This window comes from Flammeovirga pacifica, from assembly GCF_000807855.2.
Taxonomy (GTDB): domain Bacteria; phylum Bacteroidota; class Bacteroidia; order Cytophagales; family Flammeovirgaceae; genus Flammeovirga; species Flammeovirga pacifica.
The window spans coordinates 1-230,686 of the sequence record NZ_JRYR02000001.1; the positions used below are offsets into that span (position 1 = coordinate 1).

The following is a 230,686-nucleotide window of genomic DNA, read 5'->3' on the forward strand; positions in this document are numbered from 1 at the left end:
GAAAAGTAGCCAACCGCCGTATACGAGACCCGTACGTACGGTGGTGTGAGAGGCTCTCCCTGTCAGTTTTTACTGACGGGGCGGTCTACTCGATTAGCGAGTTTTTTAGTTTTTCTAAATATTCAATCTCTTGTTTTAATTCTCTTTGAGCAATATTAATTCTCTCTTCATCAAGCATTTCTTCAGTAATATTATTCATTTCAATCTTGTACATCTCTAAATCAATATTAAAATCATAACTAAAATGATAATGAGGGTTAGTAATACTTCGTGTCAAGGAACATTGATGTATAAATATTGTCCCTAATTGAGAATTACTAAATGAGGCATAAATAAGGTATTTTTCTCCAACTTTATAAGGCCACCAAGAACAATATGATTTCCCTTTTAAATCACCTTCATAAGAAATTATATCGGTTCCACTAAAATATTCTTTTGTAGGGCCTTTATATTGAGTAAGAACTTTCAATTTATAAACTCCATCTTCTTCATTTTGACTTATAACCTCACCAATAAATATCAATTCTGTATTTTCGATTGCTGAAATACTCTGAACTTGAATATTATAAGGTTCACAATCACAAGATAGAACCTCTAGTGATATTAAAATTAGAATAATTAAAAAGTTTGTTTTCATTTTAGTAATATTCGCTAACATTGAATAAACACAATGGCGTTTATCCCTTAAATTTTAAGAATATACACCATATGGCACATATCCAATAGTAAAAAACACTCCCAACCTCTTAAAAAATAGTTTGCTGTTAGAAGATTGAAAGTTAGGAACAAGGTAATTAGTATGACATTATTTATCAAGAATTTGTGATGGGTTTTTATGAAAGTTTTTATCTTATTTTTTTTACTCCTTTACGTTCTTAAATCAGTTGTTTTCTTCGGTGAAATATTTTGATTTAAAAGAGGAAAGGATGCAATGAAATATCTATCCTATGTTTCCTACATTGATGCATTGAATAAACAACAACCTATGTACGTTTAGATTTTTATCACTTTTACTCATTGTACCGTTTTCTTCAATTCGCTTGAAAAGTGACCTATACATCAGTGTAGTCATTCATTTTACAATCAAATTCAAAATGATTCAGTGATGGTTCTAAAATTTTATTCTTTATTGATCATTTTATTCTTGTTAGTACTGATATATTGTACCGCACTTTCAATAATTTCAATATCAATTTCTGTTACATCTCCTATAACTTCTCCATCCAATTGTAATAACTGAAGTGATTCAAACTTGATTTTAGCTTTGTCAGTACTGTATACATTTCCATCAGCTTCTTCTAAAAAGCTTTCATCAAATTTTGATAATCCGACAAGAATAAGGTCTTCGAAATCCATTTCTGGAATAGCTACCAATTCGAATTTACCATCAAAGGGATTAGAAATACTGTTTAGTGGTACACCAGTGCCAAATTTTCTAGCATTACATATGGCAAGCATAATACCACTTTCATTGTATTCTTCACCGTCTATTTCAATGGTATAATCAATGATATTGGTAATTCTAAGCTGCTCTAAGAAATATTTGATATAAGTAGTCATACCTCGCTTACTATCCGATGAATAGCCTTTTACTATTTGAGCATTAACTCCTATATCACCAATGTGTAGACAATAATGTTCTTTATTGACTTGAATAAGGTCTAAACCTGTTATAACATTGGAGATAATTAATTCTTTAAGTGCTTCCATAGGGTCAGAATCCACAAAAAGTTCAACCGCCATACCATTAGCAGACCCAAGAGGGATAATACCCATTGGAATATCTGTACCTATTAAAGCCGTAGAGGTAAATAATGTAGTTCCATCTCCACCAACAGAAGCTATTCTATCCGGTTGGTAAGATGATATTTCCTTTTTTAAATTTTCTAGGTCATTTACTCCAGAAGTATAAAAAGTAACATGATGGATACCATAGATATCTAAATATTGTTTAGCTTCTTGTAAAAAAGGTTCTTTATCAATATCACCAGAAATAGGATTAACGACAAATAAAATTTTCATGGAGTAAGAGGTGTTGATTGTATTAATTTTAGAGACAATAAATATAGGAAATTAATACTAGTGATCTATAACTATAGGTGTTGATCTCTGTTTTTTACTTTGATCAACTCAAATGTATTTAGATTTAAACAGCTTAAAAAGCCTAATTCAATTCGATGTTCGAGACTTGGGCGTTTAGCATAGGCACAACCCGAATCAAGATTGATGACCTTTGCTTTTGCGTCAACAGTTTTTTCAATTTCACTAATATATGTTGGAGTATGACCGTGTACAAGACGTTTCTTTTTTAATACATGGTTGATCACATCTTCTTCAGGTAAAGGTTTTCTTACTGTAAGCATTTCCTGAAACCCTTTTTTAGGTTTTGGAAGGTCAAAGTCAAACCCTGCATGTGTAAAATGAAAATCTTCAATTACTATTTGATAGGGAAGTGTATTTAAGAACTCTTTATGAGACCAATAAATATATCCATCTTCATTTAAGAGTTTTCTTTTGATACTAGGGTTGAAAATTTGAGTAACAAAACGCATAAACCTTGGTTGGTAATTCTTTTGTTTGTTGATCAAATTTTGTTCATGATTACCACGGATGGTATAAATAGAGTACCCATCTTTTTGAAGATCAATAATGTATTCTATTACTTCAAAGCTTTTTGGTCCTTTGTGTATATAATCACCTAGGAGCACCACAAAGTCATTAGGGGTAATGCTTAGTTGTTCCTCTAATAAGTATTTTAAGGTATCTAAGCAGCCATGAACATCACCAATTGCAAAACGGCGTATATATTTTTCGGTTTTGAGTTTTAACTTTTTCAATGCCGATCGTTTTTATTATTTCGACAAAGGTATAATTTTGCGTCAATTAATTAAAATATGTCTTAATTAATTGACATATTCTATTAAAAGTCAGTGGTTTAAAGTGTTTTTGTGGAAATAGTTATATATTTTTGCTGTTGATAAGTTAGAGTTACTAACACTTTGCTACTTTGTTGATCTTTAGAATGTTGGTAACTAAACCAAAACATTAACAAAATACTCGAAATAATACAATTCCTGAGATGTATTTTATACACTTGTAAATATAATTGAACAACAATGTTGATAAGTGATAAAAATGTTGATAACTTGTTATTATTTAAATAGTACAATTTTGAAGATATGGAAAATCCTATTACAGCCTTTGGTCTAATCAAGAATTACCGGAAGAAAAATTGGTCTGGAGATCTTTCTGCAGGATTTGCAACAGGAGTGTTGCTCATTCCCCAGGGTATGGCTTATGCTGTAATTGCAGGATTACCTGTTGAGTATGGTTTATATGCGGCATTAGTGGCTCCAATTGCATATTTCCTATTCGGAACCACCAATAAGTTAGTTATTGGACCTGCAGCATTAGATTCTATGCTTTTGGCTTCAGGTATTGCGTCTTTGGGATTGGCTCTAACCACAGAACAATACGTAGCTAATGTATTGGTTGTCGTTTTTCTTGCAGGATTATTTCAGATAATCGCAGGGTTATTAAAGTTTGGTTTTATAGCTAACTTTTTCTCTCAACCACTATTAAAAGGTTTTACTTCTGCAGCTGCAATACTTATTGCCTTTAGTCAGATGGGAGGGTTGATAGGTATTAAAATCAATGATGCTTCCTTTTTTCATCAAGAATTATTTCAATATTTTCAAAAGTTACCTGGGCTTCATCTTCCTACAACAATATTAGGATTAAGTACATTAGCGGTTATTATTGTCGCTAAAAAGTTTAAATTCAATAAACTGACTACACCATTCTTAGTATCATTAGGAATTCTTATTAGTATTCACTTTGGTTTTGAAGAAATGGGAATTCAGGTAATCGGAGATATACCTAAAGGGTTGCCTCAACTAAATGCATTAAACTTTCAGGAAGTTGATCTATTAAAAGTATTGCCCATTGCATTAGTGGTTTCTATCATTGGTTTTACAGTATCCAATAGTATTATAAAAAGTGTAGAAGAGGATAATAAATCCTTGAATATAAATAAAGAGTTTGTAGCATTAGGCATAGCCAATGTTGTAGGTGTATTTTTTGGAGGATACCAAGCAAGTAGTAGTTTTTCTAGGTCGGCCATTAATAAAGAAGCAGGAGCAAAAACTAGGATGTCTAATTTGGTATCATCTTTAATGATAGCAGTTGTATTACTCTTTTTTACACCAATATTTTATTACTTACCTAAAAGTATTTTAGCGGCAATTATTATTGCAGCAACCCCTTCATTATTTAGCTTTAAGTACTTTAAAGACTTGTATCACCTGAGAAAAAGAGAATTTTTTGTGGGTATTTTTACCTTTTTAATGACATTAGAATTCGGCGTTATTATTGGGTTGATTGCAGGGGTCTCGGCTTCTATGTTTGTCTTTTTATACCAGACACTGAAACCTCATTTAGCTGTTTTAGGTAAAATTGGAGATACTAGAGTGTATAGAAATATTTTAAGATTTGATGATGCCAAAGAGCAAGATCACATTATAATAATAAGAATTGATGCACCTCTTTATTTTAGTAACATTCGATTTGTAATAGATGAAATCCAAAATGAAATTGATAGTCGATCAGAGATCAATTCATTAGTCATAAAATCAGAAAGCATTAACTCTATTGATATTACCGCTTTAAATGAATTGAATTATTTTATTCATCATCTTAAGAAAACAGGAATTCAAGTGTATTTCTGTTCTGTAGTAGGTCCTGTAAGAGATTTACTTTATAAAGTAGAGTTAGTACAACTTTTAGGAGGTGAGCAACTATTCTTGTATTTAAATGATGTGATTGCATACATTCAAAACAATAAGGAGTTCTCCGATAAAAAAGTAAGTATAGCTAATCAAAACTTAGACGTTTTAGGAGGAAGTAGCTTTTAATTGATTGAGATAAAGGTTTATCCTTTTAACTTATCACTTCCAAATCCAAAGATTGCACCACAGATACCTCCCATTAAATGTGCCATCTGAGAGATATTATCGTTGCCAAATGCATCAAAAATTTCTTTTCCTAGAAAAACCACAACCACTAAAATGAAGGTTAAAGGAATAGATCCTTTTTGAACGTTCACTACAGAGCTTAATAATATCAGCATAAATACAATACCACTTGCACCAAATAAACCACTGTTTAAGAAAATTGCATTAATTAATCCTGTAATAAATGCGGTTAGTAGCATCATAGTGAGAAGTTGTTTACTCCCGTATTTTTCTTCTAAAATAGGACCTAATAATAAAATATAGGTGAAATTCCCTAAGTAATGATCCCATCCACCATGACCAATAACATGGCTAAATAATCTAAAATAACTCAAAGGATTGGTTAATCCCATAGAACTGAATGGAGCAACACTGAAAAAACCTGTGAGGTCAATACCAACGTTTTTCAGTACCATGAATGCAGCACAGATAAAGGTAAATGATAAAGTAACTGGGGCGTTATATTGTATGCGCATAAGTTTTTTCTCAATAATTTAATACTAATATAGTGTTTAACCTCCACATCCAATTATTTTATTGAAATCAGGTGGGGTGTCTTCCTCTTCATTAATATCGTTCTGATTTTGATCAATCTCTTTTGAATTTGGGAATAAATAGTGAATAATCCCACCAACACTATTGGATTTTGCTCCTGTAACACTTTTCAAGCAATTGATTTCTTTGTGTAATCTCAAGTTACCCAAAAAGGCAAAAAGTAAAGCTTCTTTATGGTTGATTATTTTTTCATTCGGAAGAACAACTTCAATATTGGAACAATACGTTCTAATTCTTTCAATCATATAATCATTAAAGGCTCCTCCACCTGTGATCAATAATTTAGGTTTTCCAAAACGTATTTTTGAGTGCACTTCCGCCTGATCAATAATTCTTTTAATCTGATAAGCGGTGTGTTCAATACTAGTTGCTAATCGATCTTCAATTTTATCAATCTTATTTAGCAAAGGAAGATAATGTGTTTCCACCCATTCTTTACCTAAGGATTTTTTTTCAAAAGTTTGGTAGAAAGGAAGGTGATTCAATGCATCAAAGATTTCTTTTCTAACCAATCCTCTTCTAGCAAAAGCACCTTGATCATCATATTCTTTACCCAATGTCCTCATGTAAATGTTGAGAGGCATATTGGCAGGGCTAGTATCAAAAGCGATGGTTTCATTATCAACTTCGTAAGAAATATTTCCGATTCCACCTAAATTCAACCTGTAATGAAACTGGCTAAATAATAATTGATCGCCGATAGGAACTAATGGAGCACCTTGACCACCAAGAGCTACATCACCCACACGAAAATCATTAATGACATTGTGTCCACAAGCCACAGCAATTTCAGGTCCTGCACCTATTTGAGAAGTGATGCCTAATTTTGTTTGATGGAAAATGGTATGACCATGACTACAAACATAATCCACTTTGAGTTGATGTTTCTCGATAAAACATTTTGCTAATTCTCCTAGTTTCTTACCAAGGTCACGATCTAATTGTATATATTCAAAAGCAGAAAGATGTTCTGCGGTGTTGAGACGATTTCTCCACTCCTCAGAATAAGGATAGCTTTCTACATAAGGCATATAATATTGCCATTGTCTTTTGCTATCTTTCCAAAATTCGGCATAACAAAGATCCACGCCATCCAAGCTGGTTCCAGACATAATGCCAATAAAACGGAATTTATTCTTTTTGCTCATGCTGTTAATTTCGTAACTCTAAATTTAATTTGAAACAAAATATCAATGAATAAACCTACATTAGTCGAAATAGTTACAATTGGCGACGAAATTCTATACGGTCAGATAACAGATACCAATTCTCAGTGGATGGGAACTGAACTTAATAAAATAGGCTTAAAGGTACTTCGTAAGACTTCAATAGGCGATACGAAAGAAGAAATTTTAGGTATACTAAAAGAAGCAAGTAGTCGAGCCGATGTGGTCTTAATAACAGGAGGTTTAGGGCCCACTAAAGATGATATTACGAAAACTACGATTGCAGAGTATTTTAATGTAGGTATGACTTTTAGAGAAGAAGTCTTAGCTAATTTGGCAGAGCTGTTTAAAAACAGAAATCGTAAGATGACGGATTTAAATAGAATGCAAGCTGATGTACCCTCTAATGGAAAAGTTCTGATGAATGATGTGGGAACTGCACCTGGAATGTGGTTTGAAGAAGACGATACTATTTTTGTTTCTATGCCGGGTGTTCCGAGAGAAATGAAGTTCTTGATGAGTAACCATGTATTACCTCAATTACAAGCTAAGTTTGATACTCCTCACATTGTGCATAAAATGCTAAGGACCATGGGGATTCCGGAGTCTTTACTAGCACAAACAATAGAAGATTGGGAAAATAACCTTCCTGAATTTATCAAATTAGCTTATTTACCAAGGTTTGGACAAGTACGATTACGTTTGACAGCAGTAGGAGAGGATAAATCAATTTTAGAAACTTCTATTGCAGAACAAGTTGAAAAACTAAAACCACTAATTGGAGAGAAGTTATACGCGGAAGAAGATGTAGAAATAGAGTACATGATTATGGAAAAAATGATTGAAAAAGGCTTGAGTTTGGCTACCGCAGAATCATGTACTGGAGGATTTGTAGCACAAAGAATTACTAAAATGTCGGGTTGTTCTACTTTCTATAATGGAGGCATAGTATCATATAGTAATGAAGTGAAAATGTCTCAATTAGGAGTGAAAGAAGAAACTCTTAAAAAGTATGGTGCCGTCAGCGAACAAACAGCTTTGGAAATGGCTGCTAATGTTAAAGCTAAATATGGTGCTGATTATGGTATAGCCACTACTGGAATTGCAGGACCAGGAGGCGGTACTGAGGAAAAACCTGTAGGTACAGTTTGGATTGGGATATCAACACCAACAGAAACGAAAGCAAAATTACTTCAGCTTACGAAACAAAGGGAGGTAAATATTACTGCTACATCGAATAATATTCTGCAATGGTTGTATGATGAGGTTAATAATTAACTAAATATAAAATTACAGGTTGTCTGATTTAATTATTAGACAACCTGTTTTTTTTTAATGTGTAGCCGGCTTCACTTTCATAAACTGAGTAAACAGTAAGGATAGCACACATAAAAATGCTCCGCCATAGAAAGGTAGAGTCCAATCTTGCAGCCAAATATATCCGCCTAATAAAGGAAGAAAAACAGCTACCACATGGTTAATGGTAAAACCAACAGCCATTGATGGAGCAATATCTTTTGGATCTGCCGTTTTCTGGAAATACGTTTTGATTCCAATAGAGAAACTAAAGAAAATGTGGTCAATAACATAAAGTCCAGCGACAACCCATCTATTTTCTATAGTGGCATAGCATAAGAAGACTACTATTAAACTGACATATTCGAAACTAAGCATCTTACGTTCCCCGAAACGATTTAATAATCGTGCAATGATAGGGTTGAAATACATAGAAACTATATTATTCAGAACAAATAGGATAGTTATTTCTTGAATGGTGAAATCATATTTTTCCACCAAAAGAAGAACAGCAAAAACAACAAATACTTGTCTTCGTGCACCACTCAATAAATTAAGTACATAAAATAACCAGTACTTCCCTCTAAATATCATTTTCTTATGTTGAGGGATGGCATCTTTATGGATAGGGTTTTGAAAAAGTGCCCAAATACCCGCTCCAACAACAGCAACACCAATCATGATATAGATGGAATTAAAATCTGTAAGGAAAGTAAGACCGTAAATAAGTCCTCCAATAGCAATATTAGTAAATGCCATAATTGACTTTAACCGTGCCATAACATGCGGACTTTCTAACTTACTGAAATTTTGAAGAGTAAGTGATTGATTGGAAGTTTCGAAATAATGAAAACCTATAGACATAATCAGAGTAGTATACATTAATCCCCAAAACGAAGGAAACATACCTGTTATACCAATACCAACTCCCATCACAATAATTGAAATAGAAGCGAACTTATCTTCTCGAATAAACATTAAGAAGAGTAAAGCAGTCACTACAAGGAAGCCGGGGACCTCTCTAAAAGATTGAATTGCCCCAATATCAAATCCATTTAATCCAATTTGATCAACAGCAAAATTATTAAATAATGTACGCCAACCCTGAAAACCCAAAGCAGTTGCTATGGATAATACCAATAGGAAAATGTACATCGGATTCTTTTTTAGTTGGCTAATTGCTTGTTTGTCCATTGTTGTAGTTTTTATGAATCACAAAGAAAAGAAAAATTGTTGAGAAATTTTTTCGTGGTTTATATTGTAATCACATGATCATTTATTAGATTGTTGTATCAATTATTTGAATTGAGTGAAATACCGAGCTATACTTAATTATTAATTCAAAATATATGTCTGAAATCCAAAAAGTAGCACCTGAATATATCGAACATGCTTTTACTTATGAAGCATACAGAGAGGCTCTTGATGCCCTATTAGCTAGTGATCCTACAATCATTAATTATGAAGATTCTCAGCTAGTAGATTATACTAGATTGAATGTCTCAAGAATGCAAAGGATCGATAAAACTAATCGACTAAGGGATGATTTGAGAACGGCTGCGAGAGGATTGAACAGAAGTGTATACTGGTTAGTAATTACTGAAGGTTGGTGTGGAGATGCTGCGCAGAGTATTCCTATTATTGCTGAGGCAGCTCAAGTTTCAGAAAAAATTGACCTTAGATTTGTCCTCCGAGACAACAATGTTGATTTGATGGAACAGTTCTTAACCAATGGATCAAGATCAATTCCTAAACTAGTTGTTGTTTGTCAGAAGACCTACGAAGTGTTAGGAGTATGGGGGCCAAGACCTATAGAATTGACTAATCTTATTCCTGAAATTAAAAAGGAAGCCAACGATAATAAACAGCAATTCAGTATTAAAGTACAGCAGTGGTACAATAAGAATAAAGGAAAAGGAATTATGAAAGATCTCGAAGAGATCATCACTAATATAAAATAAATAGAAGCACCTATTCAAAATTGAGTAGGTGTTTTGCTATACAATTATTCATTTTTAATACATCCATTTTGTCTTCACATCATATTGTTAGAGATGACCAAGAACCTGCATTGTTAGTGTTACATCTCGATCAGCATAACTTACCAATTATAACATCTTTATTAGAGTGGAGTCCTATCGTCATTGCTAATCAAAGAACAGCCGAACAATTAATTACTTTGGATATTAAAGTTGACTGGGTGATGGTGACAGATGATTCTCAAGAGGAAATTCATGAATTGATGCGCAATCAACATCCCTATAAAGTAAAGAATATCGAGAAAGGAGAGGTAGAAGCGGGGTTGGAGTGGTTAGTGGAAGAAAAACACAATGCAGTCAATGTCATCAAGAAACAATATCCTGCTTCTGAACAAGCACGAGCTTTAAATGAACATAATTTAGATACTGTTGTATTGTTTGATGATCATTTTAAAGCAATGATTTCAAAAAAAGATACTTTTGAAAAATGGATGAGGGAAGGCCAGGTAATTAGAGTGTTAAGTGCCTCCTCGATTGAGAATCTGATTGAAAAAGAAGATCACTTTCAAGTGAAAGAAAATGGTATGGTCAAAATAAAAGCCAAAGCTCCCTATTTTGTATATGAAAAGTGGGGATGATACGAATTTTGTAATTGTATTTGTTGTTTGAACAAATATTTATTTTTTCTCCTTTTATTTTAGAGATCATTCATTAACTTCGTGTTTCCATAAGTACTATTAAGAAGTATGAATCAATATACTATCCCATTTGAGAAAGCTGGGCTCTACGGAAAAATGTTTTTAGATTATTTATCCGGACAAGACCAACTTAAAACACTATACAAACATACACCTTCCATCGACTCATTTGATGCAATCATTGAAAGTCGACAATCATTCCCTAAAGTACAACGAGAACTTTTAGTGGATGTGGTTAGTGAACAGTATATAAATATTCCTAATGCTCCAATTCCTCAAATCCTTCAATTAGGAGATGTGAATACATATACAATTGTTACTGGACATCAGTTAAACATATTTACGGGTCCACTATTTTTTATTTATAAAATAGCAGCAACCATTAATCTTTGTCATCAATTGAAGCAGAAATACCCAGAGAGTAATTTTATTCCCGTGTATTGGATGGCTTCAGAAGATCATGATTTTGAAGAAATAGCCTCATTTAATTTAGGGGATAAAAAGTATACTTGGGAACATCCTGAAATAGGAGGTCCAGTAGGTCGTTTATCACTAGAAGGCATAGATAAAATAATTGATCAGATTAAAGATATGCCAGAAGCATTTAAACATGCTTATTCTGAATTTGATAACCTGACAGATGCGACAAGATCTTATGTGAATACTCTCTTTAAAGAGTATGGTTTGGTTTGTTTTGATGCAGATGATATTCGTCTGAAAAGAGAATTTACATCCATCATTAAAGAGGAGATTTTTCAGCAGCCTGCTGTAAAAGAAGTAGAGAAAGCCAATCAGGTAATTTTAGATGGTGGATACAAACCTCAAATACATGCTCGAGACATTAACCTATTCTATATGGAAGACAACAAACGTCTCCGTTTAGAAAAAGTAGGTGATGTTATCAGAACAGTTGATGGAGACGAACAATGGTCTGAAGCAGAAATAAATGAACTGATTGATAAATCTCCAGAAAAATTTAGCCCTAATGTGGTTTTAAGACCTGTATTACAAGAGGTATTATTGCCTAATTTAGCTTATTTAGGAGGTCCTGCAGAGGTTATTTATTGGTTACAACTTAAAGGTGTATTCGATCATTATCAAGTGAACTTCCCAATGGTACTACCAAGAGGTTTTTGTTTATTGATGGATGATAAGTGTACGGTGAAATGGCAAAAAACAAATTGGGAATTAGAAGATATCCTAAAGAGTGAAAGAGAAATTGAAGAGAAAGTATTGTCATCTAACCAACAAGTAGATACTGATATAACTTCTCAGTTGAATCAAATCAATACACTTTATGATGATATTCTTAAGAAAGGAGTAGAAGTTACGCCTAATTTGGAGAAACACATTATTGCAGAACAAAAGAGGGTTTTGAAAAGAGTAGAACACACTCAAGCAAAATTGATAAAAGAGGGTAAAAGAAAACTAAGAGATGAAAGCGAAAGAATCTTAAAAGTGAGGTCTTTCATTTTACCCAATAATGCACCTCAAGAAAGAGTGAAAAATATTATGGAATTCTGGGGTTTTCATCAAGAAATGATACAAGACTCCGTCAATTGTTTAAACCCACTCTCTTTTCATTTAAATATCTTATGTAAAGAGTGCTAGGTCAAAAAATAATGAATAATAGAAACGGACAGGAAACGGTAAAGTATTCCTGTCCGTTTCTGTTTTTTAAGGGTAGTTATCAGATGATGATATAAAGTAATGCCCCTAACATTTTTATTTTGTAGAATATACATCTCACTTTCCTATCTATTATTCATATTTTTAGTGATCATAATACCATAGAAATCATCAATTTAAGACTGATGGTAAAGCTTTTGGATTTTCTTCTCTACTATAAGATGTAATATTCAGAACAATGCCTTAAATTTGCAGTAAATTATTACGATAATATTTATTTATGACTCCCTATATCAAAGAACATAAAGACAGATTCTTAGCAGAACTTTTTGATTTGCTTAGAATTCCATCTGTAAGTACAGATGTTACCTATCAACCAGATATTAATAAAGCAGCTGCATTTATTGCACATCAGTTAAATGAAGCAGGTGCTGATAAGGTCGAGGTTTGCCAAACAGCAGGTAACCCTGTCGTTTATGGCGAAAAAATTATTGACCCTAAATTACCTACAGTTTTGGTCTATGGACATTATGATGTTCAACCAGCTGATCCGATCGATTTATGGGATACACCTCCTTTCGAACCCACTTTAAAAGACAATAAAATTTACGCTAGAGGAGCTTCTGATGACAAAGGTCAGATGTACATGCACGTAAAGGCTTTTGAGTCGATGATGAAGAACAATACATTAGCGTGTAATGTCAAATTTATGATCGAAGGGGAGGAAGAAATTGGTTCTGTGAACCTTGGTCAGTTTATAAATGAAAGAAAAGCGAACCTTGATGCAGATGTAATTCTTATTTCTGATACAGGAATGATCAGTATCGATACACCTTCAATTACTGTTGGTTTAAGAGGTCTTAGCTATATGGAAATAGAGTTGACAGGTCCAAATAGGGATCTTCACTCAGGTATGTATGGTGGTGCGGTACAAAATCCATTAAATGCAATGGCAGAAGTAGTAGCATCATTAAAAGATGCTGACGGTCATATTACTATTCCAGGTTTCTATGATAAAGTTGAAATTCTTTCTGACGAAGATAGAGCTAAAATGGCTAAAGCGCCTTTCAGTTTAGACGATTACAAAAAAGCGTTAGCTATCGAAAAGGAATTCGGAGAGAAAGGATATTCTACTAACGAAAGAACATCTATTCGACCTACATTAGATGTAAATGGAATGTGGGGTGGCTATACTGGAGAAGGAGCAAAAACAGTGATTCCTTCAAAAGCTTATGCCAAGATATCTATGCGTTTGGTGCCTCATCAATCTTGGGAAGAAATTTCAGAGATATTTACGAAGCATATTGAATCTATCGTTCCAGACGGTATTCTGGTAAAAGTAACAACTCATCATGGAGGTACTCCAGTTGTTATTCCTACAAATTCTACAGAATTTAAAGCGGCATCAAATGCTTATGCAGAAGCGTTTGATGGTAAAGAACCTATTCCTGTAAGAAGTGGAGGTTCAATTCCTATTGTTGCTTTGTTTAAAGAAGAACTAGGGTTGGATTCAATTATGATGGGCTTTGGTTTAGATTCTGATGCTATCCATTCTCCTAACGAAAAGTTTGGGGTAGATAATTTCTTGAAGGGTATAGAAACCATTGAATTATTCTATAAGCATTACGCTGCTATCAAATAATTGAATAGAAGGTCTTATTAATGATATTTTAAACTATCAAATAAGACGTCTTTACATATAAAAATAGGTTGTCTGATATAATTATGAGGCAGCCTATTTTATTTTTTTGATCATACTGCTAGGTGTACAACCATATTTATCTTTGTATAACTTCCCAAAATGAGTAATACTACTAAATCCTAAAGCATAAGTACAATCTGATACATTATGTGTTCCCTCCTTTATCCATTGGTGTGCTTTAGCTAGTTTGTAATTATTGATGTATTGTAAAATACTAATACCTGTCACATCCTTAAAAAGTTTCCTCAGCTTACTATAACTACAATCGGTTAAATCAGACAGCTTTTCGACCGTAATAACCTCCATATAATTGTCTTCAATATGATTTTTAATTTTGAAGACTTTTTCAATATCAATATCAGGAAACCTTTTAGGAAGGTTATCTAAACTAAATCTATTCGAAATTTTATTCGCAAAATTATAGAGGATTTGATAAGTAAGATAACTGAGTTTTAGCTGATCAATTTCAAAATTAAAATCACAAGATTTGGCCTCTTTAATTAATTGATAGGTAGACTTAGAGATGTTTTCATAAATAATAAAAGGAGCAGAGGAGTTGATCATACTATCAATCGAGGTGTTTTTATTTTGATTGTACTTCTCAATAAACGATCTACTAAGTTTTATGGAAAATAAAGAAAAAGGGGTGTTTTCACTAAAATAAAAAATCTCATCCTCTTTTAGGTTAGACCAATATTTTTTATTCTGAACACTAAAATGATAACTTTCTTTGGGATCTGTGAGCTGAAATGGATTAAGAAAGTAGGAAATATCAAAACAGTCCTCTTTAGATTTTTGCCTATAGAATTTAACGGTTTCATTGATATGTCCTTCGGTATTAATAATTTCTATTCCATCACTAATGGTATGAGTTTTTATAGAAAACCTTTCTCCTGGAATCTTAGACTCAATCATCCCGTCTTTCACTTGATATCCATGTGCAGATGCAATATCATTTATGACCTCTTTAGCCTGACTTGACTTGATAATATATTCTTTCATAATGTCATTTAAATATGTAGTAAACGAAAGAATCTTAGATTGAAAATAGAGGTTTATGGTGTTGTAAAGTTAATCATTCGCTATTGATGTATGAATAGACTGATTGAGTTTAACAGTATTTAATGTGAAGATGTCAGAATGAGAGAATTGAAAATCACTATCAAATAAAAAAGATCGCAGAGATGTAAGACATTTGATGTATCAAAATAACAAAAGATACGATGATCAACAACATTATAAAAACCACCAGAAAAATACAGTCAAATGTATTGTTTTATCAAAAACAATATGATGAATTAATCCAAAATATTGAGGTAAAGAAAAGAGAAATTCAATCTGAAGCTTCTTTAAAAATTAATGATTCAATATTGCAAAATGAGATTAGTGCCCTAGAAGAATTATCAAAAGTTGAAACGGAGAGCAATGCTCTAGTGGATAAATTTACTTCTATGAATAAGACGGTATTGAATTTTACTCATGACGCCAATGAGGTGATGATTGATTTGTTAAAAGAACAGGCAATACAATCTATCAATAACAATAAAATATTAGATGAAGAAAATAAATTAGCCTTGTCGCAAAAAGCAACACATGATTTAGAAAATTTGCAAGACCGATTAGATCGCATTTTTAAAAGCGGAGAACTTAGATGGGATGAAATGAATGAAACTTCTAAAAATAACCTAAAAAAAGTGAGTGAAAACTTAGAAGAATTAGTTTCTAAAACTGGAGACTTCACAGAAGAAGTTTCTCAAAAACTAATTTACTAACTATGTAAAACGTGCAACAAACTAACATTTATTGATTCAGAGTTTATACTTTTTAAGCAGACTATTGGTTTGGGTGTAAATAGGGTGGTAAGTAAACTTATCACCCTTTTGTGTGTTTTAATACTAATATTGACCCATATTAATTGAAACATCACTATTAATTAGAGATAACTCCTTCTATACTTTAAAAAAATGTAACGATAATGAATAGAATAAGATAAAACGATTATTTTTGCCTTCAGAAAAACGAAAAATTATTTATGTCAAAAAGAAAAACGATTTTAAGGGTCGAGAACTTTGTAAAATCTTATGAAGAAGGAAAATTAGCTGTTAACCATTTATCATTTGATGTAAAAGAAGGTGAAGTGTTCGCATTGATCGGAAAAAGTGGTTGTGGCAAAACGACTTCCTTAAAACTTTTATCTGGACAATTACGACCTGATGATGGTAGTGCCTACATATATGGTGAGAGAATCTTAGGTCCTCACGAACGTTTATTGGCAGGACACGATAAAATTGCATTAGTAGAGCAAGATTATAATCTTTTTAATCATCAGACGGTTGCTGATAATATCAAATACCCAATTAGAAGGTCAAGTAAAAAATATCAGGATTATCGTCTCAAAGAACTTTTGAGAATCTGTGAATTAGAAGATTATAAAGATACGAGACCAAAAGAATTATCCGGCGGACAAAAACAAAGAGTGGCCATTGCAAGAGCCATTGCAGATGAACCACCTGTTTTATTATTAGACGAGCCTTTTTCTCATCTAGACATGGCTATGAGATCTGATCTTAGAAGAATGGTAAAAAACATTGCCATCGAAGCCAATATTTCTGTGGTATTTGTAACTCATGATACACATGATGCCTTATCTATGTCTGATAGAATTGGTGTGATGTCACAGGGTACAATTTTACAGACCGCCTCTCCCGAAGAGATTTATAAACAACCTCTTAATGCCTACGCAGCACATTTCTTTCCACACTGTAACGTGTTAACTTCTGAGGAGTTAAAAGCTGTAGGTGTCAATAAAGAAGAAGGGGAATATATGGCAAGACCAGAATGGTTGGGTGTTGTAGAAGCAGATCATTCTGATAAAACAGCTACATTAAAACATATCGACTACTTTGGTAATGCAAGTTATGGGCAATGGGAGTTTGAACAAGGATTTAGTGTTTGGATTCATCATGATAGCTTTTTTACCATCAAAGTAGGAGAAAAACGTAATATTATTCTACTTGATCATGTTGATTGGTGGAAACTACAAACAAAATAAAAATAGACTTCTTACGACATATTATGAACTTCTTAAAAACAACTTTATTTTTTTTCTTACTATTTATCATAGGTTGTTCCTCTCAAAATAATAAAAAAGAAAATATCTCAAAGACTAAATGGAGAGCGGCAATTACCAATGATCACCAAAAAGATATTCCTTTTTACTTACAAGTAGAAGGGGAAGGTGAAAGTCAGGTTTGGACTGTGATTAATGGTGAAGAGCGAATGCAATTAAATGACGTGTATTACGAAGGTGATTCTTTACACGTTCCTTTATTAATTTACGAAGCAGAAATTATCGTAAAAGAAACTGATGAACATCTTTCAGGAAGGTTTTTAAGAAAAGAGGCGTATTCTTTAGCTTTTAATGCTGAGAAAGGAAAAGCTAAAAGGTTTACAAGCACTAAAGCTCCTGAAGTTGATTTTACTGGGAAGTATGCAGTGAAATTAGGAGAAACAGAAGCGATAGGGTTGTTTGCTCAAAATAGTGAATACGTTACTGGTACTTTCATGACGGCTACAGGAGATTATCGTTTTCTTGAAGGCATCGTGGAAGGTAACAAAATGAAATTATCTTCTTTCGATGGTGTTCATATTTTATTATTTGAAGTTGAGTTAAATGGAAATCAATTAGAAAATGGTAAGATGTGGTCTGGTAAAAGTGCTTATAAGACTTTTCAAGGCATTAAAGATGATAGGGCTAAAATGCCTGATCCAACAAAGCTAACTTACTTAAAAGAAGAGTATTCTCATATATCTTTTGCTTTTGAAAATGCAGAAGGGAAAGTAGTTTCTTTAGGAGATGAACGTTATGATGATAAAGTAGTAATTCTACAGATCATGGGTTCATGGTGCCCGAATTGTTTGGATGAAAGTAAGTTTTTTGCTCCTTTATATGATACTTACAATAAAGACGGCTTAGAAATTATAGGTCTCTCTTTTGAAAGATCAGAAGAAGCAGAAAAAGCATTCAAAAGAATCACAAGGATGAAAAATAAGCTCAACCTAAATTATGAGATTTTGTATGCAGGCACTCCTCAACAAACGGCTGAAGCTTTACCTATGTTAAACAAGGTGATGTCTTTTCCTACATCAATAGTAATTGATAAAAATAGAGAAGTTAGACAAATTCATACTGGGTTTACAGGCCCAAGTACAGGAGAATATTACGAAAAGTATGTGGCAGAGTTCACTCAGCTTATACAATTATTACTTGCTGAAAAGAAAAGTTAAAGCTTATTCAAAGTTATAGTTGATAGGTTAATCAGGTATTTTATAAATTGCAATTATGTTAGCATCAAGTTTTTCTAAAGATAAAGTAGAAGCAGGTTTAGATGAGGCAGGGAGAGGTTGTTTGGCAGGACCTGTTGTAGCTGCAGCTGTAATTTTACCTAAAGACTTTTCGCATCCAGATTTGGATGATTCTAAAAAGTTAACGCATAAAAAAAGAATGGCTTTAAGAGAAATGATTCTCAAAGAAGCTATTGATTATAAAGTAATAGAAGTTCAAGCAGAAGAAATTGATAAAATCAATATTCTACAGGCTTCATTTACTGCAATGCATCGATGTGTAGACGGTTTAAAAGAAAAACCAGAATTATTATTGATTGATGGCAATAGATTTCGACCTTACAATGGTATAGAACATGAGTGTATTGTTAAAGGCGATGGTAAATTTTTAAGTATTGCTGCCGCCTCGATATTAGCAAAAACACATAGAGATTTATTGATGACTCAATTATCTGAAGAGTTTCCTCAATATGGTTGGGAGAAAAATGCAGGTTACCCTACAAAACAACATAGGGCAGCAATAGCAGCTCATGGCACTACTCCATGGCATAGAAACTCTTTCAAGCTTTTACCAGAACAAAAAACAATTCAATTTTAATGAAAAGGTACCTCTATATACTACTATTCACTTTATTATGGGCTTGTGAAAACCCTAAGCCTTTTGGGGATTTGTACGTACAGGTAAGAGATGAACAAGGCAAAGAGGTAGCCAATGGTAAAGTAAATCTTTATGCTACTCATGAAGATTTTGTCGATCAAAAGAACCCTGTTGCATCAGAAGAAACTACCGATGGAAATGGTTTAGCCTTTTTCTTGAAATTAGATAGTGGGTCTTATTACATTTCTGCTTCCTTATTAAATGAAGAGGAAGGCATTGAGAAAAATAATTTTTTAGTCAATACAGAGGTAAAAGTAATAACAACAGAAATTGGATACAGAAATTCAGTAACTGTAATTATATGGGATTCTTATATTACTCATTTAACTTCCCCCAATGGGAAAAAATGGGTAATTACTAAAATGGTCGAAAGTGGTTCTGGAAATGAAATAGAAATACCTGATTGTAGTAAAGATGATGAGTGGGTTTTCTACAGAAATGGAACTTTTCAATACGATAACTTAGAAACCACCTGTCCAGGAGGAGCAAATGAGAGTTTTGAAGGCAACTTCTCTCCTGTAGGAAATGGTTCTTATATCTTGATACAAGATGAGGAAGAAGTAGTTCGATACGGATTATATATTATATCTGTATCATCTACAGAAATGTTGGCTCAACTGGGGCCTAATTTGATTTATTATAAGCTAAAGTCTTAGAAGATGAATATAGGAGATAAAGTAAGAAGCTTACACGATAACATGGATGGTATTGTGGTAGGTTTTAAAAAAAATAATATTGTTGAGGTAGAAGTAGACGGTTTCCGTATGGATTTTATGGAAGGTGATCTAGCCATTGTATCTCAAGTAGAAACGGATGAATTTGGTAGTGTAGAAGAAGAAGAAAGAGTAGTGATACCTTCTCTTAAAAAGAAGCAGCATTCAAGACCAAAAGCCGCTCTACCACTGATTTCAGAAAGAGGTTTATTCATCGCATTTGTACATCAAAATGATCAAATTCTTGATGTGTACATTTGTAATAACTCAGATTTAACCATTCCTTTTGTTTTAGGAACAGAAAGAAAAGGTGAATATAAAGGTGTTCATACAGCAGTTTTAAACTCTAGAACACAGCTAAAAGTAGATCAGGTAACCTTACAAAACTTCGAAGAATGGCCCGCTTATGTATTCCAATCTTTGTTTTTTTATGCGGGACCTAGTGTAAACCACGAACCCCTTGTAAAGAAATTAAGATTTAAAGCGTCTACTTTCTTCAATAACAAAAAAGAAGTTCCAGGAATGAGTGCCGATGGTTATGTATTCCAATTGGATGTGAAAGCTTTAGAGGCTGTGGATGCAGATAAATTAAAAGATGGTATTCTTGAAAGTAAATCGCATCAAACAGCAGTAGAAAAAGTAGTTCAAAAACCTAATTCTGAAATAGATTTACATGCAGAAGCTTTAGGGTTAGATCCTAATATGGGAAATACAACATTAAGCATGCAAATCCTTCATTTTGAGAAAGAATTGGATGCGGCTATAGTGAATGGAATGGATCATATTACTTTTATTCATGGTATAGGTAGTGGTAAATTAAAAACCGAGATACAAAAAAGATTATCCAAACATGCTGATGTAGAATACTACGAAGATGCTCGTAAAGAGAAATTTGGATATGGTGCCACTTATGCTAAACTAAAATAAGAATGAACGTAAGAATTGCCATTGGACTTGTACTTTTAGGCGCCGCAATTTTAATTTATGGGGTAAGTGCTCCTAAAGTTAATAATGAAGCAGATGCTTTAGAAAAAGCAATTCTAAACCAAGACAATTTACATATTGTCGAAGGTGTTGTAGACTCATCAAACTTTTTGATTGAAAGTTTTTTAGTAATCGCTTCTAAGGAAGAATTCACAGGAGCGGGGAAACACAATGGATTTAAATCTGTAGAGAAAAAAGTTCAAGACCTTAAGGTAAAAACACCAAAAGGAATCGAACTACTTGTTTTTGATCAGGTACCTTGGAGAGGTGAAGATGTTGCTCATATCTTATTAGAAGAGAAGACAAGTTCTAACGCACCCATTCAATGGTTGGGTTTAAGACAAGGAGGAAGGATAATTGCTGTGGGCGAAAAACAAAATGATAAGGTATATGTAAAATATGCTTATGCAGGTGATTTAAAAGATTATTTAAACCTTTTAGAAGAAGGTTCTAAAGTTTTAAATATAGTCTGTGCAATTTTAGCTTTTATAGGTCTTCCATTATTCCTTTGGGGAGTAATCAAAAAATAAGTTCCTTTTAAATAGAACAATAATACATAATTAAGTATAAATCGGAAAGTCACTTTTATTAAGTGACTTTTTTTATGATCTTTATATTTTAGTCAATCACAATAAGTGAATTAGCAAACTCTCACAACTTATATGCTATCAAAATACAAACTATTCGTTACTGCTTTATTTCTTTTTTTTCCCTTTTTCCTCTTTTCTCAACAAGCGAAAGTGATTAGCTATGATACTCAGATAGCTTTTGAAAATGGGAAATTAAAAAAGACAGTAGATGTAGCACTTCAAATTAATGATAAGAGAGCTGTAGACCTTGGGGAGATAGAAATACCCTATAATTCTTCAATGAGGATTAATCGTGCCTATATTTTGGATGCCCAAGGGCAACTTGTCAAAAAACTGAAAGGAAAAGATATTAACACCAAATCGTTAACCGAAAATGCTACTTTTTATAGTGATGCAAATATCAAATATTTTACCTTAAAATGGAGCTCCTTCCCTTATTCTATTCATTATTCTTACACAACTTCAGTAGATAATTTTATAAGTATCACTCATTGGATACCTTTCATTTATAAAAATATAAACACCGAATCGGCAACATTAGAAGTTGTACTCCCTAAAGACTATGAATACAAAGTCTATGAACAAAAAGGCGGATTTATCAAACATGAAAAAAAAACGGATGAACATGTGATTTTATCATGGGAACTTGATCCTATGTTAAGTGTAAAAATAAGAGAAGAACGTTTCTCTGCACATATCCAAGACCTTTTACCTATGGTCTTAATTACTCCAAAGAGCTTTAAGTATGGTGAAATAGGTGATCTGTCAACATGGAATTCTTATGGTGATTGGGTATATAGTTTGTCTGAAGGAATGGATGAATTGACGACTTCAGAAAAAGAAAAAGTCCATGCTTTAACAGATCATATTTCTACTAAAGAAGAAAAAGTAAAGGTGCTCTATAATTATCTTCAAGAAAACACTAGATACATAAATGTTTCTGTAGATATTGGAGGACTTGTGCCTTATCCTGCTTCTTATGTTTGTGAAAATAAATACGGCGATTGTAAAGCACTCACAAACTATATGAAAGCCTTATTAAAAGAAGTAGGAATCCCATCTTATGCAGTAGATGTAAAAGCTGGTAAAAAGGTTAAAAAGATTATACATGATTTTCCTAGTCAACAATTTAATCACGTTATTCTTGGTGTGCCCTTAGAGAATGATACCCTATTTTTAGAAAACACCTCTAAGTATTTACCCTATAATTATCTAGGAGACTTTACTTATGGTAGAGAAGCGTTATGGATAGAAAAAGGTAATTCTAGACTAATAACTTTACCCAAGTATACTACACAAACAGCCAAAGAAGAATTAGATTTACAATATACTTTTAATGAGGATTTATCGGCAAAAATTGACATTCAGTGGACTGTTAGAGGAGCCCATTTTAGTAATATTCTCCATGTAAAAAACCTGACCAAAGAGGAAGATAAAATCAACTATTTTAAAAACGTAGGCTTAACCTACAATATCAATGTAGAAACCATAGAATTTGAAGAGAACAATAAGAGTGATGAGATTAAAGTTCATATTAAAGGATCTTCAAATAAGATAATAAGAAAGGTGGGGACTTTATTTGTGATTTCACCCACGAGTTTTTTTGATACAAAATTAGAAGGAGTAGATGAGCGAATTAATGATATCGTTATTCATCATCCCACTCATCAACAAATAACAGTAAGTTATGATTTAGGCTCTTTGAGCGATAGGTATGTTGAATTATCACCAGAGAAGATTATAAGGTCTAAGTACGGTAGTTTTGCGATCACTTATGAAAATTTAAAAGACAAACATTTGGTGAAAATGCATCAGACTTATTTATTACCAAGTGCCACTTACCCTAAGGAAGAATACCAAGATTTTTATGATTTTATTAAAGATATTGAAAGAATCATGAAAGACTCTAATATTATACTAAAGCGAACAATTTAAAGAAATGAAAACACTATTTAATTTATTTTTTCTATTGATATTTTTTGGATCAATCAATAGTTACTGTCAAGATATTACCATGGAATATGGTAAAGTAAACCTATTAGACTTTAATATTACTATACCTAATAATGACGATGCCTATGTGCTGTTTGATAAAGGGGAAGTGAAATTTTCTTACAATGAAAGAAAAGGATATGTAGTTATCTTTACCAAAACGAAAAGAATTCTAATTGGATCAGATAAAGGTATGGAACAAGCAGAAGTTGAGGTACCTCTTTATCATGGTAGCAATGGCCCTGAAGCTATATATTCTTTTGAGGCCTGTTCTTACAATATTGAAAACTCAGCGATTGTAACAGAGAAAATTGGAAAGAAAGACCTTTTAGAAGAAAAACTGACTGAAAAACATTACATCAATAAATTTACTTTGCCTAAAGTAAAAAAAGGAACAGTCATAGAATATACCTACAAAATTGAATCACCTTATATTTTTCAATTACCTGAATGGAGGTTTCAAGATAGAATACCTACTAAATTTAGTCAGTATACTATTTCAATGATTCCGATCTATAGTTATATTTATACCACTCAAGGGATCAGCAAATTCAGTTCTACAAAACAAAAAATACTGAATGGTAAGTTCCCTTATCATGGCAAAAATTACGATGTGATAAAGTATGAATTCGTCATGGAAAACACAATAGGATTTAAAGATGAAAAATTTATTTCGAGTAGAAGTGATTACATCCAGCAATTACAATTTCAGCTGAGTGAATATCAATCTTCAACGGGCTCAATTGTGAAAGTATTAAACACCTATGAAAAATATATTGATGAATTAAGAAAGGATGCCCGATTTGGAAAGTACATTAAGAAGTCTACTTCTTTTGCAAAAAAAGTATTTGAAGAGCATCCAGAATTAATTGAAGGAACGAAACAAGAGCAAGTCGAAAAGATGATACGATTTGTAAAAGATGAATTGAACTTTAATAAGATAGGGTCAATCTTAGCTGATGCTTCACCTAAAAAAGTTTATGAAGACAAAGAAGGCAATATAGCTGAAATCAATTTCTTTTTAGGTGGGTTATTAAATGCTATAGGTGTGGAAGTTGAACCAGTTATTTTATCTACAAGAGGTAATGGCAAAATTAATAAAAAATACCCCTTTCAAGATAGAATTAATTATGTAATTCTTCTTATCAATATTGATGGGAGAAAAGAATTAGTAGATGCTTCAGAACCTTTATTAGATAACTTTGTATTGCCTATTCGATGTAATAATGGAGATGGTTTAGTTATTGGAGCCGAAACTACTGGATGGGTAAAAGTGGGGAATAAATCTACTTCATTAAATAGTACAATTGTAATGATAAATGCTATTGATGTAGAAAATAAAGTAGCTAACGTCAGCTACGTAAACAATACCAATAAGCTTGAAGCGTACAAAGAAAAATTGAAGTTTGAAAACAATAATGACTTAATCAAGAAGAAATTGATCGATAGAGGGTTTAAGTCACTGGATAAATTTAAGTCACAAAATTATGATTCTTACATAAGAAACTATCGAATTGCTGCTTCTGGAGCAACTGAAATAGAAACGTTTCAGGAACATGTAGTCATTCTTCCTTTCTTAAAAATATATGATGATGAAAACCCCTTCACCCAACATATAAGAACATATCCGATCGATTTTGTCAATGCAGTTACTAATTACGGAAAATCTACGATTGTAATACCAGAAGGATATGAATTTGTAGAAGGTCCAAAATCATATTCATTAAAAAATTATTCCTTAGATGTTATCATTGATACTAAATTAGAAAATGATAAAGTATCTGTTGAGTTTAAGTTCAATATTAAAAAAGCAATGTTTGCACCTGAAGATTATTTCATGATCAAAAAGGTCTACGATAAATATCTAGAATGTATCACCACTCCTGTAGTATTAAAAAAGAGTGTTGAACAATAGAAATTTAAAAGGTTATCTCTTATCTTAAAGAGATAACCTTTTCATTTTATTATGAAACTCAACAACGAATTATATATCCTTGATGGAGGCCTATCGAATGCCATAAAGAGATTAGGAGGAAACATCAATGATGAATTATGGACCGCTCAACTTATTGATAAAAATTCAGATCTTATTGTCAAAGCACATTTAAATTATTTAAATGCAGGAGCTGATATTATTATCACAAGTAGTTATCAAGCAAGTATCGACGGATTTACTTCAAAAGGTTATACTTTAAATGAAGCTGAAGAACTCATTATCAAAACCACAAATTTAGCTTTAAAAGCCAAAAAAGAATATCAAAAAGGAAGTTCAAAAGAAGTTTATATAGCAGGAAGTATTGGACCGTATGCCGCGTATTTAGCAGATGGGAGCGAATATACAGGCCAATATTCTGTTGATAAAAGTATTTTGTATGAATTTCATCAAAAGAGGATCAAGTTATTAGATAAAACACCTATAGATTTATTTGCTGTTGAGACGATTCCATCATTGGAAGAAGTAGAAGTTTTGAATGAAATTTTACATGACACAATCCACAAAGCTTGGGTTTCTGTGGTCTGTAAAAATGGGAAAGAATTAAGTGATGGTACTTCTATCAAAGAGGTGGCTCAATTGATTTCCTCCAATACAAATATTTTGGGAATTGGTATTAATTGTACCCATCCTAAGTATATCAAAAGTTTAATTAGTGAGATTTTAAATTCGGATTACAATAATAATATTGTCATTTATCCTAATGCAGGTATGGTATATGATGCCGACACAAAAAATTGGATAGGGACATCCAAACCAGAAGAGTTTATTCATTTAGCGAAAAAATGGAAAAAACTAGGAGTGAAAATTATAGGAGGTTGTTGTGAAATTGGAGAAGATCATATTAAAAAGCTGAATGATGAGCTAAGAAATTGATTTTAACTAATATAAATAGTATAATTCTTGGTTATATTATATAATGTTTGCAAATTATATTAGGTACAACTTATTTTAAATAGAATTCTTCAATTCTAAATTAAAAACAACTTTAGTTCATATTTTACAAATAGTAAACACTCACTTAATTTTTACACACAGACTATGACTTTTATCTCAGCACTTGACGCATTTAAAAAATGGGAGTCAGAAACTCCTAACCTTCCGTTTTTACATCAGAATATCCATGGAGAAAAATTAACTGTTACTTATCAAGAAGCCGGAGAACAATGTAGAAGAATGGCTACTGCCCTACATAATATGGGTATAGAAAAAGGGAGTCACGTTGCTCTTTTATCAAAAAACTGTTCACATTGGATTATGGCTGACCTTGCTATTCTTATGGCAGGCTGCGTAAGTATTCCTATTTATCCAACAACGGATAAAGATACAATAAAGATGATCTTAGAACATTCAGATTCTAAAGCAGTCTTTATTGGAAAACTAGATGATTATGCATCTCAAGAAGAAGGGGTGAAAGCAGTAGATATTCCAAGAATTGGTGTTGAAATGCATGGGGTAAAAGAAACACATGGTTGGGATGAATTAGTGAAGAAAAATGCTCCTCTATCAGATATTTATCAACCGGGTTCTGATGATTTAATGACGATTCTTTATACTTCAGGAACAACAGGTAATCCTAAAGGAGTAATGCATAAATATGGTAGTGTTGAATTTGCTGTAAAAGAATTTGAACATCATTTTGATTTACCTAAAAACCCGAGATTCTTTGCATTTCTATCTTTAGCACATATTGCAGAAAGAGCAGCATATGAATTTATTGGTTTGTATTTAGGGGGCTCAATTGCCTTTCCAGAATCTTTAGAATCTTTCCCTGCAAACTTAGCAGAAGCAAAGCCTCATATGTTTTTTGCTGTGCCAAGAATTTTCCAAAAATTTCAGGAAAGTATCTTAAAGAAAATGCCACAAGGCAGGTTAGACTTGTTATTAAAAATACCTTTTATAAATAATGTCATTAAAAAGAAGATTACAACGGCTTTAGGTTTCCAAGAAGCTGTTTCTGTCATTTCTGGTGCAGCCCCAATTTCTCCCGATTTACAAGAGTGGTTTAAGAAATTAGGTATTGATGTTAATCAAGGATACGGTATGTCTGAGGATGTTTGTGTATCTCATATGAACTTCCCTGGCATGAATAGAATAGGATCTGTTGGATTAAAATACGATCATATTCAAACCAAGCTTTCAGAGGAAGGAGAAGTAAGAGTAAAAAGTGATTGTTTAACCTTAGGATATTATAAGGAGCCAGAAAAGACAAAAGAACTTTTTGATGAAGAAGGATTCTTAAAAACGGGTGATTTAGGGGAATATGATCATGACGGTTACCTATCAATTGTAGGTAGGGTGAAAGATCAATTTAAAACAGATAAAGGGAAGTATATTTCTCCTAATCATTTAGAATTGCCACTATCTGATAACCATTTTGTAGAGCAAGTTTGTGTAGTAGGTACAGGTATCCCTCAGCCAATTGCATTAGTCATACCTTCTGAAGACGGTAAAGCTGTAGCAAAAGAAGAATTGAGTAACTCTTTAAGTGAAACTTTAAAAGCGTTAAACGCTACCCTTCCGAATTATGAGAAAATTGCCAAATTGATTGTTATGAAGGAAGACTGGACGATAGACAATGGTTTATTGACTCCAACACTCAAATTAAAGAGGAATAATTTAGAAAAGATTCATCAGCCGTTTTATAGTGAATGGTTTGCTAAGAATGATACAGTGATTTTTGAATAATATTGAAAAAAGTTTGAGAGATGAGAATTCTTTCAAACTTTTTTTTTGTTGATATGCAACCAATGGAATATTATAATGTCCTTATAATGAATCAACAAAAATCTTTGCAATAATGAAAATTCTATTTCTCCTTCTCGTCTCAATCGTTTTCTATTCTTGTAATATAAACAAGTTTAGCTTTGAATCTGAAAATACCAAGCAGATCAAAGAAATTGAAAAACAAATCTTAAAACTTCAAGTACAAAAAGATTCTTTACAAAATAGTGCTGTCTATTTTCAATTTTCATAAAAAAAACACCCCTAAAAAATAGGAGTGTTTCATCTATCGAAAGTAAACTACAATTATATAGTTTGTACTTTAAAGTCGATATCAAATTCATCGGCAATGGCTTTGTCACCTAAATCATCAAAGAAATTATTTGACCCATATTTCAAACCAAATTGAGTACGATCAATTTTAATTTTACCTTCTAAAACATGTGCTTTACCCTCTTTAGTTAACTTAGAATCAAAAGCAATTTCTTTTGTAACTCCTTTAATAGTTAAATCACCTTTTAATTTGTGTACATCACCTTCTTGAGCAACTTCTTTAATTGTAAACGTTGCAGTTGGATGTTTTTCTACATTAAAGAAGTCATCACTTTTTAAGTGCCCATTTAATTTTTGTTGCCATTCTCCTTCAAGGTCAGTTGAAGATAAAGATGTTAAATCGATAACAATTGTACCTTCTTTAACTTGTCCTTTCTTTATTTTTAGTTCACCATCTTTTACAGCAACAGTTCCTGTATGGTTTGAACCTACCACTTTATATCCTGTCCAGTTTACTTTTGAATGTTCTGTTGAAATCTTTTGAGCAAAAACAGATACAAAAGTAAATAACAATACTGAAAGTGTAAGAGTAAGCTTTTTCATAAGTATAAAATTTAAGTGTTTTTTTATTACACTACAAACATATGTATATATAATATTTGTTCCAACAAATAAAGTTTAAAAATGAATTAGTTAACTTTATTTAACATTTAAACAGGGTTCAATTTTTATGTAGGTTTTAGAAGAATATTTAGTAATCACTTAGAAAATAGGGATAATGACATCTATACTTACAAAGAGAGAAATGGGATGGTAATTTTTGTTTAATGTCTTATAACTTCTTATGTAAGTGTGGTTTAATACAATTTGAATCGTTATATTAAAGGGTACATACATTAATTTACTCCACATATCTAACAAAATGAATAAGATCACGGCATATTACATATTACTAGCAATTGCAGTTTTAGGTTTAATTGTAATTTCTTATTCTTTGGTACCCAACCTACCATTAAGTAAAGAAGCTGTATTAATATTACAAGCCATATTAATCACAGTCTGTTTTACATTGCCGTTTAAAATTTACAACGATGCTCACAATACCGATCAGAGCGAATCTACAGACCTTTAAGGTCTTTTTTTTATTTTAAATTTTGACAGTTCAGTCAAAAATAGGTTATTTGCAAAAAAACAAGTGTAACAAAAGTCAGTTGACTCAGTAAATAAATTACAATTATGGCTGGGAGACCAAAAATTTTCAACAGGGAAGAAGTACTTGATAAGTCAATTCAATTGTTTTGGGAAAAAGGATACGAACAAACAAGTACTGTCGAGTTACTCAAAGCAGTTCAATTGAACAAGGGAAGTCTTTACAACGAATTTAATTCGAAGGAAGAACTATTTATTGAAGGGTTAAAGCAATTAGAGACCAAAGCTTTAAATGCATTTGAAGATAAATTAAAGACATCTGATCAACCTTTAAATGAAATAAAACTCCTTTTTAAAAGTATTATTGATAGCAATAATGAAGATAATTGTAAAGGGTGTATTCTTGGGAATACAATTATGGAATTTGCAGGACAAAACCCTCAAATTGTCAAAGAAGCTTCATTTTACATTGTGAAATTAGAATTACTTTTTGAAGAATATATCGAGAAAGCTAAAAATAATGAACAGTTTTCTTCTGAACATTCTTCTAAAGATATTGCTCAGTACCTAATAAATTTTTGGAACGGTATAAACGTTTCCAGAAGAGTTTATCAAGAGGCATCGGTATTAGAAAATATGATTAACTTTCATCTAACAATATTAGACTAATGGATTTATTAAAAGAATATAGAGATAGAAGATCTGCACAAAACAAAAAGGTAATTGATAATGCAGATAAGGTTGTCAAGAGAATTTTTAGCTTAGATACCATAACATTTCATGATGGAGCATTAGATGCTAAAACAAAAGAAATGATAGGTTTAACCACTTCACTTGTTTTGAGATGTGACGATTGTGTAAAATATCATTTAGAAAAATGTGTAGAAGTTGGTTATACTAAAGAACAAATTATCGAAGGTATGGCTGTTGGTAATGTAGTGGGAGGAACAATAGTTATACCTCATCTAAGAAGAGCTGTAGAATATCTAGAAGCCCTATTTGATGAAAAAGAGAATGCATAGATATTTCCAATGATATTACGAAAAGAGAGATGAATTATTAAATTTGTCTCTTTTTTTTTCACCCAATTCTTACTAATTTATATATATGTTGTAATGACATCAATTATGAACTTGAATTTGATGAATTGAAGTTCAATAATAAATCACCCAAAACTAACCCTACATGACTAAGCAAGAAATTATTGATTTACTAGAAGATAGTAGACATAACAAAATTAAAGTAGCTATTGTCGATATTGATGGTGTCCTGAGAGGGAAATACATGCACATTAAAAAGTTCATTTCGTCTCTTGAAAGTGGCTTTGGTTTTTGTGATGTTATTTTTGGTTGGGATATGGTAGATGAGTCCTATGATAATGCTAAAGTGACTGGTTGGCATACGGGTTATCCAGATATGCCTGCAAGAATTGATACGACCACTTTTAGACAAATTCCTTGGGAAGATGATTTACCTTTTTTTCTAGCTGATTTTAGTAAAGAAAATAATGATGAAGCTACTGTTGGTCCGAGAGCCTTATTAAAAAGAGTAAAAGCTAAGGCAGAAGAAATGGGTTTTACTCCTTTGTTTTCTCAAGAGTTTGAATGGTTTAATTATCAGCAAACAACCTCAGAATTGCATCAAAAGGAGTTTAAAAACCTAACTCCTTTAACAGAGGGAATGTTCGGTTACTCTATTTTGAGATCATCCGAGAATAGTGATTTTTTTCACGATTTATTCGATCTATTAGAAGAGTTTAATATTCCATTGGAAGGTTTACATACAGAAACAGGGCCTGGTGTTTTTGAGGCAGCTATACAATATAGCGATATTGTGTTAGCAGCCGATAGAGCCACTTTGTTTAAGTCAGCTGTAAAAGAAATAGCCTATAAACATGGGATTATAGCCAGTTTTATGGCAAAGCAAAATAAAGAGTTACCAGGCTGTAGTGGTCATATACATCAAAGTTTATGGGATAAAGATGCTCAGCAAAACCTGTTTTTTGATATCAATGAAAAAGATTGTATTTCTAAAACAATGCAATCTTATATCGCGGGTCAATTACATTGTTTGCCGCTTCTATTACCAATGTTAGCACCTACTATTAATAGCTACAAAAGGTTAGTAGAAGGTGCATGGGCACCTACTACATTAACTTGGGCGGTAGATAATAGAACAACGGCACTGAGAGTCCTTCCATTTGGAGAAAAATCGTCGAGGTTGGAAACTAGAGTTGTAGGGTCAGATGTAAATCCTTATTTAGCCATGTCTGCTTGTTTGGCAGCTGGATTATATGGTATAGAAAACAATTTGACTTTAAGCACACCTCAGACTATTGGTAATGGTTATAAAAATACGGATCATGGCACTTTACCTACCAACTTATGGGAAGCAACTCAGAACATGAAAAACTCTGATTTAATCAAGTCATTCTTTGGCGAGGAGTTCGTAGAACATTTTTGTTTATCAAGAGAATGGGAGTGGCGAAAATTCATGAATGAGGTGACAGATTGGGAAACAAAACGTTATTTTGAAATCATTTGATCATGTTAAATATACATCAAACATATACCTATAATTTTCCCACTAAAATTCGATTTGGTGTTGGAGTAATTCAAGAACTTGCACCATGCCTTAAAGAGGAAAATATAAAGCATCCTATGTTAGTAACAGATGCTACTGTTCATCAATTACCATTCTTTAAAAAGTTAATTACCCAACTAGAAAATGCTCACTTTAAAGTGACGGTATACGATAGAATGCATAAAAACCCTGTTAAATCAGATGTTTTAGGTGGAAAGGAACTCTATAATGAAAATCAATGCGATGCTATTGTTGGCATTGGTGGTGGAGTAGCTATGGATGTTGCAAGAGCGATTACATTAAGTATCAATCATCATAGAGACCTTTTTGATTATGATGATTTGATTGGAGGTGATCAATATGTGACGGAAGAAGTACCTTTGTTTTTTACCGTTCCAACCACTTCTGGAACAGGTAGTGAAGTAGGTCGTTCTGCTATAATATCTGATGATGTCACCAAACAAAAGAAAATTCTATTCTCACCAAAATTATTAGCTAAAATAGTATTTGCAGATCCTAACTTAACGTTGGATTTACCGCCTTTTATTACGGCTGCCACTGGAATGGATGCTCTTACGCATAACATGGAGGCTTATTTATCTAAAGGGTTTAACCCCATGTGTGATGGTATAGCATTACAAGGAATTAAAATGATAGGTAATTCTATTGTTAGTGCTACCAATTCTCCAGATTTATTTTCACGCTCAAAAATGATGATAGGCTCGCTGATGGGGGCTGTAGCTTTTCAAAAAGGTTTAGGTATGGTGCATAGTTTGGCTCACCCATTATCTAGTTTATTAGACATGCACCATGGGTTAGCGAATGCCATTTGTTTACCTTTTGGCTTGGAATATAACCAAACAGGATTTGAAGATAAATACAATATCATGGCTTATACGATGAGTTTAGGGTCTAACCAAGGTAAGAACTTAGTAGATTCAATTCATGTTATCAATGAGCAATTAAATTTACCGTCTAATCTAGCTTCACAAGGAGTGAAGGAGGAACATATAGCTCCATTAGCACAATTGGCTATTCAGGATTTTTGCCTTCCTTGTAATCCTAAAGTGGTTAGTGAAGACGACTTTAGAGAAATCTATACTAAAGCATTACATTATGATTAAGATAGGTATTTCTTCTTGTTTTATGTACCCTGATATATCTAGGCCTACATTTGGACCAAAAACACTTTCTTATGTTGAAAATGAAATGATGGAATATGTGGCTCAAGACAATGTACTACCAATTTTATTGCCTGATCTTAAAAGAGACAAAGTGATAAGAATATTAGATCAGGTGCAAGGGTTAGTACTGCAAGGGGGAGTAGATGTTGCTCCTGAAACCTATCAAGAATCTCCAATTGGACCATGGAAAGGCGATGCCTACAGAGATGAATACGAATTATTTTTAATAGAGGAAGCACTAAAGAGAGGACTGCCCATCTATGGAATTTGTCGTGGTTTTCAACTTTTGAACGTCTATTTTGGAGGAACACTTTATCAAGATACTATTACACAAAGACCAGCCTCCTTAGTACATCGATCTGCTGTAAAATATGATCAAGTGTATCACTCGATTTCAATAAATAAAGGAACACACCTATATGATCTTTACCCCTTTGATCATCAAGTTCAAGTCAATTCGATTCATCATCAGGCCATAAAAGACCTCGGAAAAGATTTAGAAATTTGGGCGCTTTCTGAAGATGGATTAATAGAAGCATTCGGAAGCAAGAAATATCCTAAAGGAAAAGTGATGGGTGTGCAATGGCATCCAGAATTCTCGAATACTTTGAAAGAAACTGTCATTAACCCTCAACCATTATATCAATCATTTTTAAAACATTCTCATGAGTAAAATGGATATTATTAGTCCCTCAAATGGGATGGTATTAGCAACAATTGAAGAAGACACAAGAAACATATTATCCGATAAATTGGATCACCTTCGTATTGGTCAGAAGGCATGGAAAAAGAGAAGTATTCATGACCGGTTGGATTGTATTGTGAAATTTGGAGCGCTTGTCCTAAAACATATTGATGAGCTTGCAAATATTTTAACAGACGAAACAGGAAAACCTATCACCCAATCTTATAACGAAATTAAGGGAGCCAATAATAGAATTGAGCATCTCAAACAATATGCTATTACAACATTGGCTGAAGAAGTTGTGCCTAACCTGGAAGGTACTTACGAAAAAATTGTACATGAACCTTTGGGAGTGATTGCCAATATATCTGCTTGGAATTTTCCCTACAATGTGGGTTACAATGTATTTTTATATGCTTTGGTAGCGGGTAATTCGGTAGCTTATAAACCTTCTGAATATGCCACTTTAACTGGGCTGAAATTCCAAGAATTATTGTATGAAGCCGGTGTTCCAGAAGATGTTTTTCATTGTATGATAGGAGGCCCTGAAGTAGGGGAGTTTTTATTACAAAACGATTTAAATGGATATTTCTTTACAGGTTCTCACAAAGTGGGGTTACATGTGGCGTATAAAACCTTTCAAAAGTTAGTCCCTATCCAATTAGAATTAGGAGGTAAAGATCCTCTTTATGTGATGGAGGATGTTTTGGATGTAAAACAAGCGGCTATTAATGCTGCAGAAGGAGCATTTTATAATAATGGACAGAGTTGTTGTGCAGTAGAAAGAATCTATGTACACGAAAAAATATATGATGAATTCACTACAGCGTTTGTTGAAGAAGTAGCCTCCTATAAAATAGGAGACCCTCATGAAGCCGATACTTTTATTGGACCATTAACGAGAAAAAATCAATTGTATTTTTTGAAAGAACAAGTACATGATGCTTTAGAAAAAGGGGCTGTTTTGATGATAGGAGGGCATAGAATTACAGGGGACGGATATTATTTTGAACCAACCGTGATAAAAAATGTGAATCATACGATGAGCCTTATGAAAGACGAGTCTTTTGGCCCTGTGATAGGTATTCAAAAAGTAACAGATGATGAAGAAGCTTTTTCTCTGATGTCTGATACTTCTTATGGATTAACGGCTGCCGTATTTTCAAATGATAAAGAAAGAGCGTATGCACTTCTAGATCGATTGGATACAGGAACAGTCTATTGGAATTGTTGCGATAGAGTAAGTCCGAATGTTCCATGGTCAGGAAGGAAAAATTCTGGTATTGGTAGTACCTTATCTTCCCAGGGAATACGTATTTTTACAAAGCCGAAGGCATACCATTGGCGAAAACCATAAATCTACCTCAATATGGATTATTGAGGAACCCTTTTTTCATTCAAAGAAACACATTTAACCAACCTTTTTAATGTTAACCACTACCATTAATTTTTTGAATAGATCAGGCAGTTCTATCACAGCTCAGTTAAGTTTACCGGCAGATGAGAAGCCATTAGCATATGCTATTTTTGTTCACTGTTATGCTTTTTCAGATCAGACTTTTGCCTCGGATGCAATTGTTAGAAGTTTAAATCAAAAAGGAATAGGCATTTTTGCTATTGATTTTACAGGGAAATTAACGGGTAATGCAAAATATAACGCCTCCATAAATGATATATTAGATGCAGCGAATTACTTAGAAGAAAATTATAAAGCCCCTCAATTATTAATAGGACATTCTATTGCAGCATCAGCTTGTTTGATAGCAGCAAAAGAAATGAAATCTTTAGAAGGCATTGTTTCCATTTCAGGCATAGTAGAGAAAGATCAACTAGAAGGTCGAATCAAAAAGCTGAAGACAATGACGAAATTTGAGTTGGGTAAAAACAAGTTGAAAATTGAAGAAGAACTAGCCACAAAATTAGTAGCCAATTCTTTCCATTCAGATATCAAGCAATTAAAATTACCTATCTTATTGTTTCACTCTCCTTTTGATGATGTCGTACATATCAATAATGCAGAAACAATATATCAATTGTCTTTCCACCCTAAGAGTTTTATCAGTTTAGATAAAGCCAATCATTTTCTAACGAATGATGAAAATGCTGCTTATGTTGGAGAAATGATCGGTAGTTGGTCAGAAAGGTATGTCAATATGACTAACGATAATCCTTTGGTCACTCAACATCAAACTGCAGTGAGAATTGGTACAACTCAATATATTACAGAAATTAAAGCAGGTAAGCATCATCAAATTGCTGATGAACCGATAGAAGACGGAGGGAAAGATTTAGGGCCGAATCCGTATCAATTTTTATTGGCAGGATTAGGTGCTTGTACAGCAATGACTTTAAGAATGTATGCTAATCATAAAAAATGGCCTTTAGATGAAGTCTATGTTCATTTAAATCATGAAAGAGAATACCTAAAGGATGCCAATGAAACAAATAAAAGAACAGCGAAATTAGATAAACTGTATCGTCATATTCAAGTAAAAGGAGACTTAAGCGATGAACAACGACAAAGATTATTGGAGATAGCAAACAAATGTCCTGTGCATCGTACGCTTGAAAATAATCCAATTATCATTACAGATTTATTGGAAGAATAATAAATTGAAGTAGTAGAAATTTATCTTTTTCAAGATGTAGAGGTGTTGATCAAAGCACCTCTATTTTTTTCCATAAGAAGGTCCTGCATTAATTGTGAAATTTAATTTTATAAAGGGGTTGAAATAATTGGCTTGAACTGTTTGAGCATATTTATCAAATCCCTTTTCGAGTAATTGATCCCACCCTTGAGTAGATTGATTGTCAATTTGTTTTTCATCTACAAAAGATAGATTGGATGATCCCATGTAATTACAACCTAGTAAAATACCGAACTTGTGATTAGGATAAATACTGATACCGCCACCCAATCCATAACCTAAAAAAGTAGAATTGTTCATGTTTACATTTTGATGTTTATCGGAATGGTTAAAGTAGGAGTCAAAAATAAAATCCCCTTTTGTGTTGACAGATCGTAGGCCCATTTGAATATCAAAGAAAGGGCGAAGTGTACCTTGTTGAGACATCAACCGGAATAGTGCATTAAAATTAATAGCATTAGAATGTGATTTGTATTCTTTGACTCTGTAAAGGTGGTGCAAAGTTTTTTGATCGATGATACTATATTCAAAGTTTATACCGATCAAAAATGGCGATTTAGGAATTTGATAAAGGGCATTTAATGATAGTCCACAGCTAAATTCTGTGGTGAGCTTTTGAGCAAAATTACCTGTGGGTATAAAACCACTACTACCAATACCTATTTCTAGTTTTTGGGCCAATAAATTTTGATAGTTGAGCAAGGTAAAGCAAATCGTTAATATTAAGAAAAGCTTTTTCATTGTAATAAATATCAAGATCCAAATATAAATTTGGACTTGTGGGGTAAAGGAAATTATTACCTATAATATAGCGCTTTTCGGTCAGTTTTTGGGCTTATTAGACATAAAAAAATCCCATGTGTTTTACATGAGATTTTTTTATAAAATTGATTTTATCTATCCTTCTTAAATATACATCACGCTTTCTGACAAAGGCTTTCTTACCTTTTTCAGATTTTGATATACATCATCTTCTGCTCTATATCCAATAGGTAGAACCACAGTAGATTTTAAGCCATGTTCTGCTAAACCTAGAACTTCGTCGTACTTTTCTGGTAGGAAACCTTCCATAGGTGTACTATCTACTTTAAGTTCAGCACAGGCATTTAATAAGTTTCCTAAAACAATGTAAGCTTGTTTTGCTACCCATACGTCTTTGTCTTGATCGTTGATTGAAGAAACGGTGTTGACCATCATTCCCTTGAAATCTGCGATAGCTTCCTCAGGAATTTCTCTTGTTTTAACGATATTATCAATATAGGCTTGCACATCGTCTACAGACAAAGCACTGTGTCTTGCAATAACAATTAAATGAGAAGCATCCACCACTTGGTTTTGCCCCCAAGAATGTTCTACCAATTGTTTTCTTACGTCTTCATTTTTTACAACGATAATTTTCCAAGGTTGTAAACCGTAAGATGATGCAGTTAAGTTACCTGCTTCAAGAATTGTATTGACGGTTGCTTCATCCAATTTTTTGGTTGAGTCAAACTTTTTTGTAGCGTAACGCCAATTTAATGATTCTATAATACTCATAATAAGTGTTTTTTCGATAATAGGTGTTTAAACAAATAATGTTGCAATATTAAAGAAACTAATAGTATTAGCAAATGTTTTACAGTTTTCTTTTACGTATGGTATTTAAAATTACCCTTTGGTAAAAAGTAGAATAACTTAAAATAGTTGATGTAAAACTTCAGCAATAAATATCCCCCAATAGTTAGCAATAGCATACCCCAAGGCACCTGCAGTCATACCAGAGACAACTACATGGTTGTTGTTTAGTGCTTTGGCAACAGGGCCAACAAAAGCAGGTCCGTAAAGACAAGCAGTCGAAGTAACCAAAAAAGTATCGGTATCAATTTTAAAAATTTTTGATAATATCAAATGGAAGAGAATACCTAAACTCATCACTGTAAAAGTGTAAGCAAGAAAGACACCACCGCTATTAATAAATTCATTAAAATTAGATAGACTTCCCAGTCCTAGACAGAAGAGTAAAATAAAATATTCACCAGTGGTATAACTCCCTTTAATGTTGCGTATTTTATTATTGAAAGAAGCGATAAGGCTTAATGAAGTGACACCTAAAATAATAAAGATGGCATCCATACGGTCAAAAATAAGTAGGGATAGACCAACACAAACACCTAGAATAATAACCACTGTACCAATAGCCTTAAGTATACTAATAAGATTAGGAGACTGAAAGGTTGGATTGTCAATATGATTGACTTGATTCGATGCTAAAGATTGATATTTCGGGAGAATTTTACCAATTACCTTTTGAGCGATACTGATTAAAAACAGCATCCATACCCCACCAAGGAGTAAATCGGCAGTATTCATGAGTACAAAAGTATCTTCAGCTGCATTTAGAGCAATACCTATAGAAGACATATTAGGAGTGCCTCCTGTGTAAAGCCCAATAGACATACCAGATATAATGTGGGGGTTGGCTACATCCTCTTTAAAAATAAAGAAGGCAATTATAGAAGAAATGGTAATACCCAAAGAACATAGGAAAAAAGAAAGCAAAGTAGATTTAGCCTCTTTAATCCACATGGGTATATTAGAAGATAAAAGTATTAGACCAATAGAAAGAGGCACAGATACTTCAATTATTGTATTGGTGATGGATACATCTAATGGCAAATCAATATTACCGATAACAATTCCAATACCGTAGGCAATAATTACAGTGCCTATTTTTTCTAGAAGGGGAAATTTTTTAGTTCCAATAATTAAAATTAAAGGAACTAAAATCATAAAGACTATTTGGTACATATGCTGAAAAAAAATTTCAACAAAGGTAGTTATCTTTTAATAGTGAATATAGAAACAGTTTAGATTTTTATAGTATTCTCTATATACAGGGGTCTCAGGTTATTTTTCTGTGTGGTGTCTTTGAATCACTAATTTTAGAGCAGTAAGTTTAGATTCAAGAATTTCTTTTTTCATTCTTACTTTTCTAATATTATTTTCTAATTCTTTACTCGATTCTATATTCTCATTTATTTTAGATAATAGAGAATCCACCAGCGTCTTTGAATCTTGTTCTTCCATAACGATAGCTGTTTTTGATCTTTGTAACAGTACAAATAACGTAGGTTCTTTGATTAAAGTAGAAATTTTTCATGTAATGCTTGTTAAGGTTAGCCTAATAAGTATTAATTTCGGTGATTATTATCACCATATTATGATGCGATTTAATTTAGTTTTTATCCTATTAGCTTTCTTGACTTGTCAATTAAGTGCTCAAAGCGATTCACTCAACAAGCCACAAAGTGAGTATTTAATTCTTTCTTCACAGAATGATTTTTATCAATACTGGATGCAATCTGATAGAAATTTCACCAATGGTATCCATTTAACATGGGCTAGTCATCATTTTAATAATAAAGTGATGGATAAGCTTTTAGTTGGGTTAAAGAATCCTACTCAAAAAGAATTTAGTTTAGGAATAGGTCAAGATATGCATACTCCAGAAGATGCTTCAAAATCTGAAGTAGATTCAACTGATCGACCTTACGCAGGTTTACTTTATGCTACTTATAAAAAAGTGACCTCTGATTATTGGAGGACAATAAGAATCGAAAGTAACATTTATGTTGGTGTACAAGGTCCTGCCGCTTTTGGTGGGCAAACACAAAATTTTATGCACTCTCTATTTTTAGAGAATAAAGACTTTGAAGGTTGGCATAATCAAATTGGCAATGGATTGATTTTAGATGCTGATGTATCTGTTCATAAAATGCTGCCTTTTGTCGGTAAACTCTACGAAACAAATGTTTTTGCGAAACTACATGTAGGTACAATCTATAATTATGCACTTACTGGAGTACAGTTTAAGTTTGGTAAATTTAACGACACCTATTATTCCAAAGAAGGAGTGAGGCAAAAAAAGCCTCCTTATCTCCATGAAGGAGAGAAAATGAGTAAAGCCCGAAAGAAATTAATGAAGAAAAGAGGACTTGGTAATACATTTCAAAGCCTTTTACCAAGTTTAAACGAAGTAAAACAAATCTATTTCTTTACGGAGTTTCATGTAGGTGGTCTTGCTTATGATGGTACTGCACAAGGTTCTTTGATTCAATTTGAATCGAGTCCCTATGTTTTAACACAAGATGCAATACAACCATTAATATTGAACTGGGTATATGGGGTGAACTTCAATATTAAAAGATGGATGTTTAGGTATTACAGAGTAGTTGAAAACGATTCTTTCAGAAATAAAAATTTGTTTGGTTGGGGGGAGATATCTCTTTACTATGGGTTGTAATTCAAAGGATTACCTTGACTTGCTTGTTTTTTTTTTATATTTTGAGAATTGACTACTGCATATACATCATATAAATTATTATTTGTGGATTTTATATTACTAAACAATTTCTCAGAAGCTAATTTAATTATTGATTCAAACTTAACAATACTTTATTTTAATAATGAATTTTGTGAAAGTTTTGGGTATAACCATAAGGACTTGATCAACCACTCAATTTCTAAACTTATAGTTAACAAAGAGTCCTTCAATACATTAAATAGTTTTATAGAAAAAGATAAAAAAATACGATTTGAGGATAATATATACCTTAGTATTCAACTTGAAAATAAATCTATTCAGGGTGTACAGTTATGCATAAACAAAATTTCTGATGATGATGATTTTTACCGTTTGTCATTAACACCTACAGAAGATTTTGATAAAATAAATCAGAAAAATAAAGAAAATGTTGATGTTTATTACTCCTTAATTTCACACAATGAAGATCACATATTTCAATTAGATGCTCATAAAGAAATTATATACATAAACCACGTCGCTCCCGGATTAATAAAAGAGGAAGTGATCGGTACAAGTGTGTTGAACTATTTACCGAGTGAAGAGTCTAAAAAAGTCGTAGAAGAAGCTCTTGACTCTTCTATTCAGACAAAGAAACCTACTCAATATCAAGTGGATTTTGATTCTCCTAATGGTAAAATCTATTACAATACTTTTGTTACACCCATTATTGAGAATGATCAAGTTGTAAAACTAAATCTTATTACCAGAAACGTGACTGATCAATATTATTATCAGCAAGCGTTAGTACAGAGAAACCATTTCACAGAAAAATTATCTCAGAATACCCAACATGGTGTATATATATTCAATATCAAGAAATCGAAAAATATATATAGTAATAACAGGTGTGAAGAGATCTTAGGGTTTAAAAGGAATGAGTTTAGAAATATGGCCAATAGTCAGTTTCTTGATCTGATACACAAGGACGATAAAAATAAAATCATAAGACATTGGCAAAGGTTGCTAGAATCCAATGATACAACAACGAGTTTTGAAGTGGATTATAGATTTAAAACCAAAGAAAATAAATGGAAATGGTTAAGGTCTAGAGACTCGGGTTTTGAATTTGATAAGCATGGAAATTTAGAATCCATTTTGGGTTCTTTTATGGATATTACCGACATTATTAATTTAAAAAAATCCGAAAAAGAACTTATTCAAAAAAATCAAGAAATTGAAGATTTTGTCTATTCTGCATCACACGATATTAAATCACCAATAAATAACGTAGCTAAATTAATTGATTTTACAATTTCTAATGGCGAACCTTCAGGAAGGTATATGGAAGTCATTAATAAAGCGGTGCAAAGATTAAATCATCTTGTAATAGATGTACTTGATTTTAAAAACTCTGATGAAATAATAGAGTTTGAAGAAGTAGATATAAATAGCCTATTAGGTGATGTACGAGACGATTTAAAAACGGAAACATTAGAATCAAAAGCGAAGATTAGCTATACTACTTTCCCGAAAATTGTAGCTAATTATTTTGGTTTATATAGGGTTTTCCAAAACTTGATGAATAATGCCTTTAAATTCAGAAATAAATCAAATGAGCTCACCATTAATATTGAATTAGAAAATAAGGATGATTTTTGGGTATTCTCTTTTACTGATAATGGTATCGGAATTCAAGAAGATAAATTAGATTATGTGTTCGAACCTTTTACAAAATTACATAACCAGAGTGAATATTCAGGTAGTGGTTTAGGTTTAGCTAATTGTAAAAAAATCATTCAGCAATTAGGAGGTGTGATAAAAGCAGAGGGAAACAAAACGGGGGGGACTACCTTTAGTTTTAGTATTTCTAAGAAACTTCAAATCATTAAAAAAGGAGATGACAAAATTGACACCTCCTCTTCTAAGATATGACTTGTCCTGAAAAAAGTTGACAGTTAAAAATACATTATACCCATCTTCATATTGCTTGTAGATGGGTTTTCTTTTTCCATTTTTTCAACTTCACCTTTTGTTGTAAATGAGCTTGGTTTGGAGTTAAAAGACCTATAGAAAAATGAGGTCTAGTTTGGTTATATAGAGCAATTGACTCTTTAACTTGTGTTTCCATAATTTCTTTACTTCCAAAATGAATATCAAGAAGGAATTCATCTTTAAGTATTCCATTAACCCTTTCTGCTATTGCATTTTCATAAGGATCAGCTTGTTCAGTCATACTGATTTTAATATCATTCGCGTTTAAAATTTTTGTATATAACTGACTGCAATATTGAAGTCCTCTATCTGAGTGATGTATCAATTTTTCATCATATATACGACCCTTTAAAGCCATTTCTAATGCTTCTACAGTGGTTTCAGCCTGCATGTTATTAGATAATTTATAACCTACAATACGTTTAGAGTAAGCATCTGTAATTAAATGTAAGTAATGGTGCTTTGTATTACAAGTTAAATAAGTGATATCAGCTACCCATACTTGCTCAGGACGATGAATATGAAGTCCTTTTACACAATTTGGATATTTACGCATCCAGTGTTTTGAATTCGTTGTTTTATGATACTTTTGTTTTCTACTTACTAGTAAATTAGATTCTCTTAAATATTTGAACAACTGATCCCTACCCATTTTTATTTGATTAGAAGACAAAAAATCTTGCATCAAATAATGTAGTTTTCTTCCTCCTAATTTTGGAAGTAACGACCTGTATTTCATTACTTCTTGTTTTACTTGATCAAGATAGTCTTTTGATTGTGACTTCTTAGTAGAACGCTTATAGAAAGCTTGTTTTGTATAACCAAACAGTTGACATAATTGCTCTGTTGTTAAAGCATTTTCTGTTTTTATTTCTTGAACTGCTTGGTACCAGACTTTTTTACAATCTTAATATTCAATTCTCTTTCAGCTATCTCGATAAACTTTTTGTATGCATCTAATTCTGCATCTTTTTGTTTTAAAGCTTTTTCTAACTCTTTTTCTGTTTGTCGTAATGATGCCTCAAGGTCTTTTATACGCTGTTGCTCTTTATCTTTCATTGGTCGTCCTATGGATTTATATTTTGTGTGAGACAATTTACCATATTTTCTTAACCAACGAGCAATTGTACTATGACCTGCAATCGAATATTTTCTATGAAGAGCTGCTTTTGTATAAAGCCCACTTTCAAATTCTTCTACAACCTTTTGTTTGAATGATAAGCTGTAAGATATTGGGGATTCTGAAGATTTTGCTTTTCTGGTGTTTGACATAAATTTATTACAATTTAGTCAACTTATTTTAGGACGTTACAATATATTAAATAACCCCATTCACATCATCGAAAATGGGGTGTTTTGGCTTATTTTTTCTTTGCCCAAGAATCTTTTAATCCAACTGTTTTATTAAAAATCAAGTTGTCAGAAGTAGATTCTTTGTCTAGAATAAAGTACCCTAAACGTTGGAATTGGAAATTATCTCCTGCTTTATTTTCCTTTAAAGAAGGTTCTACTTTACATCCTTCCAATACTTGCAATGATTCTGGATTCAAGAAAGTTTTAAAATCAATACTTTCTTTTGTTTCAGGATCTTTTCTTGCATCCGGAGCCTCATCAGAGAACAAACGGTCGTAAAGGTTTACTTTGGCGTCTACAGCATGTTCTGCAGATACCCAATGCAATGTTCCTTTCACTTTCCGTTGAGATTCTTCTGTTCCACTACCAGATCTAGAAAGTGGATCATAAGTACAATGAATCTCTGTGATGTTCCCATCTTCGTCTTTCACGCAACTTTCACCTTTTATGATGTAAGCATTTTTCAAACGAACTTCTTTACCTAAAGTAAGACGGAAGAACTTACGGTTAGCAGATTCTTTAAAGTCTTCTCTTTCGATATATAACTCTTTTGAGAATGGTACTTGACGAGAACCAGAATTTTCATCTTCAGGATTATTCTCTGCTTCTAACCATTCTGTTTTTCCTTCTTCATAGTTATCAATAACTAATTTGATAGGATCAAGAACAGCCATTACTCTTGGAGCAGTTTTATTCAAATCCTCACGAACAGCAAATTCTAATAAAGAGACATCAATAACGTTGTCACGCTTAGTAATACCCACTTTTTCAGCAAAATTTCTGATAGATTTAGGTGTGTAACCTCTTCTTCTTAATCCTGAAATTGTAGGCATACGAGGGTCATCCCATCCGTTTACAACGCCTTCTTCAACTAATTGAAGAAGCTTTCTCTTAGACATGACTGTATAGTTCAGGTTTAGTCTTGAGAATTCTGTTTGTTCAGGACGGATTTTTCCTTTTTCAGCCAATTGATCTAAGAACCAATTATATAAAGGACGATGCACTTCAAATTCAGTTGTACAAAGAGAGTTGGTAATACCTTCTATGTAATCAGACTGACCATGTGCCCAATCATACATTGGATAGATACTCCATTTGTCACCCGTTTTATGGTGTGACTTTTTAATAATTCTATATAAGAATGGGTCACGAAGGTGCATATTTGAGTTGGCCATATCAATTTTAGCTCTCAATACACGAGAACCTTCATCGAATTTTCCTTCTCTCATTCCTTCGAACAACTCTAAGTTTTCTTCTACCGATCTATTTCTAAATGGAGATTCTGTACCTGGAGTAGTAGGAGTTCCTTTTTGAGCAGCAATTTCATCAGCTTTTTGATCGTCTACATAAGCTTTCCCTTCTTTGATAAGTTGAACAGCCCAAGCATACAATTGCTCAAAGTAATCTGAAGTAAATTTCGGTTCGCCTTCCCAATTAAATCCTAACCATTGAATATCTTCTTTGATAGCATCTACATATTCTTGGTCTTCTTTGGCAGGGTTAGTATCGTCGAAACGAAGGTTAGTACCTGCACCTTGGAATTCCTGTGATAGACCGAAGTTTAAACAAATTGATTTTGCATGACCGATATGCAAATAGCCATTTGGCTCAGGAGGGAAACGGAATAATAGTTTTCCTCCATTCTTGTCCGACTTTAATTCTTCCGTGATTTTTTCACGAATAAAGTCCATTCTTTTTTCACTTTTGTTCTCTTCCATTGTTCCAATGAAATTAAATAGTGTAGGTAGAGATTGGTCTACCTACATTATGTAAATGCTTAATTATTCTCTTTTAACTTATTGATCTCTTCTATGGCAATCTTGATTCTTGATGCAACTTCTTTAGCACCTAGAACCTCTTGCATAATCATTAAGTCTGGACCACCACCTTTACCAGAGATAGCCACTCTCAAAGCAGGCATTACTTTACCTAAATTGATTTCATGTTTCTCTAATACAGCAGTGAAAGTATCTTTGGCAATATCAGCCGTAAACTCTTCCATGCCTTCTATTGTGGCAGCATAGTCTTCAAGAACTGTTACTCCTTCAGGTTTCCACTTCTTTTTTACGGTTTTTTTGTCGTATTCAGAAGGAACTTCATAGAAGAAACGTCCGTCTCTCCAGATCTCATGAGGGAATGTAACACGCTCTTTTAACTGATTGGCTACTTGCGCAGCTTTTTCAGGAGTAGTAGCTACACCATCAGCCTCCATGTCAGCCATCAAGTATTGAGCTAATTCTTCATCAGACTTTTCCTTTAGGTATTGTTGATTAAACCATTTTGCTTTGTCGATGTCGAATTTAGTGCCTGCCTTAGTCACTCTTTCCATAGTGAATTCTTCTACTAATTCATTTAGCGTAAAGAATTCTCTTTCGTCTCCAGGATTCCAGCCTAAGAAAGCTAAGAAATTGATGAAAGCATCATTTAAGTAGCCATCTTGTTTGAATCCTCTAGAGATATCACCAGTAGCAGGATCTTTCCACTCTAGTGGGAATACAGCAAAGCCCATTTTATCGCCATCTCTCTTACTTAATTTACCATTTCCATCAGGTTTTAGTAATAAAGGTAAGTGAGCAAAACGAGGCATAGTATCTTCCCAACCTAAATATTTATATAATAATACATGAAGTGGGGCAGAAGGTAACCATTCTTCACCTCTAATCACGTGTGTAATGCCCATTAAATGATCATCCACAACATTAGCAAGGTGGTAGGTAGGCATACCATCAGACTTCATTAAAATTTTATCGTCAATTGTATGAGAATGAACCATTACCCATCCTCTAACCATATCATTTAATCTGATTTCCTCTTTTCTAGGAACTTTTAAACGGATAACATAAGGATCACCATTCTCAATTCTTTGCTTTACTTCATCAGCAGAAAGCGTAAGAGAGTTGGTCATCTGCATTCTTGTCATCGCGTTGTATTGAGGTGTATTTACGCGCGCTTGTTTTAAACGCTCACGCATTTCCTCTAATTCATCAGGAGTGTCAAATGCATAATAAGCAAGGTCGTTTTGGACTAATTTTTCGGCATATTCTCTGTAGATTTCCTTACGCTCAGATTGTCTGTAAGGACCACATTCCCCTGGTTTCCAAGGAGCCTCATCAGCTACGATGCCCGCCCATTCCAAACTCTGCTTAATATATTCTTCAGCACCTTCCACAAAGCGGTTCTGATCTGTATCCTCGATACGTACCAAGAAATCGCCACCATTGTGTTTGGCAAAAAGGTAATTAAATAATGCAGTTCTCACTCCACCAATGTGAAGAGGTCCGGTAGGACTTGGCGCAAAACGTACTCTTACTTTATTTTCCATTTTTATATGTGATATAATTTTTTCTAGTAATCTGCAAATCTAATCAAATCATCGAAATAAGTTTGTTTTTATAACCTATAAGTTGAAATAAAACGCCATCGATTTAAAATCATTATTAGATAATCCTATGTGAAAATTAAAAAATGAGGAAGTGCTGATACTTTTGCCTCTATATAGGTGTGGAATTAGAATGCACAAAAAAAGGCGACTCTTTCGAATCGCCTTCTTCTAAAATGCAAGAATATATTATTTCGCATCATAAGCCCATTTTAGGTAGACAGATCCCCATGTGAATCCACCACCAAATGCAGCTAAAATGATATTATCGCCTTTTTTAAATTGTTTTTCGAAATCCCAAAGACAAAGAGGAATAGTTGCTCCAGTTGTATTGCCATACTTTTCGATATTAATACAAACTTTGTCATTACCAACACCCATTCTTTTTGCAGTGGCATCAATAATTCTAAGATTGGCTTGATGTGGTACTAAATAAGCCACATCATCTGCAGAAAGATTGTTTTGCTGCATAATCTGAGCAGCAGCCGCAGACATATTTGTAACAGCATGCTTAAATACAGATTTACCATCTTGATGAAAATAGTGATGTTCACCCATCACTTGTTCTTCAGAATAAGGAAATGCAGATCCTCTTTTAACATTAAGAAGTTCTTTTCCTGATCCATCAGAAAACATTAAGGCATCGACTACACCTAACTCATTATGAGGTTCCAGTAAAACAGCGGCTGCACCATCACCAAAAAGAATACAAGAATTTCTATCCTTATAGTCAATTACCGACGACATCTTATCAGCACCAATAATAACTACTTTTTTATAGTTACCTGATTTGATAAAATTTGACCCCATTTCTAGGGCATAAATAAAACCAGAACAAGCAGCCGAAACATCAAAAGACATTGCTTTAGTTCCAATAGCTTCCCCAACAAGGTTGGCTGTTGAAATAAATCCCATGTCTGGTGTAGAAGTAGCACAGATAATTAAATCTACGTCTTCTCCATTGATGTTTGCTTTGTCTAGTAAGGCATTTACAGCATTTATTGCTAATACTGAAGTCCCTTTAGTTTCGTCCTTTAATATACGTCTTTCTTTTATTCCTGTACGCGTAGTAATCCATTCATCGCTAGTATCGACCAGTTTTTCTAGGTCTTTATTAGTCAATTTATGATCAGGAACCCATCCAGCTACCGCAGTGATAGCAGCATATTTAGGATTCATATCTATTTAGTTTGTGATGTGTGTGTAAAAAATACTTGGTACAATATGAATCCTAGAAAGAAAACATATCTAATATTGATGCAAAACAAATAAAATTATCCGATTAACAAAAATCTAATGAATTAAACGAATAATATTTTTTGCCTGATAAATTGAAATGAAAAAAGCATACCTTCAGATGAAACTGAAAGTATGCCTTCTATTTACTAGAATTAAATTTGCTATTTTTTAGGTAAGTCAAATTTTATTGGATCTTCTACTTTCTTAGTAAGAAGAGCAATTTCTAACACTTCTTTAGCATCTTTTACAAAATGAAGTTTAAGACCATCTGTATATTTTTCTGGAATATCTTTTACATCTCTCTGATTTCTTTCTGAGAAAATGATTTCTTTAATTCCAGCTCTTTTTGCGGCTAATAATTTTTCTTTAATACCGCCTACTGGCAATACTTTACCTCTAAGAGTAATCTCACCTGTCATTGCAAGTTTTGCTTTCACTTTTCTTTGAGTGAAAATCGATACCATAGAAGATAACATGGTAATACCAGCAGAAGGACCATCTTTAGGAACAGCACCAGCAGGAACGTGAATATGAAGATCGTAATTTTCAAAAATACGATGATCAATTCCGTACTTATCAGCATTGGCTTTTAACCAAGATAGAGCAGTGGTTGCAGATTCTTTCATGACATCACCCAACTGACCAGATAAAGTTAATCTACCTTTACCTTTGTTCAATGAGCTTTCGATGAATAGAATTTCTCCACCAACTTGCGTCCATGCTAAACCAGTGATCACACCTGCATAATCATTATCAGAATAGGTTTCTCTTTCAAAAATTGGAGCACCCAAATATTCTATAATCTGATCAGGTCCAATTGACTTTTGATATTCCTCTTCTAAGGCAATAGATTTTGCAATCTTTCTAACAACAGAACCAACCGTTCTTTCAAGTCCACGTACACCCGATTCTCTAGTGTAGTTTTCAATCAAGAATTTTAAGCCTTTAGCAGTGAAAGTGAAGTCCTTCGCTTTTAACCCATGTTCAGATCTCTGTTTTGGGATCAAATGTTTTTTAGCGATTTGTTCTTTCTCTTCGAAAGTATAACCAGTAATTTCGATAATTTCCATACGGTCCCTTAGTGCCGGTTGTATGGTATCTAAAGAATTGGCTGTAGCAATAAACAATACTTTTGATAAATCGTATTCAACTTCTAAGTAGTTATCAACGAAGGTACTGTTTTGCTCAGGGTCTAATACTTCTAATAAGGCAGAAGAAGGATCTCCTTTGAAATCATTGCCAATTTTATCAATCTCATCTAAAATAAATACAGGGTTAGATACTTTTGATTTTTTGATACTTTGGATGATTTTACCAGGCATTGCACCTACATAAGTCTTTCTGTGACCACGAATTTCAGTTTCATCGTGTAAACCACCTAAAGAAATACGGTTATATTCTCTACCTAAAGCTTTGGCAATCGAACGACCTAATGAGGTTTTACCCACACCCGGAGGGCCGTATAGACAAAGGATAGGTCCTTTAATATCGTTTTTAAGTTTTAGAACGGCTAAATATTCTAAGATACGCTCTTTCACTTTTTCTAATCCTTGATGATCTTTATCTAAGATTTTCTGAGCTAATTTTAGATCAAATTTATCATCAGTAACTTCATCCCAAGGGAGGTCAAGAAGAAACTCACAATAGTTCATTGATACTGCAAAATCAGCCGCAGCCGGATTAGAACGTTGAAGTTTTGCTAATTCTTTATTGAAATGCTCATTTACTTCCTCAGGCCACTTTTTCAAGCTTGCTTTAGCTTTCATTTCAGCAATTTCCTGATCAGGGCCTTCAACACCCAATTCAGTTTGTAGCACTTTCATTTGCTGACGCAAGTAGTAATCTCTCTGTTGTTGATCGATATCTACATTTGTTTTGCCAGCAATCTCATTTTTGATCTCTAATAGATTAACTTCCTTATGCATTAATTTAAGGAGTTTTTCTACTTTCGTTTTACCGTTAGAGACTTTTAAAATCTTCATCTTTTCATTGACATCAGCATTGATGTTTGTAGCGATGAAATTGGCTAAAAATTCTAACTCACGGATATTTTCTAGAGCATGAGATGCTTCTTGAGGAATGTCTCTATTCAGACTTAATATCTGATAAGCCACATCTTTTAAAGAAGATTCAAGTGCTAAAACTTCGTTTTTACCGATTTTTGAAAAGTCTTCTTCCATTACAGAAACTTGACCTATCATATACGGCTCTTCTGCGGTAATATTTTTCAGTTCTATTTTCTTTCTACTCTGTGCGATAATTGTCAAATTACCATCAGGAAGCTTTAAGATTTTTACGATCTGAACTAAAGTACCATATTGATGTAAATCCTCTGCCGTAGGTTCCTCTACCGAGGCGTCTTTTTGAGCAATACAAGCAATAAATTTTTTCTCATCATAGGCCTTATTCACTAGTTTGCTAGATTTCTCTCTACCAATTGTAATAGGAATAAGTACATTAGGAAAAAGAACCATATTTCTAAGCGGAAGTACAGGTACGTCTTCCAACTCTTCAATACCGTCCAAATTATAATCACTATCAACTTCGTCTGAAATAACGGAGATAATAGCATCATTATTTATATTTGATAAAAGGCCTTGGGCCAATGTGTCTTTTGTTCTCATATAAGTTTGTCTGAATCTTAGACTGCAACAACACAATTAAGTGATAATAACTTAGCAATATATCAACCAAATAAATAAAACTGACATATTTTCATAAATGCTGACAAAGTTGTCATGGTATGGTGTAATCTTTGTGAAATATTAACCGAATAAAAAAATTGGCATAACGTATCAGATTTTATAATTTGATCGTTATACAATTGCAAGTTGATTTAACTATTACACGTAATCTGAAAAATTGGTTCCTTAATCGTTGATATTTTAAGGACGCTGTTATATATCATGAGTAAAATCTTCAAAGGAGAAGGGATATTAATAATATTACTCTTAACTATATTTTTATCATCATCTGTTTTCTCCCAAAAAAGGAAGAGAAAGAATAAAAATGCTCAACAAACTGAACAACAAGAAGGCAGTGGATTGAGTATTCAGGAGTTTCAACCTACAAAAATTAATAATGTAGTGAAACTGCCTGGCTTGCAATTTCCTAACATTAATAAAATACCTCAATATTCTAATAATGCTATGATAGCTCAAATTGCTCGTTTAGAAAGAAACAAGCAATGGGAAGAATACCGAGAAGTATTGTATAAATATGTGACCTCATTTGGTATCAATAATTTTGTAAACCCTGTAGATGTAGACCTACTTTGGCGTTTAGCCAATGTGTCAGAGTATTTGGGTGATCACGCATTAGCCAAAGAGACGTATCGATTAATCTTAAGACACAATAGAACAGATATAAGCAAAGCTTTAGCACATTATGAAGAACTTACTTTATTCGATAAAACACTATATGCTAATATCAACGATTATTATCGTTTAGTCGAAAAAAGAGCTTTGATTGATACTCTGACCCCCCCAGAGGATGTTCTAATAGAAATGGGACCTCAGGTAAACTCAGACTTTTCTGATTATGGAATGACACTTGGAGGAGAAAATCAGTCGGAATTGTTATTTACAAGTAACCGTTCTGAAACAGATACCTCTGCTTTTAATAAGCAGTTTAACCCCAAAAAAAATAACGAAAATATCTACATTTCACACAAAACCACTGATGATATGTGGGGGATGGCAGAACCATTAGAAACAATCAATACCAATTATAACGAGGGTTCTCCTTATTTAAGTAAGGATGGTAATACGCTTTATTTCATTCGTTGTATGACACCTGAAGGATATGGTGATTGTGATATTTATTACAGCAAAAAGAAAGAAGATGGCACTTGGGATGAAGCGGTTAATTTAGGACCGAAAATTAATTCTTATGCATGGGATTCTCATCCTTCTTTATCTATGACTGAAGATACATTGTATTTTGCCTCTGATAGAAAGGGTGGATTTGGTAGTTCAGATATTTATTATTCTGTAAAAGATGCTAAGGGAGCGTGGGGCAAAGCAAAAAACATTGGTCCATTTATCAATTCTAGAGGTAGTGAGTTAAGTCCTTATCCACATGTGAAATACCCTATATTATATTTTTCTTCTTCTGTTGGTATCGTCAATTTCGGAGGTTTTGATATTTATAAATCATTTATTGTAGAAGGAAATTTTTCTGAACCTAAAAACGTAGGACCATTAGTAAATGGTGCTGGAGATGAATATTATTTTGCGATAGATGCAGAGGCGAAACAATTGTATTATGCCAAGTCTAAGGTAAAAGGAAATCCAAATTTGGATATGCAATCTTTTCCTTTACCTATGGAAGCAAAACCGAATAATACAGTCCGATTTTCAGGTAGAGTAGTTGAACCAACCACAGGAGAGGTATTCAAAGGGGTAGTAACTATAATTGATTTATCGGATAGAGTAGAGGTTGCTCCTAAAAAAATTAGAGAAGACGGTTCTTTTGATTTTGAACTAATCAACGATAAAAAATATTTATTGGTAATTGAAGGAGATAATTTTTTCCAGATTGAAGAGATTTTCTTTGTTGAAGGAGACAAGCATGTTCAAATCCCTGCAGTTTCTGTAAATAGTTCCTTGTCTTTTGCATCAATAGATTTTGATCCTGGCAGTGCCAAATTAAAACCTGAAATGGAAAACAATTTACATTTGGTTATTGATTTTCTTGTGAAGCATAATGATTATAGATTAATTGTTACAGGACATACAGATTCGGATGGTAACCATGATGCCAACCTTAAATTATCAAAAGAAAGAGCACAGTCCATCAAAGAATTTATAATTAACTATGGAGAGTTAAGTGCTGATCGGGTCATAGCAGATGGAAGAGGTGATTTTGATCCTATTGTAAAGAACCCCCAAACTCCCGAACAAAAACGATTGAACAGAAGAGTAGAGTTTAAAATCTTCTTAGATGAATACCGAATTTCTGTTCCTGTAGATGATAACAATATTGATTGGGGAGATGAATAACCCTGTTTGCTGGATACCATAGAATAAAAAAACAGTTTTTTGTAAGACATTTTTAATCGTTTACTCTCTGTATTTTCTGATAATGAAATTGAACAGAATCAATATTATTCTATCAAAAATTGTTGGATAAGTAGTCCTTTACTCTCATATTTGAGGACACATATACATATAAACATTTAATTTTGATCTTTTACTATGGATAAAGTAATGGCTATGACTTCACAGGAAGCAATGGAGATGGAGAAGAAGTATGGAGCAAACAACTATGCCCCTCTTCCAGTAGTGCTTTCTAAAGGTGAAGGTGTATTCGTATGGGATGTAGAAGGAAAAAGGTATTACGATTTTCTTTCTGCTTATTCTGCAGTAAATCAAGGTCACGTTCATCCACGTATTTTGAACGTGATGATTGAACAAGCCTCAAAACTTACTTTAACATCTCGAGCTTTTTACAGCGACCAATTAGGAATTGCTGAGAAAAAGCTATGTGATACTTTTGGCTTCGAAAGAGCTATTTTGATGAATACAGGTGCCGAAGGAAACGAAACTGCCATCAAATTAGCACGTAAATGGGGATATGAGAAAAAAGGTATTCCAGCCAATGAAGCAATCATCATTGGAGTAGAAAAAAACTTTCACGGTAGAACAACCACAATAATCTCAGCTTCTACAGACCCTGTAGCAACAACTAATTTTGGTCCTTTTATGCCTGGATTCAGTATCATTCCTTACAATGATTTGTCTGCGGTAGAAGAAGCACTTCAAAATCCTAATGTAGCGGGTCTTTGGTTAGAACCAATTCAAGGAGAAGCCGGAGTTTACTTACCTGATGCAGGTTATTTAAAAGCTTGTCAAGAACTATGTAAAAAGCATAATGTTTTATTCATGGTAGATGAGGTACAAACAGGTGTAGGTAGAACAGGTAAGCTTCTCGCTTCTGACTATGATGAATTTAAGCCAGATATGGTAATCTTGGGCAAAGCGATTTCAGGCGGATTTTATCCTGTTTCTGCAGTGTTAACGTCTTCTGAAGTAATGGATGTCTTTAATCCTGGGGAACATGGTTCTACTTACGGAGGTAACCCATTAGGGTGTGCTGTTATGGTAGAAGCCTTGAATGTTCTTGAAGAAGAGCAACTGATGGAAAACGCTTTCCATTTAGGAAATATCTTTAGAGAGAAATTGACAGCACTTTGTGAGAAAACAGATCTTCTTGTAAATGTTAGAGGAAAAGGACTTCTAAACGCTTTGATTGTAAATGATACAGAAGAATCTTCTACAGCTACAAAAATTTGTTATGAATTGATGCACAAAGGTCTTCTAGCCAAACCAACACATGGTAATATTATTCGTTTTGCACCTCCTTTAGTGATTTCTGAAGAGCAATTGAATGAATGTGTTGAGATCATTACTGATGTAGTGATGAACTTCGAAAAATAGATTGATTTTATCAAAAAGTAAAAGGTCAGTTTCTGAAAAGAAGCTGACCTTTTTTGATGCACTTTAATTACATAATACAATTATAATTAAGTGTATTTGTGACGACTTTTGTTGGTTTTTTTTTCGAAATGACCAAAAATTTGAGTGTTTTATTGTACTTATCTCTGAAAGTGTTTTATTATTCAATTAATCTGATTTAAAAATATATGTTAATATATTGTTCGTAATTAACACATCTTATGTTTGTGCTATTGATCAATGCTGGAAATTTTACAGGTCTAGACTAACTATTTTTATATAACTATTTTTTTTAATGAAAACCATACATTTTTTTTGCCTCTCACTATTGTTGATGACATTTACTGTCGTCAGAGGACAGCAAATAAAGACTAATGAAGACTATAATACAGAGTTATTAGGTCATTCTGAAAATGATTCAATAGAAAGTGATACTATTGAAATTCCTGTATCAAGGATTAGTAATTATCTCAAATTACTTAAAAATGATGATGAATCAATTGTATTATCTCATGGTAAAGAGTATGTATCTTTTGATAAAGAATTAGATTCACCTGTAAAAGGTATATCGAAAGATATTCAGGCTAATCAAGGTCTCTCGTTAAGCAGTTTTAATAACCTGCTAATGGAAAAAGAATTGCCTTTGCCATTTCAGAAAGATTTCATAAATCATATGAAGGAATCTGAAAAAAAAGAGTTAATTCAGGGAAGAAAAAAGTATTTAGAACATTTCGTTATTGATAACGAAAGAAAGGTACAAAACGATTTATTTAATTCAAATCCTTTGAATTTAAATGAAAGTGCATCTATTGTACAAAGTGCAGCTAGAACATCAGAAGATCTTATTCCAAATAAGAGTGATTCACTAGTTTGGTATGAAATCAAAAGTGATACTGATTCTATTTATAAAAGAGCAACTACCTATCAGTACGATGGTTTAGGGCATTTAACTAAAGAAACCGAACATATAACATTATCTGATAATTCAGTAATAGTTTGGTCTGAAGTTAGTTATGCTTATGAAGGTGAAAAACAAATATATTACGAACAGAAGGACCGTCGACATGGTAAATTAAAAACGGTTGAAAAACAAGTGACTGAATACCCGGATGATTATACTGAAGTTAAAGTTACTTACCATCTTGATGATGCTTATAATTTTAGTTTAGAAAAATATAGTAGAAAAATACAAAAATATTCTACAACTGATAGTAGTCTGATTTATGTTGAACAAGCATATTATAATAATGGACAATGGGAAATTTCTAGTGCTTCGGATTATGAGTATGAAGGAAATACTAAGATAGTAACTAATTATAATTCTTATTACACTTCTAAACTAGCACCATATCTTAAGATATATTATACTTTTTTTAATGATCATTCTTATGCTGAAATTATAACTCATAAATATAATTTGATTACTGAAGTATTCGAACCTATTTCAAAACGAACAAACCTTTTCAATGAAGAGGATTTTTATTATGGTTATGAAATTGAAAAATATGATTCTAATACTCAAGAATGGTATAAATATTCTAAAGAAATATATGATCATATAGTAAAAGATTTAGAAGAAGGAGTTTATTCTTACTCTGATTATGATTGGAACGCAGAGGATGAGTTATATTATTTAACTGAAAAAAAAATAAATAGGAATGAAGTAGACAACAACAACACTTCTTATGATAGATATATTTATACAAATAAAGGTGAAGTAGAAGTCTATACTTACGGTAACGAAGTAATTAGAGATGAAAATAATAATTATTTATCTGTTACTTATTTTGAAGGAATTAATGGCGTAAAAACTATTGATTATAGATATTCATATGAATATGATGAAAATGGAACTCAAAATGGCTATTTCATCGTACGTTATGATGAAGACTCGAAAGAGTTGGTCAAAGATTTAGGTTATAAATACAATTGGTTAGGTAATGAAATTCTTTCTTATGAAAGATATAAAGGTGAATTTACGGATGGCGAATGGTTAAAATACTCTAAAAACGTTTATAAAAAACCATACAAAAAATCAGGAATACATCAAATTTACGGCGTTGAAAATAATGAATGGGTTCTAGAGGAAACTCATGATTATGAAAAAGAGAATGATAAAGTTGAGATTTACATTAAAGAAAATATTGATGGTACTTTAGTTAATTCAGAGAAACTCGTACAGTCTTTAGAAGATGGTAAAACAATTTTAGAAAAGTACTTATATGATAATGATTCTTGGAAGAAAAACTATAAGTATATAGAAATTATTGATAAGGCAGAAAATTTATTACATGGAGAGTATTATAGTGCCTCTGAAGATAAATGGGTGGCCGATGAGTTTGAAAAATTCGAATATGTATACAGCAAAAGGTTCTCAAGAAAAGTAACGAAGAAAGAGGTTTACGAAATTGAAAATGATGTATTTAAATCGGAACCTAGTTACATATCTGAATATACTTACAATGAAGAAGGAGAATTCCTTAGAAAACTTTATTCAGATAAGAATTCACCGGCTAATTCTAGTCTTGAAGAATATAGATATAACGATAATGGAGACGAAATTTATTATGCTTTAAGTGAAAATCTTGGTGAAGATGGTAATTATAAAGAATTATCAAAACAAGAAAGAGAATATATCTATTCAGATTTTGGAGATAGTTTTCTAACAAAGTATAATGAGTATTCTTTTGTTTTGAATCAATGGCTTGAAGTTGAAAAAGCTATTAATACTTATGATGATCAATTTAGGTTTTTAATAAAAGAGAATTATAATAATTATGATGTATACAAAAATGACTTTGAAAGTGGTAGTAAGTATGAGAATACTTATAATGATAAGTCAATAAATACTTTAAGTAAACAATACTTGAATGGTGAATGGGTAAATGATGAAGAGGTGTTTGTTAATTACGACCAATATGGAAGGAAAATTAACTATAGAAGAAAGCATAGATGGTCTGAAAGTACTAACTCTTTTGGATCAGGTTATGGTTACGACTATGAGTATTTAGAAGATGATCATTTGGTAGAGAAAAAATATGCTTCATATGTGTTAGTAGATGGAGAATTTGAAGTAGGAGATTACAGAGAGAGAACGTTTGATGTAAATAACCGTATTTTAACACAAGTAGATTTTGATAAAAGTGCATCTATAAAATATACGAAAACTGAATACAATTATCTAACGTCTAATTCTTACTCTATTTTAAAATCTAATAAAAGAAATGAAGAAGATGTTTATGAGGTGAAATTGTATACGGAGAACGAAACAACTAATGATGGGTATACTATTATAAGTTCTGATTATACAGACGAAACTAAATCAACCTTTATTTCAACATACACTGATTATATTCTTGATAAATTTAGTGGCACTTCTTTAAGGTCTGAAATAAAAAGAGCTAATTCTCCAACAGTTTTAAGTTATTTAGAATCGTATTATGATTTAGACTTTTTTAATGAAGGAGTATTTATTTTAAATTCGTCAGATGGTTTATGGTATAATGATGATAAGTCTTATCAATTAGAAGAAACTTATTCTAATGGTTTATTATCAACTATTGATGTGTATTATAATAACGGTACTCAAGGATCTCCTAATTATCAGTTATATAAACAATATCTAATTTCATATGAAAATAATAGGGTCTCTAAAATAGAAGACATTAGTACTTCTTTAGCAGTTAAATATGATTTTGAGCCTTGTATGCATAACTCAATAGCTATTACAACTTCAGAAATATCTGGGAACTATTTAGAAAGTGATAATATTCCTTATGTAAAGAAGAAAAAATACGCGGCACAGAATTATGGTGACCAATCGTTTTATTTATATTTTTATAACACCACTTTCGAAAGAGATTACGGTAGTTTCAGAAAATATAACGTCAAAAAAGTTATGATTCAGAGTGCATACTATGGCTCTAGTTCTTTTAATAATTATACCTATGAACTTAACGAAAGAGGTAATAGAATTAAAACGACTAGGATTTTAGGAAGTTACGAAAATGGTCAGCATGTAATGGAAACTAAAAATGTTAATTATTATAATCATTTTGGAGACAAAGTTCAAGAAGATGTTTTATCATATATAAATAACAAATGGGTGCCAGTATCTAAAGAGTTAACTTATTTTGAGGGAGACACAAAAGTTGTTGAAAAACAACAATGGGAAAATGATAAGTTTATTCCTGATACAAAAAGGTTATATTCGAATGATCAGTCTGGCTCAACTATTTTAATACAAGATTATATTGATGGGAAATATCAAACTACTGAGGAAATAAATGAATCTTATATAGATGGTGCGTATTCTTCTAGTGAAGTTTTCTATCAAAATGGTGAAAAAGTTGGTGGTAGTAAAGAAGCTGAAGGATATAATCAGGATGGTGAATCAACATTTACCTATTATGTTTGGAATGGTGAAAAAGATGAATTTGTTCCTAAATATAAAAGAGAACATTTTGATTATTATATAAATCTTACTGTTCAAGAAGAGGATATTGATTCTTATATGTTCTATGAATACATTGATGAAGAATGGGTGAAATCGAGATACTATTTAGACATAGATGATGATAGAGCAGGTGCAAGTGACTATTTAATCGAACATTTATATGATGACAATACAAAACAATTTATTCCACTGTATAAAAAGTTCGGGAATATGTACTACCTATGGAATAAAAATACCGAAATGTTTGATGGCGTTCGTTTCGAACGATATAAAAATATCACTGAGAAATATGATGCTAATTCAGATTCTTGGAAATTATTTGAAAGAGCGTCTTACAAAGAATCTGCATTTATCTATCACAACATTCCAAGTACAGTAGATAAATTCATTACCCCTTCAATTACTATAGAAGCAACATCTATTGGAGATGTTACAGCAAGTGTTGTAAATGGAAATGTTGACTTAGAAGGGAATGAGTTGACTTTTAATTCAACAGGAATTCAGTTGATTAGTTTAGAGGCGGGTAGTGTAAGTGCTGCTAATTATACTCAAACTTTAGTACCGATATTAGTGGTATCAACAGATCCTACTTCAGTAGAAGAATTTGATCAAAATAAACTTTTAGTTTATCCTAACCCTGCAGTAAATAACTTGAATGTAAGTTTTACAGAACAAGAAAACATTGTAGGAATATCAATCTTCAATTTAGAAGGGAAAATGGTTTTAAATACTAATCAAAACCAAGTAAATGTTTCCACTCTAGCGAGAGGTGTATATTTACTAAAAATACAAACATCGAATGGTGTTTATTCTTCAAGATTTATCAAAGAATAGATACGAATAGAAATAAGGTTTACCGACTTAAAAGGTCAGTATCTGCAAAGATGCTGACCTTTTTGATTTTCTATCAAAAGAAAAGTGATCCATTACTTATCAAGATCATACTTAAATATCTTCGAACTTATCTTTCTTGAATTTAAAGGTGTTGATTCGAGTGGAATAGGTAAAAAGGAGCAAAATATAGTAAGAAATCTACTTTAAATTCAAAAACCCAAAAGAGAGTAACTGTACATATATTAATACATAGTTTTATTACTCACCTATTGGAAAATGGCGTAGATTTAAGGTACATTCAATCACTATTAGGACGTGACTCTTCGAAACGATCCAGATTTATACCCATGTGATTACTAGAGTAGTAAGTGATATTAAAAGTCTATTAGATAATTTGTAATATATATTAAAATAATTAATACTTTTATTTGTATGTTAACATCTGTTTAATATATTTGGGGAGCTAAAAATATTTGTGGATATGTGCCATATGGTGTATATTCTTAAAATTTAAGGGATAAACACCATTGAGTTTATCCAATGTTGTGCACAAAAGAATCAACTTAATAAATTAGAAATGAAACATTTAATTTTAACTGTATTAACCGTATTTACAGTTCTTTCAGTATCAGCGAAAAAATTTGAAGTGAAATTTGCGAACAAATCAGCACAGCAAATTCAACTTTTCTATCAGATTATAAAAGATGTTGAAAAGGAAGAACCTAAGTTCATATTTAAACTGGATTTATCACAATCCAAGTCTTACACGATTAAGCTAAAAAGAGGACAAAAAGTAAAATTCATAGGATATGGCTCTGGAGTTGAAACTCTTCCTGTTATTCGAGAATTTAATGACTTAAATAACCAGATGACTAATGAGATTGAATTGGTTCTTCCTAAAGTTGAAAAACTCAATATTGTCGAACTAAATGAAGTACTGGCAAAACTTGGAAACGATAATGTTTTAAATGTACTCCTTGATTCAAACCAGTATGTTAATGACAAGATGCCTCCCTTGGGAGCTTTTATATTTTACAACTCTAAAAAGGATAAAACCTTAACATTAAAGCCGACTTTCTGGAAAAATGAAAATGATTTAAGAATTTTTGATAATAAATATTTCGACATAATTGACCACGTTAGTTCTGCTAACTCAGCCAGCTTGGGCTTGTCTGGAATACCATTTTTAAATAAGCTTGGAGCATCTTTCCAAAACTCTAATTTGCTTGAAATTATTTGGGAAATTGAAAATGCTCATTTTAAGCAATGGCAACCTACAGATAATAATGTTTTTCAAATCATAGCAGATAGTAGAAATTCAGGTTTTATTAATTCATGTGTAACAGAGATGAATACTGACTCATTAGCAGGAGGTGATTATAAATTGTTCTTCGTTTCTTCGATTTATGGTGTTGATAGAATCAAGGTATCAGCTAAAAAATACAATAAGATTAATATCAATGCAGAAGTAAATTTCAGCGAACCCGTAACTCCAAACGTTGAGGTAATAAAGCCAATCCAAGCAGAAGCCACCTATGGTTATATGAAAGAAAAACTATATCATAATGTAGATTCTTCTCTTAATTTATCATTACGAGTCTTAGTGCTTGACTACACAAGTGCTCTTAACACTCATATTTCAACAATAGCTAAACAAGCTCAAAAAGTGAACGCAGAGAACAGTGCAAATCGTTTAAAAGGGGAGATTGTAAATCTTTATACTGCTTTAAAATCATTGGATTCGACTTTGATAAATACTCAAGATGTAGAAGTTATAATCCCAATTGTTGATATCACACCTGACAAAATTTTAATGCCCCTTGAATTTGACAGTTTAGGAAATGAAATCACTCCGCTTGAGGTTTCCCAACTAAATACACGTATCAATCAATTCAATTCACTTTTATCTCAAGTAAAAGAAAAGAACTCGAAGTTTAAAGATACTTTAATAAGCATCGAAAACCTTAGTCAACCTACTGATTATTACAGGATTGTGCAATCTACAAATCCGGCAGTACTAGACAAAAGAGTCCTAAATGCTTATCTAAAGAGCCAAAATTAAAGTGCATGACAAAACCTAAACGCAATAACGCCCTACGGGACGCTACAGCGTTTAGCCAAATCGTTATGTCCCATTTCTTCTACTGTACTCTTTCTTACAGTCCCGTGTCCTTTTGGACATAACTTTCTTAAGATCTTATAATTCTGATGTATGATTTTTTCGTGAGATGATCGATCTGAAATTTTACGCAATGATTTCTGATTGTTATAAGCATCTTTACAACTTAAAGAGCAAAACTTTTTATCCGATCTCCCTACCAAAATAGGTTCTTCACAATAGAGGCATTTTTTGTTATTCATGAATCGTTATTTGTTAAGCGATGAACTTTAATTTAATACATTACTTTTTAAAAATAAGCTAGTATTACAATTTAATTCAACCGTTGATATTAATAGAAACTTTAAAATAGCCATGTATTACACGAGTATACCCGTGTAATACACGGTTAATTGGATTGATTTTATAAAATTTGTCATAAAGTAAAGTTTTACAAAACCTTTATTCATATGACAAAGTCTACTCCTGATATTCGTTTAAATCCGATTAAAATCAAAAATCAAAAGTTCATCAAATTATCATTCCCTATGACAGATGGAATGAAAAAGTTGGTAAAAACACTACCTGAAGTAAAATGGAGTAAAGAATTGGAATGTATCTTTATTCCAAATAGCTATAAAAGCATCCAAAATGTATTTACTACTTTTAAGGGTATTGCTTGGGTAGATACCAAGATGGTGTTTCAGAGTAATAGCAAAGAAGAACTAAGTAAAAAAGAAGTAGATTCTTATGAAACGCTGTATAAAAAGATAAAAGCCCAATACCCCAATACCCTCAAAATAGGTCAATACAACTTATTACATTGGTTAAAAAGTTAGAACTCTTTAGATATTCATTAAATACAGCTTTTATATATACTTCTATGCTTCAAAAATATATATTGTTTCTAGAGGAAAACGGATATCAAGATATTAGCAAGTTGGAAGATGGGCCTCAATCCAAAACTCTCTTAGAAATAGATTATTGTTTTCACAATGTACAACGCCCAAGAAAAAAAGATAAACTACCTGTTGTGTTAAGTATTGATGAAGTAAGGCAATAATTGAAAATACTAAGAATCTAAAACATAATGCGATTTTAATGATAATTTATTGGATTAATAAGTGAGTTAATTCATCTTGACCTTAAAGATATAGACTCAAAAAGAATGTTGATTAGAGTGGAAGAAGGAAAAGGCAACAATGACAGAAACACTTTATTATCTGAAAATACCTTATTAATACTTAGAGAATATAAACCAAAAAAGTATCTATTTGAAGGCGAAAAAGGAGGTAAATACAGTAAAACTTCTGTTGGTAAAATTTTAAAAAGAGCTGTTTTAAAATCTAAGATCCAAAAGAGGGTAATAGTACATACTTTACGACATAGCTTTGCTACTCACCTATTGGAGAATGGTGTGGATTTAAGGTACATACAATCATTATTAGGGCATACCTCCTCGCAAACCACTCAGATTTATACTCATGTGAGTACCAAAGTGGTAAGCGATATAAAAAGCCCATTAGATAATTTGTAATATATATTAGAATAATGAATATGTAGATTTGAATATTTAAAGTCATTTAGTAAATTGGAAACATAATTTTTACTAATAGTTATATGCCATATGGCGTATATTCTTAAAAATTAAGGGATAAACGCCATTGCGTTTATCCAATGTTGGCACCAATTTGAAAAATGACTGTAGAACAAAAAACATTATGGAAAAAATTAGAAGAATTCCAATTGGATGATTTTGATTCTACATTTACTTTTACCGACAGATTATGTAGAGAAAATGGATGGAAATACGAATATTCCGTACGGGTAATTAATGAATACAAAAAGTTCATTTTTTTAATCTGTATTTCTGACCATCCGTTAACACCTTCTGACCAAGTTGACCAAGTTTGGCATTTACACCTTTTATACACACGTTCGTATTGGACAGATTTTTGTAAAAATACTTTAGGAAGAGAAATACATCACGGACCAACTAAAGGTGGAAAAAGTGAAAAAGAAAAATTTGAAGATTGGTATTCTAAAACAAAAGAATTGTATTTGAAAACATTTAATAAAAATACACCATTGGATATATGGCCATCTTCAAAAGTAAGATTTGGAGAACTAAACTTTAGGAGAATTAACCTTCATAGAAATTGGATAGTTCCCAAAATTATAAAAGTATGATTAAAGAACTAACTGATTTATCACCAGCAGAAATCTTGCTTATTGAAAATCCTCAAGTAAAAGTTGACAAACTTGCAAGAGTTACTTTCTTTGACTTAATATTAAAAGAAGTACTCAAAATAGAAACTAATGGAGAAGCATCAAAAAAGGACAAGAAAAACCCAATAGTTAGTTTAGGGAAAGCATTTAACAGCTATCAACCATTAAAACACGAATCCATATTTCTGTCTGTATTCACAAAAGATAATGACCTAAAAGTAAAACTCTCAAACCTATTAAAAACCGCATTCGAAAAGATTAAAAATAGTGAAGACTATAAATTAAAATATATTTATTCTGACCACCGAATGAAACAATATTTTAAATCTAATTTTTTTCAAAGATTGTTAGGAATAAAAGTCATTTCAGAAAATGGAATAAATGTCCAAAAAGAAATAAAAAGTGAACTCAAACGAATTAAAACCAATACAACCAAAAAAGTTAAAGGCATAGAAGAAACACTACTCTCTCTTAATGGGAATATTGTTCTTATACCCAAAATACCAACCGAAATTTTCGAACTGATAGAAAAAAAGAAATCTAATTTCAGAAAAGAGAACTCTGATTCTGTTTGGGTCGATTATGGTTATTCAGATTTATACTACTATAATACGACCAAAAATCAATTCGATTTAATGGCTATAAATGATTCTGATTTTATTCCAATAATTGAATCTGTCAACGGATTTGATGATTCATCAAGCGATAGTGGTTGCGGTTCAGATGGAGGTTGTGGTGGTTGCGGGTAAAAAACTGGTGCCAATAATTAGGGCTTAGTTTGGTCTGAAAGACCTAAAATTAAGCCCTAGTTGAATAAAGGCGGTGGGTTATATATTGAAGTCAGTATGGAACTTAGGGTAGGCTTTTCATTAATTTGAAAGGTCTTTTTTCGTAATCAATTTTTCAATGATTCTTAAATCTTCTTTTCTACACACCTTTTTACCTCTAAAGAAGAATAGAAAAATACTTGAAAATCCTCAATTTAAGTAACTGTGCATACATTAAGACACAGTTTTGCCACCCACCTATTGGAAAATGGCGTAGATTTTAGATGCATCCAATCATTAGTATGGCATAACTCTTCGAACACTATCTAGATTTATACCCATTTGATTACTAGAGTAGTAAGTGATAGTAAAATTCGTTAGATAATTTGTAATATATATTATAATAATGAATATTATTTAGTAAATTAGAAACATTAATTTTCACAACATTCTACTAATATTAATCCTTAAAGAAACTCTCTTTTTTCAAATGTTATATTTTAAATTCCTTCTGTTTTTATTATTTATAATTTGTAATATTTCACCTGTAGAAGGTCAGAATAAAGACACTACACAAGAATTTTCAAATTTAGAAGCTGATAATGACAGTATCTTATCAAAGTTAGATTTACTAGAAGATAAAGAAGTAGTATGGTTGCTCTATTATTCGAAGGCACAATTAGATTCTACATCTTTTAATAAATTAATTTCTGTTACAGATTCTCAAATTGCTAGAAAATTTGCAATTGATGACATTAGTAAAGGGTTTCCACTTTTATTACTTTCAAATTGTAGATGTACGAGAAGTATTAATTCTGGTAAAAAATATTTCGAGCAGAAATATGATATATGTTATTATGAATATGGTTGTGAAGCACCACCAATTGAAATAATGATAGCATATAATCAAGAAATCTTCTCATATTTAACAAAAGTGTATAATAAAAAATGGTTACTTGATATCAATCTTGATGTTATAGGTTTAAAAGAAACTTATTAATAATATTACATTTTTCAACATCAACTAAACTCCAATTACGGTTGAAACAACCGCTCACGTAGTTTAGTCATCACATTAGCAAACTTAAAGATTAACCAATGAAGCAGACTTTTAAACTAAAAAATGGTGAAATTTCATTTGATAAAGAAGGAATATCAATCATAGACAATGCTAAAAAGCAATATAGTTTCCGAATATTCTCATCCATCCTTTGGACTTTTTATGGGATAATATCATTTTTAAGATTCATGAAAACTGGAGATCAATTCTTACTTTGGACAGGCTTATTTATAGGAACTTCTTATTTCATTATATTAATTATCACATTATTTCGATCTACTAAAAACAATATTAAAACCCACGAAATAGAATCATTGGCAATTAAGCAAAGATTTGGTAATAAATTTCTTGACATTAATTTGGTTGGAAAAAAAGTAAGAAGAGTAAATCAAATTGATAGTATCAATCACGAACTCAAAGAATATATAGACTTGAACTTTAAAACAAACTGATAATACGTTTGCTTACAAAATCTAAAAGTTATTTAAGAGAAATGGTTATTTGAGACCTAGCGCATCAAAGAATTGGTTTATTTTTAGGCAAAAAAAAATAACATTGCTTTGGCTAAGTGACAGTAGACAATTTAGTACAATCAAAGAATGCCTTACTACTCTTAGACATACATTGGCCTTTATTTTACATCGCAGATAAAATGAAAAAATTGTTTTTAATATTAATGTTCATTGGAATAACTAATTTATTAAATGCTCAATCAATAGATTTTTCTAGCATAAGGTTAAATAATTCTATTCCCTCCATAATAACATTAACGGAACTAAAATCATTAAATATAAAAATCGACAGTATAAAAGCTATTCCAGTTGAAATGGATATGGCTACTTTTGATTCAATAGTTTATGTCGGGAAGACCTATTTTGAGTATTATAAAAATATAGATAAATGTGTTTTAAGTGTTGTTGACTTTGATCAAGTATCAACTGAACTAATAATAGGTAAAATGAAATTTAATAATACAATAACTATTAGTGAAGTATCAAAATATTTTAATTTAGATTGTAGTTCTTTTAAATCAGCAAGAATATATAGAAATAAAGCAACATATAAAAGTTGTGAAATACCAATATCATTTAAAGGAGAAATGACAGACAGTAGGATGATTTTATTCTTTTTAAATGAGAAATTAAGTAGAATAGACTTTAGTAATGATAGTTAAACTAACTCAATTGTAATTGTCAAATTAAAATAGCGACAAAAAATACTCTTCATAGCCGTATCCGTTGGCAAACCATTTACATTAAAGAGGAATTACAGATAATATTAGGATAAATGAATAAGAAAAATGCGATACTATTGAATATACTCTTGATTAGCTTGTTCTATATTTTTCGAGTAACATTTTTCAACTGGATTTTTCTGTTCGAATTACTAATGTTTTTAGAAGTAATTGTCGTGTTGACTTTATTATTAAGGTTAATATCAAAAAAATATAGAATTTCTAAAAACATTAAAATGACTGTTGTTCATATCTTATTGGTTGTTTCTATGTTTATAATTATTGGTGATTTTATTTCAGTTGGGTTTTTAAATATATTCCATGGAAAGACAATTCAGATATTTGAAAAATACAATACAATAATTTCAACTGCCGATCGAGTAAGTGGATCATGGATTATCGAGGATAAATCATTTAAAGAACTTCTATCAGAAGATGAGTACTTAACTCTTCGAAATAATTTTAATAAATCAAGTCCATGTCAATATCAAGATGGGTATTGCTATATTGAGTTTGGAGGATTTCTTAAAAATATTGGTGGATATTATTCTGATTTAGAAGGAAGTCAAGATGACCCATTAAGTCTAGGATTCACTAGGATTAAAAGGACGAAAATTCTTACGGATAGTTGGGGTATTTATTACAGATGATTACCAACGGATAAAACCAATATTAATACTTTTACTGATCATCTTAATGCGGAAAACGAAACTTTAAAATTGATATTTTATCAATGCTAAAAGAGATAGATTCTATTATAAATTTATAAGGTTGATACAGTTTAATTTAAACCTTACAAGGTTCTTATCACTAGAGCATTAAAAGAATTGACATGAAGTTACTTATCATATTATTATTTTTACCAACAATTGTTTTATCACAAAATTTGAAATCATCTTGTGAGGTAAAAGTGGATACTCTTACCAATACTTCATATTATTTAAATGTGGATGTACAAGCAAAATCTATTGATAGTAGTAGTTCAATAGTGAAAGAGCTTTCAAGAAAAATGAAATTTAGTCAGGAGGCTAAAAGAAAGGGACTTGATGGAGTAAAGCTTTTTGCATTATTTTTAATCACTGAAAATGGTGATGTAACTGGTGTAAGGATTTTGAGAGGAGGTGATTATTTAGACAACAAGGCAGAGATAATATCAATACTAGAAAAAAAGAAGTATACTCCAGCAATTTGTAAAAATAAAAAAGTGGCCTCAATGCAATCATTTACATTGCAATTATGTTATTAATGATTCATAGAGAGTTACGGGCCACAATTTGACCAAAAAACAATAAATATTCGCATTAGATAAGAGAATTCAATACTAAGAACATTAGAATAACAAGAAGAAGAAAATACAATAGATATCCATCTGATTCCATCTAAGGTCGATCAAGAAATATTGGTGTTGATCGCTCTTTTTGTAGTTCTTAGTAGCTTCTTATTGTGGTAATTTTGAATTTAAAGGGAAGTCATTAGTTTTATTAAAGGACGGATCATTTAGATTTAGTTATCGTGGATGTAATCAAACTAATGGGTATATTAGAGGGCAATGGACAAAAGCAAAAGGTTATATAACTATAATCGCAGACGCTAATGATAATTTACTTGACTCGAAGTACCAATCTAAGGAAAACAGTATTTTACCAATCAATTTAGATAATTCGAACTTTGTTCTTTGTGAGTTGTATACCGACAGATTTGAAATGTCAGCGTATACCAATTCATCTCATCTAAATCTCATGCTATAATTGAGACATATGATGTTCTTCTAGTAGTTAAGGATTCATTATGCAAATAGAAAATGAAGAGAATAGCATTCACAATATTTACATTATTCATTTTTTCTGTCAACACCTAATGTCAGTAAATTGAGATCACTTAAATAGAAATATTAAAATGATAGAATATTTAAACTCTTTTCAACTCTTTACGGATAAAGAGATAAATGAATTTATAAAATTAACCCAAACCAGGTTGCTAAAGAAAGGGGATTATTATATGACCCAAAATGAGATTTGTAATTCATTGAGCTTTGTGAAAAGTGGTATTTTCCGTTCATTCTATTACTCAAATAATGACGATGAAATAACTTATTGTTTTACATTTCCTGACAATTTATTAATGGCTTATTCTTCATTTATTTCTGAAAATAAATCTGAAGAAAATATACAGTGTTTGACCGATGCAGAAATAATTTCGATAGCAAAAGAAGATTTACAAACCCTTGCAAAATCCAATAATAATTGGTTGATGTTTTTGAAAAATATTGCAGAGAAAGAATATGTAGAACTAGAAAAATGGATCTTTAATCATCAAAAAGATAAAGCACAACAGCGCTACTTGGATTTGATAACAAAACAGCCCAAGTACATTAAAGAAATACCGCTACATTATATCGCTTCATACCTAGGAATAACCCAAAGGCACTTAAGTAGAATACGTGCCAATATTAATTATTAGACAAATGTCCTACTCATAAAATTTCTATAGGTTATAAGTTTGCATAAGATTTAAACATAAATAAATAATCGTATGAAAACAGTAATTTTAATAGGAGCAAATGGTAAAATGGGACAGGCAGCTTTAACCGGCTTAAGTAAACATAAAGTGATCACAGCGGGACGTTCTGGCTGCGATTATACAGTAGATATTACTAGTGTCGAATCTTTAAGAAATTTATTTAAAGAGGTGGGTCATTTTGATGCAGTTGTCAATACTGTAGGAGTTTGCGAGTATGCCTCTTTTACAGAAATGACAGAAAAGCAATGGATGACGACTATTTTAAGTAAGATGATGGGACAAATAAATATTGTTCGCATTGGTCAGGAATATATTGCTGACAATGGTTCTTTTACACTAATTACAGGTATTCTAAACATCAAACCAATTCCTTTTGCAATAGCTGATGCGACTACAAGTGGAGCTATAGATACATTTGTGCAGTGTGTTGCCCACGAAATGCCAAGAGGGATTCGTGTAAATTCTATTAATCCAACAGTATTAGAAGAAGCTTGGGATGTATATGGCGAAATGATGCCAGGTTTTCAACCTGTTCCCGGTAGTTTAGTAGGAAAAGCATTTGAACGTTCAGTAGATGGGTTCATTAACGGTCAAGTACTTTACGTTGATGCTTAAATAATTGCAGGTAAAGAAATAGAAAGATTTTTTATGACCATATATCAATAACAAAGAGGTACTGTTTTAATCATCAAGAACGATTGGATGATTAAAACAGTACCTCTTTAAGTATTTGTGGATATTTATTGCTGTTGCTTTGTCGCAGCAATCACTATTTCTCTAATATTTACACCTTGAGGTTGATTGAAAGCATACCAAATAGCATTGGCAATATCATCTGGATTTAAAACACCTCCCATTTCATTCTTCCAATCTTCATAGCCATCCTTAATTTCTGAAGAAGTAGTATGAGATAAAAGTTCTGTTTCAACAGCTCCAGGGGCAATAGTTACCATTCTTACATTATCTGCAGCCGCTTCTTCGCGAGCATTTTCAGTAAGTGCATGAACACCGAATTTTGTACCACAATAAGCCGCATGATTTCCAAAGGTTTTTCTGCCTGCAATAGAACTGATATTAATAATGGTCCCACCTTGTCTACTTCTCATCTGAGGCAACACAATCTGCATACCATTTAAGACACCCAAAATGTTTACATCAAACATCTTTTTCCATTCTTGAGGATCTTGTGTAGCAACATCTCCCAATAACATCATACCTGCATTATTGATAATGGCTTCTGTAGGACCATATTTTTCTTCCGCTTCTAAAACAGCTGCTTTAAAAGTAGTATAATCGGTAACATCTACGCCTTTAATCATAGTTTCCGAAAGTTGTAGCTCTTCCATTTTTGCTACTCTACGTCCTAATAGGAGTAAAGGATGTCCATTTGAAGCAAATAATTTAGCAGTAGCGGCTCCGATACCAGAGCTTGCTCCAGTGATAACAACGAGGCCTTTTTTGATAGGTTCCATAATGAGTTATTTATAAAATGATATCCAAGCTCTTAGTTTTCGTACAATTTATTATTTAGATAGAACTTGGAGTAAATAATTTAATATTCTTTTAGTCTGAAACAAAGTGACTTACGTTTTTTAGTCGACTATTTTTTTATTTAAGTGATACTGATTACTATCTGATGGAGCGTTTTCACGATCATTTAAACCGTAGTCTCGAATCACCTGACACACTTTGATATTGAAATTAGAAAAGATATGATCCATCCCTTTTCCTTGTCCTTCTCTATGTTGAGTTTGATTACGCCATTGTTTTATCGCTTCTTCATTTTCCCAATAAGATAAGGATAGCACTTTGCCTGGTGTTTGTAAACTTTCAAATCGTTCAATAGAAATAAAGCCATCAATTGTAGACAATAAAGGTTTCAATTCTTTGGCAATATCTAGGTATTCTTGCTTGTTTTCTGGTTGAGGGAAAACTTCGAATATTACAGCAATCATTTTTTTTGGTTAGTTAAGTTTTTTACTGCGGCAAAATTACATCAAATTCACAATGTTTAGATAGATAGTTTTTAATTATTAACGATACAATGGATATAAAAAAAACGTTCTCCAATATAGAATTGGAGAACGTTTTTTGGAGTATATGATAAATCAATTTAAAATGAAATTTATTTTTGTATTATAAAACTTCATTTCCTTCTTCATCTACAGGGTAGGGGATGTAAACAAAATTGACAAAATCTTGATCGATCACAAATAAGCAACAAAACTCTTCGGGATCTTTATAAGACTTTTTAAACTCTTCGTATTTGTCTACAAGAATTAATTCTTTTTGTAAAAATTCTTCAGCATAAGAAATACCATAATTCCACTCTAAGAATTCTTTTTGTTGTTTCCCAACAATATGTTGTCCTATCTGTAAATCTTCTTTAGATACAGGAAAGATGGGATACTTAGAGAAATTTCTTTTTCTAATCTGATAAGAAGCTTCTTTTAAAACAGAATATACTTTAATAAAATCTTTAGTGATTGTACCAAGGTATTTTCCTTGACTATTTAATTCTGGTGTATTTTGCATAATCGTATTTCTTTGATCAGGAATTTCTTGAAACCAATTTATTCCCATTACAAAATTCTAAAGTATTCTTCATTTTACAAAACATATGATGAATAACCTCTGAATTATCAAGATATATTAAATGATGTAAGGTGAATAAGCGATGAAATCTTACTCAATAATAATTTTCTTTATCAATTTATGATCGATCTCTACTAGATAGAAACCTGCTTGTAAATTTTGTACCGATACCACTCCATCTGTTTTAAGCTGTTTTTTGATAGCACCAGATAAATCAATAATCTTAACATCAACCAAACTCTCCAAACCATTAATAGTAAAAGTATTTGTGGCAGGAATAGGGAAAATGGTGATATCATTTAAATCGTCATGAATTGAAGTAACAGCTCTTTCAATTAGTTCAATATTTATTTCTTGTTGTCTTAAATCATTTGTTTTAATAGTAAGGAAAGTGGCAGCCTGTTCATTCACTTTTGAGTGGTATTTAATCTCAATACCAAGTGTTTCTTGAGGTCTTAGAAACGTGATATTTTCATCATATATTAAAGTAAAATCATTGTTATTGATAGCAAGATCATTCAATTCAAGGATATCAGTCCCTTCATTTTTTAATTGAATTTTGTAGGAATTAATACTTGTGAAATCAATACTAGCAATAGGATCATCAGATGATAAACTCTTAATTTTAACTTTTGGAATTTCTACATTCATTCGTACAGTATAGCTAAAATTGTCTGTAAAAGGCTCGTCTGTTGTGATATTTACTTTCGTATTAAACACCCCTGGAGCCAAAGGTGAAGCAGTCATTTTAATGATTTTCTTTTCAGAAGGTTCTAAAATTAATGGTAATTCAAATTCTGAAAAGTGGATATCAAAACCATTATTATTTTCTGCTACAATAGCATCAATTCTGAGAGGTGCATTCCCTTTGTTTTGTATGACATAATTGTACTCAAAAGGCTGCTCATAATGTAAAGGACCATATTCTTTGATGTCTCCATTCCAAACCGCTATTGTATTGTCAGTATTGCTCATATAGAAATATGATTTCACCGTACTTCCAATCAATTTTACTTTTTGAATAGGATGCTGATAATCGTTTGAAGTGACAATGAGAACTTCTTCTAGGTACTGCTCTTTAAGATTTGGTGGGCACATCAACGTGATCATTCCATAACTTCCGATAGCTATTTTATCTTTTGGATAATCTACAATGCTAAAAGAGGATTGTTCAGCCTTTTCAAACCCAACACTTTTTACCTCAAGTGGAAGTGTTCCCTCATTTTTGACCAATAAATTGATTGTTTTCCCTTTATTAATATCTATAAGATCAAAATCTATTGGATAGGAGGTGGATACAATGTTTCCATTGTAATTTAATTCAGCTTCATGAAATTGATGATGCGCATGAAGTAGCAAACGAAGTTTTTTATTTTGATGACTATCAGATGTGATATCAATTGGAAAAGTCTGTTGGGCATAATTATGACCATTGGGAGAAAATACAAGTTTCACTTTTTGCCTTTCATTGGGGGCTATTGTGCCGTTTGTATAGTCAAATGAGAGCTGATGATATGGGTCGTTGACTTCAATAATATCAGTAATATTTAAGGTTTTATTCCCACGGTTTTTGATGTACAAAGAATCAGTAATAATAGCATTGTTTTTTGACGCTGTAAGATCAAATCCAACAGAATGGTGAAATTCATTTCCATCAACATCTTCAAAACTAATGGATGCTGCTTCAATAATCGTAGAGAAATTTACTTCAATAGAAGGTTGGTCGATATCTGATGTAAGGAATGTTAGTTTAACCTCCTTTGTGCCAATACTATCCGGTGTTAATTGTAATGTGATAATCTGAGATGTTGTAGGAGGAATTGTAATAATTGAGCTACTGTTTTGAATCTTGTATTCGCTAACATTATTCCCTTCTAATTGGACCCCATTGATGACTAAATCAGCATCACCCTTGTTTTCTATTAAGAAATCAAATGAATGTGTTTGATAAGGTAAAGCAGACTTTTGAATGTTATTAATATCAGAAAGTACCTTACCATCAATAGATGCTTTTACAATAGGAGATAAGACGTGACCAATCAATTTTAATTGATAAGAAGCATTTTGACCTCTTTCCAATTGATGTTGAATAAAAGTTTCAAATGTACCTTTTGAAGTCGCCTTAAAAGTAAAGTTATTATTGTAGGCTTCTCCATGAATAAACCCTTTTTTATCGCTGTATGAAGAAGTAATGTTATTTGTATTGCCTTTTAATTCTGTTTTGTCTACATACATATATCCTTTACCAGTGTTTTCCATTTCCAATGGTAAAGTGAGTTGTTGAACCTATTGTAACATCACCTATATCTATTGTTTGGTTATGGATAGGAAAATCTGAAGACGAAATGCTCAAATAACCATCATCTTCATTGGTCACAAAATGAAAACTAATAGAAGATTGTGTAGGATCTGACGTTTTAAAAGTGAGCGTATTTTCTTTACGTAAAATATCAGATGAGGCTGAATAAAAGCATGAAATAAACCCTTTAGTATTCGGAGCAATGCTTAGATCTCCTGATGTTGGGTAATACCCTATTTCATGGCTACCGTTTGATAGAATATCAGAAATGATTAACTCTTCTGAAGTAGAAGTGTTGTTTAAAATAATAGTGAAATATAAAATAGAAGAACTTATTCCTGGGTTTCCAAAACTAAGTGTAGCATTGTTATCTACTTTTTGTTCAGCTTGTCCATTAAAAGAAGTTGAAAGATTTAAGCTTCCTTGGCCATAGGTATTGATTGATAAAAATAGAAGCTGTACAACGACAGTTAAAGCAATAAAATATTTAATCATTAGTAATAAAGGGAATAGAGAGGTGAATAGACGTATTTATAATTTAGTGATGTAAAATTATTCTATTTATGTAAATTTAACAAAGTAAAAATAGAGGTTTGGCCAATTAATTGATGTGTATTTTTTTATTATTACAGTTTATTATTTCGTTATTAGTGATAAATCAAAATATAATCATGATATGAGATTCCGGAATAGCAATAAAAAATAGAACCTGATGAACTTTAACAAGCATTTGTAAGCGTCTTAAACCGGAGAGGAGAAGTGCATAAAAAAAGGCCTTCCTTTCGGAAGACCTTGCTCTTTAACTGATGAAGTAAGTATGTAGTTTAGTCTATTTGCTTAACTTATTGTTCGTTGAAATGAATATTACTCTTCCATGGTTTCCAAACTTATCAAAAGCAGCTACTTGAATAGCACCGTCTAATTGAATAGGTTGTGCATACTCAGAAGACTTTTCTGTAAGTTCTTCTCCTACTTTTGCATAGCGAATGCTTAAACCTGGATAAGCAATGTTCGCACTCACATAATTGTCTTTAACTTGAACACCTACTGGAGGGATTCTATAATTTCTACCCCAAGCAGCAAAACGATTGAACTCTCTTTGTCCTAATGCGTTAGCAAAAGTGTTCCACTGTTGGTCTAATTTCTTTTCGATGACTACGCCTTGTTCTCCACGTTTAACAATAGATTGAGCCCATGCTCTTTCGGCAAGTGCAATCATTTTAGGGTAAATCATGTATTCTAAACGATCGATACTTTTTAAAGTCTCTGCCCAAATAGCACCTTGAATACCTTTGATATGCGTTAACCCTTTTGCTGTTAATCGTTCTTTATCTTTCATCTCATCTACTGTTAATTCTCCGCCTAATCTTAGTTTATGATCAATATCGAAGAAATGTGTAGGTAGATAATTGAAAATGTTTCTGGTATCATTGTAGTCGCCCCAATAGAAGCCAGGTTCGTCTATTTCTTTTGTATAAGCCATATCAAAATATAAACTTGATACAGAAGTTAAGATAACGTCATACCCTTGATTGGCTCTTTTGTACCCAAAATCTTCCGTACCTACACCCCATGAGTTGTCCCATGCATTTAGTGTTAAGTTTTCAGGCGACATGCCTTCTGCATGATGAAGAATATCATCCCACAATTGAAGTTTTACATTATTGTCTTTAGCCATTTTGGCAATCCTAACAGCGTAGTATCCTTTTATTGCTTCTACATCTTTAAGATTGTTTTCTTTCATAAACTCCTTACAAATTGGAGATTTTTCCCAAACGCCTTTTGCAACTTCATCACCACCAAAGTGGATTGTTTCTAAAGGAATACCAGCTTCTTTGTAAATCGCTTGAAATTCTGTAATTAAAGCTTCTATAAAGTTGTAAGAAGTTTCTTGGCAAGGACATATGGTGTTATCATCAAAACCTTGTACAGAAGAATACTCAGAAGTATCATTAGGATCGTTCAATAAATATTTATTGGCTTCGGCATCCGATTTACCTGCTTTCTTTAAATTTTCTGCTCTATACTTCATTGCGTTAATGGCAATACGAGCATGTCCCGGGATATCAACTTCTGGAATAATTTCGATGTTTCTTTCCTGAGCAAACTTTAAGATCTCGATGTAATCAGCTTTAGAGTAGTATCCATTTGATACATCATCAATACCTTTTGCACCAGAACCATAAGAAGGAATTGTTGCATATGGAGAATCAGGATGTTGTCTTTTTGAACCAATCTCAATTAATTCAGGAAATTTCTCTAATTCAATTCTCCAACCTTCGTCATCTGTTAAGTGGAAGTGTAAGGTATTCATTTTATAGAATCCCATCACATCAAGAAGATTTAAAATGGTTTCTTTTGTTTGGAAGTTTCTTGCCACATCAATCATAAAACCTCTGTACCCAAAACGAGGGTAATCTTTAATTAAGGCTGATTTAATGGTAGTACTTTCTCCTTTTAAAGGTAATAATGCTCTAAGCGATTGAATACCGTAAACAATTCCTTTGTCTGTACCTTGAATAGAAATGTCTTCAGAAGTAATGTTCAATACATAACCTTCTTCAGAGTTAGGTACGTTCACCTTTTTCTCTATCAGAGCAATGAAATGTTTTGAAGTAGCTTTTTCAACAATTGCCACTTGGTTGTCAGTCGCTTCTTTAATATATGCTTGTAAAAGCTTTGCTTGTTTATTGGTTTTCGAAGAAGATTGGATTTCTTTGATTGATGTGATATCAATCCCTCCTTTACCTTCTGTAACTTGAAATGGTGTTGGTAATATCTTTTGAGAAGTATTCAATTCAACTTTTGATAAAGATTTATTTTTATCGAACCTGATGAATTCATCTTCTACTTCATAAGTATCTGTTTCAGAAATTTTTGCCATTTCTGGTGAGAATTGACCAATTTCTAGAGAAGGAGTATAAAAGTTCTCTTTTCCGTTTTCATCAAATACAAAATAGAAACCATTGGCTTGGTCTGTATATTTGATAACAGCACTATTTGTATATAAATCTAGAACTAGACTGTCACCTTTCTGTAAAGCTTTAAATGATTTAGAAGGCTTTACTTCGAAGAAGTCCCCATTAATTCTTTTAATAATTACTTGGTCGGAAACAGCTTCAACATCAACTTTTGTACATGGCTTATTATTAAAATACATAGACCAGTTTTCTCCTGTTAATGTATTATTGCCAATGTTTTTTATAGTTAGTTTAGCAAACGATTCACCTTTTTTATTGACATCGTTTCCGATTTGTTGCCAATGAATAAGAAGGTCATGTTTATTGTTATCTTTTGTTCCAACACATCCGTTTAGTCCTAGAAAACCTAGTACTAAAAATGTAATAAAAATTCTCATATGATTAGGATAGACCATTGATGATCAAATTATTTATTTTTCTAAAAGCAATCTACTTTTTAATAAGTGTATAATGAAAACTTTTAGATAACCGGTGAGTTTTTTCCGTTAAACGACAAGAAAAGCGGCGTAAACTGTAATAGGTTAAATTATAGCCGAAAATATACAATAATGTTGCTAAATTTTTTGCAATAAATAATTTTTAATCAATCCAGTATTGTAGATAAAAGTGATATATTATTTACAAATACATGGTGTTATCAACATCTATTTATCATCATATCATTAGAATACTCTTACAATATTAAATCCAAAATAGATCTCTCCTTTGGACCAATCTCCTGTGGCATAGGTAAGGTAAGAAGGAGGTAAGTTGGCTTGAGCATTTGAGAATAATAATTGAAAAACATGTCCACCTGTTTCTAAATCAACCCCTAAAGACAATGGATTGAGGTAAGGGTTTTGGGAAGATCTAGAAAAGTTATGATCGTATTCTGCAGTTAAAGCTACACGTTTTGAGACCTTGTAACGTCCACCAATTCCAACTACAAAATAGTTATAGACATCGTAATCGCTATACTTTAAGTTTTGTCTTACATACTTAGGAGAAAGTTGCAAGGAAAGATGATCTGTGAATCGACGCGACATTTGTAATTGAAACAAATAACTGAAGCGATCAATAGTTGTTAATTCTGTATATACTTGATCAGAAAGTTGAGTGTTAGCGTAAAAACCACCAAAAGCAACTAGGTGAATAGGCATATTTTCATGCTGTTCTAAAAGTTTAACTTTTAATGATGCATTGACAGTTTTACGATATGTCTCTCGTCCAATAGCTACGTTTATCCTATCAGTAATTCCATATAACAAACCGATATAGGTATTGGCATTATCTAAACCGAAAAATGTGGATATTCCATCATTTATACTACCAAAACGGTGAGAGATAATCATATGAAATTCCTTTTTGGAAGCTAATTTGGTCGACTGACCGTTGATTATCCTCGTTGCCTTAAATGCAGGCATTTCAAACTGATCTGCAGTATCCTCAGAATTTATTTCATCAAGTAAATCATCTTGTGCAAAAAGTGATGACATACCTATAAATATAGAAGCAAAAAGAAAGAGAAGCTTTTTCATGATTTTTCAAAAAGTCTTAGTTGAAGATGAATATGTACTGTTTCAGCAATTTTTTGATAAACAATTTTAGGAATCTTGATTTTATAATCTTCTGGCTTCACTATCAACTTAGTAGTGATATCGTAATGATTATCTTGAAAATTGATTTCTATTGATCCTTTAACGGTACGTTCTTCTCCATGTATTTGAAGTGTACCCTCATAATCATATTGTCCAGATTGCTTAGGGATAAAATTTTGAATATTCCCTTTAAAAGTAGCTTTAGGGTATTTATTAGATTCTAAATAGTTTTCATTGAAATGTTCTTGCATTAAAGCAATAGCAAATTCAAAACTATTAATGGGAATCACAGCAGCTATGTTTCCCGTTTTTTCATCTAAAATTCCGATCAAGCCCTTAGATTCAGCTTCTATTGGTTCAAAAGCAGGAACAGAAGCCGAAAATTTACAATTTCCAGCTTCTGTATAATATTTGGTTTGACTAAATGTGCTTGTTAAAAAGAAGAGAAATAGTACAATTGTTAATTTTGTAGCTTTCATTATTCGTTAAAGCCTCCTTCTGCCCAATCTACAATGGCTTGAATGTTTTCTTGTGACATTAAACCACCTTGTGGCATTGGGTTATTAGCATCTCTAATCCTAGATAGTACGTTGCCATTTTCTGTTGCTTGTTTTGCTGTTGCGAAAGTATGTAAACTTAAGCCAGCTCTTGGATTGGTTGCACCATGACATCCCGTACAGTTAGAAGATAATATTCCGGCTACTGTGCCTGAGTAAGTCACTGTATTTGTATTATCACTATCGTCATTATCATCGTTTGATGATGTAGGATTCGTTGTTGTAGGCGTTGTGTTCTGCTGAGGTGTTAAATCACCTTCAGAACATGCAACGAAAATAAATAAGAGTAGGAAAGTTAGAGTTGATAAGAATTTCATTATGATTGAGTTTATGATTTACTCCCTATTAACTCTAAACAACTTGATTTGTTTAAACAAATGTTGATTATTATCAAAAATAAAATAGGTGCTTGAGCTCAACTAAAATGACTACTCTCAGAAAATGAAATGTATATAGTTTATTCTTAAAATTTTGAAGTGATATTTAGCTTATTCCTCACTATCTGTGATTTTCTTAAACGTAACAAGAAACGACACAATCTTCCTAGTATCATATCACCCCCAATGTAAATAAAAATACTCCCGATAGGGGGATTAACTGTTTGGAAAATCCACTGATACTGACTCCATGACCAAACATGTAAGTTGGTTCCAATAACTTCAATCCATAAGACCAAACAACTCATGATAAGGTAAAAGCTACTAAATTTTTTACGGTTTAAGGCCCAGAAAAATAATAGACCTAAAGCAACACTAAGTGTATCATTGAAAAAGAAGCAAACGAATAAAAATAATAGAATAAAAAATAGGGTAAGTACTTTTCGAATAGCAGCTTTAGTGTCAGTATCAAAAAGTTGATTTATTTTCCAACCTAAAGAAAATACACAAGCATGACCTACGGGTACATACAACGGGATATTGTTTCCGCGATAGTCATACATATCTAATATCACACAACATAACAATTCTCCTAACCATGATAGAGGAATCATTATTATCATTAAATATTTGATTCTTAAGGAAGAAGTTGTAAAAAGGTATATAAAAAGCAGTAAAACTAAGAGGGATGTGATGAGTTTACCATCAAAATATTGATCAGCAAAAAAGGAAGAATCAAAAAAGAGAATAGGTAACCAAAGAAAAGCCAACAGTAGATGTCCTATTGTAGAGAAGTAACGTTTTAGATGCATAAGGTTAATAATAGAAACCTATCAATGAATAAATAATGATTTACAATGTGCTAAGATACTACTATTTTTTTATGCGTTTTAGTTTAGCCTAAATTCAATAGGTAATCTAAAATGTATAACATATATCTTAATGGAAAAACAAGAAATATAAATAAAAAGCTGAAAATGGAATAAAGTACAGTGCTATCAACATTTTTAACGGTATTGGTCGATTGCTGATAATTGGATGTATAAGATTGATCATAATAAGCTACATTATTAAGTAATGTATTTGCATCATTATCTAACTCCTTTTCAAATTCTGGAATTACCTTGTTGATAGGTAATTGAAAATAGCCTTTGTGAAATGGTATAAAGGCAATCATTAAGAACAAGGCAGATAATAAAATATACTGCAGTTCCCTTTTAATAAATACATAAATATACATGGCATCTTATCATTAAGTTTTCTCGGGTATGTATTTTTTTACGAATCTATTTTAAGAAAGTTGGAAGAGGAGGGTGTTATTTATGAAAGTTTGTAGATTTTAGAATTAATCTAAAAAAAAGCCATAACAACGGGTGTTATGGCTTTATATTATTTAAAATTAAACAATTAGTTTAATTTCATGTCTTTGATGATTTTATCAACTCTTTCTTCTAGTAAAGCATCCGCAGCATCAAACTCATTCACAGAGTTAATTGTTGTGTTAACGCTAAAATAGAATTTGATTTTTGGTTCTGTACCTGATGGTCTTGCTGAGATTTTAGTACCATCCTCTAAGAAGAACTGTAATACATTCGATTTTGGTAAATTGATTGTAGATTCTTCTTTAGAAAGTAGGTCTGTAGCAATAGAAGATTGATAATCTCTCATTTCTAAAACTTTAGAACCATTGATAGTTGCAGGAGGGTTAGCTCTAAGATCTTTCATCATTTGAGCAATCTCTTCAGCACCAGTCATACCTTTCTTCGTGATAGAGATTAGTTTTTCTTTGAAATAACCGTGTTCATGATAAATATCTATCAATTGTTCGAACATCGACTTACCTTCATTTTTATAGTAAGCAGCCATTTCACAAATCATAGAAGCTGCAGCTACAGCATCTTTATCTCTAACATCATCACCGATAAGGTAACCGTAAGATTCTTCACCACCTACGATAAAGTTTTCTTTACCTTCTTTTTCTTTGATGACCTCAGCAATGTATTTAAAACCTGTAAGTACATTGTAACAAGGCATATCGTTGGCAGCAGCAAAACGATCAATTAAATCTGTTGTCACAATTGTTTTACAAACAAAGTCGTTGTCTTTTGCTAAACCAGCTTTCTTACGAGCAGAAATAACATAATTAAATAGTAACGCAGCAGTTTGGTTACCATTAAGTAAGGTCCACTCACCTTTATGATTTTTGATAGCAATTCCTACACGGTCAGCATCAGGGTCTGTACCTAATAAGATGTCTGCATCAATTTCTTTTGCTTTTGCTAATGCCATACTTAAGGCTTCAGCTTCCTCAGGGTTAGGGTAAACAACTGTAGGGAAATTACCATCAGTTACTTTTTGTTCTTCGATAATGTGTACATTTTCGAATCCTAAACGCTCCAAGATTGGTGGTACCATTGTGATACCTGTTCCGTGAATTGAAGTAAAGACGATTTTAAGGTCTTTTTGAGCCTTGATAGCTTCAGGAGAAACACATAATTTCTCAAGCATATCTAAATAAGGTTCATCTACTTCTTTATTGATACTGACAATTCTATCTTCGCCACCTGTAAATTTAACTTCATCAACAGAAGCAATTTTATTTACTTCAGCAACAATATTTACATCATGAGGAGGAACAACTTGTCCACCATCATTCCAATAGGCTTTAAAACCGTTGTATTCACGAGGGTTGTGAGATGCTGTAATAACAATACCAGTATCACATCCTAGGTGACGGATGGCAAATGATAATTCTGGAGTAGGTCTTAATGCATCAAATAAATATACAGTAAAACCGTTAGCAGCCAATACATTAGCGGCAACTTCAGCAAAAAATGGACTATTGTTTCTACAATCGTGAGCGATAACCGCTTTTGGTTTACCATCCACTTGTTGATTGACATAATTTGCTAAACCTTGAGTAGCCATACCAACAGTGTATTTGTTCATTCTGTTAGTACCCACACCCATAATACCTCTAAGGCCGCCTGTTCCAAATTCTAATGATTTGTAAAAGCTTTCTGTTAACTCTTCAGGGTTTTCAGATTGTAATCTTTTTATTTCAGTTTTAGTTGCTTCATCATATGATCCTTCAAGCCATTCTGAAACTTTTTGTGCTATTATTTGCTCCATGTCTATTGTAAAGAATTGAGATATATATTTTGTTGCAAATTAACGGAATAAAATCCCAAAACATAACTGATAAAAATCAATTTTTTTTAAAACTCTCTTATTTGATGAAACATTTACAAGCATTTACGTATTATTAATATAGGGTATAATATAATTGACTACTTAGATACACTACTATGTACCCTACACTGCTACTTATGAAATCTTACTATGACATATTAGAAATTGCCCGTTTCTCATCAAAAAAAGAAATCAAATCGGCATACAAAAGAATGGCTAAAAAATACCATCCTGATGCTAATTCTGATTTTAAAACTGACGGAGAAAAATTTAAAGAAATAGCTTACGCCTATGAATATTTGATGAACGATTATCAAAAACAGCTTTATGATAATTGGTTAATTTATCAAGATGAACTTTCAGTACGTAAAACCTCATTTGAAGAAGATGATTTTTCATGGACAAGTACCACAACGAATGAAAACACAAAAAACAATGCAGACTTACGGAAAGAAGATGACCAACGTATTTTTAAATGGGGTACCATATCTGTTTTGGGTTTTATTGTTTTAATATTTTCTGCCGTATTTGGTTCAAGGTATTACTTCGATAGACAATACGAAGAGGAATTGATCATAGAAAAAAAAGCCATTCATAATGTGATCAAACTATCAGAAGAAGGACATTATGGAAAAGCTTTGGTGGAGGCAAAACAAATGGAACAGACCTTACATATTCTTACTGAACAGAGGGATGTGTTATACGATAGCCTTTTGAATGAGGTAGATATTGTTTCTTTGTACTTCTTCCAAGAAAGATCTTTTGATGAAGTGGTCGCATTACTATCTGAAGTAGAAGAAGAAGTTGGAACGAGTATGCCCAATGAGTTGTACTGGAGGTTGGCTGTAGCTCAGTTCAATACAAAAAGATATCATCAGTCTACTTATATTTTTAGACAAATGATTTTAAAAAATAGATTTGATTTTAAAGCTCATATGGGACTTGCAGAGGTGTATTCTTCTGGACTTAATCAACCTGAAAAAGCAATCGATATATTGTCAGGGGCAGCGAATCTAACCAATGATTTTTACGAACAAACTTACGGTAAGGCTTATGCTGTGGTACTTTCAGGTAATGATGTTCCCGAAGATCATTTTGCTATTTATTTATTGAGAGCACGATTATTAAAAACACTAGGTAGACATCAAGAAGTAATACGAGATTGTAAATGGGGGACAAGAATACGACCGAAAGATTTTAGGTGTTATTATTTGCTAGGAGAAAGTTATACCGCACTAAGGCAGTATGGTCAAGCGTGTCAATCATATCAAAAAGCGTCTCAATTGGGGCATATGCCATCAACAAATAGATTTACGCAATTGTGTATGCAATAAAAAAGGTTCATGTTGTACACATGAACCTTAGGTAGTAATTAGTTATTACTATATAATTTGTTTCGGATATCTTCGATTCTCATCAAAAGCTCCGAATCTGCTTTGTCATATTCATTTTTTAGTTGAACAGGCTCGGCTTCTCTGCTTGGCCCATAAATGCGTTTGCTGTTAAGGTTAACGCCTGGGTTTGGTGCGTGGTTGTGTTGGCCAAAACACGACGATAGTGTCACCAATACCGTAAACACACCTACATAATTAAAAAACTTTTTCATAAAATTTTGATAGTGTTTGTTTGACTAATTGCGCAAAGTCACACAAAAATAATTAATCATTGTGTAATAGCAATAATTTAGGAAGGTATTTGTAAAGATTAAAAAATAGGGACCTGACTTTTAAAAAAAATGAGTATTCTCAGTTAATGCTATTTTAAATTGAAAATCCTTTTGATTCGCTCCTTTTTTAAAAAGTAAATTTTGTACGAACAAATAATAAATTGATGTTCAAAATTGTGCATTTTAGTTCAAAAATTGAGTTTTTCTATCTTTTATATTAAAAATTAGATGGAGATACTTTAAATATTTGTATAATTCTGTAAATTATATTTCATATTTATAATTCTAAGTATAATTATTGATAACAATATATTTAGAGATACAATTACAATTTAATTTTGTGTTTCAATTTTTAAAAATCAATGATTAGAATGTCGTATTTTGTATACAACTTGACATGAATAAAAAACCAAATCTTTCTGCAATAGAAATTTACTCTGAGAAAGTAGCGGATGCTATATCTGATGAATTCTTCTCTGATAATGACTACATTACCGGTATCCAGATTACAAAGTTGACAAATATAGAAAGTGTTAACCTTTTTGTGCTGAAAAGAATTTTTGAGAATTGGCAAAAAGAAGCAATTAGAATTCAAAGCCCTTATTTTGATTATTCTGCCGAAGCTGTTCGAGAATCATTATCTCACCTGATGAACGCTTTGTCGAAAAATATATATATTTCTAGAATTCATTTCTTACCACTTTTACAAAAGGCAATAAGAGATGTTTTAATTTTAACTTTCTCACCAGAAATTTTCTTTGATGAGTTTTTTGGGGTGCAAGGAATGAAAATTCCATTAAAGAATTATTTGATTCCAATGTTTGGGTATATCAAAATACATCCAAAGTTGGTAAAAGAAATTCAGAATGCGATAGAAGAAGAGGCAGGGATCAATATCAAAAGAACTGAGGCGATCAATATTGCTATAAATATTGTTAGAAAACATCCAGAATTAATGGAAGATCCTCAAGAAATTATTGCTGCTTTTAATGAAATAGTACCTGTGGGTATTTTTGAATTACACCCAGGCTTCTTAGATGAACCACCTGTTGCAAAAGTAGTAGATGATATAGAAGAAGATGAACCTGCTATTGATATTCAAGAGTTTTCTTCCAATGTTGTTTCTTTTGAAGTGACAAAAGAGGAGAATAATACGATAACGGAAGAAGAGGAAGCGTCGAATGAAGTAGTCATCGAAACATCTTCTGTTCATGAAGATAACTTACCAGAAGAGGATGTTAAAGAAGAGAATACTCTTTTTGAAGAACCTGCTTTTAGTGAACCAGAATTTAAAGTAGAACATAAAGAAGAGCCAGAAGTAGCTATTGATGATATTGTTGATGCCTCTTTAAAAAGCTTTTCTGATGAAGACGTAAAAGAAGATAATACATCAGAATTTGAAGATGATTCTATTCAAGAATTTGTTTTTGAAACGATAGAAGAACCAGAAGTTGTAGCACAAGAAACTACTGTAGAATCAATTCCTGTTGCTGAAGAAACCACTCAAGAAGAAGTGATTTCACCTTTTGAGGAAGAAGAGGTAACTTCTCAGATTTTAGCTACTGCAGAAAAAGAAAATGAATCTAACGGACTTTTAGATCAATTTAAATCTGAAAGTATAAAAGAAAATATGAATTTAAACGATCGATTCTTATTTCAAAAAGAATTGTTTGGAGGAGATCAATCGGTGATGAACGAAGCAATTAACAGAATTGATAATTGTGAAGATTATACCGCAGCGATAGGTTTAATTAAATCGGACTATGCAGTGAAATACGATTGGGATTTTACTTCAGATGCTGTAGTAAGTTTTATTTCATTAGTTGATAATAAATTTTAGTACAACTTCTTTAAAAGAAACTCTTTAAGCAGGTGGGCATTTACAATTGGAAAAATTTCTGATTTTAAATGTTCAGCTGCTTTATTATTTTATTAGGATTTTTTCTGCTCTTTCAATTTCTGAGTAATCAGATTTTGTTTGAGCTTATGAAAGTTAGCTTCAGGAATAGAGGCAATTAGATTTTTAGTAATTTCAGATTGAGGATTTTTATAAATGTCGTAGGCTAAGCCCCATTCAACAATTTCTCCTTTTTCCATTACTATGATTCTATCAGATATAAATTTCACCACTGCTAAATCATGAGAGATAAAGATATAGGTGAGGTTAAATTTTTCTTTTAGATCTTGAAGTAGGTTCAACACAATGGCCTGAACCGAAACATCAAGTGCGGATACAGATTCATCGCAAATAATAAACTTTGGTTTTGTAGATAAGGCTCTTGCAATACATATTCTTTGTCTTTCTCCCCCCGAAAACTCATGAGGATATCGGTTCATGTAATTGGCACTTAAACCTACTGTTTCCAATAGTCTTATAGCTTCTTTTTTACGGGTTTTATCATCAGAATAGATCTTATGCACTTGCATAGGTTCTATTAATGCTTGCCCGATGGTAAGCCTTGGATTTAAAGAGGTATAAGGATTTTGAAAAATGATTTGAATGTCAGAACGTAAATTATTCAATTCCCTTTTAGGCATATTGGTCAACTCTCTACCATCAAAAATCACTTCACCAGAAGTAGGAGTAATCAATTGTAATATTGTTCTTCCTAAAGTTGTTTTACCACATCCGGAACGCCCTACTAAACCAAGAGTTTCTCCTTCTTTGACTTCAAAACTTATATTTTTTACCGCCTGAAACTCTTTTGTGACTTTTCCCCAGATATTTTTCTTTATCGGAAAAGCAACATTTAAATTTTTGACTTGTAAAAGAGGTTGATGTTCTAACAGTTCTTTTTCTTGCTCTATTACTTGGTTATCATCAATTGCATTGACGATTAAAGCTTGACCTACAGACATAAACCTAGCCTTACTTCTTCCGTTACCTCTTGTTTCTGTAGTGAAATCATTTAAGGTTGGAAGTCTTTTTAAAGCAAAATCTAAGCGAGGTCTACATGCCAATAAACCTTTAGTATAAGAATGTTTTGGTTGATTAAAAACATCAAAAGCAGTTCCGTATTCCACCAACTTTCCTTTTCTCATTACCGCAATTCTATCGGCCATTTGAGCCACAATTGCTAAATCGTGAGAAATGAAAATAGTGGCAGTATTTCTAGTCTTTTTAAATTCATTAAAAAGATCTAAGATGCCTTTTTGAGAGGTTACATCTAAGGCTGTTGTCGGTTCATCGGCAATTAATAAGCTAGGATTACAGATCAAAGCTATGGCTATTAATACCCTTTGTTTCTGTCCTCCCGATAACTGATGAGGATAAGAATTGAATACCTTTTTCGGATTACTTAACTGACAAGTAGCAAAGGTTTCTAAAGCCCTTAACTTAGCCGCTTTTCGATTTATTTTTTCATGAACAATAATCGTTTCTATTAATTGATTTCCGCAAGTAATAGCAGGGTTTAATGAACTCATAGGATCTTGGAAAATCATTCCAATATCACGTCCTCTAATATCTTGAATTACTTTTTTAGGTACCTTTAATAGATCGACACGTCCTTCTGTTTCGCTATGAAATACTATTTCACCATCAACCTGTCTAGAAGATTTATTTAATAATTGAAGCATAGATAGGGCTGTCACAGATTTACCTGAGCCAGATTCTCCAACTATACCTAAAGTTTCTCCCTTTCTAAGAACAAAGCTGATATTTTTTACCGCAGGAGCTTGCCCTCTTTCTTCGTGATTAAAAGAGATAGATAGTTTTTTGACTTCTAGTAGTATATCAGTATTGCTCTTATCCATTGATAATATTAAAAAATCTTTGAAAGCGTAATTTATGAATAAATATAATAGGGGAGTTAATTTTCTTTATTATTTGCTGATGTTTCTTATATCATCTCTATTCCAATTACAGTAATATCATCCCTCTGAGAGATATTTCCTTGATGAACATCTAAGGCAGCTTCTAACAAATCACCTAAATCGACTAACGGTTGATCAATATGTTTACGAATATATTCTTCGAAATAACGTCGACCAAACTTATCATTGTTTTCATTGTTTTGATCAAGATAGCCATCGGTTAACATTATAATATTATCACCCTTATTTAAAGTAATAGATTTTGTTTCAAAAGTACGGGTTTCAATTTGTTTACCTCCAATAAACTTCCTGCTCCCACGAACTCTTTCTAATATTTGCTGTTGCTTCCTGATGATATAAATATCACTTTTTGCCCCTGCAAACTCTATTTTTTTAGTAGGAGAGGGCGAATCGTAAAACTTAATTAAGGCTATATCCATACCATCATTAATGGTATTTTCTTGTTGTCTTAAATAGTTTATGATACGCTGATTGATCATCTCTAATATCACAGCAGGATCTGTAGATAAAGATTTCTCTAAGACCTCTTGTAATATAGTTTTTCCAATCATCGACATCAATGCGCCTGGTACTCCATGTCCTGTACAATCAGCACAAGCAAAAAATTGATGATTAACATTTTCTTTATCGATTACTTCTCCGTGCCAGTAAAAATCGCCACTTACAATATCTTTAGGTCTGTAAATAGCAAAAAAGTTCTTGAACTTACTTTTTAATAATTTCTTAGGGGGTAAGATTGCATTCTGTATGGTCTGTGCAGCACGTATACTATTCGTGATTTTAATATTTTGATAATTTACCTCCATTAAAGCATTGTCCAATTCTTCTTTCACTAATTCAACTTTCTTTTTTTGAACCATGGTCTTTCGGATAAACACAAAAAGTCCAATAACAAGTAAGGATAAGCTTAGAATGGATATTGTATATACAGCCAACTGTTTTTTGTAGTCTTCCTGAGTAACATTTTTCACAGAAAAAGCTGATAAAAGAAGTGGACTTATATCGGTTTTCTGAGAAACGACAACATGTTCAGAAGAATTAATTATTTCTGATGTTGGTAGGTTTACATTTGCACAATACGAATTTGTAGTAAAGTAAAGTGTAAGTAAAAATATAATATTTATGAGAAATCGTGGGTACATTAATTTTTGAAAAGTAGCGTAAGATTATCAAGGGTTATATTTGGCGTTATACAATAATTACACAAAATACGATTTTATATTCAATAGTTATGAATATAATGATTTAAATACTACGAATACATTCAATTATTCGATGAAACCTCAATTATCATGAATTGATTAAAGGTTTTGCACCATTTTATTAAGGTAATTACCCATAAATTTCACGTTTTTAGATATTCTAAGTAATTGATTTGTAATTAAAATATGATCAGGTAGTTGCTTGATAACAGGAGATGATTTTATACCTACCTTTATTTCATTTTCACGAATAGAAGTAAGTTCATCCGTTTTCTTTATTAAAAAAGAAAGGTGATCTGACATATTGGGTTGGACTTCAATTTCCTTTTCTTCTTTAATCGCTATTGCAATGTTATTTAACTGCATTTTGATACAGTCTACAAATGGAAGCAGTTCGGGGAAGGTGTATTTTTTAGAAAGACGTTCTGCATTAGCAGACAAGGTAGCTGTGTGGGCAAACAACATTCTACTTGAAGCAATAAAAGCATAAAGGTTTCCTCCTTCAAGTTGTGTACTTTTGGGGTCGCCTAACATATTCTGGAAACTCACAGATAAGTTAGCATTAGCTAATTGCGCCTTTTTTCTTGCCAATCGATAGTTATTTTGATCAAATGATTTCGTTCCCGTATAACTTAATATTACTTCAGAAAAATAATAACAGTCGGCTTCTACCGCCTCTAATAGTTTAGTTTTAATCTTTCTGATTTCATACTCAGGAAATATCAAACTACTGACCACAAAGGCAATGATTCCACCTATGGCTGTGTCTAAAACTCTGGTAATAGCCAATTGATAAGTAAATGGTGTAGACAAAGAAATCATCAACAATATAAAAGGTGTAAGTAGGGTGATTCCTGTACGGTAATCTTTGGATAGAGTGGCAAATGTACCAATACCAAAAGGGATCAATAAAATGATATAGACAATTGGAGAATTGAAAATGTCGAGTATACCTAGTGCAATCAATATTCCTAAGATAGTACCAACAACACGGTGTAACATGCGCTGTTTGGTAATAGCAAAAGAGGGCTTTAGAATAACAGAAATACATAACCAAACCCAATAACCTCTATCCAATTCAAAATATCGGGCAATCCCCATTCCTAATAACATGGCAATAGCAATACGTAAAGCATGTCTAAAGTGAATAGATTTAATGGTAAAATGATCGGTTAATGTTCCTTTTTCCATTGGAGTTCTAAACAGAGGGAGATTTACCCCTTCAGTAAAACCAGCATTATCGGTGTTTTTAGTATCGGTGTAAGTAGATGTTTCGGATATTGTTCTATCAATACGATTGAAATTTCTCATGATATTCTTTACTTCAGCTAGAATATCAATGGGAATATTTCTTTGATGATCATCTCTTATACGTTCGAATTTATCTTGTAAAGCATCTAATTCTTGATGATGCCTTTTCATGAAATCTACTTTCTTTCTTCTAGTAATAGCATTGCCTAAAATTTTAAGTTCATTCCCCATTTTAGAGAAAACATCTTGCATATCAGAAAGTAAAGTCGTTTGATGTAAATGTTGATGTAATTCTTGATAAGAGATATGTGTTGCGGATGCCTTTTCGAAGATATCAATAGAGGCTCGCATCATTAATATTAAGGACCTGCCAAGAGGTGTTGCTCCTTGTAAAGCAGAACGTTGTCCTAATAATAAGGTTCTAACCTCTTCTTGTTTATGGTCAATCTTAGTTTGTAAATCAAATAATCTATTTTGTGTTGTAGTGTTTTCAGGATCTGTAAATAAGGAAGCTTTAGTATTAAAATAATCAGACATCAATACATAGCATTCCCCTAATATCATTTCAATACTAGCATAAGGACGAATTTGCCATAGAAGTAAAGAGTTAAAGGTATACCATATTCCTCCTGCAAGTAGAAATATTCCCATGATACCAATAGTACTGATCTGTAATCCAAACCCCACACCTAAACTGACCGCTATTAAAATACTATTTCCTATCATGGTGGCTCTGTTGCCAAAAACACTCATGATTGCAGACGCAAATACGGTTAAAAATAAATAGATCCCAGCAAAAATAGGGTACGGCATTAACAACGCCATGATAACGGAAGCAATAGAATTTATAAAAGCGCCTCCAATTAAACCCTTCGCTTTTTCTTTTATATTTCCAGGTGAATCAGATAACCCAACGCACAATGCTCCAATAGCCATATTAGTACCTTCGGCGATGTGTCCTGAAAGTAAACCCACAATTAATGGAGCAATGATGCACCACGTCATGCGTAAGCCATTTGAAAAATAAATGCTAGATGTAAATTGTTTAATTCGATTCATACAAGAAATGAAAACGATAGGTGATTTAAAGTGGTATGTAATATGATTTAACTTGGAAAAGGCTTTTCCAAAATACAAATATCGGATATTATACACCTCCACAAGCAACTTATGATATTATTTTCATCTTGAAAAATCTTTGTTAGTTTTCTTTAACAAGTAATTTCAATCCTTAAAATTTCTAAATACGTTAAATATAAATGCAAATGAGTTGCAAATTCTATTACCTTGTTGTTACTTGCGACAGTATTGCAATAAATTAATAAACTTATAATATGAATATCAAATATCTTATCCTTGCTTTAGCGTTAATTGGTTTTGTTTCTTGTAACAACGATAAAGACGAAAGTAATCCAGCTCCAACAATTGAAAATTATACTGTTTCTGGTCATGATGATCACGATCATGCTCGTTTAGCTGAAGATGATCACGCTCACATTGTTCCTGGTGAAGAAGCTGTTGTTGAGGCAGATACTAAAGGTACTAAATTAAATTATGCTCAAATAGATGTGCATTGGGGAGCAGGTCATGAACATTCTAACGAGAGAACTACTGAAACTGAAGAAGGTGTACAGTGGACACAAAAATATACTTACTGGTTTGGAATTAGTGCTGAAGAAGCAGAAGCAAAAGGTGCATACAACTATGCGTTAACTGCTGCTGGAGATTTCCCTAACGAATATGAATTCCACGAACATATCGATGTTCCTACTACTTGGACAAAAGATGGTGTTACGGGTCCTGTAAAAGAAGGTGATTATCACTTTGTATTATTCCTAGTGGATAGCGAAGGTCAAAGAACTCAAAAAGCTTTAACTGTAGAAGTACATGCTGAAGAGCATGATCATCAGTAATAGTTTTAAACTATAAAGTTGTCTTTTAATGAGACAAAAAAATAAGGGACTGTTTCAAAACAGTCCCTTATTTTTTTGTTCAAGAAAAACTATTCTAATCCTAAAAAAGTGGAATCGGTCAGTGTTTTTAAGAAAGTTAGAATCATTTCTCGTTCTTCTTCAGAAGTGGAAATTCCCTTTCTCATCTGAGGAGCCAAACTAACATAATCTTTCACTCCATTTTCATAATGATCAAATACCTCTTCTAGCGTTTGAAGCCTACCATCGTGCATATAAGGAGCTGTGGCAAAAAGGTTTCTTAGGGTTGGTGTTTTGTATTTTCCCATATCGTTGTCTTCCAATGTAATTCGTCCTCTACCTTGGTACAGTCCTTCTAATGTATCTGGAAAAACATTATCTAAACCTATGTTGTGATAATTGAAATCGGTAAAGAAAGGAGAGGGGTGACAACTTCCGCATTTTGCTTGAAAAAGAGACATTCCTTTTAACTCATCGTAAGAAAAATTGATTTCTCCTCTTAGGTATTGGTCGTACCGAGATTGGTTACTTATTAAGGATCTACAATAAACGGCTAAAGCTCTTGCTATGTAAGCACTTTTAATTTTTTTTGTTTGATAAGCTTTTTGGAATAACCTTGGATATTCGGGATGATCATTTAAAGTGTTCACCATTTCTTTGAGATTTGCACCCATTTCATTGGGGTGCGTCAAGGGACCAAATATTAGCGATTCAATATTTTTAGCTCCACCTTCCCAAAACCATCCATTAGCCCAAGCAATGTTGATGAGGGGTGGGCTATTTCTTTTTAGAGGTTCTCCTGTAATACCATTGGTACTTAATGCTACATTTTCTCCGTAACCATATTTTTGATCATGGCAATCAATACATGCAATTTTACCATTTCCCGAAAGAATAGGATCATTAAAAAGCATTTTCCCTAAAGCTACCCTTTCTTCGGTCATCAAATTCCTTTTGGGATCAGGAATATTTTGGTATGAAATGACAGAAGCTTGTGGATCTTCTTTTTTTGAAGTTCCACAAGCTCCTAATATCATCATACAGCTTAAATAGGCGATTATTCTACTGTAATTTCTTTCCATTCGAACATTTGTGCGTAATTGTCTGCAATTTTTTGAGTATTTGGTCCATACATCGTATCGTTGGATGAATCATCATTTAAATCAATATAATAATTCACAGGTCCTACGTCTGGATTAGTTTGTTCTGGTAGGTTTTTGTTGCCAAAAATATAATCAACATGAACATCTAAATTGATGGTCAAATTATTATTTCTATCCAAAGAGATTTCTTTGTTTGTAAATCGAATAGTTCTGTAATTGGCATCACTTCCAATATGATAAACAAGGCCTCTTCTTGTAGAATCAGCAAGTATTCTTTCCCCTTTTAAATACAAAAATTTATATCCGGTATTCCAATCCCAAGCCATACCATTGGCAGGGTCTAAATCCCCAATTTGATCGGTGCTATAATTGGCGTTATTATCTACACCTACAGAGAAATTGATTTCGGTATAATAACTATTTGGTAAATCTTTGATGACAATTGCTGTATCAGGATTGTCAATCATTTCAACTAAATGATAACTTTCGGGTACTTTATAATAATGAGTTCCTGTAGTATCTCTAAGTGTGATATTAGAAATATACATTCTGAAATCGTCAAAAAAGTAAGTCTGATTTAACGCATTTTGATAAGGAGTTTGATAATTTAAAGGAATAGTATTTCCTAATAGTTCATGTAATAGGTTAAGCTTAATAGTGATTTGTCCTGTTCCGGGTACATCAAAATTCTCTTTGTGCTTTTCACACGACATAAAAATCACAAAGGCGAGAAGAGTAAAATAACGTACAATTTTCATATTAGAATTTATTTTTATGCATCATAGATTCAACAGGCTTCATGCTCCTATTGTTATATTTTGCATCTTTTTTTATGTGATAATAGTTTCTGATGTCACCATCCACTTTGATATAAAATAACTGTCCAATTGGCATGTTTTTATACAATTTGACTGGTTGTGCAACGCTAATCTCTAAGGTCCAAGTATTACAAAAACCAACATCACCTGCTCGGGAGTTTGCATTAATACTTATCCCCAATCGGCCAACACTTGATAACCCTTCTAGGAAAGCCACATGAGCCAACGTCTCCGTATACTCTTTTGTTACTCCCAAATAAATTTTACCAGGATATAGCACAAAGCCATCGTCCGGAATTTCAAAGGTGTCGATCTCATTATGCACTTTAGCATCTAAAATATCGTTCTTATATACAGCTAAATGACGCCCTAAATGGACATCATAAGAATTGGTTCCTAAGGCTTCTTTATCAAATGGTTCAATAAGAATATTTCCTTCCTCAATCTCCTGTAATATTTGTGTGTCTGAAAGTATCATTAGATAGTGTTGCTCAAGGCAATACTAAAAGTGGAATTATATAATAAAGATAACAATATTTTGCTATCAAAAAACGAAAATTTAAAATTAAGAATAAAGCATTATTAAATACTAAAATAGTGAGATTATTAGGAAATATTGATGTAAGAAAGAAGGAATAACTAAATAACTAATAAGTATTAGGTAATAACTAATAGGGAACTGTTACTTAATTAAAGTTAGTATTTAGGAATTAGAAGTTAGGAGCTTTTTATACGCTCCTCATGCCGTAGACGCGAATTAATGGGAATAAGTAGTAACTAATAGGGATCTGTTACTTAATTAAAGTTAGTATTTAGGAATTAGAAGTTAGGAGCTTTTTATACGCTCCTCATGCCGTAGACGCGAATTAATTAATGGGAATAGGTAGTAACTAATAGGGAACTGTTACTTAATTAAAGTTAGTATTTAGGAATTAGAAGTTAGGAGCTATTTATACGCTCCTCATGGCGTAGACGCTAATTAATTAATATGGAATAAGTAGTAACTAATAGAGGGGGCTAATCAAGGGACTTATTTATGCGGTAAATTATGTAATCTTTGATAGGTATGCTATTTCCCATTTTCTTTTAATACTGCTTGTTGAAGATAGGCCATGTATAAATCTTTCGCATGATGTGTCATTTTTATTATTTCCTTTTCATCTGTTAGCCATTGATCAAATGAGATACTGAGGTAGTGTTTGGCAGTTTCAGGGTCAACGTAATCGTTAGTAATAAAGATTTTTGCAGGATGATCACTTACAAATTCTAGAAAAGGAACTAAGGGCTTTATATACTTCTTTTTACCACTTAATTGATAATTACGGCCTAATTGGAGATGCGAAATATCTACATCTCTACCAATCAATTTATTGATCATCTGAATGATTGTAAGTTTAGGTCTAAGATTAAAAGTGAATAAGGGTTCTGGTGTTTCCATCCAGATTTCAAAAACCATTTCTCTAGAACTTCCTTTGTTAGAATTTTTGTGATGTTGTAAATCCTTGGCTATAAATGTACATCTGATTTTTTCAAATATGATTTCAAATTGATAGTCACAATCAATACGAGAAATTCTGTACTCTTTAAAGTTGAAATCACAACTATTGTCAGCATATTGCTCATAGATATTTCTCCATGATTCAAAAGGGAAGTCGATGTTGAATGTAGTTTGCATGATTAAAATCGAAGTTTAAAAAGAATAGTGGTGATAGTTTTATTACCCTAATTTTACTATTTCAAATTATCAAAAAAGTGTAATAACATCAAATAAATACCTCCTAAAGAATTATTAGTTTTTACCTATTATATATTACTTGTAAAAAATGACAACACCAATACTGATGTTGTCATCTACTATAACTCTTTCTAATAGAGAATAAACTCCTAATTCCTAACTTATTTCCCTAGTCGAGTGCTACAGTTATTCATAAAAAAGGTATTAGTTATTCTCTATTAGTTATTACCTAAAAAACGTTTTATTCTACATGAAGAACAAGTCCTTTTAAGTACTCGTTTTCAGGATAGAAAATATTAATAGGGTGGCAGTTTGGTTGTGATGTTTGATGAAGGATTCTTACATTCCTGTGCGCCTCTGCAGCTGCTTGGAATACGATTTTTCTAAAAAGTACTTTATCCACAACTTGAGAACATGAGAAAGTGAAAAGGATACCGCCCTTTTTTATCTTTCTGAATGCCTTAAGGTTCAGTTGTTTGTAACCTCTCGCTGCCTTAGTCAATACTTTAGATGATTTCGCAAAGGCAGGAGGATCAAGAATGACAACATCATAGTCATTGCTTTCCATGGCGTTAAGATGATCAAAAACATCGGCACAGTAACCGGTGTGTTCTCCATTGTCGAATCCATTTAGTGTTGCATTTTCATCACACAATTCAATTGCAGATTTAGAGGCATCAACAGAATGAACCAATGTAGCACCTGCTTTAAGGGCATACATTGAGAACCCGCCACTGTAAGAGAAGGTGTTCAATACTTTTTTATCTTTAGAGTACTGGCCTACTAAAGAACGAGCATCTCTTTGGTCTAAGAAGAATCCTGTTTTTTGACCAGTTTCTACATCAACCCAAAATTTGACCCCATTTTCTAGTACTTCTACTTTCGGACTTCCCTGCTTTTCTGTTAACCACCCTTTGGGTGTTTCAACATTTTCTAAGCGTTTAGAAATTTCTTTCGATTTATTGAAAATACGTTCAAAACCTAAGTTTTGTATCGCTTTAATAATCATAGGAGCAATTCTATCTACACCTTTGATAAGGATTTGAATAGAAACAAGATCATTATAAACATCCGCAATTAAACCGGGGAAGAAATCGCCTTCACCATGAATCAAACGAAAACAATTGGTTTCATCTGTGAGTACATGGGCTTTTCTTAATGCATAAGCAGAAGCTATTTTATTGTTCCAATATTCTTGGGTAGTCACCTCTGTCGGTCTTCTTGTGTATTCGAATACACGACAAACAATTTGATTACCTGGGGCGTAAAAGCCATAACCCAATAATTTCTCTCCGACAACGATTTCTACAATATCACCATCTTCAAGTTCTTCAGGCATTTTCTCCACTGCTCCCGAATAGATCCAAGGGTGACGGTTATCTAACGCCTTTAATTTATTTTTCTTTATATATATCTTTTGCATTGCTGTAATTTTTTTCTTTTTACTAAAGGATTATAACTTAATAATCTACTTTGCAGATTTAATTAGTTCTATCAATAAAATGGTAATATGAATCAAACTCAAAATTCTTACTACTATTATCGAACTTCTTTACCCGAAAGAGTATTCTTCAATTTCATTAAAAATTCAAACGCTTTTGGCCCAAGTAGTTTTCGAGGGATATTGACAAGTTTTTCATAACGAATGAGTTTGGAGTAATAAGCATCCACTTCTGGAGACTGATTATGCTCTTTCACAATAGCCCAAGTTTCTAATTTACTAGGGATAGAACTTGTTTCGCTCAAACCTCCAGCCGCATATTTGGCTACATTCATTGATATATGTTGAAAAGAACATCCCTCAATAAATCGATTATAGATGAAATGGAAATCAGCAGATATCTTCCAGTTTTTCCATTCAAATGGATGTTCAATAAGTAGCTGTCTCTTGACGAAAATGGCTTGATGACTACAAATCATTCCTTTCCAAAGGTCATTTGGTTGTCCTCCTTTTTTGATTTTGACAAAATGATCATAGACCACTTCATGATCACCATAAATTAAATCAGGCTGATCAACCACTTTTTTAAAGAAAGTAGATAAGGTTTGAGCATCATAAAACTGATCTCCAGCATTCATGAATATCACATACTCACCTGAAGCGAGAAGAGTACCTTTATTCATGGCATCATATATCCCTTTATCGGGTTCAGAAACCAATACATCAATATTATTTTTATACTTATTAATGATCGGAAGTGTATTGTCATTAGAATTTCCATCTACAACAATATACTCCATATCGGAAAAATCTTGTGAGATGACACTTTGCAAAGTGCCTTCGATTTCACTCTCACAATTCCAGGAAATAGTGATAATACTTACTTTTGCCATGCTGCAAAGATAGGAGAAAGATAGAAGTTGAAATATAAATTGATATATATTAAATGCAGAAGTGATTAAAATAGCGTTCAGAAATTAAAAACTTCCCGCTTTATTTTTATTTTTGCAGGTTGTCGATTGGACAAGAATATTTTTGATTAAAATAAAGAATGGAGCAACTTATCATAAATGGTATTGCAGAAGCGGTAAAATCACTTTACGGTGTAGAATTAGAAGCTTCACGCATTGCACTTCAACCTACAAAAAAGGAATTTGAAGGATCTCTTACATTTGTCACTTTTGGTTTGACAAAGCAGTTAGGAAAAAATCCTGTAGAAATTGGAGAAGCTATTGGTAACTACTTGAAAGAAAATGTAGATGCCGTAGCAGATTTTAATATTGTAAAAGGATTCCTCAACTTAGTTATCAGCGATTCTGTTTGGGTGACAACTTTAGCCCAATTAGTAGAAGACGAAAACTATGGTAGGGTTGCTCGTAATGGAGAGAAAGTAATGGTGGAATATTCTTCACCAAATACAAACAAACCATTGCACTTGGGTCACTTAAGAAATAATTTCCTAGGTCATTCTGTTTCTTTGATTCTAGATGCTGCGGGATATGATGTTCAGAAAGTAAACTTAGTGAACGATAGAGGTATTCATATCTGTAAATCGATGTTAGCTTATGTAAAGTTTGGTAACGGAGAAACGCCATCAGCTACAGTTAAAGGAGATAAATTAGTGGGTAATTACTATGTAGCTTTTGATAAAGCCTACAAAAAAGAGATTGCTCAATTGATTTCTGACAAACAAAGCGATTATCCTTCTTTATCTGCTGTAGAAGATGTGAAAGCATTAAAAAAAGCGATTGAGGCAAAGGGTGCATCTAAGAAGAATAAAATTCCTTTAACAGAGGAGGAAAAAGTTCAAATAAAAGATATTAAAGCTCTTTTAGAGTATGCAGAGAAAAATGCACCTCTTTTATTAGAAGCACAGGAAATGCTTCGTAAATGGGAAGCAGGGGATAAAGAAACTGTAGCTCTTTGGGAGAAAATGAACGGATGGGTATACGAAGGTTTCGCTCAGTCATACAAAATGATGGGAGTGGAGTTTGATAATGTATACTACGAATCTCAAACTTACCTATTAGGTAAAGATATTGTTCAAGAAGGTTTAGACAGCGGAGTATTCTTCAAGAAAGAAAACGATTCTGTTTGGATTGACCTTAAGAAAGAAAAACTGGATGAGAAATTAGTATTAAGAGGGGATGGTACTGCTGTGTATATGACACAAGATATGGGTACTGCCGACTTGAAATACAAAGATTTTGGTATGACTAAGTCAGTATATGTAGTAGGTAATGAGCAAGATTATCACTTCAAAGTACTGAAAGCCATCATGAAGCACTTAGGAAGATCTTATGCAGATGGTATCTATCATTTATCTTATGGTATGGTAGAACTTCCTGAAGGTAAAATGAAATCAAGAGAAGGTACTGTTGTAGATGCAGACGATTTAATCCAAGAGATGATCGACACAGCAGAAGAACGTACAAAAGAATCTGGTAAGATTGATGGTTTCTCTGATAAGGAAGCAAGTGTATTGTTCAAGCAATTAGCTCTAGGTGCTCTTAAATATTACTTATTGAAAGTAGATCCTAAGAAAACAATGCTTTTCAATCCTCAAGAGTCAATTGACTTCCAAGGAGATACAGGTGTGTACATTCAATACAATCACGCTAAAATTCAAGCGTTACTACGTAGAGCAGATAAAGACGGTATTAATTATACTACTTCTACTTTCAAAGACCTTACAGAGTTATCCAATGCGGAATCTGATTTAGTGGCTCTTTTAGGTAAAATGAACGATAAAATCACAGAGTCAGCAGATGCCTATGCACCATCAATTATTGCTAATTATGCATTTGATGTAGCGAAGCAATACTCTAAAGTGTATTCAGAGTCTCCAATCTTCAACGAAGAAGATGAGGCAAAGAAAGCATTCAGAATTGCATTGTCAGCACAATCTGCAAAAGCAATCAATAACGCTTTAGCATTGATCGGTGTGCAATCTCCTGAGAGAATGTAATTTAGGTAATAAGTAATAGATAATAACTATAATACCGTCACTAACCTGTTTTTGAGTTAGGAACTAGGAGGTAGAAGTTAGGAGTTAGTGCACTATTAATTAGATAATAATAGATGGCAATATCAGTGATGGTATTGCCATTTTTTTATAAGTAATAGATAATAACTAATAACTTTTTGCTTCAAGACTAATATAAAAATTATAAACAGGTTAGTAACCAAGTGAGTGTTCCCATAAAGAGGAGCGTATATCGAGAAACTCCTAACTCCTAACTCCTAACTCCTAACTTAAACCTCTTTATTACCTATTCGTTATTACCTATTACTTATCCCCTGGGATTAACATTCGTTAAAATTCACTACCTTTGTAAAACACGTGCGATTAATAATTACACTTAAACACTAACTTTTACAATACTATGAAACAACAAACACCAAAAGGAGACTTACTCCTTAGAACACTTGCTATGCCTGCTGATACCAATGCTAATGGAGATATCTTCGGTGGTTGGATAATGTCGCAGATGGATATTGCTGGGGGGATTTTAGCGAAAGAAACGGCTAGAGGGAGAACGGTTACGGTAGCTGTGGATGGAATGACTTTTCATAAGCCTGTAGCTGTAGGAGATGCAGTTTGTATTTATGGGGAAGTCGTGAAGTTGGGGAAAACCTCTATGAAAATCCATTTAGAAGTATGGGCAAAACCTTTATTAGAAGGGCACGATGATGTAGCTAATTATTTGGTGACAGAAGGAATGTTTATTTATGTAAGCATAGATGATAATAAAAAACCGAAATTAATTGAGGTCAGAAATGAAGTCGCTTAATAATAATTAAACGATTTAATCTGTTGAATACGATCACTTTACTATTTTAAATAAATACTAAGGTGATCGTATTCTTTTTTATAGTTGGAGTAGTAACAAACCAATAACCCTGAACTATTAATGATTTTTTGACGTGGTGATGTTAAGGCTAAAACCCTTTTGTCAAAAATGCTATTTAACTCACTAGAATTCACCTTATTTATTCCTATTGTATTTTTACTGTATTGGTTTGCCTTTCAGAAAAATACGAGACATCAAAATATTTTTTTGGTGATAAGTAGCTATGTCTTTTATGGTTGGTGGGACGAGAGGTTTCTAATTTTGATTTTTCTTAGTACAGTATCAGATTTCTGGATCGCACAACAAATAGGACAATCAACCAATAAAAGATTAAAAAGAAAATGGTTGTATTTAAGTCTTTTTGTCAACTTAGGTGTTCTAGGCTTTTTTAAATACTTTAATTTTTTCTCAAAATCATTTACTGATGCTTTTACTATTCTTGGTCAAACTCCCTCTGATCCTTTGTTATTGAACATAATCTTACCTGTAGGTATCAGTTTTTATACTTTTCAAACCTTAAGTTATTCTTTGGATGTATATCAAGATAAACTAAAACCAACCCAAGACTTTATATCTTTTACTGCCTATGTTAGTTTCTTTCCTCAATTAGTGGCAGGGCCTATCGAAAGAGCAAATCACTTACTTCCTCAGTTTCAAAAAGGAAGAGCTTTTTCATATGATAAGGCCACAGATGGAATGCGACAAATTTTATGGGGATTGTTTAAGAAAGTTGTCATCGCAGACAATTGTGCCGAATATGCTAATTTGATATTTAGTAATTATGAAGATTACTCTACGTCTTCTTTGTGGTTAGGGGCGATCTTCTTTAGTTTTCAAATTTATGGAGATTTCTCTGGATATTCTGATATAGCTATTGGTCTATCAAGGTTATTTGGTTTTGAACTGATGCAAAATTTCTCTACTCCTTATTTTTCTCGAGACATCGCAGAGTTTTGGAGGAGGTGGCATATCAGCTTGTCTTCTTGGTTTAGAGATTATCTATATATACCATTAGGAGGAAGCAGGGGAGGAACCTATCAAAAAATAAGAAATGTATTTATCATCTTTATTGTAAGTGGCTTTTGGCACGGGGCTTCATGGAACTTTATTATATGGGGAACCTTAAACGCATTGTTTATTTTACCCTTAGTGCTATTTCAATTAAATCGAAACCACTTAACTATTGTAGCGTCTAATAGGAGGTTTCCGTCAATCAAAGAAGTTGGGCAAATGTCTTTCACTTTTTTCTTAACATTGATTGCTTGGGTCTTTTTTCGATCAGAATCCTTAACGGATGCCTTTCAATATTTACAAGGGATGTTTACATTTTCAGGAAATATAATTCCTACCCAACAACTATTTGATGCTACATCATTATCCATTAAAAAATTATTTCTTTTGATAGTGATCTTTCTTTGGATGGAATGGATAAACCGAGAGAAAAGACATACCCTTGAAAAGTTCGGAACCACTTGGCCTAGAATAATAAGGTTCGGATTCTACTACTGCTTATTGATATTCATTTTTATGTATTCTGGAGACGAACAAGAATTTATTTATTTTCAATTTTAATTATGAAGAAATACCTCATACATACCGCTCTTTTTTTAGGGTTATCTTTATTTTTCTTCATTCCGCCACTTAGCCTTCTGATGGTGACAAGAGAAATATTCACGGACCTTGATCCAGTTATTCAGTCTAATGAACCTTATCTTATTGGGTTCGGCATGAAAGAGGAAAACTACAAATTTTTAAAGTGGCAATCACTCTTAAAGCAAAATAGAAAGGAAGTACTCGTATTAGGGTCGTCTAGAGTATTACAATTCAGAAGTGAAATGTTTACGACTAGTTTCTATAATGCAGGGTTCACAATTAAGAAGATGAGAGATTTTCTCCCTTTTTTGACACATTTACCTGAAGAGAAGTATCCCAAAATATTATTGATAGGATTAGATCAATGGATGTTTAACCCAGAAACGAACAAAATTCATAGTCATTATTTTCAAAAACCAATTTGGGAAAGTACGGTCTCTTATTTACCAAGTATGCACAACCTTTCTAAATCATGGAAATACCTTATTGAAGAAAGGCAATTGCTATTACAAAGACATCATAAGCATTTTACTAGGATTGGGATTAATGCGACTGTTTATAATACAGGCTTTAGAAACGATGGAAGTAAGTACTATGGGTATCAAATTTATCATTTACTCCATCAAAATCAAGAAGTTTATGATTATCAATTCTCAGATACCTTTAAAAGAATAGATAAGGGTAAAATGAATTTTGAATATGCCTTTAAGTTAGATCTCAATGCATATAACGATTTATATATGCTACTTTCTTTTTGCCAACAGCATGAAATAAAAGTAGTCGGTATTTTACCTCCTTTTGCTAAAGTTGTTAATCAAAAGATGTGTATATCCGGAAACTATCAATACATCGACAAAATATATCCTCAAATTCAACCTCTTTTTCAACAATTTAATTTCGAATGTTATGATTTTAAGGATATGTCAAACTTTGGAGCGACAGATACAGAAGTTTTAGATGGTTTTCATGGCGGGGAGAAGATGTATCTACGATTATTAATCCAAATGCTTCAACAAAAATCCATACTCAATCAAGTTTGTAATAAAAACCGATTGGAGAAGGATTTAGAAAATGCAGTAAATCCATTGAAAGTGTATCCGAATTAAGAAAAAGTTTCAAATAGTGATTACACTATTTGATGAGAAAGATCTTTTAACAAATTAATATTTGGCTAAGAATTAGCTCTGGTGTTTTTTTATTGAATAAGCAATTTATGGAGAGTCCATCATTGATTTTACTTTCATATTTCTATCACCCTTAGTTTTTTAGCACCTCTGAGAGAGGTTTTTCAAAATGTCAATAACTAAACCTGGTTACAGTTTATATCTTTCAAAAAGTAAGTTTCTATATTTTTGAAAATGAATCGTTTATTAAAAAATCATTAAATGAAGATCTTTTAGGATAAAAGTATAAATTAACCAATTATTATTCTTACATTTGGGATGAGATTAGATAACAAACTTGTTTTTTTGGTTTTAAAGTTAGTCCGACTGGTTTTTAAATTGTTCAAACTTTTGATATTTCATCTCATGTTTTTATTATTTTTATTATTTGTAAGATGAATATCTTTGTAGCAAAATTAAATTACGAGACTCAAGAAGACACTTTGAGAAACTTGTTCGAAGGTTTTGGTGAAGTCTCTTCAGCTAAAATCATTATTGATCGTGAAACAAACAGATCTAAAGGATTTGGTTTCGTAGAAATGCCTAACCAAGAGGAAGGCATGAACGCTATCAACCAATTGAATGAATCGGAATTAGACGATCGTACAATCGTAGTTAAAGAAGCGAGACCTAGAGAGCAAAACTCTAGAGGTGGTGGCTTCAACCGTGGTGGCGGCGGCGGATTCAACCGTGGCGGTGGTTATAACCAAGGTGGTGGTTATAACAGAGGCGGATATGGTAACGATTATTAATCACTATCTAGTATAGTTGATCTATATAAATTATTCGTATTTAAAAAGGCTATTTCACGAAAGTGAGATAGCCTTTTTCTTGTTTGAAAGATTTTGTTTATTGGATGTAGTGGACCTCAAATTTAAGAGGATGTTATCTTCTTCAAATTTTACCCCTTTGTAGATAATTGTATTGGAGTCTATTTTTTGCCATAAAAATTCTGTAAATTGATAGATGTCTATTGATATAACAACCCGAAGAAGAATTCCTGTTTAGTACCCAATCGTAGAATGAGAACACTATTTACTTTACTTTTAACAACCAGTTTTCTTTGTGCTTTTGCTCAAAATAATAGTAAGAAAGAAGCAGAAGTATATAAAGAAATTCAAAGTCTAATTATTGCTGATTCTATTTATAGAACTTATTTACGAGATCAAATTAGTCGGTTAGATTCTTTGGTGAAAGGGGATCAACCTCAAAAACAACGATTTGTAAAAAAGGGGATTCCTGTAGCCCCTTTTGCTGATACAATTTTTTATGTCCATAGTAAGGGGCACATGTCAGCTTTTAAAAGAGCACATGCCATATCTGATTCTATTCGAAACATAACAGAACATTCCTTATTTTCTTTTGATTCTGTAGAACTCTCTGAATTCGAAGATCATTATCAATTGGTATATAATGATAAAATAATACACTCTATAGATACATTAGATGCCTTAAGAGTGGGGATGTCAAGGGAAGATCTGGCGATAGATCGAAAGGATAAAATCAATAAGGCGTTACACGATAAAATTTATGGGCAGGGGAAAAAAGCTGGTTTTTATGCTTTTATTGGGTTAGTTATATTAATCTTATTAATTAAGATAATCAATAAAATCTATCATTTTGCTTTAAAGAAAGTAGTAGAGAAAAATTGGTTTAAAAATATATGGGTGAAGAATGTAAGAGTACTTACAGAAGAAAATCAATTGAGGTTCTTAAGATATATCTTACTATTCTTACGTTTCGCTTTCATCTTATCTTTAATTTATTTGTACCTCCCAATTGTAGGTCAATTCTCACCTCCTTTACAAGATATTTCAGATCGCCTATTGGGCTATGTAATTGATCCTATCAAAGATATCTTTAAGTCAGCTTTAGCCTTTCTACCTAATTTATTAAAGATCTTTATTATCATCGGTTTCTTCCATTATTTTATAGAACTGATAAAAATATTTGCCGAAGCGATAAAAAAGGAACGCCTTAAGGTGCCCGGTTTTTATCCAGATTGGGTACAGCCGACAATGAAAATAATTCGATTTGTACTTTATACTTTTATGGTGATTATGATTTTCCCATTATTACCTGGAGCAGAATCGAATGAGTTTAAAGGAATTTCTGTATTTGTAGGGGTATTACTATCTATTGGTTCAACATCTGTGATCACCAACGCTATTTCTGGTATCGTTATCACTTATATGAGGAGGTTTAAGATTGGTGATTGGATAAAAGTAGGTGATGTTATGGGCGAAGTAGTAGAAAGATCTATGTTTGTGACGCGATTGCGATCACCTAAAAATGAAATTATCACATTACCTAATAGTAAGATTTCTGATTCCCAAACTATTAATTACTCTCAACCTATTAATCGATATAAATTAATAATTCATACTACTGTGACAATCGGTTATGATGTTCCTTGGCGTCAAGTACATGAAATGCTAAAAGAGTCTGCTGAAATGACTGATGGACTTATAGCAGGTGAAATACCTTTCGTATTACAAACTTCTTTAGACGATTATTATGTGAGTTATCAATTAAATGCGTATACTAAGCAACCTGAGAAATTAGGAAGGATTTACTCTCGATTGCATCAGAATATACAAGATGTCTTCAGTAGGGAAGGAGTGGAAATCATGTCGCCTCATTATAGAGCCAATAGGGAAGATAATGTGATCACTACACCTCCTTTTGAAAAGATGCAAGAAGTAGTAAAGCCTAAAAAAGAAGAGATTAAACCTGTAGAAAAGGAAGAAAAAGAAGAGCCTGGAATTAATGACGATGCCACAGAACAACCGCCAGAAAAAGAGTAATCGACTAAAAAACATTCTCCATTTACCATTAATTTTGGTACGCTCTGTTGTACAACTAATGTATCAATATTGGTATATCAAAAGAAGTTTACAGCCTTATCTTTCTCCCTTCGAAAAGAGGAATGATGGATCATTGTCTAAAAAAGATTTTGATAAAATCAGAAAATATTACGGGTTAGCTGTGACCGGAATTTTAGGAGAATCACTTTGTGTATTAAGAGGAAAGGGAATGACTTCCAAAGAAAGGCATACTAGTACTTTCCAAGCGTCAATCACAGGCCTTATAGATGATTATTTTGATGAATATGGGATGACCAAAGAACGCATGCAGTCATTTTATATGAATCCTGATACCTACAATGCTCAGAATGATGCAGAACAATTGGGTTTGATTTTATTGAAAGAAAGTTTCAAATATCACCCCGATACAAATAGTTTAGTCAAGTTAATGCATGAAGTAAATCAAGCACAAGCGGATAGCCTTTTACAGGAGAAAGGGAACTTAACTACGCAACAATTAAAAAACTTGACTTTATTTAAAGGAGGAAGTTCTTTTCTTTATTTCCGTTCTGCATTTCATCATCAAATAACTGATAAAGAGAAAGAAGCTTTGTACTTATTGGGAGGAATTACTCAATTTAGTAATGATATTTTTGATGTGTACAAAGACAGAGAAGCCGCTGTTCAAACCCTATTAACAAGTACTCGATCTATTAGAGAAGTGAGGCTCTATTACAATCAATTAATTCAAGAATTTAAATCTAAATTAGAAGGGTTGCCTTATAAAAATGTATCAAAAAGAAAGTTTTTTATGCAGTACTCCTTAATGGTTTTTTCGAGGTGTTTTGTGTGCTTGGATCAACTGGAAAGTCTAGAAAAGACCACCGATGGAGCGTTTCAACTTCATCATTATAAAAGAGAAGAACTGATATGTGATATGGAGAAAATAGGGAACTTATGGAAGTCTTTGGTGTATGCGGTAACAATATAAAAACGAGGGAGTCATACTAATCATGTTATAATTGTCATCCTGCGATAACTTTAATGAACATCTAGTAAGACTCCCTCTAAATATTAAATTTTAGTGACTATGCTTAATAAGTGGATATGAACTTATTGTGGCAATAACCATAATAACCAAAGCAATTGATGCTAGGATTTGGCTGGAAGCATTATCTGCATGAATCACTGAATTGAAAATCATGTAATCCAATACTAATAAAGCTACTGGTACAGCTATCATAATGAAATTTTTCATGCTATTCTTTTTAAGTTTGTTTATTCTCCTATTTATTCGTTTTAAATAGGTTAAGTGTTTGATTGTCACAGTTTATTAAACGTTTTGCGGGGGTTGTTTAATAGTTTAATTAACAATTGATAGGAGAATTTGTGTCTTTGCAACGTTTATCACTTGAATTTTAATTTCTTAAACAATAAATTCGAACAAACTATAAATTTATGTTGACAAGAAGACCTCGTAGAAATAGAAAATCGGCTGGAATTCGTGCAATGGTGCAGGAAAATCAAATTACAGTGAACGATTTTATTTTCCCTCTTTTTATGATTGAGGGAGAGAACAAAAAAGAAGAAGTAGTATCGATGCCTGGCATATACAGATATACTTTGGATTTGTTGGTGGTGGAGATAGGAGAGTGTTTAGACTTAGGAATTACCACTTTCTGTTTATTCCCAAGCCTTGGAGAAGACAAAAAAGATAGCATGGCTACTGAAGGTCATAATCCCGAGGGTTTATATCAAGTAGCTTTAAGAACGATAAAAGAAAAATACCCTGAAGCAGTGTTGATGACTGATGTTGCCATGGATCCTTACAGTTCTGATGGACATGATGGCATCGTTAGAGATGGACAAATCATCAATGATGAAACTTTAGAGGTTCTGGGTAAAATGGCTTTGGCTCAAGCTGAAGCAGGAGCTGATATTATTGGTCCTTCAGATATGATGGATGGTAGAATTGGTTACATAAGAGAAGTTTTAGATGATGCTGGATATACCAACGTATCTATCATGTCTTATTCTGCAAAATATGCTTCCGCTTTTTATGGTCCATTTAGAGATGCTTTAGATTCAGCACCTAAGTTTGGTGATAAAAAGACCTATCAAATGGATCCAGCGAATGTTAAAGAAGCATTGATAGAAGCTGAATTAGATTTTGTGGAAGGAGCAGACTTCTTAATGGTCAAGCCAGGTATGCCTTACCTTGATGTGATCAAAACATTATCAGAAAACTTCGATATTCCAATTACAGCCTATAATGTATCTGGAGAGTATGCGATGTTAAAAGCAGCAGCTCAGAACGGTTGGTTAGATAACGATAAAGCGATGATGGAAATGTTACTGTCATTTAAACGTGCAGGAGCATCCGCTATCTTAACTTACTTTGCTAAAGAAGCAGCAGTATTGTTGAAGTAAAATAATTATGCGTTGTAGTTATCATTATAAGTAGCTAAAAACACTATTTATAAATGACTATGCATCTAAGATCATCCATCTAAGACGAAAGTTTTGGATGGATGTTTAGTAAATAAATATTTGAATTCCCCATCTAACTTAAACTTAAAAATGCATTACCATATCTCCCCGTCTCTTCATCCTCATTACCTTCATTTTAAAATCACTTTTACTGCTCAAACAGAAGATACTTTATTGAGGTTACCCTTATGGAGACCAGGAAGGTATCAGGTTCAAAATTTCGCGAAAAATATTAGAGGGATATCGGCTTCCCAAATGGAAGAAGTTTTAAAATTGACTACCGTTGGAAGAAACACATGGAAAGTAATAGGCGCAAAGAAAGGCCATCAAATAGAAGTGTCTTTTGATTATTATGCCCAACATAAAGATGCTGGAGGGACATGGGTAAGTAATGATTTTTGGCTCATTAATGGAATTGGATGTAGTATTTTACCTGAGGGGTTAGAACAAGAAGCCATTACGCTAAAGTTAGATCACCCAAAGGATTTTGAAGTGGCTACCAATGCAAAGTTGAGTGGGGGAGAATATCATTTTGCTCATTTCGAAGATTGGACTGAATCTCCTTTGATGTTAGGGAGGAATATGCATCACCGTACTTTTGAAATGGATACTATTGATTTTACGATATGGATCCATGGAAACGTATCCCCCGAATGGGATAAGATATTGACCGATTTTCAGAAATTCACAAGAGTACAGTTGGATATATTTGGAGAATTTCCCCATCAAGAATTTCATTACTTGATTTTGGTTCCAGATTTCAAACATTATCATGGAGTAGAGCATCATAAAAATACGGTGATTACTTTAGGGCCTGCAGCAGAATTTAATACAGTTGAAATGTATAATAATCTGTTGGGAGTGAGTTGTCATGAATTATTTCACGTTTGGAATGTCAAACAAATACGACCGAAAGAGTTACAACCTTACCCTCTTTTTCAGGAAGCCTATTTTGATACTGGTTACGTAGCTGAAGGGGTAACCACGTATTATGGAGATGAAATTTTATATCGATCAAAAGCTTTTGATAACAAGCAATATATTAAAGAACTAAATACCTTATTAACGAGACATTTTGAAAACTTAGGAAGGCATCACCTTTCTGTGGCTGATTCTTCTCTAGAATTATGGGTGGATGGCTATGAAAAAGGAGTACCCCAAAGGAAGACCTCAATTTATGTAAAAGGAGCACTTTCGGCTTTAATTTTAGATGCTAAAATCAAAAAGAAATTCAGCGGAGAGAAGTCTTTGGACGATATCATGCGATTAATGTGGTTGAGATTTGGAAAAACTAGCATAGGTTATACTTCAGCCGATTATCAAAAAATTGCAGAAGAAGTTTATGAGGCATCTTTAGAGGATTATTTTAATGAGGTCATATTTGGTACAGCACCTCTGGAAGAAAAGGTAATGGAAGCATTGGCTGAAATAGGTTTTTCTACAGAAGTAACAAGTACAACATCAGATGTCTTACAATATAGATTTGGGATAAAGCTTGACGGGAAAGGTATAGTTACTGACTGTGAGGAGATTAGTAATGGATTGATTGAAGGAGATAAGGTAGTTGCAATAAATGGTACAAAAGGGGATAAGAAACTGTTGAATGCTCTATCAAAAGAGGGGAACAAATTGACGATAACTTTTATAAGAGAAGAAAAATATTACACAAAAGATATAGAAAAGAAGAAAGAATTGTATTTTTCTAAGATTTACGTATCCAAATGTAACGAATAGGAGTAAATGGGTGTAAACAAATTTAAATAAACGATAATAACTATTACATTTGTGTTGGGTGCTGAATCTATAAATGATTCATGAGCAAACAGGACAAACATTAGATCTACTTACCTATGCGTAAACTTCTTCTATTACTCTTCACTTTTTTGTGCGGCTTTACTATGGCACAAGAAAGAAGTGCGGTCGACTTATTTTTTAAGAATGCTGAAAAATTTAGAGCAGCAAAAGACTATGATCGTGCAATTTTAGAATATTCTCAAGCAATTTCTATAGCAGATTCTTTAGCCAAAGTACGTTATTGGAAAGGAGTATGTTATCTATTAATCAAAGACAGTACCAATGCAGTAGCTGATTGGAATAGAGCTTTGGAACTCGATAACAACTACATTCCAGCTTACTTAGGTATTTCAAATATTTATGAGGCACAAAAGGATTTTGAGAACTACAAAAACATTAAATTGATGTGGTTAAAGCACGAAAAAGATCCGATAAAAAAGATCAAATTGTGTTTAGAAACTACAAAGTTCTTTTATGATAAAGATATGTTTGAAGATGCTGAGGTGTATACTAAAGTAGGTATCGACCTTTCTCCAAATGATATCGATATTCTATTCTTAGATGCCAAGATTGCTAATAAATTAGGAAGACATCAAGAAGCGATTTTAACTATTGATAAAATCATTGAGATGTTTCCTTCTTATGCCAAACCACAACAATTGGCAAAGTATAAGTACGAAAAAGGCTTGGCTTTCTATTTATTAGAAGATTACGAAAGAGCAATGCCACTCTTAGAAGAGGCGAATATGGGTCCTTTCCAGTCGAAAGTAGCTAAATTAAAGCCAGATTATTACTTCTCTGTAGCTAAGGCTTATGAAGATATCTATGAGTTCGAAAGATCTAAAGACTTGCTTCATAAAGCAATGAAAATAGATTCACGCTACATAAAGGCAAACATCTTATTGGCAGATATTATTGTAAAAGAAGAAAATCACCATAAAGGTATTCATTACTTTGAATTAGGGTTAAAAGATTATCAAGGTAAGGACAAGACCTATTTATATGCTTATAATGAGTTTATTGATATCTTACTTTGTTCAAAGAAGTACGAAAAAGCCTTAGAATATGCCAACAAAGGCCTAGCTAATTTTAATCGTACAAGAAGCTTATTGTATTATAAAACAGTAGCTTTATTCAAATTAAACAAAAGAGAAGAGGCCATTAATACAGGATTAGAAATGCAAAGTGATCCCAATATAACTCCTCAAGATTATGTAAAGATCTCCCTATTAATGGGACATATTTACGGTATGGAAGACCCTTTGAAGTGTAAGCAAGCATTACAAGCTGCTCGAAAGGGCCCTTACTTCCATGTCGCGTCTTATTCATTAGATTACTACACTATGTTATCTATTGATAAACAGACATTGTAAAGTGTAATTATCAAACGCTATATATTTCTCATAAATAAAAAAGCAACCCTTGGGTTGCTTTTTTTGTGATAGATTTTTTGACCATCTAAAGGTGTGAAACAAAAAAAGTTACCTCATTTTAAAATCAGGTAACCTTTCTTTATGTAGATCTCTAATGCTCTCTGGAAGTTCTTGTTGTATGAAGTCTTCTCTAGTTAGAAATTGATCACTTTATGTAAACTTATTGGACACTGCGTCATTTATTGTCTTTTCTTATGCTTTTCTTTCTACAATAAATTCACTCTTGGTCATTCTTTGTTTTTTAGCTTTAAGCTTTAATAATTTTCCTTCTTTATGATCTCTAAAATAATTCACTCTTAATTTTAATATCAGAGGAACAAAGTACAATGAAGTAATGATACAAATAAATAACATTAAATCATTGATATATAAATTCATGATAAATGATGATGCAATAAAGAAGATATTAAACGCAATAATAATCATACTTGCAGCAGCATGTGTAATTCCTGTTCGTATTAGAATATGGTGAATATGTTTTTTATCAGGACTAAATGGAGATCGGCCATTAAGTATTCTAATAGTGAAAATTCTTAAAGTATCTATAAATGGATAAATAAATAAGGCGATAGCCATACTTATTGGATCATTTATTTTATACAGGTGGTTTTCTGGTAAAGCATAGTCTACATTTACAAAAAGTATAAGTGAAGTAGATAGAAAGAATCCTAAAACTAAAGCACCTGTGTCTCCCATAAATATACTCGCTCTACCCCAATTGTAGTATAAAAAACCTAAACAACCTCCAAACATACTGACCATGAGTATTGTATACAGTTTTTCATCAATTAAATAGAACCATACTGCGAGTGCAAAAGTAATTACCGAAGCTATACCACCTGAAAGGCCATTGATTCCATCAATAAGATTAAAGGAATTGGTTAACGCAATTATTACAAATATACTTACAGCATAACTGAACCAAATTGGAAAATGAAGCCCAGGGAAAATAGAGTAAAGTGAATTGATATGTATATCTCCAAAAATGACAATAACAGAGGAGGCCATCAATTGAATGAACAATTTATTTCTAGGGCTCATGGCTAGCATATCATCCCTAACTCCCATAAAAAATACTAGTATTAAACCAAAAAAGAGATAGTTTAAATCGTACATTCCAGATTTAGGAAGCCATAATAAAGACGATAAAATAAAAGCAAGGAATATACCAACCCCACCCATACTTGGGATCATATCAGTGTGTACTTTTCTTCCTCCTGGAAGGTCAAATACATTATTTTTGATAATGACTTTACGTACCTCAGGTACCGCAATAAGGGCTATACTTAAAGAAGTAAGAAAAGTTAATGCAATTCTCAGCATAAATTAGTTTGCGTTAGACGCGGTATTAATAAAGAATAAAACAGAAATTAAGAATTTATTTACAAAAGTAACCTTTTTTTTGAGAGTCAGATAATATTACTGTTAATATTGATTTTCAATGTAGTATAAATTAATAATAACTAATAAAAACAAAGATTTACCTTTCTGTTAACTGTTCATGATGAAGTTTAAAATCTTCATAAGTCATTTCTATCCCTTTCTTTAAATCTACTTTATGGTGCCATCCAGCATTATGAAGTTTAGAAACATCCATTAATTTTCTAGGCGTACCATCTGGTTTAGTACTATCCCATACTAACTCACCTTCAAAACCCACAACATCTTTTATGTTCTCAGCTAATTCTTTGATGCTTAAGTCAACACCTGTGCCAACATTCACAAATTGTTTCTCATCATAATTTTGCATCAAGTAGAAACAAGCTTCTGCTAAATCGTCAACAAACATAAATTCTCTAAGTGGTGAGCCAGAACCCCAAACCTCCACAGTAGGAGAGTTATTCACTTTGGCTTCATGGAATTTACGTAATAAGGCAGGTAATACATGAGAGTTTTTAGGATGGTAATTATCGTTATAACCATACAAGTTAGTAGGCATTGCCGAAATAAAATTACAATCGTATTGATCTCTGTAGGCCTCGCACATCTTAATACCAGAAATCTTAGCAATAGCGTAAGGTTCGTTAGTCGGTTCTAAAGTATCCGTTAATAAATACTCCTCTTTTAATGGTTGAGGTGCCATTTTAGGATAAATACAAGAAGATCCCAAGAACATGAGTTTTTTCACTCCATGTACATAACTTTGATGAATTACATTGTTCTGTATCATCAAGTTTTCATACAAAAACTGACCTCTATAAATGTTATTTGCCAAAATACCACCCACTTTGGCAGCTGCTAAAAATACATATTCAGGTTTTTCATCATCAAAAAACTGAGTAACTGCAACCTGATTAGTTAAGTCTAATTCCTTTGAAGTTCTAGTGATGATATTAGAAAACCCTTCTTTCTCTAATTTTCTAACGATGGCTGAACCTACCATACCACGGTGTCCAGCTACATATATTTTTGATGTTTTTATCATTATCTTCAATTATTGCAAAACGCATTAAATCATCAAAAGCCCATGAATTAATTCATGGGCTTTTGATGATTTTGTGATGTTATAAAATCTATTCGTACTGATTTAAGATATCGTGACCACCTTCCAATAGGTATTTCTCTTTCTTAAATAACTTAAGATCTGATTGCATCATATCTTTAACCAAACCATCTAAATCATATTCCAATTCCCAACCTAACTTTTCCTTAGATTTTGTAGGATCTCCTATCAATAAATCTACTTCAGTTGGACGGAAATATTGAGGGTCTACTTTTAGTACTATTTGTCCAATTTCAATTTGGTATTGAGGGTTTGAACATGCTTTAACTTTAGCTACTTCATCTACACCTTCTCCCTCAAATTCTAGTTCGATACCTACTTCTGCGAATGACATTTTCACAAAATCACGAATAGTAGTTGTCACTCCGGTAGCAATTACAAAATCTTCCGCTTTATCTTGTTGAAGGATGAGCCACATGGCTTTTACATAATCTTTTGCATGACCCCAGTCACGTTTTGAGTTAAGGTTTCCAAGGTATAATGTTTCTTGAAGTCCTAATGCAATTTTTGAAACGGCTCTTGTAATCTTACGAGTTACAAAAGTTTCTCCTCGAATAGGGGACTCATGATTAAATAAAATACCATTGCAAGCATACATATTATACGCTTCACGGTAGTTGACAGTCATCCAGTAACCATAAAGTTTTGCTACAGCATAAGGAGAACGGGGGTAGAACGGAGTGGTTTCCTTTTGAGGAACTTCTTGAACTAAACCATATAATTCCGAAGTAGAAGCTTGATAGATTCTTGTCTTTTCTGTTAAACCTAAAAGTCTCACTGCTTCTAAAATTCTTAACGTACCTAAACCATCTACATTACCTACATATTCAGGAGTATCGAAACTTACTCTAACATGAGACATTGCTCCAAGGTTGTAAATCTCATCGGGTTGTACCTCTTGAATAATTCTTGTAAGGTTCATAGAATCAGTGAGATCACCATAATGTAATTTTAACTTTACATTTTCCTCATGAGGATCTTGGTATAAATGATCGATTCTATCCGTATTGAATAATGAAGAACGCCTTTTAATACCGTGTACCTCATATCCTTTTTCTAATAATAATTCAGTTAGGTAGGCGCCGTCTTGTCCTGTAATACCTGTAATGAGTGCCTTTTTCATTTATCGTCTAAAAGTTATTTTTTTATAAATTGAGTAATCTTTGATAGATTCTTTATTGCTAAGGTAAATATTCCACCTATTTTATTATGCTTTAATGCCCAATAATCTTCTTTCATCTTGTTTTTTATGGCTTTAATACTATTGTTACTTGCTCCACCTAAACGCATTTTTACAATTGTTTTTGGTAAATATGCTGAAGTAATTTGATGTGTACCAAAGTAGCGTAGAATAAGGTCATAATCTGCGGCTATTCGAAGTTGGGTATTGTATAACCCATACTTTTTATAACATTCATTTTTTATATATAGAGTAGGGTGTGGTGGCATCCAGCCTCTTTTTAATTTATGATTAATAAAATCACTACTTACCCAATTACGAATAGTTTTTGTAGGATCTTGTTCAGCAACATAATGTAAATCACCATATACAGCATCTACATGAGTATTTTTAAAAGTTTGTGCAATTTCTGAAACTATAGTAGTTGATGCAAAAAAGTCATCAGAATGCATAAACCCGACAACATCCCCTGTTGCTAAACGTACTCCTTTATTTAGTGCATCGTAAATTCCTTCATCGGGTTCAGAAATAAATGTTGTGATTTTATTTCCGTAAGACGAAATCATTTCTACTGTGCCATCAGTTGAACCACCATCAATAATTATATATTCTATGTTATCGTAATCTTGGGATAGAACGGAATGAATAGTTTGTTGAAGTGTTTTTTTGTTGTTGAAGGATGCAGTAATGATGGAAATTTTCATATTTTGTAAGTTTAGCCTATATGTCAATAGCCCTCGATTAAAGACGTCGGCTATTGATGTAATTTATACTGTGGTTGGTGTATCTACCTTTGTCTCGAAATATTCTAAAGTTCTTTTTAATCCTTCCGAACGATCAACTTTTGGAGTCCAATTCAAAATTTCTTTTGCTCTAGTGATATCTGGGCGACGTTGTTTAGGATCATCTTTTGGAAGGTCCTGATAGATAACCTTACTTCCTGAATTAGTTAATGTGACAATTTCTTCTGCAAACTCTTTAATCGTAATTTCTTGTGGATTACCGATATTGACAGGTTGGTGTTCATCAGACATCGTAAGTTTAAAAATTCCATCTACTAAGTCATCTACATAACAAAATGATCTTGTTTGAGAACCATCTCCAAAAACTGTGATATCTTCACCTCTTAATGCTTGTGACATAAACGCAGGTAATGCTCTACCATCATTCAGTCGCATTCGGGGTCCATAAGTGTTGAAAATTCTGACCATACCGGTATTTACACCATGGAATGTATGGTATCCCATTGTAATGGCTTCTTGAAAGCGTTTTGCTTCATCATATACACCTCTTGGTCCAATTGGGTTTACATTACCCCAATAAGATTCTGGTTGAGGATGTACACTTGGGTCTCCATAAACCTCAGAGGTAGAGGCAATAATAAATCTTGATCCTTTAACTCTTGCTAAACCTAATAAATTATAAGGTGCTAAGGAACCTACTTTCAATGTCTGAATTGGCATTTCCAAGTAATCAATTGGTGAAGCTGGAGATGCAAAATGTAGAATATAATCTAGTTCACCAGATACGTGTACATATTTAGTTACATCATGATGAACGAATTCAAAGTTCTTATTTCCAAAAAGGTGTGAGATGTTATCTTCACTTCCTGTTAAGAAGTTATCCATTCCGATAACGTAGTATCCTTCTGAAAGGAATTTTTCACATAAATGTGAGCCTAAGAAGCCTGCTGCTCCTGTGATAAGTACTCGTTTCATATTATTCGATTATTTTTCTTTCTCTAACTTTGATAGCAGGATTACCCTGATAAATAGAATATTTTTCTAAGTTTTTAGTAGCAACAGATTGTACCGCCAAAATACTATGGCTTTCTAAAGTAATATTAGGACAGACTACGCTTTTTGCACCCACCCAACTTCCTTCACTTAGAGTAATGGGACCTGTAATAAGATCAAAAGTAGTTTTTGTATAGTCATGATTACCACACAATAGAAGGGCACCTTGTGAGATACAAACATTGTCTTCTATTATAACTTGATCTAAATTATCTATCCAAACATTTTCTCCAATCCAAACATCATTACCTATAGTTAATTTCCAAGGGAACTTAATATTAACAGATGGTTTAATAAGTACTCTTAATCCAATTTTTGCTCCAAATAAGCGTAAGAAAAATATCTTAGAGGATGAAATAGGATTGTATGGATTTTTTAAGAATAATAAATTACAAAAGTACCAAAGGGCTTCAATGAATTTATTTTTTCCTCTGTTGAAGTTTGGATTTTGGAAGTGTTTTAGTTCTACTTTTTGTAACATAGCATTTATCTAAAAAGTTCTGTGTATTTTTCTTGATAATTTGCTTGTTCTATAAAGCTACATGCTAGTTTTCTTGCTGATTTCTTTCGAACACACCATTCTTCGTCACTTTCATTTGCAAGTGTAATAAATATTTCTTGCCATGTTAATATTTGAAGCGGAATTGTAAATCCAGCTTCACCTAGGTTTTGCCAAGGTGTATTTTCACTGATACAAATAGGTATACCGCTTCCAAGGGCTTCAAATATGGCATGACCAAAATTTTCACCTAAGGTTGGTAATGTAAATAAGTCATATTTTTGTAATGTCTGATCGACTTGATTTGGTGTTAAGCTACCTTTAAAATTAACTTCTATGTTAGGTGTTAATTTTGATATTTCTTTCTTTAATTCATTGTAATAATCCTGTTCTTTAATTGGTCCATAAATATCATAATTAATTTTGATGTCATTAGGGACTTTACCTAAAGATTTGATTACGAATAAATGATTTTTTTTGCGTGCGATAAGACTAATAGTGGTAATATTTAATTTATTAGCTTCTTTTCTTTTTGGTTGAATGTCTGCTGTGATTCGAGGAATATTTGAAATTGTTTTTATTCTACAATATTGACCAATATATTTTTCAATATCCTCTTTTTCTGTTTTATCAGTAGCGTGCCAAGTAATTTTATTTTTTGATAAAAATGGCTTTAAAAGTTTTAGATATATATTTTTCTTAGTGCTTTTCAGTGCTAATGCACCTTCTTGTAGCATTCCTCTTGGAGCAATGATAATCTGTTTTTTTAAAAACAGAGAAATCAGTACTGGGTAAACAGTACATATAAGAGAAAACATTCCTTGAATATACAATGTATCTACTTTACATTCTTTAATTAGATTTTTTATTGTTATAAAATTCTGATGAGTTTTATCTGCATAAAAAACTTTAGTATTTTGACTGAAATTAACCCACTGATTTTTTTTAACATCTAATAATGTACCATCTAAATCATAGCAAGTAGTATACACATAAAATTGAAATTTACTTTCTAATTGCTCTACTAAATTTGTACATGATTGTATTGGACCTCCTGCTTTATAAGCAGGGGTGAAATAATCGTAAAAAAGGAATATTTTACTTTTCATTTGCCAAATTATAAATCTTATTAGCCCAGATATTACTTTCAATTCGTTTACTTAATTCAAGACTTCTTTTAGAAAAAAGTAATAGATCATTTACTGACAGTTTAATCATTTTTAATAAAGAATTGGTCAGTTTATGTTTATCTTTTGCATTAAATAGAAAACCATTGTAGCCGTTTTCAACAAAGGTTGTTGTAGCACCACTTTCATAAGTGCTTATTATAGGCATACCCATGAGTACGGCTTCATGTATCACAACACCCCAAGGTTCATATATACTGGGTAGAGTGAAAACACCGCCCTCTGATAAAAATTGTTGTAAATCATTCGGGTGAATAAAAGGTATATGTCTAATTTGGGGGTGATTAGTGGGTATTAAATCTTTTAATGGCCCATTACCAATAATTTCTAGTGTCCAATCAGGACACTTATTAGAGATTTTTAAGAATGAGTCTATAAGATTATCTAACCCTTTTTCTTTGACTAATCTCCCTATAAAAACGAATCGTTTATTGATTATTGTTTTCTGTTGATTAAAAATTGAATCATCGGCACAATATAAACCAGTGACTATCTCATTATTTGAAAAGCCTAATCTTTGGGCATATGGGAATTGATATAAACCTGAAACCCATATTTTAGAAAAATATTTTTGTAAATAGAAGGGTGCAGCAATTTCGGCTACTTTTTGTTTAATGGAACCAAACCATTGATTATCCATACCCATTACTGTTGGTATTTGTTTAGACTTGAAGAATTTATTTACCTTAAGAAAAGACTTATTGTTCCATCCTGCTGTGTAAATTAAATCGTAATGAATATTTATTATCTGATCATAATTTAATTGATCAACATTAAAAATATTAATTTTTTCTTCAGATTTGATGACAAAAGGAGCATCTTGACTCGGCGGTGTACGATACACGTCAAATTGAATGTTATGAAAATCTCTTGCTTTTTTTAATCCATTCATCCAATATCCGGTAAGTCTTGTAAATAAAATTAGAATTTTCATTGTTTTTTATAAATTTTTCATTGTAAAGGAATACTTCATTCTTGAAATAAAATAATTACCGTTTTTTACTAAAGATATTTATTAGCATTTCATGACTTTATCAGATTCTAATTTATTACCACTTTGCACTCCCCAATACAGGAAAAATAATGGAGTAAAACCATTCATTGAAGCAGCCATCCATGATTCAGTAATGCCAGAAAACAAAGCAGTGATAAGAAATGCAATTGCCAGTTGAGTATTTTGAGCTTTTTCAAAGACTTTTTTTATAAAGTAAGCATAGCAGGCCATACCTATTAGTCCTATATTTAAAACTAAACTTAAATAAGAATTCCATATTCCATTCCATGCTCTTGGAGCATTTTCCCCAAAGTATTTCATTTTATATATATATATGAAGCGGTAATCATACATCATGCCATTACCAACCCATAAGTTATTTTGAGCTTCTTTCCATGCGACTTTCCAAACATCAGTTCGTCCGCTAGCATCCATAAGGCTGTTAATTCGTAGTTGTTCTGAAAGACCTAAAGATTTAATAACGTTGAATATATCTTGTTTTTCAATATTGAAATATAAAAAAATGATTACAAAAAAAACAATTATAAGGAGTATTGGTTTTTTTGATAAAAAACGTACCGTTAATTCATATATAACAATAGAAAAGATAGCATTACGGGAACCAGTTAGGATTACAAGAAATATTAAAAGTATTCGGAAAACAGTATTATTTTTTTTTGTGAAAAGTGAAGGGGCTTTATCATGGATAAGATCGATAAATGGATAAGCTAAAACGATGAGTATACCTAAGCCATTCGGATTGTGCATCAGACCTCTAAATCGACCAGCCAACCACACATCTTTACCTATAGGGACAAAGAGAGAAAGTACATTTACACTAAAAAAAAGTAAAAGAAATAAATAAATTATTTGATAATAACTTAAAGCATTTTTTTGTAAAAGAATTTTGTTAAGGTTGAAAATAGATAATCCTACAAAAAGGTAAGCTATAGCTCTTAAAAGTGCACCTGAATCGTTGAAAATTCCAAAACTTGTAGAAATTAAGGCCCAAATTGTTAGTGGCCATAGATATATTCCATTATTTGAACTAAAAATTTGGTATCGTAATAAGTAAATAAAATTAATCCCGATAATAACAAAACGTAAGTTATTTGCAAAACCATAGGAACCACTGATATTGTCACCCAAAAAGAAAGTAGTCAAAAAAAGAATTAATAGTAATTGTGGAGTATGGTCTTTTGATTGTGTAATCATAAAATAAGAAGCAACTGCACTAGCAACAATATAACCTCCTAGAATACCAGAAATTATTGTAAGGAATAGTGAACTCCATACAGTTTTATATTGATTGCATGATATTAAAATGTTTTTCAATGGAATGTTTTTTTTATCAACTTGTAAAAGTTTTCTACCTATAGTTTATGTGAATTAAGTATGAACTAATAAATGATAGACTTAATTTCGATGAATATTGATTTCTTTTATAGTTTTTTGGATAACCTTTTCCCAAGTAAAGCTTTGCTTAATCTTATTTACAGATGATTCACCCATTTCATTAATTTGCTTTTGAGATGTATTTAGTGCAATATTAATAGTCTTTGTTAACTCATTTTGTATGTTTTTGGGGTTTATTAACCAGCCATTAGTTTTGTCAACCATTATAGAGTTTGCACCAACATCTGTAGTTATTATAGCACATCCTTGTGCCATGGCTTCTAGTATTACAGTTGGCATTCCTTCACTATAGCTTGGGCAAAGTAGAATGTCGCTTTTTGATAGTCTATCTTTTATTTGATTTTGATTGATTATTTTACCGTGGTAGGTAATATTTACATTATTTTTTATTTGTTTTTCTTCTGGTATGGGTCCGATAAAGTCACATATTATGTTGAATCCTTGTTTCGTCAATTTTGAGATGGCTTGATTAATTTCTTCTATGCTTTTCCTTCGTTCATATCTACCTATAAATATGAATCTAATAGATTCTTTATTAATCATTAAATTAGAAGCATTGTTGTTACCATTCAATGTTGATCTTATAAAGCTTGTGTCTATACCATTTGGTATTTCAACCACTGTACCTTTTGTGGCACCTTGAGTATATAATATTTCCGTGAGTTTTCCTCCTAAAGAAATTTGTTTTTTAGCTTTTTTAATAATGATAGACGCAGGAATTCGTAATAAAAGGTGTTCCAATTTATTTTTAATATTTACAGCATGTTGATACATTTCTAGGCCATGTAGATTGCATATTAGCTTATAGTTTAAGGAGGTGTTACTTGTATACCACCCAGTAAATCCTTGACTGTAAATGGCATCGTATGATTTTAAATTTATGACATTATATAATTTTTTTGAGAAAAGATAACTTTGATAAATGTAATGCCCTAGAAACATCTTTACCTTGGGTTTTTTAATTTGATGAAAGCTTATATTTTGCAACTCTTCTCCTGTGTAATAATCTACTAATTTAGAGACCTCAATGATTTCGGGATGATAGATGTGTACCATTATCCCTGCTTTAGCCCAATGTTTAGCTAACATGTAGCTGTGTTTTTGTATGCCGCCTATAGTAGAAGGAAATATTCCATCTGTGAGTAGTGCTATTTTCATTTTTTTGACCTAGTTAAGTCGAAGATCTATTCGTGTATAAGGAGACCTTAAATCAAATAATTACCTCGTTAATATTTTTTTAAATACCCAGTTATAGCCCTTTATTTTGTGTAATCCCATTTGCAAGCCACTAATATAAATTTTAAATATACCTTTAGGCTCATGAAATGCCATGATTTTGGCAAATAGAGCATTACGTTCCATCATTTTTAGTTTCCCAAAATCATATTGAACTTGAGTACTTAAATAGGCAGCAATATAAGTACCATTTAAAGACTTGTTTAGTTTTACATTATCAGGTCTAGTTTTAATAAAATCCAACATATTATGGTTATATAATTTAACGGCGCTAATAAAAGTAGCAGCAAAATCATAAGGTTCCTTTATATTTCTATTTTCATCTATACGGTAATAAAAATCTGGTTTGTCACCAACAACTACCTTATATTTTACATTTTGCTGTAATAAAGCTCGTGTATGTAATTCAACATCTTGTAAGCGTGGGTAATTTATATTAAACCCCTTTAGCTTTAGCAGAAAATGAGTTTTCCAAATCGGGGAAGTAGTATGCCAAGGGAGCGTGTGTGATAAGAACATATTAAGGTGTTTACCCTGTGGTGGTATCCATTTTGATGGACTATCACCAACACGGGTATAAAAAGTACCCCCAGAGAAGATCCAAAAGTCATTATGTGGATGATGTTTAATAGTACTTACACGATTTTTTAAACATGTATTAATTAATAAATCATCAGAATCTAAAAAAATACTATACTCGCCATTAGCCTGTTCTAAACCAATATTACGGCATGATGAACCGCCTTTTTGTTCTTTCTTTCGTTTTATCAGTTTAAATCGTTGATCTTGGGCAGTAAACGTATTAATAATTTCAATAGAATTGTCTGTTGAGCCATCATCAACAATAATAGCTTCCCAGTTATGGTATGTTTGTCGTAGTAAACAATTAAGAGTTTCGGCAATATATAATCCCTTATTGTAGTTGGGTATGATGATGGATATTAGCATTTTTGACATTTTTAATGTTATAATTAGATTTACAACAATATGTTTGAGTGTTTATTATGATAATATGTTGTTTGGCTATTTTTATTTAATTGTTTTTAATAATTAAATAACTGTTTTTTTATTATATCAAACACTAAATTTGAATTTATCAATTTTAGTTTCTTGATTATGATTGGATTCTTTATCATTCAACAACAAAGTTATATTATAACTTCTTCATTTTTTTGAACCATGATACTTCTTTTACTTATTAAGTATTTTTTAAGCTTTGATAATACCCTTGATGCAAATTACCATATGTTGAGCTAAATTTAATACTCTACACATTTTCCAAAAGAGATTTCTCTTACTATGATCATTTAATGAAATGATTAAATAATTATAGTACTTTGAGAATATACCAACAATTTATTTCAATAATATATTCTATTTTCACCGATTGAAGTTTTCACTATAATGGAGTAATACTATGTTAATTAGGTGTTTGTGTAATCTTTTTGTTATTTAGAAAGGAGTTGTGATCATATTTTCTATTTTGATGCACCCACCTTTTGAATACATGATTTTCTAGGTTATTCTCTTCAATTTGCTTTCACTTCGATTTTTTAATTACAGTTATTTCTATAAATCAAATTTTCTTATTTGTAGGAGCTTACTTTATTCTTCGTTTACATGTAACTATTCCATTATTTATTTATCTAATAAATGTGGTGATTAGTAATTTTTCTTATTGAATTATATTTATAGGTGTTATTTGTTTGTATTATATTTTAAGTATGCGGTGTATAATATAGCAAAAGATACTTATATTTTTTTTAAAAAATGATATTGATGGTGGAGACTGAATAATGACTTTATATCCATAAAAACTAAGTAATTTTCGACCTAAACCAACAAAATGGTAGTATTTATTGTAACAACCTTCAGAAATTAATATATTTTTAAATAACTTATTGTAAATATTTAGAGAAAATTGTATAGAGTTTTGACGACTACTCCATACTCCAGTTTCTGTTATACGATATACAGAAGTACTATCAGCTAAACAGTAAATTTTACCTAATTGAGCACACGCCAAACCGACTAATTGATCGCCAGATGGATGATTTAAATATTTTGTTAATGTTTGGTTTATAGAGCTGTAGTTTCTTAATAAACATGTTTGTGTGGAGGGGACAAAGCCTGAAATAACATCTTTTATAGTAAATATATGTTTTTTATGTCTTTGTTGGGTAAAAGAGTGATTGCGTTCTATTTTTACAACCCTGTTACTAAAAACTAGACTGTATTCCTCATTCTCCTCTAAAAAGTTAACTTGTTTTTTTAATTTATTAGGGTTAATCCAATAGTCATCACCCTCGCATAAGGCAATGTATTTGCCTGTACAAGCCTGAAGCGTTTTTATAAAATTAGGCATCATACCTAAGTTTCCTTCAGATGGTAGTAGTTCAATGATTTCAGGATGTTTCTTTTGATATTTTTCACATATTTTTCGTGTATTATCCGTACTACCGTCTTCTCCAATAATTAATTGAATAGGAAAATCCGTTCTTTGCATCAATACTCCTTCAATCGCTTCGGCAATATAAGCTTCGTGATTGTAGGTGATCATACAAATCGATACTAATGGTGCTTTTATTGTTTTACACATTCTATAATAATTTGCTTATTTCATGTATGTCTTTTTTTCTATCTTTTATATATTTAGTGGGTACACCTCCATGTAGTTCCCAATGAGGTATATCATTTTTCACCAAACTCATTGCTCCAACGACAGCACCTTCCTCAAGGGTAATGTTGGGCAATAATATAGAATTAGTACCCACTTGGACATAACGTTTTATTGTTATAACTCCTCCTGTTACATTTGTATATTCTTTTGGTACCATGGGGCTAATCATAAACTCCCCCGAAAAATCATCATTGGCACTAAATATCGTACAACGTGGGGACAATCCTGAATAGTCTTCCATTATTATTCCCATTTTTCCATATAATGCTGTATATGCCGAAATATGAATGTAACTCCCTAAAGTAATACTACCTGATAAAATGCAGAAATCATCAATACGTACGTGATTACCTATACTAATTTTTTCAGGGCTATAAATCGAAGCTTTATCAGAAATGAGTACATTCTCTCCGAATCTTTTAAATCCTAATTTCTTAAGTTGTTCTTTGGTTAAAAATGCCATTATATTTTATTAATTCTCTTTGTATTAGTATTTTAGTGACCGAATAATTAAACGACAGATTAAATCTATTTCTCCTTTGGTGATGTCATAATATAAAGGTAAACACAATACACGTTTAGAAATGTCGTCACATACGGGTGTATCTTGTTTTTTTAAATAGGGGAGATGATTGAGACTAGGGTAAAAGTAACGGCGAGGGTTGATTTCGTTTTTTTCTAATTCACTTTTTATTTTGAGGCACTCTTCTTCATTTTTAAATAAAATGGGATAGTAGCTGTAATTGTACTCCGTACCTTCAGGTAATTCGGGTCGAATTAATCCCTTATCAATCAACCAATCATCATACTGTTGACTATCCTTCTTACGCTTAGCAATAATTTGATCCAAGTAAGGTAAGTTACATAGTCCCATGGCAGCATGAAACTCTGAGTTTTTTCCATTGATACCTACACCATTAAATTTTCCTGGTCCATCATGCCCAAAATTGCGCATAAAAGCTAGGCGTTTGAGTAAATCAGGATCTCTGGTTACTATAGCACCTCCTTCTATAGTATGAAACAGTTTAGTAGCATGTGTACTCATTGTGGCAATGTCACCGTAGGATAAAAGACTTTGACCTTTATAACAACTACCTATTGCGTGTGCAGCATCGTAAATGACTTTCAATTTGTATTTTTTTGCAATTCCTTCAATGGCCTCTATATCGCAAGGTATACCATATACGTGGGTTGCGATGATGGCTGTAGTTTTATCCGTGATGCATTTTTCAATACTTTCCGGATCTATATTTAAAGTGTTGGAATTAATATCAGCATATATTGGTATACAATGCTCCCAAACAATAGAAGAAGTTGTCGCTACGTAAGAAAATGGTGTGGTAATGATTTCCCCTTCTAATGCCAAAGCTTGTATGGCCAATTGTAAAGCTATGGTGCCATTGGTAACAAAAAGCAAATGATCTAGATTTAGCTTTTCTTTTAAGCTCAATTCTAATTCATTAACACAAGGCCCATTATTAGTGAGCCACTGTCGTTTCCAAATAGCTGTTACGTGCTTATTGTAAGCCTCCTGTGGTGGCATGAATGGTTTTGTAACGGGTATCATTATATTAATTTTTTAAATTGAGTTTTCCTTTGATCATTTGCCACATCAGTACACTGCCTTCTGCTTTGAAAGCTAGGTTTAGTATGGAATAGGTTACTACAAATAAACTACCTTGAACCAATAGATTAAGCCAGTGATTACCTATGTAGATATAATTGTATTGTATATAAATTAATGGTATACTTATTAGTATGGTTTTTACTATGGAGCCAGTAAAAAAAGACCATGTGACTTGTAGCTCTTTTATTACAAATAGATAATTAAGTGTAAGGGCTAATACCATACATCCAGAATATGCATATAAATAACTTTCTAGGTTATAGATAAATAAGAAAGGGAAAGCACAGGTAAATATTAGCTTTTTAAATATCTCTAAATGTAAAAAGGCTTTAGAGTTCCCTTTGCTACTGAGTACGTTTACTAATAGTGCACTAAGAGGATAACCAAAACCAGCCAAAGCCATAATACGAAATAAAGGCACAGATGGGAGCCATTTTTCGGTGAATATGATTACTATTAAATCTTCCGCTACTAGGTAAATAGCACCGATCATCAAAAACACTGTGAATAAAAGAATACTATGAATTTGTTTGACCACCTGAATGTACTTTTCATTATTATTTTGTATTTGTGAGAGCATGGGAAAGAGTACTGCAAGCAAACTCCCAGAGGAGTAACTTATAATCATATTATCTAATCCTTTTGCTCTTTGGAAGAAACCTAATTGTGCTGGTAAGTAAGCCTTACCTATAATTATGACATCTAAACGGGTGTAGACTATATCTAATAAACCAGATAAGAACATGCGAAAACCAAATGCCCAGAGTTGTTTTAATGCTTTTAATGAAAAATTAAAAGCAGGTTTCCATTTTGCTACAGACCATATCAATAGTAGGTAAACTGTATTGGCACTTAGTGTTTGGGCTACTAGAGCCCAAACACCATAACCCTTAAAAGCTAAGTAAATACCTAAAATACCACTGATAATGGCACCCACCATCCGAAATTGCACAAAATACTTAAATATGAGTTGCTTTTTAAGGTAAGTATTTTGTATGGTAGCTAGACCGTTAATAGTAAAAGATAACGACATTACCCTTGTGATATTAAGCAGCTCAGGTCTTTCATAGAAATGGGCCACGTAGGGAGCTGATAAAAACAAACTGATGCTCAATAGTGCAGCAATACTGGTATTGAACCAAAACACACTGTTATAGTGTACAGGGAGTAAACGTTTGCGTTGTATCAAACTACCACCTAGTCCCATATCGGCAAATACCATAGACATACCAATAATAACATTGATCATTGCCATGAGTCCGTATTCTTCGGGTTCTAATAAGCGTGCTAGGAATATAGATATAATAAAACCCACACCTTGGTTACCGATGCGACCAATGAAATCCCAAATAAATGCGGTGGTTGTTTTCTTTTTTAAGTTAATTGACAAGGGGTGATATTTTTTTTGTGATACAATTTAAATATTGAGATTATTCTGTTGTTACACACTTAAACTAAATTATGATCAAATTTGTTATTACTATTATTATAACGTATGTGTTTATTAATATTTTTTCAAACATGCTTATTATTGGTAGTTGTAATCTATCTTTAGGTAAATGATGTCAGGGTTTTGCATGGATTCAATTTGATAAGTTTGATATTCTATATCAGTTGTATTTAAATAATCAATTAAAGAGTTACAAGTTTTTGAACTTGTACAGAATGCGAAGTCAATTTTCTTAAGTCTTTTTTTGTGTTTAGGGTTTTTATTAAAAAGGCGATCAGGATATTCAATATTTTTGGTTTTATTGTATACAGAATAGTAAACAGGGTATGAGCAATATATATAGGAGTTTGTATTAAATTTTTGTTTTTCAACAAACTCTTCTATTCTTGCGTACTTATTAAGTCTTTCATAAGACAACTGTATATTAAATAGAATAGTGAATAGTATATAAAGGCCTATTAGAGTAATGTTTAATTTAGATTTTGGAATTAAGGATAATAATATTATTGAAGGTAAATAGCCCATCCAAGTATAATAAAATGGGTATCTTCCAATAATACCCATAAAAAGAGGAATTATTGTGCAAATAATAAAAGGAGTGAGAGAGGTGTTATTCTTGTTTCTATTCCTAATGTATGAAAATGTCAAAATAATTATAACAATTAGGTATTCTTTATTAATTAAATAAGCATTATATATTCTAATGTATAGTGGTTCTTGTTGAATAATAGAATTATTTAAAGCGGAATTCCATTTTTCTATAAATTGTAAATCTAGACTTAAGTATTCTAGGATACTAGGAAAAGTATGTAAAAGATTATAGGATAATTCTTTTGCACTTTCTGAAAAACCAAAAATTCGGATAATATATCTTATTGGTGTTATACCATTAAAATTTAAATAATATAAAAAAGAAGAAAAACCAACAACTAAACCAAGTGAAAAATATGTAAGTATTTTAAATATTCTTATTTTTTTTTGTGGAAAAATTAAAAATAATGTAAATAATATTAAGTAAACTATAGGTACTTGAGAAATACCTGACCAATAGATAACGTAACCTCCGAAAAAGGAGATGAAATATTGATATTTTTTTTCTTCTTTTATTGAACGGATCAAAAGTGCTGAAAAGGAAATTACAACAAATGCACCTACAGCGTCTATCCGACCACTATTTCCTTGAAAAAAAATGGTATATGACATAAAATACAATAAGATGAATATGATTCTCTCATTTATGTTTGATTTGAGTATATCTTTTAAAAAGATACGATCAATTACAAGATATGTGCAAATAACAAATAGCAAATTAAAACTTCTTACACTAAAATATGATATATCAAAAAATGATAACCATATAGTTAAAAATATTTGATGTAAATAAATGAAACTAGGGTCTACAAATTTATTATGTTGCTTAAAAGCGATCACCGGTTCCAGAGTCATAATTTCATCAATCCATGGTATAAAAGGAATAAACCTCATAATAATTAAATGTGAAATTATACAAATTGATAGGGTAGTTATGTATTTGTAAAAGGTTTTGTTTTGTATCATAGATGTTTATAATTAGTAATTATTGAGATTATGCTAGAGAGGCTTTTCAATTCATAATATAATGGTAAACGTAAAAGTTGATCCGTATATTCGTCACTCAAAGGACAGTCCTGTGTCATGTATTGTAGTTTTTCAATATACTCACTTTTGTGTAAGCTTAAATAGTGAAATACCGCATGTATATTTTCGTTTTTTAGGTGTTTTATCAACATGGTACGGAAATCCGCATTAGGGCAGATTAAGTAAAACATATGACCGTTGTTGGTGGCATAATCAGGGACAAGCGGTAAGTGAACTTTATTTTCATTGGCCCAATCCTTTAATCCTTCGTAATAGCCGTTCCATATTTCTTTACGACGCTGTTGTATGCTGTCCATTTCTTCTAATTGGGCATATAAAAAAGAAGCCGTCAACTCGTTAGGCAAAAAGCTCGATCCCGTATCCACCCATCCGTATTTATTGACTTCACCACGGAAAAACTCTGCACGGTTGGTGCCTTTTTCCCAGAGTACCTCGGCACGCTTTTCAAAGCGATCGTTGTTAATGGCCAAGAGTCCACCCTCACCACATTGTATGTTTTTGGTTTCGTGGAATGAAAAAGTAGCCAAATGACCAATGCTACCCAAAGCTAATTTTGCCCCTTGGTCCCCTAAAGAGGAATGGAGTTTAGTTACTGTATAATAACTATCTATGGCCTGAGCAGCATCTTCAATCACAAAAATATTGTGTTTTTTAGCTACCTCCATAACTATCTCCATGTCGCAAGCTACTCCTGCATAATGAACAGGTACAATAGCCTTGGTTTTGGGTGTGATTAGGCTTTCTAAGGAGCTTTCATCCATACCTGGATGATCCTTACGGCTATCTGCAAATATCAATTTAGCTCCTTGACGCACAAAAGCTAAAGCTGTACTCACAAAAGTATAGGAAGGCACAATGACTTCATCGCCCGGTTGTATATCAATCAAAAGCGCACACATTTCCAATGCATCGGTACAGGATGTGGTTAATAGCGTCTTTTTAAAACCAAAGCGTTCTTCAAAGAAAGCTTGGCATTTTTTGGTATATACGCCATTGCCACTGATATGTCCAGAGTAGACTGCTTGGTATAGGTAATGTGCTTCTTTACCAGTAAGGTAGGGTTTATTGAATGGCGTTTTCATACAGTTTACTTAAATTGATTTCTAAATGTATTTACATTATACGCTTGATTATCTTCGTCTAACATTTTGTCAATTCGAATGAGACCCTTCCCGCAAACAATTACTGGTTTACCTTCTTGAACAAAAATCTGTTTACCTATTTGTCGGTTTTCGACTTTAACATCATTTAAAACTTTAACTTCTGATATTGTATAAGTAATATTATTTAAAATTGATTTAGCTCCTTCAAATGGAAAAGATACTGCATTAACAAAGCGCTCTATTTTATCAGCATTCCAAGACCAATCAATAAAATAATCATTATGGTTTCTCCATAATGAATAGCTTGCATTGTTTTCATCTTGAGGTGTAAGGTGAATTAATTTTTCAGTCTTAATTGTTTTGATAAAATCAAGGCTTAAGCGTTGATAAGTTTCTTCAAGTAACTTAAGAACTGTTTGAATTTTGATTGGGTATTTGATATGAATCTCTTCTTGTTTAAAAATAGCACCTTTATCGTATTCTTCTGTGGATTGTATTAAACTAGCACCAATTTTACGTTCCCCATTGATAAGAGCATTAACAGTAGGGGCAAAACCACGATATTTTGGCAATAGGGAATCATGTATTACGTAAAGGTTGGATGTGTCTTTAATTATAAACTGCCAGCCTATTGCTAATTTATAATAAGTCGTTGGTATAACAAGTTTGTGGTATTTATCAAATACTGATATGTTATTTTTTCTACATATGTATGTTATCCTATCATAAGAATTGTCAAACGTATTTTTGTCATCATACGTAATAACAGCGAATATGATTTTGATAAGTTTATTTTCAATTAAATACTCTAGGACTCTATATCCCTTAGAAGTATTAAGATATAAAACAATCATTAGTTACAATTTATTTTTTCATCTACAATAACAATTGGTCGGTCCTTTACTTGGTCAAATATTTTACCAATATACAAGCCCACCATGCCCAAAACAGTAATAGTTATTCCACTCAGTAACCAAATAGAGATGATTAAACTGGCATAACCCATAACTTTGATATTCCCCAACAGTGCTTGAATGAGGTAAAAAATAACAGCAATCACACTTAAAGCTGATATACTCAAGCCTAAACGAACCGTTAAGCGCAAGGGTTTGTCAGAGAAACTTAAGATTACGTTACTGGCCAATTTTATAAGAGTTGCCAGAGTATATCCTGAGCTGCCTTCTTTGCGCGAAGCATGTTCGACATATATACTACTTTGTTTAAAACCAACCCAACGCACCATGGTGGGAAAGTAACGCACGGCATCTTTCATTTCCATTATTGCCTGTATGACCTTTTTATGGTAGAGGCCAAAATTTGCAATTTCAGCGTTCTGCTCCGTTCCCGTTAAATAAGCTAAGGTTTTATAAAAATACTTAGAACTTAATTTCTTAAAGAAACCATCTTGTCGGTTTTGTCGCTTCGCAAATACGATATCGTAGCCTTCTCGTGCTTTTTTCATCAGTACAGGGATTTCCTCTGGTTGATCTTGTAAATCACCATCCATAACCACTACCCATTCTCCCTGTGCTTCTTTTAGTCCAGCGTATATAGCATTATGCTGCCCAAAATTTCGAGAGAAATTGATACCTTTGATAAAAGAATGCTTCATGCAGAGCTCCTGTATAATTTCCCAATCGTTTAAAGGCCCTTGGTCATTCACAAAGATGATCTCAAAGTCATCAGTTAAAGTTTCTTGAGTTCTACGTGCGATTTCCTTTAAAAAAGGAGCAGTTTTGTAGCAGGGAATTACTATTGATAGTTTCATTTCAATTATAAAGTGGATTATTTCGTGCTGATATAGAATAACCAGCCGACAAAGGCTAGTAAAACTTTAACGAAGTACATTAAAAAAGAGATCATAATGGCTAGGGAAGTATCCACACCATAAAAGGCTAAGATACCTACAACGGTTCCTTCACGTACACCCAAACCGCCTAAGGATATGGGTAATACTGTAGCTATATATACGACAGGCATGATCACTAAAAACTGTTCGAAGCCAATGGGCAAGTCAAAGAAAAGCACAAAGGAAAAGGCGATAAGTATGTCGCCCATTTGTCCCAATAGCGATAAAATAAGGGTAGGCAGAATAGTTTTATAGCCTATGTTCACTTTTTTATTAATAATCCATTTTACCACAGGTATGCAGGCAAATGCTAAGGTGGGTAGGGTATACCATACATAGGCGGGTAGCACAGTTTTAAAATTCAAGCCTGTAGGCAGTTCAATAAATATGATGCCTAAGCTTCCCAATATTCCTAGTGTATATAGTCCGGCAACGCGTTCCACTACAGTGATGATGGTGGCTGTTTTTGTGTTAGCTTGGTACTTGGTAATGAGTTCGCGTGTACGTATAATGTCACCCCCAATGGCACCGGGCAAAAAGATGTTGAAAAAGGAGCCTTTTAGATAGTAGACATATAGATTTTTAAAGTCGGCTTTAATATTCAAAGTATTTGTCAGTACTTTCCATCTGCAGGTCATTAGGGCTAGTGCACTTAATGTTATTATTAAACCTAGTAATAGCATAGGAATAATACTCCAATTAAGATTTTTGAATACGCTAAAATCTACTTTAAAAAAAAGAAACAATAGCATCCCAACAGACATCAGTGTTTTAAATAGAAAGCCTAAATTTTTTGAAGTAAAATGTTGTTTAAGTACAGTAATCATCTGAAGTTTATATTGTATTTAACCCTATAGCTTAAAGAGCATCTTGTTTTACCTTTTTAATTAAATACTTCCCATAACCTGTTTTAGCTAGTGGTTTGGCTAATTCTATTACTTGTTCAGCATTTATAAAACCTTGTTCATAAGCAATTTCCTCTAAACATGCGATTTTTAAACCTTGTCTTTTTTCAATAGTTTGAATGAAACTACTTGCTTCAATGAGAGAATCGTGGGTACCTGTATCTAACCAAGCATAACCGCGACCCATTAATTCAACTTTTAATTGTTGCTTTTTTAAGTATTCCTCATTCACACTGGTAATCTCTAGTTCACCACGCTCTGAAGGTTTAATGGTTTCTGCAATTTTAATCACATCATTGGTGTAAAAGTACAGGCCTACCACAGCATAATTTGATTTTGGTTTACTTGGCTTTTCTTCAATAGAAACCACTTCACCTTTATCATTAAACTCTGCCACACCATACCTTTCAGGATCATTAACGTAATAACCAAAAACAGTAGATTTTCTTTGAGTTATCAGATTATTTTTAGCCTTATGAAGAAGTTCAGTCATACCGTGACCATAAAAGATATTATCGCCCAATACGAGGCATACATCGTCATCACCAATAAATTCTTTTCCTAAAATGAAAGCTTGAGCAAGACCGTCGGGGGAAGGTTGTTCTACATAAGAAAAACGAACACCTATATCTTCCCCATTTCCTAATAACTTCTTGAAATTGGGTAAATCATGAGGAGTTGAAATGATCAAAATATCCTTTATGCCTGCTAGCATTAATACAGAAATAGGATAATAGATCATGGGCTTATCATATATAGGCATCAATTGTTTTGAAATACCCTTAGTAATAGGGTATAACCTTGTGCCAGAGCCGCCTGCTAATACAATTCCTTTCATTTTATTTTGAATATTGAAGTTCGTAATATTTTTGATAATTACCAGAGGTTACATTTTCTAACCATTCCTTATTGTTAAGAAACCAGTCAATTGTAATACTTAAGCCTTGTTCGAAAGTAACAGAAGGTTCCCAACCCAATTCTTTATTGATTTTAGAAGCATCAATAGCATATCGCAAATCATGACCTGGTCGGTCTTTAACATAAGTAATTAACTTTTCAGCAGTTCCATTACTCCGTCCTAACTTTTGATCCATTTGCTCACAAAGTACCTTAATTAGATCAATATTTTTCCATTCATTGAAACCTCCAATATTATACGTTTCATAATTTAGCCCTTTATGAAAGACCAAGTCAATTGCTCTAGCATGGTCTACAACATACAGCCAATCCCTAGTGTAGTTACCATCACCGTATACAGGAAGAGGTTTGTCGGTTAAAATATTATTAATAAATAATGGTATTAATTTCTCTGGAAACTGATTTTGTCCATAATTATTCGAACAATTAGTAATTACATAAGACATACCATATGTTTCACCATAAGCTCTCACAAAATGATCAGAACTTGCCTTAGATGCAGAATAAGGTGAGTTAGGATCATAAGGAGTGGTCTCTTTAAATAAGCCCGCTTCCCCTAAAGTACCATATACTTCGTCTGTACTTACATGATAGAAACGTTTGTTTTCCCAATTGTCTTTCCATAAATTTTTGAAAGCGTTTAAGAGAACCATTGTTCCTAAAATATTAGTTTTTGCAAATGCCAAAGGATCAGTGATAGAACGATCTACATGAGATTCAGCTGCTAAATGAATAACACCTTCAAATTGATGTTCCTCAAAAATACTGTTAATGTAAGCTTCGTCAGTAATATCGCCTTTAAGAAAAGTATAATTCTCTTTATCTTCGATGTCTTTTAGATTCTCTAAGTTGCCAGCATAGGTTAGTAAATCTAAATTATAGATATGGTACTCAGGGTAATTATTCACAAATAATCTTACTACGTGTGAACCAATAAATCCAGCACCTCCGGTTATAAGAATTTTTTTCATTATAGTTTATTAGAGATAAGTTCTTTTGGTAATATGCTTTTCACATCATAAATAATTGTTGATGGAGTTTTAAGGGAAACCCAATCTAAATTTTTGAATTCAGCATGTGAAACTGTCAATACAATGGCACAATAATCAGAAGAAATAGTGTCAACTAACTCTATTCCATATTCTTCTTTGACCTCTTTCTTAGAAGCATATGGATCATATATATCTAAATCGACACCAAATTCTTGAATAACATCAATTACTCTAGAATTTCTAATATCAGGACAATCTTCTTTAAATGTGATACCGAGTACTAATACTTTACTGTTTTAATAGCATGTCCCTCTTTCAGCATCAATTTAATCACTTGATTGGCTACGTGAGATCCCATACTGTCGTTAATTCGTCTACCTGCTAAGATCACTTCAGGGTGATAGCCTAATGCTTCAGATTTATAGGTAAGGTAATAGGGATCAACTCCAATACAGTGGCTCCCATCAAACCGGGACGGAAAGGAAGAAAATTCCATTTTGTACCCGCAGCTTCTAATACTTCTAAAGTATCAATTCCTACTTTATCAAATATCTTTGATAATTCGTTCACAAAAGCAATGTTCAAATCACGTTGAGAGTTTTCAATCACTTTTGCAGCCTCTGCTACTTTAATACAAGAAGCTTTGTGCGTTCCAACGGTAACAATAGTAGCATATAAAGTGTCTATATCGTTAGCAATTTCAGGAGTAGACCCTGAAGTTACTTTCATGATATTGTGAACACGGTGCACATGGTCACCTGGATTAATTCTTTCTGGAGAGTAACCAGCGTAGAAGTCTTTGTTGAACTTCATACCAGCAACTTTTTTATAATACTGGAATACACTCTTCTTCTGTACAACCAGGGTACACTGTTGATTCGTAAATTACGATATCACCTTTAGTCAATACTTTTCCTACAGTCTCTGACGCTTTTTTCAGAGGAGTAAGGTCAGGAGTTTTGTACTGATCGATAGGGGTAGGAACAGTAACGATATATATATGAGCATCTTTGATGTCTTCTAATTTTGAAGTATAAGATAAGCCAGTTGCTTACTTTAATTCTTCTGAACTCACTTCAAGAGTACTATCAGTACCTGCATTTAATTCATCTATTCTTTTTTGGTTGATATCAAAGCCAGTAACATTGTAGCCATTTTTACCAATTCAACAGCTAAGGGTAAGCCCACATATCCTAGACCAATAATTGCTAGTTTTTTCATTATATTTTATCTACATTTTTCTTTTGGCAAATCACTTTTACTCCTAAATCAGGTAAAAGCAATTCCAAATTCCCATTGGATTTTATATTTAAAACATCAGCTTCCACACCCATAAATCCACCTTTTCTCAAAAGCACTCTATCACCTTCAGATATTTCAGCATTAAAGATTTGATCTTCTTCTTCTACTTCACCCATAAATCTTTTGAAAGCATGAAGGTGAATTTCTTGAATGATGGCAGGTTTCCCTTGCCAATACACAAAGCGAACAGCACCAGGGTCTTGAAGTACATTCCATCGTTTGTTTTCTTCTACTTTGATAAAACAATAAGAAGGGATAGCGGGAATGGTGACTTTCTTTTTTCGATCACTCCATTGTCGGAGTGTAGTATATGTTGGACAATAGACTTCATAGCCTGCTTTTTCTAAACGATCTGCTACTTTTTTTTCGTTGCGAGGTTTAGTATACAATGCCATCCATTGTTTTTGAGGAGTATCCAAAGTGTTATTATTAGGCTGACCAGATTTTTAAATGCGGTCCATTTATATTTTGTGGATTTTTTTTTTGCACGGTATATATAATTTCTTTATGGATTACTTGTTGTGCTTTATCCACTAAATTCTTGAGATAAGTTTCATCCAAGTCACCTAACATCAATAATTCTATCTTGTCTGATGATTTACCATCAGCAATATCTCCAACTAAGTAGACTTCTTCCAGATTACCAATGCGGTTCAATATATTCTCTATTATAGTATCAATACCCACATACTTTTTTATAATGGCTTGAATATCCACAAATAAAGGATGAGCAGTATTGACTTTAAATAATTTTTTATTCCCTTCTGAAAAAGATTCTAACATCTCAGCTTCTTCCAACCGATTTAATTCAACTCTTACAGAATTAGTAGATTCTGAAAACTCCGTAGCTAAACCTCTTAAATAAGAAGTATTGGATGGATTTAAAAAGAACTTAAGAAGTAACTTCAGTCGTGTTTTGGAGGTAATTAAGGCTTCGATCATGGTGAAAGTAAGGGAGTTAAAAAAGGTAGATATAAGTAATAACTTAAAACTAAATTTTTGGATTTGTTTTTAATAACCCTTTCTAATGTTCCTGATGTAGTTGTTGTATAATATTTTTGAGTATGATATCACTTTTAGAATAAAATGATTCATGAAAATCAAATAGTTATGAATTTTTAGAGGAAGTCAGTATGAAGATTCACACACGGCTTCGCCACGTCAGTCACATCTTTATTTTTCCGCAACTGCTTTTCCGTAGCGAGACAAAAATGAATTTTCATAACAATAAGTACAAATATTTATGAGTATTTTTTTTACTCGAATTTATAAGGAGCGGAAAATGAAGACATTGTATACTTATTGATGGTTTAGAACTCATTTATTGAGTTGTATTATTTTTAGAATAAATATTGTTTGATTTATAATAGGTGTTTTTTTTACAGTTATATACTCTGAGAGGAAGATAGAAGTTAGTAGATAGAAATTAGGAGTTATCTCTAAATACGCTCCTCTGTATTTGTTTAGAGGTTGAAGCTCTTTTTTAAACTGCGTCAGATAATTTCTAGTTTCTAATTGCTCACTTCTAATTTTTGAATAGTATTAGAATCAACAAGCATCAAAATTTTATTTAATCTCTCAAAAAATAATTCCTAGTTCCTAACTCCTAATTGTTGAATACTATTAGAATCAGAAAGAACCAAATTTTTAATTAATCTTTTAATTTCAGATTAAAAGAGTTCAATAAAACTGTTGCTATTTCAACTTCTTAAATGATTTTTTTTTATCAAAGAGTAAATTTCTTTGTTTTAATGTATGATGTATTATAATTTCGGGTTTTAAAATTGATTTTAGTTAGGATTATTCTTTTAATCCCCAAAATATATTCATTAAATGAAAGAGATCAAAAATATCTGTTGTATTGGAGCAGGCTATGTGGGTGGCCCTACTATGGCAATCATCGCTTTAAAAAACCCTGGAATTAAAGTTAATATTGTTGACATCAACGAAAAGCGTATCGCAGATTGGAATGATACTGATTTAGATAAATTACCAATTTACGAGCCTGGTTTAAAAGAGGTAGTAGCTGAGACACGCGGAAGAAACTTATTTTTCTCAACAGATGTAGACCAGGGAATACAAGACGCAGATATGATTTTTATTTCTGTAAATACGCCTACGAAAACCTATGGTAAAGGAAAAGGTCAGGCAGCAGATCTTAAATATATTGAGCTTTGTGCGAGACAAATTGCTCGTGTAGCCAAGAGAGATAAGATTGTAGTTGAAAAATCTACTTTACCTGTTAGAACAGCAGAAGCACTAAAAGATATTTTATCAAATTCCGAAAGTGGATTCAATTTTGAAATTCTTTCCAACCCCGAATTCCTTGCAGAAGGAACCGCAATAGATGATTTATTAGATCCAGATCGTGTACTTATCGGTGGTGATGATACACCAACAGGGAAAGAAGCCAAAAATACTCTCTCAGCGGTATATGAAGCTTGGGTACCTAAAGACAGAGTTTTACAAACCAATGTTTGGTCTTCAGAGTTATCAAAATTAACTGCTAACGCATTTTTAGCACAAAGAATTTCATCTATTAACGCCATGTCAGCTTTATGTGAAGAGACAGAAGCAGATGTAGATGAGATCGCAAAAGCAATTGGTATGGATTCTCGTATCGGGCCTAAGTTCCTAAAATCATCTGTAGGTTTTGGAGGTTCATGTTTCCAGAAAGATGTTTTAAACTTAGTATATATCGCAAAATCATACGGTCTAACAGAAGTAGCAGAATACTGGAATCAGGTAATTGAATTGAACGATTATCAAAAACGCCGTTTCGCAGATAATATCATCAAAAAGTCTTACAATACAGTAAATGATAAAAAAATAGCTTTCTTGGGTTGGGCCTTTAAAAAAGATACCAACGACACAAGAGAGTCTGCAGCTATATATGTAGCTGATCATCTTCTAGATGAAAATGCACATATTGTAGTGTATGATCCAAAAGTACCAGCTGAACAAGTATACACTGACTTAGAATATCTAAAAAATCATGATCCAGAAGAAATTCGTAAAAGAGTAAGCATTGTAAACGACCCTTACGAAGCAACGAACGAAGCTCATGGTATTGCCGTTTTAACGGAATGGGATGAGTTTAAGTCTTACGATTGGGCCAAAATCTATTCTTCAGTTCTTAAACCAGCCAATGTGTTTGATGGTAGAAATATCCTCAACAAAAAGGCTTTAGAAGAAGTAGGTTTTAATGTTTATAATATTGGTAAGTAGGGGAGATGCCTCTGCAATTATTATACAATACTAACCAAAAAGAGCTCAGGCATTGATGTCTGGGCTCTTTTTGATTGGGGTGGTTGTGTCTTCTCACATGTATGTTAGGAGCGATCCCCTTTGTAGGTGTGTAGTGCTCTGTATAACGTAAATGATGGGATGAATCCCATCATTGTGGACGTTTTGGTCTTCAGTATCATCTAAGTACCCAAGAGATGTTGTAGTTGAGAGAATACCGAAAGTTTCACCATAAGGTAATCTTGAAAAGATGTCTCCAACGAGGGGTTTTAACCCCTCGTACGTCCGGGTGGTCCGTATGCCGTGTACGCGGGTACCTATGCAGAGTGTACCTCCACATGTGTATAGTTTCGACTCACATGTATATCAGGTGTCGTATGCCAGAAGTTATCCCCCTGTCCCCCTTGTACGTGTGCTCTGTATGACGTAAGCGATGGGATGAATCCCATCGTTGTAAACGTCTTCACTTTCGGTATCACTAAGTACCCAAGAGATGTTTTAGTTGCGAGAATGCCGAAAATTTTCACCATAAGTAATCTTAAAAGACGTCTCCAGCGAGGGGTTTTAACCCCTCGTACGTCCGGGTGGTCCATATGTCGGGTGTCCATACGTCCTGGTGATCTCTACGTCCGGGTGTCCCATATACCGAGTATATCCAGGGTGCGTATCCCATGTATAACCTCCTCACACATGAGTGTACTAGTGACATCATCCACTTACCTCTTCTTAAAACAAAGCTGTCAAATTCATACTCCCAATATGGTTCATCTTCACCCCTTCAGACTTCCTTCCATCATATTGCACCCTCAATTGAAGTCCATTGAAAAGTGTTTGAGTCCAGGCTACATTCCATCTGAAGTTGGTGCCTACAGCGAGGGCATTTAGCATTTCGTAAGCGATGGCAGTATTTTGGTCTCCAGCATATTCTTGAATTATAGCAGAAGCTTTTGTAGTGATGGTAAATAAATTGGCCTTACTCCATTTTGTTTCTAATGAAAACTCGTGAGTACTTCCTATTTCTGAATTGTTTTCGGAGACAGAGGCGACTTCTCCATTTTTGAGAGTGAAGGTGTAGCTACTTGTAAATCGTGTGAAGATATTGGGTTGATAGGAGAGGGAGGGAGTAATACCTTGTTCAAGTATGGTATAGTTCCGATCGTCTAAGAAGTCGGAGCCGGAGAAGATATTTCTTTTGGTGAGTTCTGTTTTGAGAGTGATTTTTCTGCTGAAGTTTAACCTGCCACCCAGAGTATAACGGTTGTCAGATCTATTTTCTCTTCCTTGAGTGAGGAGTTGTTGATTCTCTAGCACAATGACTCTAAAGTCTGCCCCGTAGATTGGGTTAGATCGATTAAAAAAGAAAGTGTTTCGGAAAGAGTATTTATAAGCTAGTAAATCGTCTGTTGAAGTAGTAGAAAGTAGAGGTAAATAACGGCCGCTGATGTCTTCGGAAGTCGATTTTTTATCCATTAGGAAAGCGGTAGTGTTAGAAAAACGACTCAAAAATTTAAGAGTACTCATTTTTTTTCTCCATGTTCGAGGAGCATTTAGATTGGCTCTTAGGTTGATGCTTGATCGATACGCAGGGATGTATTCATTGGTAGGGGTGAAAAAACGGGCGTATTGCCTTTCGTCGGGGTTTTGAGCCAAGAAAAATTCATTGAGATCTTTAATACCATCTCCGTTGAGGTCCCTCCAAGTATGAGTGCCTTTTCCGTCGGCTACTCTTACATAGACAAATTCCCTTTGTAGTTCTCGGCTGCTTGAAACAGTGTAGGTGCCATTGATTTTTCCTATGCCTTTACCGATAATGAGACTACCATTGATCCTACCTTGTAAACTTTCTTCATTTTGTGGAGTCGTATTGAGATAATCTGTCCATTTTCTGTAAATCACACTGGCATTGATATTTCCTTTTTTACCACTTTTTCCTAATTGAAATTGATAGGTTTCCATTTTTGTTCTTAGCTGTAAAGTTCCATCAATGGGAGTTTGATCTTCTCGATAACTATAATCCAGTTGGTAATTCCATATTAGACTATCTCCTTTTTTGAGGTACGCTTTATGTTCGGTGAAATTCATCCATGAGTTAGAGATTGAATCATTTCCCATATTGGTCGTCGTTTGTTGATCCGATTGGAAACGATACCCCGGTGTAATAAAATTCCCTTGATAAAAAGTTTCTGCTTTTAGTCTTTTCCATTGAGATTGTTCTTGAGTTGCCCATAAATCGGCATTCATCCAATAGGCGTCTAAGTTTAAATGCCACTTATTAAGATGGTATTTGGATTCTATTTGATGTTGTTGACCAGTTAAAGCCGACTGTCTATCTCTGAAAGCTACTTGATATGATATACTTTTTCCGGTAGTGTCTGCTAAAGTGATGTTTGACATCACATATTTCTCTTCGGTGGGAGGAAGGCTATCGTAAGGTAATGTCCAATCTCTATCAAATTCAATAGAACGAAAACGATCGATAGGTAAGAAGTCTTTATTAAGGTACGTTACCTGAGTGGTGAAATAGGATTTCCAATTTTTCCCTAGTGCACGCCCAAGAGAAGAAAACTGAAACTGTAAAGCATGTCCTTGATTGTTTTGGTTGTCTAAATCAGAAAATAAATTTTGATCTTGATTGGAAAAAGCTGCATCAAAAGTGACACTTTCATAAGCAGAAATATGATAAGTTCCTTTTGTAGTAATCATTTGTTTTTGATTGGGTGCTTGCAAACGCCTTACTGGCAAATGATCCCCTTGAGGAATACCATTGAGAGGAGAAACCCATTCATATACTCTCCCAAAAGGAGTGATTTCTTTTAGTTTATAATCACCTAACTGTGGGCCGACTTGAGAAAAGCCGGCACTAAATAAAGGAGAATCGGTAGCAGAAGCTCGTCTTAGGCAAGTAGTAGGCAGTCCGTTTTCTGTGAGGGTATCAATAAAAGTATACAGCACTCTATTTTCATCAAAAACCTCGACACTATCTATAGCAGGGGCATAAGCATATTGTAAACTATCTCCAATACTCGATAGGATGGCTTTATCAGCATCCGATAGACTATAAAATAAACTAGAATTCCTATCATCTTTCTCTTGATACACTTGAAAAGAAGCCTCCCATTTTTGATGTTCAAAAGATTGGCTAGCTTCTACAATAGAACGACTATAATATTGAACCGCATATTCATAATCAATACGAATACGAGTATATTGAGTGATGATAATTTTTTCATTAAATGTAATTTCAGAGAGGTTGTAGTCAATGACATAATCAGCATCAAAACCACGCTGCAATAATTTTCCATCAATGTACACTTTCTCCGAGTTGGCAATAATCACAATATTGGACTCTCCATTGGGAGCTGTTAGGCGGTAGGGTCCCAAAACACCATCAATAGGAGCGATATTGGCAGAGTAAAATTGTCCTTTAGCTAAAGAGACCCCACCAGCAGTTGTCGATCGAACTCCCCTCTTTTTATTACCCACCATCACTTTTCCTTGCACACCTTGTGTATTTTTAAAATACCTCAAAAAAGTACTTTCCTTGTCATTTTTCATCACAATATCACCCGCATTTAAAACAGCATTTTTATGTGCCAGTTCAATAAAAACCTTATCAAAATCCTGAATTTGTTGGGTATTTCCCTCCGGTTGAAAAGGGACATCTTGATCAGTAAGAGTAGCCGTTAATTTTACATCCTCTGTAATATTTCCTTGTAATTGTAAATTCATGGCAGAATTAACAAAAACATCTTGACTGTTTCCCATAGATAACCCACGCGTTAAAGAACCCGTCTTTTCAATATTAGGTGCATAAAATAGTTCTTTCTTCTTTTGTTGCTCCTCAACTACTAAAACATATTCCTCATTACTCTTTTCAAAACCGTACCCACCAGCATCGTAAATATCCTTAGAACGGTGTTGAGTGACCTCTTCCTCCAATTCAATAATCCTATATTTAACATGAATAATTTCATCTCCCGTAATTGTATCACCCAAACTATTCAAGAAATAAAATTGTCCATTTTGTATTAGAGGTATTCTTCCGTCCGTGTTTCCTATAATACTAATACTCTGAGGTAAAATCACCTCATTCCCCACATTTTGCCCATAGACCTTTACCCACCTTTCCTTTTCAGAAAGCGTCTGCCCAAAAATATTGAGGGAAAAACAACAGAGGATGAAAACGAGTAATCTCAAAAAATCTTAGTTCTACAGATGAGGAATAGAATAAAGTTAAGAAAAAACCAAAAGAATCAACAACAGAGCGATGAATCACCAAGAAAAACCCCTCGTCAAGAATGTATCCCCAGCAATAGAAAATAGTTCTAATCTCATTAAGACAGAGTATTCCTTACCATGTATGAGATCTCAACTCTACTCCCGTCCGCAACGAGGGGGCACGTTCCCCAAGCCTGAGCAGTCACGTACAGGTAGCACAACTTTAGTATAAATATGATGTTATTCCTCCAAAATAGCAGTGCTTCCTCCCCCAACAAAACCAAAACACTAAAAAACATACTTCATTCTTTTACATTCCACTTGTTTCATACCACATTTTCCCTTTATTTTGCCAAGTAAAGTGGATCACTCCATCTAGCGCTAAATTTTCTAAATAACATACAACTATTTTTTTAGATTTGAAATATATTAAAATACTCTACATACTGTTTTTTACCTTACTTTTTTGTGGGTGTGTCTCTAATAAAAGGTTGGCCTATTTGAAAGAAGGTGATGATTACAAAGAAATTGAATTAGATTATGACTCGGTAATGAGATCTGAGAAAGTAATACCATTACAATTGTTGACCCTACGCCCATTTGATCAAATTAAAATTGAGGTAAAAACAGCAACGCCTGACGAATATAATCCTTATCTTTTAATAGATAGGTCAAATGCTAATAATTTGCAAAATATTGGAGGGCCTTTGGGTACTATTGTTGGGTTTAATATTGATGAAAATGGAAATATAGAACTACCACTTATTGGAGATGTGAAGTTATCAGAATTGACTATTAATGAGGCTGAAAGGCTACTTCAAGGCAAGTTAAAGGATTTAATGGATGAGCCAACGGTGTATATAAAATTATTGAATTTTAGATTTACAGTCTTAGGTGAAGTAAAAAGTCCTGCAATTTATGGAACTCTAAATAGGGAAATATCAATATTAGAAGGTATTGCTCAGGCAGGTGGTGTTGATGAACTAGGAGATAGATCTAGAATCAAATTGATTCGCAAAAATAATGATATTGCAGAAGTGGTGTATATAGACCTAAATAGTGAATCCTTCATAGCAAGTCCATACTATTATTTACAGCAAGAAGATGTGATTATTGTTATGCCTTTAAGGCAACGCCCATTCTTAAAGTATTTTAGTCAAAACTTAGCTTTAGTCACTTCAATTACGGGTTTAGTGATTTCAATTGTAACTTTAGTAACTACAAGTAGATAAATGGCTTTGCAAGAAAATATAAAATTTCAAGAGGATAAAACTATTAAAGAATTAAAGAAATGGTTTTTTCTTTGTTTAGAAAATTGGGGATGGATAATTCTATCAGTTATTATCTCACTTGGTATTGGTATTGTTATTTCTATGCATCAAGTATCAGTTTATGATATTAAAGCTGATATAGTAAAAAAAGGGAATACAAATAAAAGTGATGGGTCAGAATTATTATCAATGTTGTCTACTAATACTGAATCTTCTTTTTCTAAGGTAAACATTGAATACGAACAACGGTTTTTTACATCGAAAGATGTTTTATTACCTCTTATTATTAAAGAAAATTTAAATGTAAATTATTTTTCTGCAAAAATATTTAAAGATGTTCCTCTCTATTATGAACGACCTTTTACTTTTTCATATGATAGAACATCAGAATGGGTGCCATTTCATATTCAAATAAGTTTAAATGAAATATCGGAAGAATATTTTTCATTGCATTTTAGTGATGATCATTTAAATAATAAGTATTCAAAAAAGAAATTTAAATATAATGAAATCGCAGTTTTAGATGGTTTCAAATTTAAAGTGATTAAGAACATTGAAAATAATATTAGTATTTCTGATATTTTTATTACACTTCAAGATGATGATCATATTATCAAAAGTTTACGAAGAAAAATAATATTTCAACAAATAGGTAATGCCAATAGTGATGTTCCTTTATTTAGTATTTCTTCAAAAGGGGCTTTACCTAATTTTGAAAAAAAATTAATTAGTAGTTTATTATCTTCAGTGCAAGATGTTGATAAAAAAAACAAAAATTTTGCGATACAACAATCAGCTAAATTCATTCAGCAACAGTTAGAAATTATATCTGATTCTATGCAACTTATTGCTAATGATATATATGATTTAAAAACAAAGAATAAAGAATTGTCAGGAGGTGCGAATTTAGCCTTTGAAAAAATTTACACTTTAGATGAAAAAAGGAAAGAACTACAATTAAGTATTCGTTATTGTGATTATTTGTTAGAAAAACATAAATCGGGTTTAGATCATGATGTAATTATGCCCGAATCATATGGTATTACGGGGTCTCAATTATCAAGTCTATTAGATTTATATACTGATTTGAAGCTAGAAGATAATTTATCAAATGAACGTATTCAAAACTCAATTATTTTTCAAGAAAAAGAAAAAGAAAGGGAAAAGACATTAAAATCTTTAAATGAAAAAATTGGAGATGCAATTCAAAGTACAAGAAGTGCTCTAAATATTCGACTTCAGGAATTAAATAAAGAATTAAGAAATGCAATTAATTCTTCTAACGTTTTATTGTCTGAGGAAAAGGTATTAGGTGATTATGAAAGGTTATTTAAAACTCATGAAGGACTTTATCAATTATTGTTAGAGAAACAAGCAGAATATAATATTAGAGCAGCTAGTACGATTTCTGATTACAGTATAATTACAGAACCTGAAAGTACTGATGCACCAGTTTATCCGAATAAGTTGAAAAATCTAATGATAAGTGTTTTGTTAGGGGCATTATTTCCATTGGGTATACTTTACTTATTAGTAATATTTGATTTTAAAATTAGGGATGAAGAAGATATAACCCAAATTGTTGATACCACATATCTAGGGAATTTAGCTAACATTGAAACATCAGATAAGCTAATCGATCCTTTTACAAGATCTGTATCTGCAGAGAGTTTCAGAAATATTAGAACCAATTTACAATTTCTTGTAGGTGATAAAGATAAGTTTTCTATTGTATTTACTTCTTCAATTTCTGGGGAAGGTAAATCTGTTTCATCCACAAATATTGCTAACTTTTACACTACTTTAGAAAAGAAGGTATTATTAGTAGGTGCCGATTTGAGGAAACCTGTCTTAGATACCTTTTACCCTCAGTTGAATAAAAACCTTGGTATGTCTAATTATCTAAGTTCAGGAACAACTATTGAAGATTATATCCAAAAATCTGAAAATGAGAATTTAGATATTTTATTGTCAGGAACTATACCCCCTAACCCTACAGAATTATTACAAGGGAAAAAGATGAAGGAGTTATATGAGGAACTGCAATCAAAATATGATATCGTTATTTACGATTCTGCCCCTATAGGTATTGTTTCGGATTCTAGAAATTTAATGCGTTATGCAGACTTGGTTTGTTTTGCTGTAAGACAAGGATATACGCCTAAGGCACAATTAGAAAAAACAATTGTTCCTGTTACTCAAATGGAAGATGTGAAATTGGCATTGTTTATGACAGATGTAAAGATGCACAAGAAAGGAGGTTATCAATATTCTTATTATGGAAAAGATTACATATCTTACTTAGAAAAATGATAGGTTTTTAATGATATTTAAAATAAATAAATTAAATTTAGGAGAAAATTAAGTCAATACCTTTTAATGATAACAACATGAAAGAAAGGGTATTGTAAAATTAGAAAATGCGGTCATGAAAAAAATACTTTTATTACTACCAATATTATTTTGTTTTCACACAATCTTTGCTCAAAGTCATAGAACTCTCAACTTAATTGAAAAAACAAACTATACTTTGTTTGGAGGTAGCATAGGTGGTGCTTATTATTCTGGTACATATGCCAACCAAAGTTTTAATCATTTAGATTTTGGAAGTATCAAGCCTAACTTTAACTTATTTATTCAACATAAATTTGCTAGAAAGTGGCATGCAAAATTCCAATTAGGCTATGTGAATATTGGGTCAAAAGACAATTACGAAGAGAGAGTAATTGGAGAAGCCAACCCTTATTACAATGAGAAAGCCTTTTCAACAAACATTTTTGAAGTTTTACCTTTGTTTATTTTAGATCTTGGTGTAGATCGTAAATCTAAATCGAGAGGTGCTTATAAAGGAAAAAAAGCCAATCACTGGAACTGGTACTTACAAGCTGGTTTAGGTACTTTCATAGCTGATGTGAATAACTATGTCGTGAATAATGGAGCAGGTACTTCTTACATGAAGGCAGGTGGTTTAATGGCTGTCGGTTTAGGTGTAAGGTATGCTGTAAAAGAAAAGTTAGTACTAAACCTTGATGGTTTATTAAGAGTTTCTTCTTCTTCTGAATTAGATGGTTCTAAATCTCAAGCATTACCAACAGATATGTATGGAACTATCAATTTTGGAGTTGCTTACAGACTGCCAGGTAGAAGATTTTTACGTTAAGAATATAAGATATCATTTTATATATATGAAAGACTCTCATGAAAATGAGGGTCTTTTTTTGTGGCCTAAAAGGAAGCAGAAGTTTAGCGGTGATGATAGCCTATACTCTTTCTTTATGGGGTTGAGTAGCGATATTATGTATCTCTTTATATTGAGGGTATATACTGCCTTTTAAGATGCCCCTATATTCTGACTTGAGCTTTCAAATGCAACGTGAGAGCACTTGATGAGGATAAGTACTATTTTATTATAATAGGTATGTCTGATAGTGTCTCAGAATAGATATTTTCATCTTATTTTTATTGAAACCCATCAATTAGGACGAAATAACTGTTTTTAAAAGAAGGAAAATTACTGCTTATTTTATTATAATTTGATGTGAATATTTCTTTTTTACCATCCATAATCATAAGCTTTCACAGCGTATCACTCAAATTATAGATATAATATTCAACAAATTCCTATTTATTACTCTATATAGTTCTTTTTTTTTGAGGGTCAATTTTCTCCTTTTTCTTCCAAACTTTATCAAATCTAGTGATTTTGACTCCTGTTTATTTTAGAAACTGCATTAGAATAAATCAATATGATATTCAAATAGTTACATGTTTGTTTGGAGTGAAAAACATTTAAAATAGATGAATGTTTATTCAATAAGTCAAAATGTAGAGATTTGATCAATTCTAATCAAAAAAATTGCACTTTTTTTATGATTGTACTTTTCTAAGATGATGCTTGTATGACGTAAAAAATACCCTTATAAGCAAAATGTTTGAATTGAGGTACTGAGTAAAGATATTATAAAAGAAAATGGTATTGTAGTGAGAAAACTACTATTTGTATATGCACAATGTTAGCAAAAAATGAAGTGCTCAAACTCTAATTTTTCCTCAAAACTTTTTACTTTAAAATTTGTAAATAAAAATTAACGTCCTTAACATTGCATCAACGATAAATTAAATAAAACGATTTATTTAGCTTTAAAAACTAATTGAGAGAATACTACTAAAATGATAAATACTAATGTTATTGGTTGGAGTAATGAATTGAATATTAATGATCAAGGATTTACAAAGGCTTGGAATGATAAATTAATAAAGCAAAGTTTAGAGACTTTAATAAATACAACTCCAGGAGAGAGAGTACTTTTTAAAAGTTATGGCTGTAATTTAAAAAAATACAATTTTGAAATAATGAATGAACTCACTATTCAAAAGATTCAACAAGAGATATATCAGTCTATTCAGAAACATGAAACACGATTAATTGATTTTGAAGTAACTGTTAGAGAACAAGACGAAAAGGTCTTATGTGATGTTTCCTATAGTACAAAATGGGGAAGCAATCATACTACGATCAATTTGAAACTATAATTTCTAAATACTGGATGCTACAACGATTCTCAAAAGGGGTATTTCAGTTTATGTTTTGGATTATAGCAACTCAACTACTACTCTTAGAAGCGAACTATACTATTTCTTTATTTACAATTCTAGGGTCATTTTTCATGATCAGTAAATGTAAATTTTTTATGCTGGAATATTACCAAAAACACTATTATTATTTAACTATGGGAGGGATACTACTTCTCACAGCAACAATTTTCTATTGGAAGACAACATTAGGTTTTTCCATTACTTTAGGCACACTTCTGTCCATTTTGAATGGTCAGACGCTGTTTATCGATTCATATGCTTCCTTGGGGAGCTTTATATTAGGTATTGTAGGAGCATTTTATGTTCCTACAAACTATCTAATACCATTTTCAATCTTGATGTTATTTTTTATACTGTTTAACGTTTCTAGACCACAGACTTTTTTCACTATTTCAGAGCAGGAACAATTCTTAGAAAATAGGAAGACCTCTAAGAAATTAAGATTTAGGTTTGTATTGATATTATTACTAACACTGCTGATTAACGTTCATATTTGGGAAATTTTGGATAGGCAATATGTATTTATTGCTTATCTGATCTCCCTTATGATTATTGGAATTATGTATACTTCTTATAGGAGTTTATATGTTTTCGTTAGTGATAACTTGGGTAGCTATTTTGTTTATCGATTGCCATTTTACAGTCTTCTCGTTGTGATTTTCATTTTTACATCTAAAAGTGCTTATTTTTACTTCTATGAAGATAATCAACTTGAGCAAATAGTTCACTTCTATAGCATATGCTTCTCTGGTATAGCTCTTTTGATAAGCCTTTATTTGTTACTATTTAAATTGAATGAAGGTATAAAATCAAGTTTCAATAACAATTATCAGTTTTACTGGAAATCAATGGTTGATTTTATTGGTATTGTGTTTATTGGTTTAGGTGTTATCATTTTATTACATCATTTTTTACCATTAATTGTAGAGGTTGTAATCGTATGTGCATTGGCTTTTTACTTCAGTACTTTTGACAGTTATAATAAAAAAAATATAAAGGAAGCGTCAGTTTATGGTGATCATTTTTATCCCATTGAAAATACTAAAAACACAGTTTTACTTCAAGAGCAACTTTCTTACGATATTTTTGGAGTGTTTAAGCAGTTGAAAGGTAGGTTGTTAGGAGGTGAGCAAGGAGAGGTGTTGCAATTTGTAGAGCAATGGTATTTGCTAGATTTGATTCCTTTACTGGATCAAGCCAAAGAGAGTGAGGAGTTTTGGAGAAATGTTCATCTACAAAAGATTCTAAAACTACATCATGAATTCAACTTTGATCAAAAAACGCTACTTTCTATAGATTATATTGAACAATTAATGTCCTCAGGTAAGGAAGAAGAAAGAATGATGGGGATCTATTTAGCACGATTTATTAGTGCTGATCAACGGGATCGTATTTTTGATGAATATAAGTTGTTTTGGTCTGAAAAGGAAGTAGAAGCAGTTCTGTTTGTGTCCATCATCAAAAAATCTAAAATTAGGCTTTCAGCATTTAAGAATGTAGCAGAAAATAAATTATTGATGTATTTAATATCAGGTATTTATCATCAATTTATTCATCTTGATAAGGTTGAAGATCTACCTCTACTTTCTACATTAGCCCAGATTAAATTGTTCTATTTCGATAATAGAAAGTTAGATGGGCAATTACTGATCGATCACTTCAAAGTCCATCCTATTTGTGATCAAGAATTAGGATATTTACTTTCTAAAGTAGAGGCATCTTATTCTCTTAAGAAGTTCTTAACCAATACGATAAAGGAACAAATATATCAGTGTTATCATCTTTTGTATGGAATAAAGCATCACTTTAACAAAGAGTATGATTTGAAATTTTTTCAATTGATTGAAAGTTTATATTATCAATTAAACTATTTATTTGGTGATGATCAATGGATGAAATTTGATCAAAAAGATGCTTTTTACTTCATACAAAATAAAGTTGATGATGCTTTTGAGTTGAAAAGCCATCTGCTATTACTCTTCTCGTCAGATAGTTGGAGTAAAAAATATCAACGCTCAAATGCAAAATGGAAATTAAGTTTTGAGCCCAACGATTCTAAGAAAATTATTGATTATACATTAGCTGCTTTATAATAAGTACACTATTTTTTATTCTTAACGATTCAATGATGTTTAAAGAGATTTTACATGAAATCCTCTTTCCATTACTAGATTTCTTAAATAGTAATGAAAAGTTAGGACTGAAATTATATATGGGAACTCCAATTGGAGATGAAATAGGAGAAGGACCCACCGATCCCTCGCTTTATGTGATGGTGTCCCAAATGAAAGAAGAGAAGCTCTCTGGTAGGTTACAACACAAAACTTATTTTGTCACAGATTTGATCTTTAATATTACTGGTGCATTGGATTTAGAAAAAGAACTTTCTTGTTACGATGCAATTTTGTCCTTCTTTCAAAAGTACCAACAAGTTTCTTTACAACATGGGAATATTGATATTTTATACAAAGGAGAAATTAATGAAGTGGACGTGTTAAGGATGAAAGATCCATTGGCTGAAAGAATATTATTGAAGTACTCTTTTAAGTATTTGCAAAATGAAATTACGAAGTCTTCTCAAAGCGCTGTAATAGGATGGAGTTAGATCAATATCAAAATCAGATGCATTTTACCGTTAGTGGTAAGTCAGTTATTGATTTTAAATTAATTGATTTACCCTATTATTTAAGGAATGCTTTTTACTGGGAAATCGAAACTGCTACAAAACAATTTTTTGAAGAAAATGGATTTTATTTTTCAGAAGGAATTACACAATTAAAAGTGGGTAACAGGGAATCTTTTATTGAACTATTCCAAGATTCGAAAGATTGTGTTATACATTTGAAAGTAAAATCACAATTTTTTGACTTCCTTAAAGAAGGTGGTTCACTTCAAAATCAACATTTTTTCTTGAGAGACAATGATCAGTGGGAACAGAAAAATGAAAAGTATAATACAAACGGGCACTTTGAAGAAAATGGAAGAATACTTTATACATTTCATTTGCCAGTAAAACGACTTTTTGAAGAGAAACTAAAAAAGGAAATAAGGATTCAGGAGAGACCTTTGTTTTTATTTCTTCAGCCTCAAAATAAAATTTCGAATAATTTAATTTTTGATACACAAAAATGGTCCTACACAGATCAGAATTTTTTTGTTAGCCAACAGCCTTTAAGGTTTAGTGCTCATCATCATTTTTTAAAATACACCACTTTTGAAGATAAAGAGACGCAACAGGTTTATAAAAATTTTCAATTAAGTGGGACCCAAGGCTTTTTTTCATGGAATAATCAATTAGGATTAGTGTATCCTATTTACCTATAAAACTAGAAATATGACTAATTACTCAACTCCAGGTGTGTATATCGAAGAGAAAAATGCATTTGGAACTTCTGTACCTGCTATAGCTACTGCAGTCACTGCTTTTGTTGGATATACCGAAAAAGCGGAAAAAAATAATAAATCGTTAACGAACCTACCTACAAGAATTACTTCTATTGAGGAATTTGAGACTCTTTTTGGTGGTAGATTCCAAAATGATTATTTACTTGAAGAATCCGATAAAGATGGAATCTTATTTGAATCGGTTCGATATAAATTAATACCAAATCATGCTCCTTTCTATTTATATGATGCATTAAAACAATATTTTATCAATGGAGGTAAAGTAGCTTTTATAGTATCGGTAGGGAACTACACAAAAGACGGGGAGATTCAAAAAGTAAATGTAAACCGTATTGGGAAAGGATTCGAACAGTTAAAGTCTTTTCAAGAACCAACTTTGTTAGTGGCGGTAGATCAATTAGCCTTAGAAGCTAAAAAAGCACAATCTGTGCATCAAAAAATGCTAGCTCATTGTGCTGGAGAACAAAATCGATTTTCTATTTTGGATGTTCCAGAAGGCAATACCAATAGATATGCTTCTGATGTTGATGCTGTAGAAAACTTTCGAGAAGGTATTGGTAATGTAGGATTAGCGTATGGAGCAGTTTATTATCCTTGGATTGAAACTGTTGTATATCAATCTACTGATTTTACTTATGAGAATTTTGGAAATATAGAAAAGCTACAAGAACTGTTATTAAAGGAAGCAGAAAGCATTCATCCTAATAAAAAAGCGATAGAAGAGGTTTCTAAGCAAATTCAAAAAATTTCTAAAGATGGATATGATGAAGCACTTCATTTTTTGATTCAAGGTATATCGCCTCTTTACAATAAGTTGTTAGAGGAATTAGCAAGAACATCTAATATTCAACCCACTGCTGGAAGTATTGCCGGAATGATGAGTCGAGTAGATGATGCAAGAGGAGTTTGGAAAGCTCCAGCCAATGAAGGCTTGGTTGGTGTTTCAGATGTTACATTTAAAATGAATAATCAAGATCAAGAAGATTTAAATGTAAACCTTTTTGGGAAAAGTATTAACGCAATCCGAAATTTTAAAGGAGAAGGCGTCTTAGTTTGGGGAGCTAGAACATTGGATGGAAATTCTCAAGATTGGAAGTATGTAAATGTACGTAGGACCATGATTTTCTTAGAGCAATCTATCAAAAATGCTATCAAAAGGTTTGTTTTTGAACCAAATACAGCACTTACATGGCTTTCTGTAAAAAGTTCTATTGAGACATTTTTAACTGAAGTTTGGAGAGCAGGTGGTGTTGTTGGTGCAATAGAAGGGCAAGCTTTTCAGGTGAATGTTGGATTAGGATCAACCATGTCTCCACAAGATGTATTAGAAGGAAAGATGAAAATATCTGTCAAAGTAGCCGTGTCTAGACCTGCAGAATTTATCGTGATAACTTTTGAACAAAAAGTGCAAGAAAGCTAAATCATTTTGTGTGTTTGAAAATAAGGAATAGCCTTAAAATCAATTAATCAACTATTGAAATAAACTAAAATAATGGATAAAAGTACAGAATACCCAATTCCAAGTTTCCGTTTTACGGTAACAATAGATTCTGAAATCATTTCTTGTCAGGAAGTGACAGGACTTGAACAAGAAGTAAGTATGATAGAATATCGAACAGGAGATCATCCCAAGGCAACAAAGATGAAGGTACCCGGTATTCAAAAAACATCAAATGTTACTTTAAAAAAAGGTGTTTATAGAGAAGATACTTTTTTGTTTGATTGGTTTAATGAAGTCAAAGATTTACAAAATACAGGTGATTTTACAGAAGCTAAAAAACAAGTAGTCATCTCTTTAATGGGGCAGGACGGGGATAATGACATTATTATCTCTTGGAAATTAGAAAATGCATTTCCAATTAAAATTACTGCACCTTCATTGAACGGAGGGGATGATAATATTGCAATTGAATCGGTAGAAATTGCCCATGAAGGTCTTACAATAGAAGCTTAATGTTTTTTCCTGCTCAAAATTATCTTAAAGGATACAATTTCTTTGTGAAAACTCTTCAAGGTTCAGAAAATGAAATAGATGTAATGAACCAACGTTTGACTTATAATGTTGGCTTTCAGTCTATATCAGGTATTGAATCTGGAATTAAAACAAAAGAAATTAAATATGGCGGACAAAATGCTTCTGTATTTATGGTACCTGATGGAAGGATAGTTCAGAAAGCTACTTTTAAAAGAGGAATGGTCACTTTAGGCAATAGCTTAATTGATGACTTTTCCTCATGGATCGCACAACATTTACTATTATCAACTCAATCGAGGTTAAATAGAACAGTAACTACTAGAAATTTGATGGTAGGTTATTTAAATGGTCAGCAAGAGCCAGTAAAAGTTTGGGGCTTGTATAACGCTTATCCTATCAGTTGGAAACTAAGTGAAATGAATGCGATGGAATCGAAGATTGCTGTAGAAGAAATCGTGCTTACTTATTCTCATGTTTTAGGGATTACTTGATTAAAAATTATATCATTTTATGCTACTCTCACCCTTACAAAAAGATTTAGAATTGACTGAAAACATCTTGGAAAAGATGCTTCATCATGCTATTTCATTATGTGAGCATGCTGGGATAGATATTTTTTCTGAAAAAACTAAAGAGTTATTAGTATTACGAAAAATAAGTATTATTAAATTACAGGAAGAATGGGATACTTTGCATTTTTCTTATCATGCGTATAGAAGTGAATTTAAGAAAAGCAGAGTTTTAGAAGAGATGAAAATTTTCTTACAAAAACTATATACACATCTATATCAAGTTAGTGCGTATTTGCCTTATAAACATGTGGTTAGTCAATTTAAGTTGAGTTCTTTGAGTGATTTATATACAGCTTTTGAAATGTATATTTATCAACTTAAAAAAGTAGTTAAAGAATTAAGAGAAATACCTTTGGCTACTATTGTTAATCAATTGGAAATCTCATTATTTCAAACTTATGCATCCATTTTATCGAAGGTATATCTATTCCAAAAAGAGTGGAATTCGGCATTAAAGTATTTCTTATATGAGAAAGTGGAAGGTATTGAATATAGGAAAGCACATCCTGCAGATACCTATTTATCATTTTCTTTGAATGATGGGATTTCTGTAGCTAAAGTGGGTTCTGAGAAACGATTTATAGCCAATGATAATAATGATAGGACATACAATACTTTACAATTAATTCACCCCGTATTTGTTAATACTACGAAGGTTGAAAAAGTAAACATATCACACTCAAGTAAGCGAGAGTATAATGTAAAAGGTAAGGTGATTTCTTTGGTGAACGAAGTCGATATTTTTGAAACTACAGAGACCAATCAAATTAAAATTGATACACTTAATAATAATGCTTATCGGAAATTGAGTTTAGGTTTTGGTTTTTATGATTCACTACTCTATTTGGCTAATGGACACAGAATGTTGTCTATTCAATTGTTTTTTGAGGAAGCCGAGTTTAGTCAATTGCTTGATAAAGTGAAGCATATAAAAGATTATACCCATTGGATAGATGAGAGTTTACCCCGAATTTTTGATAATGCTTTTATAATTTTTATTTCAACTTCAGAGGGGCTTTTGAAAGTAAATGAATATCAAATGAAAGTACAAGAGGAGAAACACTCTTTTGAAATACTTATAGAATTTGATAAATACTTTCCGAGTATTACGTCACTTGATTATGAAAAAGATCCAAAGATTATATTTCAATTAAATAACGAAAGTTATGCATTTGCTTATTCTTTATTGCAAGATTTAAACCTTAAGGAATATAGAGTTGTTCAAGAAGTCAGTCAGTCTAAAAATTTAAAATGTTATAATCAACAAGGAGTGATTGATATTTCAGCTCCATTTTACCCATTTGGTTTGAAACCATGTGTGGGCCATCAATTTATATTTGGTGATAAAGAAATGTATGCTAAAAAAGTAGAGCATTGCCGCTTAGATATTTCTTGGAGTAACCTACCTAATCATGATCAAGGTTGGAAAGGGTATTATCATCAATATGATAAGCAAAATTTTGATAACAGCGACTATCAAGTAGAGATAGCTTCTTTGGAGAAAAGTAATTGGAAAATGATCAATGAAGAAGCTCATTTATTTGATGGGGAACAACAATTATCGACCACTTCATCCATGTCTATTCCTTTGTTTAATGATAGTATTCCTGTTGAATTGCTTTCAGATGAATACAATAATCTTAGTGCAGATGGATTTATTAAACTTACTTTAAAATCTCCCAGAACAGCTTTCGGACATGATATTTATCCTACAGTATTGAGTAATCATTTACAAAAGAAAAAATGGTTTTGGCAAAAGAAATCAATGGAAGTAATTGCACCTCCCATTGCTCCACAAGTGAATAACATCAGCTTAAATTATGCTACTACCTATTCTACTTATTTTCATGATTATCATCAAACTGGAAAGGTGAAGTTCTTTCATTTTGAAAAAGGACAAGAAGTATTTTCATCGCCAAGTCATTTATTACCTAAGGTGAGAGATGATTATTATTTTCAGGTTAAAGTAAGTAATGTTTCTGAAAATCAGTTAGTAACGCTTCTTTTTGATTTGGTAATTAAAGATGAGTTTCAATCTGAAGAACAACTTCAATGGGAGTATTTTATGGAGGGTAAATGGAAGATCTTTGACCATAAACTATTGATGATGGATGAAACACATCAACTTTCTCAAACGGGAGTATTGATGTTCTCTATTCCACCTCATTTTTCTGAAAATGCCATAACCATAGGAATGAGGGTGAACAAAGAAAAAGCAAAGTCTATTGAAATTAGAGGGATTCATGTGAATAGTATGAAGGTGAAAATTTCTGAGAATAGCAATGTAGACCGATTAATGAATTTACCCAAAAATGGAATCAAACGTTGTATGGATATTTTACAAGGGGTAGGTAAAATTGAGCAACCTATTGAAGGGAATAATGGCTATAAGGCTATCAATCAAGAAGCTTACTTTTCACAGGCGGCTTTTGGTTTATGGTCGAATGGTCAGTGTTTTTCTGCTTCGGATTTTCACTATCAACTAAAAAATATATTGATCAATAAACCAATTTATGCTTTAGGTGAAAAGGAACAAGTCTATTTGTTAAGTCAGGAAGAAAACATTTTGGTGAAAGAAGAAAAAGAAAAAGCATTGAAGGAGATTGAGCATCAAACGACAGCTTTTATGAAATTAAAGTGGGGGAAATCCTCCAAGGAAAAGTTGAAATTTAATGTCAATATTATATTGAAAAAGGGATACCCTTTAGGGGTGTATAGAGAATTAATGTTACAGAATCTAAGGGATTTTCAAACAGAAAATATGACTGTTTTTAATTGCTCTGTCTTGAAAGATTTTATTCAAAATCAACCTTATGTGGAAAGATTAGAATTGTTAGAGGTGTATCATTTATATATCTCGGAAGGACAGCACCTCATGAATAAATATGAAAAAGATCAAATGATTCTACCTTATCATTCATGGTCTAAGTTTACTTGGGATCATGATCATTCGGTAGTTTGTACAATGGAAGATGAAGTATCTATTTTTGGTATCGATGAAGATTATATTATCAATGAAAACTAATTATTTATTCTATAGTATTTTAATGATGCTATGTATTGTACATTCTTCAATAGGACAATCATGGCAAGAACTATTAAAGGAAGAATTGTCTTCAAATGATACTAATGTTGTCAGTTTAGATTCTGTAATAGTGAATCAAAATGATGAAAATGGATTTTTTTTAGCGAAATTGGATTCTAATGATCTTACTTTAGATACCTTAATAAGTAAAGATTCTTTGCAGTTAGTCCCTCCTTTAAAAAGTATACATTCCTCTCTTGCACAAAGTAAAAAGCAAGGTATTTATTCTACTATCTCAAAATCTCCATTACCTTACACACTTAATGATAAAGCATATGTTTTTGGGTGGCATCCTCATTGGATGAAAGAAGCTTACAAGGCATATCAATTCCAATTATTGAGTGGAATATCGTATTTTAGTTATGAATTAAATCCTCTTAATGGTGGATATAAAACAATTCATGATTGGTCTACTACTTCATTAATAGATTCAGCGAAAGTATATGAATGTGAAGTGTTTTTATCCGTAACTAATTTTGGGTATCATAACAATAAAGTTTTTCTGGATAACAAAAAGAATCAACAGCTTCACTTTTTCCAAGAAATTACACGTTTGATAAAAGAACGAGGCGCAAATGGGGTAACAATTGACTTTGAAATGATCCCTAAAGGATATGATCAATCTTTTTCGAATTTCATTATTCAATTGTCAACTTATCTAAAAACATATGATTCTAATTATAAAGTAAACTTAGCATTGCCTGTTGTCGATTTTAATCAATCTTTTGAAGTTGATAAGTGGCATCAATATGTAGATTTATTTTTTATCATGGGCTATGACTTTTTTGGATCAAAAAGTGAGATTGCTGGCCCTATTGCTCCACTTCAGACAGGTGATATTTGGGGGAGTTATCATGTAGAAGGAAGTGTGCTAAGTTATATCGCAAAACAAATTCCAACGAAGAAAATTATCCTTGGTTTACCTATGTATGGTAGAACATGGACGACCGAACAACTCACAATTCCATCAAAAGTAAAACAATTTGTGACTCATCAGACTCTTGGGCAAATTTTAGATAAACATCAGGCATCTATCATACAATTTGACCCGATTTCTAAAAGTAATTATGTGTGTTTAAAAAATAGTGATGGTGAATTTGAGCAAACTTGGTTTGATGGGGTAGAGAGTCTACAGTTAAAAGTGGACTTTATAAAAAAAATGAAATTAAGAGGGGTAGGTTTGTGGGCATTAGGTTACAATAATGGTAGAAATGAAATTTGGGAATTGATAGGTCAAAATTTTGGTCAACAGGAAGATAGCGTTGTTTTAGCTAGTACTCCTTCTTCCTTCATTTCTTTAGGTAATTTTAAAAGATGGAGTCGTTATGCATTTACCATCATGCAAGATCCTTCAAGATTATGGCGCAATCCAAGACCATTGTTTATGATTATGTCAGGGATAATTGGTTTGAATGTTATGCTACTCCTTCTATTATTCCGTTTCCGCTGTGTATTTAAATCTAAAGGGAAACTAAACATAAGAATGCTCTACTTTTTAGTTGTGGGCCTAAGTGTTTTTGTCTTTAATATACTTTTTCAATGGATTAATTGGCGACAGGCTTTATTGTTTTTTGGAGGCTTACTCATCGGTGGTGTTTTCATCTATTTATGGAGCTATAAAATGATGGTTAAAAAGGAATTACCTTAACTATGAATATTAAAATTGAACAGATAAATATCAAAATTAAAGTAGCCTCTGACGCAAGACAAATTGCTTCTAATGAGCACGAACAACAAGAAAAAATTGTACAAATTATTAGACAAGAGGAAAGAGATAAAAATAAAGCATTACGAAAATTAAAAAATAGACTTTGGGACTAAATCAAGACATACAAGTAATCATAAAAGTGGATAATTCAAAAATTGATGAAGACGCCTTTTACATCAAAAAATGTATTATTAATCAAGAAGTTAATATAGGAATGAAAGCTGTTTTGTTTCTGTTACTAACCTCTGATGAACGCTTAGCTATTAAAGTAGGAAGTACCTTGTCTATCGAACTAAAATCAAATAGTAATAGAACAGTTTTTAAGGGTTTTGTATTGAAATATGGTTATTCAAGAGAGCTAAATCAACGCTATATGAATATACAAGCGGGCGATATTTTTGATTTAATGAAACAAAGTTGTAGTAATCAATTGTATGAGGGAGTACATTCTAAAGTAGCAGATATTCTATTGCAAAAATGGAAGGTGGATTACCAAGGAAATATAAAAGAAACCTCTTCTAAAGGGGAGGAAGAAGTGATTCTTCAGTATCAAAAAAATGATTACGATTTTTTATTAGAGCAGTTAAAAATGACAGGTTCTATCATCAGTATTAATTCTAATGCTGAATTTAAAATAGTTCATTATGAGGAATTATCAGATAATATAAATTTGGCTTTGAATGAGGCCATAGCCTATGATATTCAGTACAATGGATTAGGAACAACGTCCTTATCAAGTATTGCTTTTTTTAATACAGAAGATCAGTTATTGAATGTAGAAGAAAGTAAGTCGATTAACCCTAAATCCAACGGATTAGAGGAGGAAGAACAATGGGCTGATTTATCTAAAAAAGATGAGGGGTATTATTCTAATTATCAAAAATTATCTGTAGATGATTTGAAGGAGAAATATACCTTTGATGTTGCTCTTCAAAACATGACTCAATGTCGAGGATATATTTGTTCTGATCAATTTCCAGATGTTGAAATAGGAGAGTGGTTAACGTTGGAAGATGATGGAATTTCGGATACCGTTTTTATTACGTCTATAGAGTATCAATTAGAAGAAGAAGAGAAGAAAGTGATCATCAATTTTGGAGAATCATTGTTTATTGATGATTCAAAAAAGGAAGATTCTAGCTCATTACATTTAGGAATTGTGCAACAAGTACAAGATACTGGAGATATTCATTCGAATGATAAATACCTGATACAGGTGGAATTGCCCTATTTCACAAATAACCCTTTTGTAGATAAAACAACACAGTTTATCTGGGCCAAATTAATGAGTTCAAGTGCGGGCAGTGGACATGGTTTTTTATGGGTGCCAAAGGTAGGCGATCAAGTGGTTGTATCTTTTCTAGGAGACACGTTTGACCACCCTATAGTATTGGGTAGTATATATAAAACAACGGATGAACATCCACAGGTAAATGAGCAACAAAATAAGGGTTTCTTTACTTCTAATGCTTTGAAATTTTTCATGAATGATGAGACTAAGCATATTGAAATGTCTACTGAAAATTACGGTATAAAGATGAATGAAGAGGAAGAGTCTTTGTCGATTTTTATGGGAGAAGATATTCAGTTGATAGCACAAGCCAATGGAGAACTTTTGATTAAATCTTCTTCAAAAATCACTTTTGAAAGCCCTGAAATTTTGATGAAATCTGAAAATAAATTAACGCTAGATACCGAAGAATTAAGCCTCAATGGTAAGCAAAAAATTGAGGTAAATTCTGATGGTGATTTTGTAGCCTCAGCTACAAAAGCGTTGAGTATTGATGCTAATAATAGTCAGTTAAAATTAAATGCCACCCAAATATTAATGAATAGCTAATGAATTTGTCTAAAGAAAATGATTTACACATCTGTACGGCAAAAGGTACGCCAGTGAGTTATAATGTAGTACAACCTTATTCTTCTGTGTTGTCGAGTAATCAGAAAGTACTTTCCTCTCAAGTTGGAGGACCATTATTGCCATGTGCTTGTCCTTGTTGCGCTGCCTCAACATCAGTTTTTATTGATGGAAAACCGGCTATTAGAGCCAATATTGATGCATTTGCTGGTGGTCTTGTGATGGTTGGTATCCCCGAAATAATAATAGGAAAGTAATGATTAGTATTAAAAGTAAGGATAAAAATAAAGAAATCACTTTACCATTCTTTCCTGATACTTTAAAAAATTCTTATCAGAAAGATATGGATAAGAAGGAAAATGCTAAAGGGTTAAACATCAATCATAATATTGAATTTAGTATTTATCTAGATACCACAGGGGCTATACCGTCAACAGTTTCATCTATAGTTAATACGATAAATCAACTCACCGATTTATTTTTTGTAGGTGCAGATTTTAATAACCCTATGAATCTAGTATTTCTAGATTTTAAAGCAGATAATGATTTTTCAGAAGAGAAGAAGAGTCGTAAGAAAACGCCTGATACCTCTTCGCCAAAGGTCAATCCTATCTTTCAGGAAATAGGGTATAGATGTGAGATGTTTACCGCTGACTATGAGTATTTCGATCAGCAAGGTAATGTACTCAGAGCCTTGCTTCATTTTAAATTTAAAAGTGATAGGATCAATCCGAAGGTGGATAATGTAACCAACGGAAATAACCAAGGAACTCAGCAGACAAATATTCAACAAACACAAGAACAACTACATGAAGAACAATCTCAAAATACAGCTGCTCAACTTAATGCTTCTAGTGTGGATTAGTTGTGCTCCAATGTTGGCTCAAAATACTCTACCACTACCCTCTATGCAAGTGGATATTGAAGGAAAAAAGGTAGATGTTTTTTATATCGTAATTCAAAAAGAAAAGAGCTCCCTATTAGCAGTTCAAAATGAAGTAATCAAGGCTTTTTCTCAATTGGATAGCAGTTGGGTAGTTATGGACGATTATTCTTCTAAATGTCTGTATCAATTGATGTTACAAGATAAAAATTATAAAGAGAGAGGGAAGGTCATATTAGGTGATGAGACTTTTTTATTTCATTATCAATTGACTCATAAGTCTAGAAATTTAATGCGGAAAGTTTTAGAAGAAGAACCCTCTTTCTCAGAAGTTTTTTTGATCAAACATATTCAGAAACTATTCAAAAATCAAAAAGTTAAAACAGTAAATGTAAAGATGCCAATACAATGAAAATCAGACTTTATATAGTATTTAATTTATTTTTTGGATTTGTTTATGCAGAACATTGCGGAGATAAACTACACCTTGCTAAACAGGCATATCAATTAGGTCAGTTAGAAAAAATAGATAGCTTATTGTATGACTGTATTGCCTCTAATGCGTACAATGAAGAAGAAGGAGAAGAAGCCATCGTATTATTTTGTTCTGCTCTTTATTTTGAAGGGGAACATGAAAAGGCATCAAAGGTTTTAGTGAAATATCTCAAGAAAAACCCGTATTTCATTCCACGTAATAAGGTGTTAGAAGAGTTTCAGTATGTGTTAGATCGAATACCACGAGATCCTATTTTTTATATTCAGGTGGGAGCTGGAATCAATGGAACATTACCTGTTAGTACTTCGAATTATACGATTGGTTTTCATAATGATCCTCCTCAAATGATCATGGGAGGTGGATATCAAGGGCAATTATCGGTTGGGGTGAACCTTTTTCCTAATTTACAATGGATGGTTTTTTCAGAATGGACCAACCAACGATTTTCAATTAGTGAATTGCAGCTAGAAGGAGGAAATACTTTTTCTAAAGAAGAAGAATTAAATTATTTGACCTTAGGAAGTAGTCTTCAAATCAATTTAAAAGCAAGCAATAGAAAAAGAATAAACGAAGGAACATCCAGAATAAATAAACCCTATTTGTATTTAGAACTTGGTGGAAGTTTTAAAAAGTTAGTGAATGCAAATGCGCAGATTTCTTTATCTACTTTTAATGAAGGTGTTTCCAAAGAGGTAAGTGATCACCTTGATACTCGATCTCAAAGGCGGGAATATCAACTATCTGGAATGATTGGTATAGGTTTTAAAAAAAATATTAAAAAGGGCTGTTTGATGTTCAAAACCACTATAGATGTTCCTTTTCAATCATTTAATTTGGCATCAAAAAGGTACGATAGCCCTCAATTATTATATACTTATGGATATGTCGATCAAGACATATGGCTACCTTCTGTAGCTTTAAATGTAGGGTATCAATTTCAATTTTTTCGATTCAAACATGGCACTTCAAGATAGAAATACTTTAAAAGAGTTTTTTAAGAAAGGAGCATTACCATCAGCTTCTCATTTTTCTGATTTGATAGAATCTTCTGTCAACAAAATTGATGATGGTCTAAATAAAAATATGGAAAACGGATTATCTGTTACGCCAGTAGGTAGGTCAGAGAAACTGATAAGCTTCTTTAAAAATATTGAAGAAAAGTCCCCTTTATGGAGCTTTGATATTGATAAAGCTACAGAGAGTATTCATTTAAAAGATAAAAATAAGAATAGTCTCATCTCATTTACGCATCAGAAAGTGGGTATTCAAAAAGAAGATCCTCAATATACTTTAGATGTAAATGGTTGGATAGGAGCGGAAGGGGTTATTGGAACGTATAAGCAAGGCAAAATTCCTGGCGATGGGAAATGGCACAACATATTAGAAAATTTGTCTGGTTGCCATATGTATGAAATTGTTGCTGGTATAGGAAAAAAGCAAACAGGCAAGTACAGTATGATTATAGCTAATGCTGTAAGTACTTATGGAAAGTCGAAAAGTGCAATTGATTATACACGAGCATATTATGGGGTAAGGTGTAATCAAATCCAATTAAGATGGAAGGGAGATGTCTTTAATTACGCTTTACAAATGAGAACAAGATGTGATTATGAAGATGATATATTAATTAAGTATTACATAACAAAAAAATGGTATGACACTTTTATGGATGATGATGAAGCGAATGTATAAAGTATTACTCTTACTGTCTTTGTTTAGCTGTGAATTATTAGAGGATAAAAATATAAATGCTCCTTTTTTATATGTTATAAGTGATAATGCTCCTTTAAAAGGTGTTAGTTTTCATTTCACACCCAATTATACCTCAATTATAGCTAACGAAATTTCAGTAGATTATGTTAGTGATGGCGATTTTTTATTGGGACGGAATCAAATAGGTAAAACTTCATTTTGGAGAATTAATGGTCAGAGTGAAATTCAATCTATTAATGAGATTTATAATTATGTATTACGAGAAAAAATACTTGTTAATAATGAGGTGATTCTTATGGGTGATTCTCTAGGTTTTCCTGTGTATAATACAATTAATGGAGAAGCTATTTCGTCATATGTGTCTTACAATGAATATGGTAATTGGTTGATGCCTAAAGATATCTTACTACATAATAACCAAGAATATTATTTTTTTGAAGAAGAAGTGAATGATCATGTAAGAGTGGTACTTCAAGTATATGAGCAGAAATTATTGATCAATCAATATTCTTTTTGGTTAAATTTTGCTGATGTAACCTATCAATATGCCGATTTTAATGATGAACTATTAGAAGTATATATTGGAGAGTCTATTGATGAGGGGGTATCCATCAAAAAAATAAATTTTCAACCGGAATTAAATGAAGTGATAGGTGTTGAGCAAATTTTAGAAAGAGGAAGAATATTTAAAGTTGATAATAGAATTTTTTATGCTGAGAAGGAAGATCAAGATATATGGTTGTTTTATAAATCTACCTCACCTTATTTGAAAAATAGATTATCAGAAGTAAAACAAGTAAATTATTTATATTATCCTGATTCGAATAAGGAAGATTGTTATGTTTCATATGTGGATAATCAACACCAATATAAATCGGTATATATACAAAACGGAAAAATTAATCAGTTAGGTAATCGTGAGAATACGATTATTAATGATATTCATCGATCCGATCATTATGATCATCGTCTTATGACCATGAAAATGAGAGGGGAGTTTAAAGTAGTTTATGAGCGAATTCCATTATAAAAAAAGAAACACTTAAAATATTAAGTGTTTCTAAACAACATTATCGTCAAATGAATAGAGTGTATATAAAATTTTTTTGTTTCTTTTGCGTATTTCCATATCTATGACAACCATTAGTAATAGGTGGACAAAAAAAAGACAGAAAATTTTAAAATATTTTATAATGAGTGGAATTTATTTTCATATTCCTTTTTGTAAACAGGCTTGTCATTACTGTGATTTTCATTTCAGTACATCAATGAAGCTAAAAAATAATGTAGTGGAAGGGATGTTATGGGAACTCGATTTTCAGAAAGAGTATCTACGTGAAAATATTGAAACAATTTATTTTGGTGGCGGAACACCTTCTATCTTATCTATTCAGGAATTAGAAACCTTATTGGACAGAGTTCATAAAAACTTTGATACCTCACAAGTAAAAGAATTGACCTTAGAGGCGAATCCTGATGACATCACTAAAGAAAAATTAACTGCTTGGAAAAAATTAGGAATCAATAGATTATCGATTGGTTTACAATCTTTTTATGGCCCACACTTAACACTCATGAATAGAGCACATAATGCCCAAGAGAGTTTAAATGCTGTAAAAATGTCTCAAGATCATGGTTTTGATAATTTGACCATCGATTTGATTTATGGGATACCATTTAAAGATCATTCTATTTGGCATAAAGATTTGGAAACCGCTTTATCTTTAGAAGTACCACATATTTCATCTTACTGTTTAACTGTAGAAGATAAAACAGCTTTAGGTGTATGGGCAAAAAAAGGGAAATTTAAACCAGCAGACGATGAGTTTGGTGCAGAACAATTTGAACACTTAGTAAGTAAACTTAAGAGCAATGGTTACGAACATTATGAGATATCCAATTTTGCCAAGCCAGGGTTTTATAGTCAGCATAACAGTGCGTATTGGAAAGGTAAGCCTTATTTAGGTATTGGACCAGGAGCTCATTCCTTTGATGGAAAAACATCAAGGCAATTTAATGTGAGTAATAACTCTAAATATGTCAAAGCAATAGAACAAGATCAGCTTTTATTATTTGACAAGGAAGACCTAAGTAGAGAGGATGGTATTAATGAATACCTGCTTACAACACTACGCACCATATGGGGTTGTGATTTATCGGTATTAAAAGAGAAATACCAATTTGATTTATTAGTTGAAATGAAAACTGAATTAGAACGTTTTCATCAACAAGAATGGATTGTTGTGGAAAATAATCATTTGAAATTATCTGAAAAGGGGAAGTTATTTGCTGATCAAATTGCCAGTGAGTTGTTTGTTTAGAATCATTTGTTGAATAAATAAGCGTGTTCGTTGAAAAAAAAATTAATTACGGAATATCCTCTGCACTTTTGTGCTAAGATCAATTAACGTTATTATAAATAAATCAATGAAAAACTTATTCTTCCTAACTTCATTTTTATTACTTCAACTAACTGTGTTTGCGCAGCGTCCAAATGGACCTTCTAATAAAAATGGTCGAAGTGGTTCAAGACCTAAAATAGGGACCGTAACAGCTAAAATAACCGATGCCGATACTCAGGAACCTTTAGAATTTGTTACAATAGCATTGTATTCTGCAAAAGACTCTAGTTTTATTACTGGAGGAGCCTCAGACCCACAGGGTAGAATTAAGATTACAGAGGTACAAGTAGGTAAAATGTATGCAAAGCTATCTTTTATTGGCTATGATGAGACAATCACCAATGTTTTCATGATCCAACCAGATGAACCTGAAAAATACTTAGGTAATTTGGTCATGACAGCTTCTGCAAAAGCGTTAGAAGAAGTAACTGTAACTGCAGAAAGAGACATGATGGAGTTGGGGATTGATAAAAGAACCTTTAATGTAGCTCAAGATTTAACAACTGTAGGCGGTTCTATGACAGATGCCTTAAACAATATACCTTCAATAGATGTAGATCAAGATGGCTCAATAAGTTTAAGAGGCTCCTCAAACGTCACTATTTTTATTGATGGTAAACCGTCTAATTTAACAAGTTCATCCACATCTGATATCTTAGATCAAATTCCTGCAAGTTCGATAGAAAGAATTGAGGTAATTACTAACCCTTCCGCTAAATATGATCCAGAAGGTACAAGTGGAATTATCAATATCGTATTAAAAAAAGATAGACAAGGAGGTTTTAATGGTAATGCGAGTGTCACTGTAGGTAATAATAATAAATACAATGCTTCGGTAGGGTTGAACGCCAGAGTAGGGAAGGTAAATGTTTTTGGTAACTACTCAGGTAGATATAATGAACGTTGGCAGGAGAGGAATTCAACCCAAAAGAATTACGATAGAGAAACAAATGCTTTTACAGGCTCAAATACACAGAATTCTAAAAGAGAAGATGAAAGAGTTTCTCACCTTTTTAAAACAGGCGTAGACTATGATATTAATGATTATAATAACGTATATGTAAATGCTACTTTTAATACCGGGGAGAGTACAAAAAAAGAGGAGCTATTCATCAATTATTACGATCAAAATAATGATGGTTATGATCTACTTTTAAGAGATAATACAAGTACAAGAACGTCGTCTGCACAAGAATATAATTTTGGATGGCATAGAACATTCTTAAATCCAGATCAAATATTAGATGTTTCTGGCCAAATCTCTCGTCAAGAAGGAATTTCAAGAGGTGTGTTCGATGAATATAGTCATGATGGTAATGGAGGTTTGGAAACTTCCCCTTCTTTTCAACAAAGAAACGAAAATGACCATCCAAATGAAATCTATATTGCTCAAATCGATTATTCCCATCCAATTACTGATAATTCTATCTTAGATGTAGGAGTGAAATCAACCATTAGAAAAATTGGAGCTGATTTTACATCAGAAAGTTTACAAGGTGGTATGTGGATGCCTGACGATTCATTAAATAATAACTTCAATTATAATGAACAAGTACATGCAGCATATGCAATGTACCGTCATGATTTAGGTAAATTTGGCTATCAGGTAGGGTTTAGAGCTGAACAGGCTTATACTACTTCTATTTTAGATGAAAATGCATTAACTGATAGACAAGAGGTGGATAATAATTATTTTGCGATTTATCCCACTTTGCACATGAGCTATAAATTTGCACAGCAAAGAGAGGTTTCTTTTGGTTATAGTAGAAGGGTAAACAGACCAAGAGGCAGAACATTGAATCCATTTCCAGATTATTCCAATCCACAATCTTTAAGAAAGGGTAACCCATACCTAAAGCCAGAATTTATTGATGCCTTGGAAGTTACTTACCAACACGGTTGGAATGATATTACTTTAACAGGTTCTGTTTATTACAGATATACTCATGATGCCATGCAAAGAGTTACTAACGCAACTCCTGAAGGGGTGACTATTATGACTTGGGAAAACATGGATAATAAACAGAGTTATGGTTTAGAGGCAATTGCTACTTATAATATGACAAAATGGTGGAAATTTACAGGTTCTACCAATATTTATAATTTACAAATTACAGGTAATTCGGGAGAATTAGATTTATCTAATCAGGCATGGGCTATGTCAGCAAAGCTGATGTCTTCTACGAATTTGACCAAAACAACTACACTACAATTGTCAGGTAGATTCAGTTCAAGAAGAGTAACGGCACAGGGACATATTGAACCAATGGGTGGCTTGGATGTAGCAGTTTCTCAACGTTTGTTTAAAGGGAAAGGCACATTACAAGCTAGAGTATCTGATGTTTTAAATACCTATCAATTTAATGTCTACAGCGAAGGAGTTGGCTTTACTTCAAATATGGTGGCAGATTGGGAATCTAGAGTTGGATACCTAACATTCTCTTATCGATTTGGACAGATGAAGAAGTCGCATAAAAAGAAAGGGAAAAAACAAGGAAGCCGTAGCAATAGCGGTGGAGATATGGAAGATATGTTCTAATATTTATGTAGCTATTCAGTTTGTTTGTACAATGTTATTTTTATGTAAACTTACACAAGAATATTACATAGGACGATATTCTTGTGTAAAAATGCTTATTTTGAGTTACTTACTGATATTAATGCATACATTTTATGACTGAAGAACTACTTAACTATTATGATAATTCACCCTTAGCTGTAACTATTTACAAACGATTAGCACCAAAGAAATTTGAAATATGTTACTGTAACAGTGCTAGTCAAGATATGGAAGGGTTATCAGAAGAGGAGTATCAAGGTAAATTGATTGAAGACATTTACCCCAATTGTTTTGACATAGGCTTGGTCGATGTTTTAGAGAAAGTATTTAACTGTGGAACAACAGAGGTAGTCCCTTTTGTTGGGAGCAATTCAAAACACTCTTTAGTATCGAAACGTACGAATAGAATTCAGAAATTAGGAGACCCTTTTGTAGTAAGTGTCTTTTCTGATGATTCTCAGACCTATTCCTATATCAAGCAAATTGAAAAGGACAATAGGAAATTAAACCATGCTTTAGATTATACCTCACATCATTTACGGGGAAATTTATCTACATCATTGGGTATTTTAGAGCTTTTTGACGCAACTAAAGTCTCAGATGATGAAAAACAGTTTTTATTGAAAATAGTAAAACAGAATTTAGAGAATATTGATTCTAAAATTCATCATTTAGTGACATTACTTTATAATGAAGTAAAAGCAGATGAGAAGCTTTTGCAAAAACATAAATTTAATTCATTTCACCTTAGGAAATCAAAAGTATCTTAAGCATCAATTTATATTGAAAAAAGAAAGGCTGTCTCATTTTTATCTGAGACAGCCTTTTTATATAAACTACTAATGAAGTCTATTACATCATACCTGGCATACCACCACCCATTGGAGGCATAGCAGGAGCAGCAGCACCACCTTCTTCCTTCTCATTAGAAACTACACAGTCAGTAGTTAATAACAATGAAGCTACAGAAGCAGCGTGCTCAAGTGCTAAACGAGTTACTTTAGTTGGGTCAATAACACCAGCTGCAACTAAATCTTGGTACTCTTCAGTACGAGCGTTGAAACCGTAGTTACCTTCACCTTCTAAAATTTTATTTACGATAACTGATGCCTCTAAACCAGCGTTACCCAAGATAGTTCTCAATGGAGCTTGGATTGCAGTTTTAACGATTTGAACACCAATTTCTTCGTCTGGGTGAGCTGTATCAACAGAATCAAGAACAGAAGCAGCTCTCAATAGGGCAGTACCACCACCAACTACGATACCTTCTTCAACCGCTGCTCTTGTTGCTGCTAAAGCATCATCAACACGGTCTTTCTTTTCTTTCATTTCTGTTTCTGTTGCAGCACCGATATAGATAATTGCAACACCGCCAGCTAATTTAGCTAAACGCTCTTGTAATTTTTCTTTGTCGTAATCAGAAGTTGTGTTTTCGATTTGAACACGAATCTCAGCAACACGAGCAGCAACAGCATCAGCATTACCTGCACCGTTAACAACAACAGTATTGTCTTTGTCGATGATCAATTTTTCTGCTGTACCTAACATATCGATAGTAGCATCTTCTAACTTCATACCTGTTTCGTCAGAGATAACTGTACCACCTGTAAGTACTGCGATGTCTTGTAACATTGCTTTACGACGGTCACCAAAACCAGGAGCTTTAACAGCTGCTACTTTTAATGCTCCACGGATTTTGTTTACAACTAATGTAGCTAAAGCTTCAGAATCTACATCTTCAGCAATAATTACAAGAGGCTTACCTGTTTGAGCAACTGCTTCTAATACAGGAAGTAATTCTTTCATAGTTGAAACCTTCTTGTCGTAGATCAAGATGTAAGGAGATTCCATATCTGCTTCCATTTTCTCTGTGTTAGTCACAAAGTATGGAGACAAGTAACCGCGGTCGAATTGCATACCTTCAACAGTTTTTACTTCTGTTTCAGTACCTTTTGCTTCTTCAACAGTGATCACACCATCTTTACCTACTTTTTCCATTGCTTCAGCGATCATTTTACCGATCTCTGCATCGTTGTTAGCAGAAATAGTCGCTACCTGCTCAACTTCTTTGTTTGTTTCAACAGTTTTTGAAGAGTTTTTCAATTCAGCAACAATCGCTTTTACTGCTTTATCGATACCACGCTTCAAGTCCATTGGGTTAGCTCCAGCTACAACGTTTTTGATACCTGTAGTGAAGATAGATTGAGTAAGAACAGTAGCAGTAGTAGTACCATCACCTGCTTCGTCAGCAGTTTTTGATGCAACTTCTTTTACTAACTGAGCACCCATATTTTCGATAGGCTCTGCTAATTCGATTTCTTTAGCAACTGATACACCATCTTTTGTTACGTGAGGTGAACCGAATGATTTTTCTAAAATAACGTTACGACCTTTTGGTCCTAAAGTAACTTTTACTGCGTTGGCTAATGCGTCAACTCCTTTTTTTAAACCTTCGATTGCTTCAGAATCGAAATGAAGATTTTTTGCCATAATATTTTAAAGATTAATTGTTGGTCTTTGCCAACAAAATAATGTTGATGTTAAATTTAACTATGAAGTGTTTACTTCAGATAATATTCTATTTGTAATTATACAATTGCAAGAATGTCAGCCTCACGCATGATTAAGTAATCACTACCGTCAAGGTTTAATTCTGTACCAGAATATTTACCATAAATTACAGTGTCTCCAACTTTAACTGTCAAAGGCTCGTCTTTTGTTCCGTTACCCACTGCTACTACAGTACCTTTTTGAGGCTTCTCTTTCGCATTGTCTGGAATAAATAGACCTGATGCAGTTTGTGTTTCAGCTGCTGCAGGTTCGATAAGTACTCTGTCCGCTAAAGGTTTAATGTTCACTTGTGACATTGGAATCTATTGTTTTAAAGTTATTAATTATTCAAAAAATAATGTCCCTAAAAATAGGGTTACAGCATCGGACTTTGCCAAGAGTGTGCCAATAGATTTTTTGATAAAATTTGTCAGTTAAATGTGTCAAAATGTCGTGATGAAAAGTAGTACTAGAATGTGACACTGTCATTCCTATTCATGTTGGGGTCAAAATGACACAGTATTTATTTATATCGAATAGGTAATAAAGAATAACTCATCTAAAATATTTTAGTAATAGGAAAGAGATTTTGATGATTAAAAGTTCAAGTTTTATCTATTTTTACTGTAAAATCTATCGATTTACTTCGTTAAAAATGAGTGGAATAAAAGCTTGTACTTCTAATAATTTATGTGATTTTTGTTACACAACATTAAAAAACCATCCGCCATATTGCAGTATAAACTTACACTCGAATGCAAAAAAGTACGTTCATCGCTCCTTGGATAGGGGATTATAAGAAATCATTTTTGTCAGGTGATATATCTGCAGGAATTACCGTAGGGATTATGTTAATTCCCCAAGGTATGGCCTATGCTAGTTTGGCAGGGTTGCCACCTGTCTATGGGTTATATGCTGCGATGATCCCACAATTAATTTATGCATTTTTAGGAACATCAAGACAAGTTTCTGTAGGCCCTGTTGCCATAGATTCTATGTTAATTGCTGCCACTGTAAGTTCTGTTGCCTCTGTAGGATCAGAAAATTATCTCTCTGCCATATTACTCCTAACATTGATCATAGGTGTCTTTCAAGTTGTTTTTGGATGGATAGGATTTGGCTTTTTAGTGAATTTTTTGAGTAAACCTGTTATTAGTGGTTTTACTTCTGCAGCAGCTTTTGTGATAGGAATTGATCAATTGAAAAATATTTTAGGAATTGAAGTAGCAAGAGGAAATACTATATCGACAGTATCTGGAATTATAAGTCAATATGATATATATAATTATGCCGCTTTAATGATTGGATTGATAGGTATCTTTTTGATTCGATTGACTAAAAAATGGAGTAAAAAAATACCAGGCTCTTTGGTCGCTGTTATCGTAGGCTTACTTATCATGCAGTTCATTCCTATTGATATTGATGTTTTAGGAGTGATTCCTCAAGGAATGCCATCGGTCACTATACCTGTGTTTGATTTAGAATTGATAAAACAATTATTACCATCAGCTTTAGCGATTGCATTAATAGCATATATGGAGTCGATTTCTGTGAGTAAGGCATTACAAATGAAACATAAAGGGGAGTATCAAATCGATAACAATAAAGAATTTGTTGCTTTAGGAATGGCTGATATTATAGGGTCCTTTTTTGGTGCTTTTCATACGACAGGTGGCTTTAGTAGATCTGCCGTAAATGAACAGGCAGGGGCTAAAACAAATTTGGCTAATATTATCAGTAGTGGTATTTTATTCGTGACACTTTTATTCCTCACACCCTTTTTTGAACAACTTCCCAAAGCTATTATTGCTTCTATAATATTAGTGGCAGTATATGGTTTAATAGATACCTCTTACCCTAAGTTTTTATGGAAAACTAAGAGAGAAGATTTTTACATGTTAATTATCACCTTTATCATCACTTTGATTGTAGGTATACAAGAAGGCGTTTTATTGGGGATGATATTAAGTCTTTTGTTGTTAGTGAAGAGAACGGCAAAACCACATATCGCCGTATTGGCAAAATTAAAAGGATCTACAGAATATCGTAATACAAAAAGGTTTGATGATGTTGAGGAAAGACAAGATATTCTGATTATTAGACAAGATGCACAGTTGTATTTTGCAAACAGTAATTACTTCTCAGAAAAAGTAAAAAATGAAGTAAAAAAGAAAACTGATATTAAAGTTTTAGTCCTTCATTTTGGAAGTGTTTCCAATATAGATTCGACTGCCTTAAGTGTATTAGAAGACTTAGTTTATGATCTTAAACAGGAAGGAATAAGAACCTATTTTACTGATGTAATTGGTCCTGTACGTGATTTTCTCACTAGAGTAGGATTAATGCACCGTTTAGGTAAAGATCATTTCTTTTTAGATGTTCAATCTGCTATAGATTTTTACGATCAAAAAGGAAATCAAATAGAATTAAGACGTAACTTTGAAAGAGCGATTCAGAGTAACGATTTTGAAGAAAGAAAAATTTAAACACATTATTATATAAACATATTCATCGAAGAACATTATGAAAATTGAACAAATTTACACTGGTTGTTTGGCTCAAGGTGCCTATTATATTGAGTCAGAAGGCGAAGCTGTCATTATTGACCCACTAAGAGAAACCAAACCATACTTGGACAAGGCTGATAAAGAAAATGCCACTATCAAATATATTTTTGAAACACATTTCCATGCTGATTTTGTATCCGGACATGTGTCTTTAGCGGAAGCAACGGGAGCAAAAATTGTATTTGGACCTACTGCAAAAACGTCGTATGCAGCACATATTGCAAAAGATGAAGAGGTATTTACTGTTGGTAAAATTACGATTACAGTTTTACATACTCCTGGACATACACAAGAATCATCTACCTTTTTATTAAAGGATGAAAACGGGAAAGATGTAGCTATATTCTCAGGTGATACTTTATTTATTGGAGATGTAGGTAGACCTGATTTAGCGGTGAAATCTGATTTAACCAGAGAAGACCTTGCAGGTTTGTTATTTGACTCGTTGAGAAACAAAATTATGCCTTTAGCTGATGAGGTAATTGTTTACCCTGCACATGGTGCTGGTTCTGCTTGTGGTAAGAATATGAGTAAAGAGACATTCGATACTTTAGGCAATCAAAAAGCAAGTAATTATGCATTGAGAGCTGATATGACAAAAGAGGAGTTTATTAGTGAAGTAACAAAAGGTTTGAGTACACCTCCTCAGTATTTTCCTAAGAACGTTCAAATGAACAAAGAAGGATATACTCATATCGATCAAATTTTAGCGAACGGTAATACACCATTAAATCCTCAATTATTTGAAGAGGTAGTTAATGCTGAAGGTGCTTTAATGTTGGATACTCGTTCTCCTCAAACGTTTAAAGATGCTTTTATTCCTAACTCTATTAATATTGGTGTAAAAGGTGGATTTGCTCCTTGGGTAGGTGCTTTAATTGTTGATTTAAAACAACCTATTGTAATTATTGCAGATGAAGGTTCTGAAGAAGAAGTGATTACTCGTCTTTCTAGAGTGGGTTATGATAATACTTTAGGTTTCCTAGAAGGAGGAATTGAGGCTTGGAAAGAAGCTGGTAAAGAAATTGATCAAATTGAATCTATTTCTGCAGAAGAATTAAAAAACAGATTATCAGGTGATATTGAGGTGATAGATGCTCGTAAACTTTCAGAATATGTTTCTGAGCATATCAATAGCGATAAAGTGATCAATAAAGCCCTTGATGTAATTAATACTGAATGGAATGATTTAGATAAAAATGCCACTTATCACATTCATTGTGCAGGAGGGTATCGTTCTATGATCGCATCATCCATCTTAAAGTCTAGAGGCTTTGAAAATATCATTGATGTAAAAGGAGGTTTTAAAGCTATTAAAGAAGCAGATATTGAAGTGACCGCTTTTGTTTGTCCTTCTACTTTGTAGTATGTAGTAGATGTCTTTTAATCAATAAAATAATCCCAGTTCCTAAATCAGAAACTGGGATTATTTTTAATAAAAGTGTATTACCAAATTCTATACGTCATACCTATTTTACCATAAAGGTTGAATAGATTAGGATCAACAACTTCATATCCATTAGGGAATATACCATTAAAACCCCAAGCTATTTGAGCATCAAAAGTGAATTTATTCACCTCCTTTTGAATACCAAATTGAGCACCCCAATCGAAGTTAACTAAATCGTCACTGTAATCGTAAGGAGTATCTTTGCCAATAGTATTTTCATTTCCTGCAATGTCTTCTATAGTTCCCCCAGAATAAAGAGTCCCATCAAAAGAACCATTAACCATAACAGCTAAATATAAACCAGCTAAAACATTCCAACCATTGTCTTTTTTTCCAAGGTTGGTTTTGAATTGAACAGGAATTTCAATGTAATTTAAAGAAATGTTTGTTTGTACATCGCCTGTTACATACCCTAAATAATTATCACTGATTTTAAAGAATTGATTCTTTACAGTTGCTTCTGTTGAATTTCCTTTATGTGTATATAAAAGTTCTAGATGTAAATAATTTCTATCTCCTTTGATGGGAATGTTGACATAACCACCGATAGAAGGGTTGAAAGTAGTAGAAAAAGAGAACCTTTCAGGCATATTTTGGAAATACATAGGTACTGAAGCACCAATATTGAAGCTAGCTCTCGCTCCCCATTCTTTTTTTGGTTTCTCTTGTCCAAAAGCAGAGAAAGATAAAAGGGCAGTAAAAAGGATTACTACCCAATAATTTTTATAATTCATAAATAGATTAATATTCTATAGAAATATTATCGACGAATAAGGTACTTCCGTTAGCACCTCTAAAGAAGTCTCCGGCACTAGATGATGCAAATACAATGATGACATGTGTAGGTGTAGTTTCGGCAGCAGCCCAACCTGTTTCTTCCTCACGTAGCTTAAATCCAACTTCAGGATTAGCAATTTCACCATAAGTAACATCTAGCTTACGTGATGTCCAATCAGATACTGTTTCACTGCTTTGCATTGCCGCAGTACCAACTCTTAAGATCTGATCACCTTCTCTTTTTTGTAAATACATATATACTAAACATGAATCTACAGCATCTTCGATTACAGTACCTACAGCACCTGTATATTGTTTGTAAACATCGCCAGGTGTATACTTATAATTAAAAGACATAGAAGTTGGTCTTTTAGTATAAGGAACTCCTAATTGGGCACTTTTAGCTGGATCACTTAAGTTTAAATCAAACTGTCCAGTATAAATTGTAGCAGATGCCAAACCAGTAATTGCGATTTCTTTAGTTTCTAATTTAGCAGCACTACCACTCACAACATCTTCCATTTCTTCATAAGCATTGACAACACCTAGAAATGTAGTTCCAGGATTTGAAGTTTCCCAACCCTCAGGGTTACCATATTCACCTTGAGAATAATCATTGTATTCCCATTCGTCTAATGATAGATTTTCTTCAAATTCTGAAGATACTTCTACTACCGGATCATCATTATCGTCTGAACAAGCAAAAAATATACTGATGATACCTAATAATAAGAGTTTGTTGATCAATTTCATTATTAATAAATTAAGATTGAAGATTTTTTATTTGTACTGGTGTAAATTTTTAAAGAGCACAATAACACCAGACTTTGTATTTCGAAATAAATATAAAACTATTCAAAGTTTATCCAAAGTAAAGGATACATTTATCCTTTGATGTGAAGTCTTTTAAAAAACGGCTGTAATTTATTAAAAAAGTCAGTCGATACATTTTTTCTTAATAAATAAAGGACATTCCTAATGGAAGATAACTCTTATAAATTAGATTTTATTCTTTGTATAGCTTCCTCTAACAAACTTCTAGAACAAGCTGTGTTTAACCTCATAAAGCCTTTACCTGCATCGCCAAACATTGTTCCATCTTGTACACCGACTTTCATCTTTTTATAAAAGAGATTTTTTATCTCTTCTTGAGAATTTCCAAGAGCATTACAATCAAGCCATATTAGGTAGGTAGCTTGAGGTTTCATCACCTTAATAGGAGTGTCACTTAATGCCTGTGTTACATAGTTAATATTTTCCTCAAGATGTACTAAGAGTGCTTGATACCAACTTTCTCCTTTTGTGTAAGCAGACTTCATTGATTCCGTAGCCATTAATCCACCAAAATCTAAATGCATATGTTTTACACGTTGGATGTATTTTTCTTTTAAATCATTATTTTTAAATAGGAGGTAGGCACAATTTAAACCAGCCAAATTAAACGTCTTAGAAGGAGCCATACAGGTCACCACTCTTTTCTCTGCGATTTTAGAAAGAGAAGCAAATGGGATATGTTTATTCCCGAAAAACATTAAGTCGGCATGAATCTCATCAGAGATGATATTACAATCATATTGATCACATAATGATAGTATTTTTTCTAATTCCTCTTTGTTCCAAACTCTTCCTGAAGGGTTCTGAGGGTGACAAAACAAAATTAATTTTAGCCCATTAATTAATTCTTTTTCGAATTGATCAAAGTTGATAAAATAATGATTGTTTTTGTTGATGAGTGGAATATCTACGAGGGTTCTATCATTCCCTATAATATTATCTTTAAAAGGAGGATAAACTGGAGAAAATATTCCTACTTTTTCTTTGGGTTTAGTAAGTGATTCTACAAGCAAACCTAGTGCAGGAACAATACCAGGTACAAATACAAAATCCTTTCTATGCACTTTCCATTGATGTCTTTTGTCAATCCAATCAATTGCTGATTGCCAAAAAGAATTGTCTTGTAATGTGTATCCATAAATAGGATGTTGGATACGTTCTGTTAAAGCTTCTACAATTTCAGGTGCGGTTGGTAAGTCCATATCGGCCACCCATAGTGGAAGAATATCGTCGGTTCCGAAAAGTACCTTTCTCAGGTCATATTTTACCGTTGAGGTGTCAGAACGATCAATTTTTTGGTTGAAGTAATCGTGGTTCATTTTTTTTTAGTTATGGATTTTCAATATAAAAAATAGGGTTGGTTCATACTATGAACCAACCCTATTTGTTTATGATTTATTGAAATTACTACTATTAATCACAATCATAGAGCTTGCCAATTGAACCTCTATTTGAGGATTGTTCTTCTCCATTCAAATATGATTTGATATTGAAGTTAGAATACAGACCATCAAAAGGTGATGGTACAAGCATCCAAGTATGAGCAGGAACTTCTATGGTAGAGGCAACAACACCGTTATTACCTATGATTTCAAAAGTCAATGCATTCTCAGTAGGGTTTTTAAGTTGGAATACATTGTAAGAATCTAAGCTACTTGCAGCAGGTTTTCCAGATTCTAAAGAACTCCAATAGTATTTAATTGAATTTTTGTCTTCTTGATAACCTGGTATTAACCCACAAGCTACATCTTGTTTGATATCATCTAGGGTCATAGAACAATAATCTATACCTTCTAGATTTTTATCAGATGTTAATGGGAAAACATTTCCTCTTACCCAACCTTCACTAGATCTTTCACAAATAGTATGGAATGAGAATGAAATAGTTTGTAAGCAGTCATCACCTGAATAGTTGAAAGCATCTAAACTAACTCTGAGTTCTTTGCTAGTTAAATTATTCAATTCATCATACCAGATTGTAGTTCCAATTTGATCTCTATTTCCATCAAATTGACGACCATTTTTTACCCAAATTTGAATTCCTCCAGAAGACGAGATATTTAAGTCATTAACATCAAAATCCCATGCAAATACAATTTCATTTGTATTTGCATCATAAGAAGTTGTGAATGATTCGCTCGATAATGTCTCTCCACAAGTCACGAAATCATCTTCATATACAGAAACAAAGTTTATATCATAACCATCCGGAGTATTTGAGTTTGTATCTTGGATCTTAATCCATTGAATGGTTTTTCCTTCTAAATCGCTTAGATTAAATTCATTATTAGCGATAGACGCCAATCCAACTTCTGTCCACGAACCCTCTAGAATACCATCATTTAGGTATCTATCCGTATTTCCTTCTAATACAGAAACAGTAGCTTTTTCTGGGTAAGCCTTATAAGCATCATCTATATTATCGTATTCTTGTGCTTTATTCCAAGACGTTTCCACAAGTTGAAGAGTAGTTTTAGAAGTTACTAAAACTGGCTGTGGTAGTTTCATTAAAGCATAACCATCATTTCCTCCAAGAGAGACAAACTTATTACCGTTTTTGTTGTAATCAGCTATATCAGCATTTGCTGAGTTTCTTCTTGACTCTCTAGAAACATTATGGTTGTCTTCTGATAAATCAAGCACATCGTATTTATCAGCTCCCATTCCTGGACGGTAGAGTTTAATTTCTGCATATTGATGGTTTTCAAAGTCCCCTCTATACCATTCTGAGAAATAAGCACCATCAATTTCTTTATTTGAAAGTTGATTGTCATTTTCTGTATTTACATCGAATGCTTGGGTAGAGGCCATATCACCCCAATTATGTTTTAATAAGCTGCCGTCAGGAAGAATCATATCGGGTGAGGCAAGTAACTCACCTGTCAAAGTCCAAAGATTTAAATTAGTTTGCTTGTGATGAGAAGTGAAAACCATGTTGTCACCGGTTAATGCAGCACCTGTAACTCTTTCGTAATCTCTTTTATGGAAGCCAAATACTTTTCCAGCACTAAAACTAACAGAAGGGTTTGTGCCCCACGTCCATTGTAAGTCAAGGGCAACAGCCATATTTCCTTTCCATTGAGTAAAAGAAATTAAACGTTGTTGTTCAAAACCATCAGTTTCAGAACTATTTTGAGTAAACAAGATGTCTCCACCTCTAAATTTAACTTTCTTCGGATTAAAAGGAGTCGCATCATCAAAATAATCTTCTCCATCATCAGTGGTTTCAACATAGTTGTCACCAGAGAATTTGAACTTCACAGCATGAACCCAAGTTTGTCCCTCATATGATGTTCCTTTTAAAGTAGGATCTGTATCCTCCCAAATGTTCCATCCTCCGTTAACTTTTGATGGATCCTTTGGACCTCCAGGTCCGTTATCTGCCACTACTTTATAAAATCCAGCTTTTCCAGCCAAGAATAAATATCCTTTTTGGTCAACATCAACTTGAGTGATTGCTCCAGAAAATTTATTTTCTGAGTGCGTACTTATATCTATTCCTTCAGAGTCAAAATGGAATAAATTCAGTTCTCGGATAGCATTTCCATTTTCTAGATCCACTAAGAAAATCTTACCAAGTTTAGAGATTACTACTGTGATATATCTATTGTCAGGAGACACACACATATGTCCACCAGCAGGAAGATCATCTGTAACCAAAGTAAGATTTGCATCTCCCATTAATCCTTGGAAGTCATAATCAACTTGGTATATAGTTGATTTACCATTAGCAGAGTTGAGGAAAAATACCTTTTGGTTAAATGGCATTCTTAAATTGGCAGGTTCATCACCTTGTTCGGAGTTTTGAACAGGTTCTTGCAGTTTATGTTGACAAGAAAATCCAATCAGTAACAACAGGGTCAAAAGACCATTTTTTAAAATAGTTTTCATAGTTAAATAGAAGGTAAAGTTTTAAAAAGAGATTAAAATAGTTGAAGATGAAATGATAAAAAGCTGTTGGATTATTCATTAACAATAGCATGTTTTTATCATGGGAATCTATAATCTAATAATAAAGATCTTATATAGATTTAGGGTAAATTTTTGTATATCTTATTTAGATAAATTAGTTGTTTTGGGTATTAAATAAGTAAAGAAATTTATTTAAATCGAAATTACTTATTAGATGCTGAATTAACAATCTTTAAAGATATTAAATAGCGTAAAAGACTAATAAATACCTAATAATGGTTACAAAAAAGCCTACTCAAAAATACGAGTAGGCTTCTTCTATTTTACATAGATTAAAGTGCTTGTCCGTTGTATGGAACTTGTTGAATTGTAGAATTAGAATAATTAGTTCCTCCAGTATACCAGAAATCACATATAGACGAAGAATATATTCTTCTGTCACCTGATACACCTGGATTTTCCATTGGTAGATCAATGTAATTCATGCCATCATTGCCTTGTGAAGGTGTGTAAAATCCAGATCCATCTCGGTATCCATCTCCAAAAGCAACTACCACTCTACCTTCTGTGAATTGAGCGCCACTCCAAGGTTTTTTACGTAAATCCTCTTCTCCTTTTTTAACAGAGACAGTGGCATCCGCTGTAATATCAGCTACCCAGAATTGGAAGCCTTTAATTTCTGATTCTAAACTAGCACTCCATTTTACTCTGATATGTCCTGGAACACTTTCAAAAGTTAATTTGTTGGCAGTAGATTCACAAATATCTTGAGCCGAAGGATCACAACTGAATGATATTTTGTCAATCACAAAATCATTGCCATGCCATTTATCTGAAATTTCTTCAATACCAATTTCTATAACACCATTTTGGGAAGCCGTAAACTCTTGATTTAAGTGTGACCATGCAACATTACTAGGATCTGTTTCATGTAATATTACGACATCAGAATAACTTGTTTCCATATTAAGGAAGCCAATATTTGACTTGATATACATTCTTAAATGCGGATCGTTTGTATTCTTACTAATAGGTATGGCATTTAATGCTTCAGCAGAGAAATAATAAGTCTGACCGGCCAACACAGGAATATAGGTTTTGAAGAAAGTTTTTGAAAGATCTGCATTTTCGTCATAAGAACTCCTGTTAGGGTGATCGTTCTGAGCAGCGTTGACAACTAATGCCTGTGTATTTAGATCAACATCTACAAATTTATTATGAACATTATAAGGGTTGTTTGTTACAGACGCTAGCCCTTCATGTTCTTGTTTGTCTAAACGATCTGCCTCTGTATAGGTAGTATAATTTGCAAAAAATGTTGCATTGTCACTTTCGAAATCTCCGAAACCAAAATCTTCACAATATTCAGCGTAAGCAGATACAAAGTTGATATCAAAACCATCAAAAGTACCACTACCTGCATCAACAATTTTTACCCATTGAATAGGAGTGCCATTAGGTATACCTGTTTTAGAATAATCAAAAATGTTTTCTGAAATATAAGCATCACCTACTTCAATCCATTGTCCTCCCATACCTTCGTTAATCCAAGTGTTATTTACATATCTTGGTTGATTGTATGGATCGTTTGCTAACCAAACATATACTTTTGCTTGTTCATTGTATGAAGCTAATGCAGCAACAGCATCTCCGTTGTAATTTGGTTTTCTGTTCCAAGTGGTTTCTACTACTTGCAATCTAGAAGATGGAGTAACAACAGTTGGAGCTCTAAATCTCATTACTGCATAACCACCTTGTCCTAGTGCGGTGAACTTATAAGCTTTACTTCTAAGATCGGCGATGTCAGCGTTTGCAGAATTTTGACGAGCTTCAGTATCCATATTAGGGTTATTCGCTTCATCAATCGTAGCGCCATGTACCTTAGTAATCGTACCAGGTCTATATAATTTCATTTCAGCTAGATTCCAATGATCTTTTTTCCAATCACTTGTTCTATCACCGTTAATTTCTCTTTCTCCGAAATTACCATATTCACCTTCGTTCTCTCCTAGATCAAATTCTTGAGTAGAAGCCATATCCCCCCAATTGTGACCTTTTTTATTTTCACCTTCCCATGGTTGACCATCAAGATAAAGAATAGGAGTATCTACAACTTCTCCATCTAAAGTCCATAATTGCAATTTATTTTTAAAGTGATGAGAGGTAAACACCATATTATCACCACATAAAGCAGCTCCTGTTACTCTACCTGTACCTTTGAATTTACCTTGTTTTGTAGGATGAGGTGTTCTTAATCTAAAGATTTCTGCAGCGTTATATGAAATAGTAGCATCATGTCCTTTGTTCCAATTCCAATCTAATTCTAAAGCAATAGCTCTTTGTCCCCATTGAGTAAAGGAAATTAATCGTTGACCTTCAAATCCACCAGTCTCTTTAGAGTTTTGAGTGAAAAGAATATCACCACCCCAGAATCTAACCTCACCTTGCAATTCGGTACCATTAAGTTCTGTAACTTCTGCCATATCTTCAAAGTAGGCTTCAGGTAAATCGATTTCGTCATCGTCTTTATTTTCCATTTCAATATTTCCTGAATAAGAATAAGGAATAACATGAGCCCATATTTCACCATCATAAACGGTGTTTTCTAAAGATTTATCCACATCACTCCAGATATCTGAACCTGTATTATCTGTAGGGTCATCACTTCCGCCTTTACCATTGTCTTTAATGACTCTAAAGAATCCAGATTTACCAGCTAAAAATAAAAATCCATCTCTATCCACATCTACTTGTGTGATTTTTCCACTAAATTTATTTTGATAATGAGTAGTTATATCTATTCCATCAGGATCATATCTAAATAGTTTAATTTCTCTAACAGAGAAATCAGTTAAACTAACTAAGTAGATTGTACTTTTACCACTTACCACAACAGTAATAAAATCATTCTTTGGAGAGATACACATGTGTCCTCCTCTTGGTAAATCCCAAGGTTGTCCATCTTTGGTTAATTCTAATTTTGTCATTTCTGCAATAGAATTACCTTGATCATCTGTTAGGGCAGTACCTAAACCTTGGAAGTCGTACTTTAATTCGAATAAAGTACCAATTTTTTTTCCATCAACAACATCATTGTTCAATAGAAAGAGTCTTTGATTAAATGGCATTCTGAGGTTGGAATGCTCTCCATCCTGTTCATAAATCTGAGCAGGTTCTTGGAGTTTATGGGTACATGAGAACCCAATGAGAAGTAGCATGGCAAATAAGCCAAATTTGAAAATAGTTTTCATAGTTTAATAAGGAAATTTAATAGAAAGATAAATGTCTATAAATGACGAATACTAATAGTCTTACAGCACAAAAGTTTGGATAAAAACTACCGCAATGTGCGGTAGTCTTTGTTCTTCTTTTTTGATAAACTAACTACTAATAATCTATATATTTTTTAAAAGTTTTCATTTTGATAAATTAAAATTATAGTTGATGTCTTTTACAGTGTTTGAGGAATAGTCACTTCCTCCTGTAAACCAAAAACTACAGATTGTTTTTGAGTAAACTTTGCGATAACCATGTTCTGAGGTGTGCTCAAAAGGTATATCGATATAGTTTAGATTTTTACTTAAAGCTGAAGAGGTATAAAAACCATTCTTTGATATGTTTTTTTTATCAAAAGAAACTACGACACGTCCTCCTTTGTATAAAGCACCTTCCCATGCTTTTGTACGTTCATCAAGAAGATCCAACATTCCATCATGATCTTTGTCTCTTCTATAACTTACCGTGGCTTCTTTTTTGACATCTTCAATCCAGAACTCAAACCCTTTAATTTCATTTTCTATGTGTTTATCCCAAAAAATACGCACTCCATTTTCATGTAAATTATAGGATAAAAATTGATTAGAACAGGTGCAGTCTGAAGTAGTATGAGCAGCTACAAAATTAAGATCGAACCCACCATTTTTCCCAGCAGGAGAGTTTAAGTCAGTTGCATCTACTATTTTAATCCATCTTGAAGATTTGCCTTTAAAATCATTCAACTTAGATAAATCAAATAAATTATTATTATTCACTGCATACCCAATTCCTTTTGAGTAATATTTATGTGCTTTATTTAAAGGGATCCAATGTCCGTTATCAATTAGTTCTCTTGTTAATGTCTCATCATGTGCATGTTTGCCTATCAGAATAAAAGCTTGTGCCTTTTCAAACCATCCATTTGATTGAGCGTCTTTTATATTTGAATATTCTCTTTTCAAATCCCAAGAGGTTTCCATAATTTGGATCGTATTACTATGCGTTATTTCACTGTCGAATTTTAAGATAGCAACACCGCCCGATAGGTTAGTGAATTTTTGAGGCTTTTCAATACTTCCTCTAAAATCTATAATATCAATATTGTTGTTATTAAATCTGTCATCAATGCTTACATCATCTTCAGTAGGTTGGTAGTTGATAAGTTCGTGTTTTTCAATAGCTGGTTTGAAATATATAATACTTGCGTAATTGCTAGATTGATTTCTTAAATCAATCCAATCACCTCTAATTTCTCGTTGAGTAACTTCAGTGTATAATTCTGAATTAATATTACTTAGGTCATGTATTTGAGTAGAAGCGATGTCATTCCATTTTATTATTTTCTCAGAAGGTAATCCCTTATTAATAAAGAGGGTAGGACTTGCTTTGAGATGACCTTTTAAATCCCATAAATACAGGTGGTTTTCTTCACTGTAAGAAGCTAAGATGTATTGATTGTCAATAAAAGTAGCACCTGATAGTGGGCTTAACTTATTTCTCTTTCTCAATTCAAAAGATTCTTCTGACAATAAGCGCACCTTTTGATATTGATGGTCCCAATCGATGTGAAGTTTTTCAACATTATTATACTTCTGATTGAGTAGAAATATAGATTTTGTTTTTGGAATATATACTAGATTCCCACTAGTGAGTTTAGCTTGACTATTATCATTTTCTGAGAGTTCATATTGTGTTGCGTCTAACTCCTCTATCCCTTTTAACCAGATATTATCTTTTTGAACATCATTCTTTGCATTTCTAACTTTATAACATCCACTTTTCCCAGTTAGTATTAACTGACCTTCATGATTGACGTCTATTTGAGATACATGTTCATTGAATAGTATATTTTGATTCTTCTCTTGATCATTTAAAAAAAGAGGTACAGGTTGTACATTATAGGTGTTTTTAGAAATTGGGTTTTCTATATCAATGAAATAAATTTTCGATTCCTTTGGTACAAAAACAGTGAGATAGTTATTTGATTTATCGATACAGATTTTAGCTCCATTCGAAAAATGAAATGTTTTATTATCCAATAGTAATTGAATAGATTCAAGTTGAATTTTATTCGCTAGCTTTTTGATATCAAAGTGAACAGCAAAAAGTTCACTCCTATCATTATACTCCCCTAAAAGAAAGATACGTTGATCAAAGGGCATTTTGAGGCCTTTAGGATCTTTATTAATAGGATTCATGAGGTTGGGTTCATCATGTTTTTCATTACATCCCAACATCAGTCCTACAATAATCAGAAATATTATTGCAGAGAATTTATTCATGGTAAAGAAAAGAGAATGTAGGTTATTTATTTGAGTAAAGAGTAGCTTATAAATTTTTAAATTTAGTAGAGCTGTATTATAGTTTTTGAGTTGATGTTAAATTAGGGAGAAGTTGTTGAAAAACAATGAGATACACAGAATTTGTTTTGTTTTGGAAGGAAAATACCTAAAAAGGGGGATGGTAAATTTGATTAAAAAAAAGGCTACCCCAAGAGGGTAGCCCATGAATCTGTTATTGTACAATTTTGTTATTCAAAAACAGATACGAAGTTGATGTCAAAGCCATCTGGTGTTTTAGAGTCAGTATCTTCAATCAAAATCCATTGAATTGTAGAACCTTCTAAATCACTTAAATGATATTCATTGTTGGCAATAGAAGCTTTACCCACTTCTGTCCAAGTTTCGTTTAATAATTTTTCGCTGAAATATCTAGCAGTATTATTTGTTAATACTTTCACTGTTGCTTTCTCAGGGTATGCCTTAAAAGCATCTTCGATTGTAGTGTAACCAGAAGATTTGTACCAAGAAGTTTCTACCACTTGAAGTGTAGTACTAGAAGTTACAGTAACAGGTTGTGGCAATCTAAAGATAGCGTAACCACTGTTTCCACCTAGTGATACAAACTTGCTACCATTCTTGCTATAGTCTGCAATGTCAGCATTTGCTGAGTTTCTTCTAGATTCTTTTGATACATTATGGTTGTCATCTGATAAATCCAAAACGTCATACTGATCAGCACCCATACCAGGACGGTATAATTTTATTTCTGCATATTGATGACCGTCAAAGTCACCTCTATACCAATCTTCATAATATTCACCATCAATTTCTTTATTCGAAAGTTGATCATCATTTTCAGAGTTTACATCAAATGCTTGTGTTGATGCCATATCGCCCCAATTGTGAAATAGAGTACCACCTTCACTTAATTCCATTAAAATATTAGAGGCGATGATCTCACCATCTAATGTTCTTAACTGTAAGTATTCACTTTTATGATGTGATGTAAGTACCATGTTATCGCCAGTTAAAGCAGCACCTGTTACTTTACCTGCGTTTCTACCAATTTCACCATTTTTTGGTGTATTTAAACCACCGAAAACTTTACCAGCATTAAATGAAATTTGCTCGTTTTCGTAATCCCAATGTAAGTCTAAATAAATAGCAGTTCCACCTTTCCATTGTGAGAAAGATATTAAGCGTTGGCTTTCAAACCCATCAGTTTCTTTACTGTTTTGAGTGAAAAGAATATCTCCACCTTTGAATCTTACTTTCTTAGGATTAAATTTTTGATCTAATTCGAAGTAATTTTCTTCACCATCTTCTGATGATTCAACACTAACACCTCCAGCAAAAGAGTAATGGATCGCATGTACCCAATTAGTTCCATATTTATCAGTATCAATATTATTTTTCTTTAGGTAATCTTCGTCTTGTTGTTCCCATATTTCAGACCAGATATCTTTTTTATAACCCACATTTCTTGGGTCTTGAATACCATTGCCTCTGTCAGCTACAACTCTAAAGAAACCTGCTTTCCCAGCGATGAAAAGATAGCCATCTTGATCAATATCTACCTGAGTAATGCCGCCAATTTTTCTACCTTTACTATTTTTAAGGTTACTAATCAAATAGCTAGAAGGATTGCTTTTCACGGTTTCTATTGAAACTTTATTTGGGTTGTACGCCATTAAAGTTGCAGAACGAACTTCTCCAGTGTTTATCTCTACTAAAAATATTTTATTTTGTCTTGCAACCACAACTGTTAAGAAACGATTGTCTGGAGATACACACATATGTCCACCTTTAGGTAAGGCTTCTGATGTATTTAGCTTTGTAAGCTTAGCATTTCCAATTAGACCTTGGAAATCATATTCTACTTGGTAGATCGTAGAATTATTACCTGCTGAGTTTAATATAAAGACCTTTTGATTAAAAGGCATTCTTTTGTTTGAATCTTCCACTTCCGCAGAAGATACTTTTAGATCTTCTATTTTGTTATGGCATGAAAAACAGCCTACAAGAAGAGTGAATAATACCGTTATGGTAGTTAGCTTGTTCATAATAAGAAATAACTTTGAATAGTATTTAGTAAAGAAAAAAGTATTTGTGTTTTAACAATTTAAAAATTGGATATCCAATTTGGGGTAAAATTTATTTGTTAAATAATTTTCACAAAAGAACATTAGATTAATGTTAATTACAAATATTTAATAAAATATCTATCAAAATTAAAGAATAGTTGATTGATATTGAATCATTTCATGGTTTTATATAAGAGATGTTTTTTTTGGTATAAAGTTTGAATTATGAGATATATAAACATAAAAAAGCTATCCCAAATTGAGATAGCCTTTCATTTTTTGATAAACTAACTACTAATAATATTTTTAAAATACCACATTTTTATAATGCGTATTATAACCATAATATGGGGGATTTGCGATAAGATCGGATTGTTTTGTGGTTATTAATTTATAAAATGTGGTAAAGAATTTTCTAAGGTAATTTTTAATATATAGCTAATATAATATATCATTAACCAATTTAAAAAATAATATAGAATTTTTTTTATGTGTACGTAGAAATATACCTAGAATAGGAACTTTTTTATATGGGCTACTATGACTTTAATTTGATAAATGATCAATCATGTTTATTTTTAATATACCCAAAACTTAATTTACATTGTTATATGGTTACTAGATTATACATTCCATGGAAGATGCTGTTTAAAGATCTATGGTTTTCTATTTTACTAATTGTTATCTATTTACTGTTTTTATCTATCCTTGACGATGAGCATCTTTTAAGTCAGTTAAGTTTACCATTAAGTATCATTACTGTGCCAGGTACTGCCATTTCCTTACTTCTTGCTTTTAGAACAAATTCTTCTTACCAAAGATGGTGGGAGGCAAGAATGGTTTGGGGTGCTATTGTTAATGATTCAAGAAGTTGGGTAAGACAATTAGTAACCTATTTACCAAAAGACCCTGTAGCAAAAGAATTACTTATCGAAATGTCACTTAGACAATCAGCATGGTGTTATGCTTTAGCAAGGCATTTAAGAAAACAAGATCCCACAGCAGATGCCGGCCCATTGTTAAAGAAAGATGAAATCTCAATGCTTCGTAAAAGTAAAAACGTGCCCAATGCTTTATTGTATTCTCAGGCTCATTTATTAAAGCATATGTTTAAAATGGGTTATATCGATTCTTATCAGATGGTGCAATTGGATACTACCTTGTGTAAATTAACAGATGCAATGGGGAAGTGTGAGCGTATTAAAAATACAGTATTTCCGAGTATGTATACATTATTATTAGAAATCTTGATTTACTGTTTCATCTTTTCTGTACCCTATGGATTGGTAGAAACAAATGGAGCTGTATTATTAATAACATCTGTTACTCTTGCTCTTGCTTTTCTTATTATCGAAAGAATTGCAACGTATCTACAAGATCCTTTTGAAAACTCTTCTTCAGATACTCCAATGCTTACATTATCTAGAACAATAGAAATTAATATTAAAGAAGAAATAAAGTATAAAGATTTACCTCAACCTTGGAAACCTGAAAGACCTTATGTTTTGATGTAGAGGTTTATTTCTTTTTATATATTTGTATTAAAGACATAATCAAAAACAAATGGACTTAGAAAAATTATCTCAAGATTGTATGCAAATTGCTATTGAAGCAGGACATGCAATAATGGAAATTTATAATCAAGAAGATTTAGGCGTAGAGATTAAAGAAGATAACTCTCCTTTAACTTTAGCTGATAAAGCATCACATGAAGTGATCATGAAAGGATTAACTGCCTTTGATTTTCCAATTTTATCTGAAGAGGGTACATCAATTGAATACTCGGAAAGAAAAGATTGGGATACATATTGGTGTGTAGATCCTTTAGATGGTACTAAAGAGTTTATCAATAGAAATGGAGAATTTACAGTGAACATCGCTCTAATAAAGGATAAAAAACCTGTAATGGGTGTTATTTACGTTCCTGTTAAAGATATGATTTATATTGGTGTAGTTGGAGAAGGTGCTAAAAAAGGAGAAGCAGGGATTCTAGATCCTATAACAGTGCAGTGGAAAGAAGGAAACAGAGTAGCTGTACGCTCAAAATCTCACGCTAACCCTGCTGAGGAAGAAGTTATTTCACACTATGCAGCTACAGAAGCAATATCTGTAGGGTCTTCTTTAAAATTCTGTATGGTAGCAGAGGGTAAAGCAGATCTATATTACCGTCACGGACCAACAATGGAGTGGGATACAGCTGCTGGTCAAGCTGTTGTTGAAGCTGCAGGTGGAAAAGTGTATGTTGGAAGCACAGAAGAAGAAGAGTTTACTTACAATAAAGAAAATCTTCTAAACGGCAGTTTCTTAGTATTAGGGAAATAAGTTTACCAACATATAAAAAAACCACTTTCAATTCTTTTGAAAGTGGTTTTTTTATGAAAATATTTTTCTGCGATTTTCAATAGGGATGGTCGTTGTTAAAAGGCCTCCGTCATATTGAAATAAACCAAGTTTTGACCTGCTAATGGATCTCTACCAAAATCAACTCTAAAATTCATTCTAGGTTGTACTTCCACTCTTAAACCTGCACCAAAGTTAGGAAGTATACCACCAGGATTCCATAAGTCTGGTCCAACCATTCCTACACCACCCCAAGCAGCAAAACCAAGCTTAGAAACTAACTTTGATTTAGAATTAAACATATGTCTATATTCAGCCATTGTAAAAGCAGAAGTCTTGTCTCTGTATTGCCCTAAATAGTATCCTCTTAAATCAAATGGAGATCCAATTAAAGACATATCAGTAAAAGGAACATCTCCATAAGAAGATCGAACTTTAGCAGTCCATGCTAATACTCTTCTTTTTCCTAAAAATGGTAACAATTTATACTGACGATATTCTGCACTCATGAATCCCCATTGGGTATCTGAACCTAACCATGTATCATAGTATCGAGCAGTTAAATCAAAATATATCCCTTCCCATGCATTCGCTGGAATATCTCGGGTGTCATAAGAAACTTCAAAACCTAAACCTATATTAAAAAAGTCTGTTCCGTCGGGTTTTCCACCCTGTTCTATATAAGTTGGATCAATCGCCATTACTGGAGATATTTCACTAAGATTTCTATAAGTTACCTCAAAGGATGGGCCTAAGAAAAAATCGGAGTCACCTAGTCTAAATAGGACAGAACCAAAATTAACAATGGAGTTTTGAAAAAACTGAGTTGTAGTATCACTCCTTACTGTATTCTGATTTGTGTTGAAACCTACGCCGTAATAGTTGTCATAATTATTTCGATATTGTAATTGCCCAAAGTATCTGATCTTATCATTTTTAAAAAATAATTGTGGTTTAGCTATAACATTAAAACCACCAGAAGATAGCCAAGCCAAAGAAATAGGAACAACAGAACGGTTTAAATTTGGATCAACTGTGTCTATTTTAAAAGTAAACAACATACTTACTCCGATAAGGAAACCGTAATCTGGAGTATATCCTGGTCCTCCTAAAATACTAAAACGTAAGTTTTTTCTTATTTTCTCTGGTTTCTCATTTTTCTCTGTTTCCTGAGTAGTAGAGTCTTGCTGAACATTAGTGTTTTGTGCGTATGTAAACTGCACACTAATAGTTAACAAGACAACTAAAAATAAAGTTTTTCTTATTTGATGAAGGCTCATAAAAATGTAATTAACTTAAATTCATCCATTTTTTCTGTGATGAATAAACGAAATTAGTGAAAGAATTTTATTGATCTATCTTTTTCATTATTAATTATCATAATAAAAAAAGGCCATCATATAATGATGGCCTTTTCTATTTCCTTTAATAACCCAAAAACTATTTCTTATTGCTGTTTTCGTTGATCAATTTGAAGAATTAATTTCACTTTTGCAACATTTATTGTAAAAAATACGTTTTATATTTTGATTTTTATCGTCGAAACCGGTTGCGATCAAAAATGTTTAATTTGAATTTCAAAGATGATGATTATGGATCTGAAAGAAATAAGATAAAATAAAAAAGTCCATCATAAAATGATGGACTTTTCTTTTCCTTTAATAACCCAAAAACTATTTCTTATTGCTGTTTTCGTTAACAATAAATGAAATAAAATTAACTTATCAAAGAAAAAATATAATTAATTACTGAATTGCTTCTTTTTTTATACTAAAAGTGATTTTGATTGTTCTATACATTTTTTTAAACCAAGGCTACCTAAGTCATAAATTAAATGGTGTACTTTATCTAATTCCACCTCTGTTATTGTATAATTAGATAGTATATAAAGGGTGTTTCCAAGAGGCCTTAATAATATGTTATTAGATAAAGCCCATTGGTATAATTCATTTCTTATTGAATTGAAATAGGAGGTTTCGTTTTCATTATCATATTCAAAGGCTAGGATAGTTCCTGTTCTTCGAACGTTTTTAAAATAGGGTAACTCTTTGATTTTTTCATGAAACTGATCTTGCTGATGACAAAGCCACTTTATCTGCCTTTGTCTAGTCTCACTCATCAACATTTCTAAACTTTTTAAAGCTACTGCACAAGTGATGGGATTTCCTGTAAATGAATGTCCATGAAAGAATGTTTTCATCATGTCGTCTACTAAATAGGCACTGTAAACTTCTTCTGAGCATATAGTTAATCCCATTGGAAGTATTCCAGCAGTAAGTGCTTTAGAACAACACATAATATCAGGTGCATTATTTTTAAGATGATGTGTGGCAAACAATCGACCTGTTCTAAAAAAACCTGTCATCACTTCATCTGCAATACATAATGTTCCATAGGACTGTGCAATACCGATGAACTGATCTAGTAATTCTGCTGAATACATTCGCATACCACTAGCGCCTTGTACCAATGGTTCAAAAATAAATGCACATGCTTCTTCAGAAGAACAATAGGTTTGCATAAGTGCTATTACAGCGTCTTTATTTTCCTCAGTCGGAAAAGGCAAATACTCTACATCAAAAAGATAGTCATCGAATGGTGCAGAAAAAGGAGTTCTGGCAGCCATGGAAAGTGCTCCAAAAGTATCACCATGGTAAGCACCTTCAAAAGCAATTACTTTCTTTCTTTTATTATCACCCTTATTCCAATAATATTGTATCGCCATTTTGAGGGCAACTTCGGTAGCAGTGCTTCCATTATCAGAAAAGAAAAACCGATTGAGCTTACCTGGTAATAGGGGTTGTAACTTCTCTGTAAATTTGATGGCAGGTTCATGTGTAAAGCCAGCAAAAATTATATGATCTAAACTTAATGCTTGGTTTTTGATCACTTCGGCTAACTCTTCGTTCCCATGCCCATGTATATTCACCCACCAAGAAGCAATAGCATCAATTATTTCAGATCCATCTTCTAAGGTTAGAATAGAACCTTTTGCAGACTTCACTGGCAGAGGGGGAGGTGTAAGTGTTTGTGCAGTAAAAGGATGCCAAATATGTTCTTGATCTCTTTCTTGAAGCGACTTATGCATTTTGAAAAAGTTTAGTTCTAAGATTTTCTTTTAATTGATTTGCGAAAGCATAAATACTTTCTTTATCGACTTTTTCTAAAGTAGGGAGATGGAATAACTCGGGACAATTAGCATGTTTTAAAATGATGCTTTTAGTAGCTTCATTATTATCACCATTGAACACAATCCCCACTAAAGGTAGACCTCTTCTTTTCAATTCATTAATTGATAATAAAGTATGATTGATATTCCCCAAATAAATATTACTGACTAATACAACTCCCAATCCAAGTTTTTGAGGAATGTCAATCACCATATTTTCATCATTTAAAGGCACCATTATACCTCCTGCACCTTCTACCACAAGATGTTCTTTTGTATATTTTGGAAGTTGAATATCTTCTAACTGAATTACTCTATTTTCTAAAGCGGCCGCCGCGTGTGGCGACATAGGGTGCTCTAATAAATACGCTTCAGGTAGTTTTTCTTTTGGAGTATATAATAAACTGTGTACAGTATCTGTATCTGTAGGATAGCCTGCTTGAACTGGTTTCCAATAGTCGGCATCCAATGCTTCAGTGAGAATGGATGATACAATAGATTTACCACTATCTGTCCCAATGGCTGTAATAAATATTTCCATTTTTATTTCTTTTTTGCAATGATAAATAAAGGATGATAGGTGAGAGGTACCTGATTATTTTCACTAAAGTGATTGTAGGAAACATTAAAAGCTGCTAATCTTTTTTTGTTCCACACTTCTTTGGTTTGTTGCATACCGTTCACCCCGGTTTTTTTGATGTGTTTTAGAACATCAGTAGCCGAATTAAACCATAAATCTTTAGTCCATTCCCATGATTTTATGACCTCAAAATTATTATCTTCTAAAAGAGTTATCCAATGGTTCAAATCATGATAAAGTAAGCCACTTCCCGTTATCTTTTTTATTTGCTGATAGTTTTTCTTACCAAATGTGCTAAATGCAAAAAGACCATCCATAGATAAAGAATGATTGATTTTTTTGATCAATCCGTTAAGATTTTCCATCCATTGAAAAGCAGAAGAAGATACGACTAAATCATTATTTTCAGGAAACATGATTTTTTCTGCATCACCTTCTAAAAAAGATAATTGAGGGTAATCATCAAGTAAATGATAAGTACAATTTTTATGTAGATCATTTACCGTGTTTTTGTGAGCGATGTGTTTTTCTAGTTGTTCTGTTAAGAATCCACATCCACACCCTATTTCAAAACTATTTTCAAAATGCTGGTTAACTAAAAGAATTTCCTGATATAATTCTTCACAAATCATTTTTTGAACAGCAGCTTCTTGTTGGTAATTACCTGCATTTTTCCCAAACCGTTGCTGTACTTTTACTTTATCTAAAGGAATCATAAGTCAATACTTGTTGGTTGGAAACTGGTTAAAAATTCTTTTCGATGAAAAGGGAAATGTCCGGTATCTATCACTTCGATAGTACTATTTTCCCAAGCTCTTAATTGATTTTTAACAGGGAAAATCCTATCGTTTTTACTGACAAAAACGGAATGAAAAATGCTGTTGTCTTTAAAGGGTTCTATAGAACCTAAAAAGGATAACTCTACTTTAAGATTATCTATAGTCCTATCAGATTGTGATAAAAATTCTTGAGCTTCATTTCTTTGATCAAAGATTCTAAACACAAACTTTTTCCAATTAATTTCTGATAATCCATTTAGAGTACCATTGAAAATTGCTGGAGGTATCCCTAATTCTGCATCAACCGGTGAGAGCGTACCATTTATACCTATTCTATCGCCATTAATTGTATTTTGATCTAAAAAATGCGCAGCTACTAAAACACCAAAAGACCAAGCAATACAATGTACTTTTTCATAATGAAGTACTTCTTGATTTATCTTCTCAAAATCTAAATGAGAATAATGATAGATCATGAGAACATCTTCATCAGGAGAAAATGGATAATTTTTGAAATATGAAGCTGTTTGCCCCCAACCACTAAAGAATAAAACCAATTGGGTATTATTCCCTTTATTAAGCCATTGATATTTCATGATTTGTGTGTTTTAATTGATGAGTAACTTCCTTACAAAGCTGCAGGATCTGACTTTTTGAATGCATACTCGTTAACGATATCCTTAGCCTACTCTTATTTTTAGGTACTGTTGGATAGCGAATAGGGCTACAAACAAGTTGATGATCTTCTAAATGATTGGAAAGTTGAATTGTGGATTCATTGCTTCCCACATGAATGGGTTGTATGTAACTATCAGATACCACTTGATGACCAAATCCTTGCATCAATTGATTATAGTAATTGATATTTTCTTGGAGTTTATCCCTGCTCGAATACATATCAGGAAGTTTATCCCATACAAAATTCATCCAAGCTGCATTTATTGTAGGCAAAGCAGTAGTGAAAATAAATGATCTGCATTTATTTATAAGATAGTGTTTAACCACCTGACTACTAACTACAAATGCACCAACGCCACCTAAAGCTTTACCACAAGGTAAAACCAAAATATCAACCTCATTGAGTAAACCAGAAGAAGCTACGCATCCTAAACCATTGTTGCCATAAGCCCCAACACTATGTGCTTCATCAATAATTAAGTAGCTATCAAATTGATTTTTAATATCTGCTAATTTTGATAACTCAGCAAAATCTCCATCCATAGAAAATAATGACTCAGAAATGATGTAGACTTGTCTAAAGTCTTTTCTTTTCTTATTTAAAATATCGGTTAGATGCTGATAATCTTTATGACGAAATCGTTCAAAATGTGCAGAGGATAGACGTATTCCATCTACAATACTAGCATGATTAAGTTTGTCGGAAAGTATCAAATCACCTTTCTGAGGTAAACAACTAAGGATACCTGTGTTGGCATGCCAACCACTATTCATGTATAAGCAGCCTCCTTTTTGATAAGAGGAGGCTACTTTTTCTTCTAGTGTATTAAAAATCTGATGATTTCCTTCGAGCAATCTAGAAGAAGCACTTCCAAAATTGATACTCGTTTGATTGTCTATTTCATTTAAAAACTCTTTTTTGAAACTTTCATTTGAAGCGATACCTAAGTAATCGTTAGAAATAAAAGAAGTCATGTTCTGTTGATCCCTAATAATTTTAGCATCATCAAAACGGTTAGAGTCTTTTAAAGATCTGAACTGATGCTCATCTTGAAGAATAGACAATTCTTTATCAAGATGTTGCATATTATATAGTTGGTGTTGCTTCTATTTCCTCTTTAAATGAGGCTCTTGGAGTTAAACCTAGTAGGTTAAACATCTGTTTGTCTGCGTCTTCTTCTGGGTTTGGAGTGGTTAATAACTCATCACCAGCAAAGATAGAATTGGCTCCAGCCATAAAGCATAATGCTTGTGCTTCTGTAGACATTTCGGTTCTACCTGCAGATAATCTAACCATAGCTTTAGGCATTAATATTCTCGCCGTGGCAATCATACGAATCATTTCCCATGTTGAAACCATTTTGTTTCCTTCCATCGGAGTACCTTCAACAGGAACAAGAGCGTTTACAGGTACTGATTCTGGATGAGTAGGTAATGTAGATAGTGTATACAGCATCGCTATTCTATCATTATCTTTTTCTCCTAACCCAATAATACCACCAGAACATACTGAGATTTTGGCTTTTTGAACATTAGCAATAGTTTCTAAACGGTCATCAAATGTTCTTGTCGTGATTACCTTATCATAGTATTCTCTACTTGTATCAAGGTTATGATTGTAGGCATATAATCCTGCTTTTTTTAATTGATCTGCTTGATTTTCATCTAACATACCAAGAGTAGCACAGACTTCCATTCCCATATCATTGATTTCTGATACCATGCCTAATACATTATCGAAATCTTTGTTGCTTCTTGCTTCTCTCCAAGCAGCTCCCATACAAAAACGAGTAGAGCCATTGTCTTTGGCTTGTTTTGCTTTTTCGATAACCTCGTCTTTTTGCATTAATTTATGAGGCTTGACATGAGTGCTGTATCGTGCAGATTGTGAACAATAACTACAGTCTTCTTTACAACCACCTGTTTTAACTGAAAGGAGAGTACAAACTTGAACTTCACCTGTTTTTTGAAATTCTTTATGGATAACTGATGCTTTGTACATCAACTCCATTAGTGGCATATTGTAAATTTCTGCCACTTCTTCTTTTGTCCAATTGTTGCGTATTTCAGTCTGCATAATAGTATTTTTTTGATTTATGAAAAAGACACAATGATCCCATTCGATAAGGGATATCGTTTAAAATAATTCGAGAAAATTGGGGGATTGGAAATCTAGTTAGCTTAGAAAGATTGAAAATCGTTGAGCAAAGAGTGTCTTTAAATAAATCAAATACTAGTGTAAAATCACTACTGCCAACTTCATCTAAGCTATGGATTGCTACCATTGTAGTTAAGAGGTCAAAGTCTTCGTTACTTTCTTTATCATCATCATCTTGATCAAATAGATAATTAACAACAGAAGTTTCGACTCTTAATACCGGAGCATTTTGGTGCATGTTCACATTAAGCACAGCAATTTTGATTTCACTTTTCAGTGAATTAAATATTGCAAAGCCCTTACGTGACCATCGTTTAAAAATTGCCATAGGTAAAATTTAATAATTATTCCAATGGCAAAGTAAACATACTTTTTTGACAAGAAAAGTGTTTTTAATCATCTTTTATAGATGAGTAAGCAGTAGTAGGGGGTATTTTTCTTAAGACTTGATAAGGGTTATCTATGGGAATACTAGTTGATAGTTCTGTTTTGTTTCGACGTAAAATGATGTCCAATTAGAAAAATAGACATGCCAAACATTAAGAACATAAAAACATATTCAAATAAATTATTCATAAGGCTAGTGTCTTCAAAGTCAATGAAGAAAAGGTTGCCTAGACCGACAATTAGGGTTAAAATAACAAGAAACCACCTGTATGCATTCATAAGGTTAATAGTTTAATTAATAGAATTATATAGTTAATTTAAGTCTATACAAACAATTTAATTAGAACTATAGGTAGTTTCAAAAGATGGTTGTTAATGAATTTATATTCGCAAAAATGTGAAGTTTTATTAAGAATAATTATTTAAAAAGTATGCTATTCTCCTTCATCTAATTCATAAGTGTTACCTCCAAATAATCCTTTTGGTAAAACCTTTTTCATGAAGGATTGATCTCCTTCTTCAATACTTTTTACTTCCTCTTTTGCATCTTTAAATGCATCTTGCCAAGCAGGGCCAAAGCCCATCATGTTACTGTTTAATTTATCGATAGCGAGTTGAAAGGCATGATATGTCATCATTTCTTGACGGCCAGGTTTGTTCATTAATGCTTTATTAGTGACTCGGAGGTTCTCATTTTCTCTTTTTAAGCGTTCAATTTCACCTTTTTTATTATTTATAGCTTCAGCATCAATCTCCATTTTATCATGCAAATGAGATTTTAAACGTTTAATTTCTTTTTTTTGACTTCCTAATTTTACCCATGATTTGATTTGGATAAATAAAGCAACCCCTAGACCAGCTAGTAAGCCAAAAAATAAAGATTGTAAATCAAAAGTATCAAACATAATATTTTCTTTTTGATTAATTTACGATAATTACACCACAGTGTAAATATAACGTAAGAATTATTTTAAAAGTTTGATAATTAGAAAGCTTCACCAATTCTAAAATATATCCCCCAATCATCTCTTCCTACAGCGGCATCTAATCCTACGTTCATATGATTTTTAGGAAACACATTGTAGCGGTATCCTACACCAGCTCCAGGAAGTAAAATCCCATTTTGAGAAGATTCGTTGGCTCCAGAAACAGTAGCAAGTCCACCAAAGAAATTGATGGCCATTTTTTTATGAAAGTTCCAACGGTATTCTGCTTGAAGGTTATACATTGCATTACCTCTATATTTAGCTTGTGTATATCCACGTATGTCAGATTCACCAACAATAAATTGCTGATTAAAAGTTAAGTCTCCAACACCGAAACCAATATATGCTCTAGTAGCAAGAACATCTCGACCCTCTTTAAAAGGGAAGAATTTATTAAAATCTAAAGTGATTTTAGTATTTGTCTGTTCATTTCCGAGAAACTTTGGGTTGAAATCGATATTTACGTTTCCAATCTGTCCTTTTGTAGGATAATAAACATCATCTCTATGATCATAAGAAACAACAAAGCCTAAAGTATTTAATTGAGCCACAAAGGTAGTGTCACTTCCAGAATCGAATTTATTCTCAAAGTCTGTATACATATAATTCACCCCTAAATAAAGGTGATTAATGACTTTTCTTTGTATCTCTCCGATGATAAAATTAACTCCTGTCTTATATTTAATAAAGCCATTAATTGGCATGCCTACAAAAGTTTGATAATTAAAATTACCTGTACCAGCAGCAACGGTTACCCTATATTTATCTTCGTTGAAGTAGAATTTTGAAAAACCTAAAGTAAACCAAGATTCGTTGGTAGTATACATACCTAAAACTCCTGAAACAGAAGAAGGTGATATAGTATCTTTTTCACTTAGATTATACATGCCCATAGGTAATGCTCCCATTGAAAGTCCTAAAGTTCTATCATAATTGATATAAGGGATAGGCATGAATTGAAATTTTTTATCACTACGTTCTCCAGCAGATCCACCAGTATCAAAAGATTGTGAAAATAGAGAAGTAGAAGAAATAATAATGAGTAGTAAAAAGGAAAGATATTTATTCATAAAAAATCAGATTGAATGTAATGTATATCGAAGGTACAAAAATTGTATTGAAGAGAGAATTGAATGAATGAAATATTAATGATAAAAAAAACCTCTACACAAGGTATAGAGGTTTGATCATTGGTTTTTAGTTTTATATAAGTTGTTAAAGATCAAAATATGAAGCCAATGCCAAATTCTAGCAAATTGTCTTCTTTAGCGGCATAGGGGCCAGTTGCACGATTATTTCTAAACTGATAATCGACTTTTAATGCAATTTCTTCCCTAGGTTTAAAGTTTACACCAATTGTAATAATGTCTGAATTGAAGTGTACCATATTGGCATTTGATTCAGCTATTAAATTCTTGTTGTAATTTTTATGAGTATCTATGTACTCGTATCTTACGAAGAAGGGTACTTTAACCTCATGTGGGTCAATAATAAAGCTCTTCTTACGTAGGAATTTTCGGTTTTGAAACAGTGATAAAAGATCAAAGCTACCTTCTACCAAATAACCGATATTTTGATTGGCCATGACTTCTCCAATTCCACCGTTAGCTTGTGCTGTCATATCAAAAATATCTTTTGTATTAGACATGTAGCCAGTGGTGGCAAGCGCCATAAATTCCCAATTTTTCTTTGTGTATTTTGCATATGCAGAATACAGTTGGACTACTGCATCTGCTCTTCGTGTACCATTATCAGAAATTATTTCTTGATTATTTCCGGCTTGACCTATGTAGGCAGATCCACTAAAAGTCCAGTCTTTTAATCCTACAAAATTTATTTGGGGATTGACCGAATAAGTAGTGAATGCATTGCTATCAAACCTTGGTTCTCTTCCTGAACGAATAAAAGTACCACTACGGAAAGCACTTCCATCTAAACCTTGTGCAAATCCTAAAGTATAATTTACACTAGGAGAAATGATCCCATAGAAACTAACTCCCATACCCATCCAAGTTGATGGAATAATGATACGCTCTACATCTGATCTATTGACAGAACCAAACATGACAGGTTCATCATTGTTATTGATATAGCCCAAGCTTAAAGGATATAAGCCAGTCCTAACATTAAAAGATTTATGGATAGAAAAATCCATAAATGCTTCAAGTATTAACTCAAAATGATCGTTACCATTGGGGTCTTGAAGGTATTCTACCATGACCTCTGAATTCCAGATAATTTTATCTGTAAATCTGTATCCAAAGAAGGTTGAAAATCTATATAGGTTGTTGTAAGACAGTTCAATGTCGTCTTCCATGCCAACTGGTATATCGTTTCTATTTACCATAGAAATCTCTCCAAAACCAGATACACTCCATGGCTTTTCTGAAAAGAAAACTTTAGAAGCGGCCTTTGCAAGACCAGGCTGTTGTTTAAATTTTGTTTCGTGTTTTTCTTCTTCCTCAATAGATTCTTGAGCAATGATTTCATTACTTAGAAAAAATGGAAAGACAAGAAAAATGAATAAATATGTTTTTTTCATTAATTCTACGTTTGTGCATTAAGAAATTGATTCTCTTAAATAAATGCGTACAGAAATTCTGTCGCTAAATATTAGCACATACGTCGAGGAGGGGGAGGAACAATACTTTTTATGGGTGTCGGATAATTTCGACCTAAGTAGAAATGCTGTTGGTCTGTTTTTGTTTTTAGCTCGATTACGTCATCAATTACTTGTGGTATTGATGGGTATACTAAACATACAATTGGAGAAAAGCTTTTTTGTTCGTTGTGAGAAAATGGGTTGTCTTCAAAGTCATCGAAGTTATCCTCAAAAATAATTCGTGCAAAAAATTCAACAAAACTTTCAATTTTGTCTTCTTGCTCAATAAGATATTGTGGATTGTAATTCGCTTGAGAGACAAGTACAGCATCAATATCCACACTATAATTCAATGTGTGGAGAGCAACCCACACAGTAAAGAGTGAGTGAGCTATTTTTTGATATGATAACTGTATTCTCAAAAGTATAAAAAGGTATAGTAGATTACTAATTGCAAAGAAAAGGATTTCCCTTAGATACTTTGGTAATAAAAAATGTGAAAAATGTTTTTAGATCTTAATAGTAGAATATTATCAGGTATTTAACTACATAGGATATTACACTGTATTGATTTAAGAATTATAAAAGTCGTTGAAACATATAGAATGTATAGGTTATGTTTTTTGTATTCTAATCAATGTATGATCAATGAATTTATAATTATATATTTACAACATCATTGATTACCTAAATTTATTACATATGTCAAGTAGTTATCAGAATGATTTAATTGAACTTCAAAAAGAAATAAATCGTCTGGAAAAAAAATCTAATTCATTATCATTTTTAAGATTGATTCTTGTAATAGTGACAATCATACTGTCTGTTATCACCTATAACTTTCTTCCAAATTTCCTTTGGGTAACTATTCTTTTCTTTATATCAGTTTTTGTGGTGGTGGTAAGAATTCATCATAAAGTGATTGATAATCTACAAGAATGGAAAACGAAATACTTGTTGACAGAAAATGAGGAAAAAACGCTTAGGGGTGAAGTCAATATGTATGATAATGGGGAAGAGTTTATTTCAGCCAACCATCATTTTGCTAATGACCTAGATATTTTTGGAGAATATAGTCTGTATCATTTTATCAATAGAGCAAGAACAAGTATGGGGCGTTCTAAGCTTGCTTCCTATTTTAATGAAATATCAGATATCAATTATAAAGAAATAAAAGAAAGAAGAAGTGCTATTCAAGAGTTAAGTGAAAATAAAAAATTCTCTTCTCAATTTCAGTATCTTCTTTATGGAAATGATAAAGATCAGGGGTTTAAACATATTGAAAGTAAAAGCCTTGAAAATTTTTACTTGAATAAAGAAAAACTATATCTAGTCTACTCTTATTTAGTTCCTTTTGGATGGTTAGCTGTGCTTTATGGTTTGTTTTCATCTCAAGAATGGGTAGGTCAACTAAGTGTGGTTCTTATTGTGGCTAATTTTGTAGTGATGAATAAGGTAGGTAAAGGAGTATCTGCATTTATGCATCTGTTAAACAATAGTGCAATTACCTTAGAGAAATTATCTAAAGTAACGTCTTTAATCGGTGAGGAACATTTTACATCAGAATTATTAAAGAGAGAAGTCTTGAAAATTGGTGATGGAAAAGCTTTTACCAAGCCAATTAAAGAGTTGTCAACGATGATACAACAGTTGGATATTAGAAAGAATATGGCAGGGTTAATTGTTCTATATGCTATTTTTCCATTTGATATACGACTAGTTAAAAAGATCAGAAAGTGGTTTCAAGAAAACCCACAACTTTTCAATAATCTATATGATGTAATAGGACAATTAGAAGCGTTAAATAGTTTAGCGATTCTTCAAAAGAATTATCCTGAATGGGTGGAAGCCAATTATACCGATAATAAAGAAGTGGTTGTTGATGGAGAAAACATTGGACACCCACTTATCTTTAAAGGATTAAGTGGTAGTGAAGACGGTGGAGTTGTAAATTCTTATGTTTTATCTAAAAACAACAGGGTAAGTATTATTACAGGATCTAATATGTCTGGAAAAAGTACTTTTTTGAGAGTATTAGGCATTAATTTGGTTTTAGCTTATGCAGGTAGTGTTGTTTGTGCAACAAAATTTGAAGTAGGAAATCCTGTTAAACTGATTACCTCTATGAGGATATCGGATAATTTGAGATTAAGTGAATCTACTTTTAAAGCAGAATTAGAAAGAATTAAATTGATTGTTGAAGCTATAAATTCTAATAAGAGATACTTATTTCTGGTTGATGAGATGCTGAGAGGAACAAACTCTGTTGATAAATTAAAAGGGTCATTTGCTTTGTTAGAAAAGCTAAAAGAAAATCAAGAAGCATTTATTTTAGTCGCTACACATGATCTTCAGTTATCAGAATTTGAAAATTCTAATCAGGAAATAGCAAATAATTACCATTTTGATTTTGATTATCATCAAGGAGGGTTTGAATTTGATTACAAACTGAAAGATGGAGTATGTAAAAAGTTTAATGCATCCTTGTTAATGAAGGAGTTAGGTTTAAATACTTAATCAACTTTAAAATAAGAAAAGGCTGTTGATTTACTTCAAAAGAGAATCAACAGCCTTTTTATTATAATTTGATTATGCTTTTGTAATTAGAGCAACAGCATGAACAGCCATCCCTTCTTCTCTACCTACAAAGCCCATTTTCTCTGATGTAGTCGCTTTTAGTGATATATCTTCAACATCTACATTCATGACTTTTGCTAAGCATTCTTTCATATTTGGAATATGAGGATTGATTTTTGGCCTTTCAGCAACAATAGTACAGTCAACATTTCCTAATTCCCATCCTGCATCACGTACTATTTTCATGACGTCTGCCAATAGAATTTTACTATCAATGCCTTTGTATTGAGGATCTGTGTCAGCAAAGTGATAGCCAATGTCTCGCATGTTTGCTGCGCCTAAAATAGCATCACAAATAGCATGAATTAGAACATCAGCATCGGAATGACCAATCAGGCCATGAGTATGATCAAATTGAATTCCGCCTAACCATAATTCTTCTCCTTCACCTTGTCGGTGTACATCGTAACCTTGTCCTACTCTTATTTTCATATTATTTATTTTTCTACAAATATAGATATGCAAATGAAATATGTTGAATAAAAATGGATTTTAGAAAGATAAACCAAAGGCAAAATAAACACCGAAGTTATTTGAGGTAGGGGTATGGTATGTAGTTCTCCAAATGGTGTAAACCCTTAAGAATTTAAAGATATTTTCTACTCCAGTACCAACTTCTACATAAGGAAGGCTTGGATCAAGTGCTTTTGCTTCTCGGTTAGGGTCATATTGTTCTCCTTCCAGTAATTGAGGTCTAGCAGCTTGATTAGCATTTTTATTACTCAAATCACCATACATGATGTTACAGATTCCGACCATTCTCCATCCCAGCTTTTTGATTAATGGAATTCTATTGAGAACGTTACCATCAAAACGATGAATCATTTGAAGAGAGGTCCATTTATCGCCTACAAATTCACCAAGATCCATTAAGTTAAAAGCGTATCTATTATATAATAAAGGTACGTTATTACCAAAAGGCATGGCTAAAAATGGGAAAGGTGCCTCAGTAAAAATTAAACCTCCTTGTAATACATATGTTGAGGTGCCAAACTTACCTATTTGTGCTTTTTGATCTAAACCTACACGAACTTGTTGATAGGAATAGTTACTTCCAAGAACATTAGGGATGCCAGCAGTGTAATCTAATGAGATTCTAGGGCGATTATCTTGAGCAACTAATTTTCTATAGTTAGCTCTGTTAGTGACATATCTGTGGCCTAAGCCATAAGTCATCTTAACATAAACTTCGGTACCTACTAAGCGATCATAAGTAGGTTCGTTGTTTTCAAAATCACCATCTTGTTTGTAAGGAAATAAAGGATCTAATATCCTGTGAGAGATTTTTGTTAAGACATTAAATCCTCTCGTAATATCTTTTTCGTACCAAACTGCAGCATTCTTTTCCATGTAAGGATAGCGCATGTCACCCCATCTTAAGGCTGCAAGAAATAATGGTCTACTATTAAAATTTGCTTGGTTTACACTTACCCTTCTAAGATCATTATAATAGGAAGCCCCAATTAAAGACCAATGTTTTCTATTAATAATGTATCTAGCTTGACCGCCGTATTTCCATTCTTTGTCTTTTGTGCCATAAGCGGCAAATCCATTAAAAGACCATTTTTTAGAGAATTGGTTATTGGTTTGAAAACCTAATTGAAAACGATGTTCCTCAACACTATTATTGGCATACAAAAATGGGATAGGGCCGAGTTCTATAGGGCCAAACCTTTTATGTCCACTAGTTACCATATCACCAACGGATGCAATTAATTTCACTCTCGGTGTTGCTTCAGCAGAGTCGATCATACTAAAAACTTGCTGTTCTTTATCAGTAAGTTGTGTAGGTCTTTGCTCTGTCCAAAATTTTTCATCATTTACATCAATTAGTGCATCACTATCCATTTGCACAGGTTGATCGTAAAAATTTCGGGGTTTAGGCTGGTCAATAATAAAGTTATTATTGTGAATTTTGATATTCAATTTCACCTTCGCCCATTTGTCAGCAATTTTACCAATACTAATTATGAAGTCTTGTTTTTTCGGTAACCAACCTGTTTTACCATCACTTTTTTGTATTGGAGTATAGACCTGATTTAAATGTACTGAATCAACAAAGTTGATATTAGCTTCTTTATTTAATTTCGCATCCCATTTAATTAAAGCAAAATGATTGGCAGAATCAGCAATATACATTGTACCCGTAAAAGCGAGATCTTCCTCCCTTCTTGGTTCAAAGTCTATTTTATGACAGTCAATGCCATCTATATTTACTTTTTTGGGTTGAAGAGTATAGTCATAATAATTTCGCCATTCAGATGTTATCGGTGAAATAAATTGTTTGGCTAAGAAATTAAAAGAGTTTTGATAGATATTAAAATCAATAAATGATGAACCGACCATTTGAGAAATCATTTCACTATCATCAGGTCCAACACTTCTAATTCTTGATTTTTCGATTACTTCTGTCTTTGCATCAGGATTTTTTATATAATATATTTTTGATATTACCTCTGAGCTAAAAATAGGGATCACAGGTTGTCCGTTAGCATCAAGGATAGGTTCAAAATTTTCAAAAGAGTCAAGAATGTCTGAGACCACTTTTTTATTTTTAAAGTTCTCATTTACATTTCCTACCCAAATATCAGATTTAGTATAACTGTCATATTCATAAGACTTTAAATCTCTGATATTGTTGTCATTTTTATTTTTTTGAATACTTCGAAGTATAGCCCAAGCTGGATTTTCCCATTTCTTGGATTTGATCACAACTTCATCAAGTTGAGTAGAACTTTCTTTCAGTTTTAGAATCAGTTTCTTATTAAAGTTTGCTTTGGTGAGTTTTTTAGTAGTGTGTTCATAACCAGTGAATTTAGCTACAATAGTTTTACCATTATAATCGTCTATTGTAATCGAAAAATACCCATTGTTACTAGTTAAAGTACCGGTTGTAGTCCCTTCAATATATACACTTGCAAAAGGTACAGGAAGATCGCTTCCTTGCTCAATCACCTGACCTTTAATGGTGATTTGTGCAAATGTTGAAGCAGAAAATAAAGATAAACAAGTCAAAAAAAATGGTATGAGTTGCTTCTTAAAGATGTGACTCATTAATGTATAAAAAGTGAAATAATGAATGATTGGAACAAATTATGAAAAAAATGTGTTTTTAACTAATATTTACATTTATGTATCTTGTTTTAATATGATAAACATATTTTTTATGCCAATTAATTGCAATTTGATTGAAAATACTCCCATATCCTTAACAAAATCTTACTCATTTGACTAACTTGCAGGCTAATAATTTTTTTACGCCAAGTACCAACTATGCTAGCACTTGTTTTCTATCTTCCGTTTCTTTTAGTTTTTGCCATTTTAGGTATTTATGTAGAGCGAAAAGTTTCTGCTTGGATGCAGGATAGAATAGGGCCTGTAAATGTAGGACCTAAAGGTTTATTACAAACAACAGCCGATATTCTGAAGCTTTTAGTAAAAGAAGATATTATTCCAAAAGCAGTCGATAAACCAATATTTAAAGTGGCTCCAATAGTCATCTTTATGCCTGTATTTGCTGGGTTTGCTGTATTGCCATTTACCAATGATATATATGGTTCTCAGTCTATGGTTGGTGTTTTTTACATTCTAGCGATTTTATCATTAGAAGTATTGGGTATTATTGCAGCTGGTTGGAGTTCAAATAATAAATATGCTTTATTTGGTGCCATGAGATCAGCTTCTCAAATGGTATCTTATGAAGTACCTATGGGATTGTCTGTATTATGTGTTGTCATGACGGCTCAGTCGTTAAATACTGAAATTATTTCGCTACAGCAAGGCGTATTTTCTCCTGATACCAATTATCTTTTTGGATTGAAAGCTCTAGGTATTGATATAACAGGAATGGGTGGGTTACTTAATTGGAATATTATTAGAAACCCATTTTTATTGATAGCTTTTGTGATATTCTTTATTTCATCTCTAGCAGAGGCAAACAGAGCACCATTTGATTTACCTGAAGCAGAAACAGAATTAATCGCCGGGTATCACACAGAATACTCAGGAATGCGTTTTGCGTTTATGATGTTAGCTGAATATGGGGTAATGTTATTAGGAAGTGTCTTTGCTGTAGTTTTATTTCTAGGTTCTTGGAACACTCCATTTATTAATATAGGAAGTTTGCAATTGGCAGACTGGACTACAGGAACAATGGGAGAGATGTCAGGTTTTATTTGGGGATTTGTGTGGCTTATGAGTAAAGCTCTTCTATTAATATTTATACAAATGTGGATTAGATGGTCTTACCCTAGATTAAGAGTAGATCAATTGATGACTTTATGTTGGAAATACCTTACACCAATAGCTTTAGTATTAGTGTTCATTACAGGAGTTTGGAGACTGTTAATGATTTAGGATTTTAAGAGTAAAGTGATTTATTAGAAAAATAAATTCTGTTTGATTATTAATTACCTTATAAATCGAATAAAGATTTTAGAGCCATCCATAGCTCTTTTTTCTTGTCTGTGTCAAATAATAATTTAGATAAACTATCTGCAGCTACAGCTGGGCAATCATCGATTTCGGTAGGCACATATTTAGGTATTTTCTGATCTGATAATGGACTGTTATCACCATTAATGAAATACAACAAATGCTTAGGTGTTAATTTCTTGATTATTACATCAAGCTGATCTTTTTGTTCTAAAACATTGACAACAGCTACCTCTTGAAGGGATAATTGTAAAGCCCCTATAATTTTTAATAATAACTTAAATTCTTTACTCCTGTAGATATCCACACCACTATGTTCAATTAATATAGTAATATGACGTTTGTTTTCTCCGTAATATTCTGTGGGTAATACTTTTTTTATTGACTTCTTCATAGGTAGAACAACATCAGCTTTCTTATCGACTGAAGATTCTTCCTTTTTCTCAGAAACATCACCATTGATCTTAGCCAATTCCTCTTCAGGAATTTCTACATCCTCTAATTCTTCTGGGAATAGATACAAAGTATCGAACATTTGAGATAAAAAGCCTAATTCGTTTTCCATAGTTTCAAAGATAATTAAAACTGATAAATCCTGCTTAATAAATGAGAGATGTTCTTCTTATTATCAAAGAATATTTGATTTAATTTTAAACAAAATCAACAATATTTAATGTTTTAGTATATTTTTTTTTTGATATATAATATTTACAATTATTTTTGGTCTGAATTTTTTTAAAACCTAATCGAAAAAGATTATGACTTTTAGTTCTAAATATAAAAACTTAGGTAAACTCGCTATTGTATGCGGTTTAGCTACAACAATGTTTGCATGTGGTGGATCTGCAGATTCTTCTAAAAAAGAAGATGCAAAAGCAGCTATCGCAGCGAAAAAAGAAGCATCTGTAGATTTTAATATCATATTAAATAATGCTCCAGACCCTACTTCAATTCCAGTATTGTTGGAAAGAAGTGGTGCTGAATTTGACGCTTCACTATTAAACTCAAAAGAAAATGCAAAATCATATGTGTTGAAAGACGCATCTTCTGCATTAAACTTTGGTGTTTACATCTCTGATATTGCTTACTTATCAGCTTCAAATAAGCCACAAGAAGCAATTGATTACTTTACAACAGCAAAACAACTTTCTGATAAATTAGGCATCACTAACGCTATGGGTAAGGACCTTAGCGATAAATTAGAGACTGCTTTATCTGATAAAGACGCTATGTTGAAAGTGATTTCTGAGGCAGAAAGCAAAGTAAAAACATTTTTGAATACTAATTCTCAATATGATATTGCTGCTCTTATCGTAACAGGTACTACTTTGGAAGCATTGCACATCTCTTTAGGTTTAGTTCAAAATGCTCCTAAAGATCTTCCATCAAACGTTAGAAATGCAGTTCTAGTAGATTTAATGACAGCAGTAGCCAATCAAAGAAAATCTATTGATGCTATCGTTGAGATTTTAAAGCCATTAGAAGGAACTAACAATGATACTCAAAAGTATTATTCAGAGTTCGTGAAATTGCAAAAGCAGTTTGATGCATTGAAATTTGATGAAAAATTAAAAGAAAATAAAGGTGGTTATCAATTGAAAGCAGAGGATTTGAAAGAAATTACTGCTACAGTTGAAAAACTAAGAACAGCTACTGTAAAACTTTAATTACATAGATATTCATTTTCAAGGTCCTGTGTTTTGAACACAGGACTTTTTTTGTTTATTTAGAGTAGGTTTGAATAGATACTATTATTTATCCTTTTACATCTATTACAACAATTTAGTAAAGTGATCATATCACCTAGTGTATGATTATCAAATGATCTAACTTATGAACGAGAAAGTCTTAAAATCTCTAACAAAATTATTTGCGATCATGGCAAATGCAGATGGCTCTATTGATGAAGCCATTGAGATTTTGGAAGAATATCTAAAGTATACACTTCACGAAAGTAATATCAATAAATACATTGAAATTTTTGAACTACAAGCTCGTAAAAATGCCAGTGTAAATGATATTCGTGAAATTGCTAGTTATGCTGCAGCTGAATTAACGCTAAGACAGAGAATAGTTATCATTATTGAATTACTTGAATTGGCCTATTCGAATGATGTGTTTTCTGAAGAGGAACAAAAAATCATGAAGGTGATTTGTGAAGCTTATAATATTGAGTTTGAAAGACTGAATAGGATGCAGACTTTTTTAACTACAAATGATATTACAGAGCTTTCTCAAATTCATAATTGCTTAACGATTTCTAACGATGAAAAAGGGTATGGAGGTAAAAGACATTTAACTAATCAAAATGTAAAAACTCCTTTATCTGTTTTATATATGCCTTTGGCAAGAATGTACTTTGTGAAAACAACCAGTGAAGATACAATCTACATTCTTAATGGGGAAAAAATGATAATGAACCGTTGTTATCCTCTGGATGTTGGCGGGGTAATTAGAATAGGAGGAAAAGCGGGTAGTAATTTATACCATTCAGAAGTGTCTTCTGTTTTTGTAGGTATTCAAAATGTTGACCCTATTTCATTTGAAGCCAATAATTTAGATTATTTCTTTGGGAAAAAACAGGGACTTCATAATATCAATATAGCCGAAGAGGGAGGGAATATGGTAGCACTTATGGGTGCATCAGGTTCAGGTAAATCCACTTTATTAAATGTATTGAATGGAACTTACAAGCCTAAGAATGGTGAGGTATTAATCAATGGGATTAATATCCATAAAGAGCCAGAAAAGATTAAAGGTGTTATTGGTTATGTTCCACAAGATGACCTTCTAGTAGAAGAGTTGACAGTTTATGAGAACCTTTACTTTGCTGCGAAACTAAGTTTTGCTAAATCTACTCCAGAAGAAGTTGAAAAGACCATAATGAGAACTATAGAAAACTTAGGTTTATATAGTGTCAAGGATTTAAGAGTAGGTAATCCACTTGAAAAGACAATTAGTGGTGGACAAAGAAAAAGATTAAACATAGGCCTGGAGCTGCTGAGAGAACCTTCTGTTATGTTTGTTGATGAACCAACTTCAGGTTTGTCATCACAAGATTCTGAAAATGTAATAGACCTTCTTAGACAGCTTACCTATAGTGGTAAACTCATTTTTGTCGTGATACATCAGCCATCTTCTGATATCTACAAAATGTTTGATAAACTTGTAGTATTAGATGTAGGGGGGTATCCTGTGTATTATGGTAACCCAATTACTGCAGTTTCTTACTTTAAAGGGGAGGCCAATTATGCTGATACTCAAAGTGAATGTTTGAAATGCGGAAATGTAGATTCTGAACAAGTTTTTGAGATTTTAGAATCTAAAGTTCTTGATGAATACGGACGTAGAACAAGAAAACGTAAATGGCAACCTGAATATTGGTGGAATAAATTTAAAGATTCGATCAAGGTACCTTCTATCGATAGAATCAAAACGGCCCCTAAAAACGTTTTAGAGATTCCTTCTAAACTAAATCAGTTTAAGATTTTTGTTTTGAGGGATGTTAATACGAAATTAAACAATAAGCAATATATGATGGTGAATATGGTTCAAGCACCATTTTTAGCGTTAATGCTTTCTCTTATTGTTTATTTCTATCATTTTGATGAATTAATAATTAGGGCAGATTATGTTTTTAGAGAAAACATGAACATGCCTTCTTATATCTTCATGTCTGTTATTGTAGCTCTTTTCTTAGGGCTAATGATTAGTGCAGAAGAACTGATAAAAGATCGGAAAATAAGGAAAAGGGAAGTCTTCCTCTCGTTAAGTAACCAATCATACCTGTACTCCAAAGTGGCTATTCTCTCGGGAATGTCTGCCATTCAAGTTTTGGTATTTGTACTCATAGGCAACACAATTATGGGTATTAAAGGATTATATATAGAGTACTTCTTGATGTTATTTTCTACCGCATGTGTGGCTAATATGATAGGCTTAAACGTGTCAAGTGCATTTAAGAATGTGGTTACAGTCTATATATTGATTCCAATATTATTGATACCACAACTATTATTAGGAGGTGTGGTAGTACAATACGATAATATCAACCCAATATTTAAAAATAAACAAGGGAAGGTTCCTTTAGTGGGAGAATTAATGGCCTCAAGATGGGCTTTTGAAGGGTTGATGGTAGAACAATTTGCTGATAATGAATTTGAAAAACACTTCTTTGAAATTGATATGGAGATCTATCGTTCTGACTTTATGAGAACATATTATTTCCCTACATTATTAAGTAAGTTGGATGAAATGAAAGTTATTCTACATAATAAAAATGCAGACTTAACTGATGAAGAAAGAAGTAAAGCGATCTACCTATTTGACGAGAATTTCCTATTATTAAAAAATGAACTACATAATAAGGTAGATTGGGATGAATTAGACCAAACACCTAATATTTCTTTGGATAATATTTCTGCAGAGAATTTTAATCTAGAAATGTCTGATCAGATATATACAACAATTACTGATGCTAGGAAGCATTTTAATATGAGCTATATCTATTGGAAAAAGAAAAGAGAAGATAAGGTCTCAGAATTATTGGATAAATATGGTAAGGAGAAATACCTAAAGTATAAAGATAATTATACCAATACACGTATCACAGAATTTGTGACGAATTCAATGGCAGAGAAACGAATTGTAGAATATGGACATCATCTTATACAAAGAGTATATCCTGTTTTTAATTTGCCTCATGAAAGTAATTCAACATTTGATTTTCGGACACACTTTTTTGCTCCCAAAAAACTGTTTTTGGGGCAATATTTTAGCACATTTTGGTTTAATATATTAGTCCTATGGCTAATGTTTACATTCCTTTTTGTGGCATTATATTTTAAGTGGTTAGCTAAGTTTGTGTATTGGTTAGAAATGAAATTTGCTAACAAAGATACAATAAGAGCATAAAAATCACGTTACTGAATAAACATTCACAAATCAAAATTTGTTATTTTTGAAGATCAGAATTGTCTTTTTATAATAAAAAGTACACTTTGTGAATATCGTATGTAAATCAATTTAATTAACATGAAAAAACTGTTTTATACTTTACTAGTATCAGTATTATCTATTACTGCGTTACAAGCGCAGACTACTACAATTGGAGACGTAGAGCTTCAAAATGCTGTAAACATCGACGGAACATCTCTTCAACTTAATGGTGCAGGTATAAGATCAAAATACTTTTTATCATTATATGTTGGTTCATTGTATGTGCCATCAAAGATCACTGACGGAGAGAAAGCACTTGCTACAGATCAAAAAATGATTCAATTAGACATTATCTCAAGCTTAATTAGTAAGGAGAAAATGGAAGATACAATCAAAGAAGGTTTCAATAACTCTATGAATGGTAACATAGCACCACTTCAAAAAGAAATTGATAGCTTTATTGCTGTATTTAGTGAAGAAGTGGAAGTAGGAGATATTTTCCAATTCGTTACTAATGGATCAAAATTGAAAGCTTTAAAGAACGGAAAAGAATTAACTTCTGTAGATAATGCGGAGTTTAATAAAGTTCTTTTTGGAATTTGGTTAGGTGCTAAACCTGCTGATAAGAAATTAAAATCAAAAATGTTGGGCAATTAATCCTAGCAGTTTTATTGAATACGTTTTTTGTTGATTCTCAATAAAAAATAGAATACTAAAAGAGGCGATTTCAAAAATTTGAGATCGCCTCTTTTTTATTACACAATTACACTCTACACGATATTGAATTACATTGATTCAATAGATATTTTGTGGATATAATTATTAAGCTGAGTTGCTTTAGTAAAATGTTTTATTTTTTGATGTGAATAGGCAGTGCTGATTTGTTCATGATTGGATAATAGGTTCTTATTAAAACTATTATTAGGATCTAGAACCATAATTTTTTTGAAGTAATCAGAAAGTTGTACTTGAAATAACTTGAATGAGTACCACTCCAGATACCCAGACCATAAATAATCAAGGCTTGAACGATCAGAAATATAATAATCCAATTGATTAACTTCTTGAAGTTCTGTTACGGCAAGAATTACTTCTTTTAATTCTTCAAAATTGGTGTTGTCTTTCCAGTGACAAATTATAGCATTCATCTCTAAAGACCACTGAACATCAGCGGCATTATTTTTAAAAATAATCATGTTGAAAGTAAGGGTATAAATTATAGTTGGAACTTAATAAAATATGTTGCGATAATACATTAATATCAGATTCTAAAATTATACTTTAACGACTTGTTGTCTGCTTATGCAGAAGATATTGATATCATTTATACAGAATAGGTTAAGTGTTGTAAATCTAGATACACAATTGTCATGAACAGTTGTAAATCTTTCAACAAGATACCATAAAACTATGTTAATTAGCAACTTAGAGTGATATAATATGTGAAATTTAATTTTTTTGACAATCAAACGGAAAATCTGATACTTTAAAATGTACACCTCTATAAGAGTAATGCCACCACTCTGTACTCGTTGGCCCAAACCCATATTTAAGCATAGTGTTCGCTAATAATTTTCTATTTAATAGTACTTGTTTTGATAATTTCTGATAACTCGGCCAGGCCTCCTTCCCGAAATAATCATAATGTGTTCCCATGTCTAATTGTTTTCCTTTGATAGTACATAATGTAAGGTCAATAGCTAAGCCTTTATTATGCCATGATCCAACACGAGGGTCGGCCACATATCTTCTATCTGGATAGGCTTTCCACATCCTCCATTGTGTAGAAAGTGGGCGGTAGGCATCGAATATTTTAATTCTGTAACCTTGTTTAACAAGTTCTTGTTGTACCTTTACCAATTGTAAGGCCACACTTTTTCTTAATAATGCTTTCGGACAATCGTAAAGTATTGTTTTCGTGAAGTTATTTGTAGTTGCGTATCTTATATCAAGAATAAACATACTATCTAACTGAGAAAGATCAACAAATGCACTGTCAGGAAGAGTTTCAATACTTTTCCAGTAATTGCGTTGTTTTATATTTTGGGAGATCATTTGATTAATTTTGCGATCAATAGAATTATTAGATAATATAGTATCGCAGGAAGTAGTGATCAAATGAGTTGGTGGAGTTGTATCAATACAGGAAATCAACGAAAGTGTTAATAGAATAAATATTGGTAGTTTAATCATAAAAAAGGATTTGGAAATGAGTTTTCATAAAGGAGAGGAAATTTTTTTAGGGAAGCAACTTTTAGGAGAACTGTATGCTTGTTCCTCTGAGTTTTTAAATGATCCTGAAAAAATGAAGGCTATCATGGAAGAAGCAGCATTGTTTGCAAATGCCACCATAGTTCAGTCAGTATTTCATCATTTTTCTCCTCATGGAGTTTCTGGAGTAGTAGTCATCCAAGAAAGTCATTTTGCCGTTCATACTTGGCCCGAACATCATTTTGTTTCTGTCGACTTTTACACATGTGGTTCAACGGCTTTTCCAGAAAAAGCGATGAAGTATTTAGTAAAAAAACTAAATGCGGAAACTTTTGATATTCAGGAAGTAAATAGAGGGCATTTGTCAAAAATTAAAAAATTAACTCGCAGTACTTAAAGAAGTGTTCTCCTATCGTTAAACTTTTTATTTAATATGAAGTTTTCTTAATGGATGACTATACAGCATCAATAAAAATATTTATTACTTTTGCATAATTATTATCAGACCAAACTTACAAAAAAATGGAAGTTACAATAGATCAAAAATCTGGATATTGCTTTGGGGTTGAATTCGCTATTCAAATGGCTGAAGAGGAGATGGAAGAATCTGGAAAGCTATATTGCTTAGGTGATATTGTACATAATAGTATGGAAGTCAAAAGGCTGAGAGCTAAAGGACTTGTTGTAATAGATAAAGAGAATTTAAAAGATCTGCGTGATTGTAAAGTTTTAATTAGGGCCCATGGAGAGCCTCCAGAAACTTACAAAATTGCCATAGAAAATAATATAGAATTAATTGATGCTTCTTGTCCTGTAGTTTTAAAATTACAGAATAGAGTGAAAAATGCATACGATAAATCAGAGGATGTTAAAGGGCAGCTAGTGATATATGGTAAGCCCGGTCATGCCGAAGTAATTGGTTTAACTGGTCAAACTGGAGATGATTGTATTATTGTCTCATCCATTGATGATTTAGCGAATGTTGATTTTAATCGCCCTGTCACCTTATTTTCTCAAACGACTAAAAGTACCAAAGGATTTTACGAAATTAAGGCTGAGATTGAAAGAAGAATTGATGAGATCCAAGGAGAAGGTCAACATAAAGAAGCTTTTAATGCCAACGATAGTATTTGTCGACAAGTATCAAATCGTGAACCTCAAATGGTGAAATTTTCTGGGGAAAATGATGTGATCATTTTTGTAAGCGGTAAAAAGTCATCTAATGGTAAGGCATTATATAATGTATGCTTAAAACATAATCCAAGAAGTTATTTCGTAGAAAATGAAGATGAGATAGATCTTTCTTGGATAAAAGAAGGTGATAAAGTAGGCATTTCGGGAGCGACATCAACACCAATGTGGCTTATGGAGCAAGTGAAAGGGTATTTAGAGAGTAATACAAACGCTTTAGTATAGCCTTGATAATTAAAAATATAACTTTATAATAAATCCTTAAAATGTTAAATTTAAGGATTTATTTTTTTGCACGTTTTATTTTTATTTACACATATTTATGCATGTTTGCATTTATTTGTGAAATTATCTGAACTTAATTTGCACGTTTATGCATGTTCAGTTATGTTTGTGTGTGTAAAGAGAACACTTATTTAATCTGACGCTGTAGTAATGTTAAAATTAAAAGAAGAGAGACATCAATTTATTCTAGACGAAATTAGAGCAAATAATAAAGTGCTTTCTTCAGAACTAAGTACTCGTTTAAAAGTTTCTGAGGATACTATTCGAAGAGATCTTCGAGAGCTTTCTGATTTAGGAGCAATTAGAAGAGTACATGGTGGTGCAGTGAAAAACAATAATGAAATCAATCTTGAAGACCATTCTGATTCATCTGCTTATATTCCTTTCAGTTATGAAGATAGAGAGGTGTATAGTAAATCAAAGAAAGAAAAGATAGCCGAAAAGGCAGTTTCATTATTAAGAGATGATGATGTGATTCTTATTGATGGTGGTACCACAAATTTGGAATTAGCTAAACGTATTCCTAAAGATTATAAAGGTACGATCATAACAAACTGCTTACCAATTGCTACGAAATTAGTAGAACATCGTTTTGTTGATGTATACTTTTTAGGAGGTAGGATTTTACCTAACGCATTAGTGACAGTTGGACATTCAGTTATTCAAGAGTTAAAGGAAATCAGAGCTGATATTTGTTTCTTAGGCACTAGAAGCATTGATGTTCAAAGAGGAATAACTGATATCGATAGGGTTGAAGTGGAAGTGAAGATGGCAATGAGCAAATCTGCAGAAAATGTAGTTTCCGTTGCGTCATCTGATAAATTATTTACTAATCAGCCGTTTTTGTGTGTTTCTTCTAAAAATGTAACCACTTTAATTACTGAGTTAGACCCCAATGAAGCTGCTTTAAGACCATTTGTAGAAAATGGTACGAAAGTATTGTAATTGGATTGTATTATATGCTTGTTATTGAAATAAATATTCAAATTCTATTCATAAAATAATTATAAAAAGGCTTAATTTCTAAAGTAATGTACTCTCGTTCGAAAGAACAATTTATCTGTCTAGTAGCTACACTTTTATTACATTACTTTGGGATTAATATATCTCTAGGAGAATTAAATTCATCTGTCTACATTTAAATCAAATAGTCTAATCTTACTCTCCTAGACCAATTAAAAATAGATATTCATCAAAATTCTAATTTCTATTCATTTTTCAAATTATGAAAAAACACTTACTTCTGTTATTAAGTGTACTATTCTGTGCTTTTAATAACCTTTACGCTCAAGACCGTACTGTAACTGGTACAGTTAAAGACGCGACTGACAATTCAGCACTACCTGGTGTAAACGTATTAATTAAGGGTACATCAAATGGTACTGTTACCGATTTAGACGGTAACTTCTCAATCTCTTTACAAGATGGAGAAAATGCTTTAGTCTTCTCTTTTATTGGATATAAGACTACTGAAATGGATGCTTCTAATGCATCAAATCTTTCTGTTTCACTAGAGGTTGATGCAGAACAATTGGACGAAGTTGTAGTAACAGCCTTAGGTATCGAACGTTCTGAAAGATCTTTAGGGTATGCAATGACTGAAGTTAAAAGTGATCAATTAGGTGACGGAGCTGCAACCGGTAACGTAATGAACTCACTTTCAGGTAAAGTTGCTGGTGTTCAAGTAGCTCCAATTGGTGGTGCAGGTTCATCTTCAAGAGTAGTTATTCGTGGTAATGCCGTTTTAAGTGGTAATAACCAACCTTTATATGTTGTTGATGGTGTACCTATCTCTAACGAGACATTAAAGGATGCGGGTGATAACTCAGATTCTGGTGACGTGAACACAGGTGATGGTCTATCATCAATTAACCCTGACGATATCGAATCAATGTCAGTTTTAAAAGGTGGTTCTGCAACTGCACTTTATGGTTCAAGAGCAATCAACGGTGTTGTATTAATTACAACTAAATCAGGAAAAGGTAAAAAAGATAGATCTGGTATTGATTTCAGTACTGGTGCTTCATTTGATGTAGTAGGAATTACTCCTAATGATCAAAAACAATATGCAATGGGTACTTTAGGTAACGAACCTTCAAACCCTAAAGCACAAACTTCTATGTGGGGTCCTAGAATTACTGGTCAAAAATCATCAGCTTATTATGATGGTCAAGAAAGAACAGTTTCTGCTTTTGATAATTACAAAGACTTCTTTAATACTGGTGTAACTTGGAACACTAACGTTTCAGCTTACAGAGCCAACGAAAATTCAAATGTTCGTTTCTCTTATTCAAATATGGATAACAAAGGTATGGTAGATAAATCTACTTACAAGAGAAACTCATTTAACCTAAGAGGATCTACTAAAGTTGTTAAGAATATGACAATTGATGGTAAATTAACTTACGTGAATCAAAAAGCCCTTAACCGTATGGAAATGGGTAACTCAGTAAATAACTACATGGGTATGATGGTAGGTTTACCAACTACAATTGATCACAATTGGTTGAGAAATTACAAAACTGCTGATGGGCGTCCAATAGGTTATAACGATAAGGAAACTAACCCTTACTGGACAATGAATGAAGTAGTAAACGAAGATGAGTTGAACAGAGTAATTGGTATGGCTTCTGTAACTTATGAATTTACAGACTACTTAAAGCTATTAGCTAGAACTGGTACAGATTATAATGCATTCCGTCAAGATGTACTACAACCGTTATATACACCATTTTATGAGCAAGGTAGAGCATATCAAAGAACAAACATCTCTATGGAAAACAACTCAGATTTCCTTTTGATGTTCCATAAACAATATGGTGACTTCGATATCACTGCAAACGCAGGTGGTTCATACATGCACCAATTAATTAAGTATACTGATACAGGTTCTTCGAACTTTAACTCTGTGGATTTCCAAAACCCAGGTGCTGGTTCTCAAGTATTCCAACAGTATAGCTCAAGAGAAAGAGCAATTTCTTCTCTTTATGCAACAGCTTCAATTGGTTATAAAGGATATTTATTCTTAGATTTCTCAGCTCGTAACGACTGGTCATCAACACTTCCTTTAAATAATAATTCATTCTTCTACCCATCGGTGTCTGCATCATGGATCTTCTCTGATATGGATTGGACTTTACCAGATTGGATGTCATTCGGTAAAGTAAGAGCATCATGGGCACAAGTTGGTTCTGATACAGATCCTTATAGCTTAGCACTTCAATATTCATTGGATAGCTGGAATCACAATGGTATCAACATTGGTAGAATCGAAGGAAATAATATTCCAAACAGAACACTTAAGCCATCTATTCAAACATCATATGAAGTAGGTTTAGACTTAAGATTCTTCGAAGATCGTTTCGGTTTAGATATCGCTTACTATAAATCTTCTGCGGTAGATCAAATCTTACCAGTAGATATCTCAAAATCTTCTGGTTATGAAAGAGCGATTATTAACGCAGGTCAAATTGATAACTCAGGATGGGAATTCATGTTCAATTACAAACCAATCATGAAAGATAATTTCACTTGGGACATGACATTAACTGCTGCTTACAACCAAAACGAAGTAGTTTCACTTTCTGAAGGTGTTGATTTCTACCAATTACTTAGTGTAAACGGAGTGTCAGTTCAAGCAATTCCTGGTCAGCCATATGGTACTATCGTTGGTTCTAAAGCTTTACGTGATGGCAATGGTAACTTGGTAGTTGATGATAATGGTCGTATCCAAAAACAAGATGGTAACCACGAAATTGGTAACGGTATCCAACCTTGGATGGCTGGTTTTAGAAACACATTCAGCTACAAAAATTTAACTCTATCAGTATTGATTGATGGTAAATTTGGTGGTGATGTTTACTCTTCTACTGAGTCTTCTCTTTATTCATTAGGTAAACATGAGAACACATTAGTAGGTAGAGATGAGTTTTATGCTCACAGAGATCAAGGAACAGGTAACGGGTGGAATCCTGGTAACTTAGTTACAGTAGATGAAAACGGTACGTCAACTCCTTATACTCAATCAGTTGATCCAGAATTATACTACGGTTCATATGCTGGTATTAGTGAGTTCCATATGTATGATGCATCGTTTATCAAACTAAGAGAGATTTCATTATCATACAGATTCTCTAATGATTTACTTTCAAAAACTCCTTTAACAAACCTTTCTCTAACAGCAAATGCTTTTAACGTAGGTTACTTATGGAGAAACACAGATAACGTTGACCCAGAAGCTTCTTTTACAGCTGGTAACGGTCAAGGTATCGAGGTTTCAAACCTTGCTTTACCAAGAACATTTGGTTTTAAATTGAACGCAAGCTTCTAATCTTATTAATTCGAGAAAAAATGAACTTAAAGAAATATATATTAGGTACTGCTCTAGCTGCTTCAACACTAGTAGGATGTACTAACAATTTCGAGGAGATAAACACCAATCCTTGGACTTCTAATAACCTTGATGTTAAACATTTGATGACATTCTCTCAATTGAAGATGTATTCAAACGGAGCTGAAGCATGGAGAGGTAATCTTATCATGAGTGGTCCAATGGCTCAAAACACTGCTTGTTTATACTCTCAAGGTATTGGTTTTGGTGTGAGTGATGGATTTACTTCACCAACTTTTGACTTGATCTATGGTGATGTGTTTAGAAATATCACTGACGGTATCACTCGTTTAGAAGCAGAAGGTGGAAAAGAGGGGCAAGTAGCTCAATTTGAAATCATTAAATCTGTGAACCTTTTGAGATTAACTCAAATGTATGGTGATATTCCTTACACTGAAGCAGGTAAAGGTTTTACTGATTTGGTTTACTACCCTAAATATGATGCTCAAAAAGATGTATTGATTGGAATTGCAGAGGATTTGAAAAAAGCAAGAACTGCTTTAGAAGGTGCTAATGATTCTGATTTGATAGATTATGATTTGTATTCATCAGGTGTTCCAGGTACGGCGAAATACATCAAATTAGCCAACTCATTAATGATGAAAATTGGTTTGATGATGTCTGAAGGTGACGCTACTGAAGGTGCTCGTATCTTTAACGAAGGTTACAAAAATGCTGGAGGTTACATTCAAGATTGGAATGATGCTGTATATGTACAACACGTTTCTGCTGGTGGTCCTTGGGGTGAGCACGTTAATGGTACTGGTATTGCAGTAGAAGGTCAAGTAGGTGGTTTCTCTTATCCTTACATTTCTGAAGCAGCAATGAAAGCGATGCAAGACAATCAAGATCCTCGTATTTTCCGTATTGTTTCTCACTTCGATTATACTGGAGGTGTAAACAAAGCAATGACTGATACAACAAAATACAAGAACTTTGATCCTTACTTAAAAGCTGGTGATGAGGGTACTTTTGTTAAGGCACACTATAGAGGTGTTCGTTTAGGTGATAACGGTGATGGTAACCGCGGTGTATTTTTTAATGAGACTAAAGGTTCTGCACAACAAGCTGCTTATTGGGTAAACCAAAATGAAGGCACAACTGAAAGTGGTGAATATAAATTCGAAAACGAAGGTCAATTCATTACAATTGCAGGGCTTTCTGCAGCAACTTTCAATCAATTGGCTCCATCAATCGTAATTGGTGCAGATGAAGTACAATTTATGATTGCAGAAGCATCATTATTACCAGCATATGGTGTTACAGATGCTAACGCATTTAGAAATGGTGTTGAATTAGCTTTAGATAAATATGATGCCTTGAGATTTCCAGGAGCAGATACTAGAGACTTATTCGTGGATCTTTACAAAAGACAAACAAATTCATCATTTGATTTTGCAACTGCTAAAACAAATTATGTAAACAATGCTGTTGCTCGTTACACGGCGGCAACTGACAAACGTGATGTAGTGGTATATGAGCATTGGATTGCTTTAACTGGTAATGGTTATGATTCGTTCGCACTTTGGAATAGAACACATTTACCTTCTTTTGTTCCAGCGGTTGTTCCTGAAGCAGATAGAAACTATGATCTTCCGAAGTATGCTAATGATCCTTTAGTGGATAATTCTCAAGTGCAAACTGGTGTTCAAGAAGTTCCTCTTCACCGTGGTGGTGTAACAAACTGGGCTCGTCCTTCTCGTTTCCCTTACCCGAACAGAGAGTTGAATGTGAATGCTGCTAATTCTGCTGAAGCTATGACTCGTCAAAGAGCAGGTGTAGGTGAAAGCACTAACTTCATTGCCGTCAAACAATGGTATAGTAACAAAGGAATCTAATATTTCCTTTTGAAAATAAAAGCGAAGTTCTTCATCTAGAAGAGCTTCGCTTTTTTTATGCAAAAATTTGCATGTTTACAATAATTAAGATAAATCATGCGTGTTTGTGCGTGTTTAGTGCTTGTTTTTGTCTGATATTACTTATTTTTGCTGTATAATAAACACTTAACAGTGCTTTGAAAGAACCTAAATAATTGCAACGTGTTTCTAAATAACTATATCAAATCAATTACTGCATGGGTCTGTTTGGGGGCATCTTTGATGTCATGCTCAACATCAACTCAAGAGGAATCAACTCAATCTAGAGATTTACATTTAGTAGATTATGTAAATCCTTTTATTGGAACAGGAGAACATGGTCATACATTTCCTGGTGCTACTCTTCCTTATGGAGGTGTACAATGTAGCCCAGTGAATGGTGTAAGTGGATGGGACTGGGTATCTGGTTACCATATTTCTGATTCATTAGTAGTAGGTTTCGGCCACCAACATTTAAGTGGCACAGGTATCGGAGATTTAAACGATATCATCATTATTCCAACAGCTAGCAAAAAGAGACTAAACGCCAAAGAACAAGATAGAACCAAACTATCTTACACAGAAAAATATACACACGATACAGAAGTTGCTCAGCCAGGATATTATGCCGTTACTCTAGAAAACTCTGGAATTCGTGCAGAAATGACTACTGGGTTACATACAGGTTTTCATAGATGGACTTATCCAGCTACAGCTACATTACCTTCAATGATTGTCAATTTAGGTTTTGCTGTAAACTGGGATGGAGTGACTAAGACACAATTAAAAAAGGTGGATGATTTTACAGTAGAAGGCTATCGTTTCTCTGCAGGATGGGCTCCTGATCAAAGAGTTTATTTCCAAATGAGATTTTCTCAAAAGATCAAAGATATTTCTATCCAAAAATCAGGTGCACGTTTAGTATCACAAGTATCATTTGAAAAAACTGATGGTCAAAATCAGATCACAGCTGCAGTTGGTATTTCTTCTGCTTCACCTCAAGGAGCAGCATTAGCTGTAAAAGAAGAAGGTCAAGCATTTGATTTTGAAACTAAAAGAATTGCTGCTTCACAAATTTGGGAAGATGCATTAGAGCAAATCAAAATCACAACTAAGGATGAGAAAGCTAGAGAGATATTCTACACAGCTTTGTATCATTCTAAAATTGCTCCTGTAACACATTCAGATATTGAAGGTAATTATTGGTCTGCAGATCAAAAAGTGGAAAAAGCAGAAGGGTACACTTATTATAGTACCTTCTCATTATGGGATACTTTTAGAGCAGTACATCCTTTATCTACTATTATAGAATCTGAAAAAAGAAATGCAGATTTTATAAATACAATGTTAGAACACTTCGATGCAACAGGAACACTACCAATTTGGGTGTTAGCTGGTCAAGAAAATAATTGTATGACAGGTTATCACTCGATGCCGATTTTAGCTGACGCAGTACTTAAAGATATTGAAGGTATTGATGCGAATAAAGTTTTACGTGCCATGAAGGTGACTTCTATGCAAGATCAAAGAGACTTAAAAGCATACAAAGAATATGGATTTATACCTTTTGATAAAGGGGAAGAATCAGTAACTAAAACTTTAGAATATGCTTACGATGATTGGTGTATTGCTCAAGTAGCAAAAAAAGTGGGCGATGAAAAAGCTTACAAATTATATATGAAAAGATCTGAGGGATACAAACCTTTATTTGATAAAGAAACTCAGTTTATGAGAGGATTTAATACAAAAGGAGAATTCCGTACACCATTTGATCCTGCAGAAGCGAACCATAGAGAGAATACAGATTACACAGAAGGTAATGCATACCAACATTCATGGTTTGTATTACAAGATGTTCAAGGTCTGATAGATTTATTCCCTTCTAAAGAAGCTTTCGGAGCTAAATTAGATGAGTTATTTACTGCTTCATCAGA

At 32.6% G+C, this 230,686-nt stretch carries 187 protein-coding genes and 1 pseudogene (1 of these 188 cut by a window edge); 96 read left to right on the top strand and 92 right to left on the bottom strand.

Annotated features, from left to right (window positions below; translation table 11 throughout):
- Positions 1 to 85 precede the first annotated feature (85 nt).
- The 3 genes from NH26_RS00005 to NH26_RS00015 all read right to left on the bottom strand — a co-directional run bounded on the left by NH26_RS00005 (position 86) and on the right by NH26_RS00015 (position 2,837).
- Positions 86 to 637: a hypothetical protein gene (locus NH26_RS00005; protein WP_139262727.1), complete on the bottom strand. Its 552-nt coding sequence runs from the start codon at positions 635 to 637 to the stop codon at positions 86 to 88.
- Positions 638 to 1,119: 482 nt separating this feature from the next.
- A complete protein-coding gene (locus tag NH26_RS00010; RefSeq protein WP_044228744.1) occupies positions 1,120 to 2,022 on the bottom strand; it encodes a diacylglycerol/lipid kinase family protein in 903 nt (300 codons plus the stop codon).
- Positions 2,023 to 2,093: 71 nt separating this feature from the next.
- Positions 2,094 to 2,837, bottom strand: a complete 744-nt coding sequence (locus NH26_RS00015; RefSeq protein WP_044228741.1) for a metallophosphoesterase family protein — start codon at positions 2,835 to 2,837, stop codon at positions 2,094 to 2,096.
- A gap of 342 nt (positions 2,838 to 3,179) precedes the next feature.
- On the opposite strand from NH26_RS00015, the gene NH26_RS00020 reads away from it, so the two are divergent.
- Positions 3,180 to 4,913, top strand: coding sequence for a SulP family inorganic anion transporter (locus tag NH26_RS00020; RefSeq protein WP_044228738.1), 1,734 nt, complete (start codon positions 3,180 to 3,182; stop codon positions 4,911 to 4,913).
- 17 nt (positions 4,914 to 4,930) lie between these two features.
- On the opposite strand, the gene NH26_RS00025 is transcribed toward NH26_RS00020, so the two are convergent.
- Both NH26_RS00025 and NH26_RS00030 read right to left on the bottom strand, forming a co-directional pair.
- On the bottom strand, positions 4,931 to 5,488 hold the full coding sequence (locus NH26_RS00025) for a rhomboid family intramembrane serine protease (RefSeq protein ID WP_044228736.1): 558 nt from the start codon (positions 5,486 to 5,488) through the stop codon (positions 4,931 to 4,933).
- 36 nt (positions 5,489 to 5,524) lie between these two features.
- Positions 5,525 to 6,715, bottom strand: a complete 1,191-nt coding sequence (locus NH26_RS00030; protein ID WP_084812008.1) for an anhydro-N-acetylmuramic acid kinase — start codon at positions 6,713 to 6,715, stop codon at positions 5,525 to 5,527.
- 45 nt (positions 6,716 to 6,760) lie between these two features.
- On the opposite strand from NH26_RS00030, the gene NH26_RS00035 reads away from it, so the two are divergent.
- Complete coding sequence (locus NH26_RS00035; protein WP_044228733.1) at positions 6,761 to 8,011, top strand: competence/damage-inducible protein A; 1,251 nt, start codon at positions 6,761 to 6,763, stop codon at positions 8,009 to 8,011.
- A 54-nt stretch (positions 8,012 to 8,065) separates the two neighbouring features.
- On the opposite strand, the gene NH26_RS00040 is transcribed toward NH26_RS00035, so the two are convergent.
- Positions 8,066 to 9,223, bottom strand: coding sequence for an MFS transporter (locus NH26_RS00040; protein ID WP_044228729.1), 1,158 nt, complete (start codon positions 9,221 to 9,223; stop codon positions 8,066 to 8,068).
- Positions 9,224 to 9,378: 155 nt separating this feature from the next.
- On the opposite strand from NH26_RS00040, the gene NH26_RS00045 reads away from it, so the two are divergent.
- From NH26_RS00045 to NH26_RS00060, 4 genes are all read left to right on the top strand, one after another.
- Positions 9,379 to 9,990, top strand: coding sequence for a thioredoxin family protein (locus NH26_RS00045; RefSeq protein WP_044228726.1), 612 nt, complete (start codon positions 9,379 to 9,381; stop codon positions 9,988 to 9,990).
- A gap of 68 nt (positions 9,991 to 10,058) precedes the next feature.
- Positions 10,059 to 10,646, top strand: coding sequence for an aminoacyl-tRNA hydrolase (locus tag NH26_RS00050; RefSeq protein WP_052432292.1), 588 nt, complete (start codon positions 10,059 to 10,061; stop codon positions 10,644 to 10,646).
- A 108-nt stretch (positions 10,647 to 10,754) separates the two neighbouring features.
- Positions 10,755 to 12,317, top strand: coding sequence for a bacillithiol biosynthesis cysteine-adding enzyme BshC (gene bshC, locus NH26_RS00055; RefSeq protein WP_044228724.1), 1,563 nt, complete (start codon positions 10,755 to 10,757; stop codon positions 12,315 to 12,317).
- 298 nt (positions 12,318 to 12,615) lie between these two features.
- Positions 12,616 to 13,977, top strand: a complete 1,362-nt coding sequence (locus tag NH26_RS00060; protein WP_044228721.1) for a dipeptidase — start codon at positions 12,616 to 12,618, stop codon at positions 13,975 to 13,977.
- A gap of 93 nt (positions 13,978 to 14,070) precedes the next feature.
- Here NH26_RS00060 and NH26_RS00065 read toward each other — a convergent pair whose 3' ends face one another.
- Positions 14,071 to 15,039, bottom strand: coding sequence for a helix-turn-helix transcriptional regulator (locus NH26_RS00065; RefSeq protein WP_044228719.1), 969 nt, complete (start codon positions 15,037 to 15,039; stop codon positions 14,071 to 14,073).
- Between the two features lie 221 nt (positions 15,040 to 15,260).
- Between NH26_RS00065 and NH26_RS00070 the strand changes: the two genes are divergently transcribed.
- From NH26_RS00070 to NH26_RS00120, 11 genes are all read left to right on the top strand, one after another.
- A complete protein-coding gene (locus tag NH26_RS00070) occupies positions 15,261 to 15,809 on the top strand; it encodes a hypothetical protein (RefSeq protein ID WP_044228717.1) in 549 nt (182 codons plus the stop codon).
- 260 nt (positions 15,810 to 16,069) lie between these two features.
- Positions 16,070 to 17,089 (top strand): ABC transporter ATP-binding protein, encoded by a 1,020-nt coding sequence (locus NH26_RS00075; RefSeq protein WP_052432291.1) that lies wholly within the window; start codon positions 16,070 to 16,072, stop codon positions 17,087 to 17,089.
- Between the two features lie 23 nt (positions 17,090 to 17,112).
- Positions 17,113 to 18,324, top strand: coding sequence for a peroxiredoxin family protein (locus NH26_RS00080; RefSeq protein ID WP_044228714.1), 1,212 nt, complete (start codon positions 17,113 to 17,115; stop codon positions 18,322 to 18,324).
- Between the two features lie 55 nt (positions 18,325 to 18,379).
- The gene (locus tag NH26_RS00085) at positions 18,380 to 18,979 is read left to right on the top strand and encodes a ribonuclease HII (protein WP_044228711.1); all 600 of its coding nucleotides are present in this window, start codon (positions 18,380 to 18,382) and stop codon (positions 18,977 to 18,979) included.
- On the top strand, positions 18,979 to 19,695 hold the full coding sequence (locus NH26_RS00090; RefSeq protein ID WP_044228707.1) for a lipocalin family protein: 717 nt from the start codon (positions 18,979 to 18,981) through the stop codon (positions 19,693 to 19,695). Before NH26_RS00085 ends, NH26_RS00090 begins: the two co-directional genes overlap by 1 nt.
- 3 nt (positions 19,696 to 19,698) lie before the next feature.
- Positions 19,699 to 20,679, top strand: coding sequence for a Smr/MutS family protein (locus NH26_RS00095; RefSeq protein ID WP_044228704.1), 981 nt, complete (start codon positions 19,699 to 19,701; stop codon positions 20,677 to 20,679).
- 2 nt (positions 20,680 to 20,681) lie between these two features.
- On the top strand, positions 20,682 to 21,266 hold the full coding sequence (locus NH26_RS00100; RefSeq protein ID WP_044228701.1) for a hypothetical protein: 585 nt from the start codon (positions 20,682 to 20,684) through the stop codon (positions 21,264 to 21,266).
- A gap of 132 nt (positions 21,267 to 21,398) precedes the next feature.
- Positions 21,399 to 23,261, top strand: coding sequence for a DUF3857 domain-containing transglutaminase family protein (locus tag NH26_RS00105; protein WP_052432290.1), 1,863 nt, complete (start codon positions 21,399 to 21,401; stop codon positions 23,259 to 23,261).
- Between the two features lie 4 nt (positions 23,262 to 23,265).
- On the top strand, positions 23,266 to 25,233 hold the full coding sequence (locus tag NH26_RS00110) for a hypothetical protein (protein ID WP_139262730.1): 1,968 nt from the start codon (positions 23,266 to 23,268) through the stop codon (positions 25,231 to 25,233).
- Positions 25,234 to 25,284: 51 nt separating this feature from the next.
- Complete coding sequence (mmuM, locus tag NH26_RS00115; protein ID WP_044228696.1) at positions 25,285 to 26,187, top strand: homocysteine S-methyltransferase; 903 nt, start codon at positions 25,285 to 25,287, stop codon at positions 26,185 to 26,187.
- Between the two features lie 165 nt (positions 26,188 to 26,352).
- On the top strand, positions 26,353 to 27,999 hold the full coding sequence (locus NH26_RS00120; RefSeq protein WP_044228694.1) for an AMP-binding protein: 1,647 nt from the start codon (positions 26,353 to 26,355) through the stop codon (positions 27,997 to 27,999).
- A 342-nt stretch (positions 28,000 to 28,341) separates the two neighbouring features.
- Here the strand turns inward: NH26_RS00120 and NH26_RS00125 are convergent, their stop codons facing one another.
- Positions 28,342 to 28,911, bottom strand: a complete 570-nt coding sequence (locus tag NH26_RS00125; protein ID WP_044228690.1) for a YceI family protein — start codon at positions 28,909 to 28,911, stop codon at positions 28,342 to 28,344.
- Positions 28,912 to 29,230: 319 nt separating this feature from the next.
- On the opposite strand from NH26_RS00125, the gene NH26_RS00130 reads away from it, so the two are divergent.
- The 8 genes from NH26_RS00130 (at position 29,231) to NH26_RS00165 (ending at position 36,518) form a co-directional block, all read left to right on the top strand.
- Positions 29,231 to 29,440, top strand: coding sequence for a hypothetical protein (locus NH26_RS00130; protein WP_044228687.1), 210 nt, complete (start codon positions 29,231 to 29,233; stop codon positions 29,438 to 29,440).
- Between the two features lie 104 nt (positions 29,441 to 29,544).
- Entirely contained in the window at positions 29,545 to 30,126 is a 582-nt protein-coding gene (locus NH26_RS00135; RefSeq protein WP_044228685.1) for a TetR/AcrR family transcriptional regulator, read from the top strand.
- Positions 30,126 to 30,479, top strand: a complete 354-nt coding sequence (locus tag NH26_RS00140; protein ID WP_044228682.1) for a carboxymuconolactone decarboxylase family protein — start codon at positions 30,126 to 30,128, stop codon at positions 30,477 to 30,479. Before NH26_RS00135 ends, NH26_RS00140 begins: the two co-directional genes overlap by 1 nt.
- Positions 30,480 to 30,642: 163 nt before the next feature.
- Entirely contained in the window at positions 30,643 to 32,001 is a 1,359-nt protein-coding gene (locus NH26_RS00145) for a glutamine synthetase family protein (RefSeq protein WP_044228679.1), read from the top strand.
- A 2-nt stretch (positions 32,002 to 32,003) separates the two neighbouring features.
- On the top strand, positions 32,004 to 33,164 hold the full coding sequence (locus NH26_RS00150) for an iron-containing alcohol dehydrogenase (RefSeq protein WP_044228677.1): 1,161 nt from the start codon (positions 32,004 to 32,006) through the stop codon (positions 33,162 to 33,164).
- Positions 33,157 to 33,897 (top strand): gamma-glutamyl-gamma-aminobutyrate hydrolase family protein, encoded by a 741-nt coding sequence (locus tag NH26_RS00155; protein ID WP_044228673.1) that lies wholly within the window; start codon positions 33,157 to 33,159, stop codon positions 33,895 to 33,897. Before NH26_RS00150 ends, NH26_RS00155 begins: the two co-directional genes overlap by 8 nt.
- 1 nt (position 33,898) lies before the next feature.
- Positions 33,899 to 35,266, top strand: a complete 1,368-nt coding sequence (locus tag NH26_RS00160; protein WP_044228748.1) for an aldehyde dehydrogenase family protein — start codon at positions 33,899 to 33,901, stop codon at positions 35,264 to 35,266.
- A gap of 94 nt (positions 35,267 to 35,360) precedes the next feature.
- Positions 35,361 to 36,518, top strand: coding sequence for a bifunctional alpha/beta hydrolase/OsmC family protein (locus NH26_RS00165; RefSeq protein ID WP_199880215.1), 1,158 nt, complete (start codon positions 35,361 to 35,363; stop codon positions 36,516 to 36,518).
- Between the two features lie 60 nt (positions 36,519 to 36,578).
- Here NH26_RS00165 and NH26_RS00170 read toward each other — a convergent pair whose 3' ends face one another.
- The 4 genes from NH26_RS00170 to NH26_RS00185 form a co-directional block, all read right to left on the bottom strand.
- Complete coding sequence (locus NH26_RS00170; protein ID WP_139262733.1) at positions 36,579 to 37,298, bottom strand: hypothetical protein; 720 nt, start codon at positions 37,296 to 37,298, stop codon at positions 36,579 to 36,581.
- 165 nt (positions 37,299 to 37,463) lie between these two features.
- Entirely contained in the window at positions 37,464 to 38,093 is a 630-nt protein-coding gene (locus NH26_RS00175) for an NAD(P)H-dependent oxidoreductase (RefSeq protein ID WP_052432289.1), read from the bottom strand.
- 138 nt (positions 38,094 to 38,231) lie between these two features.
- Positions 38,232 to 39,326 carry a DUF819 family protein gene (locus NH26_RS00180; RefSeq protein WP_044228663.1) on the bottom strand — a complete coding sequence of 365 codons (1,095 nt, stop codon included), beginning with the start codon at positions 39,324 to 39,326 and terminating at the stop codon, positions 38,232 to 38,234.
- Between the two features lie 117 nt (positions 39,327 to 39,443).
- Positions 39,444 to 39,623 (bottom strand): hypothetical protein, encoded by a 180-nt coding sequence (locus NH26_RS00185; protein ID WP_044228660.1) that lies wholly within the window; start codon positions 39,621 to 39,623, stop codon positions 39,444 to 39,446.
- Positions 39,624 to 39,759: 136 nt separating this feature from the next.
- On the opposite strand from NH26_RS00185, the gene NH26_RS00190 reads away from it, so the two are divergent.
- Together NH26_RS00190 and NH26_RS00195 are read left to right on the top strand one after the other, a co-directional pair.
- Entirely contained in the window at positions 39,760 to 40,839 is a 1,080-nt protein-coding gene (locus tag NH26_RS00190; RefSeq protein ID WP_044228658.1) for a lipid A deacylase LpxR family protein, read from the top strand.
- 84 nt (positions 40,840 to 40,923) lie between these two features.
- Positions 40,924 to 42,774, top strand: a complete 1,851-nt coding sequence (locus NH26_RS00195; RefSeq protein WP_158021848.1) for an ATP-binding protein — start codon at positions 40,924 to 40,926, stop codon at positions 42,772 to 42,774.
- Between the two features lie 46 nt (positions 42,775 to 42,820).
- Here NH26_RS00195 and NH26_RS00200 read toward each other — a convergent pair.
- The 5 genes from NH26_RS00200 to lon form a co-directional block, all read right to left on the bottom strand.
- A protein-coding gene (locus tag NH26_RS00200) for an IS3 family transposase (RefSeq protein ID WP_139262739.1) occupies positions 42,821 to 44,106 on the bottom strand; the annotation gives its coding sequence in 2 pieces (ribosomal slippage) (positions 42,821 to 43,737 and positions 43,737 to 44,106; 1,287 coding nt in all).
- A gap of 89 nt (positions 44,107 to 44,195) precedes the next feature.
- Positions 44,196 to 45,905: a glutamine--tRNA ligase/YqeY domain fusion protein gene (locus NH26_RS00210; protein ID WP_044224719.1), complete on the bottom strand. Its 1,710-nt coding sequence runs from the start codon at positions 45,903 to 45,905 to the stop codon at positions 44,196 to 44,198.
- 59 nt (positions 45,906 to 45,964) lie between these two features.
- Entirely contained in the window at positions 45,965 to 47,509 is a 1,545-nt protein-coding gene (gltX, locus tag NH26_RS00215) for a glutamate--tRNA ligase (RefSeq protein ID WP_044224715.1), read from the bottom strand.
- Between the two features lie 246 nt (positions 47,510 to 47,755).
- The gene (locus NH26_RS00220; protein ID WP_044224712.1) at positions 47,756 to 48,745 is read right to left on the bottom strand and encodes a beta-ketoacyl-ACP synthase III; all 990 of its coding nucleotides are present in this window, start codon (positions 48,743 to 48,745) and stop codon (positions 47,756 to 47,758) included.
- Positions 48,746 to 48,966: 221 nt separating this feature from the next.
- Entirely contained in the window at positions 48,967 to 51,429 is a 2,463-nt protein-coding gene (gene lon / locus NH26_RS00225) for an endopeptidase La (RefSeq protein WP_044224709.1), read from the bottom strand.
- A gap of 282 nt (positions 51,430 to 51,711) precedes the next feature.
- Here lon and NH26_RS00230 point away from each other — a divergent pair, with 282 nt between their 5' ends.
- From NH26_RS00230 to NH26_RS00245, 5 genes are all read left to right on the top strand, one after another.
- Entirely contained in the window at positions 51,712 to 53,808 is a 2,097-nt protein-coding gene (locus NH26_RS00230; RefSeq protein WP_044224706.1) for an OmpA family protein, read from the top strand.
- Between the two features lie 195 nt (positions 53,809 to 54,003).
- The gene (gene rocD / locus NH26_RS00235; protein ID WP_044224704.1) at positions 54,004 to 55,245 is read left to right on the top strand and encodes an ornithine--oxo-acid transaminase; all 1,242 of its coding nucleotides are present in this window, start codon (positions 54,004 to 54,006) and stop codon (positions 55,243 to 55,245) included.
- A 352-nt stretch (positions 55,246 to 55,597) separates the two neighbouring features.
- On the top strand, positions 55,598 to 60,553 hold the full coding sequence (locus NH26_RS00240; RefSeq protein WP_044224702.1) for a T9SS type A sorting domain-containing protein: 4,956 nt from the start codon (positions 55,598 to 55,600) through the stop codon (positions 60,551 to 60,553).
- Positions 60,554 to 60,798: 245 nt separating this feature from the next.
- The gene (locus NH26_RS25710; protein ID WP_242427342.1) at positions 60,799 to 60,906 is read left to right on the top strand and encodes a hypothetical protein; all 108 of its coding nucleotides are present in this window, start codon (positions 60,799 to 60,801) and stop codon (positions 60,904 to 60,906) included.
- 224 nt (positions 60,907 to 61,130) lie between these two features.
- A complete protein-coding gene (locus NH26_RS00245; protein ID WP_044224701.1) occupies positions 61,131 to 62,615 on the top strand; it encodes a hypothetical protein in 1,485 nt (494 codons plus the stop codon).
- A gap of 32 nt (positions 62,616 to 62,647) precedes the next feature.
- Here NH26_RS00245 and NH26_RS25200 read toward each other — a convergent pair whose 3' ends face one another.
- Complete coding sequence (locus NH26_RS25200; RefSeq protein WP_139262741.1) at positions 62,648 to 62,914, bottom strand: hypothetical protein; 267 nt, start codon at positions 62,912 to 62,914, stop codon at positions 62,648 to 62,650.
- A 207-nt stretch (positions 62,915 to 63,121) separates the two neighbouring features.
- Here NH26_RS25200 and NH26_RS00250 point away from each other — a divergent pair, with 207 nt between their 5' ends.
- From NH26_RS00250 to NH26_RS00305, 12 genes are all read left to right on the top strand, one after another.
- A complete protein-coding gene (locus tag NH26_RS00250; protein WP_052432072.1) occupies positions 63,122 to 63,490 on the top strand; it encodes a hypothetical protein in 369 nt (122 codons plus the stop codon).
- A 293-nt stretch (positions 63,491 to 63,783) separates the two neighbouring features.
- A complete protein-coding gene (locus NH26_RS00260) occupies positions 63,784 to 64,188 on the top strand; it encodes a tyrosine-type recombinase/integrase (RefSeq protein WP_317040992.1) in 405 nt (134 codons plus the stop codon).
- A 161-nt stretch (positions 64,189 to 64,349) separates the two neighbouring features.
- A complete protein-coding gene (locus NH26_RS00265; RefSeq protein ID WP_044224698.1) occupies positions 64,350 to 64,841 on the top strand; it encodes a glycine-rich domain-containing protein in 492 nt (163 codons plus the stop codon).
- Entirely contained in the window at positions 64,838 to 65,629 is a 792-nt protein-coding gene (locus tag NH26_RS00270; protein WP_044224695.1) for a hypothetical protein, read from the top strand. The genes NH26_RS00265 and NH26_RS00270 overlap by 4 nt, the downstream gene beginning before the upstream one ends.
- 243 nt (positions 65,630 to 65,872) lie before the next feature.
- Complete coding sequence (locus NH26_RS24950; RefSeq protein ID WP_084812014.1) at positions 65,873 to 65,977, top strand: tyrosine-type recombinase/integrase; 105 nt, start codon at positions 65,873 to 65,875, stop codon at positions 65,975 to 65,977.
- A 160-nt stretch (positions 65,978 to 66,137) separates the two neighbouring features.
- On the top strand, positions 66,138 to 66,647 hold the full coding sequence (locus tag NH26_RS00275) for an FEKKY domain-containing protein (protein WP_044224693.1): 510 nt from the start codon (positions 66,138 to 66,140) through the stop codon (positions 66,645 to 66,647).
- Positions 66,648 to 66,745: 98 nt separating this feature from the next.
- On the top strand, positions 66,746 to 67,159 hold the full coding sequence (locus NH26_RS00280) for a hypothetical protein (protein ID WP_044224692.1): 414 nt from the start codon (positions 66,746 to 66,748) through the stop codon (positions 67,157 to 67,159).
- A gap of 200 nt (positions 67,160 to 67,359) precedes the next feature.
- Positions 67,360 to 67,881 (top strand): hypothetical protein, encoded by a 522-nt coding sequence (locus NH26_RS00285; RefSeq protein ID WP_139262744.1) that lies wholly within the window; start codon positions 67,360 to 67,362, stop codon positions 67,879 to 67,881.
- A 296-nt stretch (positions 67,882 to 68,177) separates the two neighbouring features.
- Positions 68,178 to 68,591 carry a hypothetical protein gene (locus tag NH26_RS00290; RefSeq protein ID WP_158021849.1) on the top strand — a complete coding sequence of 138 codons (414 nt, stop codon included), beginning with the start codon at positions 68,178 to 68,180 and terminating at the stop codon, positions 68,589 to 68,591.
- A 182-nt stretch (positions 68,592 to 68,773) separates the two neighbouring features.
- The gene (locus NH26_RS00295) at positions 68,774 to 69,187 is read left to right on the top strand and encodes an energy transducer TonB (RefSeq protein ID WP_044224685.1); all 414 of its coding nucleotides are present in this window, start codon (positions 68,774 to 68,776) and stop codon (positions 69,185 to 69,187) included.
- Positions 69,188 to 69,837: 650 nt separating this feature from the next.
- Positions 69,838 to 70,401, top strand: coding sequence for a Crp/Fnr family transcriptional regulator (locus NH26_RS00300; RefSeq protein WP_044224681.1), 564 nt, complete (start codon positions 69,838 to 69,840; stop codon positions 70,399 to 70,401).
- A gap of 72 nt (positions 70,402 to 70,473) precedes the next feature.
- A complete protein-coding gene (locus NH26_RS00305; protein WP_044224675.1) occupies positions 70,474 to 71,076 on the top strand; it encodes a short chain dehydrogenase in 603 nt (200 codons plus the stop codon).
- Between the two features lie 125 nt (positions 71,077 to 71,201).
- Here NH26_RS00305 and NH26_RS00310 read toward each other — a convergent pair whose 3' ends face one another.
- From NH26_RS00310 to NH26_RS00365, 12 genes are all read right to left on the bottom strand, one after another.
- A complete protein-coding gene (locus NH26_RS00310) occupies positions 71,202 to 71,933 on the bottom strand; it encodes an SDR family oxidoreductase (RefSeq protein WP_044224672.1) in 732 nt (243 codons plus the stop codon).
- A gap of 120 nt (positions 71,934 to 72,053) precedes the next feature.
- Positions 72,054 to 72,416 carry an antibiotic biosynthesis monooxygenase family protein gene (locus tag NH26_RS00315; protein ID WP_044224666.1) on the bottom strand — a complete coding sequence of 121 codons (363 nt, stop codon included), beginning with the start codon at positions 72,414 to 72,416 and terminating at the stop codon, positions 72,054 to 72,056.
- 181 nt (positions 72,417 to 72,597) lie between these two features.
- Positions 72,598 to 73,044, bottom strand: coding sequence for a hypothetical protein (locus tag NH26_RS00320; protein WP_242427287.1), 447 nt, complete (start codon positions 73,042 to 73,044; stop codon positions 72,598 to 72,600).
- Positions 73,045 to 73,146: 102 nt separating this feature from the next.
- Positions 73,147 to 75,315, bottom strand: a complete 2,169-nt coding sequence (locus tag NH26_RS00325; RefSeq protein WP_044224664.1) for a T9SS type A sorting domain-containing protein — start codon at positions 75,313 to 75,315, stop codon at positions 73,147 to 73,149.
- Entirely contained in the window at positions 75,299 to 75,850 is a 552-nt protein-coding gene (locus NH26_RS00330; protein ID WP_044224661.1) for a hypothetical protein, read from the bottom strand. The genes NH26_RS00325 and NH26_RS00330 overlap by 17 nt, the downstream gene beginning before the upstream one ends.
- Positions 75,851 to 76,184: 334 nt before the next feature.
- Positions 76,185 to 78,713 (bottom strand): family 20 glycosylhydrolase, encoded by a 2,529-nt coding sequence (locus NH26_RS00335; RefSeq protein WP_158021850.1) that lies wholly within the window; start codon positions 78,711 to 78,713, stop codon positions 76,185 to 76,187.
- 285 nt (positions 78,714 to 78,998) lie between these two features.
- Entirely contained in the window at positions 78,999 to 79,853 is an 855-nt protein-coding gene (locus NH26_RS00340) for a DUF5777 family beta-barrel protein (RefSeq protein WP_044224655.1), read from the bottom strand.
- Complete coding sequence (locus NH26_RS00345) at positions 79,850 to 80,392, bottom strand: YceI family protein (protein WP_044224653.1); 543 nt, start codon at positions 80,390 to 80,392, stop codon at positions 79,850 to 79,852. Before NH26_RS00345 ends, NH26_RS00340 begins: the two co-directional genes overlap by 4 nt.
- Positions 80,392 to 80,787 (bottom strand): c-type cytochrome, encoded by a 396-nt coding sequence (locus tag NH26_RS00350; RefSeq protein WP_044224649.1) that lies wholly within the window; start codon positions 80,785 to 80,787, stop codon positions 80,392 to 80,394. Before NH26_RS00350 ends, NH26_RS00345 begins: the two co-directional genes overlap by 1 nt.
- Before the next feature lie 146 nt (positions 80,788 to 80,933).
- Complete coding sequence (locus NH26_RS00355) at positions 80,934 to 81,659, bottom strand: hypothetical protein (protein ID WP_052432069.1); 726 nt, start codon at positions 81,657 to 81,659, stop codon at positions 80,934 to 80,936.
- An 83-nt stretch (positions 81,660 to 81,742) separates the two neighbouring features.
- Positions 81,743 to 82,024 carry a hypothetical protein gene (locus NH26_RS00360; RefSeq protein ID WP_044224647.1) on the bottom strand — a complete coding sequence of 94 codons (282 nt, stop codon included), beginning with the start codon at positions 82,022 to 82,024 and terminating at the stop codon, positions 81,743 to 81,745.
- Positions 82,025 to 82,254: 230 nt separating this feature from the next.
- Complete coding sequence (locus NH26_RS00365) at positions 82,255 to 83,979, bottom strand: phospho-sugar mutase (protein WP_044224644.1); 1,725 nt, start codon at positions 83,977 to 83,979, stop codon at positions 82,255 to 82,257.
- 197 nt (positions 83,980 to 84,176) lie between these two features.
- On the opposite strand from NH26_RS00365, the gene NH26_RS00370 reads away from it, so the two are divergent.
- The gene (locus NH26_RS00370) at positions 84,177 to 85,373 is read left to right on the top strand and encodes a J domain-containing protein (RefSeq protein ID WP_071397040.1); all 1,197 of its coding nucleotides are present in this window, start codon (positions 84,177 to 84,179) and stop codon (positions 85,371 to 85,373) included.
- A gap of 729 nt (positions 85,374 to 86,102) precedes the next feature.
- A complete protein-coding gene (locus NH26_RS00375) occupies positions 86,103 to 87,545 on the top strand; it encodes a hypothetical protein (protein ID WP_044224635.1) in 1,443 nt (480 codons plus the stop codon).
- A 92-nt stretch (positions 87,546 to 87,637) separates the two neighbouring features.
- Here the strand turns inward: NH26_RS00375 and NH26_RS00380 are convergent, their stop codons facing one another.
- From NH26_RS00380 to NH26_RS00390, 3 genes are all read right to left on the bottom strand, one after another.
- Positions 87,638 to 89,461 (bottom strand): ABC transporter ATP-binding protein, encoded by a 1,824-nt coding sequence (locus tag NH26_RS00380; protein ID WP_044224632.1) that lies wholly within the window; start codon positions 89,459 to 89,461, stop codon positions 87,638 to 87,640.
- Between the two features lie 86 nt (positions 89,462 to 89,547).
- Positions 89,548 to 90,684, bottom strand: a complete 1,137-nt coding sequence (locus NH26_RS00385) for a PP2C family protein-serine/threonine phosphatase (RefSeq protein ID WP_084812015.1) — start codon at positions 90,682 to 90,684, stop codon at positions 89,548 to 89,550.
- Between the two features lie 159 nt (positions 90,685 to 90,843).
- A complete protein-coding gene (locus NH26_RS00390) occupies positions 90,844 to 93,000 on the bottom strand; it encodes an FUSC family membrane protein (RefSeq protein WP_044224626.1) in 2,157 nt (718 codons plus the stop codon).
- Positions 93,001 to 93,329: 329 nt separating this feature from the next.
- Here NH26_RS00390 and NH26_RS00395 point away from each other — a divergent pair, with 329 nt between their 5' ends.
- Positions 93,330 to 93,908, top strand: a complete 579-nt coding sequence (locus tag NH26_RS00395) for a DUF4625 domain-containing protein (RefSeq protein ID WP_044224623.1) — start codon at positions 93,330 to 93,332, stop codon at positions 93,906 to 93,908.
- 89 nt (positions 93,909 to 93,997) lie between these two features.
- Here NH26_RS00395 and NH26_RS00400 read toward each other — a convergent pair whose 3' ends face one another.
- The 6 genes from NH26_RS00400 to NH26_RS00425 form a co-directional block, all read right to left on the bottom strand.
- Positions 93,998 to 95,008: a cytochrome-c peroxidase gene (locus tag NH26_RS00400; protein ID WP_071397041.1), complete on the bottom strand. Its 1,011-nt coding sequence runs from the start codon at positions 95,006 to 95,008 to the stop codon at positions 93,998 to 94,000.
- Positions 94,984 to 95,787 (bottom strand): MbnP family protein, encoded by an 804-nt coding sequence (locus NH26_RS00405; protein WP_139262751.1) that lies wholly within the window; start codon positions 95,785 to 95,787, stop codon positions 94,984 to 94,986. The genes NH26_RS00400 and NH26_RS00405 overlap by 25 nt, the downstream gene beginning before the upstream one ends.
- 1 nt (position 95,788) lies before the next feature.
- The gene (gene dcd / locus NH26_RS00410) at positions 95,789 to 96,325 is read right to left on the bottom strand and encodes a dCTP deaminase (RefSeq protein WP_044224613.1); all 537 of its coding nucleotides are present in this window, start codon (positions 96,323 to 96,325) and stop codon (positions 95,789 to 95,791) included.
- A 591-nt stretch (positions 96,326 to 96,916) separates the two neighbouring features.
- Positions 96,917 to 97,522 carry a hypothetical protein gene (locus NH26_RS00415; protein WP_044224609.1) on the bottom strand — a complete coding sequence of 202 codons (606 nt, stop codon included), beginning with the start codon at positions 97,520 to 97,522 and terminating at the stop codon, positions 96,917 to 96,919.
- Between the two features lie 301 nt (positions 97,523 to 97,823).
- Positions 97,824 to 99,005: a class I SAM-dependent rRNA methyltransferase gene (locus NH26_RS00420; RefSeq protein ID WP_044224606.1), complete on the bottom strand. Its 1,182-nt coding sequence runs from the start codon at positions 99,003 to 99,005 to the stop codon at positions 97,824 to 97,826.
- Between the two features lie 116 nt (positions 99,006 to 99,121).
- A complete protein-coding gene (locus NH26_RS00425) occupies positions 99,122 to 99,916 on the bottom strand; it encodes a glycosyltransferase family 2 protein (protein ID WP_052432068.1) in 795 nt (264 codons plus the stop codon).
- Between the two features lie 158 nt (positions 99,917 to 100,074).
- On the opposite strand from NH26_RS00425, the gene NH26_RS00430 reads away from it, so the two are divergent.
- The 10 genes from NH26_RS00430 to NH26_RS00475 all read left to right on the top strand — a co-directional run bounded on the left by NH26_RS00430 (position 100,075) and on the right by NH26_RS00475 (position 114,097).
- Complete coding sequence (locus NH26_RS00430) at positions 100,075 to 101,991, top strand: arginine--tRNA ligase (RefSeq protein WP_044224603.1); 1,917 nt, start codon at positions 100,075 to 100,077, stop codon at positions 101,989 to 101,991.
- A gap of 418 nt (positions 101,992 to 102,409) precedes the next feature.
- Positions 102,410 to 102,817 carry an acyl-CoA thioester hydrolase YciA gene (gene yciA, locus NH26_RS00435; RefSeq protein WP_044224601.1) on the top strand — a complete coding sequence of 136 codons (408 nt, stop codon included), beginning with the start codon at positions 102,410 to 102,412 and terminating at the stop codon, positions 102,815 to 102,817.
- 168 nt (positions 102,818 to 102,985) lie between these two features.
- Positions 102,986 to 104,449, top strand: a complete 1,464-nt coding sequence (locus tag NH26_RS00440; protein WP_044224598.1) for an MBOAT family O-acyltransferase — start codon at positions 102,986 to 102,988, stop codon at positions 104,447 to 104,449.
- Between the two features lie 2 nt (positions 104,450 to 104,451).
- Positions 104,452 to 105,576: a hypothetical protein gene (locus NH26_RS00445; protein WP_044224596.1), complete on the top strand. Its 1,125-nt coding sequence runs from the start codon at positions 104,452 to 104,454 to the stop codon at positions 105,574 to 105,576.
- Positions 105,577 to 106,028: 452 nt separating this feature from the next.
- On the top strand, positions 106,029 to 106,385 hold the full coding sequence (locus NH26_RS00450; protein ID WP_044224593.1) for an RNA recognition motif domain-containing protein: 357 nt from the start codon (positions 106,029 to 106,031) through the stop codon (positions 106,383 to 106,385).
- A 270-nt stretch (positions 106,386 to 106,655) separates the two neighbouring features.
- Complete coding sequence (locus NH26_RS00455; protein ID WP_052432067.1) at positions 106,656 to 108,440, top strand: mechanosensitive ion channel family protein; 1,785 nt, start codon at positions 106,656 to 106,658, stop codon at positions 108,438 to 108,440.
- Positions 108,409 to 109,431: a hypothetical protein gene (locus tag NH26_RS00460; protein ID WP_139262754.1), complete on the top strand. Its 1,023-nt coding sequence runs from the start codon at positions 108,409 to 108,411 to the stop codon at positions 109,429 to 109,431. The genes NH26_RS00455 and NH26_RS00460 overlap by 32 nt, the downstream gene beginning before the upstream one ends.
- A 467-nt stretch (positions 109,432 to 109,898) precedes the next feature.
- Positions 109,899 to 110,870 (top strand): porphobilinogen synthase, encoded by a 972-nt coding sequence (gene hemB, locus NH26_RS00465; protein WP_044224587.1) that lies wholly within the window; start codon positions 109,899 to 109,901, stop codon positions 110,868 to 110,870.
- A 150-nt stretch (positions 110,871 to 111,020) separates the two neighbouring features.
- Entirely contained in the window at positions 111,021 to 112,664 is a 1,644-nt protein-coding gene (locus tag NH26_RS00470) for a M61 family metallopeptidase (protein ID WP_044224584.1), read from the top strand.
- Positions 112,665 to 112,780: 116 nt separating this feature from the next.
- Positions 112,781 to 114,097 (top strand): tetratricopeptide repeat protein, encoded by a 1,317-nt coding sequence (locus tag NH26_RS00475; RefSeq protein WP_139262757.1) that lies wholly within the window; start codon positions 112,781 to 112,783, stop codon positions 114,095 to 114,097.
- Between the two features lie 252 nt (positions 114,098 to 114,349).
- Here NH26_RS00475 and NH26_RS00480 read toward each other — a convergent pair whose 3' ends face one another.
- From NH26_RS00480 to NH26_RS00600, 25 genes and pseudogenes are all read right to left on the bottom strand, one after another.
- The gene (locus tag NH26_RS00480; protein WP_044224577.1) at positions 114,350 to 115,480 is read right to left on the bottom strand and encodes a glycosyltransferase family 4 protein; all 1,131 of its coding nucleotides are present in this window, start codon (positions 115,478 to 115,480) and stop codon (positions 114,350 to 114,352) included.
- 157 nt (positions 115,481 to 115,637) lie between these two features.
- Positions 115,638 to 116,582 (bottom strand): GDP-L-fucose synthase, encoded by a 945-nt coding sequence (gene fcl, locus NH26_RS00485; RefSeq protein ID WP_044224571.1) that lies wholly within the window; start codon positions 116,580 to 116,582, stop codon positions 115,638 to 115,640.
- A gap of 88 nt (positions 116,583 to 116,670) precedes the next feature.
- Positions 116,671 to 117,783, bottom strand: a complete 1,113-nt coding sequence (gene gmd / locus NH26_RS00490) for a GDP-mannose 4,6-dehydratase (RefSeq protein WP_044224569.1) — start codon at positions 117,781 to 117,783, stop codon at positions 116,671 to 116,673.
- A 14-nt stretch (positions 117,784 to 117,797) separates the two neighbouring features.
- A complete protein-coding gene (locus tag NH26_RS00495) occupies positions 117,798 to 118,544 on the bottom strand; it encodes a glycosyltransferase family 2 protein (RefSeq protein WP_044224563.1) in 747 nt (248 codons plus the stop codon).
- Between the two features lie 63 nt (positions 118,545 to 118,607).
- Positions 118,608 to 119,558, bottom strand: coding sequence for a UDP-glucuronic acid decarboxylase family protein (locus tag NH26_RS00500; RefSeq protein WP_044224560.1), 951 nt, complete (start codon positions 119,556 to 119,558; stop codon positions 118,608 to 118,610).
- Between the two features lies 1 nt (position 119,559).
- On the bottom strand, positions 119,560 to 120,117 hold the full coding sequence (locus NH26_RS00505) for a WcaF family extracellular polysaccharide biosynthesis acetyltransferase (protein WP_044224557.1): 558 nt from the start codon (positions 120,115 to 120,117) through the stop codon (positions 119,560 to 119,562).
- Positions 120,118 to 120,122: 5 nt separating this feature from the next.
- Positions 120,123 to 121,244, bottom strand: a complete 1,122-nt coding sequence (locus NH26_RS00510) for a glycosyltransferase (protein WP_052432066.1) — start codon at positions 121,242 to 121,244, stop codon at positions 120,123 to 120,125.
- A complete protein-coding gene (locus tag NH26_RS00515) occupies positions 121,234 to 122,256 on the bottom strand; it encodes a glycosyltransferase (RefSeq protein ID WP_044224553.1) in 1,023 nt (340 codons plus the stop codon). The genes NH26_RS00510 and NH26_RS00515 overlap by 11 nt, the downstream gene beginning before the upstream one ends.
- Before the next feature lie 81 nt (positions 122,257 to 122,337).
- A complete protein-coding gene (locus NH26_RS00520; protein WP_044224552.1) occupies positions 122,338 to 123,651 on the bottom strand; it encodes an O-antigen ligase family protein in 1,314 nt (437 codons plus the stop codon).
- 81 nt (positions 123,652 to 123,732) lie between these two features.
- Positions 123,733 to 124,890: a glycosyltransferase family 4 protein gene (locus NH26_RS00525; protein WP_044224549.1), complete on the bottom strand. Its 1,158-nt coding sequence runs from the start codon at positions 124,888 to 124,890 to the stop codon at positions 123,733 to 123,735.
- 60 nt (positions 124,891 to 124,950) lie between these two features.
- The gene (locus NH26_RS00530; protein WP_158021851.1) at positions 124,951 to 125,916 is read right to left on the bottom strand and encodes a glycosyltransferase family 2 protein; all 966 of its coding nucleotides are present in this window, start codon (positions 125,914 to 125,916) and stop codon (positions 124,951 to 124,953) included.
- A 763-nt stretch (positions 125,917 to 126,679) separates the two neighbouring features.
- Positions 126,680 to 127,528: a glycosyltransferase gene (locus NH26_RS00535; RefSeq protein ID WP_158021852.1), complete on the bottom strand. Its 849-nt coding sequence runs from the start codon at positions 127,526 to 127,528 to the stop codon at positions 126,680 to 126,682.
- A gap of 40 nt (positions 127,529 to 127,568) precedes the next feature.
- On the bottom strand, positions 127,569 to 128,111 hold the full coding sequence (locus NH26_RS00540) for an acyltransferase (RefSeq protein ID WP_044224547.1): 543 nt from the start codon (positions 128,109 to 128,111) through the stop codon (positions 127,569 to 127,571).
- 24 nt (positions 128,112 to 128,135) lie between these two features.
- Positions 128,136 to 129,191, bottom strand: a complete 1,056-nt coding sequence (locus NH26_RS00545) for a DegT/DnrJ/EryC1/StrS family aminotransferase (RefSeq protein WP_317040940.1) — start codon at positions 129,189 to 129,191, stop codon at positions 128,136 to 128,138.
- 28 nt (positions 129,192 to 129,219) lie between these two features.
- Positions 129,220 to 130,665, bottom strand: coding sequence for a lipopolysaccharide biosynthesis protein (locus NH26_RS00550; RefSeq protein ID WP_044224540.1), 1,446 nt, complete (start codon positions 130,663 to 130,665; stop codon positions 129,220 to 129,222).
- 138 nt (positions 130,666 to 130,803) lie between these two features.
- Positions 130,804 to 132,210, bottom strand: coding sequence for a hypothetical protein (locus NH26_RS00555; RefSeq protein WP_139262760.1), 1,407 nt, complete (start codon positions 132,208 to 132,210; stop codon positions 130,804 to 130,806).
- Positions 132,211 to 132,278: 68 nt separating this feature from the next.
- The gene (rffA, locus tag NH26_RS00560; RefSeq protein WP_044224532.1) at positions 132,279 to 133,445 is read right to left on the bottom strand and encodes a dTDP-4-amino-4,6-dideoxygalactose transaminase; all 1,167 of its coding nucleotides are present in this window, start codon (positions 133,443 to 133,445) and stop codon (positions 132,279 to 132,281) included.
- A 5-nt stretch (positions 133,446 to 133,450) separates the two neighbouring features.
- Positions 133,451 to 134,320, bottom strand: coding sequence for a formyltransferase family protein (locus tag NH26_RS00565; protein ID WP_044224529.1), 870 nt, complete (start codon positions 134,318 to 134,320; stop codon positions 133,451 to 133,453).
- Complete coding sequence (locus tag NH26_RS00570; RefSeq protein WP_044224526.1) at positions 134,320 to 135,234, bottom strand: glycosyltransferase family 2 protein; 915 nt, start codon at positions 135,232 to 135,234, stop codon at positions 134,320 to 134,322. The genes NH26_RS00565 and NH26_RS00570 overlap by 1 nt, the downstream gene beginning before the upstream one ends.
- 17 nt (positions 135,235 to 135,251) lie before the next feature.
- Complete coding sequence (locus NH26_RS00575; RefSeq protein WP_044224522.1) at positions 135,252 to 136,142, bottom strand: lysylphosphatidylglycerol synthase transmembrane domain-containing protein; 891 nt, start codon at positions 136,140 to 136,142, stop codon at positions 135,252 to 135,254.
- Positions 136,143 to 136,173: 31 nt separating this feature from the next.
- Positions 136,174 to 137,058 carry a glucose-1-phosphate thymidylyltransferase RfbA gene (rfbA, locus tag NH26_RS00580; protein ID WP_044224519.1) on the bottom strand — a complete coding sequence of 295 codons (885 nt, stop codon included), beginning with the start codon at positions 137,056 to 137,058 and terminating at the stop codon, positions 136,174 to 136,176.
- 1 nt (position 137,059) lies between these two features.
- The gene (gene rfbB, locus NH26_RS00585; RefSeq protein WP_044224517.1) at positions 137,060 to 138,109 is read right to left on the bottom strand and encodes a dTDP-glucose 4,6-dehydratase; all 1,050 of its coding nucleotides are present in this window, start codon (positions 138,107 to 138,109) and stop codon (positions 137,060 to 137,062) included.
- Positions 138,109 to 139,351 (bottom strand): annotated as a pseudogene (locus NH26_RS00590) (nucleotide sugar dehydrogenase). The gene rfbB and the pseudogene NH26_RS00590 overlap by 1 nt, the downstream one beginning before the upstream one ends.
- Entirely contained in the window at positions 139,351 to 139,851 is a 501-nt protein-coding gene (locus tag NH26_RS00595) for a UpxY family transcription antiterminator (protein WP_052432063.1), read from the bottom strand. The pseudogene NH26_RS00590 and the gene NH26_RS00595 overlap by 1 nt, the downstream one beginning before the upstream one ends.
- Positions 139,852 to 139,861: 10 nt before the next feature.
- The gene (locus tag NH26_RS00600) at positions 139,862 to 140,374 is read right to left on the bottom strand and encodes a hypothetical protein (RefSeq protein ID WP_044224515.1); all 513 of its coding nucleotides are present in this window, start codon (positions 140,372 to 140,374) and stop codon (positions 139,862 to 139,864) included.
- 891 nt (positions 140,375 to 141,265) lie between these two features.
- Between NH26_RS00600 and NH26_RS00605 the strand changes: the two genes are divergently transcribed.
- A complete protein-coding gene (locus NH26_RS00605; RefSeq protein ID WP_044224511.1) occupies positions 141,266 to 142,660 on the top strand; it encodes a nucleotide sugar dehydrogenase in 1,395 nt (464 codons plus the stop codon).
- A gap of 335 nt (positions 142,661 to 142,995) precedes the next feature.
- Here NH26_RS00605 and NH26_RS25325 read toward each other — a convergent pair whose 3' ends face one another.
- The gene (locus NH26_RS25325) at positions 142,996 to 143,271 is read right to left on the bottom strand and encodes a hypothetical protein (protein ID WP_158021853.1); all 276 of its coding nucleotides are present in this window, start codon (positions 143,269 to 143,271) and stop codon (positions 142,996 to 142,998) included.
- A 133-nt stretch (positions 143,272 to 143,404) separates the two neighbouring features.
- Positions 143,405 to 146,875: a hypothetical protein gene (locus NH26_RS00610; protein ID WP_139262762.1), complete on the bottom strand. Its 3,471-nt coding sequence runs from the start codon at positions 146,873 to 146,875 to the stop codon at positions 143,405 to 143,407.
- A 521-nt stretch (positions 146,876 to 147,396) separates the two neighbouring features.
- On the opposite strand from NH26_RS00610, the gene NH26_RS00615 reads away from it, so the two are divergent.
- The 23 genes from NH26_RS00615 to NH26_RS00720 all read left to right on the top strand — a co-directional run bounded on the left by NH26_RS00615 (position 147,397) and on the right by NH26_RS00720 (position 174,190).
- A complete protein-coding gene (locus NH26_RS00615) occupies positions 147,397 to 148,128 on the top strand; it encodes a polysaccharide biosynthesis/export family protein (protein WP_139262765.1) in 732 nt (243 codons plus the stop codon).
- Complete coding sequence (locus tag NH26_RS00620) at positions 148,129 to 150,480, top strand: polysaccharide biosynthesis tyrosine autokinase (RefSeq protein ID WP_044224502.1); 2,352 nt, start codon at positions 148,129 to 148,131, stop codon at positions 150,478 to 150,480.
- Positions 150,481 to 150,595: 115 nt separating this feature from the next.
- Complete coding sequence (locus tag NH26_RS00625) at positions 150,596 to 151,327, top strand: hypothetical protein (RefSeq protein ID WP_044224499.1); 732 nt, start codon at positions 150,596 to 150,598, stop codon at positions 151,325 to 151,327.
- A gap of 1,010 nt (positions 151,328 to 152,337) precedes the next feature.
- A complete protein-coding gene (locus tag NH26_RS00630; protein ID WP_052432062.1) occupies positions 152,338 to 152,700 on the top strand; it encodes a GPW/gp25 family protein in 363 nt (120 codons plus the stop codon).
- Positions 152,661 to 154,856: a hypothetical protein gene (locus NH26_RS00635; protein ID WP_139262768.1), complete on the top strand. Its 2,196-nt coding sequence runs from the start codon at positions 152,661 to 152,663 to the stop codon at positions 154,854 to 154,856. The genes NH26_RS00630 and NH26_RS00635 overlap by 40 nt, the downstream gene beginning before the upstream one ends.
- 35 nt (positions 154,857 to 154,891) lie before the next feature.
- Positions 154,892 to 155,368: a hypothetical protein gene (locus tag NH26_RS00640; RefSeq protein ID WP_071397042.1), complete on the top strand. Its 477-nt coding sequence runs from the start codon at positions 154,892 to 154,894 to the stop codon at positions 155,366 to 155,368.
- On the top strand, positions 155,359 to 156,087 hold the full coding sequence (locus NH26_RS00645) for a hypothetical protein (protein WP_044224489.1): 729 nt from the start codon (positions 155,359 to 155,361) through the stop codon (positions 156,085 to 156,087). Before NH26_RS00640 ends, NH26_RS00645 begins: the two co-directional genes overlap by 10 nt.
- Before the next feature lie 10 nt (positions 156,088 to 156,097).
- Positions 156,098 to 157,588 carry a phage tail sheath family protein gene (locus NH26_RS00650; RefSeq protein ID WP_044224487.1) on the top strand — a complete coding sequence of 497 codons (1,491 nt, stop codon included), beginning with the start codon at positions 156,098 to 156,100 and terminating at the stop codon, positions 157,586 to 157,588.
- 72 nt (positions 157,589 to 157,660) lie between these two features.
- The gene (locus NH26_RS00655; RefSeq protein ID WP_044224484.1) at positions 157,661 to 158,122 is read left to right on the top strand and encodes a phage tail protein; all 462 of its coding nucleotides are present in this window, start codon (positions 157,661 to 157,663) and stop codon (positions 158,120 to 158,122) included.
- A gap of 44 nt (positions 158,123 to 158,166) precedes the next feature.
- A complete protein-coding gene (locus tag NH26_RS00660) occupies positions 158,167 to 158,634 on the top strand; it encodes a phage tail protein (protein WP_199880216.1) in 468 nt (155 codons plus the stop codon).
- A 19-nt stretch (positions 158,635 to 158,653) separates the two neighbouring features.
- The gene (locus tag NH26_RS00665; protein WP_044224482.1) at positions 158,654 to 161,740 is read left to right on the top strand and encodes a hypothetical protein; all 3,087 of its coding nucleotides are present in this window, start codon (positions 158,654 to 158,656) and stop codon (positions 161,738 to 161,740) included.
- Complete coding sequence (locus NH26_RS00670) at positions 161,730 to 163,448, top strand: glycosyl hydrolase family 18 protein (RefSeq protein ID WP_158021854.1); 1,719 nt, start codon at positions 161,730 to 161,732, stop codon at positions 163,446 to 163,448. Before NH26_RS00665 ends, NH26_RS00670 begins: the two co-directional genes overlap by 11 nt.
- Positions 163,449 to 163,450: 2 nt before the next feature.
- Positions 163,451 to 163,621, top strand: a complete 171-nt coding sequence (locus NH26_RS25330; RefSeq protein WP_158021855.1) for a hypothetical protein — start codon at positions 163,451 to 163,453, stop codon at positions 163,619 to 163,621.
- A complete protein-coding gene (locus NH26_RS00675) occupies positions 163,612 to 165,348 on the top strand; it encodes a phage baseplate assembly protein V (protein WP_044224477.1) in 1,737 nt (578 codons plus the stop codon). Before NH26_RS25330 ends, NH26_RS00675 begins: the two co-directional genes overlap by 10 nt.
- Entirely contained in the window at positions 165,348 to 165,623 is a 276-nt protein-coding gene (locus NH26_RS00680; RefSeq protein ID WP_044224474.1) for a PAAR domain-containing protein, read from the top strand. Before NH26_RS00675 ends, NH26_RS00680 begins: the two co-directional genes overlap by 1 nt.
- Positions 165,623 to 166,231 carry a hypothetical protein gene (locus tag NH26_RS00685; protein WP_044224473.1) on the top strand — a complete coding sequence of 203 codons (609 nt, stop codon included), beginning with the start codon at positions 165,623 to 165,625 and terminating at the stop codon, positions 166,229 to 166,231. Before NH26_RS00680 ends, NH26_RS00685 begins: the two co-directional genes overlap by 1 nt.
- Positions 166,212 to 166,661 carry a hypothetical protein gene (locus NH26_RS00690; RefSeq protein ID WP_044224470.1) on the top strand — a complete coding sequence of 150 codons (450 nt, stop codon included), beginning with the start codon at positions 166,212 to 166,214 and terminating at the stop codon, positions 166,659 to 166,661. The genes NH26_RS00685 and NH26_RS00690 overlap by 20 nt, the downstream gene beginning before the upstream one ends.
- Positions 166,658 to 167,719 (top strand): hypothetical protein, encoded by a 1,062-nt coding sequence (locus NH26_RS00695; RefSeq protein WP_044224466.1) that lies wholly within the window; start codon positions 166,658 to 166,660, stop codon positions 167,717 to 167,719. The genes NH26_RS00690 and NH26_RS00695 overlap by 4 nt, the downstream gene beginning before the upstream one ends.
- The gene (locus NH26_RS00700) at positions 167,703 to 168,437 is read left to right on the top strand and encodes a hypothetical protein (protein WP_044224463.1); all 735 of its coding nucleotides are present in this window, start codon (positions 167,703 to 167,705) and stop codon (positions 168,435 to 168,437) included. Before NH26_RS00695 ends, NH26_RS00700 begins: the two co-directional genes overlap by 17 nt.
- Positions 168,400 to 169,488, top strand: coding sequence for a hypothetical protein (locus NH26_RS00705; protein ID WP_139262771.1), 1,089 nt, complete (start codon positions 168,400 to 168,402; stop codon positions 169,486 to 169,488). Before NH26_RS00700 ends, NH26_RS00705 begins: the two co-directional genes overlap by 38 nt.
- Positions 169,489 to 169,651: 163 nt before the next feature.
- The gene (gene hemW, locus NH26_RS00710; protein WP_044224734.1) at positions 169,652 to 170,779 is read left to right on the top strand and encodes a radical SAM family heme chaperone HemW; all 1,128 of its coding nucleotides are present in this window, start codon (positions 169,652 to 169,654) and stop codon (positions 170,777 to 170,779) included.
- Positions 170,780 to 170,885: 106 nt separating this feature from the next.
- Positions 170,886 to 173,399, top strand: coding sequence for a TonB-dependent receptor domain-containing protein (locus tag NH26_RS00715; protein ID WP_044224457.1), 2,514 nt, complete (start codon positions 170,886 to 170,888; stop codon positions 173,397 to 173,399).
- A 134-nt stretch (positions 173,400 to 173,533) separates the two neighbouring features.
- On the top strand, positions 173,534 to 174,190 hold the full coding sequence (locus NH26_RS00720) for a nitrogen regulation protein NR(II) (protein WP_044224455.1): 657 nt from the start codon (positions 173,534 to 173,536) through the stop codon (positions 174,188 to 174,190).
- An 82-nt stretch (positions 174,191 to 174,272) separates the two neighbouring features.
- On the opposite strand, the gene groL is transcribed toward NH26_RS00720, so the two are convergent.
- Positions 174,273 to 175,910: a chaperonin GroEL gene (gene groL / locus NH26_RS00725; RefSeq protein ID WP_044224452.1), complete on the bottom strand. Its 1,638-nt coding sequence runs from the start codon at positions 175,908 to 175,910 to the stop codon at positions 174,273 to 174,275.
- Between the two features lie 98 nt (positions 175,911 to 176,008).
- On the bottom strand, positions 176,009 to 176,287 hold the full coding sequence (locus tag NH26_RS00730) for a co-chaperone GroES (protein ID WP_044224449.1): 279 nt from the start codon (positions 176,285 to 176,287) through the stop codon (positions 176,009 to 176,011).
- A 438-nt stretch (positions 176,288 to 176,725) separates the two neighbouring features.
- On the opposite strand from NH26_RS00730, the gene NH26_RS00735 reads away from it, so the two are divergent.
- Entirely contained in the window at positions 176,726 to 178,456 is a 1,731-nt protein-coding gene (locus NH26_RS00735; protein ID WP_044224446.1) for a SulP family inorganic anion transporter, read from the top strand.
- 37 nt (positions 178,457 to 178,493) lie between these two features.
- Positions 178,494 to 179,903 (top strand): MBL fold metallo-hydrolase, encoded by a 1,410-nt coding sequence (locus NH26_RS00740; protein ID WP_044224443.1) that lies wholly within the window; start codon positions 178,494 to 178,496, stop codon positions 179,901 to 179,903.
- Between the two features lie 80 nt (positions 179,904 to 179,983).
- Here the strand turns inward: NH26_RS00740 and NH26_RS00745 are convergent, their stop codons facing one another.
- From NH26_RS00745 to NH26_RS00775, 7 genes are all read right to left on the bottom strand, one after another.
- On the bottom strand, positions 179,984 to 180,721 hold the full coding sequence (locus NH26_RS00745; protein ID WP_044224440.1) for an outer membrane beta-barrel protein: 738 nt from the start codon (positions 180,719 to 180,721) through the stop codon (positions 179,984 to 179,986).
- Between the two features lie 7 nt (positions 180,722 to 180,728).
- Positions 180,729 to 181,517, bottom strand: a complete 789-nt coding sequence (locus NH26_RS00750) for a PCMD domain-containing protein (protein ID WP_044224437.1) — start codon at positions 181,515 to 181,517, stop codon at positions 180,729 to 180,731.
- A 239-nt stretch (positions 181,518 to 181,756) separates the two neighbouring features.
- A complete protein-coding gene (locus NH26_RS00755; RefSeq protein ID WP_044224435.1) occupies positions 181,757 to 182,917 on the bottom strand; it encodes a MalY/PatB family protein in 1,161 nt (386 codons plus the stop codon).
- 94 nt (positions 182,918 to 183,011) lie between these two features.
- The gene (locus tag NH26_RS00760) at positions 183,012 to 185,489 is read right to left on the bottom strand and encodes a hypothetical protein (protein WP_044224431.1); all 2,478 of its coding nucleotides are present in this window, start codon (positions 185,487 to 185,489) and stop codon (positions 183,012 to 183,014) included.
- 353 nt (positions 185,490 to 185,842) lie between these two features.
- Positions 185,843 to 188,761 carry a hypothetical protein gene (locus NH26_RS00765; protein ID WP_044224429.1) on the bottom strand — a complete coding sequence of 973 codons (2,919 nt, stop codon included), beginning with the start codon at positions 188,759 to 188,761 and terminating at the stop codon, positions 185,843 to 185,845.
- 165 nt (positions 188,762 to 188,926) lie between these two features.
- Positions 188,927 to 191,047: a hypothetical protein gene (locus tag NH26_RS00770; RefSeq protein WP_139262774.1), complete on the bottom strand. Its 2,121-nt coding sequence runs from the start codon at positions 191,045 to 191,047 to the stop codon at positions 188,927 to 188,929.
- A 248-nt stretch (positions 191,048 to 191,295) separates the two neighbouring features.
- Entirely contained in the window at positions 191,296 to 193,110 is a 1,815-nt protein-coding gene (locus tag NH26_RS00775) for a hypothetical protein (protein WP_044224425.1), read from the bottom strand.
- A gap of 632 nt (positions 193,111 to 193,742) precedes the next feature.
- Here NH26_RS00775 and NH26_RS00780 point away from each other — a divergent pair.
- The gene (locus tag NH26_RS00780; RefSeq protein WP_044224422.1) at positions 193,743 to 194,645 is read left to right on the top strand and encodes a bestrophin family protein; all 903 of its coding nucleotides are present in this window, start codon (positions 193,743 to 193,745) and stop codon (positions 194,643 to 194,645) included.
- A 49-nt stretch (positions 194,646 to 194,694) separates the two neighbouring features.
- The gene (gene cysQ / locus NH26_RS00785; RefSeq protein ID WP_044224419.1) at positions 194,695 to 195,453 is read left to right on the top strand and encodes a 3'(2'),5'-bisphosphate nucleotidase CysQ; all 759 of its coding nucleotides are present in this window, start codon (positions 194,695 to 194,697) and stop codon (positions 195,451 to 195,453) included.
- A gap of 95 nt (positions 195,454 to 195,548) precedes the next feature.
- On the opposite strand, the gene NH26_RS00790 is transcribed toward cysQ, so the two are convergent.
- From NH26_RS00790 to NH26_RS00845, 12 genes are all read right to left on the bottom strand, one after another.
- Positions 195,549 to 196,751, bottom strand: a complete 1,203-nt coding sequence (locus tag NH26_RS00790; RefSeq protein ID WP_044224417.1) for a BamA/TamA family outer membrane protein — start codon at positions 196,749 to 196,751, stop codon at positions 195,549 to 195,551.
- Positions 196,752 to 197,236: 485 nt separating this feature from the next.
- Positions 197,237 to 198,559, bottom strand: a complete 1,323-nt coding sequence (bioA, locus tag NH26_RS00795) for an adenosylmethionine--8-amino-7-oxononanoate transaminase (RefSeq protein WP_044224414.1) — start codon at positions 198,557 to 198,559, stop codon at positions 197,237 to 197,239.
- Complete coding sequence (gene bioD, locus NH26_RS00800; RefSeq protein ID WP_044224411.1) at positions 198,552 to 199,181, bottom strand: dethiobiotin synthase; 630 nt, start codon at positions 199,179 to 199,181, stop codon at positions 198,552 to 198,554. The genes bioA and bioD overlap by 8 nt, the downstream gene beginning before the upstream one ends.
- 2 nt (positions 199,182 to 199,183) lie before the next feature.
- On the bottom strand, positions 199,184 to 199,936 hold the full coding sequence (gene bioC, locus NH26_RS00805) for a malonyl-ACP O-methyltransferase BioC (RefSeq protein ID WP_044224408.1): 753 nt from the start codon (positions 199,934 to 199,936) through the stop codon (positions 199,184 to 199,186).
- Positions 199,933 to 200,595: a pimeloyl-ACP methyl esterase BioG family protein gene (locus tag NH26_RS00810; protein WP_044224405.1), complete on the bottom strand. Its 663-nt coding sequence runs from the start codon at positions 200,593 to 200,595 to the stop codon at positions 199,933 to 199,935. Before NH26_RS00810 ends, bioC begins: the two co-directional genes overlap by 4 nt.
- Positions 200,576 to 201,763 (bottom strand): aminotransferase class I/II-fold pyridoxal phosphate-dependent enzyme, encoded by a 1,188-nt coding sequence (locus NH26_RS00815; protein WP_044224402.1) that lies wholly within the window; start codon positions 201,761 to 201,763, stop codon positions 200,576 to 200,578. Before NH26_RS00815 ends, NH26_RS00810 begins: the two co-directional genes overlap by 20 nt.
- 1 nt (position 201,764) lies before the next feature.
- Positions 201,765 to 202,754, bottom strand: coding sequence for a biotin synthase BioB (gene bioB, locus NH26_RS00820; RefSeq protein ID WP_044224399.1), 990 nt, complete (start codon positions 202,752 to 202,754; stop codon positions 201,765 to 201,767).
- A complete protein-coding gene (locus NH26_RS00825; RefSeq protein ID WP_044224397.1) occupies positions 202,744 to 203,163 on the bottom strand; it encodes a hypothetical protein in 420 nt (139 codons plus the stop codon). The genes bioB and NH26_RS00825 overlap by 11 nt, the downstream gene beginning before the upstream one ends.
- Positions 203,164 to 203,656: 493 nt before the next feature.
- Positions 203,657 to 204,127 carry a hypothetical protein gene (locus NH26_RS00830; RefSeq protein ID WP_044224392.1) on the bottom strand — a complete coding sequence of 157 codons (471 nt, stop codon included), beginning with the start codon at positions 204,125 to 204,127 and terminating at the stop codon, positions 203,657 to 203,659.
- Between the two features lie 80 nt (positions 204,128 to 204,207).
- Positions 204,208 to 205,278, bottom strand: a complete 1,071-nt coding sequence (locus NH26_RS00835) for a BamA/TamA family outer membrane protein (protein ID WP_044224391.1) — start codon at positions 205,276 to 205,278, stop codon at positions 204,208 to 204,210.
- Between the two features lie 152 nt (positions 205,279 to 205,430).
- On the bottom strand, positions 205,431 to 206,750 hold the full coding sequence (locus tag NH26_RS00840) for a hypothetical protein (RefSeq protein ID WP_044224388.1): 1,320 nt from the start codon (positions 206,748 to 206,750) through the stop codon (positions 205,431 to 205,433).
- A gap of 71 nt (positions 206,751 to 206,821) precedes the next feature.
- Positions 206,822 to 207,184, bottom strand: a complete 363-nt coding sequence (locus tag NH26_RS00845; RefSeq protein ID WP_158021856.1) for a hypothetical protein — start codon at positions 207,182 to 207,184, stop codon at positions 206,822 to 206,824.
- A gap of 328 nt (positions 207,185 to 207,512) precedes the next feature.
- Between NH26_RS00845 and NH26_RS00850 the strand changes: the two genes are divergently transcribed.
- Positions 207,513 to 209,327 carry a MutS-related protein gene (locus NH26_RS00850; RefSeq protein ID WP_044224383.1) on the top strand — a complete coding sequence of 605 codons (1,815 nt, stop codon included), beginning with the start codon at positions 207,513 to 207,515 and terminating at the stop codon, positions 209,325 to 209,327.
- Positions 209,328 to 209,399: 72 nt separating this feature from the next.
- On the opposite strand, the gene ispF is transcribed toward NH26_RS00850, so the two are convergent.
- Together ispF and NH26_RS00860 are read right to left on the bottom strand one after the other, a co-directional pair.
- Positions 209,400 to 209,879 (bottom strand): 2-C-methyl-D-erythritol 2,4-cyclodiphosphate synthase, encoded by a 480-nt coding sequence (gene ispF / locus NH26_RS00855; RefSeq protein ID WP_044224380.1) that lies wholly within the window; start codon positions 209,877 to 209,879, stop codon positions 209,400 to 209,402.
- Between the two features lie 60 nt (positions 209,880 to 209,939).
- Entirely contained in the window at positions 209,940 to 212,462 is a 2,523-nt protein-coding gene (locus NH26_RS00860) for a DUF5686 and carboxypeptidase-like regulatory domain-containing protein (protein ID WP_158021857.1), read from the bottom strand.
- Between the two features lie 258 nt (positions 212,463 to 212,720).
- Between NH26_RS00860 and nuoH the strand changes: the two genes are divergently transcribed.
- Positions 212,721 to 213,803 carry an NADH-quinone oxidoreductase subunit NuoH gene (nuoH, locus tag NH26_RS00865; protein ID WP_044224374.1) on the top strand — a complete coding sequence of 361 codons (1,083 nt, stop codon included), beginning with the start codon at positions 212,721 to 212,723 and terminating at the stop codon, positions 213,801 to 213,803.
- A 58-nt stretch (positions 213,804 to 213,861) separates the two neighbouring features.
- On the opposite strand, the gene NH26_RS00870 is transcribed toward nuoH, so the two are convergent.
- Positions 213,862 to 214,446: a hypothetical protein gene (locus tag NH26_RS00870; protein WP_044224371.1), complete on the bottom strand. Its 585-nt coding sequence runs from the start codon at positions 214,444 to 214,446 to the stop codon at positions 213,862 to 213,864.
- Between the two features lie 193 nt (positions 214,447 to 214,639).
- On the opposite strand from NH26_RS00870, the gene NH26_RS00875 reads away from it, so the two are divergent.
- From NH26_RS00875 to NH26_RS00885, 3 genes are all read left to right on the top strand, one after another.
- Entirely contained in the window at positions 214,640 to 215,548 is a 909-nt protein-coding gene (locus tag NH26_RS00875) for a hypothetical protein (RefSeq protein ID WP_044224368.1), read from the top strand.
- Positions 215,549 to 215,714: 166 nt separating this feature from the next.
- The gene (locus tag NH26_RS00880; protein WP_044224365.1) at positions 215,715 to 218,795 is read left to right on the top strand and encodes an ATP-binding cassette domain-containing protein; all 3,081 of its coding nucleotides are present in this window, start codon (positions 215,715 to 215,717) and stop codon (positions 218,793 to 218,795) included.
- 120 nt (positions 218,796 to 218,915) lie between these two features.
- Positions 218,916 to 219,476: a chalcone isomerase family protein gene (locus NH26_RS00885; protein WP_044224362.1), complete on the top strand. Its 561-nt coding sequence runs from the start codon at positions 218,916 to 218,918 to the stop codon at positions 219,474 to 219,476.
- A gap of 128 nt (positions 219,477 to 219,604) precedes the next feature.
- Here NH26_RS00885 and NH26_RS00890 read toward each other — a convergent pair whose 3' ends face one another.
- Both NH26_RS00890 and NH26_RS00895 read right to left on the bottom strand, forming a co-directional pair.
- Positions 219,605 to 220,015: a hypothetical protein gene (locus NH26_RS00890; protein ID WP_044224358.1), complete on the bottom strand. Its 411-nt coding sequence runs from the start codon at positions 220,013 to 220,015 to the stop codon at positions 219,605 to 219,607.
- Between the two features lie 253 nt (positions 220,016 to 220,268).
- Positions 220,269 to 221,012, bottom strand: a complete 744-nt coding sequence (locus tag NH26_RS00895; RefSeq protein WP_052432060.1) for a M15 family metallopeptidase — start codon at positions 221,010 to 221,012, stop codon at positions 220,269 to 220,271.
- Between the two features lie 16 nt (positions 221,013 to 221,028).
- Between NH26_RS00895 and speD the strand changes: the two genes are divergently transcribed.
- From speD to NH26_RS00925, 6 genes are all read left to right on the top strand, one after another.
- Positions 221,029 to 221,427, top strand: a complete 399-nt coding sequence (gene speD / locus NH26_RS00900; protein WP_044224355.1) for an adenosylmethionine decarboxylase — start codon at positions 221,029 to 221,031, stop codon at positions 221,425 to 221,427.
- A gap of 125 nt (positions 221,428 to 221,552) precedes the next feature.
- Positions 221,553 to 222,446, top strand: a complete 894-nt coding sequence (locus NH26_RS00905) for a 4-hydroxy-3-methylbut-2-enyl diphosphate reductase (RefSeq protein WP_044224353.1) — start codon at positions 221,553 to 221,555, stop codon at positions 222,444 to 222,446.
- Between the two features lie 210 nt (positions 222,447 to 222,656).
- Positions 222,657 to 223,451 carry a DeoR/GlpR family DNA-binding transcription regulator gene (locus NH26_RS00910; RefSeq protein ID WP_044224349.1) on the top strand — a complete coding sequence of 265 codons (795 nt, stop codon included), beginning with the start codon at positions 222,657 to 222,659 and terminating at the stop codon, positions 223,449 to 223,451.
- Between the two features lie 280 nt (positions 223,452 to 223,731).
- Positions 223,732 to 226,836, top strand: a complete 3,105-nt coding sequence (locus tag NH26_RS00915; protein ID WP_044224346.1) for a SusC/RagA family TonB-linked outer membrane protein — start codon at positions 223,732 to 223,734, stop codon at positions 226,834 to 226,836.
- A gap of 20 nt (positions 226,837 to 226,856) precedes the next feature.
- Positions 226,857 to 228,734: a SusD/RagB family nutrient-binding outer membrane lipoprotein gene (locus NH26_RS00920; protein ID WP_044224343.1), complete on the top strand. Its 1,878-nt coding sequence runs from the start codon at positions 226,857 to 226,859 to the stop codon at positions 228,732 to 228,734.
- A gap of 201 nt (positions 228,735 to 228,935) precedes the next feature.
- Positions 228,936 to 230,686: the 5' portion of a GH92 family glycosyl hydrolase gene (locus tag NH26_RS00925; RefSeq protein ID WP_199880217.1), read on the top strand. 520 nt of this gene lie beyond the right edge of the window; only the first 1,751 of its 2,271 coding nucleotides appear in the window; its start codon is at positions 228,936 to 228,938; its stop codon lies beyond the right edge, outside the window.

What these genes read in the sequence shown, in the direction of transcription:
- NH26_RS00005 (WP_139262727.1), bottom strand. Translation starts at nt 637, where the DNA reads ATGAAAACAAACTTTTTAATTATTCTAATTTTAATATCACTAGAGGTT.
- NH26_RS00010 (WP_044228744.1), bottom strand. Translation starts at nt 2,022, where the DNA reads ATGAAAATTTTATTTGTCGTTAATCCTATTTCTGGTGATATTGATAAA.
- NH26_RS00020 (WP_044228738.1), top strand. Translation starts at nt 3,180, where the DNA reads ATGGAAAATCCTATTACAGCCTTTGGTCTAATCAAGAATTACCGGAAG.
- NH26_RS00025 (WP_044228736.1), bottom strand. Translation starts at nt 5,488, where the DNA reads ATGCGCATACAATATAACGCCCCAGTTACTTTATCATTTACCTTTATC.
- NH26_RS00030 (WP_084812008.1), bottom strand. Translation starts at nt 6,715, where the DNA reads ATGAGCAAAAAGAATAAATTCCGTTTTATTGGCATTATGTCTGGAACC.
- NH26_RS00035 (WP_044228733.1), top strand. Translation starts at nt 6,761, where the DNA reads ATGAATAAACCTACATTAGTCGAAATAGTTACAATTGGCGACGAAATT.
- NH26_RS00040 (WP_044228729.1), bottom strand. Translation starts at nt 9,223, where the DNA reads ATGGACAAACAAGCAATTAGCCAACTAAAAAAGAATCCGATGTACATT.
- NH26_RS00045 (WP_044228726.1), top strand. Translation starts at nt 9,379, where the DNA reads ATGTCTGAAATCCAAAAAGTAGCACCTGAATATATCGAACATGCTTTT.
- bshC (WP_044228724.1), top strand. Translation starts at nt 10,755, where the DNA reads ATGAATCAATATACTATCCCATTTGAGAAAGCTGGGCTCTACGGAAAA.
- NH26_RS00060 (WP_044228721.1), top strand. Translation starts at nt 12,616, where the DNA reads ATGACTCCCTATATCAAAGAACATAAAGACAGATTCTTAGCAGAACTT.
- NH26_RS00065 (WP_044228719.1), bottom strand. Translation starts at nt 15,039, where the DNA reads ATGAAAGAATATATTATCAAGTCAAGTCAGGCTAAAGAGGTCATAAAT.
- NH26_RS00070 (WP_044228717.1), top strand. Translation starts at nt 15,261, where the DNA reads ATGATCAACAACATTATAAAAACCACCAGAAAAATACAGTCAAATGTA.
- NH26_RS00075 (WP_052432291.1), top strand. Translation starts at nt 16,070, where the DNA reads ATGTCAAAAAGAAAAACGATTTTAAGGGTCGAGAACTTTGTAAAATCT.
- NH26_RS00080 (WP_044228714.1), top strand. Translation starts at nt 17,113, where the DNA reads ATGAACTTCTTAAAAACAACTTTATTTTTTTTCTTACTATTTATCATA.
- NH26_RS00085 (WP_044228711.1), top strand. Translation starts at nt 18,380, where the DNA reads ATGTTAGCATCAAGTTTTTCTAAAGATAAAGTAGAAGCAGGTTTAGAT.
- NH26_RS00090 (WP_044228707.1), top strand. Translation starts at nt 18,979, where the DNA reads ATGAAAAGGTACCTCTATATACTACTATTCACTTTATTATGGGCTTGT.
- NH26_RS00095 (WP_044228704.1), top strand. Translation starts at nt 19,699, where the DNA reads ATGAATATAGGAGATAAAGTAAGAAGCTTACACGATAACATGGATGGT.
- NH26_RS00100 (WP_044228701.1), top strand. Translation starts at nt 20,682, where the DNA reads ATGAACGTAAGAATTGCCATTGGACTTGTACTTTTAGGCGCCGCAATT.
- NH26_RS00105 (WP_052432290.1), top strand. Translation starts at nt 21,399, where the DNA reads ATGCTATCAAAATACAAACTATTCGTTACTGCTTTATTTCTTTTTTTT.
- NH26_RS00110 (WP_139262730.1), top strand. Translation starts at nt 23,266, where the DNA reads ATGAAAACACTATTTAATTTATTTTTTCTATTGATATTTTTTGGATCA.
- mmuM (WP_044228696.1), top strand. Translation starts at nt 25,285, where the DNA reads ATGAAACTCAACAACGAATTATATATCCTTGATGGAGGCCTATCGAAT.
- NH26_RS00120 (WP_044228694.1), top strand. Translation starts at nt 26,353, where the DNA reads ATGACTTTTATCTCAGCACTTGACGCATTTAAAAAATGGGAGTCAGAA.
- NH26_RS00125 (WP_044228690.1), bottom strand. Translation starts at nt 28,911, where the DNA reads ATGAAAAAGCTTACTCTTACACTTTCAGTATTGTTATTTACTTTTGTA.
- NH26_RS00130 (WP_044228687.1), top strand. Translation starts at nt 29,231, where the DNA reads ATGAATAAGATCACGGCATATTACATATTACTAGCAATTGCAGTTTTA.
- NH26_RS00135 (WP_044228685.1), top strand. Translation starts at nt 29,545, where the DNA reads ATGGCTGGGAGACCAAAAATTTTCAACAGGGAAGAAGTACTTGATAAG.
- NH26_RS00140 (WP_044228682.1), top strand. Translation starts at nt 30,126, where the DNA reads ATGGATTTATTAAAAGAATATAGAGATAGAAGATCTGCACAAAACAAA.
- NH26_RS00145 (WP_044228679.1), top strand. Translation starts at nt 30,643, where the DNA reads ATGACTAAGCAAGAAATTATTGATTTACTAGAAGATAGTAGACATAAC.
- NH26_RS00150 (WP_044228677.1), top strand. Translation starts at nt 32,004, where the DNA reads ATGTTAAATATACATCAAACATATACCTATAATTTTCCCACTAAAATT.
- NH26_RS00155 (WP_044228673.1), top strand. Translation starts at nt 33,157, where the DNA reads ATGATTAAGATAGGTATTTCTTCTTGTTTTATGTACCCTGATATATCT.
- NH26_RS00160 (WP_044228748.1), top strand. Translation starts at nt 33,899, where the DNA reads ATGGATATTATTAGTCCCTCAAATGGGATGGTATTAGCAACAATTGAA.
- NH26_RS00170 (WP_139262733.1), bottom strand. Translation starts at nt 37,298, where the DNA reads ATGAAAAAGCTTTTCTTAATATTAACGATTTGCTTTACCTTGCTCAAC.
- NH26_RS00175 (WP_052432289.1), bottom strand. Translation starts at nt 38,093, where the DNA reads ATGAGTATTATAGAATCATTAAATTGGCGTTACGCTACAAAAAAGTTT.
- NH26_RS00180 (WP_044228663.1), bottom strand. Translation starts at nt 39,326, where the DNA reads ATGATTTTAGTTCCTTTAATTTTAATTATTGGAACTAAAAAATTTCCC.
- NH26_RS00185 (WP_044228660.1), bottom strand. Translation starts at nt 39,623, where the DNA reads ATGGAAGAACAAGATTCAAAGACGCTGGTGGATTCTCTATTATCTAAA.
- NH26_RS00190 (WP_044228658.1), top strand. Translation starts at nt 39,760, where the DNA reads ATGCGATTTAATTTAGTTTTTATCCTATTAGCTTTCTTGACTTGTCAA.
- NH26_RS00210 (WP_044224719.1), bottom strand. Translation starts at nt 45,905, where the DNA reads ATGGAAGAGAACAAAAGTGAAAAAAGAATGGACTTTATTCGTGAAAAA.
- gltX (WP_044224715.1), bottom strand. Translation starts at nt 47,509, where the DNA reads ATGGAAAATAAAGTAAGAGTACGTTTTGCGCCAAGTCCTACCGGACCT.
- NH26_RS00220 (WP_044224712.1), bottom strand. Translation starts at nt 48,745, where the DNA reads ATGAATCCTAAATATGCTGCTATCACTGCGGTAGCTGGATGGGTTCCT.
- lon (WP_044224709.1), bottom strand. Translation starts at nt 51,429, where the DNA reads ATGAGAACAAAAGACACATTGGCCCAAGGCCTTTTATCAAATATAAAT.
- NH26_RS00230 (WP_044224706.1), top strand. Translation starts at nt 51,712, where the DNA reads ATGAGTAAAATCTTCAAAGGAGAAGGGATATTAATAATATTACTCTTA.
- rocD (WP_044224704.1), top strand. Translation starts at nt 54,004, where the DNA reads ATGGATAAAGTAATGGCTATGACTTCACAGGAAGCAATGGAGATGGAG.
- NH26_RS00240 (WP_044224702.1), top strand. Translation starts at nt 55,598, where the DNA reads ATGACATTTACTGTCGTCAGAGGACAGCAAATAAAGACTAATGAAGAC.
- NH26_RS00245 (WP_044224701.1), top strand. Translation starts at nt 61,131, where the DNA reads ATGAAACATTTAATTTTAACTGTATTAACCGTATTTACAGTTCTTTCA.
- NH26_RS25200 (WP_139262741.1), bottom strand. Translation starts at nt 62,914, where the DNA reads ATGAATAACAAAAAATGCCTCTATTGTGAAGAACCTATTTTGGTAGGG.
- NH26_RS00250 (WP_052432072.1), top strand. Translation starts at nt 63,122, where the DNA reads ATGACAAAGTCTACTCCTGATATTCGTTTAAATCCGATTAAAATCAAA.
- NH26_RS00265 (WP_044224698.1), top strand. Translation starts at nt 64,350, where the DNA reads ATGACTGTAGAACAAAAAACATTATGGAAAAAATTAGAAGAATTCCAA.
- NH26_RS00270 (WP_044224695.1), top strand. Translation starts at nt 64,838, where the DNA reads ATGATTAAAGAACTAACTGATTTATCACCAGCAGAAATCTTGCTTATT.
- NH26_RS00275 (WP_044224693.1), top strand. Translation starts at nt 66,138, where the DNA reads ATGTTATATTTTAAATTCCTTCTGTTTTTATTATTTATAATTTGTAAT.
- NH26_RS00280 (WP_044224692.1), top strand. Translation starts at nt 66,746, where the DNA reads ATGAAGCAGACTTTTAAACTAAAAAATGGTGAAATTTCATTTGATAAA.
- NH26_RS00285 (WP_139262744.1), top strand. Translation starts at nt 67,360, where the DNA reads ATGAAAAAATTGTTTTTAATATTAATGTTCATTGGAATAACTAATTTA.
- NH26_RS00290 (WP_158021849.1), top strand. Translation starts at nt 68,178, where the DNA reads ATGACTGTTGTTCATATCTTATTGGTTGTTTCTATGTTTATAATTATT.
- NH26_RS00295 (WP_044224685.1), top strand. Translation starts at nt 68,774, where the DNA reads ATGAAGTTACTTATCATATTATTATTTTTACCAACAATTGTTTTATCA.
- NH26_RS00300 (WP_044224681.1), top strand. Translation starts at nt 69,838, where the DNA reads ATGATAGAATATTTAAACTCTTTTCAACTCTTTACGGATAAAGAGATA.
- NH26_RS00305 (WP_044224675.1), top strand. Translation starts at nt 70,474, where the DNA reads ATGAAAACAGTAATTTTAATAGGAGCAAATGGTAAAATGGGACAGGCA.
- NH26_RS00310 (WP_044224672.1), bottom strand. Translation starts at nt 71,933, where the DNA reads ATGGAACCTATCAAAAAAGGCCTCGTTGTTATCACTGGAGCAAGCTCT.
- NH26_RS00315 (WP_044224666.1), bottom strand. Translation starts at nt 72,416, where the DNA reads ATGATTGCTGTAATATTCGAAGTTTTCCCTCAACCAGAAAACAAGCAA.
- NH26_RS00320 (WP_242427287.1), bottom strand. Translation starts at nt 73,044, where the DNA reads ATGGGAATAAATTGGTTTCAAGAAATTCCTGATCAAAGAAATACGATT.
- NH26_RS00325 (WP_044224664.1), bottom strand. Translation starts at nt 75,315, where the DNA reads ATGGAAAACACTGGTAAAGGATATATGTATGTAGACAAAACAGAATTA.
- NH26_RS00330 (WP_044224661.1), bottom strand. Translation starts at nt 75,850, where the DNA reads ATGATTAAATATTTTATTGCTTTAACTGTCGTTGTACAGCTTCTATTT.
- NH26_RS00335 (WP_158021850.1), bottom strand. Translation starts at nt 78,713, where the DNA reads ATGAGAATTTTTATTACATTTTTAGTACTAGGTTTTCTAGGACTAAAC.
- NH26_RS00340 (WP_044224655.1), bottom strand. Translation starts at nt 79,853, where the DNA reads ATGAAAAAGCTTCTCTTTCTTTTTGCTTCTATATTTATAGGTATGTCA.
- NH26_RS00345 (WP_044224653.1), bottom strand. Translation starts at nt 80,392, where the DNA reads ATGAAAGCTACAAAATTAACAATTGTACTATTTCTCTTCTTTTTAACA.
- NH26_RS00350 (WP_044224649.1), bottom strand. Translation starts at nt 80,787, where the DNA reads ATGAAATTCTTATCAACTCTAACTTTCCTACTCTTATTTATTTTCGTT.
- NH26_RS00355 (WP_052432069.1), bottom strand. Translation starts at nt 81,659, where the DNA reads ATGCATCTAAAACGTTACTTCTCTACAATAGGACATCTACTGTTGGCT.
- NH26_RS00360 (WP_044224647.1), bottom strand. Translation starts at nt 82,024, where the DNA reads ATGATTGCCTTTATACCATTTCACAAAGGCTATTTTCAATTACCTATC.
- NH26_RS00365 (WP_044224644.1), bottom strand. Translation starts at nt 83,979, where the DNA reads ATGGAGCAAATAATAGCACAAAAAGTTTCAGAATGGCTTGAAGGATCA.
- NH26_RS00370 (WP_071397040.1), top strand. Translation starts at nt 84,177, where the DNA reads ATGAAATCTTACTATGACATATTAGAAATTGCCCGTTTCTCATCAAAA.
- NH26_RS00375 (WP_044224635.1), top strand. Translation starts at nt 86,103, where the DNA reads ATGAATAAAAAACCAAATCTTTCTGCAATAGAAATTTACTCTGAGAAA.
- NH26_RS00380 (WP_044224632.1), bottom strand. Translation starts at nt 89,461, where the DNA reads ATGGATAAGAGCAATACTGATATACTACTAGAAGTCAAAAAACTATCT.
- NH26_RS00385 (WP_084812015.1), bottom strand. Translation starts at nt 90,684, where the DNA reads ATGTACCCACGATTTCTCATAAATATTATATTTTTACTTACACTTTAC.
- NH26_RS00390 (WP_044224626.1), bottom strand. Translation starts at nt 93,000, where the DNA reads ATGACGTGGTGCATCATTGCTCCATTAATTGTGGGTTTACTTTCAGGA.
- NH26_RS00395 (WP_044224623.1), top strand. Translation starts at nt 93,330, where the DNA reads ATGAATATCAAATATCTTATCCTTGCTTTAGCGTTAATTGGTTTTGTT.
- NH26_RS00400 (WP_071397041.1), bottom strand. Translation starts at nt 95,008, where the DNA reads ATGGAAAGAAATTACAGTAGAATAATCGCCTATTTAAGCTGTATGATG.
- NH26_RS00405 (WP_139262751.1), bottom strand. Translation starts at nt 95,787, where the DNA reads ATGAAAATTGTACGTTATTTTACTCTTCTCGCCTTTGTGATTTTTATG.
- dcd (WP_044224613.1), bottom strand. Translation starts at nt 96,325, where the DNA reads ATGATACTTTCAGACACACAAATATTACAGGAGATTGAGGAAGGAAAT.
- NH26_RS00415 (WP_044224609.1), bottom strand. Translation starts at nt 97,522, where the DNA reads ATGCAAACTACATTCAACATCGACTTCCCTTTTGAATCATGGAGAAAT.
- NH26_RS00420 (WP_044224606.1), bottom strand. Translation starts at nt 99,005, where the DNA reads ATGCAAAAGATATATATAAAGAAAAATAAATTAAAGGCGTTAGATAAC.
- NH26_RS00425 (WP_052432068.1), bottom strand. Translation starts at nt 99,916, where the DNA reads ATGGCAAAAGTAAGTATTATCACTATTTCCTGGAATTGTGAGAGTGAA.
- NH26_RS00430 (WP_044224603.1), top strand. Translation starts at nt 100,075, where the DNA reads ATGGAGCAACTTATCATAAATGGTATTGCAGAAGCGGTAAAATCACTT.
- yciA (WP_044224601.1), top strand. Translation starts at nt 102,410, where the DNA reads ATGAAACAACAAACACCAAAAGGAGACTTACTCCTTAGAACACTTGCT.
- NH26_RS00440 (WP_044224598.1), top strand. Translation starts at nt 102,986, where the DNA reads ATGCTATTTAACTCACTAGAATTCACCTTATTTATTCCTATTGTATTT.
- NH26_RS00445 (WP_044224596.1), top strand. Translation starts at nt 104,452, where the DNA reads ATGAAGAAATACCTCATACATACCGCTCTTTTTTTAGGGTTATCTTTA.
- NH26_RS00450 (WP_044224593.1), top strand. Translation starts at nt 106,029, where the DNA reads ATGAATATCTTTGTAGCAAAATTAAATTACGAGACTCAAGAAGACACT.
- NH26_RS00455 (WP_052432067.1), top strand. Translation starts at nt 106,656, where the DNA reads ATGAGAACACTATTTACTTTACTTTTAACAACCAGTTTTCTTTGTGCT.
- NH26_RS00460 (WP_139262754.1), top strand. Translation starts at nt 108,409, where the DNA reads ATGCCACAGAACAACCGCCAGAAAAAGAGTAATCGACTAAAAAACATT.
- hemB (WP_044224587.1), top strand. Translation starts at nt 109,899, where the DNA reads ATGTTGACAAGAAGACCTCGTAGAAATAGAAAATCGGCTGGAATTCGT.
- NH26_RS00470 (WP_044224584.1), top strand. Translation starts at nt 111,021, where the DNA reads ATGCATTACCATATCTCCCCGTCTCTTCATCCTCATTACCTTCATTTT.
- NH26_RS00475 (WP_139262757.1), top strand. Translation starts at nt 112,781, where the DNA reads ATGCGTAAACTTCTTCTATTACTCTTCACTTTTTTGTGCGGCTTTACT.
- NH26_RS00480 (WP_044224577.1), bottom strand. Translation starts at nt 115,480, where the DNA reads ATGCTGAGAATTGCATTAACTTTTCTTACTTCTTTAAGTATAGCCCTT.
- fcl (WP_044224571.1), bottom strand. Translation starts at nt 116,582, where the DNA reads ATGATAAAAACATCAAAAATATATGTAGCTGGACACCGTGGTATGGTA.
- gmd (WP_044224569.1), bottom strand. Translation starts at nt 117,783, where the DNA reads ATGAAAAAGGCACTCATTACAGGTATTACAGGACAAGACGGCGCCTAC.
- NH26_RS00495 (WP_044224563.1), bottom strand. Translation starts at nt 118,544, where the DNA reads ATGAAAATTTCCATCATTACTGCATCCTTCAACAACAAAAAAACACTT.
- NH26_RS00500 (WP_044224560.1), bottom strand. Translation starts at nt 119,558, where the DNA reads ATGAAACGAGTACTTATCACAGGAGCAGCAGGCTTCTTAGGCTCACAT.
- NH26_RS00505 (WP_044224557.1), bottom strand. Translation starts at nt 120,117, where the DNA reads ATGTTACAAAAAGTAGAACTAAAACACTTCCAAAATCCAAACTTCAAC.
- NH26_RS00510 (WP_052432066.1), bottom strand. Translation starts at nt 121,244, where the DNA reads ATGAAAAGTAAAATATTCCTTTTTTACGATTATTTCACCCCTGCTTAT.
- NH26_RS00515 (WP_044224553.1), bottom strand. Translation starts at nt 122,256, where the DNA reads ATGAAAATTCTAATTTTATTTACAAGACTTACCGGATATTGGATGAAT.
- NH26_RS00525 (WP_044224549.1), bottom strand. Translation starts at nt 124,890, where the DNA reads ATGAAAATAGCACTACTCACAGATGGAATATTTCCTTCTACTATAGGC.
- NH26_RS00530 (WP_158021851.1), bottom strand. Translation starts at nt 125,916, where the DNA reads ATGCTAATATCCATCATCATACCCAACTACAATAAGGGATTATATATT.
- NH26_RS00535 (WP_158021852.1), bottom strand. Translation starts at nt 127,528, where the DNA reads ATGATCACCTACAATCACGAAGCTTATATTGCCGAAGCGATTGAAGGA.
- NH26_RS00540 (WP_044224547.1), bottom strand. Translation starts at nt 128,111, where the DNA reads ATGGCATTTTTAACCAAAGAACAACTTAAGAAATTAGGATTTAAAAGA.
- NH26_RS00545 (WP_317040940.1), bottom strand. Translation starts at nt 129,191, where the DNA reads ATGCCACCACAGGAGGCTTACAATAAGCACGTAACAGCTATTTGGAAA.
- NH26_RS00555 (WP_139262760.1), bottom strand. Translation starts at nt 132,210, where the DNA reads ATGAGGTTTATTCCTTTTATACCATGGATTGATGAAATTATGACTCTG.
- rffA (WP_044224532.1), bottom strand. Translation starts at nt 133,445, where the DNA reads ATGAAAACGCCATTCAATAAACCCTACCTTACTGGTAAAGAAGCACAT.
- NH26_RS00565 (WP_044224529.1), bottom strand. Translation starts at nt 134,320, where the DNA reads ATGATTGTTTTATATCTTAATACTTCTAAGGGATATAGAGTCCTAGAG.
- NH26_RS00570 (WP_044224526.1), bottom strand. Translation starts at nt 135,234, where the DNA reads ATGAAACTATCAATAGTAATTCCCTGCTACAAAACTGCTCCTTTTTTA.
- NH26_RS00575 (WP_044224522.1), bottom strand. Translation starts at nt 136,142, where the DNA reads ATGATTACTGTACTTAAACAACATTTTACTTCAAAAAATTTAGGCTTT.
- rfbA (WP_044224519.1), bottom strand. Translation starts at nt 137,058, where the DNA reads ATGAAAGGAATTGTATTAGCAGGCGGCTCTGGCACAAGGTTATACCCT.
- rfbB (WP_044224517.1), bottom strand. Translation starts at nt 138,109, where the DNA reads ATGAAAAAAATTCTTATAACCGGAGGTGCTGGATTTATTGGTTCACAC.
- NH26_RS00600 (WP_044224515.1), bottom strand. Translation starts at nt 140,374, where the DNA reads ATGATCGAAGCCTTAATTACCTCCAAAACACGACTGAAGTTACTTCTT.
- NH26_RS00605 (WP_044224511.1), top strand. Translation starts at nt 141,266, where the DNA reads ATGAAAGAGATCAAAAATATCTGTTGTATTGGAGCAGGCTATGTGGGT.
- NH26_RS25325 (WP_158021853.1), bottom strand. Translation starts at nt 143,271, where the DNA reads ATGGACCACCCGGACGTACGAGGGGTTAAAACCCCTCGCTGGAGACGT.
- NH26_RS00620 (WP_044224502.1), top strand. Translation starts at nt 148,129, where the DNA reads ATGGCTTTGCAAGAAAATATAAAATTTCAAGAGGATAAAACTATTAAA.
- NH26_RS00625 (WP_044224499.1), top strand. Translation starts at nt 150,596, where the DNA reads ATGAAAAAAATACTTTTATTACTACCAATATTATTTTGTTTTCACACA.
- NH26_RS00630 (WP_052432062.1), top strand. Translation starts at nt 152,338, where the DNA reads ATGATAAATACTAATGTTATTGGTTGGAGTAATGAATTGAATATTAAT.
- NH26_RS00635 (WP_139262768.1), top strand. Translation starts at nt 152,661, where the DNA reads ATGGGGAAGCAATCATACTACGATCAATTTGAAACTATAATTTCTAAA.
- NH26_RS00640 (WP_071397042.1), top strand. Translation starts at nt 154,892, where the DNA reads ATGTTTAAAGAGATTTTACATGAAATCCTCTTTCCATTACTAGATTTC.
- NH26_RS00645 (WP_044224489.1), top strand. Translation starts at nt 155,359, where the DNA reads ATGGAGTTAGATCAATATCAAAATCAGATGCATTTTACCGTTAGTGGT.
- NH26_RS00650 (WP_044224487.1), top strand. Translation starts at nt 156,098, where the DNA reads ATGACTAATTACTCAACTCCAGGTGTGTATATCGAAGAGAAAAATGCA.
- NH26_RS00655 (WP_044224484.1), top strand. Translation starts at nt 157,661, where the DNA reads ATGGATAAAAGTACAGAATACCCAATTCCAAGTTTCCGTTTTACGGTA.
- NH26_RS00665 (WP_044224482.1), top strand. Translation starts at nt 158,654, where the DNA reads ATGCTACTCTCACCCTTACAAAAAGATTTAGAATTGACTGAAAACATC.
- NH26_RS00670 (WP_158021854.1), top strand. Translation starts at nt 161,730, where the DNA reads ATGAAAACTAATTATTTATTCTATAGTATTTTAATGATGCTATGTATT.
- NH26_RS25330 (WP_158021855.1), top strand. Translation starts at nt 163,451, where the DNA reads ATGAATATTAAAATTGAACAGATAAATATCAAAATTAAAGTAGCCTCT.
- NH26_RS00680 (WP_044224474.1), top strand. Translation starts at nt 165,348, where the DNA reads ATGAATTTGTCTAAAGAAAATGATTTACACATCTGTACGGCAAAAGGT.
- NH26_RS00685 (WP_044224473.1), top strand. Translation starts at nt 165,623, where the DNA reads ATGATTAGTATTAAAAGTAAGGATAAAAATAAAGAAATCACTTTACCA.
- NH26_RS00690 (WP_044224470.1), top strand. Translation starts at nt 166,212, where the DNA reads ATGCTTCTAGTGTGGATTAGTTGTGCTCCAATGTTGGCTCAAAATACT.
- NH26_RS00695 (WP_044224466.1), top strand. Translation starts at nt 166,658, where the DNA reads ATGAAAATCAGACTTTATATAGTATTTAATTTATTTTTTGGATTTGTT.
- NH26_RS00700 (WP_044224463.1), top strand. Translation starts at nt 167,703, where the DNA reads ATGGCACTTCAAGATAGAAATACTTTAAAAGAGTTTTTTAAGAAAGGA.
- NH26_RS00705 (WP_139262771.1), top strand. Translation starts at nt 168,400, where the DNA reads ATGACACTTTTATGGATGATGATGAAGCGAATGTATAAAGTATTACTC.
- hemW (WP_044224734.1), top strand. Translation starts at nt 169,652, where the DNA reads ATGAGTGGAATTTATTTTCATATTCCTTTTTGTAAACAGGCTTGTCAT.
- NH26_RS00715 (WP_044224457.1), top strand. Translation starts at nt 170,886, where the DNA reads ATGAAAAACTTATTCTTCCTAACTTCATTTTTATTACTTCAACTAACT.
- NH26_RS00720 (WP_044224455.1), top strand. Translation starts at nt 173,534, where the DNA reads ATGACTGAAGAACTACTTAACTATTATGATAATTCACCCTTAGCTGTA.
- groL (WP_044224452.1), bottom strand. Translation starts at nt 175,910, where the DNA reads ATGGCAAAAAATCTTCATTTCGATTCTGAAGCAATCGAAGGTTTAAAA.
- NH26_RS00730 (WP_044224449.1), bottom strand. Translation starts at nt 176,287, where the DNA reads ATGTCACAAGTGAACATTAAACCTTTAGCGGACAGAGTACTTATCGAA.
- NH26_RS00735 (WP_044224446.1), top strand. Translation starts at nt 176,726, where the DNA reads ATGCAAAAAAGTACGTTCATCGCTCCTTGGATAGGGGATTATAAGAAA.
- NH26_RS00740 (WP_044224443.1), top strand. Translation starts at nt 178,494, where the DNA reads ATGAAAATTGAACAAATTTACACTGGTTGTTTGGCTCAAGGTGCCTAT.
- NH26_RS00745 (WP_044224440.1), bottom strand. Translation starts at nt 180,721, where the DNA reads ATGAATTATAAAAATTATTGGGTAGTAATCCTTTTTACTGCCCTTTTA.
- NH26_RS00750 (WP_044224437.1), bottom strand. Translation starts at nt 181,517, where the DNA reads ATGAAATTGATCAACAAACTCTTATTATTAGGTATCATCAGTATATTT.
- NH26_RS00755 (WP_044224435.1), bottom strand. Translation starts at nt 182,917, where the DNA reads ATGAACCACGATTACTTCAACCAAAAAATTGATCGTTCTGACACCTCA.
- NH26_RS00760 (WP_044224431.1), bottom strand. Translation starts at nt 185,489, where the DNA reads ATGAAAACTATTTTAAAAAATGGTCTTTTGACCCTGTTGTTACTGATT.
- NH26_RS00765 (WP_044224429.1), bottom strand. Translation starts at nt 188,761, where the DNA reads ATGAAAACTATTTTCAAATTTGGCTTATTTGCCATGCTACTTCTCATT.
- NH26_RS00770 (WP_139262774.1), bottom strand. Translation starts at nt 191,047, where the DNA reads ATGAATAAATTCTCTGCAATAATATTTCTGATTATTGTAGGACTGATG.
- NH26_RS00775 (WP_044224425.1), bottom strand. Translation starts at nt 193,110, where the DNA reads ATGAACAAGCTAACTACCATAACGGTATTATTCACTCTTCTTGTAGGC.
- NH26_RS00780 (WP_044224422.1), top strand. Translation starts at nt 193,743, where the DNA reads ATGGTTACTAGATTATACATTCCATGGAAGATGCTGTTTAAAGATCTA.
- cysQ (WP_044224419.1), top strand. Translation starts at nt 194,695, where the DNA reads ATGGACTTAGAAAAATTATCTCAAGATTGTATGCAAATTGCTATTGAA.
- NH26_RS00790 (WP_044224417.1), bottom strand. Translation starts at nt 196,751, where the DNA reads ATGAGCCTTCATCAAATAAGAAAAACTTTATTTTTAGTTGTCTTGTTA.
- bioA (WP_044224414.1), bottom strand. Translation starts at nt 198,559, where the DNA reads ATGCATAAGTCGCTTCAAGAAAGAGATCAAGAACATATTTGGCATCCT.
- bioD (WP_044224411.1), bottom strand. Translation starts at nt 199,181, where the DNA reads ATGGAAATATTTATTACAGCCATTGGGACAGATAGTGGTAAATCTATT.
- bioC (WP_044224408.1), bottom strand. Translation starts at nt 199,936, where the DNA reads ATGATTCCTTTAGATAAAGTAAAAGTACAGCAACGGTTTGGGAAAAAT.
- NH26_RS00810 (WP_044224405.1), bottom strand. Translation starts at nt 200,595, where the DNA reads ATGAAATATCAATGGCTTAATAAAGGGAATAATACCCAATTGGTTTTA.
- NH26_RS00815 (WP_044224402.1), bottom strand. Translation starts at nt 201,763, where the DNA reads ATGCAACATCTTGATAAAGAATTGTCTATTCTTCAAGATGAGCATCAG.
- bioB (WP_044224399.1), bottom strand. Translation starts at nt 202,754, where the DNA reads ATGCAGACTGAAATACGCAACAATTGGACAAAAGAAGAAGTGGCAGAA.
- NH26_RS00825 (WP_044224397.1), bottom strand. Translation starts at nt 203,163, where the DNA reads ATGGCAATTTTTAAACGATGGTCACGTAAGGGCTTTGCAATATTTAAT.
- NH26_RS00830 (WP_044224392.1), bottom strand. Translation starts at nt 204,127, where the DNA reads ATGTTTGATACTTTTGATTTACAATCTTTATTTTTTGGCTTACTAGCT.
- NH26_RS00835 (WP_044224391.1), bottom strand. Translation starts at nt 205,278, where the DNA reads ATGAATAAATATCTTTCCTTTTTACTACTCATTATTATTTCTTCTACT.
- NH26_RS00840 (WP_044224388.1), bottom strand. Translation starts at nt 206,750, where the DNA reads ATGAAAAAAACATATTTATTCATTTTTCTTGTCTTTCCATTTTTTCTA.
- NH26_RS00850 (WP_044224383.1), top strand. Translation starts at nt 207,513, where the DNA reads ATGTCAAGTAGTTATCAGAATGATTTAATTGAACTTCAAAAAGAAATA.
- ispF (WP_044224380.1), bottom strand. Translation starts at nt 209,879, where the DNA reads ATGAAAATAAGAGTAGGACAAGGTTACGATGTACACCGACAAGGTGAA.
- nuoH (WP_044224374.1), top strand. Translation starts at nt 212,721, where the DNA reads ATGCTAGCACTTGTTTTCTATCTTCCGTTTCTTTTAGTTTTTGCCATT.
- NH26_RS00870 (WP_044224371.1), bottom strand. Translation starts at nt 214,446, where the DNA reads ATGGAAAACGAATTAGGCTTTTTATCTCAAATGTTCGATACTTTGTAT.
- NH26_RS00875 (WP_044224368.1), top strand. Translation starts at nt 214,640, where the DNA reads ATGACTTTTAGTTCTAAATATAAAAACTTAGGTAAACTCGCTATTGTA.
- NH26_RS00880 (WP_044224365.1), top strand. Translation starts at nt 215,715, where the DNA reads ATGAACGAGAAAGTCTTAAAATCTCTAACAAAATTATTTGCGATCATG.
- NH26_RS00885 (WP_044224362.1), top strand. Translation starts at nt 218,916, where the DNA reads ATGAAAAAACTGTTTTATACTTTACTAGTATCAGTATTATCTATTACT.
- NH26_RS00890 (WP_044224358.1), bottom strand. Translation starts at nt 220,015, where the DNA reads ATGATTATTTTTAAAAATAATGCCGCTGATGTTCAGTGGTCTTTAGAG.
- NH26_RS00895 (WP_052432060.1), bottom strand. Translation starts at nt 221,012, where the DNA reads ATGATTAAACTACCAATATTTATTCTATTAACACTTTCGTTGATTTCC.
- speD (WP_044224355.1), top strand. Translation starts at nt 221,029, where the DNA reads ATGAGTTTTCATAAAGGAGAGGAAATTTTTTTAGGGAAGCAACTTTTA.
- NH26_RS00905 (WP_044224353.1), top strand. Translation starts at nt 221,553, where the DNA reads ATGGAAGTTACAATAGATCAAAAATCTGGATATTGCTTTGGGGTTGAA.
- NH26_RS00910 (WP_044224349.1), top strand. Translation starts at nt 222,657, where the DNA reads ATGTTAAAATTAAAAGAAGAGAGACATCAATTTATTCTAGACGAAATT.
- NH26_RS00915 (WP_044224346.1), top strand. Translation starts at nt 223,732, where the DNA reads ATGAAAAAACACTTACTTCTGTTATTAAGTGTACTATTCTGTGCTTTT.
- NH26_RS00920 (WP_044224343.1), top strand. Translation starts at nt 226,857, where the DNA reads ATGAACTTAAAGAAATATATATTAGGTACTGCTCTAGCTGCTTCAACA.